Raw genomic sequence first — 204,748 nt, 5'->3', positions numbered from 1 at the left:
CCCGACGATACGGATATCATCCCACTTTACGGCAATCTTTCTCAGAAGGAGCAGGACGCCGCGATCAAGCCGGCAGCCTCCGGGCGACGGAAGATTGTCCTTGCAACATCGATAGCGGAGACCTCGATAACCATCGATGGTGTGAGGGTCGTGGTCGACAGCGGTCTGCAGCGGTTGCCGGTTTTCGAACCGGCGACCGGCATCACCAGGCTTGAGACCGTGCGGGCATCACGCGCCTCGGCCGATCAGCGCGCCGGTCGCGCCGGCCGAACCGAGCCCGGTGTTGCCATTCGCCTCTGGCATCAGGGGCAGACGGCAGCACTCAGTGCATTTACGCCGCCGCAAATTTTGGCGAGCGATCTTGCCGGCCTTGCGCTCGATCTTGCCCATTGGGGTGTTCATGACCCCTCGTCTCTCGCCTTTCTGGACGCGCCACCTGAGGCTGCCCTCAAAGAATCGGTCGCACTCCTGAAAAATCTTGGCGCCCTTGATGAAAGCGGCGCACTGACGTCGCAGGGCCGGCTGATGCGAGGCCTCTCCCTGCCGCCGAGGCTCGCAGCGATGGTGATTGCAGCCGCAGGCGAAGGCTCGGGAAAAAAGGCGGCGATGCTTGCGGTCATGCTGACGGAACAGGGCCTGGGCGGAAATGATATCGATCTCGATGACAGACTGCGGCGCTTTCTTGCCGATAGAGGTGAAAGGGCGCAGGCGGCGCGCAAGCTGGCTTTCCGCCTTCTCGACACAGTCGGTGATATGCCGGCGGCAAACGACCTGCCGAGCGAGGCAGGACCGCTTCTGCTGCACGCATATCCGGACAGGATCGCGCTTCAGCGCGGCGCGCGCGGCCGGTATGTCATGGCGAATGGCCGCGGGGCTGAACTGGCTGAAACGGAGCGGCTGGCGGCGAGCCGAATGCTTGTTGTCGCTGACATTACGGGTCGGGCCGCGCAGCCGCGCATCCTTGCGGCGGCCGGCATCGACAGGGCCGATATAGAAGAGCGTATGCCACATCTTATCGTTCAGCAGGATCAGCTGCTGTTCGACAAGGCGAGCGGACAGGCGCGGGCGCGTCGGGTAGTGCGTCTGGGCGCCATCATTCTGGACGAAACGCCCCTGCCCCGTCCCGACGGTGAGCAGGCAGCGCAAGCGCTCGCCAACGGCGTTCGGGATTTCGGCATCGGCATACTTCCTTTTTCGAAAGAGACCGCGCAATTGCGCGATCGGATCGGATTTCTGAATGCCAGCATCGGAGAGCCCTGGCCGGATGTCAGCGACCAGGCGTTGCTTTCGCGGCTGGACGAATGGTTCATCCCTTTTCAGCATGGCGTCCGGAGCCTTCAGGACATCCGGCCCGGCAGTCTTTCCGAAGGGATTCTGTCCCTGGTGCCACATGAGGTCGCCCGAGATCTCGGCAGGCTGGCGCCGACCCATTTCGAAGCGCCGACGGGCCAGCGGCACCCCATCCGCTATGACGCCAGCGAGCCGACGCTTTCCATTCGCGTGCAGGAGCTTTTCGGGCTGAAGGCGCACCCGGCCATTGCGCAGGGGCGGTTGCCGCTGCTCCTGGAATTGACGTCGCCGGCGCACAGGCCGATACAGACGACGCGTGATCTTCCCGGCTTCTGGGCGGGATCGTGGAAGGACGTGCGGGCAGATATGCGTGGTCGCTATCCGCGTCATCCGTGGCCGGAGGATCCCGCCGATGCCCTGCCGACCAGCCGTGCGAAACCGCGCGGAACGTGATGATGACAAGGGTAAAGGAGACGAAGGTGGCTGGCCATCCGATCGAAACCACAAGGCTTGGCCGCGCCAGCCGCAGGATAAGGTTGCAGACCATTGTGTGGCTTCGCTGGCTGGCGGTTGCGGGACAGACGGCGACGATCCTGCTTGTCGCCTTCGGGCTGAATTTTCCGCTGCCACTTTTGGCCTGCGGCCTTTTGATCGCGGCGCTGGCGCTCGCCAACCTTTTTCTCACCGCCCGTTTTCCCTCCACCTACCGGCTGGAGCCGTGGGAAGCGACATTGCTGCTGGCCTTTGACCTTTTGCAATTGACGGCGCTGATCTATATCACAGGCGGACTTTCCAATCCTTTCGCGCCCCTGATCTGCGTGCAGGTCATCATTGCCTTTGCCTCCCAACCGTTGCGGCATTCCCTCATTCTCCTCGGCTTTGCCGTCATCTGCTCGACGGCGATCGCCTTTTCGCCCTTTCCGGTTCCCTGGTATCCCGGTGAGGTCTTGCCGATCCAGCTTCTGCTGCATGTCGGCACCTGGGTGGCGATCATTGCCACCACGTCTTTCGCAGCTTTTTATGCCTATCGCGTTTCCCACGAAGCCAATCAGCTCGCGGATGCGCTGGCTGCGACCGAACTGGTGCTGGAACGGGAAAAACATCTTTCACAGCTCGACGGCCTGGCGGCCGCCGCAGCGCACGAGCTGGGTACGCCCCTTGCGACGATCAGCGTCGTCGCCAAGGAGATGGAGCGGGAACTTGGGGATGATGAGAAATATGGCGAGGACATAGCGCTGCTGCGCAGCCAGAGCGAAAGATGCCGCGACATTCTGCGTCGTCTCACCTCCCTGTCCGCCGACAATGAGGAGCACATGCGCCGCCTGCCGCTTTCATCGCTGATCGAGGAGGTAATGGCGCCGCATCGCGAATTCGGCATTCGTCTGGAACTGGTTGAAAAGAACAATCGCGCCGACGAGCCGGTCGGAATCCGCAATGCCGGCATCATCTACGGCCTTGGCAACCTCATTGAAAATGGCGTGGATTATGCGCGCGAAAAAGTCACCGTAACGGTGGATTACGATCATCAGAACGTTGCAGTCATCATTGAAGACGATGGGCCAGGTTATGCCCATGACGTGCTTGCCCGTATCGGCGAGCCCTATGTGACCGAACGTCACAATGACACACGCGCAGGTGGGCTCGGGCTCGGGCTCTTTATCGCCAAGACCTTGCTGGAGCGCTCCGGCGCCACCGTCGCGTTCGAAAATCGCGGCACAACCGGAACCGGCGCGCGGGTCACAATCGTCTGGCCTCGGGCGCTCATGGAGGATAAAAGAAGCCGTTGACTTTACCATTCACGCTGAAGCGGCAATAAGAACAAGAAAAGCCGATGACGTTGCCGGAAGGCCGGAGACATGAAGACAGAAGACCAGACCTCATCCACAAGCGCGCCGGCGGACGATATCGATCCTATCGGACCTGACAAATCTCTGCTGATCGTTGATGACGATGGCCCTTTCCTGCGGCGGCTTGCCCGGGCCATGGAGACACGTGGCTTTATTGTCGACACTGCCGAGACCGTGAGCGAAGGCATCGCGCGTTCCAAGGCTGCGCCGCCGAAATATGCGGTTGTCGATCTGCGGCTTGCGGATGGCAACGGGCTGGAAGTGATCGAAGCCATCAGGCAGAACCGCGACGACACGCAGATCGTCGTTCTGACCGGCTACGGCAATATCGCCACCGCTGTTACCGCCGTAAAACTGGGGGCGCTGGACTATCTGGCCAAGCCTGCCGATGCCGACGACGTGTTCAACGCCCTGACGCAGCGCAAGGGTGAAAAGACGGAAGTGCCCGAAAACCCGATGTCAGCCGACCGGGTTCGGTGGGAGCACATTCAGCGCGTTTATGAAATGTGCGAGCGCAACGTCTCGGAAACGGCGCGGCGACTGAACATGCACCGAAGGACGCTGCAGCGTATTCTCGCGAAGCGCGCGCCCAAATAAGCGCCTATTCGCCAAAGCTGCGCCCGGTGGTCCATTCCGCCAGCATAAGCCGGGTCGCAGCGGTTCTGGAAAAATCCAGCATGACAGATTTGCGGGTCGCCGGCGGCAATTTATGTTCCGGCGCGTCGCGAAGCATGTGAGCGCCATACCCATCCGACAGTATCAACCCGCATTCCTCCGGGAATATATCGGTCGGAACTTCCGGATGGGTGGCAAAAAACAATCGATCGCAATGCAGGCGGTATTCCGGCCATTTGCGATCGACGCGGAAATCCTCGATCGAGGATTTGATCTCGATGATCCAGATTTCACCCTTGACCGACAGGCTGATGAGATCTGCCCGTCGCCCGCTTGCAAGCGGCAGTTCCGGCAAGACCGAGTGGCGCATTTCGTGCAACAGCACCTGCACGCCGCGGCGCACCAGCATCGCCTTGTCCGACTGGCGGCCGTCGATTAACGGATTATTGTTGGTAACGGAAAGAATAGTCATGGATAAAGGCTGCTGAAGCGTTTGGCCTATTGTTGCAAAAAAGGCAATCAACCGGCAATTTTAAATGCGGTGCCGTTTCGCGGCTGCACAACGGCTTGCCAAGAGCGGCTGAATGGAAAATAACCGATTTATCCTATTAAGCCTACTCCTTCGCACAATTTGGCGAATTTTCCGCGAGAACGACATGCGCATCCGTACCCCATTGACCATACTCGGTCTGACGGCAGCACTGGCACTGGCCGGCTGCGCCGAAACTACCTCCCAATCCGCCACTCCAACATCAGGCAAGATCGCAGCCTCCGTACCGGTTGCTGATCCCGTTCCGGCGAAAGTCGAGACGGTGCAGATCTTCAATGATGTTTATGGTCCGGTGACCGATGCGGGCTATGCGCTGCCGGCCATTCCGATCAACCGTGTGAATGAGAAGTACCGTCGCCAGATCGTCGAGTTCCAGACCAACGAGCGTCCCGGCACGATCATCGTCAATACGCGCGATCGTTTCCTTTATTATATCCTCTCCGGCAACCGCGCCGTGCGTTACGGCATCGGCGTCGGCAAGGCTGGTTTCGCCTGGGCCGGTGAAGCCTATGTGGCCTGGAAGCAGGAATGGCCGATGTGGCATCCGCCAAAGGAAATGGCAGACCGCAAGCCGGAAGTGGCGAAATATGTCGAGGCCGGCATGGGCCCCGGCCTTTCCAACCCGCTCGGCGCGCGCGCCATGTATCTCTTTAACGAAAAGGGACAGGATACGCTGTTCCGTATCCACGGTTCGCCCGAATGGGCCTCGATCGGCACCGCTGCTTCTTCCGGCTGCATCCGCATGATCAACCAGGATGTGATCGATCTTTACAGCCGCGTCCGCCCAGGCCGCAGCACCAAGGTCGTCGTGATCCAGTAAGGGCCGCAACAGCAGATCAAGAAAAAGCCGCCGGGAAACGTCCCGGCGGCTTTTTTATTGGTGAAAAGGGCGGAGATTACGCCGACTGCTTTGCCTTCAGCTCGAGGCGGCGGCGGTGCAGGACCGGTTCAGTGTAGCCGTTAGGTTGCTCCCGGCCCTTCAACACCAGTTCGACAGCAGCCTGAAAGGCTACCGATCCTTCAAAGTCGGACGCCATCGGCAGATAGGCCGGATCGCCTGCATTCTGCGCGTCGACCACAGCCGCCATGCGCTTCAAGGTCTCGACGATCTGCGCCTCTGTCACGACCCCATGGCGCAGCCAGTTCGCCATGTGCTGCGCTGAAATGCGAAGCGTCGCGCGATCCTCCATCAGACCGACATTGTTGATGTCTGGTACCTTGGAGCAGCCGACACCCTGATCAACCCAGCGCACGACATAGCCGAGAATGCCCTGCGCATTGTTGTCGAGTTCACGCTGGATTTCTTCCGGCGTCCAGTTGGGACGCGGCGCAACCGGCACTGACAGAATGTCGGAAAGCTTCGCACGGCCGCGGCTTTTCAGCTCTTCCTGAACAGCGGCGACATCGACCTTGTGATAATGCGTGGCATGCAGCGTCGCAGCGGTCGGCGACGGCACCCATGCGGTGTTGGCGCCGGCCTTCGGATGCGCAATCTTCTGCTCCAGCATCGCCGCCATCAGGTCGGGCATGGCCCACATGCCTTTGCCGATCTGCGCATGGCCGGAAAGACCGCATTCTAGCCCGATATCGACGTTCCAGTTTTCATAAGCGGCGATCCAGGCGGCCTGCTTCATGTCGCCCTTGCGGATCATCGGACCCGCTTCCATGGAGGTATGGATTTCGTCGCCGGTACGGTCGAGGAAGCCTGTATTGATGAAGACCACACGATCCTTCGCTGCGCGAATGCTTTCCTTGAGGTTAACAGTGGTGCGGCGCTCCTCATCCATGATGCCCATCTTCATGGTGTTTGGCTGCATGCCGACAAGCTCTTCGACCCGCGTGAAAATCTCGTTGGCGAAGGCCACTTCTTCCGGCCCATGCATCTTCGGCTTCACCACATACATGGAGCCGGCCCCAGAATTCTGGCGTCGCCCGGAAGGGCCGACGTCATAGAGTGCAATGAGCGCCGTGACGACGGCATCCATGATGCCCTCGGGTACTTCACGCCCATCCCGATCAAGGATTGCCGGATTGGTCATGAGATGACCGACATTGCGCACCAGCATCAGCGACCGGCCCGGCAGCGTCAGCGCGGAGCCATTGGGCGCTGTATAATAGCGATCCGGGTTGAGGCGGCGTGTGAAAGTGTGGCCGCCCTTGGAGACCTCTTCCGCCAGGTCTCCACGCATCAGGCCGAGCCAGTTACCGTAAACCAGAACCTTGTCCTCGGCATCGACTGCGGCAACCGAATCTTCGCAATCCATGATGGTCGTCAGGGCGGATTCAAGAATGACATCAGAGATGCCCGCCCTGTCGCCCTTGCCGATTTCGGTCGAGGGATCGATCACGATTTCGGTATGCAGACCGTTCTTGCCGAGCAGGATCGTCGCGGGCTTTGCCGCTTCCCCGGTGAAACCCTTGAATTGCGTTTCGTCCTTGAGACCGGTCCCGCCATTGCTGGCAACAAGCTGCAGCAGCCCATCGACGATCTCGAAACCGGTGACATCAGACCAGCTGCCGCTCAAAAGCGGAGCGGTTTCATCGAGGAAGTTGCGCGCCCAGGCGATGACCTTTTCACCGCGCTTCGGGTTATAGGCCCTGCCCTTTTCGGCACCATCGGCATCAGAAATGGCATCCGTGCCATAGAGTGCATCGTAAAGCGAACCCCAACGGGCATTGGCGGCGTTCAACGCATAACGGGCATTCATGACGGGAACAACGAGCTGCGGACCGGCGACGGCAGCAATTTCCGGATCGACGTTGCTGGTTTCCACCTTGAAATCAGGACCTTCCGGCAAAAGGTATCCGATTTCCCTCAGGAATGCCTCATATACATCGAAATCCGAGGGGGCACCGTTCTCTCGGTACCAGCCGTCGATTTTTTCCTGCAGCGCATCGCGCTTGGCGAGCAGTTCACGGTTCTTCGGAGAAAGCTCGTGGACAATGGCCGAAAAGCCTTCGAAGAACGCCTCGCTGTTTAGACCCGTGCCCGGCAGGACATCTTCAGTCAAAAAGGCATAAAGCCTGTCATCGATGGAAAGGCCGAATTTATTCGTGCGGCTCACATGCGCCTCCTCTATTCTGGAAACACAGATTGGACGCGGAGGCGGGCGCTCGTCAATTGCGGCAGCCAGCCAAATATTATTTCCTTTTTGGAAACAATGCAGCCGATAGTCGCCGTTTTCTACAAAAGCGCCTGGAGATCCTTGATGCGGTCATTCACCAGCCAGCCGTAATAATTTTCCTCCGGCAACAGTGGCTGTTCCCCGCCTGCGGCGCGCTGGCGGTTCTTTTGGGCCAGAATGGCAGCGCGCTGTTGCGACCCACCGACATTATAAAGCGTGGAGGTCACGCCCGGATTCTTCGAAATGTCCATATCGGCAATCGACCGGTAATCATCGATCGATTTGCGGATAGAGGCCGCCATGAAAGCCAGCGAGCGGTCGGGGTCCATGATGGCGGTGTAGACCGCGGTGGCATCGTTCTCGTCCAGCTTCTCATAACCCGACGTTCTCGCCACCATGTCGGACAGCATCAGCGCCGTCAGCGGATTTATCTGGCCGAGGCCGAAGGTCTGGCCGGCATAAAAGGGCTGGAAGAACACAGCACTGAAACGATTGTTCGGATAGGTCACGCCATCGACGGTCTTGCCGCGGAAACTGTCATCCCATACATCTTCCCGGCAGTTCCAGAGACTGTAGGAATCCTTCTTCGACTGGCATTTGGAAAATTGCGAATGCGTCAGAAACTGCGCAATCGTTTCATCCTTATAGCCGAAACGGAAGCTGCTACCCGCGTAAGAAGCTGCCTTGACGTAATAAGACTGCAGCCGGTCATAGGCATCGACATTATAAGTGTGTTCGCCAACGATCGCGCCGATCATATGGATCGGATCAATCCCGTAACGCCCGGCCGTCGACTTGATCTTGGCGATCAGCGCCTTGTCAGAAGACAAAAGATCGATGACCTTCTGGTATTTGCGCTCAAAAGACGTGTTGGACGCCTTGGTTCTTTTGGCGGAAGCACCGGGAACGCCCGGTTGCTCGGCATTGCGATTGCCCGGCGGCACGACCGTTGCGGCCTCCACATAAGAAGACGCGGTGACGGTGAACGTCAAAGCAGCGGCAAATGCCAGAAGAGTTTTGCGCACGAGCGAATGCCTTTTCTCAAGCCTGCGGCTTCTGCCAGCGAAAGGTGCTGGAAAACCTGATCATTCCACTAAAACGGTTCCAATCGGAATGCAGCCCTTCCCATAAACAAAATGCGGGCTGAATGCGAGATGAGGCAGATAAAATAAAAGAGTGCGGCAAATATGGCCGCACTCTTCTTTCCTCGATCCCTGAAGTCTTCAGAGAATATAGCGCGAGAGGTCCGTATCGGCGGCGAGGTCGCCGACATGTTTACGGACATATTCCTGGTCGATCTTGACGGCGGAACCGCCACGATCCGGCGCGTTGAAGGAAATTTCGTCCAAAACACGCTCCATTACCGTCTGCAGACGGCGGGCACCGATATTTTCGACCGACGAGTTGAGATGAACGGCCACATCAGCCAGAGCATCGATGGCGTCGTCGGTGAAGTCGAGATCCAGTTCTTCCGTCGCCATCAGCGCCTTGTACTGGCGGATGAGGCTTGCTTCCGTCTCCGTCAGGATACGGCGGAAATCTTCCCTGGTCAGTGGCTTCAGCTCAACGCGGATCGGCAGGCGGCCCTGAAGCTCAGGCAGGAGATCCGACGGCTTCGCCACATGGAAGGCGCCCGATGCGATGAACAGGATATGGTCGGTCTTGACCGGCCCATATTTGGTCGAAACCGTCGTCCCTTCGACGAGCGGCAGCAGGTCGCGCTGCACGCCTTCGCGCGAGACGCCGGCGCCCATGCCGCCATCGCGGGCGGCAATCTTGTCGATCTCGTCAAGGAAGACGATGCCGTCATTTTCCACCGACTTGACCGCTTCGCGCTGGATCATCTCATTGTCCAGCAGCTTGTCGGATTCGTCGCGGATAAGGTCGGCATAGGATTTCGACACCGTCGTGCGCACCTTCTTGGTGCGTCCGCCCATGGCTTTGCCGAACATTTCCGACAAGTTGAGCACGCCAATATTGGCGCCCGGCATGCCCGGGATTTCGAAACCGGGCATGCCCGATCCGCTATCGGCCACCTCGATGTCGATTTCCTTGTCGTCCAATTCACCATCGCGCAGCTTCTTGCGGAAGCTCTCGCGCGTGCCCGGTGACGCGGTTGAGCCGACCAACGCGTCGAGCACGCGCTCTTCGGCGCTCTGATGCGCCTTGGCCTGCACTTCGGCGCGCTTCTTTTCGCGCACGAGGCCGATACCAATCTCGACAAGGTCACGAATGATCTGCTCGACATCGCGGCCGACATAACCGACTTCGGTGAACTTGGTGGCTTCAACCTTGATGAAAGGCGCGCCGGCCAACTTGGCGAGGCGGCGCGAGATTTCCGTCTTGCCGACACCGGTCGGCCCGATCATGAGAATATTTTTCGGCATGACTTCGTCGCGCAGGCTCTCATCGAGCTGCTGGCGACGCCAGCGATTGCGCAGCGCAATCGCGACCGCCCGTTTAGCATCGTGCTGACCGATGATGTGGCGGTCGAGTTCCGAGACGATTTCCCGGGGAGAAAAAGTGGTCATTCTGTCCTCTCGGCTTTCCTGTTCCGGCCGGCCATTCGGCCCGGCCCACAGGACCCATTGGTGAGAAATACGCTTACTCGGCGTCGAGCGTTTCCACGACGAGATTGTGATTGGTATAAACGCAGATATCGGCGGCGATATCGAGCGCCTGCCGGGCCACGTCTTCGGCCGACTTGTCGGTATCCATCATGGCGCGGGCGGCAGCGAAAGCATAATTGCCGCCGGAACCGATGGCGATTGCGCCGTGCTCGGGCTCCAGCACATCGCCATTGCCGGTAATGGCAAGCGTGGTGGATTTATCGGCGACCAGCATCATCGCTTCGAGATTGCGCAGATATTTGTCCGTGCGCCAGTCCTTCGCAAGTTCCACGGCGGCGCGCATCAGCTGACCGGGATATTGCTCGAGCTTCTTCTCGAGGCGGTCAAGCAAAGTGAAAGCATCGGCCGTCGTGCCTGCGAAGCCGGCAATAACTTCACCCTTGCCGATGCGGCGAACCTTACGGGCGTTACCCTTCATGACGGTCTGGCCGAGGCTTACCTGCCCGTCGCCAGCCATGACGACCTTGCCGCCCTTTCTGACTGTAATGATTGTTGTCATCAAACACCTGTCTGCCCTGCCGGGCCTGGAGTTAACGGGCCGGGTTGCGGCCCTTTCCGGGTTCTATGTAAGTCTGGTTTTTGCGATTGCAATCATCGGGATCACACCCGGTTTTCCGCAGGTCAGCCAAGACGATGGAACAACTGGATATTTCTGTCCCGTGCTGATAAGGAACGGCAACATTTTCACGGAGCGGCCAAAATGGCAGAACGTAAAGGCGAGATCATCCGCAAGACCAACGAAACCTCGGTTTCGGTCCGCGTGGATATCGACGGCACCGGCAAATCGAAAATCTCCACCGGCGTGGGATTTTTCGACCATATGCTGGACCAGCTCAGCCGCCATTCGTTGATCGATATGGATATCGAGGTTCAGGGCGACCTTCACATCGATGATCATCACACCGTGGAAGATACCGGTATCGCCATTGGCCAGGCGATCGCGAAGGCGCTGGGCGACCGGCGCGGCATCACCCGCTACGCCTCGCTCGACCTTGCCATGGACGAGACCATGACTAAGGCTGCCGTCGACATTTCCGGCCGGCCGTTCCTGGTCTGGAACGTCAATTTTTCCGCGCCGAAGATCGGTACTTTCGACACGGAGCTGGTGCGCGAGTTCTTTCAGGCGCTCGCCCAGAATGCCGGCATCACGCTGCATATACTGAACCATTACGGCGCCAACAACCATCATATCGCCGAGACATGCTTCAAGGCCGTTGCCCGCGTTCTTCGCACGGCAACCGAGATCGACCCCCGGCAGGCAGGCCGCGTTCCCTCAACAAAGGGTATGCTGGCCTGACGCCAAAGCTGTCAGGAAGCCCATGACAAGCTATCTCGTTCTGGAAGCCCCCAACGGGCCGGACAGGGACCACAAGACGACCCGATTCATTGCCGATCGTTTCGTCTGGCTGGCTCTCTTTGCGCCATGGTTATGGCTTGCGATCAACCGGCTGTGGCTGGCGACGGCTATCGTTGTCATCGCACTCGTTGCGGCCGGACAAGTCTCGATGTTAGCCGGATTCGAACCTGCCGGAATTCTTGTTGGTTTCACGATTGGGCTCATAACAGCGCTGGAGGGACGCAATTTTCTCGTCCGGCACCTGATCCGCAAAGGTTGGACGCTGAAGTCAGTCGTTTCCGCCCCTGATCTTTCGAGCGCCGAAGACATATATTTCTCCGGTCTCTCCGAAAACGCTGACGCGGAAGAACAGCTGTCGCACCCGGTCTGGACCCCTTCGCCGCAAAAGAGCGGCGGCAAAAACTTCGTCAACGATCCCGCCGGATCGTTTCTTTTCGACTTGAATGGAAGGCGCTGACATGCGTGTCGCGATCATCGACTACGGCTCGGGCAACCTGCGTTCGGCCACCAAAGCTTTCGAGCGTGCCGCGCGTGAAGCCGGCATCAACGCAACCATCGATTTGACCGACAAGCCGGATCACGTCGCCTCGGCGGACCGCATCGTGCTGCCTGGTGTCGGTGCTTATGCCGACTGCCGCGCCGGTCTGGATGCCGTTCCCGGAATGCATGAGGCGCTCCTTGAAGCCGTCGAGAAAAAGGCGCATCCCTTCCTCGGCATCTGCGTCGGAATGCAGCTCATGTCATCCCGCGGGCTGGAAAAGACTGTTAGCACCGGGCTCGGCTGGATCGAGGGTGACGTCGTGGAAATGACGCCTGCCGATAAGAACCTGAAGATTCCGCAGATCGGCTGGAACACGCTGGAAATCCGCCACGCCCACCCCCTGTTCGACGGCATCAAGACCGGCGCGGATGGCTTGCACGCCTATTTCGTGCATTCCTATCATCTGGCGGCCAAGCACTCGACGGATGTCATCGCCACCACAAATTACGGTGGCGCGATGACGGCTTTCGTCGGTCGCGACAATATGGCCGGCGCGCAGTTCCACCCGGAAAAAAGCCAGACGCTCGGCCTTGCCCTGATTTCCAATTTCCTGCGCTGGAAGCCCTGACATGATTCTTTTTCCCGCAATCGACCTTAAAGACGGCCAGTGCGTTCGCCTGAAACTCGGCGATATGGACCAGGCCACCGTCTATAATACCGACCCCGGCGCACAGGCGAAAGCTTTCGAGGATCAAGGCTTTGAATGGCTGCATGTCGTTGATCTCAACGGTGCGTTCGCCGGCCAGACGGTCAATGGCGCGGCGGTTGATGCCATTCTGAAGGCGACGAAAAACCCGGTGCAGCTGGGCGGCGGCATCCGCACGCTCGATCATATCGAGGCCTGGCTGAGCCGTGGGCTTGCTCGCGTCATTCTCGGCACCGTGGCGGTGCGCGATCCGGTTCTGGTCATTGAAGCCTGCAAGCGTTTTCCCGGCCAGGTCGCCGTCGGTATCGATGCCAAGGGCGGCAAGGTTGCGGTGGAAGGCTGGGCGGAAGCCTCCGAACTCGGCGTGATCGAGCTTGCCAAACGTTTCGAAGGTGCCGGCGTCGCGGCCATGATCTACACCGATATCGATCGTGACGGCATTCTGGCCGGTATAAATTGGGCCTCGACGCTGGAACTGGCCGACGCCGTCTCCATCCCGGTCATCGCGTCCGGTGGTCTCGCCTCCATCGACGACATCAAGCGCATGTTGCAGCCGGATGCGGTAAAGCTCGAAGGCGCGATTTCCGGCCGCGCGCTTTATGACGGCCGTATCGATCCGGCCGAGGCGCTCGCCCTCATCAAGGCCGCAAGGGAGGTACGCGTATGACCCTAAAAGCCCGCGTTATTCCCTGCCTGGATGTGAAAGACGGCCGTGTCGTCAAGGGCGTGAACTTCGTCGACCTGATCGACGCCGGCGATCCGGTCGAGGCAGCGAAAGCCTACGATGCGGCGGGAGCGGACGAACTCTGCTTCCTCGACATCACCGCCTCTTCGGATAATCGCGACACGATATTCGATGTGGTTTCGCGCACGGCCGATCATTGCTTCATGCCACTGACCGTCGGTGGCGGGGTTCGCGCCGTCGCCGACATCCGCAAGCTGCTTCTGTGCGGGGCCGACAAGGTCTCGATCAATTCCGCAGCGGTCAAGGATCCCGACTTCGTGGCGCAGGCGGCCGACAAGTTCGGCAACCAGTGCATCGTCGTTTCCATCGACGCCAAGCGGGTTTCGAAGGATGGGGAAGAAGGCCGCTGGGAAATATTCACCCATGGCGGACGCCAGCCGACCGGGATTGACGCCGTGGAATTCGCCATCAAGATGGTCGAACGCGGCGCCGGCGAATTGCTTGTCACCTCGATGGATCGCGACGGCACAAAGAGCGGTTACGATATCGGCCTGACGCGCAGCATTGCCGATCAGGTTCGAGTCCCCGTCATCGCTTCGGGGGGCGTCGGCACGCTGGAGGATCTGGTGGCAGGCGTTCGTGATGGCCATGCGACTGCGGTGCTTGCCGCTTCGATCTTCCACTTCGGCACTTATTCGATCGGTGAAGCCAAGAACTACATGGCCGAGCATGGCATCGCCATGCGTCTCGACTGATTGCAGGATTCCCCCATGAGCGCATTTTCCCTTTCCGATCTGGAGCGCATCGTCGCAAGCCGCGCCGCTGCCTCTCCTGACGAATCCTGGACGGCCAAGCTGGTTGCGGCTGGCCAGGAGCGTGCGGCGAAGAAACTCGGCGAAGAAGCCGTGGAAGCCGTCATTGCGGCCATCGCAAAAGACCGCGACGGGCTGAAGAACGAAGCGGCGGACCTGCTTTACCATCTGCTGGTGGTTTTGAAGATCGCCGACATCCCGCTGAATGAGGTTTTCGCCGAGCTGGAGCGCAGGACCGGGCAAACCGGTCTTGCGGAAAAGGCAGCGAGGCCGACATCATGAAGATCGAGGCAGGCAGCGGGGAGAGAGGCATGCCGAGCACACTCGATCATTTCCGACCGGATGAATATTCGCCCTACCACTTCTTCAGTTCGGAAGAATGGTCGAAGTTTCGTGCCGATACGCCATTGACGCTTTCTGCCGACGAGGTCAAGCGGCTGCGTTCGCTGGATGATCCGATCGATCTGGATGAGGTGCGGCGCATCTACCTGTCTCTGTCGCGCCTGCTGTCTTCCCATGTGGAAGCATCGCAGCTGCTGTTTGAGCAGCGCAACCGCTTCCTCAACATGGCTGACGTCAACAAGACGCCCTTCGTCATCGGCATCGCCGGCTCCGTTGCCGTTGGCAAATCCACGACGGCACGTATTCTGAAAGAGCTTCTGGCGCGCTGGCCTTCTAGTCCCAAGGTCGACCTCATCACCACTGACGGATTTCTCTATCCGAACGAGGTATTGCGGCGCGAGAATCTGATGGAGCGCAAAGGCTTCCCGGAGAGCTACGATATCGGCGCGCTCCTGCGTTTCCTGTCGGCCATCAAGGCGGGCCAGCCCAATGTCAAGGCGCCGCGTTATTCGCACCTGACCTATGACGTTCTGCCGAACGAGTTCACTGTCATCGACCAGCCGGATATTCTCATCTTCGAAGGCATCAACGTGCTGCAATCGCGCGACCTGCCGGCAGGCGGGAGGATCGTGCCGATCGTTTCCGACTTCTTCGATTTCTCGATCTATATCGACGCTGACGAAGGCCTTATTCACAACTGGTATGTGAACCGGTTCATGAATCTGAGAAAAACCGCCTTCCGCGATCCCAATTCATTCTTCAACCGTTATGCCTCGATCAGCGAAGAAGCGGCGCTCAGCATTGCTGAAGGCCTCTGGCAGAACATCAACCTGAAGAACCTGCGGCAGAACATCGTGCCGACCCGCCCGCGCGCCGACCTTATTTTACGCAAGGGCAAAAACCATCTGATCGACACGGTCGCGCTTCGCAAATTGTGAAAGATGCCGCGAAGGCGGCATCTCCGTCGCAGCGATTACAAGGCGTTATCAGGCAAGGTCTGGAATGCGCAGAACCTGGCCGGGATAAATCTTGTCGGGGTGCGTCAGCATCGGCTTGTTGGCTTCGAAGATGATGTTGTTCTTCGCGCCATTGGCCTTGCCATATTGCGCCTCCGCAATCTTCCAGAGATTGTCACCCTTTTTGACCGTATAGAAGACCGGTTCTTTCGCCGGCGCTTCGGCCACTTTAAACTCGCCGGCCTCGACCTTGGAAATGCCGAGCGTGTTGCCGACCGCGATGACCGCCTTTTCGAAAATCGACTGATCGGCCACTTCGCCCTTCAGGACAACCTTGTCGTCCACTACCTCGACCTGAACCTTGTCGGTGCCGAGATCGTGGGAAGCGAGTTCCTTCTTGACCGCTTCGACATCCGGCGCGTCGTCGCCGCCGATACCAAGCTTCTTTCCCGCTTCCTTGATGAAATTGAACAGACCCATAGCACCCTCCTTGGTTGTAGGGAGGCTTACCAGACGATATTTGAAGCTCTATGACAAGGGCGAAAGATTCGTCGTCTGATCGTCGCTTATTCGCCCGAAGGTTTGCCGCGCATCTTCTTGATATCGGAGCGACCGGACTTCGCCTTGAGGCGGCGCTCGACGGAGCCCTTGGTGGGTTTGGTAGCCTTGCGCACCGGCGGCGGGGGGGCGGCGGCTTCGAGGATCAGTTCCTTCAGGCGCTCGCGCGCATCCTCACGATTGCGCTCCTGGCTGCGAAACCGGCTCGCTTCGATCATCAGCACGCCTTCTTTTGATACGCGCCTGCCACCGAGCCGCAACGCATTGACCTTCACCCTTTCCGGAAGGGAGGGTGAATTTGCAATGTCGAAAAATAGCTGAACCGCTGTCGAAACCTTGTTGACGTTCTGGCCGCCCGGCCCGCCGGCCAGCACGAATTGCTCCGTCAGCTCCCAGCCGGCAATAGTGATGCGGTTATTGATGTGAAGCGGGTCGCTGGCCATGTTTTCTCTCCGCGCCGGTGATGCCACAGATCGTGAAAAATGAAAACAAGGACAAAACGAAAGAACCCGGCAAAAAGAAACCCGGCACTTGGGCCGGGTTCCCCTCCTCCTCATAAACGAGGCTTATTCATTCTGCCGCGAGCAAAAGGCCCGGCGCTGCGTCACGAACCTTGCTGTCGACGTGGTCTTCGAACTTGGTGAAGTTCGTGACGAACATCGACACCAGCTTCTTGGCTTGCGCGTCATAAGCTGCGCCATCGGCCCAGGTGGAACGCGGATCGAGGATCGCGCTGTCAACACCTTCAAGCGACTGCGGGACGGCGAAGCCGAAATTCGCATCGGTGCGGAACTGTGCGTTCTTCAGATCCCCAGTGAGAGCGGCGGTCAGAAGCGCGCGGGTGGCCTTGATGGGCATACGCTTGCCGATGCCGTAAGCGCCGCCGGTCCAGCCGGTATTGACCAGCCAGCAATCCACACCGTGCTTGCCGATCAGCTCACGCAGCAGGTTGCCATATTCGGCTGGATGGCGCGGCATGAAGGGGGCGCCAAAGCAGGTAGAGAATGTCGCTTCCGGCTCGGTCACGCCCTTTTCCGTACCGGCGACCTTGGCGGTGTAACCGGAGAGGAAGTGGTACATGGCCTGCTCCGGTGTCAGCCGGGCAATCGGCGGCAGCACGCCGAAGGCGTCGGCCGTCAGCATGATGATCGTCTTCGGATGACCGGCAATGCCCGTCTCCGATGCATTCGGAATGAAGTGCAGCGGATAGGCGCTGCGGGTATTTTCCGTCAGCGAGTTGTCGTTGAAATCAGGAACGCGGTTTTCGTCCAGCACGACGTTCTCGAGAACCGTGCCGAAACGGCGGGTCGCGGCGTAGATTTCCGGCTCGGCTTCCGCCGAAAGCTTGATCGCCTTGGCATAGCAGCCGCCTTCGAAATTGAAGATGCCGTGTTCGCCCCAGCCATGTTCGTCATCGCCGATCAGCGTGCGCGACGGATCAGCCGACAGCGTGGTCTTGCCGGTGCCGGAGAGGCCGAAGAAAACGGCGGAATCACCCTGCGGACCGACATTGGCCGAGCAATGCATGGGCATGACACCCTTGGCCGGCAGCAGGTAGTTCAGCACCGTGAAGACCGATTTCTTGTTTTCACCGGCATAGGACGTGCCGCCGATGAGAACGAGGCCGTTGGTCAGATCGCAGGCGATGACTGTTTCCGAACGGACACCATGACGGGCCGGATCTGCCTTGAAGCTCGGCAGGTTGATGATGGTGAGCTTCTGCTTGAAGCCCGCCAGTTTTTCCTGCTTCGGACGGATCAGCAGATTGCGGATGAACAGCGAATGCCAGGCGAGCTCGGTGACGACGCGTGTCGGCAACGCATTTTCCTCATCGGCGCCGCCGATCAGGTCCTGAACATAGAGCGTCTTTCCGGTGGCATGGGCCAACATGTCCTGGCGCAACAACTCGAAGTTTTCCGGCGACAGCGGCTTGTTGTCGTCCCACCAGATGGTGTTCTCGGTGGACGCGTCGCGCACGACGAATTTGTCCTTCGGAGAACGACCCGTGTGCTGGCCGGTGACGGCGCGCAGCGCACCGTCGATGGTCAGCTCGGCCTCGCCGTTGCGGATTGCCTCTTCGTATAGTTCGCTCTCATTGAGGTTATAAAAGACGCGGGAAGCCTTGCCCAATCCGAGTTCTGCAACTCCGTTGGCAGGATTATGAACCCCAATCTCGGTCATGACGCGTTCCTTGTTAATGACGATAAGGCCGTTGAAATTTTCACGGAAAATACGTGGCACCTCTTGGAAACGCAAGAGCCGAAGTTTGAAAAACTTAGTAATTTCAATATATTAATCGATTTAAAAGATTTTATTTCTTTTTAAATCGGTTGAAGACGCATTAAAATTCAGCTGCGGCGTCTCTACGAAATCTCCTCGTCCTACCCTTGCGATTTTGGGGTGAGTTTTCCTTTGCCACAATTTGTTCCACCTTTATACTCAAGAGAGTGGCTCGCGGCGCACAACCTGGCTGGGTGAATGTCGGGAGTTACGAGAAAATGACGATGGAGACCAACTACATGCAGACGATCGCGCTTGTCGACGATGACCGGAATATTCTCACTTCGGTATCGATCGCGCTCGAAGCCGAAGGCTACCGGGTCGAAACGTATACGGACGGCGCTTCCGCGCTTGACGGGTTGATCGCCCGTCCGCCGCAGCTCGCCATTTTCGATATTAAGATGCCCCGCATGGATGGCATGGAGCTTTTGCGGCGCCTTCGCCAGAAGTCGGATCTGCCGGTCATCTTCCTCACCTCGAAGGATGAAGAGATCGACGAATTGTTCGGCCTGAAGATGGGCGCGGACGACTTCATCACCAAGCCGTTCTCGCAACGCCTTCTGGTGGAACGCGTCAAAGCCATCCTGCGCCGCGCCAGCAGCCGCGAAGCATCCGCCGCAACCGGCAACGTTCTGAAGCCGACGGCAGACCAACAGGCGCGCACACTGGAGCGCGGGCAGCTCGCCATGGATCAGGAACGCCACACCTGCACCTGGAAGGGCGAACCGGTAACACTGACGGTAACCGAATTCCTCATCCTGCATTCGCTGGCACAACGTCCAGGTGTCGTGAAAAGCCGCGACGCGCTGATGGATGCCGCCTATGACGAGCAGGTCTATGTGGACGACCGCACCATCGACAGCCACATCAAGCGTCTTCGCAAGAAGTTCAAACTGGTCGATGGCGACTTCGATATGATTGAAACGCTTTATGGCGTAGGATATCGCTTCCGCGAAGCGGCTTGAACGAGCCGACTCACGCAGAAGGGACCGCCCGGTATGGGGTGGTAAGGACTTGAATACGTGTTGAAAAAAACGCCGGAAACCGTCTCGGACAGTGACGATGCCGAAGAACGCGGCAGCGAACGCCGCCATCGTATCCATCCGCTGACGATCATCCGGCGTATTTTCGGCAATGCGGTGTTTTCCAGCCTCACGCGCCGCATCCTGTTCTTCAACGTCGCCGCGACGGTGGTTCTGGTCGGCGGCATTCTCTATCTCAACCAGTTCCGCGAGGGGCTGATCGATGCGCGCGTGGAAAGCCTGCTGACGCAGGGCGAAATCATAGCCGGCGCGGTTTCCGCTTCCGCCTCTGTCGATACCAACTCGATCACCATCAATCCGGAAAAGCTGCTCGAATTGCAGGCGGGCCAGAGCATCACGCCCGCACCGAACGATGAGGATTTGAGTTTCCCGATCAATCCCGAACGGGTGGCACCAGTGCTGCGGCGGCTGATTTCGCCGACGCGCACCCGCGCGCGGCTGTTCGATGCCGACGCCAATCTGCTGCTCGATTCCCGACATCTTTATTCGCGCGGTCAGGTGCTGCGCTTCGACCTGCCGCCAGTAACGCCCGAGACGCAGACCTGGGGCGACTGGTTCACCAGCATGTTCAACCGCATGCTGCAGCCGAGCAGCCTGCCGCAATACAAGGAAGCGCCCGGCGGCGATGGCTCTATCTATCCGGAAGTGATGAACGCGCTGACCGGCGTGCGCGGCGCGGTCGTGCGTGTCACGGAAAAGGGTGAGCTGATTGTTTCCGTGGCCGTACCGGTACAGCGCTTCCGGGCCGTGCTCGGCGTTCTGCTGCTTTCGACACAAGCGGGCGATATCGACAAGATCGTGCATGCCGAGCGCCTCGCCATCATGCGCGTCTTCGGCATCGCGACGCTGGTCAACATCGTGCTGTCGCTGCTCCTCTCCTCCACCATCGCCACGCCGCTGCGGCGGCTGTCGGCGGCCGCGATCCGCGTGCGCCGCGGGGCGAGAACCCGTGAGGAAATACCGGATTTCTCGGCGCGCCAGGATGAGATCGGCAACCTCTCTATTGCGCTGCGTGAAATGACGACGGCGCTTTACGACCGTATCGATGCGATCGAAAGTTTCGCCGCCGATGTCAGCCATGAGCTCAAGAACCCGCTGACCTCGCTGCGCAGCGCCGTGGAAACCCTGCCGCGCGCCAAGACCGAAGAGTCCAAACAGCGCCTGACCGAGATCATCTTCCACGATGTGCGCCGCCTCGACCGCCTGATCAGCGACATTTCGGACGCCTCACGGCTCGATGCCGAACTGGCGCGCGCCGACGCCGCGCCGCTCGATCTTGATGTGCTGATGAAGGGTCTGGTGGATATATCCCGCCAGATAAGCACCAAGAAGAAAAGCGTGACGATCGACTATGTTGTCGACCGGAAAGCGGGCGCAAAGACCTCCTTCGTGGTGAATGGCCACGATCTGCGTATCGGCCAGATCGTCACCAACCTCATCGAGAATGCGCGCTCCTTCGTTGCCGAAGAAAGCGGCCGCATCACGGTACGCCTCTCCCGTCACAAGGATCGTTGCATCGTGCAGGTAGAGGACAACGGGCCCGGCATTCAGGCCGAAGATATCGACCGGATTTTTGAGCGTTTCTACACCGACCGGCCGGCGAGCGAAGGTTTCGGACAGAACTCCGGTCTAGGCCTTTCCATCAGCCGCCAGATCGCGGAAGCCCATGGCGGCAGCCTGCGGGCAGAGAACGTCGTCGACAAATATGGCGTGATATCAGGCGCGCGCTTCACCCTGTCGCTGCCGGCGGCTGAAACCCATGAACGCTGAACGCTTCAACCTGCACGCAACCGCGATCGTTGTTCAAAACACCGGCATCCTATTCACGGGGCCGTCGGGCAGCGGCAAAAGCGAACTCGCCTTCAGCTTCCTGACGGAGGCGGAACGGTGCGGATTGCCGGCCGCATTGATCGCGGACGATCAGATTTTCGTGTATCGCGATGGCGAGACCATCATCGCCGAACGGCCGGAAGCCATCGCCGGCCTGTTGGAATTACGCGGCAGCGGCATTGTTTCGCTTAAAAACATTGCGCGCGCGCCACTACATTTCGCCGTCACGACAGTTGTTTCACCCGAAAATCCAAGACTTCCCGAAGATGACGAGATGTTATCGCTGCCGTGCGGCGGGCATCTTCCGCTTCTGCGTATTCCGCTTTCAAGTCTCACGCCCTATGGAAAATTTGCTGCACTTGCTCAGAATCTTTTCAAAACGAATGTGAAGTGACGATGATTCGGGCGATTTTAGGCTTGCGATTCGCATTTCCCTCATCAAGATGAAATCCCACCGATGGACAGGATTGCCGCGTTGCGATAGTCGGCAATGAGAGTGCGTGTGCAAGGGAGCATTTCATGATCGGACTAGTGCTTGTCACCCATGGCAAGCTGGCTGAGGAGTTTCGTCATGCGTTGGAGCATGTCGTCGGTCCCCAGAAATTGATCGAGACGGTCTGTATCGGTCCCGAAGACGACATGGATCAGCGCCGGCAGGATATCATCGACGCTGTCGCGCGCGCCAATGACGGCAATGGCGTCATCATCCTGACGGACATGTTTGGCGGCACGCCTTCCAATCTTGCGATTTCGGTCATGAATAACGGCAATGTCGAAGTCATCGCCGGGGTTAACCTGCCGATGCTGATCAAACTTGCCGGCGTTCGCAGCGAAGACAATATGGACAAGGCCCTTCAGGACGCATCCGATGCCGGCCGCAAATATATCAACGTCGCCAGCCGCGTTTTAAGCGGCAAATAAGAAGTCAGCCCATGTCGCCACTCTCCCGGGAACTACCGATCATCAACAAACGCGGTCTCCATGCCCGGGCATCAGCGAAATTCGTTCAGATGGTTGAAGGCTTTGACGCGACCATTACGGTTTCGAAAGACGGCATGACCGTGGGCGGCACCTCGATCATGGGTCTCATGATGCTGGCGGCCAGCCCCGGATGCAGTGTCTATGTCGAGGCGAGCGGCAATCAGGCCGAAGAGGCGCTCGCCGCGCTTGAGGCCTTGGTCGCCGACCGGTTCGGCGAAGAAGCCTGAGCCGGCACCATATAAAGACATAAAGACTTCTTTATATCATTATTGCCAGATCGTTCGTGGCCTGCTAAACCGCTGCTACGTAAAAAGCCGGGCCGCAATGTGCGGCGCTTCTGATCTGGAGAATCTCATGAGCCTTGAGAAGGACTACATCGTCGCCGATATCAACCTTGCCGCATTCGGCCGCAAGGAACTGGACATCGCCGAAACCGAAATGCCGGGCCTGATGTCCTGCCGCAAGGAGTTCGGTGAAAGCAAGCCGCTGAAGGGCGCCCGCATTTCCGGTTCGCTTCACATGACGATCCAGACCGGCGTTCTCATCGAGACGCTGAAGGAACTCGGTGCAGACATTCGCTGGGCCTCCTGCAACATCTTCTCGACCCAGGACCATGCTGCAGCGGCCATTGCGGCAGCCGGCATTCCGGTCTTTGCCGTCAAGGGTGAGAGCCTGACGGAATATTGGGAATATACCGACAAGATCTTCCAGTGGACCGACGGCGGTCTCTCCAACATGATCCTCGACGATGGCGGCGATGCCACCATGTACATCCTGCTGGGCGCACGCGCGGAAGCGGGCGAAGACGTGCTCTCCAATCCCGGCTCCGAAGAAGAAGAAATTCTCTTCGCGCAGATCAACAAGCGCCTCAAGGCTTCGCCCGGCTGGTTCACCAAGCAGCGCGACGCGCTGAAGGGTGTCACCGAAGAAACGACGACCGGCGTGCACCGCCTCTACGACCTCAGCAAGAAGGGCCTGCTGCCTTTCCCGGCGATCAACGTCAATGACAGCGTCACCAAGTCCAAGTTCGACAACAAATACGGTTGCAAAGAATCGCTGGTTGACGGCATTCGCCGTGCAACCGACGTGATGATGGCCGGCAAGGTTGCCGTGGTGTGCGGATACGGCGATGTTGGCAAGGGTTCGGCCGCTTCGCTGCAGGGCGCCGGCGCCCGCGTGAAGGTGACCGAAATCGACCCGATCTGCGCACTGCAGGCCGCCATGGACGGTTTCGAAGTCGTTCGCCTGGAGGACGTTGTTTCCTCCGCCGATATCTTCATCACCACGACAGGCAACAAGGACGTCATCCGCATCGAGCACATGCGCGAGATGAAGGACATGGCGATCGTCGGCAACATCGGCCACTTCGACAACGAGATTCAGGTCGCATCGCTGCGTAACCTGAAGTGGACGAACATCAAGCCGCAGGTCGATATGATCGAGTTCCCGAAGGGCAACCGCATCATCCTGCTGTCCGAAGGCCGTCTTCTGAACCTTGGCAACGCCACCGGTCACCCCTCCTTCGTCATGTCGGCCTCCTTCACCAACCAGGTTTTGGGCCAGATCGAACTCTTCACCAAGCAGGGCGAATACAAGAACGACGTTTACGTGCTGCCGAAGCACCTCGATGAGAAGGTCGCACGCCTCCATCTCGAGAAGCTTGGTGTGCGCCTGACTGAACTTTCCGACGTTCAGGCAGATTATATCGGCGTCTCGAAGCAGGGCCCGTTCAAGGCAGACCACTACAGATATTAATTTCATAGTTAATATCCACTGAAATTACACAATATCTAGATGCCGCGCGCTTGACAAAGCGCGCGGCATCTTTTTTGCGCGCTCCCTTTTCGCAGATTTATGAAGGCGGTATTGTCATCAGACTTGATTCGGACGCACCACAGGGCGGTGCGGACGAAATGGGATGTCTTGTCGAAGATGCGGCACATAGGACGGAGACAGACCGGGGATGTCGGTTCAAAATTCGGATCTGCGCAAGCAGACAGTTCAACGCGTTGAAAACACGCAAGCGGGCGTGGCATTGAGCGCACAGACTCTGGTGCGTTTTGGCGCATCTGCGGACGGAAAACCGGTGTTCACTTTTCCTGGAAACGCTCTGGCACGTTGCCGGCTGGCAATCCGTGCGATCCGGACCGGCTTTTCACGGCTTCCCTTCCTGCTTTCCGGCACGTTTTTGGCCGGTTCAGCCACCGTGGTGCTGGCGCAGGATGGACTTGCGGCCAAAGCCGGCGCTCGGCTGTTTTCCTCAGGTGAAACCATAACCTATTCGCTTTTCGTGGGTATGCTTTCCGCGACGCTGTTTTCAGTCGTCTGGCTGGTGCGCCAGCGCGGCAATATAGAGGCGGAGAGCAGCGAATTTCGCCAAGCGCTTGCCCAGTCCCACCACAAGATCGCCAAATACGAGGCGCTGATTTCCGACAAGAGCCGCCGCATCGTCATCTGGGATGGCGCAGAAAATCGTCCGGAATTTCTGGGGCAGCTGCCGGCCGAGACAGGCGTGCCGCAGGCGGACCAGGATTTTCTGGCCTTTGGCCGCTGGCTGAAACCGGCATCCGCCAGTCAGCTTGAGAAATCCATTGAAAAACTTCGTAGCCACGCACAGAGTTTCGATCTCACCATCGAAACGCATCGCGGCGAAGTTATCGAGGTTCAGGGCCGGGTTTCCGGCGGCAATGCCTTTGCACGCTTCATCGCCCTCAACAATCTGCGTGCGGAGCTCGCCGAACTGCAGGTGGAGCGTGAACGGCTGATCGCTTCCGTCTCGACTTTCCAGGAACTTCTCGATTCCATCGAGCAGCCCGTCTGGCGTCGCAATGGCGAAGGCGAACTAATCTGGGTGAACCATGCCTATGCGCAGGCAGTGGATGCGCGGAATGCGGAACAGGCCATTCAGGAGAAACGAGAACTTCTGAACACGGTTACCCGGCAGAAGATACGCGCGGCCGCGACCCCGGAATCGCCCTATCACGACCGTATTTCCACGGTGGTTGCGGGTAATCGCAGTTTCTTCGATGTCGTCGACATCAAAACGGCGGGCGGGTCTGCCGGTATCGCCATCGATGCCACCGAGGCCGAAACCATCAGCGAGGAACTGAAGCGGGTTCTGAAGAGCCACGCCGAAACGCTGGATCATCTGGCAACGCCCGTCGCCATTTTCGATGGCCGGCAGCGGCTGCAATTCTATAATCAGGCTTTTGCGACTCTGTGGGGCCTCGACCTAGTGTTCCTCGAATCCGGGCCTGACAATTCAGAGCTTCTCGACAGGTTGCGCACCGCCGGCAAATTGCCCGAGCAGCTCAACTGGAAGAACTGGAAGGAGACGGCGCTCTCCGTATACCGTTCGCTCGATACCAAGACCGATCTCTGGCACCTGCCCAACGGCCAGACACTGCGGGTGATTGCGACGGCCCATCCGCAGGGTGGCGCAACCTGGGTTTTCGAAAACCTGACCGAGCAGGTCGATCTGCAAATGCGCTACAACACATTGGTGAAAGTGCAGGGCGAAACCATCGACCATCTGGCCGAGGGGGTCGCCGTGTTCGGTGCGGACGGTCGTATTCGCCTGTCGAACCCGGCATTCCGGGCGCTGTGGGGCGTGACTGCCGAACAGGCCGAAACCGGAACGCACATCCGCGCCATCGAAACCGCCTGCGCACCATCCTACGACGGGCCGGACGGCTGGCGCGCCTTCAGCCAGTTCATCACCAGTTTCGATGATGAGCGGCCATCCCGGCAAGGCACACTGGAACTGCTTTCCGGCCTCGTCCTCGATTATGCGATCATTCCGTTGCCGGATGCGCAGACCATGCTGACCTTTGTCAACATGACGGACAGTGTACGGGCTGAGCGCGCCCTTATGGAAAAGAACGACGCTCTTCTCAAGGCAGATGAGCTGAAGAATGATTTTGTGCAGCATGTTTCCTATGAGCTGCGTTCGCCGCTGACAAACATTATCGGCTTCACCGATCTCCTGAAGACCCCGGGCCTTGGGGAATTGACGGAGCGGCAGGCGGAATATCTCGACCATATTTCCACATCCTCCTCGGTCCTTCTGACGATCGTCAATGATATTCTCGATCTTGCGACCGTCGATGCCGGCATCATGCAACTCAATTATTCGGATAATGACCTGAACGAATTGCTCGAAGATGTTTCGGTGCAGATCGCGGACCGGCTGCAGGAAAGCGGCATTTCACTTCAGATCGTCGCCCCGGCTCATCTCGGCAGCCTGGTGGCAGACCACCAGCGCCTGAAGCAGATCCTCATCAAGCTCCTGACCAATGCGATCAATTTCGCGCCGGAAGGGTCTTCAGTTACGCTTTCCTGCCAGCGCAGCGAAGGTGACTTCATATTCTCTGTGGCGGACAAGGGACCGGGCATCCCGGAAGACATGCTGAAAACGGTCTTCGATCGGTTTTCGACCCGCGGCAATGGCGGCCGGCGAACCGGCGCCGGGCTTGGCCTTTCCATTGTCGAAAGTTTCGTCAGTCTCCACCACGGAACGGTTAGCATAGACAGCCGGCCCGGCAACGGCACCACCGTCACCTGCCGCATTCCTTCCGCCACGCGTCCGCATTCCATTGCCGCAGAATGAGCGAAAATGTCTTGCCGATCACTATTCCTCTTGCGGGTGAAAAGGACACCATCAGGCTCGGTGAAGACCTCGCGCTGGCGCTGAAGCCCGGCGATTGTCTGGCGTTGGTCGGCGACCTTGGCGCCGGTAAATCGACGCTTGCCCGCGCCTTCATCCGGGCGATGGCAGACGAGCCGGATCTTGAGGTTCCGAGCCCCACCTTCACCATCATCCAAACCTATGCCACCCGCATTCCGGTCGCCCATCTCGACCTCTACCGGCTTTCGGATGTTTCCGAACTGGATGAGCTCGGCATCGATGAGATGCTGGAGGATGGCATCTGCCTGATCGAATGGCCGGATATAGCAGGAGAGATTCTGCCACCCGGCCAGACCGTAACCCTGACGCTGACACATTCCGGTGAAGGGCGGATCGCCTCCATCGAGGCTCCGGCAAAACCGAAAGCGCGGCTTGAGCGGGTTTTTGCCATCCGGGAATTCCTCGCCAGAAATGGCAGAGGTGACGCGGTCCGCCGCTTTCTGAGCGGCGATGCTTCCACCCGTGCCTATGAGACCATCTCCACCGATGGCCCGGACCTTATCCTGATGGATTGGCGCCGCCCCTTGAAAGGCGCCATCGTCGCCGACGGCAAGACCTATGCGGAGATTGCCCATCTCGCCCAGGATGCCCGCTCCTTCGTGGCGATCGGTAATTATCTGCGGAATCGCGGCTTTTGCGCGCCGGAGATCATCACGGCGGATATCGACCAAGGCATTCTCCTGTTGCAGGATCTGGGGCGAGATGGAGTGTTAGCCGCCGATGGCGCCCCGATCGAGGAGCGCTATCTGGAAAGCGTTGCCTTTCTGGCGGCACTTCATCAAGCGTCACAACCCGGTCCCCTGCCAGTGGGTGATGGCAGCACCTATGAGGTTCCACCCTTTGACCGGCAGGCGATGAAGATCGAGGTCTCGCTGCTGGTGGAATGGTATCTGCCCTATAAGCGCGGCAGGCCACTGTCCGATGGCGAGAAGCAGGAATATTACGCCATCTGGGACGCTCTGATCGATTCGCTTGCAGATTGCGAAAACGGGCTGCTGCTGCGCGACTTCCATTCGCCAAATATCCTCTGGCAACAGCAGAACACCGGCATACGACAGGTCGGCCTGATCGATTTTCAGGACGCGATGATTGGCCCGACCGCCTATGATCTCGCTTCCATTGTTCAGGATGCCCGGGTTACAATCGAGCTCGGATTGCAGGCACGCCTGCTTTCGCATTATCTCGAGAGCAGGCGGCACACGCCTTCTTTCGATGAGGCTGCTTTTCTCAAGGCTTTCTCCATCATGTCGGCGCAACGCAACTGCAAGCTTGCCGGTATCTGGGTCAGGCTGATGGAACGGGATGGCAAACCCGGTTATATGAAGCATATGCCGCGGACGTTCCGCTATCTCGCCGCAGCGCTTTCGCATCCGGAACTTGCGCCGCTCAGAGACTGGTGCCTGCGCATGGGCATGGACTTTAACGACTGAAAGACGGTTGACCACGATGACGATCAAAAACGCGATGGTGCTGGCCGCCGGGCTCGGTACTCGGATGCGCCCGATCACCGATACGATCCCGAAGCCACTCGTACAGATCGCCGGCAAGCCAATGATCGATTATGTGCTCGACGCCCTTGTCGAAGCCGGTGCCGAAAGAATTGTCGTCAATGTGCACCACCACGCCGAGCAGATGGTCGCCCATCTTCAGCGCCGCGCCGATGCCGAAATCCTGATTTCCGACGAACGCTCCCAGCTGATGAATTCCGGCGGCGGTCTCGCCAAGGGTCTGAAGCTTCTGGAACCCGGCCCGGTCTTCGTCATGAATGCCGATCTCTTCTGGATCGGTGAGCAGCTGCACGTGGCCAGCAATCTGCGCAAGCTCGCACAGTTCTTCGATTCCGGTCGGATGGACATGGCACTGCTCTGTGTCGACATGGATCGGACCACCGGCCACAATGGCAAGAGGGATTTCAACCTCGCCGCGGACGGAAGACTGACCCGCCATCGCGAGGGCGACACGAACCCCGTCGTCTATGCCGGCGCCATCGCCATGGACTCACGGCTGCTTGACGACGCACCCACGGACGCTTTCAACCTGAATATTTACTTCGATCGCGCGATTGAAAAGGCCCGGCTTTACGGGCTGCCGCTGGATGGTCACTGGATTACCGTCGGCACGCCGGACGCCATAGACGATGCTGAGAACATCATCCGGCAATTCAGGGAAAAACGCTCTGCATGACGGGCTCCCACCACGCAAAGCGCGTTCTGACGATCGCCGCGGGAACACCGTTCCTCAAAACGCTTGCGGAAACGCTGTGCGACGGAAGACTGGCGGCAGGCTATCGATATGACCCGGCCGATCCCCTGTCGCTTGCCCAGGTGACGATATATGTGCCGACGCGGCGTTCGGCCCGCGTGCTGCGCTCGGAATTCGTCGATCTTCTTGGCGGCCGTTCCGCCATTCTGCCGCTCATCCGGCCCCTTGGCGAAACGGATGACGACAGCGGTTTCTTCGATGTCGAAAACCCTGAGATAATGGATCTCGCGCCGCCGATTTCCGGCACCGGCCGACTGATCGAACTCGCGCGTCTCATTCTTGCATGGCGCAACAGCCTGCCGGACGCCATTCGGGCGATCCATTCCGATTCGCCGCTGGTCGCCCCCGCCAGCCCGGCCGACGCGATATGGCTCGCGCGTGCGCTGGCAGAGGTGATCGACGCGATGGATACGGAAGAAAAAGATTGGGAAGCGCTTCAGCATCTCGATGCCGGTGATCACGCTCAATGGTGGCAGCTCACGGCCGATTTTCTAAAGATCGCCAGCATCTTCTGGCCCGCCCGGCTCGCCGAACTCAACAGATCTTCGGCCGGACGGCACCGAAACGCCATCCTCCGGGCAGAAGCGAACCGAATTGCCACATTGCCGGACACCGGTCCGATCATCGTTGCTGGCTCGACAGGCTCCATTCCGGCCGCCGCCGATCTCATCGCCGCGGTTGCAGCTTTACCGCAAGGCGTGGTGGTGCTTCCGGGGCTTGATCTTGCCATGCCGGAAGAGCAATGGCAGGCGATCGCCGAGGACCCCACCGATCCTTCGAGCCGCACTCACTCGCAATACGGGCTTTATGTCCTGCTAGAGAAACTGGGCATCCTGCGTGACGATGTGGTTCCGATCGGTGTCCTCGATAACGATCTGGAAAAGCGCGCCGCGGTGTTTTCGGCAGCGCTTGCGCCGGCCAAATCCACCAGTGACTGGAACCGATGGCGTGAAGACCGGGATTCCGCAATTTTTGACGATGCCTTTGCAGCGGCCACGCTGATTGAAGCTGCCAACGAGCGCGAAGAGGCCACCGCCATCGCAGTGGCACTCAGGCTTGCGCTCGAAGCACCAGCCTCGGGACGGCCTTCGCAGGCGGCCCTGATAACACCCGACCGCGGGCTGGCGCGGCGCGTGGCAACGGAGTTGCAACGCTTCGGCATCGAAGCCGACGATTCCGCCGGCACGCCGCTTTCGGCAACCGCCCAGGCCGGCCTCACGCAACTCGCGCTGGAGGCGATCCTGAGACCCGGAGACCCGGTGCCGATTATCTCCCTTCTGAAACACCCGCTCGCCCGTTTCGGGCTCTCGAGCGAAGCTTTCACCAGAGCTTCGAAGGCGCTTGAGCTGATTGCGCTGCGAGGCGGCCGCGTCGAAACTGAAGTGGGCAATCTGGAAACGGTTCTTGACACCCAACTCCTTGCGCAACGCGAGGACAGACATCCGCCCGCCTGGCGGCTGGCCCTGCCTGACGGAAGCGTTGACGCCGCGCGCGATCTGGCGCGACGGATTGCAATGGCCACAGAGCCGCTGCGCTCCGCCTTCGTCCGCCGCGACCGATCTGGCCGGGCCTTTACCGACAGGTTGCCTCTTTCCGACTGGGCGGAACGGACCGGCCGCGTGATGGAAGCCATCTGTGGGGATGAAAATACAGATCTTGCCGCTCTCTGGTCCGGCGAGGCCGGAGACAAGCTTTCCGGCCTCTTTGCCGAACTGATGGAAAGCGGAGATATTCTCGACGCGGACGGTCCGCAATGGATCGATATATTCGCGGCGCTTGTGGCAGGGGAATCAATCAAGCCAAGATCGATGCGCCATCCGCGCATCTTCATCTTCGGCGCGCTGGAAGCGCGGCTGCAAAGTGTCGATACGGTCATCATCGGCGGTCTCAATGAAGGCCTCTGGCCGGGCCAAACGGCGAATAATCCGTTTCTTTCCCGCACCATGAAGACTGCGATCGGGCTGGAGCCGCCGGAACGGCGTATCGGCCAGCTCGCGCATGACTTTGAGATGGCCAACGGCACGCGACACATTTTCTACACCCGGGCGCTCAGGCAGGGCTCCACGCCTGCCGTCGCCTCACGCTGGCTACAAAGGCTGCTGGCCCTGGGCGGCGAGGATTTTGCCAAGGTCCTTAAAAAACGTGGCGAGACATATCGCCATTGGGCGGGTCTGATGGATGAGAGCATCGAGCAGGAGGCGGCAAAGCGCCCTTCCCCGAAACCGCCGGCTGAATTGCAGCCGACGCGTTACTCCTTCAGCGAAGTGGGCCGCCTGCGCCGCGACCCCTATTCGATCTATGCGCGGCGCATTCTGAAGCTCGACGCGCTTGACCCGTTCAACCGCGACCCGAACGCAGCCGATCGTGGCACGCTCTACCACACGATCATCGAGCGCTATTCCCGTGAGGGGCACATTCCCGGTACGTCGGCCTCGCTTTCGGCCATGCAGCGCATTCTCGACGAATGTTTCGATGCTGAAAACCTGCCTCCCCATGTGGATGTGATCTGGCGGCCACGTTTTGCAGCGGTGGCGCGCGCCTTCATCGACTGGGAAAAAGAACGTCATCCATCCATTCGTCACAGCTTTTTCGAGGCGCGCGCGGGCCAGGAAATCGTCGAAGCAGGCATAAGGCTCACAGGCGTCGCCGACCGCATCGACATCAAGACAAACGGTCAGGCGGATATTATCGACTACAAGACGGGGCTCGCGCCTTCCGTCAATCAGGCGCGCGCTCTGCTCGATCCGCAGCTTGCGCTGGAGGCGGCAGCATTGATGCGCGGCGCCTTCCGCGAAGCCGGTTCACCCACGCCTGAAAACCTCATCTATGTTCGCCTGCGGCCGGGCGAGCGTTTTTTCGCCGATCAGGTCAATAACGAACATTCCAGCCGAAGCGGGAAAAGACCGCCAAAATCGGCGATTGAGCTCGCGACGGAATCGATAGAACAGCTCACCAAATTCGTTCATTCGCTGCGCAACGGGGAAAACGGCTTCGCCTCGCGCCTGGTGCCGGAAGAACAGCAATCCTACGGCGGGGAATATGATCACCTCGCCCGCGTTTCGGAATGGTCGACGGCAGAACCGGGAGACGGCGATGACGATTGATCCTTTCGACGCCGGCCCCGCCGCCGACACACCTGAAAGCTGGATCGACTGGACCAGCGCCCGGCAGCGGCTTGCTTCCGATCCCGCCAGTTCAGCCTGGGTGTCGGCCAATGCCGGTTCCGGCAAGACCCACGTACTGACCCAGCGCGTCATCCGCCTGCTTCTGGCTGGCTGCCGGCCTTCGGCGATCCTCTGCCTCACCTATACCAAGGCCGCAGCATCGGAAATGTCGAGCCGCGTCTTCGACCGTCTGGCGGAATGGGCTACTTCGCCGGATTCCGATCTCAAGGACCGCATCGCCGCCATCGAAGGCAAGGCGCCGGATCGCATCAAGCTCGCCGAGGCGCGCAGGCTCTTCGCCAAGGCGCTGGAAACACCGGGCGGTTTGAAGATCCAGACAATCCACGCCTTCTGCGAGGCGTTGCTGCACCAATTTCCGCTGGAAGCCAATGTCGCCGGCCATTTCTCCGTTCTCGACGACCGCGCCGCAACCACGCTGCTGGCTGAGGCGCGCCGTTCGCTCCTGACCGCTGTTTCGACGGAAAGCGATGCGGACCTGGCGCAGGCGCTGGCCTATGTTCTCGATCTCGCCGATGAAAGCGGGTTGGAAGCGCTGCTCTCCGCCATCATCACTAATCGCAGTGCCTTGCGGGCCTTCCTTCTGGGCGCCAAACAGTCAGGCGGCATCGATGCCCGGTTGCGGCAGGCGATGCAGATTGCAGATGGAGAGACCGAAGAAACTGCCGCGGCCGCTTTCTGGCCTCTGCCCGGCCTCGCCGGCCTCGCGCTCGATACGTATCTCACCCTTGCCGACGAGGTGGGTGGATCACGCGTCATCGATGTCGCCTATGCACTCAGGGAAGCAAAACGACAACCAAACCCCGTGCGGCGGATGGAATTCATCGAAGCCGCCCTGCTGACGGCCAAGGGTGAAAAGAAATCGGATGCCTATGTCATCAACAAGGGCATGCAGAAATCCGCCCCCGAACTTCTCGATGCGCTGACGCTGGCGCGGGACCATGTCGTTTCCTGCCGCAACCGTTATCGTCTGGTGCGGATGCTGGCGGCGACCAAATGCGCCCTTGTTCTGTCGGAAAGGCTGATCGGTGATTTCGAAGACCTGAAGAAACAGCGAAGCCAGCTCGATTTCGAAGACCTGATCGAGCGCGCGGCCAACCTCCTCAACCGCGATACGGCGGGTGCGTGGGTGCATTACAAGCTGGATCAGGGCATCGACCATATTCTGGTTGATGAGGCGCAGGACACGAGCCCGGTGCAATGGTCGATCATCCAGTCGCTTGCGGCGGATTTCTTCACCGGCGAGAGCGCCCGCATGGGGCGGCGGACGCTGTTTGCCGTGGGCGATGAAAAACAGTCGATCTATTCATTCCAGGGCGCGCGGCCGGAACGGTTTTCGCAGGAGCGCGAAGAGACCAAGAGACGGGTCGATTCGGTCGAACAGGCCTTTCACCGCATTCGCCTGCCGCTATCCTTCCGATCCACGGAGGATGTGCTGACGGCTGTCGACCAGGTGTTTTCGGACCCGAATAACGCAAGCGGCCTCAGTGCCGATAACGAGCCGGTGGAGCACCGGTCCAACCGCGCTGGCCATCCCGGCACCGTGGAAGTGTGGGATATGGTGGCACCGGAAACCACCGAGGACGAAGAGGATTGGACAGCCCCCTTCGATGCGCTGCGGGAAAGCGCGCCGGCCACCATAATTGCCCGCCGGATCGCCGCGCGCATCGCCGATATGATCGGACGCGAGACCATCATCGAAAAAGGCGTGGAGCGCGCCATCGAACCGGGCGACATTCTGGTGCTCGTCAGAAAACGTCATGCCTTCGTCAATGCACTGACCCGGGAGCTGAAACGGCGCAAGAACATACCCGTTGCCGGCGCTGACCGCCTTCGTTTGACTGACCACATTGCCGTGCAGGACCTTCTGGCGCTCGGTCATTTCGTTGTCCTGCCCGAAGACGACCTTTCCCTTGCCGCACTTTTGAAAAGTCCACTCTTCAACCTGACGGAAGACGACGTTTTCGACATTGCCGCCATGCGATCGGAAACGGAGAGCGTCTGGAAACGGCTGCAAATCCTTGCGCAGGAAGAGAATAGCCATCTTTCCAGCATTACCGCCAAGCTGGAAGGTTTTATCGCGCTTTCTAAAACGGCCACCGTGCATGATTTCTTCGCAGCGGTGCTTACACTGCACGACGGACGCAAAAAATTTCTCGGCAGGCTTGGCAACGAGGCAAGCGACGTTCTGGATGAATTCCTGTCCTTCGCGCTGGATCACGAAAGGACCGGCCTGCCCGGCCTGCAGGCCTTTCTCTCCGTCCTGGAAACTGACTCACCGGAGGTGAAGCGGGAGCAGGACAAGGATCGCGGCGAAGTTCGCATCATGACCGTGCACGCCTCCAAGGGGTTGGAAGCACCGGTCGTTTTTGTCGTCGATGGCGGTTCGAAGGCCTTCAATCACAGCCATGTGCCTAAACTGCGTTTTGTCGAAGCGGGTGAAGACGCCTTCCCGGTCTGGTTGCCCGGCAGCGGATTTTCAAACCACCTCATCCGATCGGACGAAGAGCGGCTGAAGACCGCCGCCGAAGATGAATATCGGCGGCTGCTTTATGTGGCCATGACGCGCGCCGCCGATCACCTCGTCGTCTGCGGTTATCGCGGCCAGAAGGAAAATCCCGAATGCTGGCATGCCATCGTCAAAAAGGCGCTTGCCAACAACGAAGACCATTGCAAGCCCCAGCTTTTCACGGCGGATGGTGAGGAATGGCAGGGGCTTGTCTGGCGCAAATCCGAACCGCACTCGACACCTGCTCCACAAAGGCCACCCGAAACGCCGCAGCAGGAAGACTATGCCCTCCCAGCGGGACTTCTTACCCCTTTGCCGGCCCTGCCCTCTCTACCGAGACCACTCAGCCCTTCCGGCGCGGGCACCATCATCGATGACGGTGCGGATGATCTCGCCGTGCGCTCACCGCTGTTCGGGGAGAAAGCCGAGGTTTCTTCATTGGCACTGCAGCGCGGACGGTTGGTGCATCGCATGCTTCAGGCGCTGCCCGATTTTCCGGAGGTCGAACGGGAAGAGGCGGCGCGCCGTTATGCTGAACGCGCGGCGCGGTTCTGGCCTGTTACCGAGCGCGAGCAATTGGTACGGGCCGTTTTGCGTGTCATGTCCGAACCCGCTGTGCAGCCGGCCTTCTCTGCCAACAGTCGCGCGGAAGTGTCGATCATGGGCACAATGGCCCTCGGCCGGCAGCAATATGCAGTCTCCGGCCGCATCGACCGGCTGGCGGTCGAGGGAGATCGCGTCATCCTGATCGATTACAAGACCAACCGAGTGCCGCCCCGCGAAGCGCGTGAAATACCCTTCTCCCATACGGCGCAGCTCGCCATTTATCGGGAAATTCTGGTACCGCTTTATCCCGGCAAGGAATTTGTCTGTGCGCTGATTTATACGGAAAATGCTGCCTTTATAACGGTTGGCGACGATGCGATGAGAGAGGCCCTTGCCGCAATAAAGACAAAGTGAGATACCGGGGCATTGAAATTTCGACGCGCCCGCATCACATCGATAGTGGAAAAGATTTACTGAAAGGAGAGCCAGATATGGCTACCGTAAAAGTCGATGCCGCCAACTTCCAGTCCGAAGTCCTTGAATCCTCCGAACCCGTCGTGGTGGATTTCTGGGCCGAATGGTGCGGCCCGTGCAAGATGATCGCGCCGAGCCTTGAGGAAATTTCCTCCGAGTTGGCCGGCAAGGTCAAGGTCGCAAAGCTGAATATCGACGAAAACCCGGAACTGGCCGCTCAGTTCGGCGTTCGCTCCATCCCGACGCTCGCCATTTTCAAAAGCGGTGAAGTGGCTGACATCAAGGTTGGCGCTGCTCCCAAGACAGCGCTTTCGGCCTGGATTTCCGGCGCCGCATAAGCATTATCAATGGAATGAAAGAAGCCCGGCAGCGATGCCGGGCTTTTTTATTGCGGCACCGTGCCGTTCAGGGCAAGTGCATTGCCAGCAAGGTAAAGCGAACCGCCGATCAGGATGCGCGGCGCCGGTCCTTCAGGGTCGAAGCGGCGCGACAACTCTTCCAGAGCATGTGTCAGAGACGATGTTGGCGCTGCAACGAGGCCAGCATCGAAGGCGGCATGGGCGAGTACCACAGGGTCGATCGCTGCATCCGTGCCGCCGATCGGCACGGTGAAGACATATTCGGCGATATCGGCGAAGGCCTTGAAATAACCCACCGGATCCTTGGTGTTGATGAGGCCGGCAATGATGAAGAGCGGCCGCGGCGTCTTTTCCTCAAAACCCGCCATTGCCTCTGCAATCACTTCACCCGCACCGGGGTTATGGCCACCGTCGATCCAGATTTCCGCATCTTTCGGCGCCATTTCAGCGATTTTTCCAGTCAGGATGCGCTGAAGACGACCGGGCCATTCCACCGTGGTCATGGCCTTTTCGATCATCCGCTCCGTCACCTCAAAACCGGCAGCCTTGACGGCGCGGATCGCGGCAGCGGCATTGGCAAGCTGGTGACGGCCCGGGAGCCGTGGCAGCGGCGCATCCGTCAGTCCGAACTCATCCTGATAGACCATGCGGCCGAATTCTTCATGGGCGGAAAAATCCTGGCCATAGACGGACACCGGGCAACCGAGCCGTTCCGCCGTGGCGACAAGTGTTTCGAGCGCCGCGTCATATTCCTGATGGCCAATGACGACAGGTGAGCCCTTTTTCATGATTCCCGCCTTTTCGGCGGCGATCAATTCGACGCGGTCACCGAGATAGGCCTCGTGATCGAGCGAAATCGGCATAATAACAGAAACAGCCGGATTGTTAATCACATTGGTCGCATCGAAACGCCCACCAAGTCCCACTTCTACAATAGCTGCATCAGCCGGATGTTCTGAAAAAAGAAGGAACATCACCGCAGTCAGAATCTCGAAAACGGTAATCTTTTGGCCTTCGTTTGCAACTTCAATACGACGAAGGGCATCTGCGAAGACAGCATCATCGACAAAGCGGCCTTTCTCTCCGGCCACGCCGAGGCGATAGCGTTCATGCCAATTGACGAGATGTGGCTTGGTGTGCACGTGCACGGAGAGTCCGGCTGATTCTAGCAAGGCCCGACAAAAGGCGCTTACAGAACCTTTGCCATTGGTGCCGGCCACATGGATCACCGGCGGCATTCTGTTTTGTGGATTGCCGAGTTTTTCGAGAAGACGGGAAATTCTGTCGAGTGAAAGATCAAAGCCCTTGGGGTGGAGCTGCATCAGCTCTTCAATGATCTTTTCTGCCTCACCGATCGCGGGCTTCGTCATGTCTTCCGTTCGCCTTTCAGGCGTTTTGCTTGTCATTTGTCCGCCGCCCTAAAAATGAAATCAGGCAACGTATAACATCATCCCGAAGGCAATTTATGCCTCCGGGCGACATATTTTTTTTCCTCAGGCCGAAGCGGCCAGCGGGACGACAGCGTTTGCATTGTCAGCGGGCGCTTTGGTCATGATCTTGAGCAGATTAGCCAGCGTGTCCGGGATTTCGCGACGATCAATGACCATATCCACCATGCCGTGCTCCAGCAGGTATTCCGAGGTCTGGAAGCCTTCCGGCAGCTTTTCGCGAATGGTCTGCTCGATCACGCGCTTGCCGGCGAAGCAGATTTCAGCGCCCGGTTCGGCAATATGCACGTCGCCGAGCATGGCATAGGAGGCCGTGACACCGCCCGTGGTCGGGTTGGTCAGAACCACGATGTAAGGCATGCCAGCTTCCTTCAGCATGTTTACCGCAACGGTGGTGCGGGGCAGCTGCATCAGAGAAAGAATGCCTTCCTGCATGCGCGCGCCACCGGAGGCCGGGAACATGACGAGCGGGCAACGCTCGGAAATGGCGCGCTCGAAGGCCTTGACGATGGCTTCACCGGCGGCGATGCCGAGCGAACCGCCCATGAACTGGAATTCATGCACGACGGCAACGATCTTCAGACCCTTCAGCAGGCCAACGCCGGCAAGGATGGTATCTTCCTGCTCGGTCTTCGCGCGGCTATCACGCAGGCGATCGGTGTATTTCTTGGAATCGCGGAATTTCAGCGGGTCCTGCGCGACCTTCGGTTGCGGCAGAGCCTCATAGACGCCGCCATCGAAAAGATCGGCAAGACGAGCTTTTGCCGGCATCTTCATGTGATAACCGGACGCCGGGATGACCCACTTGTTGTCTTCCAGATCCTTGTGGAAGACCATTTCGCCCGTTTCCGGGCACTTGATCCAAAGATTTTCCGGAACCTCCGGGCGGCGACCGAGCATGGAATTGATCCGCGGCCGAACGTAATTGGTGATCCAGTTCAACTGTCTACTCCTGACTGGGCCGCGCGCTTATTCTGCAGCGGCGAGGCGTGATGCACGCACGCCCGTTGAAAGTCCTTTTACCAGCGTCGTAACCGCCGGCACGGTGTCTGCGGTTGCCTGTCCATCCTTGGTCAGGCTGCCGGCAATCTGGTTGACGATGGCGGAACCCACCACCACACCGTCCGCCACGGCACCGATTGCCTTGGCATGATCAGCCGTCTTGACACCGAAACCGACACAGACCGGCAGTTCCGTATGCGCCTTGATACGACCGACAGCGCCCGATATCAACGACGGATCGGGAAGCGCTGAACCGGTGATACCGTTCATCGAGACGTAATACACGAAACCTGAGGTATTTTTAAGGACGGTCGGCAGGCGTTTGCCATCGGTGGTCGGCGTTGCAAGACGGATGAAGTTGATGCCGCGCGCAAGCGCCGGAATGCAGAGCTCATCGTCCATTTCCGGTGGCAGATCGACCACGATCAGGCCATCGATGCCTGCCGCCAGTGCGTCGTCCAGAAATTTTTCGACGCCATAGATATAGATCGGGTTGTAATAGCCCATCATTACGATCGGCGTTGCATCGTCTTCCTTGCGGAACTCCCGAGCAAGATCGAGCGTGGTTTTCAGCGTCTGTCCGCCCTTCAGCGCGCGCTGGCCAGCCAGCTGGATGGCTGGTCCATCCGCCATGGGGTCGGAAAACGGCATACCGAGTTCGATAACGTCGGCACCGGCTTCCGGCAGCGCCTTCATGATGCCAAGCGAGGTCTGGAAATCCGGGTCGCCGCCCATGAAATAGGTAATCAGGGCCGGGCGATTTTCCGCGCGCAGATCGGCGAAGCGCTTGTCCATACGTGCAGTCATGATCTTATACATCCATTCCAAGGAACTTGCTGACGGTGTGGACATCCTTGTCGCCGCGGCCGGAGAGATTCATCAGGATGATCTCGTCCTTGCCCATTTTCGGCGCACGCTTGATGACCTCGGCCAATGCATGGCTCGGCTCCAGAGCCGGAATGATGCCTTCAAGGCGGGTCAGCATCTGGAAGGCATCCAGCGCCTCATGGTCCATGATCGGCACATATTCGACGCGGCCGATGTCGTTCAGCCAGGAATGTTCAGGGCCGATACCGGGATAATCGAGGCCTGCGGAGATCGAATGGCCTTCCTTGATCTGACCATCTGCATCCTGCAGCAGATAGGTGCGGTTGCCGTGCAGCACGCCCGGCGAACCGGCAGTGATTGAAGCGCAATGCTCTTCGCCCGAAAGGCCCTTTCCACCCGCCTCGACGCCGACGATGCGGACGCTCTTGTCATCAAGGAAAGGATGGAAGATGCCGATGGCGTTCGAGCCGCCGCCAACTGCCGCAATGACCATATCCGGCAGACGGCCTTCCGCTTCCAGCATCTGCGCCTTGGCTTCCTCGCCGATAACGGCCTGGAAATCGCGGACCATTTCCGGATAGGGGTGTGGGCCAGCGGCAGTACCGATCAGGTAATAAGTGTCGTCGACATTGGTGACCCAGTCACGCAGTGCCTCGTTCATGGCATCCTTCAGCGTGCCGTGGCCGGCCGTGACCGGCTTTACCTCGGCGCCGAGAAGCTTCATACGGAACACGTTCGGGGCCTGACGCGCGACGTCCGTCGCGCCCATGTAAACGACGCAGGGCAGACCGAAACGTGCCGCTACCGTGGCCGAAGCAACGCCGTGCTGGCCGGCACCGGTCTCCGCGATGATGCGGGTCTTTCCCATGCGCTTGGCAAGCAGGATCTGGCCGAGGCAATTGTTGATCTTGTGTGAACCCGTGTGGTTCAGTTCTTCGCGCTTGAAGTAAATCTTCGCGCCTCCGAGTTCCGCCGTCAGCCGCTCGGCAAAATAAAGCGGGCTCGGACGACCGGTATAGTGTGCGCCGAGATGCTTGAGCTCAGCCTGAAACTCGGGATCGGTCTTGGCCTTGTCCCATTCCGCCTGCAAATCCAGAATGAGTGGCATCAGCGTTTCAGCAACGAAGCGACCTCCGTAAATGCCGAAACGTCCGTCCTCATCAGGACCAGCGCGAAAAGAATTGGGTGTTGGCGCGTCGTTCACTTCAAGCTCCCTTTGGGCCTTTCGACCAATCATTCACCACATCGAAAAAAGCGTCGATCATGGACAGATCCTTGACGCCCGGCGCGCTTTCGACGCCAGATGACAAATCTAGTCCGCTCGCCCGGGTTTCTGCCAGAGCCTCGGCGACATTGTCCTTGTTCAGCCCCCCGGAAAGCATGTAATCGATGCTTCCGTCAAGGGAGCGCAGGATGGTCCAGTCGAAGGAAACACCGTTGCCGCCCGGAAGCTCCGAACCAGCGGGCGCCTTGGCATCCAGTAGAAAACGATCGGCTATCCCGTTATAAGGACCAATTTTGGCAAGATCAGCGGCATCGCGAATGGAAATCGCCTTCATGACCGGCAGGCCGTAAAGCGCCTTGATGGTCAACAGCCGCTCCGGGCTTTCACTGCCGTGCAGCTGCAGAATGTCAGGTTTTACAAGATCGACGATTTCATCGAGATAATCATTATCGGCATTGACGGTGACAGCGACCACCTTGGCTGCGCCACGGGCGGCTTCGGCCAGCTTACCGGCTAAATCGGGCTCGATGTTGCGTGGACTTTTTTCAAAGAAAATAAAACCGACATGCGACGCGCCGCGCCTGATGGCGCGCTCCAGCGCTTCCGGTGTCTTCAATCCGCAAATCTTGATATCCGGTTTCATATCCGCGACCTGACACGAAATGCGACGAGAGTCGAGCCAAATCGCATCCGTTATTGATGGAATGTTTCACGTGAATCCAGATGGCGATCGACGCCCTAAGTTTCAATCGAAATCGATGGCGTGGAGTTTGGAGCCATTATGTTTCAGCCAGTCCTTGGCTTCATCGGTGTGCGGGCAGAGTTTTTCGCACAAAGCCCAGAATTTCGGTCCGTGGTTCATTTCCCTCAAATGCGCGACCTCGTGGGCGGCGAGATAATCGATGACCTTTTCCGGAGCCATGACTATGCGCCAGGAAAAGCTCAGGTTTCCATCATGGGAACAGGAACCCCAGCGGCTGCGTGTATCCTTCATGCTGATCGATCGCACCGGCCGGCCGGCCGCTCTGGCATGAACGGCCACAAGCCGCTCCAGGTCGGCCTTCGCCTCCTTTTTCAGGAAGGCCGCTATCCGCCGTCTCAGATGCTCGGGCGCGCCGCTGACTTTCAGAACGGGCGCGCCATCCGCGTCTTTCGCGACATGCGTCAGGCCGCGCAGGCTGCCCGTATGGTCAATACGGTGGGCTATGCCCCTGATATCGATGGTCGTGCCGGAACGCAGACCGTCGTCAGGACTGAACTTCGGAAGTTTGCCTTCCAGCCAGCCCTGATGTCTCTCGAGAAAATCATCCACCTGGCGATGATGCAGACCCATCGGGATCGTCAGCTTCAGCGCCCGGCCGCCCGGCTCGATGCGCAAGGTAATGCGCGTCGCCCGCGGGTTCTCCCTGACCGTGATCGGCACCTGCCGGCCTGCCACCGAGACGGTGCGCTGGCTCGGCACGACCTTCTTTGGCGCCGGGGACTTCAGGGATTTTCTGAGGAGCGAAAACATGAAGCCTTCATAACCGATTCGTCCATCCCTTGGCCACGCAAATGCGCGGCGTCACCTACCGTTCTGCCGTTAGGTCGTCTTGTGTTTGGCAATGAAATCCAGCATACGCGGTACGATCTCCTTGCGGAAGCGCGAACCGTTGAAGACACCGTAATGCCCTACATCCGGCTGCATGTAGTGCGCGCGTTTATCTTCAGGGATGTTGCGGCAGAGATCGTGCGCTGCCTTTGTCTGGCCGACGCCGGAAATATCGTCATTCTCCCCTTCGACAGTGAACAATGCGACCTTGCGGATGGCAGCGGGATCGACCGCCCTGCCCCGATGCAGCATGTTTCCCTTCGGCAGCGCATGGTCGATGAAGACGGTTTCCACCGTCTGCAGATAAAATTCCGCCGTCAGATCCATGACAGCCAGATATTCATCGTAAAATTCGCGGTGTTTTTCAGCGGAATCGCCGTCATTCTTGACCAGGTTCAGGTAAAAATCCTTGTGCGCCGTCATGTGCCTGTCGAGGTTCATGGACATGAAGCCCGACAGCTGCAGAAAACCCGGATAGACGTTGCGCCCAAAGGCCGGCTGCGGCCACGGCACCTGCATGACCACATTGTCGCGGAACCATTCGATCGGCTTGGCCTTCGCGAGACCGTTGACGGCGGTGGGGTTGATGCGCGTATCGATCGGTCCGCCCATCAGCGTCATGGAAGCGGGTGCAAACACATCACCATCCGCCTCCATCAGGGAAACGGCAGCCAAAACAGGAACGGATGGCTGGCAAACGGCAACCACATGGGTGCCGGGGCCGATCTGCCGCAGCATCTCGATGACATAGTCGATATAATCGTCGAGATCGAAGGTTCCCTCCGCTGCCGGCACCATCCGGGCATCGGCCCAATCGGTGATGTAAATATCGGCCGAGGGCAACAGTGCCTCCACGGTCCCGCGTAGCAGGGTTGCATAGTGGCCGGACATCGGGGCCACCAGTAGCACCTTCAGGTTGGACTGGGGGGCTGGATCGAGTTCTTTTTTGAAATGAAGCAGATTGCAGAACGGGCGCGACCAGACGGTCTCCTCCGTGACAACCACGGTTTGGCCATCAATGACCGTGGAGCCGAGACCGAATTCAGGCTTGACGTAGCGGCGCGTCAGCCGTTCGAAAACCTCGAAACCGGCATCGAGGCTTCTGCCGAAGGCCGTACTGGACAGCGGATTAAGAGGATTGTTGCAGGCCTGGCGCATCATGTCGGCACCGGCACGCAGCGGTGCCATGGCCGCATGGTTCATTTCATAGAGGTGGTAGAACACTGATGACGCCTCCCTCGCGATCACGCTCTTTTTTTCAACCATAGCAGCTTTTCGCAGGTGCACAAAATCGAAGGCACCGGCGGTTTCCCGCCAGCGCCTCACTTTCCGTCGAACGCCGTTTAATCAGATGTCGGCGACGAAGGTCTGCTTCTGGGAACCGAGACCCTCGATACCGAGTTCCACGACATCGCCAGCCTTCAGGTAACGCGGCGGCTTCAGGCCCATGCCGACGCCAGGAGGGGTGCCAGTGGAAATGACATCGCCGGGATGCAGCGACATGAACTGGCTGAGGTAGGAGACAACGTGGGCGACGCCGTAAACCATGGTTTTGCTGGAGCCATCCTGCATGGTCTGGCCGTTCACCTTCAGCCACATGCCGAGGTTCTGCGGATCGGTGATTTCGTCCTTCGTCACCAGCCATGGGCCGATGGGACCGAAAGTGTCGCAGGACTTGCCCTTGGTCCACTGACCGGCGCGCTCCGTCTGGAAGGCGCGCTCGGAAACATCGTGCGAAACGCAATAACCGGCGACATAATCGAGAGCATCCGCTTCGGAGACATATTTGGCGGTCTTGCCGATGACGACGCCAAGCTCGACTTCCCAGTCAGTCTTTTCCGAACCGCGCGGGATGACGACATTGTCATTCGGACCAACGATGGCCGAGGTGGCCTTCATGAAAATGACCGGTTCCGGCGGTACGGTGGCACCCGTTTCAGCGGCATGGTCGGAGAAGTTAAGGCCGATGCAGATGAATTTCCCCGTTCCCGCAACGCAGGCGCCGATGCGCTCTTGGTTCAGCACCGGAAGTGTGCCGACATCGATCGCGGCGATCTTTTTGAGACCCTCGGGAGAAATGGCTTCGCCGCCGATATCTTTGACATGGGTGGACAGATCGCGGACTTTTCCTTCCGCGTCGAGGATTGCAGGTTTTTCCTGGCCGGGCTGGCCGACACGCATCAATTTCATGGAACTCTCTCCCGGTTGTCAGACAAGGTGATGCATATATGAACGATGCATTCATACTTGTCACCCCTTGACTGCGCCGAGTTTCGAAAAATACCTTTTCCTTCCCGTCAATCAAAAGGACATGGCCCGTGACGAACAGCAATAACCGGCAATCAGAATACCCCGTTGATCCCCTCTTCCTCGATCGCTGGTCTCCGCGCGCCTTCGATGGTCACGCCATGCCGGCGCAGCATCTGATGACCATTCTGGATGCGGCGCACTGGGCGCCCTCCGCCTCCAATCATCAGCCGTGGCGGTTTGTCTATGCACACAAGGACAGTAAAGACTGGCCGCTCTTCGTGGAACTGCTGATGGAGGGAAATCAGCGCTGGGCAAAAAACGCCTCCGTGCTGCTTTTCGTCATTTCCCGAGACTACAATATCTCGCACGACGGCGAGAAGAAACCGTCAGCAACCCATTCCTTCGATGCCGGCGCCGCCTGGTTTTCACTTGCCATGCAGGCGCACCTGCTCGGTTACCATGCGCACGGCATGGCCGGCATATTCAAGGACAAGATCGTCGAAAAACTGAATATACCGGAAGGCTACAAGGTGGAGGCAGGAGTCGCCATCGGCACGCTCACCGACAAGTCCGTTCTTCCTGATGATCTGGCGGAACGGGAGGTGCCAAGCAAACGCCTGCCCCTTTCCGATGTTGCCTTTGAAGGTCGCTTCACCGGCAAGGCTGACTGATCACCATTATCCGCATAAAATCAAAAGGCCCGGCGGAGATTACCGCCGGGCCTTTTGTTAAAGTTTCGTTTCACGTGAATCGTTACGCGAAACATTCCCCAAATTTAAATATCCAGGTTAGCGACGCTGAGTGCATTTTCCTGGATAAAGTCGCGGCGTGGTTCGACTTCGTCACCCATGAGGCGGGCAAACAGGCCGTCGGCATCAGTCGCGTCACTTACTCTTACCTGCAGCAGCGAGCGAACGTTGGCATCGAGTGTGGTTTCCCAAAGCTGCTCGGCATTCATTTCGCCAAGACCCTTGTAGCGCTGCATGGAGAGACCCTTGCGTCCGGCAGCGAAAATCGCATCCAGAAGCGCGCGCGGGCCGGCCAGCTCCATCGTGCCATCCTTGCGTTGCAGAACCGGCGGCGTGGCGTAGATATCACGCGTGCGGGCCGCAAGCTGGTCGATGTGCCGGGCATCGGCAGAACCGAGCAGGCCCATATCCAGCGTCGAGACTTCCTTGACGCCGCGCACCATGCGTTCGAAGCGCAGACCGCCGTCTTGCAGCACAGTGCCGGACCAGCCGCGTTCGGTCTCTTCAGCAATCATATCGAGACGCCGGGCCACTTCGGCAACAGTTTCCTCCGCACGCGCCGCGTCGGCGGAAAGCTCGGGGTTGAGTGCGCCGGCAATGGCCGCCTGCTCCACGATGGAGCGGCTGTAACGGGAATGCAGCCCGTCGATCAGCGAGCGCATGCGCAGCGCATCCAGAATGACTTCACGAAGATCGGCGCCAACACGCACTTCGCCAGAGCCGAGCGTCAAAGATGCTTCCTCGATACCCATGGAAATCAGATACTCTTCCAGCGCTTTTTCGTCCTTCAGATACTGAACGGATTTACCGCGCGTCACCTTATAAAGCGGCGGCTGGGCGATATAGAGATGGCCGCGTTCGATCAGTTCCGGCATCTGGCGGAAGAAGAAGGTCAACAGCAGTGTACGGATGTGGGCGCCATCGACGTCAGCATCCGTCATGATGATGATCTTGTGGTAACGCAGCTTATCGGCGTTGAACTCGTCCTTGCCGATGGAGGTGCCGAGCGCCGTAATCAGCGTGCCGATTTCCTGGCTGGACAACATCTTGTCGAAACGGGCGCGTTCGACATTGAGGATCTTGCCGCGTAGCGGCAGGATTGCCTGCGTCTCGCGCGAGCGGCCCTGCTTGGCCGAACCGCCGGCGGAGTCACCCTCGACGAGGAACAGTTCTGATTTTGCCGGATCGCGCTCGGAGCAGTCGGCGAGCTTGCCGGGCAGAGAGGCAATATCGAGCGCGCCTTTGCGGCGTGTCAATTCGCGCGCCTTGCGGGCGGCTTCTCGGGCGACAGCGGCTTCAACCACCTTGCCGACAAGGATTCTCGCGTCGGATGGATGTTCTTCGAGCCACGTGGAGAGTGCTTCGTTGACGAGGCTTTCGACAACCGGACGCACTTCAGACGACACAAGCTTGTCTTTCGTCTGCGACGAAAACTTGGGGTCTGGCACCTTGACGGAAAGGATGGCCGTCAGACCTTCACGGCAGTCCTCGCCCTGAAGGCTTACCTTTTCCTTTTTCAGGATGCCGGAGGTTTCGGCATAGGAGGTGACCTGGCGGGTCAGAGCCGCGCGGAAACCTGCCATATGGGTGCCACCATCGCGCTGCGGAATGTTGTTGGTGAAACAAAGCACGTTCTCGTGATAGCTGTCGTTCCACCAGAGTGCGACCTCAACCGTAATGCCATCCTTTTCACCCTTGATGGCGACCGGCTTATCAACCAGCGGCTTCTTGGCGCGGTCGAGATACCGGACGAAGGCCTCGAGGCCGCCATCATACAGCAGTTCTTCCTGCTTGACGTCGGAATGGCGCTTGTCGGTGAGCAGGATGCGCACGCCGGAGTTCAGGAACGCGAGTTCGCGCAGGCGATGCTCCAGCGTTCCATAATCATAGTCGGTCATGGTGAAGGTTTCAGGGCTTGCCAGGAAGGTGACTTCCGTACCCGAACGGCCTTCATATTCGCCGATAACGGAAAGCGGCGCGTCGGCGACACCATGGGTAAAGCCAATCTCGTGCACCTTGCCATTGCGGCGGATGCGGAGCTTCAGCCAGACGGAGAGCGCGTTGACCACCGAAACGCCGACACCGTGCAGACCGCCCGACACCTTGTAAGAATTCTGGTCGAACTTCCCGCCCGCATGCAGCTGGGTCATGATGACCTCGGCGGCAGAAACGCCCTCGGAGGAATGGATGTCAGTCGGAATGCCGCGTCCGTTATCGGTCACCGTGACGGAGCCGTCGGCATTCAGGGTCACCGTCACCAGGTCGGCGTGGCCCGCAAGCGCCTCATCGATGGCGTTGTCGACGACTTCGTAGACCATGTGATGCAGGCCGGAACCGTCATCGGTATCGCCGATATACATGCCGGGCCGTTTGCGCACGGCATCAAGGCCCTTGAGGACCTTGATCGAATCGGCTCCATATTCCGCGTTCGCGCCGACTTCGCTTGACGATGTTTCGGTCATAAGTACTCTTTCCAAAGTTTTCCTGGCCAGGTTTCCAGTGAGAGGGCCTGAAGCCAGCGAATCACTCAAATCCGACATGCGACTATAGAAATTCTATACCCAATCCCAAAGGCCGCATGCTTCAGGATGCTGCATAAAGCAGGGGATAGAGGGGTTTCAATCGCAAGAACGGCTTTTTTGCAGCACGGCTGACAGTTCCTCTACCACACTCGGCGGCAGCTTGCGAATATCCCGTGCCAGCCGGTTGGCGAAAGCCGTATATTGCGGCGGCAGGCCGACTGTGTCGATCACCACCTTCGGGTCGGATGAGCCGGCAAGGAAGAACAGTTCCTCGGCCTCGTCCCAGATGATGTTGAAATATCCGGCAATGCGCTGGAGGAGATCGAAGCTCGGCTTGCCGCGCTTGCCATGCTCAAGCGCTGAAAGGTAGGCCGGAGAGACGCCGATGGCGGCGGCCATTTGCTTCTGCGTTACACCCTTGCGCTCACGAAGCTGCCGCACGGCCAGCGCAAAGGGCGTCATGACTTTTCGCCTCGCCGGCGCGAAAGCCGCACATAAAGCGCGCCATCGCCGCCGTGATTGGCCGACGCATCCTCATAGGAGGAAATCAGGTGGCGATATTCGGGTTTGGAAAACCACATGGGCACCGCCCTTTTCAAAGCCCCGTCACTGCCAATCGATCGACCTTTGCCGGTAATGACCAGCACATGTCTTAGACCCCGCTCATGTGCGCGCAACAGAAAATCGAGCAATACGGCGTGGGCCTCGCTCTGGAACATGCCGTGCAGATCGATCCGTCCTTCCAATGGCAGGCGGCCGCGGGTCAGCTTACGCTTGACCGGTTTTTCCATCGGCTGGTGGATTTTCGGCTTTTTATCCGGAGCTGGAGGGGGCGGCTCAGCCGGCTCCGCAAGGATGCGCGGAAAGGTGTCTTTACCGGTCAGCGAAACATCTGGTTCCCCCGCAGGGTCCTCCACGTCATCGAAAGCCAGCAAGTCTTCGAGCCTGCCGGAGATCGGCCGCGTGGTTTTTGCGACCTTTCCCCACAGAACGCGTTCTTCCTTGCCGAGCTTGCGACTGTTCTTCATCGCCGATACCTCTGCGCAGCAACCCGCGGTATCAGTATATAAAAATCTGCCTCATTGCGCACCGTGCCGGCAAGTTCTCCGGCTTCGAAACCCGAACCGGTAAAGATATCGCCGCGGGCCGGGCCAATGATGGCCGACCCGGTATCGAGCGCCAGCATCAGCCGCGCAAAAGGCTTTCCATCATCGAGATGGGTAAGCGACGGCGAATGGATGAAGAAGGGAAGCCCGAACGTGTGGATGAGCCTGTCCACAGCAAGCGAGCGCCCAGCGACGAGCGGTACTTTTGCGGCGGCGACCGGTCCCATATCCTCGTCGGCAACATCCGCCTCCCGGAAAAAAATGTAGGAGCGGTTATGCCATAGTACTCCATCCACCTGATCGGGATGGTCAGCGAGCCACTTGCGGATCGTCTGCATCGACACGGTTTTCGGATCGAGTTCTCCGCGATCGAGAAGCAGACGTCCGATCGGTGAAAAAGCATGGCCTGCCTTGGCCGCATAGGTAATGCGCTTTATCGCACCATCGGGAAAAACCAGACGTGCCGCGCCCTGCACATGGACAAAAAACAGATCGACCTTCGATTTCGCCCAGGCGATCTCAAGTCCCCTGCCCTCCAGATAGCCTTCATCGATCGCGCGGCGATCGGGGAAGCAGGAAATCCCGTCTTCATCCTGCCTGCCGAAAGCATAGGATGTATCGAAGCCGACGGGCCGATTGGTATCGTCGATATCCACCAATTCGGGTGGTCGGCGGTAAATGGGATAACGCCAGATGTCGTCAGGTTCAGACGAGACTTCCAGTTCAGGCTCGTAGAAGGCGGTCACAAAACCGCTTTTTCCCTGCGACGGAAAAATCCTGAAAGGAACACAGTTGGTTTCAAAGAACCGGCGTGCCTGTTCGGGACCGTCTGCCTCGCATTTCTCAGCGACCTCCAGCAGCGAAACCAGTTCCGCCGCCGTGACGCCGAGTGCGCCGGTGCGATAGGGTTTTGCGCTCCGAAGATGCGACAGAATTGCGGTCATCGCCGGAAAAAGGCTAGCGGGATCGTCTTGCCGCCACCCGGGCAGGTCGCTGAAAGAAACTTCTTCGATCGAAAAGGGCGCGGTCATTGCTCGGATTCGGTGGCGATCAGCTTCCAGTTCGGATCGCGTGAGCGGATATCGCGCGAGAAGGTCCAGATGTCATCCACCTCCGCAACCGCATCCGGATCACCATCGACCAGCTTGCCATCCTTGTCATAGGTCGCCGAGATGAGCTGGCTGACGATCCGGAGCGTTATCTGCACCTCGGAATCGCGAATACCCGCCTGGGTGATATCGGCTTTCTCAATGCCAACAAAAGTCGATTTCACCACCTCGCCGCGGCCTTCCCTTTCGGAAATCGCTGCGTCGAAACCTTCAAACACCTCTTTGGACAGCAGGTTCTTGAGCGTCTTGCGGTCGCCATCGGCAAAACCCATCACGATCATCTCGTAGGCCATACGGGCGCCGTTCAGGAATTCCTTCGGGCGGAAGGACGGATCCTTCGTCATCACCTCACGCAGGGAGGCATTGAGTGCGCTGTCTGCAGGCGCCAGTGCATCCACCTCGGCGAAGCGGTTTTCATCTTCCGCCTCGGCGCGCTTCGGCAGTGTCACGACCTTGTTATCATCCGTGACGGGACCCTTCGCGACATCGCGCGGGCTATAAGGATCAAAAGGCGGCTTTTCATTGCCCGTGCGACGACCAAGGACGCTGCGCAGCTGAAAGAAGATCAGCACCGCTGCAACGAGAAAAAACAATGTGATAAAGTCGCTGAAGCCCATCTTTTACCAAAACCGCCATTTAAATTCGAAAACCACACCATCATATAGTCTGCATCTTACCATCATTCAAATATGCAGATTCAATCATCGGTGTCCCGGGAACCGGCAATCTGCCAGAGATGCACACGCAAGGCTAGAAGATGCGTTTTTCCTTTCTCCCAATCATCGTCCTGATGATGCCCATCCTTGAAATTGCCGGTTTCATTATTGTCGGCAAGGCAATAGGCCTGTGGCTGACACTGGCTCTCGTCCTGTTCACGTCTTTCCTGGGATTGCTCATATTGCGCCTGGGCGGCCTTGGTATGGTGAGAAATCTTCAGGATGCGGGCCGCACGGGCGCACAGCCTGCGGACGAACTCGTCAATGGCGCGATGCGCGTCGTGGCGGGCATCCTGTTGTTCATTCCGGGTTTCATCACCGACATTCTCGGCCTCCTGCTTCTGTCGCCGGCCATTCGCCGGTTTTTCTGGAAAGCCTTCGGACCGCGCGTCGTCGTGGCTGGTTCATTCAGACAGCCCGGCGCCCGGCCGGGCGATTATTCCGGTTTCAGCAATGGCCCGGGATCTCATGGCAATTCGAAGGTGGTGGATCTGGACGAAGAGGAGTTTCACCGCGCCGGGCCGAAAGACTCTCCCTGGTCGAACAGGCCCGATGATCGCGACCTGCCCAAGCCCTGACGCCGCGTCGAGGCATGGCGACGACCCGATCACGAAGGGTTGTAAGCCCGGAGTCGAAATGATAGACCGCCTTCCACGAATTCACGCCGCGAGGAACCGTAATGACCGCTGAAAATGGCGCACAGGGCGCAGCTAGCCCTTCTCTCAACATTCTTGCCCAGTACATCAAGGACCTTTCCTTTGAAAATCCGGGTGCTCCTCGTTCGCTGCAGGCCCGTGAGAATGCGCCGTCGATCAACATCAATGTCAACGTCAATGCAAATCCGATTTCCGGTTCGGATTTTGATGTCGTGCTGACACTGAATGCCGAAGCCAAGGATGGCGATAAGGTTCTGTTTGCGGCCGAGCTGGTCTATGGCGGTGTCTTCCGCATCGCTGGCTTCCCGCAGGAACACATGCTGCCGGTGCTGTTCATCGAGTGCCCGCGCCTGCTCTTCCCCTTCGCCCGCCAGATCATTGCCGACGTTACCCGCAACGGCGGTTTCCCGCCGCTCATGATCGATCCGATCGATTTTGCGCAGATGTTTGCGCAGCGCGTTGCCGAGGAACAGGCAAAGGCTCAGGTTCAGGCTGTCCCGAACTAAGCAGCGGCCATCTTCCGTTACAGACAAACAAAACCCGGGTTCTTGGCCCGGGTTTTTCTTTACGCAGATTTGCGATTTAAGTATCTGAGCAGTCTTCAGTTCTGGTACCGGTTCCAGATCGCCTTGTCCCCCATGCCGAGAACGAGTTTGCCGTGGGCGGCAACCGTCTCCGCATCCAGCCGCGACGGCAGGGGGCGGGGCCGTCGCAGGGGCTCCAGCGGAATGTCTTCCTCAATGACAATGGTTTCCTGCCTGGCGGCAGAGCCGAAGCCGAGCGCAGTCTGGCGGCCGCCGATCATTTCGATATAGACTTCGGCCAGAAGCTCGGAGTCAAGAAGCGCGCCATGCTTGGTGCGATGGGAATTGTCTATTCCATAACGGCGGCAAAGCGCGTCCAGCGAATTCGGTCCCATCGGGTGCTTGCGGCGGGCAAGCGACAGCGTATCCGTCACCAGATCAGCGGCGACCGGTTCGATCCCGAGACGGGCGAATTCCGCGTTGATGAACCCCATATCGAATGTTGCATTGTGCGCCACCCAGCGCGCACCTTCGAAGAAATCCCGAATCTGGTCGACAACTTCAGCGAATTTGGGCTTATCCTGCAGGAACTCGTCGGTAATCCCGTGAACGGCAAGCGCATCGGGATGAACCTTGCGATCTTCAGGATTGATATAAAGATGCAGGGTGCGGCCAGTCGGGAAGTGGTTGATCAGTTCCACGCCGCCGATTTCGATGATCCGGTCTAGCTTCGACTCCAGACCTGTGGTTTCCGTATCGAAAATGATCTCACGCATGCATCTCTCCACGGCGCGACTCAGCGGTCAGCTTCTGCAAAATGTCTCTTACCTGATCCCGGGCCGCTTCGACACCATTTCCGGAATCGATGATAAAATCGGCACGTCTACGCTTCTCCGCATCGGGCATCTGCCGGGCAAGGATCATTTCGAATTTTTCTTCGGTCATTCCTGGTCGTGACAGGACTCTTTCGCGCTGGATCTCTGGTGCACAACTCACCACAACGACTTTATCGACACGTTTTTCCGCACCCGTTTCGAACAGCAGCGGAATATCCAGAAGCGCAAATTTCCGGCTGTTTTTCCTTGCTTTCGACAGAAAGGTTTCCTGTTTTTTCCGAACCAGTGGATGGACGATTTCTTCAAGCCTTCTGAAATTAGCCGGATTCTTTCTCAAGATGTCACCGAGTTTTTCCCGGTCTACGACACCGGAAACGGTGGTGCCCGGAAAAGCTGCCTCGATCTGAGCTACGGCCTCCGCCCGATAAAGACCATGAACGACCTCGTCCGAGTCCAGAACCGGAACGCCTTCTTCGGCAAACAATTTCGCGGTTGTCGTTTTTCCCATTCCAATCGAGCCGGTGAGACCGATCACAATCATCAATGTTTCTCCATGTCCGCGATGATCAGAGAACGCAGGGTCTCATCCACCTCCGGCATTTTGCCGAACCATCGCCTGAACCCTGGTTTTGCCTGATGAAGCAACATGCCGAGACCATCGACGGTCGTGATACCCTGCTCTTCCGCCATCTGAAGGATCGGTGTTCGTAATGGCACGTAGACGATATCGGTCACCACCGCCTTGGCAGCGAGCTGCGAAAAATCGAGATGCGGCGCCTCAGCGCCATCCATACCGAGCGATGTCGTATTCACGAACAGCCCGGCGCCCTGCATGACCTCCTGCAGCGCTGCCTGGGGATGGGAAAAGACGCGTGGGCCAAAACGATCAGCCAGTTCGCGAGCACGTTCGAGGGTCCTGTTCAGGACGTGGATTTCCGCGATGCCCCGGTCGCGCAGCGACTGAATGACGGCACGGCTTGCGCCGCCGGCACCAAAAACGACCGCCCGGTCCGTTTTGTCCCAACCGGGATGCCGCTCATCCAGATTAGACACGAACCCGTAACCATCGGTATTGGTGGCATGGAGTTTACCCTCCTCCATCCAGATGGTGTTGGCGGCACCCAGTTCTTCCGCCAGAGCATCAGGACGATCCGCCAACCGGTAAGCGGCTTCCTTGTGAGGGATGGTGACGTTGCCGCCCACGGCCGTACCGGGCTTACCTTCCTTCACGGTTGCAATGAAATTCGCAAAATCGTCCGATGCGACCTCGACTGCCTCATAGTTACCGGTGATACCGAATTTCTTGAGCCAGTATGAATGAATGATCGGCGACCGGGAATGCTTGATCGGGTAACCAACAACGAAAGCGTTTATGGTTAATGTTTCACGTGAATCAGCCATCGATGACACCCAGGTCGCGCAGTTTCGATAAAAGCGGCAGAACCGGCAGGCCGAGGATCGTGAAATAATCGCCTTCAATCGAAGTGAATAGCTGGATTCCCTCTCCCTCGAGCTGATAGGCGCCCACGCTGCTTAGAGCTTTTTCACCCACTCTCTGGAGGTGACGGGAGACAAATTCGGGGCTCAATGTTCGCACGGCAAGTTCAGCACTGGAAACCACCTTCCATATCACCTCCCCGCCGCGAACGAGGACAGCCGCGCTGTTCAAGCGGTGAACCTTACCGGACAATGACAGCAGATGTGCTTCGGCCTCGGCCATGGTCTTCGGCTTGTGATAGACCCGCGCACCGAGTGCCATGGTCTGATCGCAGCCCAGAACCAGTGCGTCCGGATGAAGCGAACCGACGGCAAGAGCCTTGGCAGTCGCGAGTTGTTGTGCAACTTCCTCCGGGCTGGCGCCCGTACGTTCCAGCCGCTCATCGAGCGCGCGCTCATCAATATCCGCTGGTATCGCCGAAAATGTCAGCCCCGCATTGCGCATCAGCATCTGGCGGGATGCGCTGGACGAGGCGAGGATCAACTCTTGTTTCATCGACTGTCTGCTCCTGATGGTGCGATCCGGATTATCGCGTCCTCGGGCGAAGGGCAAGGATGGCAGCAGCCGTTTCCTCAATGGAACGGCGTGTGACGTCAATCAGAGGCCAATTGTTGCGGGCGCAGAGCGCACGCGCATATTTCAGCTCTTCCATGATCGTGGCGCGATCCGTGTAACGGCGGCTGTCAAATCCGCCGGTTGCGCCCAGTTCGCGGTTCTCGCGAACCTGCGATATTCGATCCGACGTCGCCACGAGGCCGACGATCAGAGGCCGGGTGGCGGCATAGAGGCTTTCGGGCAAAGGCACGTTGGGTACAACCGGAATGTTTGCGGTCTTTATACCCCTGTTGGCGAGATAGATGCTGGTCGGAGTTTTCGACGTGCGGCTGATGCCGATGATAACGACATCCGCCTCGTCATAGGTCTCCGGCATCTGTCCGTCATCGTGATCCATTGCAAAATTGAGCGCTTCGATCCGCGCGAAATAATCCGCATTGAGGGCGTGTTGCGCACCGACCCGCCGTCTTGATGGCGCGCCCAGATAAGTCTGAAAGATGCCGATAATGGGTTCAAGAACGTTGACACAGGGCACGCCGATCGCGTGACAGCGCAAATCCAGGAATTCTGCCAGTTGCTGATCGACGATGGTGTAAAGGACAATGCCCGGTTCCTTGTCGATGAGGTCAATGACCTGCGCGAGCTGCTTCTGGTTGCGGATCATCGGATAGACGTGTTCCACCGGCATGGATGCGTGAAACTGTGCCGAGACCGCGCGGCCGGCAGACATGAGAGTCTCACCTGTTGAGTCCGAAATCAGGTGCAGATGGAAGAAGCTTTTTTTGTTCTCCACGCTGTTTTTCTCCCGCTGTTGATAACCCGGGACAAATGTCCGAACGAGCCTGCGGGTCGAACCGCGCCGTGAATAAAGTGGTGTTTTTCCACAATCCGCAAGTGGCTTTCACCATGCTCCGGGCAGCCTGTGAATTGCTGGAAGAGTTGACACTTGTCCAACCCGATTCACAGCCTGTCCACAGGTCGGGAACCTTCCAATAAGAACATAATCCATTGAAAATTAGAGATAAATTACGATTTTTCCAGGTTTTTCAAAATCGCTGCCGAGATTTATCCGACCACCGTGCTGAAAAGATGCGGCTGCGGCATTTCGACTGGAATGATTTTAATCCTTGCTACCCACAGACTCTAAGAAATAGAAAATCTTTTAAATCTCTTTGATTTTATTTTTTTAGAAGCTGGGTGTGATGAGCGAACGCAAGGTTATGACTGTTTTGAACGGGAAGACGGTCACGCCGCCGCCCATATGGCTGATGCGTCAGGCTGGACGCTATCTTCCGGAGTACCGGGAAACGCGGAAGAGCGCCGGAAGTTTCCTGGATCTCTGTTATAATCCCGAGTTGGCAACCGAGGTGACGCTTCAGCCCATTCGCAGGTTCGGGCTGGATGCAGCGATTCTTTTTTCCGACATTCTGGTGATACCCGACGCGCTTCACCGCAATGTGTCCTTCACCGAAGGCAGGGGCCCCGCCATGGACCCGATCGATGTCAGCGGTATTGAAGAACTCGATGCGTCTGATGTCATGGCGCATCTTTCGCCTGTCTTCGAAACGGTGTCGCGCCTACGCAGTTCATTGCCGGATGAAACGACGCTTCTTGGCTTTTGTGGCGCACCGTGGACGGTCGCGACCTATATGATTGCCGGTCACGGAACGCCCGACCAGGCGCCGGCGCGGCTATTCGGTTATCAAGAGCCCGCCGCGATGGAAAAGCTTTTGGCTTTTCTCGCTGAGGTTTCTGCGGATTATCTTGTGGCGCAGATCGATGCAGGGGCAGATGCCGTGCAGATCTTCGATTCCTGGGCGGGCGTGCTCGGCGAAAAGGAGTTCGAGAATTACGCAGTAAAACCGGTTGCCCGTATCATTGCTTCGGTGCGCGCGCGGCGTCCCTCCGCGAAAATAATCGCTTTCGCGAAGGGGGCGGGTTATCTTCTCAAGGACTATCGTCGTAAGACCGGTGCCGACGCGATCGGGCTGGATTGGTCGGTGCCGCTCGGCTTCGCCACGGATTTGCAGAAGGAAGGGCCCGTGCAGGGCAATCTCGACCCAATGCTGATGGTGGCGGGCGGGAGGGCTCTGCAGGATGGTATCGACGCCGTGCTGCAGGCCCTTGGGCAGGGTCCGTTGATCTTCAATCTCGGTCACGGAATCACGCCGCAGGCTGATCCGGACAATGTCACCCGGCTGGTCGAGCGGGTGCGTGCGGGTGGGACCGTGCCATGAATGACGAAAAACAGACTTCTGCGCGATCAGGAAACAGGGCCGCCCTGCGGGCTGGCGTCGGGCTGGGCGTTTTCATCGCAGTCGTCGCCCTGTTCTTTTACGTGGATCCTGCCGATCTCTATCTCTGGATCAAGGCGTTTCACATTATTGCTGTGATCTCATGGATGGCGGCGATCTTTTATCTGCCACGGCTCTTCATCTATCATACCGATGCGCCGGCAGGTTCGCAGCAATCCGAAACCTTCAAGGTGATGGAGCAGCGGCTGATCAAGGTCATCATGAACCCGGCGATGATGATAAGCTGGGTGCTCGGACTTTATCTCGCCTGGTCGGCCTACGGTTTTTCTGGTGGCTGGCTGCACGCAAAAATCGCTATGGTCGTGCTTCTGACTGCGACCCATGTTTATTTCACGCGTAGTGCGAAACGTTTCGCCCGAGATGAAAATACCAGGCCTGCCCGTCACTGGCGGTTGATGAATGAGGTTCCAACGTTGCTGATGATCCTCATCGTCATACTTGTGGTTGTGAAACCCTTCGGTTAGAGCGGTGTAACGATAAATTTCGCGGAATTCGTGCTTTCCTCTTGCAGCAGCGATGTTCAATCGCTATTTTCGGGCCACTCATCTTCGTGGCATGTGAATTATTCAGTCATCTGCGGTCTTTCCCACAGCATCTGATTCGCGAACACGCCCTCCCCCGACATTACATTATTAAACGGTCTTCTCTTCATGGCTGAAATGAAGCTTCAGGAACTTAAGAGCAAATCGCCTACCGACTTGCTGACTTTTGCCGAATCCCTGGAAGTTGAAAATGCGAGCACCATGCGCAAGCAGGAGCTCATGTTCGCAATCCTCAAGGTTCTCGCGAGCCAGGACATCGAAATCATCGGCGAAGGCGTCGTTGAAGTTCTGCAGGACGGTTTCGGGTTCCTGCGATCCGCAAACGCAAACTATCTGCCGGGTCCGGACGATATTTACATCTCTCCCTCGCAGATCCGTCGGTTTTCGCTGAAGACCGGCGATACGGTTGAAGGACCGATCCGCGGTCCCAAGGAAGGTGAGCGCTACTTCGCCCTTCTGAAGGTCAACACGATCAATTTCGACGATCCCGAAAAGATCCGCCACAAGGTCCATTTCGATAATCTGACGCCGCTCTATCCGAACGAGCGGTTCAAGATGGAGCTTGATGTCCCGACATCCAAGGATCTGTCGTCGCGGGTTATCGATCTCGTCGCACCGCTCGGCAAGGGCCAGCGTGGCTTGATCGTTGCACCGCCACGGACCGGTAAAACGGTTCTGCTACAGAACATTGCCCATTCGATCACGGCAAATCACCCGGAATGTTACCTCATCGTTCTTTTGATCGACGAGCGTCCGGAAGAAGTCACCGACATGCAGCGTTCGGTCAAGGGAGAGGTTGTGTCCTCCACCTTCGATGAACCAGCGGTACGCCACGTACAGGTCGCTGAAATGGTCATAGAAAAGGCGAAGCGCCTCGTTGAACATGGCCGCGACGTCGTCATTCTGCTCGATTCCATCACCCGTCTTGGTCGCGCCTATAACACCGTCGTTCCCTCTTCCGGCAAGGTTCTGACCGGTGGTGTGGACGCCAACGCCCTGCAGCGGCCGAAGCGCTTCTTTGGCGCCGCCCGCAATATCGAAGAAGGCGGCTCGCTGACGATCATTGCGACGGCGCTGATCGACACTGGCAGCCGTATGGATGAAGTCATCTTCGAAGAGTTCAAGGGTACGGGTAACTCGGAAATCGTGCTTGACCGGAAGGTAGCAGACAAGCGTATCTTCCCGGCGCTGGACATTCTGAAATCTGGTACCCGTAAGGAAGACCTCCTGGTGCCGCGCCAGGATTTGCAGAAGATTTTTGTTCTTCGCCGTATTCTCGCGCCGATGGGAACGATGGACGCCATCGAGTTCCTCATCGATAAGCTGAAGCAGACTAAAAACAATTCGGATTTCTTCGAATCGATGAACACCTGAACCGGAAATTAACCGGATTCATCTGAGATCGTTAAAGCCGCATTCGTTTATTCGAATGCGGCTTGACTGTTTTGATCGAGGTGCGCCATGCCTTCCCCTGATACGATATATGCACTTTCGAGCGGTGCCCTCCCGGCCGGGGTGGCCGTCGTGAGGATCAGCGGACCCATGTCTTTCGCGATGCTGACAGCATTGACCGGACGAGAGCTTCCGGCACCACGAAAAGCCAGGCTGAGTTTGGTTCGGAATCGAAACAATGAGACCATCGACCAGGCGCTCGTAATGTCTTTCCCTGCACCACATTCCTTCACAGGTGAGGACTGCGTTGAAATCCAATGCCATGGAAGCCGGGCAGTCATTGCCTCGATTTTTACTGAGTTCGACCGGTTCCCGGATGTACGTCCTGCGGAGGCCGGGGAGTTTTCGCGCAGGGCGTTCGAGAATGGCAAGATGGACCTGCTTGAAGTCGAAGGTTTGGCCGACCTGCTTCAGGCTGAAACGGAGATGCAGCGTCGTCTGGCGGTTGAACAGAGTACAGGCAATCTTTCGGCTCTTTATGACGGATGGGCTCAGCGCCTGACTCGTGCGCGTGCGCTGATCGAGGCGGAGCTCGACTTCGCCGACGAGGAGGATGTCCCGGATTCCGTATCTGGACAGGTATGGGAGGCGATGAAACAGCTGAAAGCGGAAATCGCCTCCCATATGGAGGCAGGCGGAAACGGCGAGATTATCCGGGACGGTTTCAAGGTGGCGCTCATCGGAGAACCCAATGCCGGGAAATCCACGCTGCTGAATTCGTTAGCTGGCCGGGATATCGCCATCGTCACCGACATTGCCGGTACGACCAGGGACGTATTGAGCGTGGACATTAACCTTGAGGGCTATCTGGTACGAATATTCGACACGGCAGGCCTGAGGGAAACGTATGATGTGGTGGAACAGGAGGGGGTGCGGCGCGCTGTTTTGACAGCGGAGACTGCGGATCTCATTCTGGTGCTGCAAGATAACGATTCGTTTCCGAAACAAACCATCGCATCACTGTCTGCAAAGCCGCATCTGCGCGTCAGGACCAAGGCGGCGTTGTCGTCTTCGACGCCTAGAGCTGAGTTCGATCTGGCGATCTCGGCGAAAGAAGGGATTGGTCTCGATGAATTGCGGTTCTTGATAAAGCGGGAGATTGAATCGCGATTGCAAGGGGCCCAGACTTTGATGCCCGCCCGGGCCCGCCATAAAAAACGACTTGAAGAGACGCTTAACTATGTTAGTGATGCGCTCGATTCTGAAGCCATGGACCTTGCTATAAGGTCGGAATATTTGCGGCTCGCAGCGACATCGCTTGGTCGTATTACAGGACGCGTCGATGTTGAAGATTTGCTGGGCGTCATCTTTTCAGAATTCTGCATAGGAAAATGATTCACGTGAAACATGGGCCGCGGACGCGCGGTCAGATCAGAACAGGGCGCAGATAGATGCACCAGTCATTTGATGTCGTTATTATAGGTGGTGGACATGCCGGCAGTGAAGCGGCCGCGGCTGCGGCTCGCCATGGTGCAAAAACCGCGCTCGTGACCCATAAACGCGACACCATCGGTGTCATGTCCTGCAATCCAGCAATTGGCGGGCTTGGAAAGGGCCATCTCGTTCGCGAGATCGACGCCCTGGATGGTCTGATGGGGCGGGTGGCTGACGCTGCCGGTATTCAGTTTCGCATGCTCAATCGCAAAAAGGGTCCGGCCGTGCGAGGTCCCCGCACCCAGGCGGATCGCCGTCTTTACCGTGAAGCGATGCAGGGCGAAATTGCAAATATCGAGAATCTTACCATTATTGAGGGCGACGCTCTTGATATTGAGATGACGAATGAGCGAGTGGCTGCTGTCGTCATGGCGAATGGTAGCCGGATTCCCTGCGGTGCCGTGGTACTGACAAGTGGTACCTTCTTGCGTGGCCTTATTCATATCGGCTCCGAAAAGGTACCGGCCGGCCGTGTGGGTGAAGAACCGTCAATCGGCCTTTCCAACACTCTCTCGCGGCTTGGTCTTCGCATGGGCAGACTTAAGACCGGCACGCCTGCCCGTCTGGACGGGCGAACAATTGACTGGAGCGGTGTTGATCGACAAGGCGCAGACGAAGATCCTGTGCCCTTCTCCTTCATGACCGACAATATCGTGAATCCGCAAATCGAATGTGGAGTTACCAGAACCACATCAGCCGGGCACAGGGTCATTCAAGAGAATATCCATCTTTCAGCAATGTATTCGGGTCAGATCGAAGGCGTCGGTCCGCGTTATTGTCCGTCTATTGAAGACAAGATCACCCGGTTTGGCGAGCGTGATGGTCATCAGATATTTCTGGAGCCCGAGGGACTGGATGATCATACGATCTACCCTAACGGAATTTCCACGTCACTTCCGGCGTCTGTTCAGGAACAGTTCATCCACACCGTACCCGGTCTCGAGCGGGTTGCGATCTTGCAGCCGGGTTACGCGATCGAATATGACTATGTCGACCCGCGAGAACTCAAGCCCTCCCTCGAGTGTCGCAAGATTGCGGGACTATTCCTTGCGGGGCAGATCAACGGCACAACCGGTTATGAAGAAGCAGCTGCTCAGGGGCTCGTCGCCGGCCTCAATGCCTCTCTTTATGCAGGCAACAGCGATCCGCATTATTTCAGCCGGACGGAATCCTACATCGGCGTCATGATCGATGATCTGACATCCAAGGGTGTCAGCGAACCCTACCGAATGTTTACGTCACGAGCGGAATATAGGCTGTCGTTACGGGTCGATAATGCCGATCTGCGGCTAACGCCAGTGGGTCAGCGGGCGGGAATCATCGGTTATCACCGTCAAAAGCGATTCGATAATTTTATAGAAGAACTCGGTCGGGGTCGTGACTTGCTGAAGACCCTCACGATCAGCCCTTCGCAGGCAGCAAAACAGGGATTAAAGCTCAATCAGGACGGACAACGCCGCTCCGTTTATGAATTGCTTGCCTATCCTGATATGTCGCTTGATGTCCTCAAACAGCACTGGCCCGAGTTGGGTGGGCTTCCCGAGAAAATTGCGGATGTGCTGCAAATCGAGGCTGGTTACGCTGTGTATATGCAGCGCCAGAGCGCCGATATCGTGGACATCAAACGCGACGAAGAGCGAAAGATTCCTGACGATTTCGATTTTCAAAGCCTGTCCGGCCTTTCCAATGAATTGAAACAAAAGTTGGAAAAGGCCCGTCCAGAAAACGTCGCCCAGGCCGCACGTGTTGACGGTATGACGCCGGCTGCGATATCGCTGCTTCTCGCCCTTCTGCGGAAAAACTCTTCTACGCAGAATGAAAAATTGCGTCTGCACCAATAGCGAGTCGGATTATGAAGATAAACGGCCAGAGTGTTTCACGTGAAACACAGGAGAAGCTCGAGCATTTTGTTGAGCTCTTCAAGAAGTGGAATAAGACCACCAATCTGGTGGCCCCCTCCACTCTTACAGAACTCTGGAGCCGCCACATTGCCGACAGCGCCCAGATATTTCATCTCTCTCCTCATCCGCAAAGATGGGTGGATCTGGGCAGCGGTGGGGGTTTTCCCGGTGTAGTCACTGCCATATTTCTCTCTGAAATTGGCGGCGGCTGGGTCGATCTGGTGGAAAGTAACAATAAGAAGGCCGCATTTCTCCGGATAGTGCTAAAGGAAACCGGCGCGCGTGGAGCGGTGCATCCCGTGCGAATTGAGAAAGCACCTGCCATTCTCGAGACGTGCGATTCTGTGTCGGCCCGCGCACTGGCGGAGCTGGATTTGCTTTTCGACTATATCCATCCCTGGGCCACAAAAAATCCCGATCTCAAGGCATATTTCAATAAAGGCCGGGATTATGAATCCGAAGTGCAGAAAGCACATGGTCGCTGGCAGTTTGATCTGGTAAAACATCGGAGTGCCATTGAGGCAGATTCTGTTGTTCTTGAAATCAGCAACCTCGCTCCGAGGCGCTGACAAGCTGGCCAGGTGCGGCATGACTTTGGAAAAAAACCGGATTATCGCAGTAGCAAACCAGAAGGGTGGTGTCGGTAAAACAACGACTGCTATCAATCTGGCCACAGCGCTGGCAGCCATTGGTGAGCGGGTATTGATAGTTGATCTGGACCCGCAGGGTAACGCCAGTACCGGGCTGGGGATTGACCGGCGAGAGCGGAAGCTCTCCTCTTATGATCTCCTGGTCGGTGATCACAATATTGCGGAAGTCGCTGTCCCAACCGCCGTTCCAAATCTCGATATCGTGCCATCGACGATGGATCTGCTTGGTTTCGAGATGCAGGTTGCTACCGTTGCCAATCGAGTCTTTCTTCTGCGTGAAGCGATGGAGACGACAGAGGCTAGAGGCTATTCTTATATTCTTGTCGACTGCCCCCCGTCCTTCAACCTTCTGACGATGAACGCGATGACGGCCGCGCATTCCGTGCTGGTGCCACTGCAATGCGAGTTTTTTGCGCTGGAAGGCCTTAGCCAGTTGCTCGATACGGTCAGCCAGATAAGAGGGTCGGTCAATCCGCAGCTCGATATCCAAGGGATTGTTCTGACGATGTTCGATGCGCGCAATAATCTGGCGCAACAGGTTGTCTCGGATGTCAGAACGCATCTCGGAGAAAAGGTTTACCATACGCTCATTCCGCGCAATGTTCGCGTTTCCGAGGCCCCATCTTATGGTAAGCCGGCAATTCTTTATGATTTGAAATGTGCTGGTAGTCAGGCCTATCTTCAGCTCGCATCGGAAGTGATCCAGAGAGAGCGTTTGCGTAAAGCCGCCTGACGTCTGCCGCAATCTACGGAGTGATATCTTATGAGTGATGATCTTTCCAAGCGCCGGCTGGGACGTGGTCTCGCGGCCTTGATCGGCGAAATGGACCAGCCTGTACCCGTGGGTGAACCCCAGCGTACTGTCAGCGCTGATCGCACCATTCCGATAGAGTTCATTGCTCGTAGCCAACGGAACCCACGTCGTCACTTCGATGAAAATGAACTGCAGGATTTGGCCGCGTCCATCCGGCAGCATGGCATTGTTCAGCCTGTGGTAGTGCGGACGGTCGGGGTGAATCGATACGAGATTATTGCCGGTGAAAGGCGCTGGCGCGCTGCGCAGCTGGCCGGTTTTACCGACGTGCCTGTTATCGTTCGTGATGTGGATGATCGAACGGCGCTCGAGTTGGCCATCGTTGAGAACGTCCAGCGCTCAGACCTCAATCCGCTGGAAGAGGCGATGGGTTATGAGCAGCTGATCGCGGAACACGGTTACACTCAGAACGATCTCGGTGAGATTATCGGCAAGAGCCGAAGCCACGTCGCCAACAGCCTTCGGCTATTGAAACTTCCGGACTCGGTACGCGACATGCTCGCGGATGGGTCGCTTTCCGCAGGTCATGCGCGGGCGCTTGTTTCCACTTCCGATCCGGCGAATCTCGCACGCATGATTGTTTCCAAGGGCTTGTCGGTCCGTGATGCCGAGAGATTGGCTCAGAACGACATTAAATCGCAGGGCGAAGCTACGGAAAAGCGCCCTGCCGCGGAAAAAGATTCAGATACAGTCGCACTGGAGCGCAGTCTTTCTGATGCCCTCGGTCTCGACGTAAAGATTAACCACAAGGGGGGATCCGGGCAAATCCGTATCGCTTACCGCACGCTCGAGCAACTTGAGGCAGTGTGTCGTTTATTGGAAAATAAACAATAAGTACTTGTTTTAATTGAAAAATACCCGCCGTTGGCGGGTATTATCGTTATGGCGACCGCCTAAAAATCTATTGCGCGGCCCTTTATTTCGTAGTCGCCGAAACGAACCGGTTCGGCGCCGCCGCGGCCACCGGTTTCCGGCGGTAACTGTAGATCTGCCTGTTGTTTGCGCCGTTCTTCTGCTTCTTTCAGGGCCCGCTCAGCCGCGGGCGATAGCCGCCTCCGCTGCTCCGCGCCGTTGTCGTTATCCGCATCCTGCATGAGAAACCCTCCCTATAACGGGATATTGAAATATGTTTGCCGTTTCCCAGATTATATACCCATAGGGATTTTTTAAACCCCGGAATAATCCGGCGATGAGAATTCCGGCCACGACAGGGAGATTTCAGCGGATGAACATGATGCGCACGGCAATGCTTCTGGCCTTCATGACGGCATTGTTCATGGGCGTCGGTTTTCTGATAGGGGGCAAGGGCGGCATGATGATTGCTCTCGTCATGGCTGCCGGCATGAATCTTTTTTCCTACTGGAATTCAGATAAGATGGTTCTCTCGGCCTATCATGCCCGGGAAATCGATGAGGCGAATGCGCCTGAGTTCTTCCACATGATCCGCGATCTCTCACACAATGCCGGCCTGCCCATGCCGAAGGTCTATATTTATGACAGCCCGCAGCCAAACGCCTTTGCGACGGGAAGGAACCCGCAAAACGCCGCTGTCGCTGCTTCAACGGGTCTGCTGGAGCGTTTGACGCCCGAGGAAGTGGCCGGTGTGATGGCGCATGAACTGGCGCATGTGCAAAACCGGGATACGCTGACAATGACAATTACCGCTACGCTGGCGGGTGCGATTTCCATGCTCGGCAACTTCGCGTTCTTCTTTGGCGGCAATCGGGAAAACAATAATAATCCTCTCGGATTCATCGGCGTCCTGGTTGCGATGATCGTCGCACCGCTTGCCGCAATGCTGGTCCAGATGGCGATCAGCCGAACTCGCGAATATTCCGCCGACCGGCGTGGCGCTGAAATCTGTGGCAATCCTCTCTGGCTTGCATCGGCGTTGCAAAAGATTTCCGGCATGGCGCAACGCATCCACAATGACGACGCGGAGCGCAATCCCGCAACAGCGCATATGTTCATCATCAACCCGCTCTCGGGTGAACGTATGGACAACCTTTTCTCCACGCACCCGAATACGGAAAACCGGGTGGCGGCATTGCATGCGATAGCACAGGAGTTTTCCCCGCGAGGATCGACGCCGCCGCCATCGGGTGATAGACCTCAGCGCAAATCGGGTTCGGTTCCCAAGACAGGCTGGGGACGGGGCAATGAAAATGAGCGCAAGGGACCTTGGTCTTGACATCAGATATTCAAAATAAGCCGTCACGGTCCAAAAAACCGAGGTTGGCGCAAGGCAGGGGCCGTGAAGACGGCCCTTCGTCTTTCCAGGACAAACCCGGTCTTCCTGCGCGCATAGCTGCCGCCCGCATATTGGCCGCCGTTCTGGAAAAGAAAACCTCGCTGGACGGTATGCTGGACAGCGAAAATGGCAATCCTGTTTATCGCGCGCTGTCGCCCGCGGACAGAGCGCTGGTGAGAGCCATCGTCAATAGCGCGCTTCGTCACCTCCCTCGGATCGAAACGGCGCTGTCAATGCTGCTGGATGGCCCGTTGCCGCAGGGTGCGCGTTCATTGCACCACATTCTCGTCGTTGGCGCGGCGCAAATGCTCTACCTTGATGTCCCGGATCACTCGGCCGTCGATCTCGCTGTCGAGCAGGCGCATCGTGATCCACGCAACAGGCGCTTCGTAAAGCTGGTCAACGCGGTTCTGCGACGGCTGGGTCGTGAGAAGGCCGAAATCGAAAAGGCCGTCGCCGGTGTGTCGGTCCTGCCGGACTGGTTCTACGCAAGGCTGGTTTCGGCCTATGGGCATGAGGTGGCGCAACGCATCTCTGCCGCGCAGCTCACACCCTCTTCCATCGACCTCACCGTCAAGGCCGATCCTGCCCTCTGGGCTGAGAAGCTGGGCGGAACCGTCATGCCGAATGGCAGCGTGCGCCTGGGTGAATTTGAAGGCCAGATACCTTCTCTCGAAGGTTTTGCGGAAGGCGCCTGGTGGGTGCAGGATCTTGCGGCCAGCATGCCCGTGCGATTACTCGGAGATATCTCAGGCAAGCGTGTTGCCGATCTCTGCGCCGCTCCGGGCGGCAAGACGGCCCAGCTTGCACTTGCGGGTGCGAAAGTGACGGCGCTGGATCAGTCTGGCAATCGTCTTCGTCGCCTGAGGGAAAATCTCGACCGGCTTGGCCTTCAGGCCGAAACGGTTGAGGTCAATATGTTGAAGTATCAGCCGGAGCAGCTTTTTGACGCTGTTCTTCTCGACGCACCCTGCTCTTCAACCGGGACATTGCGCAAACATCCCGATGTTTGCTGGACGAAGGACGAGGCCGATATTGCCAAGCTGGCTGCTCTGCAGGGCCAGATGTTGCGGCACGCGCTGACGCTGGTTGCACCAGGCGGTATCGTGGTGTTTTCCAATTGCTCGCTCGATCCTTCCGAAGGTGAGGCGATGATTGCCGAAGTCCTGGCGGAAAATCCCGATGTAGAACGTGTCGCCGTCCACAGTGAGGATTGGCCGGGAATGGAAGCGGCGATCAACGCCGAGGGTGACCTTCGCACCACGCCCGACATGTTCGGGGGGGTCGATGGGTTTTTTAGCAGTGTCTTGCGTAAGAAGTAGAAAAAAGCCAAGCTTTCGCGAATCATTGGATAATTGTCGATAACGTTCCGGTCATCACGGTTCACTGATAAAAACAAAACATGTGAAACGGGAAACACAGCTTGTTAGGGTCCTTTGCAGGCAGCATGAATGCCGCCGGTCTTCTTTCGCGGATGGCGTATCGCCATCTGTGTGTCGGCCTCACGCCGTTACGTCTGCATGTTTCACGTTTTGCCAATCGTGCGCCGGAGGGGCTGGTTGCGGCACCGACGGATCTTCGGGCAATCGATCCCTATTTTGCCGAGGAGTTGCTGCGCGGCCGTATCGCGCTTGCCGGCCGTGTCATGGAAACCGGTGGCCACTCGCCTTTTCAGGTGGAATATCCTTCGCTTGTTTTTGAAGAGCGGCTGCACGCGTTTAGCTGGCTGCGCCACATCCGTTCCGACAGATCGAGCGAGGCATGCAGGAAGGCCCGCCGTATCGTCGCCGAATGGATGGCCATCCATGGCAAAAAGCTTGCGGGGGTTGCGTGGGCTCCGGAAATCGCGGCGCAGAGATTGATCGCCTGGCTTTCTCACTCGCCCGTGGTCCTATACGAAGCAGATGCGGGTTTTTATCGCCGGTTTCTGAAAAGCCTGGTCTTTCACGTGCGTTACCTCGAGAAAATCGTCAGGCACGCGCCGGATGGGGAGGTGAGACTGCGGATCAGGATCGCGCTTGCCATGGCTTCTATCGCCATGCCCACCCGGATGTCGCGGATCGCGCGGCACGGAATGAAGCTGGCTCAGGAAATGGAGCGGCAGATCCTGCCTGATGGCGGGCATGTCTCCCGCAATCCGCGCGTGATGCTGGATCTGCTGCTCGACCTTCTGCCCCTCCGACAAAGCTATATCAATCTCGGCCATGACCTGCCGTCCGGGCTGGTTCCTGCGATAGACCGCATGTTTCCGGCGATACGGTTTTTTCGGCACCAGGGCGGCGATCTCGCCTTGTTCAACGGCGCAACAGCCACGCTCGCCAATGAGCTTGTTTCGGTGCTCCGTTATGATGAGACAGCGGGCCGGCCTTCAAAGGTGTTGCCGGATGTGAATTATCACCGCCTTGCCGCGGGCGAAACGGTGGTTATCGTGGATACGGGCTATCCTGGCTCGGCCGAGCTTTCACGTAACGCGCATTCGGGCTGCCTCTCTTTCGAGATGTCATGCGGAAAAAACCGCTTCATCGTCAATTCCGGGTTTCCGCGAAATGCGGCGCCTGAATATCAACGGGCTAGCCGGTCGACCGCTGCTCATTCCACCGTCACGCTTGCCGACACGTCTTCATGCAGACTGTCGCGGTCCAGATTGCTCGGACCGATCATGGTTTCCGGTGTCAGCCAGGTCGATAGCCGGCGCGAAACGGGTGTAAACGGCAATGATGTCCTGTGGGCGGCGCATGACGGATATCTTCACAACTTCGGCTGTTATCACGAACGGGAGATAGAGCTGAATGCCGCTGGCACCAAGATAAAGGGTCGTGACCTGCTAAGGGCCGATCACAATGCCGCAAACGCGCAGACCCAGTCGGTCTCGGCGGTTTCGCGTTTCCACATCCACCCCCATATCCAGCTGCACCAGCGGGATGATGAGTCAATTTATCTTGAGGCCGCGGACGGAACCACTTGGTTGCTGACGGCACCGGGGTTGGAGCTTTTCATGACCGAGGACGTGTTCATGGCCGATGCGTCCGGCATGCGGCCATCGCAGCAGATCGAGCTACCGTTCAATCTCGCCAATACGCGGGAGATTCGTTGGCTTATTGAGCGTCAGGCCTGAGCCTTTCCCCCTGGAATTTGGCAAAAATACCCTAGTTTTTATCCTTCGACGTCCCCGCTGTTTATTCTTGCGGTAAGCTGTGTTAACGCGGCGGCAATTGCTGGAAAACCCGTTCCAGCCTGTCCTCCCCGTTTAACGGAGTATATTCGATGGCCGTCGTATCCAAAAAAATTCCCGCTCCCGACAAGGTCAAAATTCGCACGGCGCTTCTCTCCGTGTCCGACAAGACCGACATTATCGAGCTGGCGACAGTTCTGTCCAAACTCGGCGTCAAGCTGCTCTCGACGGGCGGAACGGCAAAGGCTATTGCCGATGCGGGTCTGCCGGTGACGGATGTCTCCGAGGTCACCAATTTTCCCGAGATCATGGATGGCCGCGTCAAGACTCTGCATCCCAACGTGCATGGTGGGCTTCTGGCAATCCGGGATGATGCCGAACATGTGGATGCGATGAAGGCTCACGGTATTGAGGCCATCGATCTTTCTGTCATCAATCTTTATCCGTTCGAGGACGTTCGCGCCAAGGGCGGCGATTATCCGACCACGGTGGAAAACATTGATATTGGTGGTCCGGCCATGATCCGGGCATCGGCGAAGAATCATGCCTATGTGACCGTGGTGACCGATCCGTCCGATTATCCTGATCTGGTTGAAGCCCTGCAGGCCGATGACGGACAGACAAACTATGCGCTGCGCCAGCGCTTCGCCGCCAAGGCTTATGCCCGCACGGCTGCTTATGACGCAATGATTTCCAACTGGTTTGCCGAGGCGCTCGCTATCGAAACCCCTGACTACCGCGCCATTGGCGGCGTGCTGAAGGAAAAGATGCGTTATGGCGAAAACCCGCACCAGAGCGCCGGTTTTTATCTGACCGGAGAAAAGCGGCCTGGCGTGGCAACAGCGACGCTTCTTCAGGGCAAGCAACTGTCCTACAATAATATCAACGACACCGACGCCGCCTACGAACTGGTTGCGGAGTTCCTGCCGGAAAATGCGCCGGCCGTTGCAATCATCAAGCACGCCAATCCCTGTGGCGTCGCGACCGGTCCGACGCTTGCAGAAGCCTACCGGCGAGCGCTGGCATGCGATTCCGTCTCGGCCTTCGGCGGCGTCATCGCTCTCAACCGCACGCTTGATGCGGAAACGGCGGAAGAGATCGTCAAGCTTTTCACTGAAGTCATCATCGCACCTGATGTTACAGAAGAAGCAAAATCGATCATTGCCCGCAAACCTAACCTGCGACTTCTGGCAGCCGGCGGCCTGCCTGACCCGCGCGCGGCCGGCATTACCGCAAAGACGGTTTCGGGCGGCCTTCTGGTCCAAAGTCGCGATAATGGCATGGTCGAAGATCTGGATCTCAAGGTCGTCACCAAGCGCGCGCCGACGGCGCAGGAACTTGAAGACATGAAGTTTGCCTTCAAGATCGCCAAGCACGTGAAATCCAACGCCGTCATCTACGCCAAGGACGGCCAGACAGCGGGTATCGGCGCCGGCCAGATGAGCCGCGTCGACTCGGCCCGTATCGCGGCTCAGAAGGCCGAAGATGCCGCCAGGGCTCTCGGCCTGGCTGAACCGCTGACCCGTGGCTCTGCCGTCGCTTCGGAAGCCTTTTATCCCTTTGCCGATGGCCTGCTTGCGGCGATTGCCGCTGGCGCGACTGCCGTTATTCAGCCCGGCGGTTCCATGCGCGATCAGGAAGTGATCGACGCTGCCAATGAGCACGATGTTGCGATGGTCTTTACTGGCATGCGTCACTTCCGCCATTAAGCGCAATATGATCAGAAATGAACAAGGCCCGAAGAATCGCTCTTCGGGCCTTTTTTGTTTCACGTGGGACAGTGGGGTGAGGGCTCAGGTCACTGCGCCGACCTGCCAGGGCACGAATTCATTATCGCCATAGTCGTAGATCTCGCTGACAGTCTTGTTGCCGGAGGCCACCGCTATGATGTGTTCGAAAATTCTTTCGCCGGATTCTTCGATTGTTTCGTTCCCGGTAACGATCTCGCCGCAGTTCAAATCCATATCTTCCTTCATGTGTTCATACATTTCGGAATTTGTGGCGATCTTGATGCATGGTGCAGGCTTGAAGCCGGAAACCGAGCCGCGGCCGGTGGTGAAACAGATGACGTTACAGCCGCCGGCAACCTGCCCTGTCACGGCAACAGGGTCGTAACCGGGTGTGTCCATGAAGACGAAACCCTGCTCCGTTACTGTCTCCGCAAATTCGTACACCGCCTTCAACGGCATGGATCCGCCCTTGGCGACCGCGCCCAGCGATTTCTCCAGAATGGTTGTCAGGCCGCCAAGCTTGTTGCCGTGAGAGGGGTTGTTGTTGAGTTCATCGCCGTTACGAGCCGTGTAATCACGCCACCAGTCGATGCGCTGCAAAAGCTTTTCGGCGACGGCAGGGGTGATGGCGCGCTTGGTCAAAAGATGTTCGGCGCCGTAAATCTCCGGCGTTTCGGAGAGAACTGTGGTGCCGCCATTGCGGACGATGAGGTCGGAGGCATATCCGAGGGCCGGGTTGGCGGAAATGCCGGAGTATCCGTCGGAACCGCCGCATTCCAGCGCCACTTTCAGCTTTGAAAGCGGCTGTTCCGTACGGCGTGCGGCATTGACCATCGGCAGCATGGCCTTAATCTCGGTAATTGCCGCGTCGATCGTTTTGCGGGTGCCGCCATGCTGCTGGATTGTCATGGTGCGCAGCCGGTCGCCCTCCTCCATTTTGTAATGTTCGAGGATAGGCGCGATCTGGTTGGTCTCACAGCCCAAGCCGATCAACAGGATTCCACCAAAATTGGGATGGCGGGCATAGCCCTGGATGGTGCGGATCAGCAGACGGTAGCCTTCCGATTTTGTATTCAGCGCGCAGCCCCCGCCGTGGGTCAGCGCCACGACGCCATCGACGTTGTCGAAACCATCAAGGCCGCCCTGCTTGTTGAAATAATCGGCGATATAGCGTGACACCGTGGCGGAACAGTTCACAGAAGCGATGACGCCGATATAGTTTCTCGTTCCGACACCGCCGAGGCCACGGTCATATCCCATGAAGGTACGGCGCTCGGCTTGCGGCACCATGCCCTTCTCCTCAATGTCGACGCTGAACTGATGCGCGTGTTCGGAAGGCACCATGGCAAGATTGTGCAGGTGCACGTGCCGACCAGGTTCGATGTCCTGGGTGGCAATGCCAATCACCTGCCCGTATTTCAGCACCTCATCTCCGGATCTGATGAATTTAAGGGCCACTTTGTGCCCGCGCCCAATCAATTCGAGCGCCGCCAGATCGCCCCTGCCCGTCGCGCCGCCCGCCGGGATGGACCGACGCGCCACCGCAACGTTGTCGTTGGCGTTCAGCAAAATGGTTGCCTCGGAATTCTCACTCACGGATGTTCCTCCTCCCGGTATATTGTCTGCTATGCTCCTGAATCAGTTTTCGACCCAGCGTCTCTTAGAACCTTCCAGATGGGTATGCATGGCGGCCTGCGCCAACAGCGGGTCTTTCAGTTCAAGCGCGGCGAGAATGGCCTCATGTTCCTGAAGAGCATGGGTCCAGGTATCGCGGTCTTCAAACTTCACGCGGAGCTGGGCCGAAATGGGGCTATGGCGCTCATCGAAAAGGTTGGCCACCATTCGGGCTAAAACGCTGTTACCGGATTGCTCGGCTATTGTGACGTGAAACAGCCGGTCCTGATCCAGCGGCTTGCGACCGGCCTCTATTTCCCTCTGCATGGTATTGAGTATCTGGCGCAGGGTCGCGATCGCTTCATCGGTCATCCGGCTTGCCGCCAGCACGATGGTGGCACCCTCCAATGCGGCGCGCGCCTGCATCAGTTCGGAGGGGCTGTCGCCAAGCGATTTGGTATGGTGGGTCGTCTGCAGCGCTTCCGCCGAAACATAGACGCCGGAACCCATACGAATTTCCACTGTGTTGTCGATCTCAAGCGCAATCAGGGCCTCGCGCAGCGAAGGCCTCGATACACCGAGCTTCTGAGCCAGTTCCCGCTCAGCGGGAAGCCGCGTACCGGGCAGGAATTCACCCAGATCGATGAGTTCGCGTATCTGGTCCGCAATCTGCTGATAAAGCCTGCGCGGCTCCGCTATTTTGGCCTGACCACTCATGAGTTTTACGACAAGTCCTGTCTGAAGTTCATATTTGGCCTTACCGTAGCGCCAAGCGTATCAATACGCAAGAAATTACTTAAATACTTGAAATTACACGTTTTTTACCGAAGAAGTTTAGATATGAAATTTTCGCTATGAGTCCGGATTCGCAAATTGTCAGCTAATTGGCTTGACCATTTAAAAAAACCGGCCTAACCATTTGACCTGTTCATGACCCCGGTGGAGCGGGGATACGGGTGGGAGGTTTCCAGATGTCGCAGGGCGCATCGACAATTCGGGGCGAGTACTCGCCTGAGGAGATGGCGCGCGCGGAGCGTTCGGCCCTTCTGCGTCTCGAAAATATCAGCAAGGAATTCCCGGGCGTCAAAGCCTTGTCGAATGTGCATTTCGATCTGCGCGGCGGCGAGGTGCATGCTGTCTGTGGTGAGAACGGGGCGGGAAAATCGACGCTGATGAAAATCATCAGCGGTGTGTACCAGCCAAGTGATGGCACCATCCGGCACAAGGGCGTGAAGGTGCAATACGCCTCCCCGCTCGAGTCCGAAGCTGCCGGCATCGCCATCATCCACCAGGAACTCAATCTCGTTCCGCATCTTTCCGTCGCCGAAAACATCTATCTTGCGCGCGAACCGCGTCGCGGTTTCCTGGTTGACCGCAAGAAGCTGCGCCTCGATGCCAAGCGCTGTCTTGACCGGCTGGGTGTCGATATCGATCCGGATCAGATCGTCCGCGGCCTCTCCGTCGCCCAATGCCAGATGGTGGAAATCGCCAAGGCGCTCTCTCTTGATGCTGAAGTGCTCATCATGGATGAGCCGACCTCTTCTCTGACGGAGCAGGAAACCCGCCTTCTCTTCAAGGTCATCAGAGACCTCAAGGCTTCCGGCGTCGGTATCGTCTATATTTCTCACCGTCTCGACGAAATGGCCGAGATCGTCGATCGTGTGACGGTCTTGCGCGACGGACGTTATATTTCGACCGACGACTTCGCCTCCATCACCGTTGATGACATCGTCACGCGTATGGTCGGGCGTTCGCTGGAGGATAAATTCCCCGAACGCACGTCGCGCCCGACGGACGATATCATCTTCTCCGTCGATGGGCTGACCCGCAACGGCGTGTTCAGCGATGTCAGTTTTTCGCTTCGGCGTGGCGAAATCCTGGGTTTTGCCGGCCTTATGGGTGCAGGTCGAACGGAAGTCGCGCGGGCGATTTTTGGGGCGGACCCGCTCGATGCCGGCAAGATCACGTTCAATGGGCGCGAGCTTTCGATCAGCTCACCGCAGGATGCGATTAAAGAAGGCATCGCCTATCTCTCGGAAGACCGGAAAAGCGACGGCCTCGCCATCAAGATGTCGGTGGCGGCCAATACGACGCTCGCCAATCTCGGCGAACTTTCCAACCGTTTTGGGCTGATCGACTTCAGGAAACACGACGAGGTCACCAAGCGATACGTCGACCTCTTGAATATCCGCACGCCTTCCATCGAGCAGACCGTGCGCCTGCTATCGGGGGGGAATCAGCAAAAGATCATCATCGGCAAGTGGTTGTTCCGCCAATCCCGTATCCTGTTCTTCGATGAGCCTACACGTGGCATCGATGTCGGTGCGAAATTCGCGATCTACAAGATCATGGATGAGCTGGCCGCTCAGGGCATCGGCGTCATTCTCATCAGTTCGGAGCTGCCGGAAATTCTGGGGCTGACGGATCGCATCGCGGTTTTCCACCAGGGCCGGATTACGGGCGTGCTCGAAACTGCCAAGACCAATCAGGAAGAAATCATGCGGTATGCGTCCGGTTACGGCCGGGCCGCGCAGTGAGGAACGACATGGCCAATATTGCAGAACCCAAAAAGGGCTTCGCTGTCAGCGATCGCCAGAAGGACATCATCCAGAAATTTGCCGCGCTCGGCAGCCTGTTCGCCCTTGTCGCGGTGTTCTCCGCCACCAGCAGCGCCTTTTTTACCGTCAATAACGGCATGACGATCGCGTTGCAGGTCACGTCCATCGCTCTGCTCGGCATTGGCGCCACCTGTGTCATCATCACCGGCGGCATCGACCTTTCCGTCGGTTCGGTGCTGGCTCTTGCAGGGGTTGTTGCCGCTCTTGCGGTGAAGGAACTCGGCATGCCGGTGCCGGTCGGCATGTTGCTCGGCATTCTGACGGGTTCGCTCTGCGGGCTGATCAACGGGCTGCTGGTCACGCGCTTCAAGCTGCCGCCCTTCATCGCCACGCTCGGCATGATGCTGATTGCCCGCGGTGTGGCGTTGCAGATCACCGGTGCGCGCGCCGTGTCCGGCCTCGGCGAATCCTTCGGCGAACTTGGCAACGGCGCCCTTTTTCGCATCGTCAATATCGGTGACGACGGCTTTCCGAATGTCGTATTTCCAGGCATCCCCTACCCTGTCATCCTGATGGTGGTGATTGCGCTTGCGGTGTCCTTCATGCTCAACCGCTCGATCCTCGGCCGCCACATATACGCCGTGGGCTCCAATGCAGACGCCGCACGTCTTTCCGGCGTCAACGTCGCCCGCGTCACCAACTTCACATACATCCTCTCCGGTACGCTTGCTGGGTTGACGGGGTGCGTTTTGATGTCGCGCCTCGTTACCGCCCAGCCCAACGAAGGTGTGATGTATGAGCTGGATGCCATTGCCAGCGCGGTTATCGGCGGCACATCGCTGATCGGCGGCGTGGGCACGATTTCAGGCACGGCCATCGGCGCCTTCGTCATCGGCATCCTGCGCAACGGTCTTAATATGAATGGCGTCTCTGCCTTCACGCAACAGATCATCATCGGCCTCGTCATTCTGGTCACCGTCTGGATAGACCAGTTGCGCAACCGCCGCTGATCAAAGGGCTGCGGACCCTTTCCGCAAAAAAGATCGGCAGGGGAGGCCCGGTATGCCGACATCACGGAGGAAGAAATGAAGAAAATTGCGACTGCCCTTCTGACATCCGCAATCGCGCTGTGGAGCGTTTCCACCGTGCAGGCCGGTGAAATCGCCGTCATCGTCAAGACCGTCAATTCGACCTTCTGGCAGAACGTCCAGAAGGGCGCCGATGCGGCCATGAAGAATTCTTCAGGCAACACCATGACCTTCCAGGGTCCGGCTGCGGAATCGGCCATTGCCGACCAGGTTAACATGGTTGAAAACGCCATCAACCGTAAGGTCGCCGGCATCGTGCTTGCACCTTCCGATCCGGACGCGCTGGTGCCTGCTGTCAAGAAGGCCTGGGAAGCCCGTATCCCCGTCGTTCTCATCGACTCGCAGCTCGCCAAGGGCTCTGAGCAATATTACCAGTCGTTCCTCGCGACCGATAATAAGAAAGCCGGCGAACTGGCAGCGCAGGCGCTGATCGACAAGGTGGGCAAGGAAGGCAAGATCGCCGTCATGTCCTATGTCGCCGGGGCTGGTTCTGAAATCGGCCGTGTCGGCGGTTTCACCGATTACATCCAGATGAACTCAAACCTGAAGATCGTCGGCCCGTTCTACTCGCAGTCGCAGATGGCGACCGCGCTGAACCAGACGACCGACGTTCTGGCCGCCAATTCGGACCTGAAGGGCATTTTCGGCGCCAATGAGCCGACGGCCATCGGCGTTGGCCGTGCGCTCGCCCAGTCAGGCAAGGCCGGCAAGGTCGTCGCCATCGGCTTCGACGGCAACCAGGATCTGCAGAACTTCGTGAAGGACGGCACGCTCGCCGGAATCGTGGTTCAGGGCTCCTATCAGATGGGTGAAAAGGGCGTCGAAACCGTCACCAAGCTCATCAACAAGGAAAAGGTCGAGAAGTTCGTCGACACCGGCGTCGTTGTTGTCACCAAGGACAATATCGAAAAACCGGAAGCAAAGAACGTTCTTTACTGATCAAGCGATGACGCGCCGCTTCACCGGCGGCGCGTCTTTCCAAAGGCAAGCTGGAAAGTCTCCGCGATGAAAGTCTCCGATACACGTAAATTGCCGCGCCGCGCCGTCGACGTTACCGTCATGGGTCTCGGTTGCGCCCAGATGGGCAATCTCTACCGCGTTACGCCCTATGAAGAGTCCAAGGGTGCGTTTGACAAGGCATGGGAAAGCGGCATGCGTTATTTCGATACCGCGCCGTTTTATGGATATACGCGGTCGGAGCGTCGCCTGGGGACCATGGTCACGGAGCACGACCGGAGCGAATATACGCTGAGCACCAAGGTCGGCCGCGTCATGGTTCCCGATGAGACCGTGGGCCCGGAAGAGGATGCCTATATTGCGCCGCTACCCTTCCGCCCGCTCTATGATTATTCCTATGATGGCATTCTACGCTCTTTCGAGGCCAGCCAGCAGAGGCTCGGCGTTCTGAAGCCGGATATTCTTTATGTGCACGATATCGGCTCCTACACCCATGGCGAAAAGCACCAGCATTACTGGGAGCAGCTGACCGCTGGCGGCGGCTTCCGGGCGCTTGGCAAGCTGCGTGAGGAAGGTTCAACTGGCGCTATCGGCCTTGGCGTCAACGAGTGGGAAATTGTCAACGACGCCATGGATGTCTTTGACATCGACGTCGCCATGCTTGCCGGCCGCTATACGCTGCTGGAGCAGCAGAGCCTTGCTTTCATGAACCGCTGCGCCGAAAGCGGTGTCGGCATCGTTGTCGCCGGTGCTTTCAATTCCGGCATTCTCGCGGGCAACCGCAAATTCAATTATGCCGATGCGCCTGCCGATATCCTTACGCGGGTTGATGCGCTGCAGGGTGTCTGCGAAGAAGTCGGTGTGTCGCTGCAGGCGGCTGCATTGCAATTTCCGCTGGCCCATCCGGCTTCGGTTACCGTCGTCTCGGGCGCGCGGAATGCGCAGCAGCTCGCTTCCAATATCGAATGGTTCGAACAATCTATTCCGGATGAGTTCTGGGCGGAACTGCACAGACGCGGTCTGATCGCCGAAGGTGCGCCGGTGCCGGGCGGAAAGGCCTGAGGCAATGCTTATCGACGCCCACCAGCATTTCTGGTTAATGAAGGACCGTGCCGGCCAATGGCCGCCGCCGTCGCTCGCCGCCATCTACCGGGATTTTCTTCCAGCGGATCTATCGCCATTGCTGGCCGCGGCCGGAATTTCCGGCACCGTGCTGGTTCAGACGATGGAGACGGCTGCTGATACGGATTTCATGCTGGCGCTCGCGGAAGAAACAGATTTCATCAAAGGTGTGGTCGGCTGGGTGGACATGAAGTCTCCCGATGCTGCAACGGAAATCGCCCGCCGGGCAAAACATCGGGCGTTCAAAGCCGTGCGCCCGATGCTGCAGGGCATGGAAGACGTGGCATGGATCGATGATCCGCTGCTCGATCCCGCCGTGGCGGCGTTGGTGAACCAAGGCCTGGCGTTCGATGCGCTGGTCCTGCCGCCCAATCTGCCGCATCTCCTCGCGTTTGCCCGGCGTCACCCGCAATTGCCTGTTGTCATCGACCATGGTGCCAAGCCGCTGATTGCGACCGGCCACTACAGCGCCTGGCGCAAGGATATGGGCGCTTTGGCGGCTCTTCCCAATGTCCATTGCAAGCTCTCCGGCCTTCTGACCGAGCGCGGCGATCAGCGACCGGAAGCGGTGCGGCCCTATGCCGAGACGATTCTGGAGTTGTTCGGCGCAGACCGGGTGATTTTCGGCAGCGACTGGCCGGTTTTGCGACTGGCGGGCGATTATCAGGAATGGCTGGGCTTCTGTCGCGATATCGTGCCGGCAGCGGACCATGCGGCAGTCTTCGGCGGTAACGCCATTCGTTTTTACTCCCTTTCCCACAGGTGATCCATGCTGGCGATTTTCTGCGACACTCCCGGTCAACTCAGCGCCAAGGATCTGCCTAAACCTGTGCGTGGCGAAGGTGAGGTGCTGGTGCGCGTCCGTCGCATCGGGGTTTGCGGTACGGATCTCCACATCTTCACCGGCAATCAGCCTTACCTCTCTTATCCGCGGATCATGGGCCATGAGCTCTCCGGTACGGTTGAAGAGGCGCCGCAAGGCAGCCATCTGTCGGCCGGCGACGTTGTTACCATCATTCCGTATATTTCTTGCGGGAAATGCAGCGCCTGCCTGAAGGGCAAGAGCAATTGCTGCCGCAATATCGGCGTGCTCGGCGTTCATCGTGATGGCGGCATGGTGGAATATCTGAACGTGCCGCAGCAATTCGTGTTGAAGGCTGAAGGGCTGAGCCTCGACCAGGCGGCGATGACCGAATTTCTGGCTATCGGCGCGCATGCGGTGCGCCGTGGCAACGTCGAAAAAGGACAGAAGGTTCTGATCGTCGGCGCCGGACCGATCGGCATGGCGGTAGCGGTTTTCGCGGTTCTCGATGGCGGCGAAGTCACGATGATCGATGGCCGCACCGACCGGCTGGATTTCTGCAAGGAGCATCTCGGCGTCGCCCATACAGTGTCGCTTGGGGACGGCGACAAAGATCGTCTTTCCGAGATTACCAACGGTGATTTCTTCGATGCGGTCTTCGATGCGACCGGTAATCCTAAAGCCATGGAGCGCGGCTTTTCCTTCGTCGGCCATGGCGGTTCGTATGTGCTTGTTTCCATCGTCGCTAGCGATATCAGCTTCAACGATCCGGAGTTCCACAAACGTGAAACGACGCTGCTCGGCAGCCGAAATGCGACGCCGGCGGATTTCGAACGCGTGTTGCAGGCATTGCGGGAAGGGAAAGTACCTGAGGCGCTGATTACGCACCGTATGACGCTTGCCGACGTGCCATCGCAGTTCGCAGGGCTGACCGATCCGAAAGCCGGAGTCATCAAAGGCATGGTGGAGGTCGCATGACGCCCGAGACGCCCATCCTGCAATTCGGTACCAGCCGCTTTCTTCTGGCGCATGCGGACCTCTTTGTCTCGCAAGCGCTGGAGAAGGACGAGGCTATCGGTCGCATCGCGATTGTCCAGACAACCGGCAATGCGGAAAGCCTGAAGCGTGTCGCGGCGCTGAATAGTGGCGCGCCCTACCCCGTGCGCATTCGCGGCATCCGTGACGGGCGGAACGTGGATGAGGAAATTGAGGGCAAGGCTGTCGCGCGGGCCCTGACCTCGGCAACCGAATGGGAGGAAGTACGCCGCCTCGCCTGCGAAGCTGCTGTCATCTTGTCCAATACCGGAGACCGCGGTTATGAGCTTGATTCTGCGGATGGCGCAGATCTCGCGGCGGATTTTACGGCCGTCCCGAGGAGCTTTCCGGCGAAACTCTGCATTTTGCTGCTCGAACGTTTTCAGCGCAATCCGGAAGCGCCCTTGTCCATCTTTCCTTGTGAACTTGTGCCGCGTAATGGCGAAAAGCTGAAAGAGGTCATTCGCCGGCTTGCCGATGAATGGCAATTGCCGGCGGGTTTTGCCTTTTACCTGAACGAAAAGTGCCGTTTCGCCAATAGCCTGGTCGATCGCATCGTTTCCGAGCCTATCGATCCGGTAGGTGCAGTGGCGGAGCCTTACGCGCTCTGGGCGATCGAAAAGCAGGACGGGCTTGTCCTGCCCTGCACTCACCCTGCCGTGGTGCTGACGGACGACCTCGACCACTATGAAAAGCTGAAGCTTTTCCTGCTGAATCTCGGCCATTCCTATCTGGCGGAACGCTGGCTGCAGGATGCGCGGGCGAAGGACGAGACGGTGCGTCAGGCAATGGACGACAGTGCACTCGTCGCGGATCTGGAAACGTTATGGCGCGACGAGGTTCTGCCGGTCTTTATTGCTGAAGGCATGGGAAATGATGCGCAGGCCTATATCGGCGTGCTGCGGGAGCGTTTGCGCAATCCCTTCCTTGCCCATCGACTGGCCGATATCGCCGGTAATCACGATGAGAAGAAGCGCCGACGCTTTGCTCCGGTCATTGCCGCAGCGGACCGGCTGGGATTGAGCCTGCCGCAATCGAAGCTGCGCGCGGCGCTTGCCACCATCAGAAAGTAACGGAGTTTTTCATGCAGCGTATGGGAATGGTCATAGGCGTCAAGCCGGAGATGATCGCGGAGTATAAAAGGCTGCATGCCGCCGTCTGGCCGGAAGTTCTGGCGCTGATCAGCGATTGCAATATCCGTAACTACACGATTTTCCTGCGGGAGCCGGAAAACCTGCTGTTTGGCTATTGGGAATATCATGGCACCGATTTCAGCGCCGATATGGCGAAGATGGCGGCCAGCCCCAAGAACCAGGAATGGTGGTCTTTTACGATTCCCTGCCAGAAACCGCTCGAAACCCGCAGGGACGGCGAGTGGTGGGCTATGATGGAAGAGACCTTCCACCACGACTGAACGATTTCCATAGGCACTGACCGCGAGTAAACGGCCATGACAAAAATTACTGATCTGCGTGTTTTCGACCTGCGTTTCCCCACATCCCAGAGCCTGGACGGCTCCGATGCGATGAACCCCGACCCGGATTATTCGGCGGCTTATGTCATTCTCGACACGGATGAGCCGGGTCTTAAAGGCCACGGGCTGACCTTCACCATCGGCCGGGGCAACGATATTTGCTGCATGGCCATCGAAGCGATGCGTCACCTCGTCGTCGGCACCGATCTTGCCACGGTCACTGAGAACCCCGGCAAATATTGGCGGCATCTGACCAGCGACAGTCAGCTGCGCTGGATCGGCCCCGACAAGGGTGCGATGCATCTCGCCACCGGCGCCGTTGTCAACGCGGTGTGGGATTTGCTGGCCAAGAAAGCCGGCAAGCCTGTGTGGCAGCTGGTGGCTGATATGAGCGCTGAAGAAATCGCCGATATCGTTGATTACCGTTATCTCACTGACGTGCTGACCCGGGACGAGGCGCTCGCAATTCTCAAGAAAGCCGAAAGCGGCAAAAAGGAACGCATCGAGACGCTGAAGAGCGAAGGTTACGCCTGCTATACGACTTCCGCAGGCTGGCTCGGTTATGACGACGCCAAGCTGCGCCGTCTTTGCCAGGAAGCCATCGATGCCGGTTTCAACCATGTGAAGATGAAGGTTGGACGTGATCTGGAGGATGACATTCGCCGTCTCACCATTGCCCGCGAGGTGATCGGCCCCGACCGTTATTTGATGATCGATGCCAATCAGGTGTGGGAAGTGGACCAGGCAATCGAGTGGGTGAATAAGCTCGCCTTTTCCAAGCCCTTCTTCATCGAAGAACCGACCAGCCCGGATGATGTCGCCGGCCATCGTAAGATTCGCGCAGCCATTGGTTCCGTGAAGGTGGCGACGGGCGAAATGTGCCAGAACCGCATCATGTTCAAGCAGTTCATCGCTGAAGGCGCGATCGATGTGGTGCAGATCGACAGCTGCCGTATGGGTGGCCTCAACGAAGTGCTGGCGGTGCTGCTGATTGCCGCCAAATACAATCTGCCGGTCTGGCCGCATGCTGGCGGCGTCGGGCTTTGCGAATATGTGCAGCACCTGTCGATGATCGACTATCTGGTGGTTTCAGGCACCAAGGAAGGTCGCGTCATCGAATATGTGGATCACCTACACGAGCATTTCATCGAGCCCTGCGATATCAGAGACGCCGCTTATATGCCGCCGAAACTGCCGGGTTTCTCCATCGAAATGAAGCCGGAGTCGATTGAAACCTACACTTTCGAGGGATGATCGAAAGAGAGCAGCGCCGCTTGAAGGCGCTGCCACTCAGCGTCGTTACCCGGAAGGCCGAAACGGATGTCGTCCGGCCTTTCATCGAAAATGCGCACGAGTATCCCGAGACGGCCGAGATGGTCGAACAGGGCCTTGGCACGCTCGTCCCGCACCAGTGTGAACAGAGGCGTGCCGCCAACCCCGTTCAGACCCGCTTTTTCCAAAAGGCAATTCATGCGCCGTGCTTCATCCGCGAGACGCAGCCGCATCGCAGATTGCCACGTTCCATCCGCCAAGGCTTCCGTAGCAATGTGCAGCGCCGGGCCGGAAACCGCCCATGGGCCGAGCCTCGCCTCCAACCCCGCAGCGATATCAGGGTGCGCAATTGCAAAACCAAGCCGGATTCCCGCCAGGCCATAAAATTTGCCGAAGGAACGAAGGACGACCAGAGCATGCCGATCAACGCTATCCGCAAGGCTCTCGGCGCCTCCGGTTTCGATGAAGGCTTCATCCACCACCAGCAGGCCGCCGTTTCGATGCATTGAATCGGCGAGCCGCAAAAGAGTTTCGCGATCGATGATACGTCCGTCGGGATTGTTGGGATTGACCACCACCACGTAGTCGTGAGCGATCAGGTCGCTGACATGCTCCACTTCCCTCATGGTCAGCCCGGCCATGCGTGCGGTGCGGGCATGTTCCGCGTAGGCAGGTGACAGCACTGCGCCGCTCTTGGCGCCCCGGGCAAGTGCGGTTTGAGCCAGCAGCGGCATGAGCATCTGGGTGCCGGGCGATAGCGTGACATGTCGGGCGGAGGGTGCGCCGAAATGGGGTGCGGCCAGCCGTTTCAGATAGTCGGCCGTCTCGGGCTCCGGCAGGCGAGCGAATGCGCTGGCGGGAATGGCAGAATACGGATAGGGATGCGGGTTGATTCCGGTCGAAAGGTCGATCCACGGTTCAGACGCGTCTGGAAACATCAGGCGCGCTCTGCCGAGATTGCCGCCGTGGCGGATCGCAGCCTGTGCCATTTCTGATATTGTCTCGCCCATGTTCCTCGCTCTCGCTTTCCTGTCGCTCGTGATCGAACGCCTGACCGGTTATCCGGACTGGCTGTTCAAACATATCGGCCATCCTGTCACCTGGGTCGGTTCGCTTATCGCGCTGCTGGACCAAAAATGGAACCGGGACAGCGCGTCATTTTCACGGCGCAAGGCCGCGGGTGTTGTGGCGCTGGTTGTTTTTGTCGGGCTGACGGTGATCCTTGCATGGTTTGCGCAATCTGTTCTGCTTTTCCTGCCCTTCGGACTTCTGGCGGTCGCCATCCTAGGTGCTTCGCTTCCGGCACAGAAAAGTCTGGAGCAGCATGTGGAGGCGGTTGCGACTGCGCTGGAGCGTGAAGGAGTTGAGGGTGGCCGCAAGGCTGTCTCGATGATCGTCGGCCGCGACCCGCAAAAGCTGGATGAGGCGGCGATCTGCCGGGCGGCGATCGAAAGTCTCGCCGAGAACTTTTCCGATGGCATCGTCGCCCCTGCCGTCTGGATGGGGCTTCTGGGCCTGCCAGGTGGTGCGGCTTATAAGGCGGTCAATACGGCCGACAGCATGATCGGTCATCGTTCGCCTCGCCATGAAGCGTTCGGCTGGGCTTCGGCCCGGCTTGACGATCTCATCAATCTGCCCGCTTCGAGATTGAGCGGCAGCCTGTTTGTGGTCGCCGCATTTTTTGTCGAGGGCGCGTCGCCAAAAGCGGCCATTGCCGCGATCCGTCGCGATGCGCGCCACCACCGCTCTCCCAATGCAGGCTGGCCGGAGGCGGCGCTTGCCGGCGCGCTGGGTTTTGCGCTTGCCGGACCGCGTTCTTACGGCGGACAGATGATCGAAGCGCGTTTCATGGGGGACGGCGGAAGGTCTGCGCTGGTCGCCGGCGATATTCGCACGGCGTTGCGGCTGGCACGGATTGCGGACCTGTTGCTGATCGGCCTATTCGGACTTCTGGCGATCCTTATCGCGCTATAGCCAGCAGACCGTCGAGATCGAGGTGCTGTTCCATATGCGCAGCCAGACGGTCGAGAACCGCATCCACCTGCGCATCATAGTTCAGGTCGGTGCCGCACCCGCCGAGACGCTCCAACCATGCGCCGCGCTGGCTATCATGAGCAAAAAGGCCATGAATATAGGTGCCGAAGACACGGCCGTCGGGTGAGATGCTTCCATCGTAATGGCCGTCGATCGTCGAAAACGCCAGATTGCCTGCTGCTCCCGTGGTTTCCCCGACATGCATTTCGTAGCCGGATAAACCAACACCATCAAAGCTCACGCCTTGAACGGAAACGAGTCGCTTGTCACCCGTCAAAACCGTGTCGACATCAAGCAGACCGAGCCCGTCGACAGTCGCAGGTGGTCCCTCGATACCGTCAGGATCCGCAACGGTTTTTCCGAGCATCTGGTAGCCACCGCAAAGGCCGAGAACGTAGCCGCCGCGGCGCACATGCGCCTTTATGTCGATGTCCAGACCCGCATCTTTCAGCACGGCGAGATCGGCAATGGTGGATTTCGAACCGCACAGCAAAACCAGCCGGCAATCGGCGGGAATGGTCTCGCCCGGCCGCACGCGGATCAGTTCCACGTCCGGCTCCATGTCCAGAGGGTCGAGATCATCGAAATTGGAAATGTGCGGCAGGATCGGCACGGCGATGCGGATCTTTGCGCCGGGTTTTCGCTCAGCCGGGGCGGAAAGACCGAGCGCGTCCTCAGCCGGCAGTTTCGTGGCATCGGAGAAATGCGGCAGAAGGCCTATCGACGCCCAGCCTGTCCTTTTCTGAATTATCCGCATGCCGTCCGAAAACAACGCGGGATCACCGCGAAAGCGGTTGACGATGAAACCTTCGATCATCGCCGCATCGTCAGGTTCGAGTACGACTTTGGTACCGACAAGGCTGGCGATGACGCCGCCGCGGTCGATATCGCCGATGAGGATCACAGGCGCGTCAGCAGCTCTCGCAAACCCCATATTGGCGATATCATTGGCACGCAGATTGATTTCGGATGCGCTGCCCGCCCCCTCCACCAGCACCAGATCGGCCTGTTGTTTCAGGCGGTTGAAGCTATCCAGCACGCGCGGCATCAACCCGGCTTTCAGGTGCTGGTAATCGGCTGCCCTGGCATTGCCGGCGATTTTGCCCTGAACCACCACCTGTGCCCCGGTCTCGCTCTGCGGTTTCAGAAGAACCGGATTCATGTGGACAGAGAGGGGTACGCCAGCGGCCCGCGCCTGCAGCGCCTGTGCTCGGCCGATCTCGCCGCCGTCGGCGGTAACGGCCGCATTATTCGACATGTTCTGTGGTTTGAACGGCATGACGGACAGGCCGCGCCTGACGAAGGCGCGGGCTAGACCGGCCACCATCAGCGATTTGCCGACATCCGAGCCGGTTCCCTGAAACATCAGAACCCGTGCGGCCATGTCAGAATTCTATCCCTGGCTGTGCTTTCACGCCCGCCTTGAAATGATGTTTTACCAGCGTCATCTCCGTCACCATGTCGGCGGCGTCTATCAGCGGTTGCTTGGCATTGCGGCCGGTGACGATGATGTGCAGATCGGGCCGGCGGCTGGCCAGCGTCGTCACGACCTCATCAAGCGGCAGGTAATCATAACGCAATGCGATATTCAGTTCGTCGAGTATCAGCAGGCCGATCGTCTGGTCAGCCATCAGTGTCACGGCTTCTTCCCACGCCTTCGCGGCAGCGGCAACATCGCGCTTCAGATCCTGCGTATCCCAGGTGAAGCCTTCACCCATGGTACGCCACACCACCTTGTCACCGAACAGAGCCAGCGCCTGCTGTTCGCCGGTCGACCATGCACCCTTGATGAATTGCACGACGCCGACCCTGCGCCCGATGCCGAGCATACGCAACGCAAGGCCGAAGGCGGCCGTGGACTTGCCCTTGCCGGGGCCGGTATTGATCATCAGTAGACCTTTTTCGATGGTCTTTGCCGCGACTTCGGCATCCTGCACCGTCTTGCGGTTGACCATTTTCTGCCGATGGCGCTCGGCTTCGTTGTCGCTGATGTCGCGTGTCATCGCATATTCCTTCTTCACTCCAGCAGCCGGGAACTTATCCCTGCCCTTCGGAGCGGCGACTATACCCAATTTGCCGCACCCGGCAATGCGCGAGCCACGGGGGGCGGCATTGACCCCAAAGCCTGTTCGGCCTAAGGGTAAGGAACTGACGGTCTTTCCCCGGCAACGGGAAAAGCTAAGAGGGAACACGGTTCCACCCTGAAACGGGTCATTCCGTGGCTGCCCCCGCAACTGTAAGCGGCAAGCCCGCACCGTAAAGCCACTGGACCAGAGAGATGGTTCGGGAAGGCGGTGTCCGGGCGCTCATCGAGCCGCAAGCCAGGAGACCTGCCGCTTCAGGAAAAACGTCTACCGGGCGGGGTGCTCCGGTCAGTCGATAACGTCGAACAGCCGGTCTGTGCCTGTGCGCATACCGTTTTCGATATCCGCACCCCGAAGAATTTGACTTGGCGCGGGAACGATACGGTTTGGATATTTCAGCGACATCTTCATTTGCTGGTGGAAACGCGCAGGATGAAACGGCGTCCGGTGTGGTCGTTTTCGTTTGCCGAAGCTGTCGCGACGAAGCTGATCCCAGCGCCGAGCCACGTGCCGGTTCACGTCTTGCCGAGGCCGTCACCGCAGAGGCGGAAGCGTCCGGCATCGCGGTCGGTTCCGTCAATTGTCTCGCCAACTGCAAACGTGGCCTCAGTGCCGTGCTGCGCAGCGCCAATGGCTGGTCCTATGTGTTTGGTGGGCTGACACCCGACGATGCAGGGGACCTGCTGACCGGCGCGCGGCTTCTTTCTGCGTCTTCAGATGGCCTGATGCCCTGGCGCGGCCGCCCCGAACCATTAAAGCGCGGCATGGTGGCGCGCATTCCCCCATTCGATTTTACCGAGGAGAGATCATGAGTAACCATCTGGACCGCGTTCCCTGCACCATCGTCACCGGTTTTCTAGGGGCGGGAAAAACGACGCTGTTGCGTGGTCTTCTGGAAAAGCTGGACGGCAAGCGGCTCGCAATCATCGTCAATGAATTCGGCGATATCGGTATCGACGGCGAAATCCTGAAAGGCTGCGGCATTGAAAGCTGCCCGGAAGAAAACATCGTCGAACTGGCCAACGGCTGTATCTGCTGCACGGTGGCTGACGATTTCCAGCCCGCGATCGAACAAATTCTCAGCCGCCAGCCGAAGGTGGAGCATATCCTGATCGAGACCTCTGGTCTTGCCCTGCCTAAGCCGCTGGTCCAGGCTTTCCAATGGCCGGCCATCAAGAGCCGCGTGACCGTGGACGCCGTCGTGGCCGTGGTGGATGGCGCCGCCCTTGCTGAAGGAAAGGTCGCGCACGACATGGAGGCGCTCGCTGCTCAGCGGGCCAATGACGAGGCGCTTGATCACGATGATCCGGTTGAGGAAGTTTTCGAGGACCAGGTCGCCTGCGCCGATCTCATCGTTCTCACCAAGGCCGATCTCCTTGATGAAGCCGGTCTCGACAAGGCGAGGGCGCATGTGCTCGAACATCTGCCGAAGGCGGCGAAGATCGTTGTGGCCTCCAATGGCGCCATCGACCCCGCCGTGCTGATCGGTCTTGGTCTTGCCGTTGAAGAGGATATCGAAAACCGCCGCACCCACCATGACGGTGAACTCGACCATGAACACGACGATTTCGACAGCTTCGTCATCGACCTGCCGGCTGTGGCCGATCCGGAAGCACTGGCGGCGCGCATTGCCGAAACGGCTGCGGCTGAAAACGTCCTGCGCATCAAGGGCTTCGTCGAAGTTTCCGCCAAGCCCATGCGTCTGCAGGTGCAGGCGGTCGGAAGCCGGGTCAATCATTATTACGACCGCCCCTGGGCAGCGGGCGAGCAGCGCCGCAGCCGACTGGTCATTATCGGCGAAAAGGGCATCAATCGCGAAAAGATCGAACAGATGCTGGCCGCCTGACGATGCATATTCTTGCCACCACATCCTCGTCTCTTGACGATCTGATCGAGCCGGTTGACCTCAACCAGCCTCGATCGGATGTGGTGATGCTGTCGTTTTCGACAAGCGATCTTGCCGGGCTTGAGCAGGCGTGGCGACAGGCGGACAGTGTGCTCCCCAGCCTGTCCGCCGCAAACCTCGCCGAGCTTCGCCATCCCATGTCGGTTGACCTGTGGATCGAAAAGACGGCGGAGCATGCCACGGTCATCCTTGTCCGAATCCTCGGTGGAGCGGAACGCTGGCGTTATGGAGTTGATCAGCTTTCCAGCATGGCGCGCCGACGTGGCATAAAGCTTCTGCTTCTGCCCGGCGAATGCAGTGAAAGGGACGAAAAGCTCGAAGCGGCGTCGACCGTGGACACGCACATCCTGGCATCCGTCCTTTCCTTTTTCCGCGAAGGCGGAAGAGAGAATATGGGTCGCCTTGCCGGTGGCCTCGCCGCTCTGGCAAGAGATGACGCATGGCCGATGATAGAAGCTGAGCCATTGCCGAAAGCCGGCTTTTATCGGCCGGGGTTGGGGGTGTTAGGGCAAATGGAGGCCTGCTCTGGCTTCCCGGCTGCCGCGCCCGTTCTGCCTATTGTCTTTTATCGCTCCATGTTGCTGGCTGCGGATGCAGCGCCGGTGGATGCGCTCTTTCACGCGCTTTGCGAGCGCGGTTTCTCCCCGGTGCCGATTTTTGTCAGCGGCCTGAAGGATGGCGACGCCCTTCGCTTTCTCGAAAAGGCGCTGAGAGATATTCAGCCGGCTGCCATCCTTGCTGCGACGGCCTTTGCGAGTCAGAGCGATGCCGATGGCCATACGCTGTTCGATCGGCTTGGCGTTCCCGTTTTCCAGGTCGCAATGGCGACGACCCGCCGCGACGGCTGGGCGGCGAATGCGCGTGGACTAAACCCGTCCGATCTTGCCATGCATATTGTGCTGCCTGAACTGGATGGCCGGATTTTCGCAGGCGTGATTTCCTTCAAGCAGCCTCGGACCGATGGCGGTATCAGTCTCGTAAACATGCCGGAGGCGGATCGTGTCGAACAGGTGGCAAGCCGCATCGCGGCCTTCCTGCGTCTGAAAAATACCTCGCCGGAGGAGCGGCGCATTGTCGTTCTGATGCCGGATTATCCGGGTGCAGCCCCGGGGCGAACCGGTTATGCCGTTGGTCTGGATGTGCCGCAAAGCGTGCTCGAAATGCTGCGAGATCTTGCTGATGCCGGCTATTGCGTCGAAGATATTCCTGAAACAGCGAGGGCGCTGCTCGATCGCCTTGAGCAGCAGGAAGCGACGATCGACCTTGCGGACTATCGAGGTTTTCTTTCGGGTTTGCCTGATGATGCCGCGGCCTCCTTGAGTGCGACATGGGGAGCTGCGGAAAGTGATGAAGCTTTTGCCGATGGCGGGTTTCGTTTTCGCGTCGCGCGTTTCGGCCAGGTCTTCGTGGCGCTTGCGCCGGACAGGGGGCGCAATGAGGACCGCCGGGTTGACTATCACGATCCCGCCCTGCCTCCGCGCCACGCGCTTGTTGCCTTCGGCGCATGGATGCAGCGCGTCGCATCCGCCCATGCCATCGTGCATGTGGGCGCGCACGGTACGCTGGAATGGCTGCCGGGCAAGACAGTGGCGCTTTCCCGCAAGTGCTTTCCGGAAATTGTCACTGGTCCGCTGCCGGTGATTTATCCGTTTATCGTTTCCAATCCCGGTGAGGCGGCGGTGGCGAAACGGCGTATTGCAGCCGTCACCATCGGCCATATTCCGCCGGTGCTGGTTAATGCCGGGCTTTCGCCGGAACAACTGGCGCTTGAACAGCTGGTCGACGAATATGCGCAGGCCGATGGGCTCGATCGGCGACGTCGCGACCGGCTGGCGAAGCTGATCATTGAAAAAGCGCAGGAAACCGGGCTTGCAACCGAGGCCGGCGTGAATACGAAGGACGATGCCGACGCCGCCCTCTCACGCATCGACGCCTTTCTCTGTGATCTCAAGGATTTTGCGATCAAGGACGGCCAACACATTTTCGGCCGCTGCGCCCAAGGTGAGGCTGATCCTCTGAGACTTCAAAGCGCCCGGGCCGAGAAGGCGGCCTTGCTTGCCGCACTCGATGGCCGGCACGTTGCTCCCGGTCCTTCCGGCGCACCGGCACGGGGCCGGATCGATGTACTTCCCACGGGCCGCAATCTTTATGCAGCGGATCCGCGCACGATGCCGACGCCCACCGCTTTTGAACTCGGGCGCATGGCCGGCGAAGAGGTGCTCCGTCATCATCTGCAGAGCCACGGGGATTGGCCGAAACATCTGGTGTTCGATCTCTGGGGAAGTGCCAGTCTTCGCAACGGCGGCGAGGATGTGGCGCAGGCGCTGCACCTGATGGGAGCGCGGCCAATTTACGACGCCGGCACCGGCCGCGTTACCGGCATCGAGGTGCTGCCGCCGGCCAGCCTCGGCCGTCCACGCGTTGATGTCACGTTCCGCATTTCCGGTCTGTTTCGGGATATGTTTCCTGCGCTGATCGCGCTTCTCGATGCTGCCGCCAAGGCCGTGGCGCGGCGTGAAGAAGCGCCGGGCGACAATCCGCTTGCGGAAGAGGCGGTTCTGCTCGGTCATATACCACCGCGGATTTTCGGCTCTGCGCCCGGCACCTATGGTGCCGGTATTGAGGAGAAGCTCGCCAGCGGCAAATGGGACGAACGCGAGGAACTGGGTAAAGCCTACTTAGATGCGGCAAGTCACGCATTCGGAGGTGCGGACGGGCTGGAGATTTTCGAGGATGCCGGATTTGCGCAGGCGGTGCGCCGGGCTGATCTTCTGGTTCACACCGGCGATGATCCCGGCCGCGATCTTCTGGACGGTTCTTCCGATGTCGCTTTCATTGGCGGCTTTTCCGCTGCCAAGGCTGTATTTGGAGGCGTTGCCGATATCGTGGCGCTGGATACGACCGATCCGGCGCGCCCACGGGCAAGATCGATGACACAGGCCTTGACGCGGGTGGTGCGGGCCCGCGCCGTCAATCCGCGCTTCATCGAAGGCCAGATGCGACATGGTCCACGCGGTGCGGCGGAGTTTGCCGAGACGGTGGACCGGCTGGTCGGCTTTGCCGAAACCACCAATGCGGTGTCGTCATCGTTGATTGAAGCCCTTTACGATGCCTATTTCGGCAATGAAGCGGTGCGCGATTTCATCCTGCGCGAAAACCCGAAGGCAGCGCGGGTGATGGCGGAACGTTTCTTGTCCGCCCGCCGCCGCGGCCTGTGGCACAGTCGCCGAAACGCGGTGGATGCGGAGCTTGAAATGCTGCTTTTGCCCCGTCCGGAAAGGGTCGGCGCGTGATGACGGCCTTATTCAATCCCGTTCAGCCAGTCAGCCGCCGCGGCGCATGCCCGGCTCTCTCTGCACCCATGCCCACCGGCGATGGTCTCCTGTCACGGATCGCATTCGAAGAGGATATCACGCCCCTTGAGATGAAGAGGCTTTGCGATCTTTCGGATTTCCATGGCAATGGCTTGATGGACATTACCGCCCGGGGCAGCCTGCAATTTCGCGGTCTGTCGCCCGAGAGCGCGCGCTTTCTGGAAAAAGAGGTTCTGGCGCTTGGTCTACCGCTTCGCGATGGGCTGGCGGTTGAGGTGTCGCCCTTATCCGGTCGTGACGAGACGGAAATTGCCGATGGCCGTTCTCTTGCAGACGAGATTCGCCGGGAGGCAAAAGCGCCGGGACTTGCTGAAAAACTCGCCGCCAAAATGTCTGTGGTGATCGACGGTGGCGGATATGTCTCCATGGGAGATTTGCTCGCTGACATCCGCCTGAAAGCACAGCGTCTGGAAGGGCAGGTCTTCTGGCGCCTGTTTGTGGGCGGTCCGGAAAGCAGCTCAGTGGATGCGGGGCTGGTTGGCGCCGGCGCCGCAGCTGGTGTCGTCCTTGAATTGCTCGCGCTTCTGGCAAAAAAAGGTCCGCTCGCCCGCGGTCGCGATCTGGATCGGAAGATGATTGAAGCGATCTGTGGTGATCATCTGGTGGATCTGGCCGGAAGCGAGGCATCCCGGTCCCTCGTGCCTTTGGGTTTGATGGCCGCAGGCGGGGCCGGTTTTGCTGCAGGCGTCGCGCCTGCCTTCAGTCAGATCAAAGCCGCTGATATAGCGCGTCTCTGCGAAGCGGCCGCCGTGCTCGGTATTCAGTCTCTTCGGCCAGCGATAAATCATAGCCTGCTGTTTTTCGGTTCCCAGCGCGCGTGCGGCGCACTGCTTGCGAGTGCCGGAACATCGGGTTTCGTCACGGCTGCCGGCGACGGGCGATCTTCCATAGCAGTCTGTCCCGGCGCTCCCGGTTGCGCGTCGGCCTTTTATCCTACTCACGAACTGGCTTCCTTTGCGGCAGGCGCTTGCGCCCCGCTGCTCGACGGTTCCGTGACCCTGCATATTTCCGGATGTGGCAAAGGCTGCGCCCATCCCGCGCCGTCGCTTCTGACCTTTTCAGGTTCCGATAATGGCATGGCTTTTTCGATTTTTGGCCGCGCCGGCGATTTTCCGGACGGCATTTTACCCTTTGCACAACAAAGAGCGGCGCTTTCGCGGCTTGCCCGTCTTTATGAAAAAGAACATAAGCCCGGGGAAAACGCCGCTGGCCTGTTTGCCCGTCTGGGCAGGCAGGCAATTGTCGCGGCGCTTCGACAGGATGACCGATGACCGACTATGACTATATTCGCGATGGCAATGCGATCTATGAGCGCTCCTTCGCCATAATACGCGAGGAAGCGGATTTGTCCGCTTTTGCCGAAGATCAGGCGGACATCGCCATTCGCATGATTCATGCCTGCGGGCTGGTTGAGGCCGCCGCCCATTTCCGTTTCTCCCCGGATTTTGTCTCTGCCGCGCGTGGCGCACTCCTTGCGGGCAAGCCCATCCTTTGCGATGCGGAAATGGTCGCCCATGGTGTGACGCGCGCGCGCCTGCCAGCCGCCAATGCGGTCATCTGCACACTTCGTGATCCGCGCACGCCCGACATTGCGAGGTCCATCGGCAATACACGTTCGGCCGCCGCGCTTGATCTCTGGGCGGAGCACATGAACGGTGCTCTGGTGGCGATCGGCAACGCGCCAACAGCCCTGTTCTATCTTCTGGAGATGCTCGAAAAGGGCGCGCCTCGCCCCGCCGCCATCATCGGCATGCCGGTCGGTTTCGTCGGCGCAGCGGAATCGAAGGATGCGTTGGAAGTCAGTACGCTCGGCATTCCCTACGCCATCGTCAAGGGACGCATGGGCGGCTCGGCCATGACGGCTGCCGCCGTCAACGCGGTTGCGAGGGCGGGCCTGTGAGCGCGGCTCTTTTTGAACATCGTAAGGGGAAACTCGTCGGCGTCGGCACCGGTCCCGGCGATCCTGAACTGCTGACGCTGAAAGCGGTGCGTGCCATCGAGGCAGCCGACGTTCTGGCTTTCTTCTGCAAAAAGGGCAGTAGCGGCAACGGCCGTGGTATCGTCGAGGCCTTTATCCGTCCGGGCACGCTTGAAATGCCGTTGGTTTACCCCGTCACGGTTGAAAGCGACAAGAACGGTGAGGATTATCGCGATGCGATCGCCCGATTTTTCGATCAGTCGGCGAAGGACATTGCAGCACATCTCGAAGCCGGCAGGAATGTTGCCGTGCTCTCGGAAGGCGATCCGCTGTTCTATGGCTCCTATATGCATCTGCATCTGCGGCTTGCGCCGTCCTATCAGGCGGAAGTCGTAGCCGGCATCACCGCCATGTCCGGCTGTTGGTCCATGGCTGGGCTGCCGCTGGTGCAGGGAGACGATATTCTGAGCGTGCTTCCTGGAACGCTTGCAGAAGATGTTCTTTCTGACCGTCTTTCCGGCACGGACGGGGCGGTCATCATGAAAGTCGGGCGCAACCTGCCCAAAATCCGCCGTGCACTGGAAAAGGCCGGCAGGCTCGAACAGGCGCTTTATGTCGAGCGCGGCACCATGGCCAACAGCCATGCAGTGCGGCTCATCGAGCGGGATGCTTCGCCTGCACCCTACTTTTCGCTGGTTCTTGTACCTGGCTGGAAAACGAGGCCCGGCCCGGGTGAAGCACCATGACCGGCAAGCTCGTCGTCGTCGGACTGGGACCCGGTAATGCTGCACAGGCGACGCCGGAGGCGCTCGCCGCTGTCGCGGCATCCGACGATTTTTTCGGCTATATTCCTTATCTCGACCGGCTGTCGCTTGGTCCCCATCAGCGCCGTCATGCCTCCGATAATCGTGAGGAGATCTCCCGCGCTGAACAGGCTCTTCGGCTTGCGGCCGAAGGTGGCAGGGTCTGCGTGGTTTCCGGTGGTGATCCCGGTGTTTTCGCCATGGCGGCGGCCATCTGCGAGGCAATCGAAAATGGTCCATCCGAATGGCGCGATATCGATGTTTCCGTCGTGCCGGGCGTGACGGCGATGCTGGCGGTGGCGGCAAGAGCTGGTGCGCCGCTTGGGCATGATTTTTGCGCCATTTCACTGTCGGACAATCTCAAACCATGGGGAATCATCGAGAAACGACTGATCGCAGCGGCGCAGGCGGGTTTCGTGATGGCCTTCTATAATCCTGTCAGCAAGGCGCGGCCGCATCAGCTCGGCACGGCGTTTGACCTGTTGCGGGTGCATCTGCCCGGATCGGTGCCGGTGATCTTCGGCAGGGCGGCAGGCCGCCTGGATGAGCGCATACGGGTCGTGCCGCTATCGGAGGCGTCGAGCGACATGGCAGACATGGCGACCTGTGTCATTGTCGGTTCGGAAGAAACGCGTTTGATCGAACGTCCCGGAAAAGAACCGATCGTTTATTCGCCTCGTTTTTCGAAAAGAGAAAACTGATGGTGGATGGCGGTGAGCGCAGTCGCTATATCCGGCACCGTTACGCTTGTGGCGGCCGTGTCGTGCGACTGCCTCGGCCGCTCGATCATGATAACCGGCAGATGGAGTTGTCTGGCCGCTTCGATCTTGCCGTAACTTGCTGCGCCACCCGAGTTCTTCGATATCACGACCTCAATGCGGTTTTCTTCCAGCATACGGATTTCGTCCTCCGTTGCGAAAGGACCGCGTGCAGTGATGTAACGCGCATCCGGCAACTTCAGCGGCGGTTCCACGGGATCGACGCTGCGGATGAGATAGTTGTGCTGGGGCGCGGCCTCAAAAGGAAGAAGCTCCTGTCGACCGAGCGCCAGAAACACGCATCTGCCTTGGCCGCCAAGCGCGACGACCGCCTGATCGATGCTCTCGACACTTTGCCAGTTATCGCCCGGCTGACGCTGCCAGGCGGGACGCGAAAGCCTGATGAGCGGAACGCCGGCGCGCTTCGACGCCTCCACGGCATTGGCGGAAATTCTGGCGGCATAGGGATGGGTCGCATCCACCAGAATATCGAAATTCCCGGCGCGGATGAAATCCGCCAGCCCCGCCGCACCGCCGAAGCCGCCACTGCGCATGGGTACGGGCTGTTCCACCGGGGAGATCGTGCGGCCCGCCATGGAGAGCAGGACGCGATAGGTGGAATCTTCGCCCAGCCGGCCGGCCAGGAGGCGGGCATCGGTCGTGCCGCCAAGAATGAGTATGGAGCGTGTCATGACCTCTGAATATTCCGGAACGGGCAAGGCTTCCACCGAAAAGGAAGCAACGCGCTGGCTTTCCATCGTCGGCATCGGCGAGGACGGGCTTGACGGGCTCGGTAAAAATGCGCTGCGGGCAATCGAGGCCGCCGAAATTGTCTTTGGCGGCAAACGTCATCTGGACCTGGCAGCTGCGGCCATTCAGGGCGAGGCGCGGGCCTGGCCCGTGCCATTCGACGTGGAGATGAGGGACGTTCTGGCGCTGCGCGGCAGGAGGGTTTGCGTGCTGGCATCCGGTGATCCATTCTTCTACGGTGTGGGCGTCACGCTTCTGAGAAACGTCCCTGTCCGAGAGGTTGCATCGTATCCTTCGCCTTCGGCCTTTTCTCTCGCGGCTTCCCGGCTCGGCTGGCCGCTGCAATCGGTCGAGTGCGTTTCGCTGCACGGCCGACCCATCGACCTTTTGCGGCCGCATCTCCATCCCGGCACCCGCATCATAGCGCTGACGTCGGACGAGCGTGACCCGGCTTTGATCGCAAAATTGCTGTCTGCCTCCGGTTTCGGCCGGTCGGAATTCACTCTGCTCGAGGCTTTGGGAGGAGAACGGGAAAGATCGCACCGCGTCCCGGCGAGCGATTTCGCCGTTGAGGACGTCAATGCGCTGAATGTCGTGGCAATTGACGTTGTTGCGGATCAAGGCGCACGTGTCCTGCCCTTTGCGCACGGACTTGACGATGGCCTGTTCGAACATGACGGGCAGATCACCAAACGCGAAATCCGGGCTGTGACCCTGTCCTCGCTGGCGCCACGCCGCGGCGAACTGCTTTGGGATATCGGTGCGGGTTCCGGCTCGATCGGTATTGAATGGATGCTGTCGCACCCTTCGCTCCGCGCCATTGCCATAGAGCAGCACCCGGCAAGGGCGGAACGCATAACGTTTAATGCCGACGTCTGCGGTGTTCCCGGGCTTGAGGTCATGATCGGTTCCGCTCCCGACGCTTTTGAAGGGTTACCCCGTCCGGACGCAATCTTCATTGGCGGCGGCGGCAGTGAAGCGGGTGTATTCGATGGGGCCGTGGGGGCATTGAAATCCGGTGGGCGTCTGGTCGCCAATGCCGTGACGTTGGAAATGGAGGCAGTTCTGCTGGCCGCGCATGCGAGGCTCGGCGGTTCGATCGTAAGGCTGGATGTGTCGCGGGCGGCGGCTGTCGGTTCAATGTCGGGGTGGCGTCCGGCCATGCCGGTGACCCAGTGGAGCTGGGTGAAGCCATGGTGATCGTGGCTGGCATAGGCTGCCGCAAGGGAGCGACGGCGGGGATGATCATCGCTGCCTTGCGCGCTGCCGAGCAGGATTTTGGCGTCAAGGCCGACCGTCTGGCAACTGCGCCACTTAAATCGCGGGAAGCCGGCCTTGCGGAAGCGGCGAAAACCCTTTCCCTGTCGCTCGAAATCGTCGCGCAGCACCGGCTTGACGCGGTTATCTCGAAAACGCTGACGTTTTCACGCGCAAGTTTCGAGCGGTCCGGTTTGCCGAGCGTGAGCGAAACCGCGGCGCTTGCGGCAGTGGGAGAGAATGCAAGGCTGGTCGCGCCGCGGCTCGTACACGGCGATGTGACGGTGGCCATCGCAACCGCTGACGGTGCCGCCCCAGAGGATGGCGGCTGCGCGATCGAACATGGAGAACACGAATGACGGTTCATTTCATCGGTGCCGGTCCGGGCGCCGCCGATCTCATTACGGTGCGCGGGCGCGATCTTATCGCGGCGTGCCCGGTCTGCCTTTATGCCGGCTCGCTGGTTCCGAAGGCGCTGATCGACTATTGCCCGCCGGGCGCGCGTATTGTCGATACGGCCGCACTTTCGCTGGATGAGATCGAGGCGGAATTCATCGCGGCAGCAAGGGAAGGCAAGGACGTTGCACGGTTGCACTCCGGCGACCTTTCCGTCTGGAGCGCAATGGGCGAACAGATCCGCCGGCTGGAGCAGCTGGGGCTCGATTACAGCGTGACGCCCGGGGTTCCTTCCTTCGCCGCCGCCGCCGCCGCCTTGCAACGCGAACTGACGGTGCCGGAAGTGGCGCAGAGCCTTGTGCTGACGCGGATTTCCGGGCGTGCATCGAAGATGCCCGATGGTGAGACGCTGCAGGCTTTCGGCGCGACGGGCGCGACGCTTGCCATCCATCTTGCCATTCATGCCATCGGCAGGGTCGTGGAAGAATTGACGCCGCTTTATGGTTCCGATTGCCCCGTCGCCATTGTCGTGCGGGCGTCCTGGCCGGATGAGCGGGTCATTCGCGGTAGCCTGTTCGATATCGAAGGCAAGCTTGCGGCCGAGCCTGTCGAGCGCACGGCGCTGATCTTCGTCGGTCGTGGTTTGGCCTCGACGGATTTTCGTGAAAGCGCACTCTACAGTGCAGACTATGTACGCCGCTTCCGGTCTCCAAAGGAGGATGCGGCGGGCTGATGCGACGGGGTGGAGGCGGTGCGTCCCTTCAACGCGCCCTGACGATCGAAAACCAGGATATCCAGTGCTATGGCCGGCGTCCTCAGCGCCGCCGCGGCGGTCACCCAGGCTTTTTCAGCAACGATCGCGCCAAGATCGATAGCGTTGCGATCGGCCAGCTGGAAGGCATGGGCGACGGTGTTGGCGCTGCGAATGGCGTCAGCGAGTTCCCCATCGCCACCTGCCTCCCCTGCCAGCGCCGCCAGCGCATCGAGATCGGCAAGACCTTTTTTGGAGTGCACGTCGAGCATCCCCTGGGCGAGCTTCGTCATCTTGGCGACGCCACCAGCAATCGTTACCCGTTCGACCGGGTGGCTGCGCAGATATTTCAACATGCCGCCGATGAAATCCCCCATGTCGATCAACGCGGTCTCGGGCAGTTCATACAGCGCCTGTCCCGCTTTTTCAGAGGTGTTCCCGGTAGCGCCGAGCACGTGAGTGCAGCCGGTCGCACGCGCCACGTCAATGCCTCGCCAGATGGAGTGGATCCAGGCCGAGCAGGAAAAAGGGATAACGACGCCCGTGGTGCCGAGAATGGAGATACCCCCGAGAATGCCGAGTCTGCCGTTGAGGGTTTTTTCCGCAAGTTTCTCGCCGTCTCGAACGGAAATTTCAACTTCAAAATCAGTCTCCGCACCAGCCACCTCGTGAATGGCGGTTTCGATCATCTTGCGTGGCACGGGATTGATGGCGGGTTCTCCTGGCGGCAGGGGCAGTCCGGGCCGCGTGACGGTGCCGACGCCCGTGCCGGCCTTGAAGGTGATACCGCTTCCCGGCTGACCGCGCCGCACCGTGCTTTCGATCAGTGCGCCGTGGGTAACATCAGGGTCATCGCCCGCATCCTTGATGACACCTGCGCGGGCGAAGTTTTCACCCTTTTCCTCGGTCGCGAGGGAAAATGCGGGCCTCGCGCCGCTTGGAAGTTCGACCTCGACAGGGTAAGGAAACTCGCCGGTGAGAAGGGCGGCGCAGGCCGCCTTCGTGGCGGCTGCCGCGCAGGTGCCCGTGGTCCAGCCGCGGCGAAGGGTCTTTCCATCCGTTTCCATATGAATTCCTATAGCCGGGACGGCTTTTTCCGTCATCGTTAAAAAGCAGCCAAGAGAATGTCGATACCGCAGATTTTGAACAGTATTGCCGCAAAAAGTCCGGCCTTCGAAGCGGGGCACGTCTGGCTCGCGGGCGCAGGGCCGGGCGATGTGCGTTATCTGACGCTCGAAGTGGCGCTGGCACTCTCCCAGGCCGAGATCATCGTGCGTGATGCGCTGGTGAGTGACGATGTCGTGGCGCTCGGTCCCCAGGCGGAGATCGTCTTTGCCGGCAAGCGCGGTGGCAAGCCCTCTGCGACGCAGGACGATATTACCGCCTCGCTGATCGATTTCGCCCGGCAGGGAAAAAAGGTGCTGCGGCTGAAGGGCGGCGATCCCTTCATTTTTGGCCGTGGCGGCGAAGAAGCGGAGGCGCTGGTCCGTGCCGGCGTTCCGTTTCGCATATTGCCGGGCATGACATCTTCGCTGGCGGCGCTGGCTTCTGCGCGTATTCCAGCCACGATGCGTGGGATCAGTCGCGCCGTGACGCTCGCCACCGGTCATGCGGCTGGCACGGAGGAGGACCTGGACTGGCTGGCGCTGGCAAAAACACAGGAGCCCGTCGTCGTTTATATGGGTCTGAAGAATATCGGCGCAATTGCAAAGCTTCTGATGCAGGGCGGACGTGCGGCGACGACGCCGGTCGCTGTCATCATGTCGGCGACAACTGAACAAGAGCGCATCTTTATTAGCAAGCTGGAAAGTATAGCCGGCGATGCAATGCGGGAAAATTTCGAAGCGCCGGCCTTGATCGTCATCGGAGAGATTGTGTCGATGCGCGAGCGGCTGGGAGTTTCGCAGGCATGACGGCGCGGGCGATCATCATCGGCGCAGCGCGCTCGGGATCCGGCAAGACCAGCGTGACTATCGGCCTGCTGCGGGCTTTCGCCAGACGCGGTATCAAGGTACGCGGCATCAAGACGGGACCCGATTACATAGACCCGGGTTTCCATGCCTTCGCCACCGGCTCATCAGGTCTTAATCTGGATAGCTGGGCAATGAGGCCAGAGCTGCTGCGGCACCTGTTTTCACAGCACACGCAGGATGCCGATCTCATTCTGATCGAGAGCGCGATGGGCCTGTTCGACGGCATTCCGGTGGCGGAAAACCGTACCGGTTCGGCTGCGGATCTGGCACGGCTATTCGGCATTCCCGTGCTGCTGGTCCTCGATGTGTCCGGTCAGTCGCAGACCGCCGCCGCGGTTGCTCACGGTTTTGCCCATTACGATCCCGCCGTAACCATGGCGGCGGTGGTGCTGAACCGGGCCGGCAGCGAAAGGCACAGGCTCCTGTGTACGGAAGCCATCGAAAAAATCGGATTGCCGGTTGCCGGATGCGTGCTGCGCGATCCCTCCCTCATCCTGCCGGAACGTCACCTGGGTCTCGTGCAGGCGAGCGAACATCCGGAAATCGATGCACATATTGAAAGGCTCGCGGACGCGATGGAAAAATCCATCGATCTCGATGCCGTGTTGTCACTTGCTGCACCGGTCGAGCTGCCTCCGGGTTCGAAAGCAGCAGCCATCGCGCCGCCCGGCCAGCGCATTGCGCTGGCGGAAGATGCAGCTTTTACCTTCCTTTACCCGCATCTCAAGAAGCACTGGCATGCATCCGGCGCCGAAATCGTGCGTTTTTCTCCGCTCGCCGATGAGGCTCCGGATGGGCGCTGTGATATCTGCTGGCTGCCCGGCGGGTATCCCGAGCTTTTTGCCGGAAAACTCGCGAATGCCGCTGTTTTCAAGGCCGGCATCACCCGCTTTGCCGCGACAAAGCCCGTGCATGGCGAGTGCGGCGGTTACATGGTGATGGGGGCGGCGCTGGAGGATGCCGATGGGGTGACCCATGCCATGACAGGTCTGTTGTCGCATGCCACCAGCTTTGCCACGCGCAAGATGAGTCTCGGCTACCGGCAGGCAACAATTGCGGTGAATGGTCCGCTCGGATCGGCAGGGGAAGTTCTGCGCGGCCATGAATTCCATTATGCCCGGGTCATCGACCCCGGCCAAGACGCGCCTTTTGCTGAGATAGCCGACGGGCAGGGTCGCCCGCTCGGGCCATCGGGCGGCAGGCGAGGCCTCGTTTCGGGCACGTTTTTCCACGCCATTGCCCGGGGCGGTTGATCCCCGTGCGGCAAAGTGGAGCAAGCTGTGAAAGTTTGTAGGCTCCGACCGTGAGAAAGTGTTATAGGGTCCTCTCAGAGGGCATGGAAAGACGGAAATACTTCCGGCGCTCCATGTTCCGTGAAGTCCGGGCCGGAAGCCGTTCTGTCTGCCGCGGCCCGGATCTGCTATCGCGCATTTATCTCGACGTGCCTACCGATGACGAAACCCGGATTTTTTCTCTCCGCCGCTCTGGCTGCATCCGTTCTGCTCGCTCCTTTCGGTGTCGGGTTCGATGGCGTGGCTGCTCATGGCGGCGAAGATTATGCGACGCTGGAAAAGCTCGGTGCGGCGCTCTTTGACGATCCCAATCTTTCCATGAACCGGACGATGGCCTGTTCCACCTGCCATATGCAGGCGGCCGGTTTTTCCGATGGACGGGAAAACGATAAGGTTGGGCGCGATGTTTCGCTCGGCGATGACGGTTTCTCACTGGGCGACCGCAACGCGCCGACCGCGGCCTACGCCCGGTTCTCACCGCCTTTCGGCAGGAATGCGGCGGGAGAGTATGTGGGTGGCCAGTTCTGGGACGGCCGCGCCTCGCTGCTGGAGGATCAGGCAGGTGGACCGCCGCTCAACCCCGTCGAAATGGGTATGCCGGACAAGCCCTCGGTCGTGAAGCGACTCAAGGAGAATCCGGATTATGTCGCGGCGTTCGGCACGCAGTTCGGCAAGGATGTTTTTGAGAACGACGACACCGCCTATGCCGCAATGACGAAGGCGCTGGCGAGCTTTGAGCGATCGGACGAGTTCTCGACCTTCGATTCCAGATATGACCGCTTCCTGCGTGGCGAGGAAAAGCTGACTGATCAGGAAGAGCTGGGGCGGGTTCTTATCTCCTCGACGCAATTCACCAATTGCAATACCTGCCACGAAATCCGGGGCGCCAAGGGTCTGGAAGACGGCCTCTTCACCAACCACAAATATTTCAACATCGGTGTGCCCGCCAATACACCTGTCCGGGCCGTAAATGGCTCGAAGCCGGGCGCAGTCGATCTCGGTCTTGCGCAGAATCCGATCGTCGCCGGTGATCCGGCTGAGCGCGGCAAATTCAAGGTGCCGACGCTGCGCAACGTCGCCGTGACCGGCCCCTACATGCACAATGGCGTGTTCAAGGATCTGCGCACGGTCGTGCTGTTTTACGTGAAATATAAGAGCAAGAAGCCGAGCCGTCAGATCAATCCTGAAACCGGCAGAGCCTGGGACGCGCCTGAGGTGCCTGAGAATATCGCCATGGCGGAACTGACATCAGCGCCGGCGCTGGACGACAAGCGGGTCGACGCCATTGTCGCGTTTCTGAAGACACTGACCGACAGGCGCTACGAGCATCTTCTTACGAAGGAAAACGGGCAGACGGCTATGCCGCCTGCCCAGCCTGTATCAAGCCTTACGCCGAAAGCGCCTTGAATTCGGCAAGAACCGCATCACCCATTTCGGACGTGCCGACCTGGCGGCTGCCTTCTGCCATGATGTCGGCGGTGCGGATGCCCTGGTCGAGCACGTTTGCAATCGCTGTCTCGAGTTTCGTCGCCTCATCCACCATGTTGAATGAGTAGCGAAGGCACATGGCGAAGGACGCGATCATGGCGATGGGGTTGGCGATGCCCTTGCCGGCAATGTCAGGCGCCGAGCCGTGGACCGGCTCGTACATAGCCTTGTGTTTGCCGGTCTTGGCGTCCGGTGCGCCAAGCGAGGCAGAAGGCAGCATGCCAAGCGAGCCAGTGAGCATGGCGGCGACGTCGGAAAGCATGTCGCCGAAGAGATTGTCGGTGACGATAACGTCGAACTGCTTGGGTTTGCGCACCAGCTGCATGCCGCCGGCATCCGCCAGCATATGCTCCAGCTGAACATCCCTGTACTTTGCAGCATGGGTTTCGGTGACCACCTGGTTCCACAGCACGCCCGACTTCATCACGTTGCGCTTTTCCATCGAGCAGACGCGGTTGTCGCGGGTGCGGGCCAGCTCGAAAGCGACACTCGCGATACGCTCGATCTCGAAGGTGTCATAGATCTGGGTGTCGATACCGCGCTTCTGGCCGTTGCCGAGGTCGATGATCTGCTTTGGTTCACCGAAATAAACGCCGCCCGTCAGCTCGCGAACGATGAGGATATCGAGACCTTCGACAAGTTCCGGCTTCAGGGAGGAAGCGGCGGCGAGTGCCGGGTAGCAGATGGCGGGGCGCAGATTGGCGAAAAGTTCAAGATCCTTGCGCAGGCGAAGAAGGCCGGCTTCCGGGCGATGCTCATAGGGAACGCCATCCCATTTCGGGCCGCCGACGGCGCCGAACAGGATAGCATCGGCGGCGAGCGCCTTTTCCATGTCCGCATCGGAAATCGCAACACCGTGGGCGTCATAGGCGGAACCCCCAACCAAGCCTTCGGAGACTGTGAAACCGGCACCTTCAGCGCTGTTCATATAGTCGATCAGCTTGCGGACTTCGGCCATGGCCTCAGGGCCGATACCATCACCGGGCAGAAGGAAAAGCGAACGAACTGTCATAGGAACCCTCCTTGGGCGGCGCGCCGGAAAACATCCAGAAGGGTTTTCGATGGCGGCGAGCACGGCGTCAAACTCGTTCCGTCCTGCATCTGCAAGGTCTTATTGCAGCCAGACGGGATCGGGGGCTTCTTATCTCTGCCTCAGGGGCTTTTCAAGCAAAGCAAAAGCCGATCCGGTACGGTTTTGTACGGGATCGGCTTTTTAGTCTTTTACCTTGACGCATTTTCCTGACGGGCCCGCTTGTGCGAATGCCCGACGTAGAAAGTGGGATCAGGCCCAGGGCCGCGCGGAGGCGTTGGTCTTTTCGAAGGTATCGATTGCGCCGCGATGTTCCAGCGTCAGGCCAATATCGTCGAGGCCATTCAGCATGCAGTGACGCTTGAACTCATCGATTTCAAAACTGATCGTACCGCCGTCGGGACCGCTGATCTCCTGACGTTCAAGATCGATGGAAAGAACGGCGTTTGATCCGCGCGATGCGTCGTCCAGCAGCTTTTCCAGGTTCTCGGGGCTGACGACAACCGGAAGAATGCCGTTCTTGAAACAGTTATTGTAAAAAATATCCGCAAAGCTGGTGGAGATCACGCAGCGGATGCCAAAATCGAGCAGCGCCCAGGGTGCGTGTTCGCGCGATGAGCCGCAGCCGAAATTATCGCCGGCGACGAGGATCTGGGCGTTCTGGTAGGCGGGCTTGTTCAGCACGAAATCGGGATTGGGCGAACCGTCTTCGAGATACCGGGATTCAGCAAAAAGGCCCTTGCCAAGACCGGTGCGTTTGATGGTCTTCAGATAATCTTTCGGAATGATCATATCGGTGTCGATATTGACGACCGGCATTGGCGCGGCAACGCCTGTCAGCTTGGTGAATTTTTCCATCTGTCGCTTCCCGTGTTTCCCTGAACAAAATCTGGCGCTGGCTAAAGCCGGCCGGAGTTAACTGGGGAAATACTGCAAAAAGGGTCGCTTTAGAAGCACAAACCCGCATTCATCGGTACGCCTTGCGCGCACCGCCGGTGCTTTTTCCGAATTCATCGACCTCAGAGATCGATAATCGTACCCTTGCCGTCGTTCCAGACGCGCATGTCGCGCTGGCTGCGGGGCTTCACAGGGATCGGAGCCGGCTTCAGACGCGCGGACAGGAGGCGGGCTGCGCTAAGAACCGCGAGCACGCCAATGAAAGCGACCGTAAGCGACGCCGTGAAAAGAGCGGCCATGGCCAGAATTGCAATGCCGGATGCGGCGATGAAAAACGAACGTATGCCTTGCATGATCCAAACCTTTCTTTCCAGACGAATGTGGGCCTTCTTCTTCCGGCTTGCAAGAGGATTCAGTGGATTGTCAGCTTGCAGATGTCACAAAAGCTTGACACAAGTGCGGCATGGTCAGTTTTTCCGAAAATATTCCTGTCCGACCGCGCCGTTCGCTGCTTTCTGTCCCCGCGATCAACGTCCGGGCGCTGGAAAAGATTCGCGATCTCGACTGTGACGGGGTGATCCTCGATCTGGAAGATTCGGTAGCGCCCGACATGAAGGGCAAGGCGCGGGAGAATCTGAAAACCTTGTTTTCGGAAGCCCCTTTTTTCGGCGGCGAGACCATTATTCGCATCAATCCCCTCTCCACACCTGAGGGGAAGGCGGATCTGCAGCTTGTTCTTTCCTGTCGGCCGAACGCAGTCCTGCTGCCGAAGGTGGAACAGCCGGCGGATATCAATGACGTGGCTGATCTTCTGGCCGAAGCAGATGCGCCCGAAGCCCTGAAAATCTGGGCGATGATCGAGACGCCGCTCGGTGTCCTGAACGCCGCCTCGATTGCAGACGCGGCCCACACGCCGGATGCACGGCTGGCGGCTTTTGTCATCGGGCTGAACGACCTCCGCAAGGAAACGCGCGTTCCAGCGCTGACAGACCGCATGTATCTCGTACCCTGGATGATGCAGGTTGTGCTTGCCGCCCGTGCGTACCGTCTGGAAGTCATCGACAGCGTTTCAAACGACTTTCGTGACATCGAGGCCTTCGAAGCTGAATGCGAACAGGGGCGCGCCATGGGGTTCGATGGCAAGATGTTGATCCATCCTGCTCAGATCGAGCCGGCTAACCGGCGTTTCGCCCCGGACGAGACTGCGGTCGCGGAAGCGCGTGAGATCATTGCGGCTTTCGCAAAACCGGAATATGCGAAATTAAATGTCATCAACATGAATGGTCGGATGATAGAACGGCTGCATGTAAACCAGGCCGAAAGGCTGGTCGCCATGGCCGATATCATCGCGCAAAGAAAGGTAAAAACGACGTGAAGGTCTATCGTTTCATCACCGGACCGGACGACGCGAAATTCTGTCACCGGGTTACCGAGGCGCTGAACAAAGGCTGGGAACTCGCGGGTTCGCCAAGCTATGCCTTTAATGCGGCAAGTGGCGTCATGCATTGCGGCCAGGCCGTGACCAAGGTGGTCGAGGGCAAGGAATACCATCCCGACATGAAGCTCGGCGAGCAGTAAGCAGTCATGGCCGCCCCGATCAGCGATCGGCGGCGGCCTCGTCGGCGCTTTCTTCAATCCGCTCCATGTCGTCATCAGACAGGCCGAAATGATGGCCAATCTCGTGGATGAGGACATGAGTGATGATATCACCCAGCGTTTCCTCGTTCTCGGCCCAGTAGTCTAGAATGGGACGTCGATAAAGCGTGATACGGTTTACCATCTCGCCCGTTTCCATGGTGAAACGTTCGGAGATGCCCCGGCCCTCGAAAAGCCCCAGGAGATCGAAAGGCGTTTCGAGCGCCATGTCTTCGAAGACATCGTCGGTCGGGAAATCGGCGATCTCGATGATGAGATCTTTCGTCAGTGCGCGAAATTCTTCCGGCAGGTGGCCATAGGCCTCGATCGCAAGCGATTCGAAGGCGGAAAGTGTCGGCGCATGGCGGTCCCGCCAATCGTCGGTCTGGTCTATGCGGGCCATTTCTGCTCCTTGTTGGAAGGCCCATATAAACACTTGCTGGGCAAATTTCGAGACCTGACTGCCGCGCCTGCCGAAAAAGCATGAAATTCTTGGCGTTACAGTTACTTTTCAAGCCGTCTTCATCTTGACATAAACCGGCGTCTCGCGTAATCGGCACCCAAATTGATGGCGTAGTGCGCCTTCTTTTAAATACCGCCCCCAAAAAGGCGGCTTCACCGGCAGACATTCAAAGGGACATCCTGTCCCGACGGGTTTCTACCAAATTCCGACTGATAAAAAGACGGCCAGCTTGCTTAAGGCGGGCAGAGCCGGAACGAACATGAAAGGATAAAAAATGTTCGCAGTCATCAAGACCGGCGGTAAGCAGTACCGCGTAGCGGCCGACGCCGTGCTGACCATCGAAAAGCTGGAAGCAGAGGCAGGCGCAACTGTAGAATTCACCGAAGTTCTCGTTGTTGGCGAAGGTGCCGACGCCAAGTTCGGTGCTCCCTTCGTCAAGGGTGCCATCGTCAAGGCGGAAGTTGTCGAGCACAACCGCGGCAAGAAGGTCATCGCCTTCAAGAAGCGTCGTCGTCAGAACTCCAAGCGTTCGCGCGGCCATCGTCAGCATCACACTGTCGTCCGCATCACGGACATCGTTGCTGCCTGATCGGCGCGACACGGGAAACAAGGTTTAAAGGAGAACTCCAATGGCACACAAAAAAGCTGGCGGTTCCTCGCGTAACGGTCGCGATTCCGAATCCAAGCGCCTTGGCGTAAAGAAGTTCGGCGGCGAAGCTGTCATTCCAGGCAACATTATTCTGCGTCAGCGCGGCACGCAGTGGCATCCCGGCGCCAATGTTGGCATGGGCAAGGACCACACGATTTTCGCACTGACCGCAGGTAACGTGAACTTCCGTACGAAGGCCAATGGCCGCGTATTCGTATCCGTGGCACCGAAAGCGGAAGCCGCAGAATAAGCCGGTAAGCGTCATATGCAGCCGGTGTCCCATCGACCCGGCTGAGGCGTATCAGGTTCAGTCAAGAAAACAGGGGAGATGGGGCACCACCCAACTCCCCTTTTTCTTTAACCCCAAGGAGGGACTGAACCATGCAAGCTGAATTGTTGAGGGTTGACCAATCACGGTCACCCGAGGAACGGCCGAGGCCCGATCGGTCGAGGAGCGATTGCCCCGTTTTACTGTCGCAGAGGCTGGTTTTGCGCAAGCCTCACGAAGAAGACATCGACGCCCTTGCCCATCTTGCCAACAATGCCAATATCGCGACCATGGTATCGCGTATGCCGCACCCCTACACGGCCAAAGACGCCGCGGATTTTGTGCGACGCTCCAAAGCTGGCGAGATTGGCAAGTGCGTCTATGCGATTACCCGCATGGACAATGGCGAGTTTCTGGGCTGCTGCGCGCTCGAACCCCAGGAAGACGAAAAGACGCTGGAGATCGGTTACTGGCTGGGGGAACCCTACTGGAACCGGGGATACATGACCGAAGCGGCGCATGCGCTGATCGACATGGCCTTTCGCACGCGTGAAATCGACCAGATCGATGCCCGTTGCCGGGTCACCAACATCCCGTCGCGCCGTGTCATCCAGAAGTGCGGTTTCCAGTTCCAGGGCTCCGGCATGGTCGGTTCGCTGGCGCTCGGTGGCATGGTGCCGGTCGAATGGTACAGGCTGGACCGCAAGACCTGGGTTTCTCTGAAGAGCTGGGGGGACATGGGATGAGCACGCTCGAACTGAGCCGCCGCCGGGCGGCCCCTGCGATAGCGCCGCCAGGCCCCTGCCCCGTGATCGAGACATCGCGTCTGGTGCTGCGCCCACAGCGCCTTTCCGATGCCGGCAGCATTGCGGAATCGCTTGGCGATTTTGCGGTAACGAAAATGCTGGCCCGCGTTCCCGCGCCTTACCACAAGCAGGATGCGCTGGAGTGGCTGGTGTTGCGCACCTCCGGCACCCTGCCTGACTGGGATTTCGCCATTACCAGCGGCGACGATACGCTGATCGGCGTCGTCTCGGTGGAATTGCGGCATGGCGAGTGGCATCTCGGCTATTGGCTCAACCGCTTCTACTGGGGCAAGGGTTACATGACCGAGGCGGTGGCCGCCGTCGTTGAGCGGTTCTTTCGCCGCATGCCGGGAGTGACCCTTCACTCCGGCGTGTTTGCGGATAACCCCGCCTCGCTGCGTGTGCAGGAGAAGCTCGGCTTCCGGGTGACCGGTTGTCACCAGATCTACGCCACGGCGCGTGCCGCCATGGTGGCGCATATCGACACGATGGTCACGGCTGAAGATTTCATTAAGCCGCATCGCATTTGAGGAACATTACAAGGCCGGTTTGATCCAGACCGGCCTTGTCTCGCGCATGAGCTTCCCGCACGATAGTCTTTGACCTTGTGAAGAAGCGCTTGTATTCGAAACGACGATATTTTTGTTTGGCGCAGCACGATTGGTTGCGGTGCCCGCAAACCGACAGAACGGCAGTCCGATGAAATTTCTCGATGAAGCAAAAGTCTATATCAAGTCCGGTGATGGCGGCGCGGGTGCCGTGTCGTTCCGGCGTGAAAAATTCATCGAATTCGGCGGCCCCGATGGTGGCGATGGCGGACGCGGCGGCGACGTCTGGGTTGAGGTGGTCAACGGTCTCAACACGCTGATCGACTTCCGTTTCCAGCAGCATTTCAAGGCCTCGATTGGCCAGCACGGCATGGGCAAGACCCGCACCGGCGCCAAGGGTTCCGACGTGGTGCTGCGGGTGCCTGTTGGCACGCAGATTTTTGAAGAAGACAACGAGACGCTGATCGTCGACCTCACCAAGGAGGGCCAGCGCTTTCGCCTTGCCGCGGGCGGCAATGGCGGTTTCGGCAATGCCTATTTCAAGTCATCCACCAATCAGGCGCCCACTCATGCCAATCCGGGTCTTCCGGGTGAAGAAAAGACGGTCTGGCTTCGTTTAAAGCTGATTGCCGACGCTGGTCTCGTTGGCCTGCCTAATGCGGGCAAGTCTACATTCCTTGCAACCGTGACGCGCGCGCGGCCAAAGATTGCCAACTATCCGTTCACGACGCTGCATCCGAACCTTGGTGTCGCGACCATCGATGGCCGTGAATTCGTGCTGGCCGATATTCCCGGGTTGATTGAAGGCGCGCATGAGGGGGTCGGCATCGGTGACCGTTTCCTCGGCCATGTCGAGCGCACCCGCGTGCTTCTGCATCTCGTTTCCGCGCAGGAAGAGAAGGTCGGCAAGGCCTACAAAACCGTCAAAGCTGAACTTGATGCCTATGGTGGCGGACTGACAGACAAGCCGGAAATCGTCGCGCTGTCACAGATCGACGTGCTGGATGAAAAGGAACTGAAAAAGAAGGCCAAGGAACTGGAAAAGGCCTGCGGCCGTCCGCCGCTTCTTCTGTCCGCTGCCGCGCATATCGGCATGACGGAAGCCCTTCGCGCCCTTCGCGACATCATCGTGTCGGCAAGCAATGGCGGCGAAACCGCCCTTCCCGATCGGTCCATGCCGCATGAGAGCGAGGTCGAGGAAGAGGACGACCGCCTATGAGCCTGACGCGCAAGCCGCTGGGCAGCCACCACCGGATCGTCATCAAGATCGGATCGGCGCTTCTGGTGGACCGCAAAAGCGGCCTGAAGAAAGACTGGTTGGATGCCATCTGCGAAGACATCGCGGCGCTGAAGAAAAACGGTGCGGATGTTCAGGTGGTGTCTTCGGGCGCTATCGCTCTTGGCCGCACCGTGCTCGGCCTGCCTTCGGGCGCGTTGAAGCTGGAGGAAAGCCAGGCGGCGGCGGCTGTCGGCCAGATTGCGCTGGCGCGGGCATGGTCGGAAAGCCTGTCGCGGCATGACATTGTTGCCGGCCAGATTTTGCTGACGCTCTCCGACACCGAAGAGCGTCGCCGTTATCTCAATGCGCGCGCCACCATCAACCAGCTTCTGAAGATCGGCGCTATTCCGATCATCAATGAAAACGACACGGTTGCGACTACCGAAATTCGTTATGGCGATAATGATCGCCTCGCTGCGCGCGTGGCGACCATGACGGGCGCCGATTTGCTGGTTCTGCTGTCGGATATTGACGGCTTGTACACAGCTCCGCCGCATCTCGATCCGGACGCCAAATTCCTTGACACGATTGCGGACATCACCCCCGAAATCGAAGCCATGGCAGGCGGCGCAGCTTCCGAGCTTTCGCGCGGCGGCATGCGCACCAAGATCGATGCGGGCAAGATTGCCACCGCTGCCGGCTGCGGCATGATCATCGCGTCAGGCAAGACGCTCAATCCGCTCAAGGCCATCGAAAACGGTGCGCGCTCCTCATGGTTCGCGCCATCCGGGACTCCGGTGACGGCACGCAAGACCTGGATTGCCGGGCAGTTGCAGCCCGCTGGCGAAATCCATGTGGATGCCGGCGCGGAAAAGGCCCTTTATGCCGGTAAAAGTCTGCTTCCCGCTGGCGTGCGGCAGGTCAAGGGCAATTTCGGGCGCGGCGATGCCGTTGCCATCATCGGCTCGGAAGGCCGTGAGGTCGCGCGCGGTCTCGCGGGTTACGATGCGGAAGAGGCACGTCTCATCATCGGCCACAAGTCCAATGAGATTGAAGCGATCCTCGGTTATGTCGGACGGGCGGCGATGATCCATCGCGACGACCTCGTCATGACCGGGGCCGCCGTGAAAGTTAAGAGTGCAGAGAAGGATGAGGTCCATGCCTGAACAGGCCGTGAAGCAGAGCCATGATATTGACGCGCTGATGATGACCATCGGCGCTCAGGCGAAAGCTGCTTCACGACCGTTGTCCATCGCTGGCGCGGACCAGAAGAACCGTGCGCTGCTTGCCATGGCCTCCGCCATTGAAGCCTCGAAAGAGGCGATCCTTGCTGCTAACCGCAAAGATCTAGCCGCGGCGGATCAGGCTGGTCTTGCGCCCTCCTTCATCGACAGGCTGACGCTCAATGATGACCGGATTGCCAGTATCGCTGAAGGCATTCGTTCCGTTGCGGCGCTGCCCGATCCGGTCGGCGAAGTCATCGCCGCATGGGACAGGCCCAATGGCCTGAAGATCGAGCGCATGCGCACGCCGCTTGGCGTCATCGGTGTGATTTACGAAAGCCGCCCGAACGTGACGGCGGATGCCGGCGCGCTATGTCTCAAGGCGGGTAATGCCGTGATCCTGCGCGGCGGCTCGGATTCGCAACATTCATCGCGTGCTATCCATGCCTGCCTCGTGGAAGGTCTGAAGATCGCGGGTCTTCCCGAGCATGCCATTCAACTGGTACCGGTGACCGACCGCGCCGCCGTTGGCGCGCTTCTCAGCGGCCTGAATGGCACGGTTGACGTTATCGTGCCGCGCGGCGGCAAGAGCCTCGTGGCCCGGGTACAGTCGGAGGCCCGCGTGCCGGTTTTCGCGCATCTTGAGGGGATCTGCCACATCTATGTCGATAAATCCGCTGATCTCGACATGGCGAAACGCATCGTTGTCAACGCCAAGATGCGCCGTACCGGCATTTGCGGGGCGGCCGAAACGCTGCTGGTGGATGCTGCTGCCGTTTCCACCCATTTGCAGCCGCTCGTCAAGGCTCTGATGGAAGTCGGTTGCGAAGTGCGCGGTTCGCAGGCCGTACGCGAAGTGATGGCGGGTCTCGCGCCGGCAACGGAAGAGGACTGGCGCACCGAATATCTCGATGCAATCATTTCGGTCGCCGTGGTGGATGGCATCTCCGGTGCGATCGAACATATCGGCACCTACTCTTCCAACCATACCGAGGCCGTTATCGCCGAGGATGCCGAGGTGGTGGCGCGATTCTTCAACGAACTTGATTCGGCCATTCTGCTGCACAATGCCTCGACCCAATTTGCCGATGGCGGTGAATTCGGCATGGGCGCTGAAATCGGCATCGCCACCGGCAAGATGCATGCGCGAGGCCCCGTCGGCGTCGAGCAGCTTACCTCGTTCAAATACCGTGTGCATGGCACCGGCCAGACACGGACCTGATATTTGCCGGCCGATAAGCGCCTCGACAGACGTTATCTCACCATGCCTCATGTGGAGCGCGGCATGGTTGTCGGGCTGTTCGGCGGTTCTTTTAATCCGCCGCATGCCGGTCACGCGCTTGTTGCAGAGATTGCGCTGCGCAGGCTCGGTCTCGATCAGCTGTGGTGGATGGTGACGCCAGGCAATCCGTTGAAAAGCCGCTCAGAGCTGGCCTCTCTCGAAGATCGCATCGCTGCCTGCGAAAAGCTCGTTCACGATCCTCGCATCAAGGTCACGGCTTTCGAAAAATCGCTGGGCATAAGCTATACCGCTAATACGCTCGCCAAGGTGAAGGCGAAAAATCCGCACGTGCGCTTCATCTGGGTCATGGGTGCCGATAATCTCAAGAGTTTCCATCACTGGCAGAAATGGCGCACGATTGCTGAGACTTTCCCGATTGCGGTGATCGACAGGCCGGGTTCGACGCTTTCCTACCTCTCCTCCACCATGGCGCAGGCCTTCAGCCAGGCGCGGATCGATGAGGACGATGCCGGTGTTTTATGGAAAAAACCAGCGCCCGCCTGGGTTTTCATTCATGGACCGCGTTCCACGCTCAGCTCCACTGCGCTACGTAACGGCCGCAAATGACACGGCCGATCACAAATGATGTATGTGGCCGCCGTCGAAGGCTCCATATCTTGAAAAGTTAATGCTTTGATGCCACCTTCATTGTGTGACGCAGAGAATCGCGTCGCATAGTGCCTGTTTTGTCATTCTTGGAAAGGAAAACCTCTGACAACAGTACACGCCAAGGGAAGAGCATTCGTTGCTATCCCGAAGGGCCAGGACAGTGGCGCCGATGCCGCCGGCCATGCCCTCGACACCGTCCTCGCGAGCCTCGAGGACTCCAAGGCTGAAGATATCGTCTCTCTCAACATTGCCGGAAAATCGGCGCTTGCGGACTACATGGTTGTGGTTTCCGGGCGGTCGAACAGGCATGTCTCGGCGATTTGCGAGCATCTTCTGAAAGACATGAAGGATGAAGGGTTCGGAAACGCCCGCGTCGAAGGTCTTGAGACCGGCGACTGGGTGCTCATCGATACCGGCGATATCATCGTTCATGTGTTCCGACCGGAAATCCGCGCTTTCTACAACATCGAAAAAATGTGGGCGACGCCGGACATGCCGGAAGAGACACTGCATTGATGCGGTGAGCCTTTGAGCGAAGGCATCGTTTTTGCCGAAGATCGCCTGTGACTTCGGAGCGATGCTTCTGGCCGGAAATCAGGTCGGCCGCATAGGAATCCGCGCGCTATGCTGTTAAGAGCGTGGCCCGTTGGGCTACGACACGTGCAGGTTTGCGATGCGGATTTCAATTTTTGCGGTGGGACGGCTGAAATCCGGCCCCGAAAAGGATCTTGCGACCCGTTATATCGAGCGCCTCGCCAAGACTGGCCCGGCGGTCGGGCTGGAATTTTCGCGGGTCATCGAAGTCGCGGAAAGTCGTGCATCAAACGCAGAAACCCGCAAGCGCGAAGAGGCGGCGATGCTGGAAAAGCATCTTTCCGATGGCGCAGTGCTCATCTTACTCGATGAGCGTGGCAAGGCGCTCGACAGCCCGGCCTTTGCGTCCTTTTTCGGTGATCTGCGCGACAGCGGCAAGCGCGAACTTGTTATCGCCATCGGCGGGGCCGATGGTCTCGATCCCGGCCTTTATGACAGGGCGACAGCCGTTCTCAATCTCGGCAAACTGACATGGCCGCATCAGATTGTCCGCATCCTGATTGCCGAGCAGCTTTACCGCGCCGTTACCATCCTATCCGGTCACCCCTATCACCGGGTATGACGCGTGGACGGATGCGGGTGCCGTCGCAATTTCAACATGAAGCTCGGCGACACGGCTGACATGGGCATGGTCGTCGGCCGCCTTAAAGGCCTCTTGGAAGATCGCGGTAAAATCCCTAATATCGGCGCTCCCTGCTTCGGCATCAAAGAAAGTTCAGATGGACAAGAAGTCTCCAGGAAAACGGCACGCGGCCCTTGCGGGCGCGGTTCTCGCTGCTTTCGTTGTGGGGATCGGTCCGACCTATTCGCGCGATGATGCAGGCGCCGTTCCCACCGAGAATGGCGATTTATCTCCAGATGAGTTGCAGTCGCTGGAGAAGCGTCGTGACCAGAACCGTCAGGATCTGGAGGAGCTGGTCGACAGTATCGGACTTTCCGAGGACAAAACAAGGAAGCTCGAGGAGAGCATTGCATCCCTCGATCAGGATAGCGCCCGTATCCGGGAAGAGCTGATTGCGTCGGCTGCGAGACGCAAGGCGCTGGAAACCAAGATCAGCGATGGTGAGGATCGCCTGGCCAAGCTTTCGGTGCGCGAGGACGGCGTCAAGGCGTCTCTACGGGAGAGGCGCGGTGTACTGGCTGAGGTTCTGGCCGCGTTGCAGCGCATGGGCAGAAATCCGCCGCCCGCTCTGCTCGTTTCGCCAGAGGATGCGCTTGCTTCCGTTCGCAGCGCCATTCTTCTTGGCGCCGTTGTGCCCGGCATTCGCGGTGAAACGGACAAGCTGGTCGCCGCTCTCAAAGAATTGACCGATCTCAGACAGGCAATCGCTCGCGAAAAGGACGATCTTACGGGTATGATGACGGCAAGTCTTGAAGAGGAAAAACGCCTCGACCTGCTGATTGCCGAAAACGACCGCAAGAATTCCCAGACGGCGGCGGAGCTGGAGGCGGAGCGCAAGCGGTCCGAAGAACTTGCGAGCAAGGCGACGAGTCTCGAAGGGCTAGTCAGTTCGCTTGAAGGCGAAATTACCTCGGTACGGGAGGCGATGGAAAAGGCGCGTGCGGAAGAGCAGCGTCTGGCCCGTCTTTCGGAGGCGGAACGCGAAAAGCAGCGCGCCGCGGCCGAGGCTGGAATGCCCGATAAAAACCGTATTGCGCCCGCATATCCCTTCGCGAGTTTGAAGGGAAAGCTGGAGTTTCCGGTGGCGGGCGAAGTGCTGCGGCGCTTCGGCGATGCGGATGGTACGGGCCATTTTTCCAAAGGAGTTGTCGTCGCGAGCGGCCCGGAGGCCATCGTGACGGCGCCTGCGGACGGTTTCGTGGTATTTGCCGGCGATTTTCGCAGCTACGGTCGCATGGTCATCCTCAATACCGGCGATGGGTATCACGTGGTCATGACGGGCATGGATAATGTAAGAACCCGGCAGGGCATGTTCGTGTTCTCCGGAGAGCCGATCGCCTCCATGGGGGCAAAAAGAGTAGCGAGTGCAGCAGCATTGGCGCTGGAAACCGACAGGCCAACGCTCTACATTGAGTTCAGGAAAGATGGTGTACCGGTTGATTCCCAACCGTGGTGGACCGCAAAAAATACCGGAAGGGCGCACAATGATTCGTAAGGTTTCGCTTCTCCTTATCGGTGGGCTTATGGGCGCCACGGCGATGAGCGTGATTTATTCGGCGAGCATGCCGGCACAGGCGGCCGGGCCTTCGACCTATAAGGAGCTGTCGATCTTTGGCGACGTGTTCGAACGCGTGCGTGCGCAATATGTGACGCCGCCGGATGACGAGAAGCTGGTGGAAAATGCCATTAACGGCATGCTCAGCTCGCTCGACCCGCATTCAAGCTTCATGAATGCGAAGGACGCCAACGACATGCGCACCCAGACCAAGGGTGAGTTCGGCGGCCTCGGCATCGAAGTGACGATGGAAAACGAACTGGTCAAGGTCATCTCTCCGATGGATGATACGCCAGCATCCCGCGCGGGCATTCTTGCCGGCGACTTCATCTCCGAAATCGATGGTACGCCGGTTCGCGGACTGAAGCTGGAGCAGGCGGTCGAAAAGATGCGCGGCGCAGTCAAGACGCCCATCAAGCTGACCGTCATCCGCCAGGGCGCCGACAAGCCGCTTGAAATTACCGTTGTGCGCGACGTGATTGCCGTCCGCGCGGTCAAGTCGCGTGTCGAGGGCGACAATGTCGGTTATCTGCGCGTCATCTCCTTTACCGAGAAGACCTACGACGATCTCGAAAAGGCGATCAAGAAGATCAAGGCGGATGTTCCTGCCGACAAGCTGAAGGGTTACGTGCTCGACCTGCGCCTCAACCCGGGCGGTCTGCTCGATCAGGCGATCAATGTCTCCGACGCCTTCCTTGAGCGTGGTGAGGTCGTTTCAACCCGTGGCCGTAACCCCGACGAGACCCGCCGCTTCAACGCAACGGCCGGCGATCTGACCGACGGCAAGCCGGTGATCGTGCTCGTCAACGGCGGTTCGGCTTCGGCGTCTGAGATCGTTGCCGGCGCTCTGCAGGATTTGCGTCGCGCGACCGTTGTCGGCACGCGCTCCTTCGGCAAGGGTTCGGTTCAGACGATCATTCCGCTCGGCGAGGCCGGTGCGCTGCGTCTGACCACCGCGCTCTATTACACGCCGTCTGGCAAATCGATCCAGGGAACAGGTATCGAGCCCGATATCAAGGTAGAGCAGCCTTTGCCGCCGGAATTGCAGGGTCGCGTCACGGCAGAGGGCGAATCCAGTCTCTCCGGGCACATCAAGGGTCAGAGCGAAACGGACGAAGGTTCGGGTTCTTCGGCCTATGTTCCGCCGGAGGCCAAGGACGACATCCAGCTTAACTATGCGCTTGACCTGTTGCGTGGCGTCAAGACGGATCCGTCTTTCCCGCCCAACCCGGAAAAGGCTGTGGTCAACAAGCAATAAGAGCGCTGTGCCGGTTTCCGGCACTCCATCTCGATTGACAAACCCTCTGGACGGATCGTTCATTGCCTTCGGACCTGCGAAAACCGCTTCTGGGTCGTCAGAAAAAAAGCGCCGGTATCAACCGGCGCTTTTCCGTCATTATGGTTCTGGCGGCGCTTGCGGTTCTTTCCATCGGCGGACTGTCCGTCTACACGGCGCTCTCGCCCGGCAATCTGCAGAGGACGGCGACCGGGCCGGATCTTGAACTGCAGCCTGCGCAAAACAAAGCTGAACCATCCGTACCGGCCGAGGAGGCCGAAACGGCTGGTCTGCAACCGGAAAGTGGCCGATCTGGCGCGAACATCAATCGTGCGACCATGCCCGATGGTAATGTTGTCTCAGTCTATTCTCCTCGGCCCCGTGATAATGACGGGCCTGTGTTGATGAGCGGCCAGACCTATGGCCAGGACCCGCGGATGGCCACGCGGCCCAACGAGGAATTGCTTGAGGATACGGCCTTTGGCAGGTTGCCAGTGGTGGGCGCCGACGGATTGCGACCGATGGAGCAATATGCGCGGCCCTGGTCGGGAGCGCGAGGCACGCGGGTGGCGATCGTGGTCGGTGGTCTCGGCCTCAGCCAGACAGGCTCGCAAAAGGCGATACGGGAACTGCCGCCGGAGGTGACGCTTGGCTTTGCCGCCAGCGGCAACAGCCTGCAACGCTGGATGCAGGAAGCACGCCGTGAGGGGCACGAAATTCTTCTCCAGATACCGCTGGAGCCCTTTGGTTATCCCGGCACCAATCCCGGCCCGGATACATTGATTGCCGCCGATCCCGCCAAGGTAAACCTCGACCGGCTGCATCGATCCATGGCCAAAATCGCCAATTATACCGGCATCATGAATTATCTCGGCGGGCGCTTTCTCGCCGAGCAGGCGGCGCTGGAGCCGGTGATGCGTGATATCGGCAAACGTGGTCTGCTATTTCTGGACGATGGTTCGTCAGCGCAGTCCCTGAGTGGGGGGATTGCAAAGGCCATCTCTGCCCCCCAGGGTTTTGCCGATATTCTGCTCGACGGCGAAGTGACCGAAGCTTCCATCTTGCGGAAGTTGGACGAATTGGAGCGGGTCGCGCGCCGCAATGGTCAGGCGATCGGGGTGGCTTCTGCTTTTGATGAAAGCATTGCGGCGATCTCGCGGTGGTCCCGGGAAGCGGCGGGCCGCGGTATCGAGATCGTCGGCGTTTCCGCCCTTGTTTCGGAGCCGGCGGGGCAGTAAACCTTGCCTGCGGCCATTTCAGCGCCCTTGTGGCGCTCAGACAATGCGGGAAACCCATGACAATCAAAGCAGAAGATTTGCCCTATCGTCCCTGTGCGGGGATGATGGTTCTGAACGCCGAAGGCCTGGTGTGGGCCGGCCGGCGCATCAAGGAAGGCAATTCCGAATATGATGGCTCGCCGCATTTGTGGCAGATGCCACAGGGGGGGATTGATGAGGGCGAGCGGCCTCTGGCCGCGGCCATTCGCGAGCTTCACGAAGAGACGGGAATGAAAACGGTGCGGCTGCTGGCGGAAGCGAGCGACTGGATCCACTACGATCTTCCGCCGGAACTGATCGGCATCGGATTGAGGGGTAAATATCGCGGCCAGGCACAGCGCTGGTTCGCATTCCGGTTCGAAGGCGACGAAAGCGAAATCCAGATCGATCCGCCACCGACGGGGCACGCAGCCGAATTCGATGCCTGGGACTGGAAGCCGATGGAGAGCCTGCCTGAACTCATCGTTCCGTTCAAGCGCGGCGTCTACGAGAAAGTGGTTGCCGAATTCCGGCACCTTTCCGATAAATAAAAAGGCGGCCGCCGGCCGCCTTTTCCGTATTTTAGTGGTCTTCCGCTTCGTTGGCGGAATCCGCATTGAGCTGGCCGTATTTTTCTTCGCCGATCTTGCCGAGCAGTTCGAGTTGGGTCTCGAGGAAGTCGATATGACCCTCCTCGTCGATCAGCAGCGTTTCGAACAGCTTCATCGAAACGTAGTCGCCGGCCTCATGACAGATATCGCGGGATTTCTTATAAGACGCCCGTGCATCATATTCACCAGCAAGGTCGGCTTCGAGTACTTCCTTGACATTCTGTCCGATACGCAGGGGAGCAACGGTCTGGAGGTTGGGATGGCCCTCCAGGAAGATGATCCGATCGATAAGCTTGTCTGCGTGCTGCATCTCTTCGATGGATTCCGCACGCTCCTTCTTGGCAAGCTTGGTGTAACCCCAGTCATTCAGAAGCCGGTAATGAAGCCAATACTGGTTTACTGCACCGAGTTCGAGAAAAAGGGCTTCGTTAAGCCGCTCGATGACTCTTTTGTCGCCTTTCAATGTCCGCTCTCCTGTTCTCTTCGTGGAATCGCTTCAGGCGGGACATAAAATCAAAAACATCGGCCTCAGTCGAGTGCCGACGGGCGTGATATTCTTCCGTGGTTTTGATAATCAGGTCGACAACGGTCGGAAAACAGCCACAGCAGCGACCTCGCTTTTCCATGGCATGATACACTTTTGCGGGAACGATAAGCTGCCAACAGTCCTCATCGAGGAGCTCGTTGATAACGTCCTTGATCTCATGATCGGTGATGTAATTGCAGCTGCAAACCAGCATGATGGACTGCCTGTATGACGCAACACGTTGTTTTCGTTCTTAAACCAAAACAGGACAGCGAATGTCAAGAAAAACCTCTTTTCAAATTCATAACGACTTTCTAGACTCGTTCTAAACTATACGAAAAATGTCGTATTTTCATTGGTTTAGCTGTCTCTTTTTTACGTCCTGTCCTGCTCAAGTTTTCGTGCGCGCCAAAATGTGCCGTCACGATATCACGAGAAGTTTACTGATCTGAGCCGGCCGGAGCAGCAGGCGTGTAAATGTCAGGCGAAATATTGACCGCCATTGGCCGTCATTGTGGAACCGGTGATAAAGCCAGCCTCGTCCGAGACGAGAAACAGGACGCAACGCGCGATCTCCTCCGGTTCCCCAAGCCGTCCGATGGGGATTTGTGGCACGATCCGCTCGGCCAGAACCTTCTCCGGGATCGCTCTCACCATTTCCGTGCCGATATAGCCGGGGCAGATGGCGTTGACGGTGATATTGCGGCTTGCGCCCTCCTGCGCGAGCGCCTTGGTGAAGCCGATATCGCCGGCTTTCGACGCGGAGTAATTGACCTGGCCCGCCTGACCCTTCTGTCCATTGATGGAGGAAATATTGACGATGCGGCCGAAACCGCGCTCCCGCATGCCCGGCCAGACGGGGTGGGTCATGTTGAAGACGCCGGTGAGGTTCGTGTCGATGACATCACGCCACTGCTGCGGTGTCATCTTGTGAAACATGGCGTCACGGGTGATGCCGGCATTGTTGACGAGGATTTCGACCGGCCCGAGGGTTTCCTCCACCTTCGCGATACCGTTGACGCAAGCGTCGTAGTCGCGCACGTCCCACTGGAACGCAGGAATGCCTGTCTCCGTCTGGAATGTCTCCGCCCGGTCCGTCGTGAAGGCATAGTTGACGGCCACCCGATAGCCGGTTGCCTGCAGGGCGCGGGCTATGGCGGCACCTATACCGCTCGTCCCGCCGGAAATCAAAGCAACCCGGCTCATCTAGGCCTCCATGACCTGTCATTGAAGCGCCTGCAGTTGTGCAGGTGCTTGTTCGTCGTGCTCAACCGCCACAGAAATGCGGCCAATGGGAGGCCGCTTCTATCCTATTGTCCGCTGAACCGGAATTGCTTTTTGGCAAGTGCGGGCGGCCCGCGCGTCAGAGCGCCTCGATGCACATGGCTACACCCATGCCGCCGCCGATGCAGAGTGTCGCAAGACCCTTGGACACGTTACGGCGGCGCATCTCGTAAATCAGGGTGTTCAGGACGCGGGCGCCCGAAGCGCCGATCGGATGGCCGATGGCAATCGCTCCGCCGTTGACGTTGACGATATCAGGATCAAGGCCAAGCTCGCGCACGACGGCACAGGACTGGGCTGCAAACGCTTCGTTGGCTTCGACGAGGCCGATATCGCCTACCGACCAGCCGGCCTTGGCCAAGGCCTTGCGGGAGGCGGGAATGGGGCCGGTGCCCATGATCTGCGGATCGACGCCCGCCGTCGCCCAGGAGGCAATACGGGCCAGTGGCTTGATGCCGCGCTTTTCTGCTTCCTGTTCCGACATCAAAAGCGTGGCGGCTGCGCCGTCGTTCAGACCTGAGGCGTTCCCCGCCGTCACGGTGCCGTCCTTGTCGAAGGCTGGGCGCAACTTGGCCATCGTTTCCAGCGAGGCGCCGGCGCGGATATGTTCATCGGCGTCGATGACGATATCGGCCTTGCGACCCTTCACGGTGAAAGCGACGATTTCGTCCACGAAACGTCCGGCAGCCTGTGCGGCTTCAGCCTTGTTTTGCGATGAGACCGCAAACTGGTCCTGCTCATCCCGGGAGAGTTGCCACTGGCGGGCTATGTTTTCAGCGGTGATGCCCATGTGATAGCCGTAAAAGGCGTCGGTCAGGCCGTCCTTCAGCATGGTGTCGATCATCTTGAAGTCGCCCATTTTCACGCCGCCACGCAAATGGGCGCAGTGAGGTGCCATGGACATGGATTCCTGACCGCCGGCGATGACAATGCCCGCATCACCCGTCAAGATTTGCTGCATGCCGAGGGCCACGGCGCGCAGTCCCGAGCCGCAGAGCTGGTTGAGGCCGAAAGCGGTCGCTTCCTGCGGAATGCCTGCCTTCATTGCCGCTTGCCGCGCCGGGTTCTGCCCTTCGCCCGCGGTGAGGACCTGACCGAGAATGACTTCATCAATTTCGTTCGCCGCAACGCCGGCACGTTCGAGCACGGCACTGATAGCGGTCGCGCCGAGTTCGTGGGCCGGCGTATTGGCAAAGTGGCCATTGAAAGAGCCGACGGCGGTGCGCGCAGCGCTGGCAATCACGATTGAAGGCAGGGTCATTTGTTTTCTCCTCACTTGCGGGCGGAGACTGGCAAAGCTTTCAATCCAAGTCAAATGACGAAAGTTGCTTTAAAAAATATTGCTAAATCACCTTGGAATCTTGCTAAAAATTGCTGCGCAAAAAACAAACTGTTGCGATGCACAAAACATTTGTCAGACAGCGCATTTTGCGCATACACTTTGCGCCGGGAAGAGCAATAACACCAAAAAACAAAAAAATACCATCATCGCGAGGAGGCGGGCATGGCGAAACACGACGGCGAAACGATCATTAAAAAATACGCCAATCGGCGGCTCTACAATACCGGCACCAGCACCTATGTAACGCTTGATGATCTGGCGCAGATGGTCAAGCGTGGTGAAGACTTCAAGGTTCAGGACGCGAAGTCATCCGAAGACATCACGCACGCCGTGCTGACGCAGATCATCGTCGAACAGGAGGCCAAAACCGGCAATACGCTGTTGCCGACGGCGTTTCTGCGTCAATTGATCTCCTATTATGGCGACCAGATGCAGATGGTCGTGCCGACATTTCTCGAACATTCCATGAAGACCTTTTCCGACCAGCAGAGCCAGATGCAGGAGCATATGGCCAAGGCTTTCGGTGACGGCTCGCTCGCCCGCAATTTTCAGGCGCCATTGCAGATGATGGAAGAGCAGATCCGCCGTAATACGGAACTGTTCCGGCAGGCAATGCAGGGTTTCACGCCTTTTGCAATGCCACAGGCGCCGAAAGAGGCCCGCAAGCCGAATGCATCCGAAATCGATGAGCTGAAGGCGCAGCTGCGCGCATTGCAGCAAAAGCTCGACCAGCTCTGACGCTATCCTCTGCGCGCCGATGCCGGATTGACCAGACCGCATCGGCTGCTGCCTCGCGCTTTCAGCTTGCCGTTCTTTCCGGCACGCGCAGCAAAAGCAGAAATCCGGACCCCAGAAACAGGATGAGCGAGGCCATGCCAATGTGAGCAGAGCCGCTCATATAGGTTGCCATGGAAAACGACAGCGTCGCCATGAAGCTGGTCGCGCGTCCGGAGAGCGCGTAAATTCCAAAGTAGCGGCCTGCCTCCGCCACGGTGATATTGCGGGCGAGATAAGAGCGGGACGACGCCTGAACCGGGCCGAAGGCAAGGCCGATCAGTACTCCATACAACAGATAGGCTTTTTCGGCGCCCGTCGCGAAAATACTGCCATCATCCGCCGTCGACAAGTGTATCAGGCCGAACAGGGTGGAGCCCTTTTCGGTGGAGACGATGCCGAGCGTGGCTGCGAGCAGAAGCACGAGGCTGATGAGGATGGTGACGCGCGATCCAAGTCTCTGGTCAACTCGCCCGGCGGCAAAGCACCCCGCGATGGCGACGACGTTGAGCAGAATTCCAAAGAGGCCGATTTCCATCGTCGCCCAGCCGAACATGCCGGCGGCGAAGGCGCCGCCGAGAATGAGAACGCCGTTGACACCATCCTGATAAAGCATGCGTGCGATCAGAAACCACGACAGCATGGGGCGGTGGCGCAATTCGCGCAACGTGATCTTCAATTCCCCCAATCCCGAGCGGATTGCCGCTGCAAAGGGCAGACCTTTTTCAGCATCGGGGGTCAGCAGAAACATCGGCAGGATGAAGATGAGATACCAGAGCGCAGCGAGCGGACCTGTTATTCTCGCATCCTCACCGGTTGCGGGATCGAGGCCGAACAGAGGCTTGATGCCGGCGATGGTTACACCGGTTTGTGGATTGGCCGCCAGCAGCGTCACCACGGCGATCAGCACCACCATACCGCCGAGATAACCGAGCCCCAGGCGAGATTGGAAATGCGCCCGACATTTTGCGGGTTGGTGAGCCGCGGCATCATGGAATCGTTGAAGACGATCGAGAATTCCGCCGCGATGGAGGCGAGGATCATGCAGATAACGGGCAGAATGACCGGCGATCCCGGTGCCGCGTACCAAAGGAGACACAGGCTGACGATCTTGATGACGGCAAAGAAGGCGATCCACGGCTTGCGTGCGCCGGACTGGTCGGCAATGGAGCCGAGGATAGGGGAGAAGAGGGCGATGATGATCGACGATACCGTCGCCACATTGCTCCACGTCGCCTGGGCCGCAATGGGATCGTCGGTGAGGCGGGCGACGAAATAGGGCCCGAAAACGAAGGTCGTGACAACCGTGAAGAAGGGTTGCGCCGCCCAGTCGAACATCACCCAGCCCCAGATGCCGCGTTTGGTAACGACTGCTTGCGCATTTGGGGCAGGGCTAGTCATTCATCGTCCTATCGGAAATTGGGAAATACGGCGCGATGCCGGTGCATCGTCTTGTCTGGCGCCATCCGGGTGGTGACCCGGATGGCGTTTTTAAGGCGGCCAATCAGCGTGCCTGAACGATATCGCCAAGCAGGCCCGCCGCCACGGTGAGCCGCGCGAGGTTTGTATCGCCGCTCTCGCTGAGCGCGCCGAGTTCGGAGACGATACGATTGACCCGCACGCGATCCGCCGCATACCAGGCCTGAACCGGATCCTTCTCCCTGGCATATTCTGTCAGGGCGGAGATAACGATCCGGCGTCTCGATGAGGAAATCTGGTCCTGGCTGCGCAGGAGAGCCAGGCTCTCGTAGTGATCCGCCGGTGTGATGCGCTGGCTGGCATCCAGCAGGCGCGCGACACGGAAGGTCGAGGAGACGGTGGCGTAGCTTTCAGCGGCGCGCGCGAGCGTTGTGCCCGCACTCTCGGCGATGCGCATGATTTCAGGCACATAGACGAGCAGCGAGAGCGTATCGAGTTCCTCCAGAAGAGCGGAAGGAACCCCGTCGATTTCCGTGATGCCGAGTTCGCGGCGATATTTCGCCGCTGCCGGTGACAGCGTCTTGATCGCGGTTTTCAGGCGCTCGATTTCCGTCGCCATGTCGCCCGGGGTCGCACCCGCGCTCCCGGTTTGCAGATAGAGCCTGCTCGCATCCGTGAAGATACGAGTGATCGTGGCATAAAGCCCATTCTGAACTTCGCCCCCAATCTGGCCGTCAAGCGCATCGACCTCGCTCCACAGTCGTTTGAGACCGAAGCCATCTTCAACGATTACCGCTGCCTTGACGACATCGGCCGCAAGCAGACCACTTGCATCGGCAAGTTTCTGCACGAAGCCGGGGCCGCCGCGATTGACCACGGCATTGGCAAGTGCGGTCGCGACGATTTCGCGATGCAGGCGATGCGATTTGATATCGTCGGCATAGTTCTTCTGCATCTTGGCCGGAAAATAATCGACCAGCAGATGCTGGAGATAGGGTTCGTCGGGAAGCGTGCTTGCCACCAGTGCATCAAACAAAGTGAGCTTGGCATAGGACAAGAGCACCCCGATCTCCGGCCGGGTCAGCGGTTTGCCGGTGGCGTATCTCTCGCTGAACTCGGCATTGTTGGGCAGGGTTTCGACCTTGCGGTTCAACTGCCCGGTTGCCTCCAGTGCGCTCATCAGGCGGCCGAGTTCCTCCCGGTTTGAAAGGCCCAGCCGCTCGGTCAGCGAAATCGCCAGCGATTGCAGATAGTTGTTGCGCAATACCAGCTGCGCCACCTCAGGCGTCATGGAGGCGAGAAGCTGGTTACGCTTCGGCATCGTCAGGCGACCGCTATTGACGGCGGAGGCGAGTGCGATCTTGATATTGACCTCGACGTCGGAGGAGTTCACGCCTGCCGAGTTGTCGATGGCGTCGGAATTGCAGCGCCCGCCCGAAAGCGCATAGGCGATGCGCCCCTTCTGGGTGATACCGAGATTGGCGCCTTCGCCGATGACCTTGGCGCGCACCTCCGTGGCGTTGACGCGGATGGGGTCGTTTGCCCTGTCGCCCACCTCGGTATTGGTTTCCACCGCCGCCTTGATGTAGGTGCCGATGCCGCCGAACCAGAGGAGATCGGCCGGGGCCTTGAGGATGGCGGTCATGATTTCGAACGGTGTGGCGACTGACTTGTCGATGCCGATGGCCGCCACGGCTTCCGGAGTCAGCGTCACCGATTTTTCAGAGCGCGAAATGATCATCGCACCGGCAGAGAGAGCCGAACGGTCATAATCCTGCCAGCTGGAACGCGGCAATTCGAACAGCCGCCTGCGCTCGGCGAAGGATTTGTCGGTATCGGGATCCGGATCAATGAAGATATCGCGGTGGTCGAAGGCGGCGATAAGCCTGATCTTCTCCGACAGCAGCATGCCGTTACCAAAGACGTCGCCGGACATATCGCCCACACCCGCCACCGTGAAGGGTGTGGTCTGGATGTCGGTGTTCATCTCCCGGAAATGGCGCTTCACTGTCTCCCATGCGCCACGCGCGGTGATGCCCATCTTCTTGTGGTCGTAACCGGCCGAACCGCCCGATGCAAAGGCATCGTCCAGCCAGAAGCTGGCTTCATGGGCAAGGCCGTTTGCCGTATCGGAGAAGGTGGCCGTTCCCTTGTCGGCGGCGACGACGAAATAGGGGTCGTCACCATCGAGCCGCAATGTGTCAGCCGGCGGCACGATGGCGTCGTCGACAATATTATCGGTGATGGACAGCAGTGTGCGGATATAGGTCTTATAGGCCTCGCGGCCGGCATTAAAGACCTCGTCGCGGGAGCCGCCGGCGGGCAGGTTCTTCGGGAAGAAACCGCCCTTGGCGCCGACGGGCACGATGACCGCGTTCTTCACCTGCTGCGCCTTGACAAGACCGAGCACCTCCGTGCGGTAATCCTGGCCGCGATCCGACCAGCGCAGACCACCGCGTGCAACCTTGCCGAAGCGCAGATGCACGCCTTCGACCTCGGTTCCGTAAACGAAGATTTCGCGGAAGGGGCGCGGATCGGGCAGGCCGTCCAGATGTTTGGGATCGAATTTGAATGCCAGAATGTCACGCGGCGTGCCGTCGGCATTTTTCTGGAAGTAATTGGTGCGCAGGGTTGCATCGATGGCGTTGACGTAACGCCGGAGGGTGCGGTCCTCATCGAGATTGGGAACGCCGCTCAGGGCTGCTTCGATTGCCTTATGAATTTCCGCGAGTTTCTTCAGCCGCTTCTTCTCTTCGATGGATGGATCGAAGCCGGCCTTGAACAGCGCGAAAATATTCCTGGAGATGTCAGGATATTTATAGAGCGTTTCGGAGATATGTTCCTGCGAATAGACGATTCCGGTCTGGCGCAGGTACCGCGCGTAGGCGCGCAGCACCGAGACTTCGCGCACCGTGAGACCGCAGGCAAGGATCAGGCGGTTGAAGTTGTCATTGTCCACCTTTCCTGAAAAAGCAGCAAGGAAAGCTTCTTCGAGTTTCTGTCCGTAATGCGGCAGGTCGAGTGTCGTGCTGGCCGCGACCGACAGTTCCATGTCGTGCAGCACGACGTCGTGCTTTTCGCCATCCGCCACGACGCCGATATCGAAAGTGCGCTCGCTGATGACGTTAAAACCAAGATTTTCGAGCAACGGAACACGTCGTGAAAGCGGAAGATGGCCTTCGCGGTGGAAAATCTTCAGGGATAACGTTCCCGCCGGCTGGCCTTCCTGCGGATAGAATTCAATGCGGACCGGGTCGCCTTTCACGGCGGCCAGAATATCAGGCATGTCGCCGATCGCCTCTTCGGGCGTGAAAGCTTCCTGATAGGCCTGATCCACTTCCAGCACCGGTGCGCCCGGTTCGGACAAGGAGACGAAGTGATCTATCCAGCGTGCCGCAATATCGCTGACGGCATCTTCGAGCTTGTCCTGGGCGATGCGGGGCGTCTTGCCTTCCGTGCGGCCGACAATGAAATGGACGCGAGCAACGGCGCCTTCGGGGAAGGCAGGATAATAGGCCGATATATGCCCGTCATAGACCCTGCTCAGATAATCGCCGATCTTCTCGCGCACATAGGAATTATACTCCTCGCGCGGAACGAAGATGATGGCCGAAACGAAGCGGTCGAAACGGTCTATACGTGCGAGCACGCGCACACGCGGACGGTCGCTGAGCTCCATGATCTGCTCGATGAAGCGGATCAGAAGGTCGGTTTCGATCTGGAAAAGATCGTCACGCGGATAGGCTTCCAGCGTGTTCTGCAGGATGCGGCCCGAATGGCTGTTTGGATCGAAGCCGAAATGCCGCTCGACTTCCGCGACCTTGGCGCGCAGCAAGGGAATTTGCTTGACCGAACGCGTATAAGCAGTTGCGGTGAAAAGGCCGACGATGCGCAGCTCACCAACGACATTGCCGTCCTCGTCGAAGCGCTTGATACCGATATAGTCCATATAGGCGCGACGATGCACGATGGACTTCACATTAGCCTTGGTAACGATGAGGAAATCCGGGCCATCGAGGAAGGCAAGGATTTCCGGTGTCGTCGTCACGGCATTCTTGCCGAGGCGCAGCACGCGGACATCCGGGTCGCTGAGGCTGCCGAGGCCGACGCCGTCACCGCGCTCGATCTTCGCGTTCTTCCCCTTGCCGGAATAGGTGTAGTCACGCATGCCCAGGAAGGTGAAATTGTCGTTGCGAAGCCAGTTGAGGAATTCGACCGCCTCCGTCCGTTCGGCCTTGCGCCGCGACGAGCCGCGTTTCGACAGTTCATCCAACGCCTCGTCTAGCTTCGCCAGCATGGGCCGCCAGTCGCGATAGGCCGATTCCACCTGCTTCAGCACGAAGCGAAGCCGCTCTTCCAGAGCCGAGGCTCCCTGCTGCGAAAGCGGTGCGATGTGCAGCTGGATAAGACTTATATTGCCGGCCGGATCATCATCGGGCTCGGCAAGGCGGTAACCACCCTTCGCATCATCGTCTCGGACGAGGATCGGGTGCACGGCAAGATAAAGACCGCGATAACTACTGGTGACTTCGCCCATAACAGAATCGTAGAGGAAGGGCATGTTGCGGCCGATAATGGTCAGAACCGTTACCGGCACGTCCCGCGGGGAAACACCCTCGACTTGGGAAATGCTGATATGAGGGGTGTCCCCGGTCCATCGCGAAAGCGCCTGGAAACTGTGGGCGGCACTCGCCGCCAGCATCTCGGCGGAATAATATTCTATATCGTCGACACTTGCCCTTCCATAAAGAATACCAGGATCAAGAAATTCGACATTTTCGGCAATTGCCTGCTGGCGCGCTTTTTCGATCTGTTTTTCGCGTTTTGGATTGTTTCTGTAGCCCATTTGACGTGGATTCCTCCAAAAATCACACTTTAATATAAAAAAGCATCGCCAATTTGCGGATTTTGCCTTTTCAGTCGAATCGGATATTGGCGTGGAATTACGAAGAGTTTAAGAGGCTATCGTGTTTCTTCAGGCGGTAAGTGAAATTTTTTTGCTTCTTTTCTCGCGAGGCTCAGTTTAGAAGCATACGACAGTATTTTTGCGGCTAATTTTTAAGCGGTTCTTGAGCCGCAATGTGATGTTGCGGCCACGGTTGAAGCAAATTATTGATTTGCGCCTATTTTTGTGGTACACCAACAACACTGATCCACAGCGCGGCATTTGTGTGCCCAAAAACACCACGAAAGCAACACCTCTTTTGCACGCGGTTTCCGTGACATATCGAGCGTTTACGTTATCGAACCCCGCGAGGCGGGAAGGTGTATTTTTGCGTGCACGGCTGGACCAGTGCGGAATCACCTGACGGTTCCCCCGTCTCATCAGGGCCTGACCGACCCAACCCCGGCATCCCCGGGTATGTAACAGGGAGTTTTTAGAACGAATGACGACCCAGCAGAAGAAATCTCCAGCACATCACGGCTTTAAAACCGGTGAAGCGATTGTGTATCCCGCTCATGGTGTCGGTACCATTTCTGCCATCGAGGAACAAGAAGTCGCCGGCATGAAGCTTGAGCTTTTTGTCATTGATTTCGAAAAAGACAAGATGCGTCTTAAAGTTCCCGTCGCCAAAGCCGTCAGCATCGGCATGCGCAAGCTTTCCGAAGGCGATTTTGTCGAGCGGGCGCTGAAAGTGGTGCAGGGCAAGGCACGTGTGAAGCGTACCATGTGGTCGCGCCGTGCGCAGGAATATGATGCGAAGATCAACTCCGGCGATCTCATCGCGATCGCGGAAGTCGTTCGCGATCTCTACCGCGCGGAAAACCAGCCTGAGCAGTCCTATTCCGAGCGCCAGCTTTACGAAGCCGCTCTCGACCGCATGGCGCGCGAAATCGCCGCTGTCAACAAGATGTCCGAAACCGAGGCTGTTCGCCTGGTGGAAGTCAACCTTGCCAAGGGCCCCAAGCGCGGCAAGGCTGTCGAAGAAGACGATTCTCAGGACGAAGCCGCGTAATCGCCGGCCTCTTCCTTCTAAAAAAACCCGCCTTTATGGCGGGTTTTTTGTTGTCAAAGTGCCGGCTTAATTCACAAGATGCGGATTTTCGTGCCTTTGCGCAGATGCGGCAGGACGCGCCGCATGTCGCGGGGATGCAGTGCTACGCAACCTGCTGTTGGTTCATATCCCGGCCTAATCATATGCATGAAGATTGCCGAGCCGCGGTTGCGGCTTCTTGAGGTGACGTTCCAGTCCAGCACAAGACAGACATCGTAAAGGCCATCTGTGCGCATCATGTCCTCGTGGCTCGGCGCGAAAGGTGCCTTGACCAGCCTGTTATAATTGGGGTTGCCGGGCTCATCACACCACAGCATCGATTTCCGCGTGCGTTGCATCGGCAGGGCAGCCGTGATGGCGGACATGCGGTCGCCTCGATAAAAGCCATGCAGCAGGCGGGTCACGGAAATCGGCGACTTTCCGTCACCTTCCCGTTTTCGTGCAGTCCGGCCATTGCGCCCGATGGCAGCCGGAAATGTGAGATGGCCGAGCTGAACGATGGCCCGGTTGATTTTCAAAGGAGCTGGCCGAACCATGAGCGTTGATGCGCGTTTACGTTGTTCTACGGGACGTTTGCTCATGTTTTTCACGAGATTTTGCTTTGCAGGTTATTTAACGTGAAGTCATAGCACTTCATCATGTGATGGCAATGGGTTGACCTTTTACCGGCAAACCGCTGAATTGGCTGACGATTAAAGTAAGAAAGGCTGAGAATCCGAATGACGGCTCGCACTATCCTTCTCGTGGACGATGACGACGATCTTCGGGAGACGCTGACCGAGCAATTGTCTCCCTATGAGGAATTCTCGCTGTTGAGCGGCGCAAACGCCGCACAGGCGATGCAGACCGCCAAAACTTCGCAGGTCGATCTACTCATCATGGATGTCGGGCTTCCCGACATGGATGGCCGCGAAGCCGTGAAGCTTTTGCGCAAGGGCGGCTTCAAGGCGCCCATCATCATGCTCACGGGCCACGATACGGATTCGGACACGATCCTCGGCCTTGAGGCTGGCGCCAATGACTATGTGACAAAGCCTTTCCGCTTCGCCGTGCTTCTCGCCCGCATCCGGGCCCAGTTGCGTCAATATGAACAGAGCGAGGATGCGGTCTTCACCGTTGGTCCTTATCAGTTCAAGCCCAGCCAGAAGCTCCTGACGACCGAAGACGGCAAGAAAATCCGGCTGACGGAAAAAGAGGCCGCGATCATTCGTTATCTCTACCGGGCAGGCAGCACGGTCGTGACGCGCGACGTCCTGCTGGAAGAGGTCTGGGGTTACAATTCCGGGGTCACGACCCACACGCTCGAAACGCACGTTTATCGGCTGCGTCAGAAGATCGAGCGGGATCCTTCCAATGCCGAGATTCTCGTAACCGAGAACGGCGGCTACAAGATCGTCCCCTGATAGACCCCCGGGGGGTCCCCCCGAGTTGTTGAGCATTGCTCTAGCACCTTGTGTTTTGAAGGCCGATATTGGAAAACCGCTATAGCAACGCAGGCGGTTTTCCGGAGTAACAATCGACATGGCCTTGACCGACGATATCATGCTGCTGGGGCAAGTGCCGTTGTTTGCGGGCTTCAGTGATGATCAGCTGCGGCTCATCGCCTTCGGCGCAGAGCGCCGGCGTGTCGCGGCGGGACAGACCTTGTTTCGCGAACACTCCCCTGCCGAATGCGCCTTTGCCGTGACGTCGGGTCATTTCGAGCTTTTTTCAGCCGGACGGGACGGCAAGCCCGTGCTGCAGGCTACGCCCGGAAAGGGCGCCCTGCTTTCGGAACTTGCGCTTTTTACCCTTTGCGAAAGAAAATTTACTGCCGTGGCTGCGGAGGATTCCGAAGTCATCCGGATAACGCGCATTCTCTTTCACCGCCTGGTGGAAGAGTTTCCTGAGGTCGCCGACATCGTTTCGGCGCGCATTCGCGACAATATCGCGTCTCTGGCCGCCGGTGCCGCCCGTTTGCAGAACCGCTTCATGTGACCGCGCGCCAGATCACCGCGTCCGGCATTGGTTCAAAACCGGAAATGGGCGGTGACTGGAACGTGATCCGATGGTCGGTTCCAGCCGCGGGCTTCCCGCAATATCTCGATCCTGTCAAGCGACGGGCCGAGATCCTGAGACGACCAGATGTGATCGAGGCGGCGGCCGCGATCAGCCGCTTCCCAGTCCTTGGCGCGGTAACTCCACCACGTGTAGATTTTTTCCGTCGCCGGCACATTCAGCCGCATCAGATCAAGCCAGTTGCCCTTCTTCATGATGTCCAGCATACCCTCGGTTTCCACCGGCGTGTGGCTGACGATCTTGAGAAGCTGCTTGTGCGACCAGACATCGTTCTCGAGCGGCGCTATATTGAGGTCACCGACGAGGATGGAAGAGGTGCCGGGCACGCCATCGGCACGCAATGCCTTCATTTCCTCAATGAAATCCAGCTTGTGGCCGAATTTCGGATTGATTGAGCGATCAGGTTCGTCGCCGCCTGCCGGAACATAAAAATTATGGAGCCGGATGCGGCGCGATCCCACCTGGACAATCGCGGAAATATGGCGCGCGTCGCCAATTCCGCAGTAATCCTGCCGATGATCTTCCGTCAGCGGGATTTTCGAGGCAATGGCGACACCATGATAGCCCTTCTGGCCGTGAATGATCACGTGCTCGTAACCCAGCGCCTTCAACGGCTTCATGGGAAACTCGCCATTCGGGCATTTGGTTTCCTGCAGGCAGAGAATGTCGGGTTTGTAACGCACCAGAAACTGCTCGACGATCGGCATTCTGAGCCTGACGGAGTTGATGTTCCAGGTGGTTATCGAAAACGACATAAATGAGCTCCGCTTTTATCGCCTCGAAGCAAGGCCTCAAGGCTGTTTCCGGGGCGCAGGCTTATAACATCGTGACGAAAACGGGAATGTATTTTAGCGGCAAAATGAAAAAGGCGGCCTGAGAGCCGCCTTCACAGAGCATACATCGACAGGGAGCGTCAGCCGCGCTTGCGTACTTCTTCATAATTGATGTTGAAGACGCGTTCATCGAGGTTCACGCCGGTCTGAACGTTGAAGATCATGACGGTCGTGTCCTTGTTCTGGGCGTCCGTCGTGGTCCATTGCCGCAGATCGAACGTCTTCGGGTCGAACATCAGCGTGATGGTGGAATCGCCGAACACGCTCTTGTCACCGAGGACGATGGTGGTCAGGTCAGATTCTTCCTTCACATCCCGGACCTTCTGGTTGCCGAGATCGATCTTGTCGGAGAGAAGCAGGCTGAGCGGAGTCTTCGACAGTGGATAGAGATCCCATGTCTTCAGCTTCATATTGCCGATGACGACATTCTTGCCGTCGGAGATGACGCGCATCGGCGATGGGTCTTCATAATTGAAGCGGAGCTTGCCTGGCCGTTCGATGTAGAACTTGCCGCCGGTCTGTTCCCCGCGCGGGCCGAACTGCACGAATTCACCCATCATGGTTTTTACCGACGAAAAGTGGTTCGCGATCTTCTGTGCCGTTGCGGTATTGCCGGCTGCCTGGGCAAAGGCGTCGAGCGGCGAGATGCCAGCGATCACGGCAGCCATGGAAAATGCCGTCAGCACCCCACGCCGCGTCACGCCATTTTGCGCTGCGCTTGCATTGGCCGTTTCGCCGGTGGTCAGGTCGTTCATTCTGTTCTCCTTCATCGCAGCGATTGTCCGCGAAAAACGCGGCGGCTTCATGACGTGAAAGCGTGTAATAACGCTTCTCGGCGCCGCTTGGTTGCGGATTATCGCTCGATGATATCTGCTTCCGTGGGAACGAGGATTTCGCGTTTCCCGGCGTGGTTGGCGGGGCCGATAATGCCTTCCTGCTCCATGCGTTCGATCAGCGATGCCGCGCGGTTGTAACCGATGCCGAGACGACGCTGCACATAGGAGGTGGAGGCCTTGCCATCGCGAAGTACGACGGCCACGGCCTGATCGTAGGGGTCCTCGGAATCCGAGAAGCTGCCGCCGCCGGCCGGGCTTGCGCCAGCGCCGTCCTCGTCTTCTTCTTCGGTAATCGCTTCGAGATACTCAGGCGACCCTTGTGTCTTCAGATAGGAAACGATCTCTTCCACCTCATTGTCGGAAACGAAGGGCCCGTGCACACGCTGGATGCGTCCGCCGCCCGCCATGTAAAGCATGTCACCCATGCCGAGCAGCTGTTCGGCGCCCTGCTCTCCAAGGATCGTGCGACTGTCGATCTTCGAGGTGACCTGGAATGAGATGCGTGTCGGGAAGTTGGCCTTGATCGTGCCGGTGATGACATCAACGGAGGGGCGCTGGGTGGCCATGATGACATGGATGCCGGCAGCACGCGCCATCTGCGCCAAACGCTGCACCGCGCCTTCGATATCCTTGCCGGCCACCATCATCAAGTCGGCCATCTCGTCGATGATGACGACGATATAGGGCAGGGGCTTCAGATCGAACTCTTCCGTTTCGTAGATCGCTTCACCGGTCTGGCGGTCGAAACCGGTCTGCACCGTGCGGGTGAGGATTTCGCCCTTGTCGAGCGCCTGCTGCACGCGGCTGTTGAAGCCGTCGATATTGCGCACGCCGATCTTGGACATCTTCTTGTAGCGTTCCTCCATCTCGCGCACCGTCCATTTGAGCGCGACGACCGCCTTTTTCGGATCCGTTACGACGGGAGAAAGCAGGTGCGGAATGCCGTCATAGATCGACAGTTCCAGCATTTTCGGGTCGATCATGATCAGGCGGCACTGTTCCGGCGACATGCGGTAAAGCAGCGACAGGATCATGGTGTTGATGGCAACGGACTTGCCCGAACCGGTGGTGCCTGCAACGAGCAGGTGCGGCATCTTGGCGAGATCGGCGATGACGGGTTCGCCGCCGATGGTCTTGCCGAGCGCCATGGCAAGCTTGGCCTTGCTGTTTTCGAAATCGCGGCTGCCGATCAGTTCGCGCAGGAACACGGTTTCGCGGGTCTGGTTCGGCAGTTCGATGCCGATGGCATTGCGGCCGGGAACAACGGCGACGCGGGCGGCGATCGCGCTCATGGAGCGGGCGATATCATCCGCGAGGCCGATGACACGCGACGATTTGATGCCGGGGGCCGGTTCCAGCTCGTAAAGTGTGACGACCGGGCCGGGGCGGACATGAATGATTTCACCCTTGACGCCGAAGTCTTCAAGAACCCCCTCGAGAAGACGGGCGTTCTGCTCGAGCACCTCTTCGCTTAGCGTATTGTCGCGAACAATGTTCTTGGGCTCCGCCAGAAGATGAACGGTAGGAAGCTGGAAACCGTCTGCGGCGATGAAAGAGGCCTGTGCTTCGCGTGCCACACGCTCACTGGGCTTCGGGCGTGCCGAAGGAGCGGTTATTTTCGTCTGTCCGCGTCCCGGCGCCTGTCGGGCAGTGAATTTCTGGTCGACGTCGTCATCGGAAAGGATGCCACTTGGCAGGCGGGCCTCGTCAGTACCGAAGGACGGCTCGCCGTCCCCATCGTCTTCATGACCGGGCGCGATGGAGGGAGGAGACATCTGGCGACGCGATGCAGTTCGTTCTTCGAAAGAGGGTTCCGCGCGCTGGTCGAGACGGTTGATCGCAGTCTTGAGGCGCGACGGCTCATTTAGCGTGCCGAATTCATACTCGTTGAAATCATAGGGATGTTCGAATTCGTCATGCAGCGATTTCGACTTCAGGCCGAACAGGCGACGAAAACGGGCCTGGGTGATGTACCAGTAGTGCGTCAGTGCGCCGAAGGCGAGAATATTGGCGAAGAAACCCTCACCATCATCCTCGTCGTCCTCTTCCGCCTCGCGGACGGCGCGGGCCTTGCTGACGGCCGGTGCGGGTTCTTCACGCTCCAGTTCATCGTCCAGACCGCCGACAATGCCCGCGGCAAACAGCATGAGCCAGGCAGCCGGCGCGGCGAATATTACCCCAAGTATCGTCGCAACGGTGCCCGTGGGATAAGCGCCGATGAATAGGGCGGGGAAACGAAGGATCATGTCGCCGATCACGCCGCCGATACCGTTCGGCAGCGGCCAGGTGACGGGAGCCGGAAAGCAGCCGAGGGACGCGGCGCAGACGATCGCGCCTGCGATCCAGGCCACGAGGCGGGCGGGTATGCGCTGCAGCTTGCGGCCGGCGATCAGGGCGATCGCCCATGCAATGACCGGCAGCAGGGAAATGATGGCCGAAAGCCCGAGGAACTGCATAACGATATCCGCGAAGATCGCGCCGCCGTAGCCCAGGAGATTGGTTGGTTGGTTTCCTGTGGCATAGGACAGGCTCGGATCTGCCACATTCCACGTCGCGAGCGCGGCGATACCGAGTGCAATCGTGGCAAGCAGAGCGAAACCGGCCAGAGCCATAATCTGCCGCACGAAAAACGCCGTCAGCACAAAACGTGTGTGACGACCATCGAATGTCGGAGAATGCATTCTGCCCATGTCCCTGAACCCGTCATTTTTTGGTTTCGGCGAAATCCGGCACACGGCCTGATCCCGGATTGACAGGGAAAACTAACCGCCAGCTGGTTAATGTCGTGTTAACCATGCGGTTTTTTGAGGAGATCAGAGCATTTTCGGGTGAGCGTTCGAGCGGATTTGTGCTTTGAGACGGCTGCGTTACGGCGGGCTGGCGGCAAAGAAAAAGGCCCGTCGAAACGGGCCTTTCTTTCGGGGATGGGGATGGAGAACCCCATTTTCCCGGAATCAGGAGTGGTAAGCGGCTTCGCCGTGGGTGGCGAGGTCCAGACCTTCGCGCTCGGCTTCGACCGGGACGCGGAGCCCGACGATCACATCGACGATCTTGTAAAGGATTGCCGAGACGATGGCGCACCAGACGATGGTGATGGCGACGGCCACGAACTGCGTCCAGAGCTGCGAGGCGATGGAGAATTCGGGCTTGCCGGTGCCGCCGAGTAGCGGCGAGGTGAAGATGCCGGTGCCGAGTGCGCCGATGATGCCGCCGATGCCGTGAACGCCGAAGACGTCAGCGGTATCGTCGTAACCGAACTTGTTCTTCACCACGGAGACGAAGAAGTAGCAGATCGGCGAGACGATGAGGCCGAGAACGATGGCACCCATCGGGCCAACCGAGCCTGCAGCAGGTGTGACGGCAACGAGGCCGGCGATCATGCCCGACGCGGCGCCCAGCATGGATGCCTTGCCACGGGTGAAGCTTTCAACCAGCGACCAGGAAACAATGGCGGCTGCGGTTGCGAGGAAGGTGTTCATGGTTGCGAGAACCGCACCACCCGATGCTTCGAGGTTGGAGCCGGCGTTGAAACCGAACCAGCCGAACCACAGCATGGCTGCACCGACGAGTGTCAGCGTCATGGAGTGAGGAGCCATCATGTCCTTGCCGAAGCCGGTGCGCTTGCCGACCATGATCGCGCCGATCAGGCCTGCGATACCGGCATTGATGTGGACGACCGTACCGCCTGCGAAGTCAAGAGCGCCCATGCCGAAGATCAGGCCGTTTGCGTCCCAGACCATATGGGCGACCGGGAAATACACGAAGGTGGCCCACAGGATGGTGAAGAGGATGACGGCGGAGAACTTCACGCGTTCCGCGAAGGCACCGATGATCAGCGCCGGGGTGATGGCCGCAAAGGTCATCTGGAAGGCGATGAAGGTATATTCGTAGATCACGACGCCTTGCGAGAAGGTTGCCGAGGTGCTGTCAAGCGAAACGCCCGACAGGAACAGCTTGCCGAAGCCGCCGAAATACGGGCCGGTGCCGCCGCCGAAGGCGAAAGAGTAACCGTAGATGACCCAGATGAGCATCATGACGGCGGTGATGACCGTGCACTGCATGAGAACGGAGAGCATGTTCTTCGTGCGGACAAGACCGCCGTAAAACAGCGCCAGGCCCGGAAGGATCATGAAGAGCACGAGGATGGTGGCGACATACATGAAGGCTGTGTCGGCCTTTTCCGGAACAGGCGCTGCGGCTGCGGCCGGCGCTGCATCCTGGGCAAAGGCGATGGCCGGGGCCATCAGGGCCGTCGCTGTTGCGCCCAGCTTGCCGAGCGTCAAAAACTTGTTGAGTTGCATAGCTAGAAAACTCCCCTGTCAGCCGTGCTTCAAAGCGCTTCTGTGTTGGTTTCGCCGGTACGGATGCGCACGGCCTGTTCAATTGAGTAAACGAAGATCTTGCCGTCGCCGATCTGCCCGGTCTTTGCCGCAGATGCGATCGCTTCGACGGCCTTGTCCACGACGTCGGATGGAACAGCGATCTCGATCTTTAGCTTGGGAAGGAAGCTCACCGCATATTCCGTGCCGCGATAAATCTCGGTATGTCCCTTCTGGCGCCCGTAACCCTTTACTTCGGTCACGGTCAGGCCCTGGATGCCGACGCCGGTGAGTGCTTCACGCACTTCATCCAGCTTGAACGGCTTGATAATGGCCATCACAATTTTCATCTGGTTTCCCATCCTTTGTTTGTCCTCGGCACGGAGCCGACTCTCCTGCCGCTGGCAGATCAGTAACAGCGACTGCGGACATACATTCAAAGGGCGTGCCAGTTTTGAGTGTGTAACTAACTTATTGAAATGTAATGTTTATATGACGGACGTCTGAAAAAGGGGCATTTGTCGGCGAATTTTGCGTCTATAAAATGTGCGATTTTTAGAAAACGCACTTTATTTAATCATTTGCCCTTTTGCGGATCAAACCTTCCTGCGCCACGGAGGCGACCAGTTCACCCTGTCTGGTGAAAATATTGCCACGGGTCAAACCACGCGCGCCCGAGGCGCTGGGGCTGTCCTGTGTATAGAGCAGCCAGTCATCCAGCCGGCAGGGACGATGAAACCACATGGCGTGGTCTAGGCTTGCCACCTGGATCGAAGGATCGAAGATCGTCGTGCCATGGGCATAGAGCGAGGTGTCCAGCAGCGTCATGTCGGAGAGATAGGCGAGAATGGCGGATTGCAGGCGCGGATCGTCAGGTACGCTTCCAACGGCACGGACCCAGATATCCTGCTGCGGCTCCAGCTTTTCTTTTGAGATGTAGTGGGTCAGCGAGACCGGCCTGATCTCGATCGGCCGCTTGTTGCTCCAGTAGTTGCGGATCGAAGCGGGCGCCTTTGCGAGGAAAGCCGCCTGCATCTGTTCCTCGCTCATCAGTTTTTCAGGCGGCGTCACATCAGGCATCCTGATCTGATGGGTAAAACCGTCCTCGAATATCTGGAACGACGCCGACATGGAAAAAATGGCTTTGCCGTGCTGGATGGCGACCACGCGACGGGTGCAGAAACTGGCGCCATCGCGGATACGCTCGATCTGGTAGACGATGGGCACCAGCGGGTCGCCGGGACGCATGAAATAGGCGTGCAACGAATGCACGAAGCGATCGTCATCCACGGTTCTTTGCGCGGCGATCAGGGCCTGTGCAATGACCTGACCACCAAAAACCCGTTGCCAGCCGATCTGCGGGCTTTCGCCCCGGTAAAGGTTCTCTTCCAGCTTCTCAAGATCGAGCGTGGCGATGAGATTTGCCATCGGGTCTGACGATTGCAAGGGATGCGACATTTTTTCGGCCTGCTCCGGCTGTAGGAAGACGTCACATGGTCTATAGTGCGCCGATGATGCATGCACAAGATTTGAGGAGAAGCGCGATGCTGGACGTTGTGGTGGCAGGCGGCGGATATGTCGGTCTTTCCGTTGCTGTGGCAATCAAGCAGGCGGCCCCGCATCTGAATGTGCAGGTAATTGAAGCCGCTCCTGAGGATGTCTGGGCAAAGGATGTTCGCGCGTCCGCCATTATCGCAGCGGCTACCCGCATGCTCGATGTTTTCGGCATCTGGAACGAGATCGAGCCGGAAGCCCAGCCGATCCACAAGATGATCGTTACCGATTCGAAAACCGCCGATCCGGTACGTCCCGTGTTCCTGACGTTTAACGGCGCGGTGGAAGAGGGCCGGCCCTTTGCCCATATGGTTCCAAACGTCGCTCTGGTAGGCGCGTTGCGGGGCCTTTGCGCACGCCTGGGCATAGAAATCCGCCACGGCCTCAGTGTTTCCGATTTTACAGCAGGACCGCAGTCGACGGCTATTCACCTTTCCGACGGATCGACGCTCGAAGCGCGATTGCTGATTGCCTGTGATGGTGTTCGCTCGGCTCTTCGGGATATGGCTGGCATCAAGACGGTGCACTGGGCTTACGATCAGTCAGGCATCGTGACGACCGTTGAGCATGAGCGACCGCACGAAGGCTGCGCCGAGGAGCATTTCCTGCCATCCGGACCCTTCGCCATTCTGCCGTTGAAGGGAAACCGGTCTTCGCTTGTCTGGACCGAACGCACCGCCGATGCCGACAGGCTTGTGGCCGCCGACGACCTGGTGTTCGAGGAGGAGCTTGAGCGCCGGTTCGGCCACAAGCTCGGCACGATCCGCCCTGTCGGTCCCCGGCGCGCCTTTCCGCTGGGTCTCACTTTGGCACGGTCCTTCGTCGCGTCGCGTTTCGCGCTCGCCGGTGATGCGGCCCACGGTATTCACCCGATCTCGGGTCAAGGCCTCAATCTCGGTTTCAAGGATGTGGCGGCTCTGGCCGAAACCGTGGTTGAAGCTGACCGTCTCGGCCTCGACATCGGCTCCCTCAATGTTCTGGAGCGGTATCAGTCCTGGCGCCGGTTCGACACCTTGCGGATGGGGGTGACCACGGATGTGCTGAACCGGCTGTTCTCCAATGATGTCGGTCCCATTCGCATCATGCGCGATTTCGGTCTCGGCGTGGTGGATCGTTTGCCGGGTCTCAAATCCTATTTCATTGGCCAGGCCGCCGGTACCACGGATGCAAATGCGCCGCGTTTGCTCACCGGTGAGGCACTCTGATCTCGGCTTGTGGAGCCGGCTTCGGAACGGCTTTTCCGGGATTGGCGCTTGACAGCCGATTCCCGGATTTTCCGACCGGCGGTTTTACCGTAATGCCGAATCCGGCCAAGGACTTATCCGGATTCATAATCTGGTAGAGGCCGTGACTTCGCCAACCAGATATTGCGGAGAACAAAAGCTGAATCACGAGGAGTCAGCGATTCGTATTCGATTCGTTCGCAGACTGTTCCGCAGCCGAATCGATTTCATTTTCGCCGGATTCTTTTTTCTTGTTCAACTATCTGAATCGAAATGGAAAATTTCGTTGACTGGTCGCCTTGTAGCACTTTGCGGGTGAGGCCTATTGCCTTTGTCGGCAGGCGTTGCCATGTGTGGTGCGTGCGGCCCATACCGTTGATGTGGGTGGCACGCCAAGCAGATGAAGTCGATTCGCGGATAGTACGTTGAATTTTCGCCCCATGATCCTGAGCGGCCGCGGTGTCACGGCCGTTCTCGGCCCCACCAACACCGGCAAGACCCATTACGCGATTGAGCGTATGGTGGCGCATGGCAGCGGTGTCATCGGCCTGCCGCTGCGCCTTTTGGCGCGCGAGGTCTATACCCGTCTGGTCGAAAAGGTGGGGGCGCCCAATGTGGCGCTGATAACCGGCGAAGAAAAAATCTCACCCCCAAAAGCCAAGTATTCTGTTTGCACAGTGGAAGCCATGCCGCGCGAAACGACGGCCGCCTTCGTTGCAATCGATGAGGTGCAGCTGGCAGGCGATCTCGAACGCGGGCATATCTTTACCGACCGGGTTCTGCATCTGCGCGGTCGGGAGGAAACGCTGCTGCTGGGGGCGGGCACGATGCGCCCGATCCTCGAAAAGCTGCTGCCGGGAATTACCGTGGTGGAGCGACCGCGTCTGTCGCAGCTTTTTTATGCCGGCCAGAAGAAGATAACCCGCCTGCCGCAGCGCACGGCGATTGTCGCTTTTTCCGCCGATGAGGTCTATGCCATTGCCGAACTGGTGCGCCGCCAGCGGGGCGGCGCGGCCGTTGTGCTAGGCGCGCTTTCGCCCCGCACGCGCAATGCGCAGGTGGGTCTCTATCAGTCCGGCGATGTCGAATATCTGGTCGCGACGGACGCTATCGGCATGGGCCTTAACCTTGATGTCGATCACGTCGCTTTCGCGCAGGACCGAAAATTCGACGGTTATCAATTCCGCAATCTCAATCCGGGCGAAATCGGCCAGATCGCCGGCCGCGCCGGCCGCCATCTTCGTGACGGCACCTTCGGGGTGACAGGCCGGGTCGACCCGTTCGATGACGAACTGGTGGAGCGGATCGAGACGCATCAGTTCGATGCGGTGAAGGTGTTGCAGTGGCGGACGAAAAACTTCGATTTTTCCTCTATCGCCAATCTGCGTGCGAGCCTTGACGCTGCGCCGGCGATCCAGGGGCTTTCGCGCGCCCTGCCGGCCATCGACCAGCAGGCGCTGGAGTATCTGTCCCGTTATCCCGAAATCATCGACGTGACGACGACCGATGCACGGGTGGAAAAGCTCTGGGAGGCCTGCGCGCTTCCGGACTATCGCCGTATCGCCCCGGCGCAGCATGCGGATCTGATCTCCACGCTCTATTTCGACCTCGTCAAGCGCGGTACGGTGAACGAGGATTTCATGGCCGAACAGGTGCGTCGCGCCGACCGCACGGATGGAGAGATCGATACCTTGTCTGCGAGGATTGCGCAGATCAGAACATGGACTTATGTATCGAACCGCCCAGGATGGCTTGCCGATCCGACACACTGGCAAGAAAAGACTCGGGAAATCGAGGATCGATTGTCCGATGCGCTACATGAAAGGTTGACGAAACGCTTTGTTGATCGCAGGACATCTGTGCTCATGAGGCGCCTGAGAGAGAATGCGATGCTTGAAGCTGAAATCAGTGTAAATGGTGATGTCTTCGTAGAAGGTCATCACGTCGGCCAATTGGCCGGGTTCCGGTTCACGCCGGTGCCGGGAATGGAAGGGCCGGATCAGAAGGCCGTGCAGGCTGCGGCGCAGAAGGCGCTCGCGCTCGAATACGAGGCGCGTGCCGCGCGTCTGCACGCCAGTGGAAATGGCGATCTCGCTTTGAGCTCCGATGGTCTGGTTCGCTGGCTGGGCGAGCCGGTTGCCCGTCTTTCGGCCGGCGACAATATCATGAAGCCGCGGGTGATCCTGCTGGCCGACGAGCAGTTGAGCGGTAATGCCCGTGATCACGCGCTCGCGCGGATCGAGCGTTTCGTCAACCACCAGATCGCAACCGTGCTGAAGCCGCTGGATGATATCTCCCGCGCGGAAGACCTTCAGGGTCTCGCAAAGGGTCTCGCTTTCCAGCTGGTTGAAAATCTCGGCGTGCTGTTCCGTCGTGACGTCGCGGAAGACGTGAAGTCGCTGGATCAGGACGCGCGTGCTTCCATGCGGCGTTACGGCGTGCGTTTCGGCGCCTATCATGTCTTTTTGCCTGCGCTCCTGAAGCCCGCTCCGGCAGAACTTGTGACGCTGCTCTGGGCCTTGAAGAATGATGGTCTTGGCAAACCGGGTTATGGCGACCTTATTCCCGTCCTGGCTGCAGGCCGCACCTCGGTCGTTACGGATGCCAGCTTCGAGCGCATGTTCTACAAGCTTGCCGGTTTCCGTTTCCTCGGAAAGCGCGCGGTGCGTATCGACATTCTCGAGCGTCTGGCCGATCTCATCCGTCCGCTGCTGCAGTGGAAGCCCGGCCAGCAGCCGCGCCCCGAAGGCGCTTATGATGGCCGTCGTTTCACGACAACGACCGCGATGCTTTCCATTCTCGGCGCAACGCTCGATGACATGGAAGAAATCCTCAAGGGCCTCGGTTACCGTGCCGATCAGGTGACGGCGGAAGAGGCGCAGGCCTTCCTCGCCAGCCAGGCAGGCGCCACTGTGCCGGCTGCCCCGGAAACGACGGCGGGCGAAGAGGATAGCGCTGAGACCGAGCAGGACGAGCCGGCTTCCGAAGAGCAGGCCTCCGAAGCGGTTGCTGTTGTGGAAGGCGACGTTACCGAGGCGCCCGTCGCGGAAGCCGCCGGTGAAGAGGCTGCTGCAAATGAAGCGGCTCCGGCGGAAAGCGGTGAGGCCGCCGAGCCGAAGCCCGTGCTTCTGTGGCGTCCGGGTGGCCGCAATGAAAACCAGCGTGGTGAAAACCGTCGTCCCGGCAATCGTGGCCAGGGTCGTGAGCAGGCAGCGCGCGAGCAAGGCGAGCGACGCGGCGAAGGCCGCCGTGACAATCGCGACGGGGCAAATCGCGATGCAGCCAATCGTGGCGGCGAGGGCGAGCGCAAGCGTGACGGCGGCCGTCCCGATCGAGGCAACAACCGCAATAATGATCGTCATGATCGTGGCGAGCGCAAGGACAGGCCGGAGCGCAGCGACCGTGGCGGAAAGCCGCAGGGCCAGCAGCGTTTCGAGGCCAAGCCACCGCGCAAGGAAAAGCCGCTGGACCCGGATTCGCCTTTCGCAAAGCTCGCTGCCCTCAAGGAGCAGCTGAAGAAGTAAGCCTATGGGAAACAGCGAGCAGCCACTGGAAAGCACGCGTCAGCGTCTGGACAAGTGGCTGTTCTTTGCCCGCATGGCTAAATCCCGTTCGCTCGCCCAGAGCTACGTTCAGTCGGGACAGGTGAAGATCAATGGTGTCGTCGTCCGCCAGCCCAGTCATGCGGTGAAGCCCGGCGACAGGCTGGAAATAAGCTTCGAGCGGATGGACAGGGTCGTGGTGGTGAAGTCGGGCGGGACGCGGCGCGGCCCCTATGAAGAAGCCAGACTTCTCTATGACGATCAGACGCCGCCGAAGGAGCCTTCCGACAGGCTGACACTCCTTGAGCAGGCAATGCGCCAGCCGGGCAGCGGACGCCCGACGAAAAAGGAGCGCAGAGCGCTCGACAGGTTTCTGTCCGACAGCGACGGCAGTACAGATTAGAATAAACCTCCAAGTCAGCACCGTTTTTCAGAATTGTTTATCCTTGCTATCTGCAAGCAAAGGCATTACGTCACTTGCGAAATTGCCCTGTCTGAATTCCGGGCGACGGCTTGTGTTCCGAAGCCCAAAGACCCGGCCTGCATATTCTGGAGTTCATCATGACATATGTCGTGACCGACAATTGCATCCGCTGCAAATATACCGATTGCGTTGAGGTCTGCCCTGTCGACTGCTTTTACGAGGGCGAAAATTTCCTCGCCATCAATCCCGACGAATGCATCGACTGTGGTGTGTGCGAACCGGAATGTCCTGCCGAGGCCATCAAACCCGATACGGAGCCGGGTCTCGACAAGTGGCTGAAGCTCAATGCGGAGTATGCCGCGATCTGGCCGAACATCACCATCAAGCGCGACCCGATGCCGGAAGCCAAGGAAATGGATGGTGTCGAAGGCAAGCTGGAGCTTTATTTCTCTGCTGAGCCCGGCAAGGGCGACTGACCGCAGATTTGCGACGGTCTTGCACTAACATTTGAAAAGCCCTCGTCTGCACGAGGGCTTTTGTTTATCCGCCGCGGCCGGATTGCAGCGTGGTGGATAATAGTGTCAGTAGGGCCACGCTTTCCTCCAGACTTTGACGCTGGCGGCTTTGCAGGATGGCCGCCTGCAGTCGGTTCATCTCGCGCGCGATCGCCGCTGGCTGCCATGTGCGTAGCGCTCTTTCGATGACCGGTTTCCGGCGAAAATGGATATGGCGTCCAAGCGTCTGCATGACCTGACCGGCCTGCTGCTTTTTCTCATCCATCTCCGCGCGCATCTGATCGAGCAGCTGGAATTGCTTGAGGCACCCCTGAAGCACGAGGAAGATCGGCGTCTTGGAAGAAATGATCTTCTGAGTGGCATGGAAAAACGCGTTTCTGTCACCCTTCAGGATGGCGTCAACGGCGTCGTCGGCTGAAACCGTACTGGCATCACCGATGATGGCCAGAACATCGTCTTCCTCGATTACCTCTGCGCCGCGGCAATAAAGTGCCAGCTTGCGGATTTCGTTTCGTGAAGCGATACGGTCGCCCCCCAGCGATTCGATAAGCCGTTGCCGCGCGGCAGGCGCGATACGCAAATTGTCGCCCGAAAGTTCCTGGTCTATCAACGCGTTCAGTGCGCGCGCATCGTCCGCGTAACAGGGAATGGCTGCGATGGATCGAGCTGGTTCCGCGATCTTGCGCAGCCCCGTGCCCTTCTTGATGTCGCCTGCTTCGATGATAAGGAAGCTCGCTTCCGGCGGCGTTTCCGCCAGAATCTGGAGGGCATCCACCAGCGCCTTTTCAGCTGACGCGCCCTTGACCCAGACAAGTTTCTCGCCGCCGAAAAGACCAATGGCGTTCACCTCATCCAGCAAACGCCCCGGGTCGCCCTGGAGATCGGACGCAGTCAGTTTCAGCGACGCAAAAGCGTCGTCGGGATCTATCCCCGTCTTTTTGGCGATGAGGGTTGCGCGTTCTGATACGAGACCGCGATCCGGCCCGTAGAGTACGAAAACGCGAAAGCGCTCCGCCGGATTCTCGGCGAAGCGCTCGAATTCATGGGACTTTATCTCCGCCACGGCCGCCGCTCTCAGCGGCCGAGCGTGGCGGCGATATCGGTGCGGATGATTTCGGCAAGTTCGCGCGCCGCACGGTTTTCGGCGTCGCGGGTCGCCCGGATCTTGGCGAATTCCTGCTGTGGCAGATCCACCTGCGCCGTCACGCTGCGGCGTGCGGAGCGCAGGATCTGACCGTCGGAAATGCGCGTCAACACGTATTGGCCGCTCATGATGACACGGCCTGGATACGGCCCGTCGTAATTGTTGTTCGTCCGTGTGGTTAGGTCGTAATTCTGCACCTCTGTCGAGGAAGCGCTCGAGCTGACCGAAACCTTGACGTTATATTGCGCCGTCGTCGGCTGCCCAGCGCCGCCAGCCAGAAGGAAGATTAGCTGGTTGCGAACTTCCTGTCCAACTCTGCCGCCGATATCGGAGACGCTGACGGCCGCCAGCCTTTCCTTGGTCCCGGAAGCCTCGCCATAGAGCGGGCGCACCTGGCAGCCCGCCAGAAGACCAGCCATCATCACGACGGAAATTGCTGCCGCGACGCGGCTCCATCTCGAAAAAACGTCAGACAACAATGTTCACAATCCTCTGCGGAACCACGATGACTTTCTTGGGCTCGCCGCCGGCAAGAAGAGATTTGACGGCGTCCAGAGCAAGGGCAGCCGCGCGGACCGCATCTTGATCCGCATCGCGCGCGATTGTCAATTCACCGCGCTTTTTGCCATTGACCTGCACGGGCATGACCACATCGTTTTCTTCCACCAGCGACGGCACGAAGGTCGGCCATGGCGTCTCAGCCACCAGGCCTTCATTGCCCAGCGCCGACCAGCATTCTTCCGCCAGGTGTGGCGTCATGGGGGCGATGATGCGGATCAGGATTTCGACGGCGTCACGCGCTGCTGCCTTGACGTCGTCGGACTTGCCACCCGCCGCGACATCCGCAAGCGGACCGGCGAGCGCGTTGACCAGTTCATAGATGCGGGCAATGGCCTTGTTGAAGGCGAGCTTGTCCAGATCTTCCTGAACAGCCTTCAGCGTCTTGTGGGCCGCCTTGGAGGCCGCCAGCCCTTCACCCTCGGCTGCAGGCTTCGGCCTGACGGATTTCAGCTCTTCGGCAGCTTCACCGATGATGCGCCAGACGCGTTGTACGAAGCGGTTCGCGCCCTCGACGCCCGATTCGGACCAAATCACATCACGATCCGGCGGCGAGTCCGACAGGACGAAAAAGCGTGCGGTATCGGCGCCGTACGATGCGATGATATCATCGGGATCGACCACGTTCTTTTTCGACTTCGACATCTTCTCGATCGAGCCGATCTTCACCTCTTCGCCGGATGACAGCAGGAAGGCGCGGCGTGTGCCGTCGGTTTCCTCAATCCGCAGATCTGCAGGTGGCACCCATTCGCGTGCAGTGCCTTCACCACGGCTGTAGGTCTCATGAACCACCATGCCCTGGGTGAACAGGCCCTTGAAGGGTTCCTTGACATCGACATGGCCTGTTTCGCGCATCGCACGGGTGAAGAAGCGCGAATAGAGCAGGTGCAGGATCGCGTGCTCGATGCCGCCGATATACTGATCCACAGGCAGCCAATGATTGGCGACCTTCGGATCGGTCGGTGCATCTTCCCAGGGTGCCGTGAAGCGCGTGTAATACCAGCTGGAATCGACGAAGGTGTCCATCGTGTCGGTTTCACGACGCGCGTCATGGCCGCATTGCGGGCAGGCGACGTGACGCCAGGTCGGATGCCGGTCCAGCGGGTTGCCGGGCACGTCGAAGGTCACATCGTCGGGCAGCTTGACGGGCAGGTCCTTTTTCGGGACCGGCACGACGCCGCAGACTTCGCAATGAATGACCGGGATCGGGCAGCCCCAGTAACGCTGGCGGGAAATGCCCCAGTCGCGCAGACGGAAATTGACCTTGCGCTCGGCCTGAGGCGCGTTGTCCAGCGTCTGCGCCGACAGCTTCTGCACGACTGCCTCGAAGGCATCCGTCGTTTTCATGCCATTCAGGAAGCCGGAGTTAATCATCACGCCGTCGTCGGTGTAGGCGGTGTCATCGACCGTGAAGCTTTCCGCATCCGGGCCCTCAGGGGCGACGACCGCCACGACCGGCAGGCCGTATTTGCGGGCGAAGTCCAGGTCGCGCTGGTCGCCGGAAGGGCAACCGAAGATCGCGCCGGTACCGTAATCCATCAACACGAAATTGGCGACGTAGACCGGCAGTTCCCAGGTCGGATCCAGCGGATGGACGACTTTGACGCCGGTATCGATGCCTTTCTTTTCAGCCGTTTCCAGCGCGGCCAGAGAGGTTCCATGGCGGCGGCATTCATCGCAGAATTCGGCGATCGCAGGATTTTTTTCCGACAGTTCTTTCGCCAGCGGATGGTCGGCGGCAATGGCCAGGAAGGAGGCGCCGAACAGCGTGTCGGGGCGTGTGGTGTAAACCGTGATGTCAGAGAAGCCTTCCGGTGCCGTGTCAGCAACAGTCTGCCAGCGCAGCGACAGGCCTTCGGAACGGCCGATCCAGTTCTTCTGCATCAGGCGCACTTTTTCCGGCCACTGATCCAGCGTGTCCAGCTCGTCCAGCAGGTCCTGGCTGAAATCGGTGATGCGGAAGAACCATTGCGTCAGCTCGCGCTGTTCGACCAGCGCACCGGAGCGCCAGCCGCGGCCGTCGATGACCTGCTCATTGGCCAGAACGGTATGGTCGACCGGGTCCCAGTTGACCTTCGACTGCTTGCGGTAGACCAGACTCTTTTCCATGAAGTCAACGAACAGTGCCTGCTGGCGATGATAATATTCCACGTCGCAGGTCGCGAATTCGCGCGTCCAGTCCAGTGACAGGCCCATGGATTTCAGCTGACCGCGCATGGTGGCGATGTTCTGGTAGGTCCAGTCCTTGGGATGAACCTTGTTCTGCATGGCCGCATTTTCGGCCGGCATGCCGAAGGCGTCCCAACCCATCGGATGCAGGACGTTGAAACCGCGGGCACGCTTGTAGCGGGCGACGACGTCACCCATGGCATAGTTGCGGACATGGCCCATGTGGATGCGACCCGACGGATAGGGAAACATCTCCAGAACGTAATATTTCTCACGCGGATCGCTGTTGTCTGTCACGAAGACCTTGTCTTCGTTCCATTTTTGCTGCCAGCGCGGCTCGGCGTCGCGAGGATTGTAACGTTCGATGGCCATTGTCTAAAATTCCGGGTATCGAGGGGAAAAATGTGCGCTGACCTTCACCATGAAACGACCGGGGCGTCAAGTTTGGCGGGGCGTTCGGACGTTCAATCTTGGCCAGCGTGCCTCAAATGGTGCTAAAGCCGCTTGGCATCAAGGCGATCGGCGTCTAGTTAGCGGTTCGAACGGTTAAAAAAGGTCTTGTGATGGAAATCGAAGCACGACTTCAGGATGTCAGGCAGCGCATTGCGAATGTGGCGGAAAAATCCGGCCGCAAGGCGGCAGATGTTGCCCTCGTCGCGGTATCGAAGACCTTCGAAGCAGAGGCGATCCAGCCGGTCATCGATGCCGGCCAGCGCATGTTCGGAGAGAACCGCGTGCAGGAAGCGCAGGGCAAGTGGCCGGCGCTGAAAGAGAAGACTGATGGCATAGAACTGCATCTGATCGGCCCGTTGCAGTCCAACAAGGCTGCGGACGCCGTGGCATTGTTTGATGTCGTCGAAAGCGTCGACCGCGAAAAGATCGCCCGCGCGCTTGCCGAGGAATGCGGTAAACAGGGCCGCAGCCTTCGTTTTTATGTGCAGGTCAATACCGGGCTCGAGCCGCAAAAGGCGGGCATCGATCCGCGAGAGACCGTCGCTTTCGTGGCATTTTGCCGGGATGAGTTGAAATTGGCGGTCGAGGGGCTGATGTGCATTCCGCCGGCAAATGAAAATCCCGTTCCGCATTTTGCGTTGCTGGCGAAGCTTGCCAAGCAATGCGGCTTGGAAAAACTCTCCATGGGCATGTCCGGTGATTTCGAAACGGCCGTCGAATTCGGCGCGACCAGTGTTCGTGTGGGCTCGGCGATCTTCGGCACACGATAAGGCCATAAACAAAAAACCCGGCACTCAGGCCGGGTTTCGAGCATTCGAAAACGTCGATCAGTACTGATCGTCCTCGTCTTCGTCCTTCTGCGTGGATTTCAGCGAGGAGAGCTTCTTGAAGACTGCATCGGCGTCGATCTGTTCGTCTTCTTCGCGCTGGAAGTTGTAATCCAGACCTTCCGTTGCCGTCGCCGGCTGCAATGTGTTGTCCAGCTCTTCGGCGGTCGGCAGCGGACGGCCACGCGAGGCGCGTTCAACTTCTAGGTCGAGATCGATCTGGCTGCAGAGGCCGAGTGTGACCGGGTCCATCGGCGTCAGGTTTGCCGAGTTCCAGTGGGTGCGGTCGCGGATTTGCTCAATGGTCGACTTCGTGGTGCCGACGAGACGCGAAATCTGCGCATCCTTCAGTTCCGGGTGGTTGCGAACGAGCCAGAGAATGGCGTTTGGACGGTCCTGACGCTTGGAAACCGGCGTGTAACGCGGACCGCGACGCTTGGATTCGGGCACGCGCACCTTTGGCTCGGAAAGCTTCAGCTTATGGTTCGGATTGGCTTCAGCGCGGGCAATCTCGTCGCGGGAAAGCTGTCCGGTGGCGATAGGGTCGAGGCCCTTGATGCCCTGCGCGGCTTCACCGTCGGCAATTGCCTTGACTTCAAGCGGGTGCAGTTTGCAGAACGTGGCGATCTGATCGAACGACAGCGCGGTGTTGTCAACCAGCCATACAGCCGTTGCCTTTGGCATGAGCAATTGTTGAGCCATAGATACAGTCCTTCTGTCCGTCCGCGCCGGTGTCGCGGGCGTGGTATCAACCACTGATTTCCGGGATATTGCCGCTCTATAACCGGATTGCATCATAATTGCAATTCTTTGCGAAACAAATGACCTTTGTCTAATTGCCGTGTGCAATTGACCTGCTATGAATTCAACACATGCCTGAGGTGGGAGTCTCGGGCCGCGTCAGAAGCCATACCCGGTTCCAGGAGGAGTTCATGTCTGCCAAAATCTACCCGGTGCTCAAGTCGGCGAAAGCCCGCACGCTCATTGACAATGAGCGTTACCAGAAATGGTACCAGGAGAGCGTCGAGGATCCAGAAAAATTCTGGGACAAGCATGGCCGTCGGATCGACTGGTTCAAGCCTTACACCAAGGTCAAGAATACGTCCTTCAAGGGCAGGGTGCCAATCAAGTGGTTCGAGGACGGCCTCACCAACGTCTCCTACAACTGTATTGACCGGCATCTGAAGACGCATGGCGAGCGCACCGCGATCATCTGGGAAGGCGATAACCCCTATATCGACAAGAAGGTCACCTATAACCAGCTTTATGATTACGTCTGCCGTCTGGCGAATGTGCTGAAGAAGCATGGCGTCAAGAAGGGCGACCGCGTCACCATCTATATGCCGATGATACCGGAGGCAGCCTATGCGATGCTCGCCTGTGCGCGCATCGGGGCGATCCATTCGGTCGTTTTCGGCGGTTTCTCGCCGGAAGCGCTGGCGGGCCGCATCGTTGACTGCCAGTCTACCTTCGTCATTACCTGCGATGAAGGGGTGCGCGGCGGCAAGCCGATACCGCTGAAAGAAAATACCGACAAGGCGATCGATATCGCCGCCAAGCAATACGTCATTGTCAACAAGGTTCTTGTCGTTCGCCGCACCGGCGGCAAGACCGGCTGGGCGCCGGGCCGCGACATCTGGTACCACCAGGAAATCGCCACGGTGAAACCGGATTGCCCGCCTGTGAAGATGCGTGCGGAAGATCCGCTGTTCATCCTCTATACGTCGGGCTCTACCGGCAAGCCAAAGGGCGTGCTGCACACCACGGGCGGCTACCTCGTCTATACGTCGATGACGCATGAATATGTCTTCGATTACAAGGATGGCGAGGTCTACTGGTGTACGGCCGATGTCGGCTGGGTCACGGGACACTCTTATATAGTCTATGGACCGCTGGCCAATTGCGCGACGACGCTAATGTTCGAAGGTGTTCCCAATTTTCCGGATCAGGGCCGTTTCTGGGAAGTCATCGACAAGCACAAGGTCAATATTTTCTATACGGCGCCGACAGCGCTCAGATCGCTGATGGGTGCGGGTGACCAGTTCGTCCAGCGCTCGTCGCGCTCCAGCATCCGTCTTCTCGGCACCGTGGGCGAGCCGATCAACCCGGAAGCATGGGAGTGGTATTACCATGTTGTCGGTGAGGACAAGAGCCCGATCGTCGATACATGGTGGCAGACGGAAACCGGCGGCATTCTCATCTCGCCGCTGCCGGGTGCGACCGATCTGAAACCCGGCTCGGCGACAAGGCCGTTCTTCGGTGTGCAGCCGCAGCTTGTCGATGCCGAAGGCAATGTGCTGGAGGGGCCGGCGGACGGCAATCTCTGCATCATCGACAGCTGGCCGGGCCAGTCGCGCTCCGTCTATGGCGATCATCAGCGCTTCATCGACACCTACTTCTCCACCTACAAGGGCAAGTATTTCACCGGTGATGGCTGCCGGCGCGATGAGGATGGTTATTACTGGATCACCGGCCGCGTCGATGACGTGCTGAACGTTTCCGGTCATCGTCTCGGCACGGCCGAGGTGGAATCGGCGCTGGTGTCGCATCATCAGGTTTCGGAAGCGGCCGTGGTGGGTTATCCGCATCCGATCAAGGGGCAGGGCATCTATTGTTACGTCACGCTGATGGCGGGGCAGAACGGCGACTATGCGCTGCGCGAAGAGCTGGTAAAACACGTGCGCAACGAGATCGGACCGGTTGCGACACCCGATAAGATCCAGTTCGCGCCCGGCCTGCCGAAGACCCGTTCCGGCAAGATCATGCGGCGCATCCTGCGCAAGATCGCCGAGGATGATTTTGGTGCGCTGGGAGATACGTCGACGCTCGCTGATCCTGCTGTCGTCGAGGACCTCATCGCCAACCGGCAAAACCGCACGGCGTGAAACGAGAGGCTGCTTCGGCAGCCTTTTTCTATTGACTGTCCTCACAAACAAAAACACCCGGAGGCGAACCTCCGGGTGTTTTTCATCGTAGGCTGTAAGGTTTACTGGCCGCGAATCTTCTTGAGGTCCGCCAGAACGGCGTCAACGACGTCGGCGCCGATTTCAGCCTTGTGCTTTTCGTAAACGACCATCGACTTTTCGCGGATACGCGCCTGCTCTTCGGCAGACAGCGAGTTCACCTCGAGGCCGGCCGCCTTGATCTTTTCCAGCGACTTCTGGTTCAGTTCGCGGATGACCTTGCGCTCTTCGTCACGACCCACGACTGCGCATTCGCGCAGGGCTGCCTGTTCTTCCGGCGTGTAGCTGTCGAAGATCGGCTTGGAGAAGAGGAAGAGGAACGGCGTGTAAGCGTGGTTCGTCTCCGTGATGTACTTCTGCACCTCGTAGAACTTCGAGGTGTCGATCGTCACATAGGGGTTCTCCTGGGCATCGATCGCGTTGGTCTCAAGCGCCGAGAAGACTTCGCCGAAAGCCATCGGCGTAGCGTTTGCACCGAGGTTCTGGAAGGTGTCGAGGAAGATGTTGTTCTGCATCACGCGGACCTTGAGGCCGGAGAAATCTTCCCACTTGTTGACGGCATGCTTGGAGTTCGACAGGTTGCGGAAGCCGTTTTCCCAGTAAGCGAGGTTTACAAGGCCCTGTTCTTCCAGCTTCTTGTTCATCATGTCGCCGAAGGCGCCGTCCATGACGGTATCGGCTTCCTTGGCATTGGCGAAGAGGAATGGCAGGTCGAAGACGCCAAGCGACGGGATGAGACCGACGAGCGGCGAGGACGACGTGACGACCGCTTCCTGAACGCCGGAGCGCAGGGCCTGTGTCGCCTGAAGGTCACCGCCGAGAGCACCACCCCAGAATGCCGTCAGTTTCAGCTTGCCGCCGGACTTGTCGTCGAGGCAGGCCTGCATGGCCTTGATGCCGTTGCCGACGGGATGATCCTGGTTGATACCGTTCGAAACGCGGATGTTGCGGCTGTTGAATTCGGCCATTGCCGGCGCTGCCGCGCCAACTGCGAAGGCGATTGCCGTGGTGGTCAGAAGAAGCTTTCTCATAATATCCTCCCTTGGATTGTGGTCGAGAAAAAGTTTCACTTAACGTAGGTACTGCAGAGGCACGAGGACGATGTCCGGGAAAATCACCAGCAGCGCCAGCACGATGGTTTCGGCGACGAGGAAGGGCCAGACACCGATCGTGACCTTGCCGAGCGGGATGCGGCCGACGCCGCTGACGACGTTCAGCACCACGCCAACCGGCGGGGTAATCAGGCCGATGGCGTTATTGATGATGAAGAGAACACCGAAATAGACCGGGTCGATGCCCGCCTGCTTGATGATGGGCATCAGAACTGGCGTCAGGATCAGAATGGTCGGCGTCAGGTCAAGCGCGGTGCCGACGACGAAGACCAGCACCATGATGACAGCCATCAGCAGCATCGGACGGTCGATCAGCGGCTCGATGTAACCGGCAACTTCGTTCGGAATGTTCGCAGCTGTGATAAGCCATGCGGAGACGAGGGCCGCGCAGACCAGGAACATGATGATCGAGGTGCTCTTGGCGGCGCGCAGGAGCACGTGGAACAGGTCCGCCGGCTTCAGTTCGCGGTAGATCACCATGCCGACGAAAAGCGCATAGGCGGCAGCCACGACGGCGGCTTCCGTCGGCGTCATGATGCCGGCCTTGATACCGCCGAGGATGATGACGGGCATGCCGAGCGCCCAGCCGGCGCGGGCCGTGGCTGTAACGCGTTCCTTGGCCGTGGTTTTCGGCAGCGGCTTGACGTCATCCTTGCGCACCACGATCAGCCAGGCGACGATCAGTGAGATGCCCATCAGAATACCGGGCACGATACCGGCAAGGAAAAGCTGGGTGATCGAAACGTTAGCGGCGACACCGAAGACGATGAACGCCATGGACGGCGGAATGACCGGGGCGATGATACCGCCGGCTGCGATCAGGCCGCCGGAGCGCGGAATATTGTAACCGGCCTTCGCCATCATCGGGATGAGGATTGCGGCAAGGGCTGCGGTATCGGCTGCGGCCGAACCGGAGATGCTGGCCATGATGATGGCAGCGACGATGGCCACGATGCCGAGGCCGCCCCTGATATGGCCGACCAGCGCGATCGCAAAGTCGATGATGCGGCGGGACAGGCCGCCGGAATTCATCAGTTCGCCAGCGAGGATGAAGAAGGGAATGGCAAGCAGGGTGAAGGTGTCTGCGCCCGAGATCATGTTCTGCGCGATGATCGCGGTGTTGAACATGCCCATATACCACATGAGCACGACGCCACAGAACATCAGCGAGAAAGCGACGGGAACGCCAATGGCCATGGCTCCCAGAAGAGAGCCGACAAAAACGAAAAGTGTCATGGTATCAGCGCTCCGAAAGCTGTTCGATCGTCAGGTTCTCGCCCGCAAACTGGGCGATTTCGTCTTCCGTCACGCGGCCCGTCAGAAGGCGGTACAGGCGTTCCAGCGCGATGACGAACATCAGGCCGCCGGTGAACATGCCGATGCCATAGACCCAGATCATGGAGAGCTTGGTGACCGGGGCGTGCATGCTGGCGTTGATGCCGGACTGTTTCCAGGTGCCCCAGAAGAAGATGGCGGAACAGGCCAGGATGATGATGTTCGAGATGATCATGCAGACGATTCGGGCGCGGCGCGACAGAAACATCACGAGCGTTTCAATACCCATATGGCTGTTCTCGCGGAAGGTCAGTACCGCGCCGAGGAAGGTCAGCCACACAAAGAAGTAGCGTGACAGCTCTTCCGAGACATTGATGCCGGAATTCATCGTGTAACGCATGACGACGTTGACGAAGACCATGATCGACATGCCAGCAAGCAGCGCGACGAGAATGATTTCGAGAATCCGGTAAAAGAGATTGATGGTCTTTTGCATTTTCCCCTCCCGAAGAAATATCTAGAGTAGCCCTCGTTTCGCCAGGTTGCGCATCAGTGCCGCGGTGCCGAACGTCCATTCCGGGCATTCGTCAGTCGTCGTGACCCAGTTGATCAGCTTACCGAGCTTGGGCGTGGAGATTTCGACACGGTCACCCTTTGAATGGGTGAAGCCGAGACCTGGGCCATGGCGGTCCTTTACCGGCGCGAACATCGTGCCAAGGAAAAAGACTGCGCCGTCAGGATATTGGTGGTTACGGTTCAAGAGCTGCGAAGCGAGGTTTTCGGGCGTGCGGCTGATCGCCTCCATGGGGCTGACGCCCGTCATGGTGAAACCATCCTCTCCTTCGACCAGAAGAGAAATCTGCGCCTTCTTCACATCTTCAATGCTGAAGTTGCCATCGAACAGGCGGATGAACGGGCCGATTGCGCAGGAGGCATTGTTGTCCTTCGCCTTGCTGAGCAGCAGGGCGGAGCGGCCTTCGAAATCGCGCAGGTTGACGTCGTTGCCGAGCGTCGCGCCGACAATGCGACCGTCAGAGGTGATGGCCAACACCACTTCCGGCTCAGGGTTGTTCCACTGCGATTTGGGATGGACGCCGATCAGGGCACCGCAGCCCACTGAGGCCATGGCCTGCGCCTTGGAGAAGATTTCCGCATCCGGGCCGATGCCCACCTCCAGATATTGCGACCAGAGGCCCATTTCCTGGAGCAGTTTCTTCACTTCGGCAGCTTTTTCGGAGCCGGCCTCAAGTCCCTTGAGATTGTCGCCGAGAACAGGCGCCAGCCGTCCGCGAATTTCCTGCGCACGCAGCGGATCGCCTTTGGCCTGCTCTTCGATTACGCGTTCCAGCATGCTGTCGGCGAAGGTGACACCCGCAGCCTTGACGGCCTGAATATCGTTGGGAGCGAGAAGTTCGCCGGCTGAGCCGTCCAGAAATGCGTCCAGTGCGCCTAAGGCGACGAAAGCACCGGTGTCCTTGAGCTGCTCCACCAGGTCGGTCTTCTCCAGAAGCTCTGACATGGTCGGAGAAACAGATGTGAGGTCATAAAGCACGCCATCCTTGAGGAGGACGGGGCAGGGGCCGCCTTCGCTTTTCGACCAGACGCGGCCGACGAGCAAAGCGTTTTCATAATCCTCAGGCAAAATTGCGGTAGCGTCGATCGACCTTACGCCGGCCATGTATATCCTCCCCTTTCAGACTTCCGACAGGCCGCCTCCTGCGGTCTTATTGTCTGGATGTCTGACAACCTAATCTTATTCTTCTTAGTATGACTTTTCGAGCGAGTCTAGCGGTCTCGCGGACAAATTTCTCATGTATCGCTCATGAAGCGCGGAAACCTGTCCTATAGCTTGACTGCCAGCGCCTTTTTTCCAGTCAAAATATATCCAGCTCCAGATTGACGCGGCTTGCCGCACCGATCAGATGCTTGCGCATCGCGTTCTTGGCCGCGGGCGCATCAGCTTTTTCCACGGCCTCGTAAATTGCCACATGTTCGGCAATCGTTACCTCGAGAATTTCCCCAAAAACCGCCCGGGAGAAAGCGATGTTGATGGCGGAACTGATGCGCTCCGCAATGAAGCCGAGGAACATCAGGAAATATTCGTTTTGTGTGGCCTCAGCCAGAATACGGTGGAAGTCCAGATCGGCGGCAACGCCTTCCGTCGACCAATCGTCGGCGGTTTTCATCTTTTCCAGTGCCGCGGCCAGTCGCGCCAACTGCTGCGGGCTACGATGCAATGCCGCCAGCCCTGCTGCTTCTATTTCCAGCGGCATGCGAAGCTGGAAAAGATCGCGGAAGTTCTCCGGATCGTTCAGTCGGGAGCGCTCGATACGGATGGACAGTCTCTGCCTGGGATCGGTGACGAATGCGCCCACGCCCTGCCGGGTTTCGACGAAACCTTCATTGCGCAATTGTGCTATCGCCTCGCGGATGACAGAGCGGCTCACCCCGAAGGTTTTTGCCAGCACATGTTCAGTCGGCAGCCTGTCGCCCGGCCCGAGTTTCGAATCGTTGATCTCGCGTGCGATCTCTGCGGCGATGCGGCCGGGGAGATGATCGTTGCGATGTATCTGATTGAACTCCAGCGTCATGGTTGCTCCCGTTCCACAGAAACGATTGGTTCGTTTTTCCGCTGCAGACGACTTCCTCCTTCGCCGTCAGCGGGGTTTTTTAAGGCGGCGTTTTCAGCCGCCTCTGCCGTACCTTGATTAGCTATCCGGTTGCAGGGTTATCTGGCAACCGGGATTCATCCGCAAATCAGGGTCGAAGGTGTTTTTCAGGCCAGTGATCATCCGCCGCTGCACATCAGATAGCCGGCTTTCGAAATCCGAGCGTTTCAACCGGCCGATGCCGTGCTCGGCGCTGATGCTGCCGACGTAACGGTCGAGGACGTCATTGACGAGCGTTTTGGACTTGTAGATGAATGCTTCGCGCTCTTCCGGCGTCGAGCCGTTAGGCGGCAGTACGTTGAGGTGGACGTTTCCGTCTCCCACATGGCCGTAGGAAACAGCGAGGCACTCCGGCAGTTTTTCCGCCAGTTCCGCTTCAGCTTCGGCCACGAAAGCCGCGAGTTTTGACAGCGGTACGGAAATATCGGTGCGCATATGGCTGCCGCGCAGCGCCTGGCCTTCGTTCATGCCTTCGCGGAATAGCCAAAGCGATTGCGCCTGCGCCCGTGACGATGCGATGACGCCATCCAGCACCAGCCCATCTTCCATGACGCCTTCGAGGAAGCGGCCCATCAGATCTGCCGTGTCGACCAGGCCGGAGCCTGAAATTTCCATCAGCACATAGGCTGGGTAGTCACCGGCGATCGGCATTTTAAGGTCGGGGATTGCCTCGATTGCCAGCGTGAAGGCGACCGGCGGCATAAATTCGAAGGCAGACATCAGGTCGCAGCATTCGCGACGGGCGCGACGGTAAAGCTTGATGGCATCGTCAAGCGAATTGAGGCCGAGCAGCGCCGTTTCGACGTGTTCCGGATTGGGATAAAGCTTGACGGCAACGGCGGTGATAATGCCGAGCGTTCCTTCCGCACCGATGAAAAGCTGCTTCAGGTCGATGCCGCGATTATCCTTGCGCAGCGTCGACAGCCCATTCCAGATAGTGCCATCCGGTAGCACCACTTCGAGACCCAGGACCAGTTCGCGCGTCATCCCGTACCGCAGCACATTGATGCCGCCGGCATTTGTGGAGACATTACCGCCTATACGGCAGCTACCCTGGGCCCCAAGTGATAGCGGGAAGAACATACCCTTGTCCTGCACCGCGTCCTTGAATTCCGAGAGAATGCAGCCCGCTTCCACGACGGCGGAAAAATCGTCGCTGTCTATGGTGCGGATGGCGTTCATGCGCTCGAGGCTCAGAACGACCTGGCGTTTAGGCGCATCAGGAATGCCGCCGAGTACAAGACCGGTATTGCCGCCCTGAGGGATGATGGCGAGTCCGAGTTCGGCGCAGGCGCGCACCGTATCAGATACTTCCTCCGTCGACCGGGGACGGATCACGGCTACAGCCGAACTGGTGACGTCGCCATGCCAGTCCCGGCAATAACGCAGCATGTCCTCCGGCGACGTGAGCACCAAAGCCTCGCCCAACCTGTTCTTCAGCGAGAATCGCAATTCCCCGATATCGTGTTCGCTGACGATCGTCATTCCACCCTCTCCGCTCAATCCGCCCTGAAATGTCCGGGCAAGGCTTCTTCGCCCTTGCTTTTGCCGGTTTGTGAAAAAATACTATTTTCAACTCGATCATATAAGGTTATCAGACAACCTTACAAGCTAATTTATCGGTCGGTTGGCTGATGATGTTTTTTCGGTCTCGGGAGAACGACCGGGACAAAGAGGAGGAAGACATGCATATCGCAATTATTGGCGCCGCTGGCATGGTGGGCCGCAAGCTGACGCAGCGTCTCGTCAAGGACGGGTCACTGGGTGGCAAGGCGGTGGAGAAATTCACGCTTATCGACGTGTTCCAGCCCGAAGCGCCTGCCGGTTTTTCCGGTGCCGTCGATGCGCGCGCGGCCGATCTTTCCGCATCTGGCGAAGCCGAAAAGCTGGTCGAAGCCCGTCCGGACGTCATCTTCCACCTTGCCGCCATCGTCTCCGGCGAAGCCGAACTCGATTTCGACAAGGGCTACCGCATCAATCTCGACGGCACGCGTTATCTCTTCGATGCCATCCGCCTTGCCAACGGCAAGGATGGCTACAAGCCGCGCGTGGTCTTCACCTCCTCGATCGCCGTCTTCGGTGCGCCGCTTCCCTATCCGATCCCGGACGAATTCCACACCACGCCGCTGACCAGCTACGGTACGCAGAAGGCTATCTGCGAATTGCTCCTGTCCGACTACAGCCGCCGCGGTTTCTTTGACGGCATCGGCATTCGCCTTCCCACTATCTGCATTCGTCCCGGCAAGCCGAATGCGGCTGCCTCCGGCTTCTTCTCCAATATCCTGCGCGAGCCGCTGGTTGGCCAGGAGGCGGTTCTGCCGGTGCCGGAAAGCATTCGCCATTGGCACGCCTCGCCGCGTTCCGCCGTCGGTTTCCTTATTCATGGCGCCACGATCGACGTCGAAAAGGTCGGCCCGCGCCGCAACCTATCGATGCCGGGCCTCAGCGCCACCGTCGGCGAACAGATTGAGGCACTGCGCAAGGTGGCGGGGGAAAAGGCCGTCGCCCTCATCCGTCGCGAGCCGAACGAGATGATCATGCGCATGTGCGAAGGCTGGGCACCCGGTTTCGAAGCCAAGCGTGCCCGCGAACTGGGCTTTACGGCGGAAAGCTCCTTCGAAGAGATTATTCAGGTTCATATTGAGGACGAACTGGGAGGTTCACTGAAATGAGTGGCGGCGGGGAGGAGAAGAAGCGCTCGGTCGCCTTTATCGGCACCGGCCTGATGGGAGGGCCGATGGCCCGGCGCCTGCTGGGTGCGGGCTTTTCGGTCACGGTCTGGAACCGCAGTGTCGATAAGGCCGAGGCTCTTGTTGCCGATGGCGCGGTCGTCTCGGCATCGCCGGCAGATGCAGCCAAGGGCGCCGATATTGTCATCACCATGCTGAGTGACGGCAAGGCCGTGGGCGAGGTGCTGTTCGAGGCCGGCGTGGCCGAAGCGCTGAAAAAGGGGGCTGTCGTCATCGACAGCAGCTCGATTGCGCCGCCGATCGCGCGTGAACACTCCTCCCGGCTTCAGGCGCTTGGCATCCATCACGTTGATGCACCGGTTTCGGGCGGTGTGCCGGGCGCGACGGCCGGTACGCTCGCCATCATGGCCGGTGGAGACGAGGCGCTGATCGCGGATCTTGCTGATGTCTTTGCACCGATGGGCCGGCTCACCTATGTGGGTCCCTCGGGTGCCGGCCAGCTCTGCAAGCTCGCCAACCAGCAGATCGTCGCCATTACGATCGGCGCGGTTGCCGAAGCGATGATGCTGGTGGAAGCGGGAGGAGCCTCTCGCGAAGGTTTCCGCAACGCCATACGTGGCGGCTTTGCCGAAAGCCGGATACTGGAATTGCATGGCGAACGCATGGTAAAGCGCAATTTCGTGCCGGGTGGTCCATCCAAATTCCAGCTCAAGGATCTGAATGGCGTGTTGGCAACCGCGAAGGACCTGTCGCTTACCCTGCCGCTTACGCAGCAGGTGACGCGGGAATTCGACGACTTCGTTGGTGACGGCGGTGCCGATATCGATCACAGCGGCATCCTGCTTTACCTCGAAAAACTCAACAACCGCGAACAGGGCTGAGGCAGGCTTATGAGCGACGAGAAGACACCCATGCGCCGGCTGCGATCGCAGGACTGGTTCGACAATCCTGATCATCTCGACATGACGGCGCTCTATCTGGAGCGCTTCATGAATTATGGCGTAACGCCGGAAGAACTGCGTTCCGGCAAGCCGGTGATCGGCATCGCCCAGAGCGGCAGCGATCTTACGCCCTGCAACCGCGTCCATGTGGAGTTGGTGAAGCGTGTGCGCGACGGCATCCGTGATGCGGGCGGTATTCCTATCGAATTCCCGACCCATCCGATGTTCGAAAACTGCAAGCGCCCGACGGCAGCGCTCGACCGCAATCTTGCCTATCTCAGCCTCGTAGAAGTGCTTTACGGTTATCCGCTCGACGGTGTCGTGTTAACGACGGGCTGCGACAAGACCACGCCCTCGGCACTGATGGCGGCGAGCACGGTCGATATTCCGGCCATCGTGCTCTCCGGCGGGCCGATGCTCGACGGTTATCATGAGGGCGATCTGGTCGGTTCCGGCACTGTGATCTGGCGCATGCGCCGCAAATATGGCGCTGGCGAAATCACCCGAGAGGAGTTTCTGCAGGCGGCGCTGGAATCCGCGCCATCGGTCGGGCATTGCAACACCATGGGCACGGCGTCGACCATGAACGCCATCGCGGAAGCGCTCGGCATGTCGCTCACCGGCTGCGGTGCAATCCCCGCCGCTTACCGTGAACGCGGCCAGATGGCCTATCGCACCGGCCGCCGCGCCGTTGAACTGGTTGTTGAGAATATCAAGCCCTCGGACATCATGACGCGCGAAGCCTTCCTGAACGCGATCCGCGTCAACTCGGCGATCGGTGGCTCTACCAATGCCCAGCCGCATCTCGCGGCCATGGCGAAACATGCGGGCGTTGAACTCCGTGAAGAGGACTGGCAGGTCCACGGTTACGATATTCCGCTGTTGGCCAACATACAGCCGGCCGGCAAATGGCTCGGTGAGAAATATCACCGCGCCGGCGGCACGCCCGCCATCATGTGGGAGCTTCTGCAGGCGGGCAAGCTCGATGGAAGCTGTCGGACCGTGACCGGTAGAACTGTGGCGGAAAATCTGGAAGGTCGGGAATCGACCGACCGAGATGTGATCCTTCCTTATGACAAGCCGCTGAAGGAACGGGCAGGTTTCCTGGTTCTCAAGGGCAATCTGTTCGATTTCGCCATCATGAAGACGAGCGTGATCTCGGCGGAGTTCCGGCAGCGCTATCTCAACGAGCCGGGGCACGAGGGAATTTTCGAGGGCAGATGCGTGGTTTTTGACGGTTCGGAAGACTATCACGCCCGCATCAATGATCCGTCCCTCAATATTGATGAGCGTACCATTCTCGTCATTCGTGGTGCGGGGCCGCTTGGCTGGCCCGGCTCGGCCGAGGTCGTCAACATGCAGCCGCCGGATGCGCTTTTGAAAAAAGGAATCACCAGCCTGCCGACGATCGGTGACGGCCGGCAATCGGGAACGGCGGACAGCCCGTCCATTCTCAACGCCTCGCCCGAAAGTGCGGCCGGCGGTGGCCTGGCCTGGCTTCGCACGGGCGATGTGATCCGCATCGACTTCAACAAGGGCGAGTGTAACGTGCTCGTGCCGGATGAGGAGCTTGCAGCCCGCAAGGCAGACGGCATTCCGGCTGTTCCCGCGGATGCGACGCCCTGGCAGCGCATTTATCGTCAGTCGGTAACGCAGCTTTCGGACGGCGCGGTTCTGGAAGGCGCTGCGGATTTCCGCCGCATTGCCGAGAAGATGCCCCGGCACAATCATTGATCACACGACCAGAATCCCCGGCCACGTCCGGGGATTTTTCTTTTCAGGCGGTTTCGTAAATGCGTGTGACCTCATAAGGTGCCTGCACATCCGCATTATAGGGGCAGGACATGACCGATATTTCGATGATAGAAGCCGCGCGGGAGCGCATCGGCACTCAAGCGGTTCGCACGCCGCTTCTCTCATCACCTTTTCTGGACGAGATTGCCGGGCGAAAGCTCTTCGTAAAAGCTGAATGCCTGCAAAGAACGGGTTCCTTCAAGTTTCGTGGCGGCTGGTCGGCCGTCTCAGGCCTGCCTGCGGAGGTCCGCGCCAAAGGCGTCATCGCCTTTTCCTCCGGTAACCATGCGCAGGGCGTGGCGCTTGCCGCCAGCCTCCACGGCGTTCCCGCCGTCATCATCATGCCGATGGATGCACCGAAGATCAAAATCGACAATACCCGTGCTTATGGCGCGGAGGTGGTGCTTTATGACCGCGCGAATGAGGATCGCGATGCCATTGGGGACCGCATTTCGCGCGAGCGCGGGTTGACGCTGATCAGGCCTTATGACGAACCGCTGGTCATTGCCGGGCAGGGGACGGTGGGGCTGGAGATTGCTGAACAGGGCGCGGAACTGGGTATCGATTCAGCCGAGATCCTGGTGCCGTGCGGCGGCGGTGGCCTTACATCCGGCATATCCCTTGCGCTTGCAGCGAAAGCACCGAACTATAAGGTCAGGACTTCGGAACCGGAGCGGTTCGATGATGTGGCACGCTCTCTTGCCTCGGGCAAGATCGAGCGGAACGCCACGACCTCGGGTTCGATCTGCGATGCGATCGTTACGCCGCAGCCCGGTAACATCACCTTCCCGATCATGGTTGGGCTTTGCGGGAAAGGCATCGCCGTGACCGAAGAGGAAGCGCTGCGGGCAATGGTTCTCGCCTTCAACCGGCTGAAGATCGTCGTTGAGCCCGGTGGGGCGGTGGCCCTGGCGGCGGCCCTCTTCCATGGCGATGAACTGGAGAGTGAAACGGTGATCGCAGTCGCTTCCGGCGGCAATGTCGATCCGGAGGTCATGACGGGTGCGCTGTCCCGTTTCGGCTGAGCGGGTTGGGATCAAGCCCCAAGCCGCGCCGCGACCTCGTTGGCGATGGCCAGCGAGGCAGTAAGGCCGGGGCTTTCGATGCCGAAGAGATTGACGAGACCGTTGACGCCATGCGTTTCCGGCCCGTCAATGCGGAAATCCATAGCGGGTTCGTCCGGACCTGAAATCTTCGGCCGGATTCCAGAATAGGCCGGGATCAGCGCATGGTCGGGAAGGCGCGGCCAATAATGCCGTATCGCATCATCAAAACCTTCCATGCGTTGGGGATCGACGGCGTAATCGATGGCGTCCACCCACTCCAGATCCGGGCCGAAACGAGCCTGGCCAGCAAGATCGAGGGTGAGATGTACGCCAAGGCCATGAGTATGAGGTGCCGGATAGATGAGCCTTGAAAAGGGTGACTTGCCGGCCAGCGAAAAATAGCTGCCCTTGGCGAAACGCGCCTGCGGGATACCATCCTCCGGCAATCCCTCTATCTTTCTTGCCACCATCGGCGCAACAAGTCCGGCGGAATTGATGAGCAGCCGGCACGTCAGGCTGGTGGGCTCCGCGCCGCCGACATGGATCCGAAAACCATCGCCCGCCACTTCCGCCCTTTCGAAGGGGGCGTTGACGGCCATGGCTGCGCCGTGATCCTGTGCGTCTCCGAACAGCGCCAGCATGTATCCGTGACTGTCGATGATACCGGTCGAAGGTGAGGTAAGGGCTGCAACGCAGGTGAGCGCGGGTTCGAGTAAAACCGCCTGTCGTTCATCAATCAGCTCAAGATCGTTACATCCGTTGGCCTTGCCCTTCTCCTGGAGAGTGGCGAGCATGGCCGTCTCTTCATGGCTCGTGGCGACGATAAGTTTGCCGCAGCGGCGATGAGCAACGCCGTGGCTCTGGCAGAAAGCATAAAGACGCTCCTTGCCCTCCACGCAAAGTCGGGCCTTGAGGCTTCCAGGCGGGTAATAAAGGCCTGCGTGGATGACTTCGCTGTTGCGGGAGGAAGTGACCGAGCCAAATTCCTTTTCGCTTTCCAGGATGACGACGGAGTGGCCGCGCATAGCGAGTTCTCGCGCTGTCGCCAGGCCGATCACACCGGCTCCAATGATGATGGCGTCGATATCTGTCATGGTATTTTCCGTGTCCGCATTGCCTTCAGACGGAAAGCGCCCCGTCGCGCTGATGCCGCGCAATGGGTAGATTGATGCTTGCCGCCCGGCAAGTTGCAATCCGTATTTTTCCCGATGCACCTATCTTATGGAATATTATCTCTACTGAAACAGTGGGGAATAAAGCTATTCTACGAGTGAAATAAGCAATGCCCGCTTTGAAGGGCTGAGCAGGAAGGGAGTGTACAATGTCTTATTCCAAGGCAGGAAAAGTAAAAGACTTTGTTTCGCAGCCCCAGTCGCCGCGCAACTGGAAAGATTCGGTTCATGCGGCTCTCGTCGGCGTTTGCATGGCCTTTGTCGCTGCCGTCATATTCGGTCTCGTTCCCTGATCCTCCCGATCTTCTCATCAGGTAATTTGAGAACAAAAGGCCGGTCGCTCCTCCGACCGGCCTTTTTCATTCCCATTCACGACTTCAGGTAATCTTCCGCAAGATCGACCCAGAAAGCGGTTCCGATTGGCAGGATTTCGTCGTTGAAATCAAATTTTGGATGGTGCAACGGCGGGTCGTTGTCGGTTCGTGCGGTGCCGAGGAAGAAATAACAGCCCGGTCGTTTCTCGAGCATGTAGGCAAAGTCTTCCGCGCCCATCGACGGGCGCTGCATTTCCGCGACCTTTTCAGGCCCGGCAAAACGGCGGGCGAGATCGGCGACATAATCCGTTTCTGCCCTGTGGTTGACGGTTGCATTATAACCGCGCTCGTAATCGATGGTGACGCTCATGCCGTAGCTGGCCGCCTGGCCTTCGGCTATCGCCCGAATGCGCTTTTCCAGCTCATCGCGCACGCTCGGATCGAAGGAACGGATGGTCAGTAGCATTTCCGCCGTTTCGGGAATGACGTTGCTGGCAGCACCGGCATGGAAGGCGCCAACGGTGACGACCGCCGACAGCTGCGGATGGATGTTGCGTGAAACCACAGTCTGCAGCGCCATGATGATGCTTGCCCCGGCAACGATAGGATCAGCGGCATCCTGCGGTTCGGCACCGTGGCCGCCATAACCGTTGACGGTGATCTTGCACTCGTCGACCGCGGCAAGGATCGGCCCGTCGCGCAGCACGAAGTGCCCGAAGGGCAGGCCAGGGTCGTTGTGGAGTGCAAAAACCGCATCGCAGGGAAAGCGGTCGAACAGGCCGTCCTCGATCATGATGCGGGCGCCGCCGAAATTTTCCTCCGCCGGCTGGAAGATCAGATGTAGTGTTCCGTTAAAATTCCTGCGTTCGGCGATGATCTTCGCTGCGCCGAGAAGCATGGCAGTATGGCCATCATGGCCGCAGGCATGCATCACGCCCTGATTGGCGCTCGCATACTCCGCCCCCGTTTCTTCGTGGATCGGCAGTGCGTCGATATCGGCTCGAATGCCAAGCGTGCGCGTGCTGTCACCATTGCGCAGCGTGGCGACAACACCAGTGCCGGCGAGCCCGCGCGTTACCTCGTACCCCATCGCCAGCAATTGTTCGGCAATGAAATCCGAGGTCTTGAACTCGGAGAGGCCTATTTCAGGGTGACGGTGCAGGTGGCGGCGGATTGCCACCACATCCGGCATATGATTGGCGAAAGACGTCATGGTGGCGGTCTGTCTGGTCATTTTCGAAGTCCCGGGTTTCGCCGTTTTTTACGGTGCTTTTTCAAAATGACATAGCAGCATATGCATGGGCATGTAAGGGGCGCCGCAGGCACTCAGACGGCCTGAAATTCAGCGCTTGCATCGGGTCGCGACAGGTGGCATGGAACTATTGATGTCCTGGGGCATTAGCGTCTTTCGGATGTAGCGCGAACCGTTCCGGTTTCGTGTTGCCCTTCAGGTTATCAACGGGGGACCATCGGGCGTTGCGCGCACAAATTTCGCCGTCGGGGAGGGTGCGAAATCCGGTCGGAACGGCGTTGCCGGGCCGCAGGATGAGATCTTTCTGTCACCGGAAGCTTCCTGCACGCGCTGATCTCAAGCCCCGCAAACAGATTGCAGACATTGTGCAGCAGTATGCGGCGCCTTCCTGCCGGACGGTCCTCTCATCCGGGCGTCCGGTCCGGTTCACCGAAGGTTCAGGATAAGTCATAAATATAGCGTGGCCGATTTTCGTGTGTGTTCCCGCCACGGACGAAATGCCGGTCAAGTCGAACAAGTCTCCATAAAGTTCAGAATACGAGCCCGATGTCATTTCATATCACCCCGACCGCCGCCGCCCGTGATTCCGAGACGAAGCAGATCGATCACAATGATTCGATCCGCGCGTCCTATATGACGGTCGAGGAACTGCATGATGCGGGCGCCGCGCTTTCCCGCGATGGCGCCGACAGCCTTCCCGGCTTCATGGAGTTCGATTTCTTCGAGCGTCATCGCGAGAATGAAAAGGAAATCCTCAGGGTCTATCGCACAACGGCGGTCGACGCGGAAAATGGCGCGACGATAACGCCGGCGGCGGAATGGCTTCTCGACAACCACTACGTCATCGAAGAGGCGATCCAGGAAGTCCGCCGTGATTTTCCACGCAAGTTCTATCGCCAGCTGCCGACGATGACGGTGGGCGGCGTGACGATCCCGCGGGTCATGGCGCTCGGCTGGCTTTATGTCGCCCACACCCACAGCACGGTATCGCGCGAAAACATGACGGCGCTGGTGGATGGCTACCAGACCTCGAAGACGCTGCAGATCGGTGAATTGTGGGCGCTGCCATCGATCATCCGTTTTGTCCTCATCGAAAATCTTCGCCGCATCTCCATCCGTGTGGAGCGTTCGCGCCGCATGCGCCAGAAGGCGAATGAGGTGGTCGACGAGATCATCCGTCTGAACGATGCGGAAGCGTCGGCAGCACTTCTCAAGCAGGTCGATTCGCTGGTCGATGACCCGACTTTCGCGACGCAGTTCCTTTATCGCCTCCGAAACGGCTCGCAGACATCGGGTTTTGCCGTCGCATGGCTTGAAGAGCGTCTGCATGCCGCCGGCACCGACGCCGAAAACGTCATGATGTCGGAGCATAATCGCCTTGCCTCCGGCAACGTGACGATGGGCAACATCGTCAAGAGCCTGCGCGAGATCGATGATACCGAATGGTCGGTGTGGTTCGAGGAAGTCAGCCATATCGACAAGGTTCTGCGCGAAGAAACCGATTACGAAACGCTCGATTTCGGCTCGCGGAACACCTACCGCAATACCATCGAACTTCTGGCGCGTCGTTCTCCCAAGACCGAAGTTGAGGTCGCCCGTGCCGCTGTCGAAATGGCGCGTACCGATATGCCCGTAGGGGCGGACGAGACGCATCCCGTCAATGTCGGCTCCGTGCTGGTGGGTCAGCGTCGTTTCGAGCTTGAAAAGGCGCTGGGATACCGGCCCCTGGTATCGCAGCGTATCGTCCGGGCGATGCGGAAGTTCAACTGGCTGGCAATTGCAGCGCCGGTGCTTCTCATCACCGCGGTCGCCATGCTGGCGGTCGGGTGGTTCCTCGCCGAAGCGGGCATGCCCTGGTATGTTGTCACCGCTTTCCTGCTGATGTTCGCTCTGCCCGCCTCGGAGGGCGCGACCGGCCTCTTCAACACCCTTGTCACCTTCTTCGTGAAACCGTTCCGGTTGGTCGGATACGAGTTCAAGAATGGAATTCCCGAGGACGCGCGCACATTGGTCGCCGTGCCCTGCATGCTGACCAGTCGCGACAGCGTTGACGAGATGATGCGCAATATCGAGGTGCATTATCTCGCCAATCCGCATGGTGAGATCTATTTCTCGCTGGTGAGCGACTGGCGCGACGCGCAATACGAGCAGTCCGAGGATGATCTTGAGATACTCGAATATGCCAAGCGCGAGCTGGCAACACTGAACAGCCGCTACGCCTTTGACGGCAAGACACGATTTTACCTTCTGCATCGTCGTCGCATCTACAATCCGGCCGAAGGTTGCTGGATGGGCTGGGAGCGCAAGCGCGGCAAGCTGCATGAGCTGAACATGCTGCTGCGCGGCGACAAGGACACGACGTTCCTCGGCGGCGCGAATATAATTCCGGAAGGTGTGAAATATGTCATGACGCTGGACGCCGATACGCGCCTGATGCGCGATGCGGTGACGAAGCTGGTCGGCAAGATGCACCATCCGATCAACCGCCCCAGGATCGATCCTGAATCCGGTCGGGTGGTCGAAGGTTACGGTCTGCTGCAGCCGCGCGTCACACCTTCCCTGACCACGGGCAAGGATGCTTCGGTTTTCCAGCGTGTCTTTTCCATCAACCGCGGTATCGATCCCTACGTCTTCACGGTTTCCGACGTTTACCAGGACCTGACCTCCGAAGGCACCTTCACCGGTAAGGGTCTTTACGACGTGGATGCTTTCGAGGCGGCGCTGAAGGGCCGTATCGAAGAAAACTCCGTCCTCAGCCACGATCTGCTTGAAGGTTCGTTTGCGCGTTGCGCGCTGGTGACCGATGTGGAACTCGTGGAGGACTTCCCGACGCGCTATGAGGTGGAAGTTTCGCGTCAGCATCGCTGGGCGCGTGGCGACTGGCAGCTGCTTCCCTATATTCTCGACCGCGCCCGCGGCGTCACCGCTATCGGACGGTGGAAGATGGTCGACAATCTGCGTCGCTCACTGACGCCGATCGCCTGGTTCTTCGCCTCGATCCTCGGCTGGTATTTCATGGATCCGCTCGGGGCGCTGATCTGGCAGATCCTGCTGATCTTCTCGCTCTTCGTTGCACCGACGCTTTCGCTGCTTTCCGGCCTTGTGCCGCGTTCGACAGACATCGTGCCGCAGGCGCATTTCCACACCATCTGGTCTGAAATCCGCGCCACCAATGCGCAAGTCGCGCTGAGAATCGTCTTCATCGCCGATGCCGCCTGCATGATGACAGATGCGATTGCGCGTTCGCTCTACCGCCTGCTCGTCAGCCACAAGTTGATGCTGGAATGGCGCACCGCCGCCAGTATCCAGTCCAGTGCGCAGGGCAGCATCATCGATTATTATCGTCAGATGTGGCACGCCCCCGTTGTGGCGATGCTCGGCCTTCTGTTCGCGGCGCTGCCGGGCGACAATGCCTTCCTGATCGGCATTCCCTTTACGCTGCTGTGGGTGCTGTCACCCGCCGTTGCCTGGTATGTCAGCCAGTCAGCCGAGACCGAAGACCGGCTGTTCGTTTCCGAGCACGTCTCGTTCGAACTACGCAAGATCGCGCGCCGTACCTGGCGTTATTACGAGACCTTCGTGACACCGCAGGAAAACCACCTGCCGCCGGACAATTTCCAGGAGACGCCGGAACCGATCGTTGCCTCGCGCACGTCTCCCACCAATATCGGCGTTTATCTGCTCTCCGTCATCTCCGCCCGTCAGTTTGGCTGGATCAGCTTTGCCGACACGCTGGAGCGCATCGAGAACACGATCCAGACCGTTGAGAAGATGGAAAAATATCGTGGCCATCTCTACAACTGGTATCACACCGATACCTTGCAGACGCTTGGACCGCGTTATGTTTCGGCCGTGGACAGCGGCAACCTCGCCGGCCATTTGATTGCGGTTTCTTCCGCTTGCCGCGATTGGGCGGAAGCGCCGTCGGCACATCTTCAGGGCAACCTCGACGGTATCGGCGATGTCGCCGGCATTCTGCGGGAAACGCTGAAGGCCTTGCCCGACGACCGCAAGAACCTGCGGCCGCTGCATCGCCGTCTCGAAGAGCGTATCATCGGCTTCTCGAACGCGCTGGCATCCGTCAAGCGCGAGCACGAATTCGCCTCCATTCGCGTCATCAACCTGGCGGTGCTTGCGCGTGACATTCAGAAGCTTGCCACCAATGTCGACCACGAGGTGAAGTCCACACAGAGCACCGAAGTGACGCGTTGGGCGCAGCTGTTGGTCGAGTGCTGCGAAGCCCATATTTCCGACAGCGCCATCGACCTGACCAATGTCGAGCCCTTGCGCCAGCGTCTCGCTTCGCTACGCGACCGCAGCCGCAATCTCGCTTTCTCGATGGATTTCACGTTCCTTTACCGCAAGGATCGCCGCCTTCTTTCCATTGGCTATCGCGTCGAAAGCAAGGAGCTGGATGAGGCCTGCTATGACCTTCTGGCGTCGGAATGCCGTCTGACCAGCCTCTTCGCCATCGCGAAGGGCGATCTGCCGACTGAGCACTGGTACCGCCTTGGCCGTCAGGTCGTGCCGATCGGTGCGCAGGGCGCGCTGGTGTCCTGGTCGGGCTCCATGTTCGAATATCTGATGCCGCCGCTTGTGATGCAGGAGCGTCAGGGGGGTATCCTCAACCAGACCAACAACCTGATCGTCAAGGAACAGATGAATCACGGCCGCCGTCTGGGCACGCCATGGGGCATTTCCGAAGCGGCGTTTAATGCCCGCGATCACAACATGAACTACCAGTACACCAACTTCGGTGTGCCGACGCTGGGCCTCAAGCGTGGCCTTGGCCAGAATGCGGTAATCGCGCCCTATGCATCGATCCTCGCCAGCCAATACGATCCGGATGGTGCACTTGAAAACCTCGACAAGCTGCGCAAGCTTGGCGCACTTGGCCAATACGGTTTCCACGATGCGGTGGATTTCACGCCAACGCGTGTGCCCGATGGCAAGGTCTGCGCGGTGGTCTACAACTATTATGCCCACCACCATGGCATGTCGATTGCGGCCGTCGCCAACGTCGCCTTTGACGGCGTGCTGCGCGAACTCTTCCATTCCGATCCGGTGATCGAGGCGGCTGAACTGCTGCTGCAGGAAAAGGCGCCGCGCGAAGTGCCGGTCATGAGCGCCAAATACGAACCGGAGACCCCCGGCAAGGAACAGGCCGACCTGCTGCGGGCGGAAGTGCGCTCCATTACCGATCCGGCGGCGCGCGACCGTGAGGTGGTGTTCCTGTCGAATGGTCACTACTCGACCATGCTTACCTCGACGGGTGCAGGTTATTCGAAATGGAACGGGCAGGCGATTTCCCGCTGGAAGGCCGATCCGACCGAAGACCGCTGGGGCACCTTCATCTTCCTGCGCGACACCACCAACGGGCAATGGTGGAGTGCGACTGCGGAGCCGCGTGTCTTCGAGGGTGAAAAGACCAAGACGGTCTTCACCGACGACAAGGCCGAGTTCCACAAGACCACCGGCGACCTGCAGAGCGTTGTCGAATGCATCGTCGCCACCGAGCACGATGCAGAAGGCCGACGCGTCACCCTGCTCAATGTCGGTTCCGAGGATCGCTATATCGAAGTGACTTCCTATATGGAGCCGGTCATTGCGTCTGAGGATGACGACAACGCCCATCCGCTCTTCTCGCGCATGTTCGTGCAGACGGAGATCGGCCGGCGTGGCGACGTCATCCGCGCCTGGCGCAACCGTCGCAGCCCGAACGAGCCGGGCACCGTCATTGCGCATCTGGCCGCCGATAATGCCGGCCCGTCGCGCCCGACGGAATTCGAGACGGATCGCGCCAAATTCATCGGTCGTGGCCGTTCGCTGCGCGAAGCGGCGGCTTTCGATGCCGGTGCGACGCTTTCCAGCACTGACGGCTTCACGCTCGACCCCATCCTGTCGCTGCGACGCACGGTGCGCGTGCCGGCAGGCAAGAAGGTGAGCGTGATCTTCTGGACGATTGCCGCGCCGAGCCGCGAGGAAGTCGACAAGGCGATCGACCGTTATCGTCATCCGGACGCCTTCGCGCATGAACTCGTCCATGCCTGGACGCGCACACAGGTGCAGATGCGCCATGTGGGCGTCACCTCACAGCAGGCGGCCGCCTTCCAGCATCTTGGCCGATATCTGACCTATCCCGACATGCATCTGCGTGCGGATTCGGAAACGCTGAAAACAGGACTCGCTTCGCAGCGCGCCTTGTGGCCGCTTGCGATTTCCGGCGATTTCCCGATTTTCAGCCTGCGCATCAACGACGATATGGACATGGACATCGCCCGTGAGGCGCTGAGTGCCCATGAATATCTGCGTTCGCGCGGCGTGATCTTCGATCTCGTTATCGTCAACGAACGGGCCGCATCCTACGCGCAAGACATGCAGCATGCGCTGGATCATATTTCCGAAGCACAACGCCGCATCAATCCCGCCGATGGCGGTCGCCCGCACGTCTTCTCCGTGCGCCGTGACCTGATGGATGAAGAGACGTGGAGCGCGCTTCTGGCCGCTTCCCGCGTTGTACTCCATGTGCGCAATGGCAAGATCGTGGACCAGATCAACCGCGCGGTATCGCTGTTTGCGGCCCATCGTGGTCCCGATGGCACAAGCGACGCCGCACAGGCCCGTCTGCCGGTCCCGGCTTTCCCGGTTGCGGAGCCGGTCGAAGACGCGGGTGATCTCGATTTCTGGAACGGTTTCGGCGGCTTCGCCAGGAACGGACAGGAATATGTGGTGCGTCTCCATGGTGGGCAGTCCACCCCGCATCCGTGGATCAACGTCATCTCGAACGAGAATTTCGGCTTCCATATTTCGGCCGAAGGCGCAGGTTTCAGCTGGAGCCGCAATTCGCGCGATTATCAACTGACGCCGTGGAGCAATGACCCTGTCATCAACCGGCCGGGCGAGGCCTTCTATGTCGCCGATGTGGACACAGGAAAGCTCTATACGCCGTGTGCCGCGTTGTCGCGTGATCCCGAAGCCATGTTCGAAACCCGTCACGGCCTGGGCTACTCCATCCTGACCGGCGTTGCCGACACACTTGAAGTCGAGGTGACACAGACCGTCGATCGTGAAAAGCCGGTCAAGTTCTCGCAGGTCATCGTTCGCAACAAAGGCTCCAAAAGCCGCCGGCTGAAGGTTTATGCCTATGTCGAATGGGTGCTGGGCAATAACGGACAGAAATCAGCGCCGTTCATTCTGAGCAGACATGATGCGGGCAACAACGCGATCTTCGCCTCGAACCCCTACAGCATCGACTACAGCGCACGCACGGCGTTCCTGACGCTTGATACGGAGGCGAGCGGTTTCACCACCAGTCGTCGGGAATTCATTGGCCGCTTTGGTTCGGCACAGGCCCCGCAGGCGATCGTGTCGGGTAACGCACTCAGCGGCAGCACCGAGGTTGACGGCGATCCCTGTGCGGCGCTGATGCAGGAAATCCACCTTAAGCCCGGCGAAGAACGGCACATGACCTTCATTCTGGGCGATGCCGATAATGCGGAAGAGGCCGAGGCGCTGGTGAAGGATGTCCGCCGTGTGGATTTCCAGTCCGTGCTGGAGGAAAGCAAGGCGTTCTGGACCGGTTTTACCGGCCAGTTACAGGTGTCCACGCCGGATGCCGGCTTCAACCACATGGTCAACAATTGGCTGCCCTACCAGGCGCTGGCGTGCCGCTTTCTGGCGCGCACGGCCTTCTATCAGTCGAGCGGCGCCTTCGGCTTCCGTGACCAGCTTCAGGATACCCTGGCGTTCCTGCTCTACCAGCCGGATCTCGCTCGCAAGCAGATCCTGCGCGCAGCCGGCCGGCAGTTCCCGGAAGGCGACGTTCAGCACTGGTGGCTGCCGCTGACAGGCGCCGGTGTCCGCACCACTATCTCGGACGACGTGGTATGGCTTGCTTATGCGATCAACCAGTATGTTTCGGCGACCGGCGATATCGCCATTCTGGATGAGAGCATTCCCTTCCTGAAGGGGCCGGCGCTGATGCCCGGCCAGCACGACGCTTTCTTCCAGCCGGAAACCAGCGACAAATCCGCGACGCTCTACGAACACGCGGCGCTGGCGCTCGATCTTGCCATTCATCGCACCGGGGAGAACGGCCTGCCGCTGATCCTCGGCGGTGACTGGAACGACGGCATGAACCGCGTCGGCGTTGGCGGCAAGGGTACCAGTGTCTGGCTCGGCTGGTTCCTTTCCGGCGCCTTGCGCGATTTCATTGAAATTGCGGAAAAGCGCGGTGATACGGATCGGGTCGGCAGATGGGCCTCGCACCGCGAAAAACTGCGCAATGCGCTCGAAACCGCGGGGTGGGATGGCAGCTATTATCGTCGCGGCTATTTCGACGACGGCACGCCGCTGGGTTCCGCCGGAAGCGAGGAATGCCGGATCGATTCGCTCGGCCAAAGCTGGAGCGTTCTCTCCGGCGAAGGCGAAGAGGCCCGGTCGCGGCAGGCAATGGATGCGGTCATGGAGCATCTGGTGGATGAAAAGACCGGCATCATCCGGCTATTCACGCCGCCATTCTCGCGTGCGCCGCACGATCCGGGCTACATCAAGGGATATCCGCCAGGTGTGCGCGAAAATGGCGGACAATATACCCACGCGGCGACCTGGGTGGTTCTCGCTCTTGCCAAGCAGGGCAGGGCGCAGGAGGCCTGGAACTGCTTCAAGCTGCTCAACCCGGTCAACCACGCGCTCGATGCGGCAGCGTCGGAAACCTATCGGGTCGAACCTTATGTGGTGACCGCGGATGTATACGGTGAAGGCGCTTATGCGGGCCGTGGCGGCTGGAGCTGGTACACCGGCTCGGCCGGCTGGCTCTACCGTGCCGCTGTCGAGGGTATTCTCGGCATCACCCGCACTGACGGCAGGCTGCATATTTCACCGTCGCTGCCGGAAGACTGGAGCGGTTTCTCGGTGAAGATCACGCTCGACGGCAAGGCTAGAGACATTGCCGTCAGCCGCAAGCCTGGCACGGCGGAGATTTCGGTGTCTGTCGATGGCAAGGACTTGTCGGCCGGCGAGAGGGTGATCCCCTTCGACTGAGACGGGCGGGCCTTCGGTTTGCTTTTTAAGTCGGGCTCCTGCGGTGACGCAGGGGCCCGAATTTTGTTGTGAGATTCCCCCGCCTTCGATGTTGTTTGGCGTCTGGGGCATGGCGCCTGTACGGCGATACAGGGCCGGCAAGAACGCTCAGTGGGCGGTCAATGCGAAGCAAGGCACGATGGCAGCAAATCGAGACCGATAGACCATTTCACATATTCCGACGCATGAAGGGCAGATGCTGTACAGAGACTTCTTGGTCCCCCGTGGCTACAGCATCACCCGTGAGGCGATGGATGCATCGCAGACAGCGCGGCGGGGTATAGAGTTTTCCAAGCCGCAAGCTCCGAATGAGATCGACCGAGAAATTGAACTTCTCAGCGCAACGGCTGCAAAAAAATTGGGTGGTGAATATGACGGTTGGGGGACTGAGGTAGAAGCTTCGTGATGTCCCGATATTTTCGAAGCAGACAACGAAAAAGGGCGGACACGACAGTGCCCGCCCTTTTTGCATTCCATTCGTTGAGCCTCAGGAGGCTATCGCCTTTGGCCGGGGCTGCTGGCCTTCGTCTTCCGTCAGCAGGCCGCTGGTGCGCAGCAGCGAGGTAAAGCGACCGCCGCGTTGGCTTAGCTCATCGAAGGTGCCCTTTTCGATGATCCGGCCCTGATCGAGGAACAGGACGAGATCGGCATCGCGGACAGTGGAAAGGCGATGGGCGATGATGAAGGTCGTGCGGTTCTTTCTGAGCGCATCCACTGCGGCCTTCACACGGGCTTCGGTTTCCACGTCGAGTGCACTGGTTGCCTCGTCGAGAACCAGAATGGGGGCGTTCTTCAGGATCGCACGGGCGATGGCGATACGCTGGCGCTCGCCGCCGGACAGGCGGTTGCCGCGTTCACCAACCTGGGTCAGATAGCCGTTGATGCGGCTGTCGATGAAATCCGTCGCCGCAGCGGCCGCCGCTGCTTCAACCACTTCGGCATCGGTGGCCGATTCACGACCAAGGCGTATATTTTCGCGGATCGAGCGGTTCAGCAGGCCGGCATCCTGAAACACCGTGGCGATGGAGTTGCGAAGCGAATTTTTCGTCACCGTCGAAATATCGGTTCCATCGATCAGGATCTGGCCGGAATCGGGATCATAGACCCGCTGCAGCAGGTTGATGAGCGTCGTCTTGCCGGCACCTGTCGGTCCGACGATCGCGATCGTCTCGCCGGCCCTGGCCGTAAACGAGACATCGTGAACGCCCTGCTTGGTGTTGGCAAAACCGAAATTGACATTGCGGAATTCCACGGTGCCGGAGACATTCGACAATTCACGGGCATCGCCCGGTTCTTCCCGTTCCTTGACGGAATCCTCGAGGACGAAGAAGTCCTCAAGCTTGGCGCGGGCTTCGAAAATCTGCGTCACGAACTGGCGCATCTGGTCCAGACGGCCTATCAGGAGATTGGCGAAACCGATGAAGGCGATGACATCGCCGACGCGCAGCTCGCCGTTCTTCACCAGCACGGTGCCGATCACGAGAATGATCATCATCGAAACGGTGGAGGCCGTGCGGTTCAGAGCGCTCGCAAAGGCCCACCAGTCGAGCACGGGATATTGCGCACTTAGAAGCTTTTCGGTGAAGGACTTCAGCGCTTTGGTTTCAGCCTCGATGCGGTTGTAGCTGTGCAGTACGGAAACGTTGCTGATGGAATCGCTGACATGGGCAAAAACGCTGTGATAATGCTCTTCGACCGAAGCCTGACCATCCTTGGTGCGGCCCATCACCCATTTGCCGATGAACCAGTAGACGATGCCGAGGCCAATCAGCACGAAGCTGAGGCGCAGGTCCATGGACATGGCGGTGGGCACAAGCAGCACCAGCGCAACGAAGGTCGCGAGATGGGTGCGCATGAATTCCAGCCATAGGCCGAAGAGCGTTTCGCTGGCGCGCAAGAGGGTGTGCAGGGCATTGGACGTGCCGCGCTGATGGTGCCAGGAAAGCGGCATCGAGATGATGCGCCCGAAGGCCTCCGTCAGGAGCGAAGCGCGCCTGCCATGCGCCAGCCGGTCGGCTTCGCGGGCGACGGCTACGTAAGCCACGGTGTTGAAGACGCCGAACCCCGCCCACAATATGAGAATGGACGTGACATTGGAGCCAGAAGAAATGGCGTCGATGATCCGGCCGAACAGCACGGGTTCGGCAATGGTGATCGCTGCAAGAATGACGTTGGCGATGACGACGACGGCCACACGCCATTTATGAACGGTCAGATAGCGCAGAGCGCGTGTGTAAACCTGAAACAAGGTCAAATTTTCAATCCAGTCCGGGCGTCTTTTCGAGCGGTTGATTGTTCGGCCTCAATACGATGCTACTTTAGCAAGGTTGCATGAGACGGCGAATTTTGTGTAATTATCGCTCTTTCTGTCTGAATGGCGGCTTAACAGATTGGCCGTCCATGCGAACCGAAAAAACCTCCCGGTGTTTCCCGGGGCCTGCCGTCACAAGATTTCGCATCTTCGTTTCAGGGATTGCTAACGACGATATGTTCAATCTCACCCGACCGGCGCCCGAGTAACATGACGTCATCGCGGGACCATGTCCTTCGTGTCATCCCCTTCAAGCCAAGTCCGGACCATGTGTCTTTATGCATGATATTCTTCACTTCATCTCTGCGTGTTACCAGGCGGGAAACGCCGAACGTGTGCGTTCAGAATTTGCAACGCTCATTCGGGAATATGGTTTCGAATATTTCCTTGTCAGCAGACGCATGACCGGCGAGCTGGCCTCTACCGGCCAAATCCTTGCGCAACATTTGCCGGAAGGCTGGATAGAGGTTTACAGGGCCAAGAAATACAACCTCGTCGATCCCGTCCGCAAAGTGATCGGCATGGTGCACAAACCCTTTCATTGGAAAGAGGCGCTGGAGGGGCTTCCCCGCGCCATGCATCGGAAAAGGGCGAGCGTGTTTTTCCACGATGCCGGCCGTTACGGCTTGCAGGGCGGTTATGCTTTTCCCGTGCATGGACGGGCGGGATTCATAGGTGCGGTGTTCATAGGTGGACAGGACCGGCAATTGCCCTCCTTGCAGGTGGAACTGCTCGATGCAGCGACCCGGGCGGTCTTCTGGCGCCTGCTCGATCTTTCAGGTCAGGCCCATGATCTCAGCAATATTCCAGACGGTTCCGCTCTTGAGCTCACACGGCGTGAGACGGAAGTGCTGGCGCTGATGGCGGATGGCATGACATCGGCGGAGATCGGCCGCAAGCTATCCATCTCCAACCATACGGTCGACTGGTATATAAACGGGATTCAGCGTCGTTTCAGCGCCAAGAACCGGCAGCACACCGTCGCACTCGCGTTCCGCCATGGCTTGCTGAGCTAGCGCAAACAGAACAGTTCTCGCCGGAATTGCCCTTTCCAAGACGGGGTTTTGCTGCTTAATTCCGCAGTGCAGCAGAATTTTGTTTTGGCGTGTGGGGAGACCGTCTTGAAAATATCGAAAATACTTGTTGCCAACCGATCCGAAATTGCGATCCGCGTTTTCCGGGCAGCCAACGAGCTCGGGATAAAAACCGTTGCGATTTGGGCGGAAGAGGACAAGCTGTCTTTGCACCGCTTCAAGGCGGACGAGTCCTATCAGGTCGGCAGGGGGCCGCATCTCGCCAAGGATATGGGACCGATCGCGAGCTATCTTTCGATCGAGGAGGTTATCCGCGTTGCGAAGCTCTCCGGAGCGGACGCGATTCATCCCGGTTACGGTCTTCTGTCTGAAAGCCCCGAATTCGTGGAGGCCTGCAACAAGGCGGGCATCACCTTCATCGGACCGACGGCGGATACGATGCGCCAGCTCGGCAACAAGGTCGCCGCCCGTAATCTGGCGATTTCGGTTGGCGTTCCCGTCGTTCCCGCCACCGACCCACTGCCGGACGACATGGCGGAAGTGGAGCGTATGGCCGAGGAGATCGGTTATCCCGTCATGCTCAAGGCCTCCTGGGGCGGTGGTGGCCGTGGCATGCGCGCCATCCGTAAAAAGGAAGACCTCGCTCGCGAGGTGACGGAAGCCAAGCGCGAGGCCAAGGCCGCCTTTGGCAAGGACGAAGTCTATCTCGAAAAGCTGGTCGAGCGTGCGCGTCACGTCGAAAGCCAGATTCTCGGCGACACGCACGGCAATGTCGTGCATCTGTTCGAGCGTGATTGTTCGATCCAGCGGCGAAATCAAAAGGTCGTCGAGCGTGCGCCCGCGCCCTATCTGAGCGAAGCACAGCGTCAGGAGCTCGCTTCCTACTCCCTGAAGATTGCGGGTGCCACGAATTATATCGGTGCAGGCACGGTCGAATATCTGATGGATGCCGACACCGGAAAATTCTACTTCATCGAGGTCAATCCGCGCATTCAGGTGGAACATACCGTTACGGAAGTCGTCACCGGTATCGATATCGTCAAGGCGCAGATTCACATTCTGGAAGGCGCCGCCATCGGCACGCCGGAATCCGGGGTGCCGAGGCAGGAGGATATCCGCCTGAATGGCCACGCCCTCCAGTGCCGCATTACGACGGAAGACCCGGAACACAATTTCATTCCGGATTATGGCCGTATCACCGCTTATCGCTCCGCTTCAGGCTTCGGTATCCGTCTGGACGGCGGCACGTCCTATACTGGCGCTGTCATCACCCGCTACTACGATCCGTTGCTTGTGAAGGTGACGGCCTGGGCGCCGCGGCCTGACGAGGCGATCAACCGTATGGATCGCGCTTTGCGCGAATTCCGTATCCGCGGCGTGGCGACCAACCTCACATTCCTAGAGGCCATCATCGGCCATGACAGTTTCCGCAACAATACCTATACAACCCGCTTCATCGATTCGACGCCTGAGCTTTTTGCCCAGGTCAAACGGCAGGATCGCGCTACCAAGCTTTTGACCTATCTCGCCGATGTGACCGTGAACGGCCACCCGGAAACCAAGGGACGCGCAAGGCCCTCGGACAAGGCGGCAAAGCCCATCGTGCCCTATATCGATGCGCCGACGCCCGACGGCACCAAGCAGTTGCTGGACAAGCTCGGCCCGAAGGGTTTCGCAGACTGGATGCGCAACGAAAAGCGGGTACTCGTCACGGATACGACGATGCGCGACGGACATCAGTCGCTGCTTGCGACCCGTGTCCGTACCCACGATATCGCCCGCGTCGCCAGCGCCTATGCCAAAGCGTTGCCACAGCTTCTGTCGCTGGAGTGCTGGGGCGGTGCGACATTCGACGTTTCCATGCGCTTCCTGACCGAAGACCCGTGGGAGCGTCTGGCGCTGATCCGCGAAGGTGCTCCCAACCTGCTGCTGCAGATGCTTCTGCGCGGGGCAAACGGCGTCGGGTACAAGAACTACCCGGATAACGTCGTGAAGTATTTTGTCCGTCAGGCCGCAAAGGGCGGCATTGATCTTTTCCGTGTCTTCGATTGCCTGAACTGGGTGGAGAATATGCGGGTCTCGATGGATGCCATCTCGGAGGAAAACAAGCTCTGTGAAGCGGCCATCTGCTACACCGGAGACATCCTCAATTCGGCGCGTCCGAAATACGACCTTAAATATTACACCAATCTCGCCCAGGAACTGGAACGCGCAGGTGCGCATATTATTGCCGTCAAGGATATGGCCGGCCTGCTGAAACCGGCTGCCGCCAAGGTTCTGTTCAAGGCGCTGCGGGAAGAAACGGGTCTGCCGATCCATTTCCACACCCATGATACGTCAGGAATTGCGGCAGCGACGGTTCTTGCCGCCGTGGATGCGGGTGTCGACGCGGTCGATGCCGCGATGGACGCCTTCTCTGGCAATACGTCGCAGCCGTGCCTTGGTTCGATCGTGGAAGCGCTTGCCGGGTCGGAACGCGATACGGGCCTCGATACCGAATGGATTCGCCGCATTTCCTTCTATTGGGAGGCCGTGCGCAACCAATATGCGGCTTTCGAAAGCGATCTCAAGGGGCCGGCGTCGGAAGTCTATCTGCACGAAATGCCGGGTGGTCAGTTCACCAACCTCAAGGAACAGGCGCGTTCGCTGGGTCTCGAAAGCCGTTGGCACGAAGTGGCGCAGGCTTATGCCGATGCCAACAGGATGTTCGGCGATATCGTCAAGGTGACGCCGTCTTCGAAAGTCGTCGGTGACATGGCGCTGATGATGGTCAGCCAGGATCTGACAGTGGCCGACGTACAGAATTCCGAGCGCGAGGTCTCTTTCCCGGAGTCCGTGGTTTCCATGCTGAAGGGCGATCTCGGACAATCGCCCGGCGGTTGGCCGGAAGCCCTGCAGAAAAAAGCGTTGAAGGGCGAAGCGCCCTATACCGTTCGCCCGGGTTCACTATTGGCGGATGCCGATCTCGATGCCGAACGGGAGACCATCGAGACCAAGCTGGAGCGCAAGGTCGATGATTTCGAATTCGCGTCCTATCTGATGTATCCGAAGGTATTCACGGATTTCGCGCTCACCGCCGAAACCTATGGTCCGGTCTCGGTGCTTCCCACCCATGCCTATTTCTACGGAATGGAGGATGGCGAGGAACTGTTTGCAGATATCGAGCGCGGCAAGACGCTGGTCATCGTCAATCAGGCTTCATCCGGCGTTGACGACAAGGGCATGGTGACGGTGTTTTTCGAAATCAATGGTCAGCCGCGCCGTATCAAGGTGCCGGATCGGACGCATGGTGCTTCCGGCTCTGCCGTGCGCCGCAAGGCCGAACCTGGCAACGTGGCGCATGTCGGGGCACCGATGCCGGGTGTCATCAGCCGCGTCTTCGTCAATCAAGGCCAGGAGGTCAAGGCTGGCGATGTTTTGCTCTCCATCGAGGCGATGAAGATGGAAACGGCGCTTCACGCCGAGCGGGATGGCAAGATCGCGGAAGTTCTGGTGCGCCCGGGCGACCAGATCGATGCGAAGGATCTACTGATCGCTTACGCGGAATAAATACATTCGTCGATAGAACAGTCAGACGCCCGCCTTCCCGGCGGGCGTTTTTTATTGCGCTTCCCTGGAAACTCGAATATGCATGTTCATGCACGTTTATTCCTGTTTATGCATGAGTCTGCATGAGTGATCATTTCGTCAGCGAGCGGCAGGCGCTCATCCTCGAACAGTTGCGGCAGAGCGGCCGTGTGCTGGCGCAGGACCTCGCCCAAAACTTTGGCGTTTCTGAAGACACGGTTCGCCGCGACCTGCGAGAGATGGCGGCCCGTGGGGAATGCATGCGCGTTTATGGCGGCGCCCTGCTCTCGGATAGCAAGACGGTGCCGCTGAAGACGCGGATCGCCGAGGATGCGGACCGCAAGGCTCTGCTGGCCCGCGCCGTTGTCCCGCTTCTCAAGCCGGGCATGGTCGTTTTCATCGATGCCGGTTCGACGAACCTCGCCATTGCCAGGGCGATCCCGGCTGGTCTCAATGTAACGGTGGTGACGAATACGCCCGCCATTGCCGCCGAACTGACGGGGCGGCCGGATATCGATCTTGTGCTGATCGGTGGCAAGGTTGATCCCGCCGTTGGTGCGGCAATCGATGCAATGGCGCTGCGGCAGCTCGAATTGATGCGACCCGATCTCTGTGTTCTCGGGGTCTGTGGTGTCGCTGTCGAGACCGGCCTGTCGGCCGATGTCTTCGAGGATGCCGTTTTCAAGCGGCTCGCCTGCAGCGCCAGCCAGCGGATTGTCGCTGCAATCACCACCGAGAAGCTGGGGCATAAGGCAGCGTTCCACGTGCATGATTTTTCGCCGCCGCTTTCCCTTGTGCTGGAACGGGATGCCGACCGCGTATTGGTCGAGGGCGTGTCGAGCCGAGGTGTAGACGTTTATTGCGGCGACGATGCCGTCGCCTGATTTTCACATGGTCAAGTCTGAAGGATATAGCCGATGAATGGCCCCACCACATTTTCGCAGACGGGTGCACGCTCGTCCTATCTGACGCGTCATCGTATCGGCGTTTCCCTGCTGTTCTTGATGAACGGGTTCATGATGGGATCATGGGCGCCCAAGATTCCCGAATTTGCGGCGCGTCTTTCCCTTAGTGAAAGCGCGCTTGGTCTCATCATCCTGGTCTTCGGTATCGGCTCGCTGGTTTTCATGCCGATCGCCGGCTCGCAGATCGCCCGTTTTGGCTCCCGGACGGTCAGTCTCGTGACCGCGGCGATCTTTCTGCCTACACTGCTTTTGATCTCCTGGGCGGGAACCGTCTGGGCCGGGGTAATCGCGGTTTTCCTGTTTGGCGGCCTGACGGGAGCGATGGATGTCGCCATGAATGCCAATTCGGTAGCGGTTGAGCGCGATATGCGCCGCGCCATCATGTCATCCTGCCACGCATTCTGGAGCCTCGGCGGCCTCATCGGGGCCGGTCTCGGCGGTTATCTCATCACGGCCATCGGCGTGCAGGGGCATGCCATTGTGCTGACGGTCATCGCATTCGTACTGCTGATCGTGGCATGGCCGCGTGTGCTTGCAGATCGTCCGCACCCGGAGGAAGAGCGCCCGAAAGGCGGCCTGCCGCTGACGCCGCTGCCGTGGATCATCGGCCTGATGGCCCTTTTCTCGATGATCCCGGAAGGCGCAATCCTCGACTGGGGCGCTCTTTATCTGCGCAACGAGCTCGGAGCTTCGGTGTCACAATCCGGCTTCGCCTTTGCGGCTTTTTCGATGACCATGGCGGCCATGCGTTTTGCCGGCGATCTGGTGCGCGACCGCTTCGGGGCTGTGACGACCCTGCGCTTCTGTTCGGCCATGTCGATTATCGGTCTTCTTATCGCCGGTATTGCGGGAAATTCCACCATCGCGATCGTCGGCTTCGCGATTGCGGGCATCGGCATCTCCAACATGGTGCCCATTGCCTTCTCAGCGGCGGGCAATATGCCGGGCCTGGCACCGGGAATCGGCCTTTCGGTCGTCACCACCATGGGTTATTCCGGCATTCTGGTGGCGCCATCGGCGATTGGCTTCATTGCGGAACATACCGGTCTCGCCAGCGTCTTCCTGTTTCTCCCGTTACTGCATGTGGTGGTTCTGCTACTTTCGCGGCTCGCCCGTCATGCCGACGGTGCTGGCAAGGAATAGGCGTATCGAATTTTGCCATGATTGCGGTAAAGTAGAAGCTCCAGCGCGTTGGGTGTTGACAAGAAGTCCCCCTTGTTTCACCTCAATTGCAAGACCTTGCTGCAAGCTCCAGAGACCGCCATGACGTCACAAGCCGATTACGACCCGAAGCCCCGCCGCGCCTCCGTCGCCGTAGACGTCGGCGGCGTCATCGTCGGTGGCGGCGCACCCGTCGTCGTGCAGTCGATGACCAATACCGATACGGCTGATATCGACGCCACCGTCAGCCAAGTGGCGGCGCTGTTCCGGGCAGGTTCGGAAATCGTCCGTATCACCGTTGACCGGGATGAGAGTGCGGCCGCCGTGCCGAAAATTCGTGAACGGCTGCTGCGTCTTGGAATGGATGTGCCGCTGGTCGGTGATTTTCATTATATTGGCCACAAGCTTCTGGCCGACCACCCGGCCTGTGCCGAAGCGCTGGCGAAATACCGCATCAATCCGGGCAATGTCGGTTTCAAGGACAAGAAGGACAAGCAGTTCGGCGAGATCGTCGAAATGGCGATCCGTTACGACAAGCCCGTTCGCATCGGTGTCAACTGGGGATCTCTGGATCAGGAATTGCTGACTACGCTGATGGACAGGAACAAGGAAGAGGGCTTTCCGCTTTCCGCCCGTCAGGTCACGCGGGAGGCCATTGTTCAGTCGGCGCTGATTTCCGCCGAGCTTGCCGAAGAGATCGGCCTGCCGCGCAACCGTATCATCCTCTCGGCCAAGGTCAGCCAGGTGCAGGACCTGATTGCCGTCTATTCGATGTTGTCTGAACGCTCCGACCACGCCCTCCATCTCGGTCTCACGGAAGCCGGCATGGGTTCAAAGGGTATCGTCGCCTCGTCCGCCGCCATGGGTTATGTGTTGCAGCATGGTATTGGCGATACGATCCGCGTTTCACTGACGCCTGAGCCGAATGGCGACCGCACCCGCGAGGTGCAGGTGGCGCAGGAATTGCTGCAGGTCATGGGTTTCCGTCAGTTCATTCCGGTGGTTGCGGCATGTCCCGGCTGCGGGCGTACCACGTCGACGGTATTTCAGGAACTGGCGCAGAACATCCAGAACGATATCCGCAAGAATATGCCGGTCTGGCGTGAAAAATATCCCGGCGTCGAGGCATTAAATGTCGCCGTCATGGGTTGCATCGTAAATGGTCCCGGTGAAAGCAAGCACGCGGATATCGGCATTTCGCTGCCCGGAACGGGCGAAAGCCCGGCGGCGCCGGTCTTTATCGATGGAGAGAAAGCCCTCACCCTGCGTGGCCCCAACATAGCCGCTGATTTCGAAGCGCTTGTGACCGATTACATCGAAAAGCGTTTTGGCCGGAAAGACGCGGCGGAGTAACGAGTAGCGTGAAAAGGCCGCAATTCCACTGTCATACCTCCTGACCCTTTCGGAGCATCAAAACACATGATCAAAAAAATCGCGATCGTCGCCCTTTGCGGCACCTATCTATCCGCCTGCACCACCACCGATCCCTATACGGGCGAGCAGAAGATGTCGAACACGGCCGGCGGCGCGGGTATCGGCGCTGTTGTCGGTGCGCTCGGCGGTCTGGCTGTGGGCGGTTCGCCGGTCGGACGCCGTAACGCTGCCCTGATCGGCGCCGGCATCGGCGCGCTCGCTGGCGGCGCCATCGGCAATTACATGGATGGCCAGGAAGCGGAACTCCGCGCGCAGCTTCAGGGGACCGGCGTTTCGGTGACCCGCCGTGGCGACAGCATTGTTCTCAACATGCCGTCGAATATCACCTTTGCCACGGATCAGGATCAGGTCATTCCGCCCTTCTATCAGACGCTCGATTCCGTTGCGATCGTGCTGAACAAGTTCAACCGCACGCTGATCGACATCAACGGCCATACCGACTCGACCGGTAGCCTCGCCCACAATCAGGGGCTTTCGGAACGCCGCGCCGCGTCGGTTGCCAACTATCTCGGCGCACGCGGTGTCGATCAACGACGCATTTCAACACTTGGCTTTGGGCCTTCGCAGCCCATCGCCTCGAACGCAACGTCTGATGGTCGCGCCCAAAACCGCCGTGTGGAAGTGTTGATTTCGCCGCTTAAGGGCTGATCGACTTGAGAGGCTGAGCGGGAAAACCCACTCAGCTTTTTCGTTCTGCGATAAATCTGGCGGCCGCGATGAGAATCGCGGCCTTTTCGCCATAGGGAGCCAGGAGTTCGCTGGCCTCTGCCACCTGTTCCTGAAGTTTGCGACGCGCCCAGTCTTGGCCGCGCAGCGCCACCAGCGTTCCCTTGCCGCGTGCGGCATCCTTGCCGGTCGCCTTGCCCATGGTGGCGGCGTCGGCCGTCAAATCCAGGAGATCGTCTGCCAGCTGGAAGGCGAGGCCGATTTTTTCTCCAAAGAGGCGTAGCCTCTGCCTTTCGCAATCATCGCTACCGGCGATGATTGCGCCCGCCTCGCAGGCGAAGCGCAGCAGTGCGCCGGTTTTCATAGCCTGCAATGTAATAATGCCGGTTTCGTCCGGTGCGTTCTTTTCCGCGGCGAGATCAAGCGCCTGCCCGCCGGCCATGCCGCCGATGCCCGCTGCGCGGGCAAGCGAAAGCACGAGCGCGGCCTTGCGCCCGGCCGCGAGCGGATTTTCTTCCGATGCAATGATATCAAAGGCCAGTGTCAGCAGGCTGTCGCCAGCGAGGATGGCGGTCGGCTCGTCGAATTTGCGATGCACCGTTGGCTGGCCACGACGCAGGTCGTCGTCATCCATAGCCGGCAGATCGTCGTGAACCAGCGAATAGCAATGGAGGCATTCCAGCGCGGCACCGGCAAAAAGCGCAGCTTCTCCATCTCCGCCGAGGAGTGCGGCGCTTTCGATGACGAGGAAGGGCCGCAGGCGTTTACCGCCGTTCAGCACGCCGTGGCGCATGGCCTCGAGCAGGTTCTGCGGACGCGCGATCTCATCCGCGCGTGTCTCGCCGGAGAGCAGGCGGCCAAGCAGGGCTTCGGTCCTGGCGGCGTTCTCGCGCAGCCGTGTTTCGAAATTCGTCATCTGAGCGTCCATGCCGCGCTCTTTGGCACGCCGCGCGAATGCAGGCAAACCTTTTCGTGATTCCCCAACTCAACTGTCGCGCCGGACTCGCCTTGAAGACGGCAATGGACTATGAAAGGCTTCAACTGGCGTGGGGTGCGGGGACGGATAGTGAGCAGTACGCCTGAAAGCGACGCAGATTACGCCGTGCTGGCGGAAGACCGGAGCAGTCCGAAGGTGGATTTTCGCACGTTGGCCAAGCGCATCATCATGACCTTGCTGGCATTGCTCATCCTGCCTTATCTGCTGATTCCGGTTTATGCGTTGCCCTTCATCCGGCCCGTGTCGACGCTGATGCTTGCCGATCTGGTCACGCTGCAAGGCTATGACAGGCGCTGGGTGCCGCTAGAGGATATTTCACCGCGCCTCGTGCAATCGGTGATGATGTCCGAGGATGGGCAATTCTGTTTTCACGGCGGGGTTGACTGGAACCAGATGCAGTCCGTGGTCAGCAATGCGCTCGACGGGGCCGCGACGCGCGGCGCCAGCACCATCCCGATGCAGACGGCCAAAAACCTGTTTTTATGGAACGGTCGTTCGTTTCTGCGCAAGGCACTGGAATTGCCGCTGGCGATTGCCGCCGATTTCGTCTGGTCAAAAAAGCGGATGATGGAGATTTATCTCAACGTCGCCGAATGGGGACCGGGTATTTACGGCATCGAGGTTGCCGCCCAGCACCATTTCAAGGTGCCGGCCGCCAAGCTCAGTTCCCGACAGGCCGCACTTCTGGCCGTTTCGCTTCCCAATCCCATTGATCGTGTGGCCAGCAAGCCGGGGCGCGGGTTGCAGAGGCTCGCCGGCCTTATCGAGCGCCGCGCCCGCGCCTCGGGCAGCTATGTCGGCTGCGTGCTGGATTGATACCAGCGCGCCGCTTCAGCCCTTCTTGAAAATATAGTCGGTTTCCTGGCGCAGCGTCTCGCCCGGCCGTAGGATGGCATGCGGAAAATCAGGGTGGTTGACGGCATCCGGCCAGATCTGTGTTTCCAGGCAGAAACCGGCAAAGGGACCGTAGTGACGGCCTTCGAGGCCCGGAACGGGAACGTCCAGCTTGAAAGCCGAATAAAACTGCACACCGGGTTCGGTGGTGTGAACCTCGAGAGCTATATCAGAGGCTGGCGAATAAGCGCGGGCGACCTTGCGCTTGGCGCGGCGCTCGGGCGAAAGGCAGAAATTATGGTCGTAGAGAACCTGCTCACCATTTTCGCTGCGCCGCATCGGCGTCGGGTGGCGAAGGTCGAAGACGGTGCCTTCGACGGAACGGATTTCGCCGGTCGGTATCTGCTTGTCGTTGGTGGGCAGGTAAAAGTCAGCCGCGATGCTGATCTCATGCCCAAGTGCGGTGTCGGCGCCATCGAGATTGAAATAGGAATGCTGGCACACATTGGCGATGGTCGGCTTGTCGGTCACCGTTTCATAGACCACCGACAGCACGCCGCCGTCACGGATCGTGTAGGTGGCTGTGACCGTGCAGTTGCCGGGATAACCGGCACGGCCATCGGGGTCGATGATCTGCAGAACCGCGTGGCTTTCGCCGTGTTCCATCAGCATCCAGTTGCGTTTGCCCATGCCGTCGCTGCCGCCGTGCAGGTGGGTTACGCCCTTTTCATTCAGCTCCAGCTGGTATTCGTGACCGTCGATCGAAAATCTGCCATTGCCGATGCGGTTGGCGTTACGGCCGGGTGTGGCGCCGAAATAGGAGGAATATTTATAATCCTCGAATTTGTCGAAGCCGAGAACGAGCGGCGGCTGGTGACCCTCAAGGCGCAAATCCTGGATGACGGCACCCCAGGTAATGACCTTCGCTGTAAGCCCACCTTTCGAAATGGTGACACGCTCGACCTTTTCGCCCGTTGCCGTGAAACCAAAATTCTCCCGTGCTGCCCCGTCGCTCATAACATCATTCTCCCGGTTGCCATGAATTGCCGGGCGGACGTTGCGTCATTTCCCGGCAATTCGCAATCCCGCAAATTCAGGCCGCCAGCTGGCCGATGGCCTCGAGTTCATACGGTGTGGTCTGGTATATCTCGTTGATCCAGTTTCCGAAAAACAGATGGGCATGACTGCGCCAGCGGTTAAGGGGCGCGAGTTCGGGGTCGTTATGCGGAAAATAATCATGCGGCAGCTTGATCGGCACGCCGGCGTGAACATCGCGGAAATACTCTTCCGAAAGCGATGTCGAATCATATTCGACATGATTGAACATATAGAGACGGTTGCCTGCCTTCTCATGTACCAGACATACACCCATTTCCTCCGACTCCATGAGGATTTCGAGTTCCGGATGTTTTTCGATGTCGGCGCGGCGCACTTCCGTCCAGCGTGACACGGGAACCTGGAAATCGTCCGAAAAACCATTGAGGTAGATCGACGAGGGGCAAAGATTGCGGTGGCGGTAAACACCGAAAGCCTTTTCCTTCAGCTCGTATTTAGGCACGCCGTGGAAGTGATAGATGGCGGCCATCGCGCCCCAGCAGACGTTGAGGGTCGAATGGACATTGGTCCGCGTCCACTCGAAAATCTTTTGCATTTCATTCCAGTAGGTGACGTCCTCATAGTCCAGCAGCTCAATGGGAGCACCGGTGATGATGAAACCGTCGAACTTGCGGTGACGCACCTCTTCCCACGTCTCGTAGAAGGAGAGGAGATGTTCTTCCGGTGTGTTCTTGGCGCGATGACCGCCGATGCGCACGAGCGACAACTCAACCTGAAGCGGCGAGGCGCCAACGAGGCGCGCCATCTGGATTTCCGTCTTGATCTTGTTCGGCATGAGGTTGAGAAGCCCGATCTGGAGCGGGCGGATATCCTGTCGGATGGCCGCCGTTTCGGTCATGACCCGCACGCCCTCGTGAACGAGGGTTTCAAAGGCGGGAAGCGTATCGGGAATCTTGATCGGCATGTCGAACTCTCTTTTCCGGATCACGTAAAGAACGTTGCGAAAACAAAAAAACCGGCAGCGGAAATCGCGACCGGTCCCAGGAAATTGCCTTTTTCCTCGACCCTTTAGCGACTTCTTTAAAGTGGCTGCAAGCCGGTCGGCAAATCACCACTAAGGCGTTTCATAATCCCGAAGCCGACGAAAATCAATATGGACGGTTTTCGGAGGCTTTCGGCTTTCCATTTTCGGCCGAGGTGCGATAAGGCAGGGCATGGATAAAGCGCACTTCACCATTCTGCTCGGCGGCGATGTTTCGGTTACTGATCGTCTCAGGGACGCGGTCGCGGGTAGCCGCGTGATCGCGGCTGATGGCGGCATGCGCCACGCCCGGCCGCTTGGCCTCACACCGGAGTTGTGGGTCGGGGATTTCGATTCCGCCAGCAAAGAGTTGCTGGATGCCTGGCCCGGTGTGACACGGCAGCCTTACCCGGCAGCAAAGGCGGTGACCGATGGTGAGATAGCGGTCTCGGAGGCGCTCGCCCGCGGCGCCGGTACGCTGGTGCTTGTCGGCGCGCTCGGGGGTGCACGAAGCGACCATGCCCTCCAGCACCTCCTTTACGCCGTCGCGCTTGCCGAACGTGGTCTCGATGTTTCGCTCACCTCCGGCGAGGAAGAGGCCCGGCCGCTGCTCCCGGGCTCGCTTGATGTCTCTCTACCCGCAGGCTCGCTTTTCTCGGTGGCCGGCTTCACAGCCCTGAAGGGGCTGGATATCGGCAATGTGCGTTACCCGCTGGAGGATTTCGCGCTTGCTTTCGGTTCCTCCCGCACTATTTCCAATGTCGCGAATGGCGGCCCTGTGCATTTTTCGCTTAAAAGCGGAAAAGCCATCGTGCTCGCCCGCCCTTATGATCTGACCGGAGCCTGACGCCTTGGCACCCCCTATTTTGAAACTCGATGACATCAAGCTGACCTTCGGCGTTACCCCGCTGCTGGACGGCGCCAATCTCCAGGTGGAGCCGGGCGACCGCATCTGCCTTGTTGGACGCAACGGTTCCGGCAAGTCCACGCTGATGAAGATCGCAGCGGGCCTTGTCGAGGCCCAGTCGGGAGAGGTTTTCCGTCATCCCGCTGCAACCATCCGTTATCTGGAACAGGCTCCGGATTTTGCCGGTTACGATACCGTTCAGGCCTATGCCGAGGCGGGGCTCGGGCCTGGCGACGATGCCTATCGGGTTACTTATCTTCTCGAGCATCTCGGGCTTACGGGTCAGGAAAATCCGGCAAACCTTTCCGGTGGTGAAGCGCGCCGCGCGGCGCTTGCCCGTGTCATGGCGCCGGAGCCCGATATTCTGATGCTGGACGAACCCACCAACCATCTGGATCTGCCGACAATCGAATGGCTTGAAAGCGAACTCCAGCAGACGCGCAGCGCGCTGGTGCTGATTTCGCACGACCGTCGTTTTCTTGAGCGGGTTTCGACCTCGACCGTCTGGCTCGATCGCGGCCAGTCCCGCCGTCTCAATCGGGGTTTTGCCCATTTCGAGGAATGGCGTGACAAGGTGCTTGAAGAGGAAGAGCTTGAACAACACAAGCTCGGCAAGGCCATCGAGCGCGAAGAACACTGGATGCGGTATGGCGTGACTGCAAGGCGCAAGCGCAACATGCGCCGTGTCGGTGAGCTTCAGGCCATGCGGGCGGAATATCGTGGGCACAAGGGGCCGCAGGGGACTGTACAGGCGACCGTCACGGAAGGCCGGGAGTCCGGCAAGCTGGTCATCGAGGCGGAGGCTATCACCAAGGCTTACGGTGAGCGCATGATTGTCGCGCCGTTCTCACTGCGGGTGCATCGCGGCGATTGCATCGGTCTCGTTGGACCGAATGGCGCGGGCAAGACAACGTTGCTGAAGATGCTCACCGGCCAGCTTGAACCAGACAGCGGCTGGGTCAAGCTCGGCACCAATCTCGAGATCGCAACGCTTGACCAGAAGCGCGAGGAGCTCAATCCCAACGATACGCTCGCACATTATTTGACCGACGGCCGGGGCGACAATCTTCTCGTCAATGGCGAGGTGAAGCATGTCACGGGTTATATGAAGGACTTTCTGTTCCAGCCGGAACAGGCCCGCACACCCATCCGCAACCTTTCCGGCGGCGAGCGTGCAAGGCTCATTCTGGCGCGTATTCTCGCCCGGCCGACCAATCTTCTGATTCTCGACGAACCGACAAACGATCTCGATATCGAAACGCTCGATCTGTTGCAGGAGATCGTGGCCGGTTTCTCCGGTACGGTCATCCTTGTCAGCCACGACCGTGATTTTCTTGACCGTACGGTCACTTCCACCATCGCGCCGGCCAATCCCGATCAACCGGACGGACGCTGGATCGAATATGCCGGTGGCTATTCGGATATGATGGCGCAGCGCAAGGGAGCTGCGGAAGAGAAACGAAAAGCTGAGAGACAGGAAAAGGCGAAAGCCGCACCTTCAGCCCCGTTTTCGCAGGAGCCTGGAAAGGCCAAGGCCAAGCTTTCGTTCAAGCAGAAATTCGCCCTCGAAAATCTCCCCAAGGAGATGGAGAAGGCGCAGGAAGAGATTGCAAAACGCGAGCAGCGCATGGCCGACCCGGAACTCTTCGCCAAGGATCAGGCGGCCTTCAACAAGCTGGCGCAGGAAATGGAAAAGCTGCGTGAAAAACTTGAGGCCATGGAAGAGGAGTGGCTGGAGCTGGAGATGCTGCGCGAGGAACTGGAAGGCTGAGCCGATCTTTCCGGCCACACCGCCATCCGCCTTTGACAGGACGGCGGAAATGCCGTTTGCTGTCCCGGTTCGGAGGAGTTCAACACCATGCGCATGATCTTCGTCAACCTGCCCGTCAAGAATATCGAGACATCGAGAGCCTTCTTCACGACACTGGGTTTCACCTTCAATCCGGAATATTCCGATGACCGCACGCTCTGCATGATTGTCGAGGAGAACATCTTCGTCATGCTCCTTCAGGAAGAGCGTTTTCGTGATTTCATCAACGGCGACATCGCCGACGCCAAGCGGAGTACCGAGGTACTGACCTGTCTTTCCGCCGGAAGCCGGGAGGAAATCGACCGTATGATCGAGGCCGCGCTCGCGTCAGGCGGCAGCCGCTGGAAACCCGTTCAGGATCACGGATTCATGTATGCAGGCAGTTTTCAGGATCCCGACGGCCACGTCTGGGAACTGGTGCACATGGCGCAGCAGGGTTGATGGCAGCCATCTTGCCAAGATGGGTCGGCGGGACTACACCATTATCTTGATCTAACGGGGTGTCTTTCGCGCTTGGGCGCAAAAGGCTGAGAGGCTTGCCAACCCGAAGAACCTGATCCGGTTCATACCGGCGGAGGGATTAGACGGCTTTCATGCAGGCGGCTATTTCCCTCCTCGTTTTGAGGAGATATTCGTGCGCCGTCGTCTTTTTGTAAATTCCATCATTGCCGTTTCCATGCTTCTGCCCGGCCTCGCCGTTGCGCAGGAAAAACCGGAACTGACGGTCTACACCTATGAGAGCTTCGTTTCTGAATGGGGGCCCGGTCCCAAAATAAAGGAAGCTTTCGAGAAGGTGTGCGCTTGCACCGTCAATTTTGTCGGCGTGGCGGACGGCGTGGCGCTTCTCAACCGGCTGAAATTGGAAGGTCCGGGGTCCAAGGCGGATGTCGTCGTGGGACTTGATACAAATCTGGTCGCGGAGGCGAAACAGACCGGCCTTTTCGATGTCAGCGGCGTTGATGCATCAGCGGCCAAGGTACCCGGCGGCTATGAGGATGATGTGTTCGTTCCCTATGATTACGGCCATTTCGCTATCGTCTATGACACCCAGACGCTGAAAAGCCCACCAACGAGCCTCAAAGAACTCGTGGAAGGCGACCCCGCCCAGAAGATAGCCGTTCAGGACCCGCGCACCTCAACGCCGGGACTGGGGCTGCTTCTGTGGGTGAAATCGGTTTATGGCGACCAGGCGCCGGAAGCCTGGGCAAAGCTCAGGAAGCGGATCCTTACCGTTACGCCGGGCTGGTCGGAGGCCTACGGGCTCTTCACCAAGGGGGAGGTGCCGATGGTGCTGTCCTACACGACTTCGCCCGCCTATCATATGGTCGCCGAAAAGACGGATCGTTATCAGGCCGCAGCTTTCTCCGAAGGACATTACATCCAGATCGAAGTTTCAGGCCTTCTCAAAAACGCGCCGCACAAGGATCTCGCAAAGCAGTTTCTCGCATTCACCCTCACCTCCGGTTTTCAGGATACCATTCCCGAAAACAACTGGATGATGCCGGTTGCGGCAACCTCCGCCCCCCTGCCGGAGGCCTTTTCCAGGCTCGTCGTGCCGCAGAAGACTTTCCTGATGCAGCCGGAAGAGGTCGCGAAAAACCGCAAGGCATGGATAGACGAATGGCTGACGGCCATGAGCATGAATTGAAGAAGAGGCGCGTCCACGCATGATGCTGCGTCGCGATTACCGGCGGTCAATCATTTTCGGGACGGCGGCTTTTGCCGCCGTTTTCCTGTTCATGGCGCTCGCCGTGTTTGCGCTTCTGTCCTTTGATGCGGGTGCATCCGCTTCCGGCATTTTGGACCCTTATACATTGCGTATTCTGCGCTTCACGGTTTATCAGGCGACGCTCTCCACCCTTCTTTCCATCATTCTTGGTCTTCCCGTGGCCTTGGCACTCTCCCGGCAGCGGGAGTTTCCGGGAAGGATCTGGATCATCCGGTTGATGGCAGTGCCGATGGGGCTGCCGGTTATCGTCGGCGCCTTCGGTATCATTACCATCTGGGGGAGGCAGGGTGTCTTAAATACGCTCCTTGTTTTCGCCGGCGCGGAAGAACCTTTCAGCATTTACGGTCTTTCCGGCATCCTCATTGCTCATGTGTTTTTCAATCTGCCGCTTTCCGTCCGGTTGTTGCTGGCCGGGCTGGAGCGTATTCCGGGCGAATATTGGCGCATGGCGGCGAGCCTCGGCATGGGGCCGATCTCGGTTTTCCGTTTTGTCGAATGGCCGGCCGTGTCCCGGCTTGTTCCGGGTATCGCCGGCCTCATCTTCATGCTTTGCGCCACCAGTTTTACGCTCGTGCTCCTTTTGGGCGGCGGGCCGGCGGCGACCACCCTGGAGGTCGCAATATACCAGGCGCTGCGGTTCGATTTCGATCCGCAGCGGGCGATCGCGCTCTCGGTTCTGCAGATCGTCCTCACCGCGGCCCTGCTCGGCCTTCTGGCCTTCCTGCCGTCGCCGGAAGCGGAAATCGCTTCACTTGGCCGGCCTGTGCGCCGTTTCGATGCGGGTCGGGCGGCGGCCCGCCTGTGGGATGGTCTAATCATCGTTTCTGCGGTGCTTTTGATCGGGCTGCCGCTGGTCGCCATTGTGTTCTCGGGCGTCCAGGCAGACCTGCCGCGCCTCATCACAGCACCGGTCTTTCTGCGCGCGGCGGCGACAAGTCTTGGGATTGCCGCGTTCTCGGCAATTTTCGTGATCATCGTCAGCATGGCGATCATCCGCGCACGTCAGGCGGTCAGCGCGAAACGGCGGGCCGCGCGGCCTCTTCACCTCTTGTCCAGCGTTCTCGGCGCGGGATCGTCTCTGGTTCTGCTGGTTCCGCCCGTGGTGCTCGGAAGCGGATGGTTCCTTCTCTTGCGGCCTTTCGGTGACGTCGCTGTTTATGCCCCGGTTCTCGTGGCGCTCATCAACATGCTGATGGCCCTGCCGCTTGCCATGCGGGTGCTGGAGCCGGCCGTCACCAGCCATTTTCTCCGCACCGGCCGACTTTCCGCCAGCCTCGGGCTTCAGGGTCTGCCGCGGCTGCGGTTCGGCGATCTGCCCGTCCTGTGGCGGCCGCTGGCCATGGCGTTTTCCTTTGCGATGGCCCTGTCGCTTGGCGATCTCGGCGCGGTTGCCCTGTTCGGTTCAGAGAATTTTGTCACCTTGCCGTGGCTCGTCTATAGCAATATGGGCAGCTACCGGACCAACGATGCCGCCGGTTACGCCTTTCTTCTCGGTGTGGTGTGCGTGTTGCTTGCTGCAACCGGCATGTCGCGACATTCACAGCCGGAGCGGGTAAAAGCGGCAGAGGCGATGACATGAAGGGCGACGATTTCGCAGTGCAGCTTGACAGGGTCAGGCTGCGGCTTGGAACGCAGGATTTCGACCTCGACTGTGCGTTTCCGCAGGGGCAGGTCACCGCTGTCGTCGGTGCATCCGGTTCGGGAAAATCGACACTGCTTAACCTCGTTGCCGGTTTCGAGTTGCCGGATTCCGGCCGCGTGATGATCGGCGGACGGGACGTGACGACGCTCGACCCTTCCGAAAGGCCTGTCTCTTCGATTTTTCAGGACAATAATCTTTTTGCCCATCTCGACGTTTTTACCAATGTCGCGCTTGGTATAAGCCCCACGCTCAGATTACACGCGGAAGACCGGCAAAGGATAAATATTGCGCTTGCGCGCGTTGGTCTTTCGGGTTTCGGCAAGCGTTTGCCGGGCACGCTCTCCGGAGGAGAAAGGCAGAGGGCGGCGCTTGCGCGCGCATTGGTCAGGAAGAAGCCCGTCATGCTGCTCGATGAACCTTTCGCCGCACTTGATCCAGGGCTACGGGCGGGCATGAGTTCTCTGTTGCTTGACTTGCATCAAGAAACAAATAATGCGGTGATTATTGTGAGCCATCACCCGGAAGACATAAAAAGATTAGCGCGGCGGGTGGTTTTTCTTGATCGTGGCCGTGTCGTTTTTGCCGGAGCGACAGCGGATTTCTTTGCCACACAAAATGTGAAAGCCGTGGACAGTTTCCTGAACGGGTGACCGCCTTATTTTCGACGCGCGCCGCTGGCAATCGCTTTAGATGACTTCAATGGCGCTAATTTGCACTTGCCAGTTTCAAGTTGTTGCCCGAGAAAAGATGAGAATTATTGCGTTCTTCAGGAATATTCCGGATTTGATGGATCGATTTTACCGTCTCGGCATTCATCGCCCGTTGGGGCGAATCTGTTATTCTGGTCTGCAATTAACGGATGATCAGGAACGTTAAGGGGCAGGCATAGAGAATGAAAAATAGCATGACTGCACAGCGGAGGCTCTTCTCCGGTTCAGGCCTTCGCCGTTCCGGCCGGCTCGCTGCGGCGTGGTCCGCGCTGACCGCTTCTGCCGTGTTGCTGTCATCGTGCCAATCTCTTTTCAGCCCGGCCTACCAGTCCACATTGCGTCCCTCGGACAATCCGCAGACGGTGGAAGAGGTTCAGAAGAACGATCCGCGCGCGCAGATGGGCGCACGCGAACATCCACGCATCGTGGCAAGCTATGGCGGCGAATATCGTGATGCCAAGACGGAGCGGCTTGTCGCCCGGATTGCCGGAGCGCTGACGGCCGTCTCCGAAAATCCCCAGCAGTCCTACCGCATCACCATTCTCAACTCTCCTGCCATCAACGCATTTGCGTTGCCCGGGGGATATCTCTATGTGACACGCGGGCTTCTGGCACTCGCCAATGACGCCTCGGAAGTGGCGGCCGTGCTGTCGCACGAAATGGGTCACGTCACCGCCAACCACGGGATCGAACGTCAGCGCCGCGAAGAAGCGGAAGTGATTGCGAGCCGCGTGGTTGCAGAGGTCCTGTCCAGCGATCTCGCCGGCAAGCAGGCGCTGGCCCGTGGCAAGCTGCGGCTTGCAGCTTTTTCGCGCCAGCAGGAGTTGCAGGCGGATGTGATCGGGGTACGCATGCTTGGCGAGGCGGGTTACGATCCTTACGCATCGCCGCGCTTTCTTGATTCCATGGCGGCCTATGCGCGGTTCTCTTCGGCCGATCCGGAAAACGACCAGAGCCTCGACTTCCTTTCGAGTCACCCCAATACACCACAGCGCATCGAGCTTGCGCGCCGGCATGCCCGTGCCTTCGGCCAGGAAGGCCAGGTCGGAGATCGTGGCCGAGACTGGTTTCTGGACGGTATAGACGGGCTGCTTTACGGCGATAGCCCGCAGGAAGGTTATGTCCGCGGCCAGACATTCCTGCATGGAACGCTCGGCATTCGTTTCGACGTGCCGGAAGGTTTCGTGATCGACAACAAGGTTGAGGCTGTCCTGGCGACAGGGCCGGGCGAGGTCGCAATCCGTTTCGACGGCGTCGCCGATCCGAAACAGACGAGCCTTGCCAATTACCTGACGAGCGGCTGGGTCGCCGGCCTGCTGCCTGAAACGGTAAAGGAAACGCAGATCAACGGACTGGAGGCCGCGACAGCCCGGGCAAGCGCGGATAAATGGGATTTCGACGTCACGGTCATCCGCGTCGGCCAGCAGATATTCCGGTTCCTGACCGCGGTGCCGAAGGGCAATACGCAACTCGATTCCATCGCCAATACCTTGCGCACCAGCTTCCGCAAGATGACGCCGCAGGAGATCGCCTCCCTGAAGCCGCTAAGAGTGCGGGTGGTGACGGTGAAGCCGGGTGAAACCGTGGCCACGATGGCGGCGCGGATGATGGGAACGGAGCGGAAGCTTGACATGTTCCGCATGATCAACGCGATGGGCGCCACGGCCACGATTCAGCCCGGGCAAAGGGTAAAGATCATCTCTGAATAACAAAAACCCCGGATCACCCCGGGGTTTTATGTTCAGACCTTCACCCGGCAATCACTGCCACTCACGAACGTCAACAAAATGACCCGCAATGGCTGCCGCCGCCGCCATGGCGGGGGAGACGAGGTGGGTACGGCTCTTATAGCCCTGACGGCCTTCGAAATTGCGGTTCGAGGTGGACGCGCAGCGTTCGCCGGGTTTCAGGCGGTCGTCATTCATGGCAAGGCACATGGAGCAGCCTGGCTCGCGCCATTCGAAACCGGCTTCGAGGAAAATCCTGTCCAGACCTTCCTTTTCCGCCTGTTCCTTCACGAGACCGGAGCCGGGCACGATCATGGCCGAAACGGTGGGAGCGACTTTACGGCCGTCAACGATCTTCGCCGCCGCGCGCAAATCCTCGATGCGGCCATTGGTGCAGGAGCCGATGAAGACACGGTCGATGGCGATATCGGTGATGCGCGTGCCGGGCTTCAGGCCCATGTAGTCAAGCGCACGCCACTTGGAGGCGCGCTTGTTTTCTTCCTCGATGTCGTCGGGATTGGGAACAATGCCTTGAACAGAGGTTACATCTTCCGGAGAAGAGCCCCAGGAGACGATAGGCGGAAGATTGGCCGCATCGAGGATGACGACCTTGTCGTAATGGGCGCCCTCGTCGGATTTCAGAGTCTTCCAGTAGGCGATCGCCTGTTCCAGCGTTTCGCCCTTCGGCGCACGCGGCTTGTCCTTGATGTATTCGAAGGTCGTTTCGTCAGGCGCAATCAGGCCGGCGCGGGCGCCGCCCTCGATGGTCATGTTGCAGACCGTCATGCGACCTTCCATGGAGAGCGAACGGATCGCCTCACCAGCAAATTCGATGACATGGCCGGTGCCACCGGCGGTGCCTATCTCGCCGATAATGGCGAGGATGATGTCCTTGGCGGTAACGCCCTCGGGGATTTTGCCATCGACACGCACCAGCATGTTCTTGGCTTTCTTCTGGATCAGCGTCTGTGTGGCCAGAACATGCTCAACTTCGGAGGTGCCGATGCCATGCGCCAGTGCGCCGAATGCGCCGTGGGTGGAGGTGTGGCTGTCGCCGCAGACGATCGTCATACCCGGCAGGGTGAAACCCTGTTCGGGACCGACGATGTGAACGATGCCCTGGCGCTTGTCGCGTTCGGAATAATATTCAACGCCGAAGTCCCTGGCATTCTGAGCCAGCACTTCCACCTGAATGCGGCTTTCTTCGTTCTTGATGCCTTCCAGCCGGTCGGCGGTGGTCGGCACGTTATGATCGACCACAGCGAGCGTGCGGGCCGGCGAATGCACCGGACGGCCGGCGATGCGCAGACCTTCGAAGGCCTGGGGGCTCGTCACCTCATGAACGAGGTGACGGTCGATATAGAGAAGACAGGTTCCATCCGGGTCGCGATTGACGACGTGGTCGTCCCAGATCTTGTCATACAAAGTGCGGGGTGCGCTCATGGCTCTGTGCCTTGTCATGGAAAAGGATAATAGGGTTCAGTAAGGCGGTGGACAGCGGTGCTGTCAGGCGAGCCTAAGTCGGCTGGTGAGCGCCCCGGAAACGCGCGCAAAGAAGCGTGCCGGCAGACGCTTGTGGTCCTGCAGCACATACACATTCTGAGCGAGACATCCGAATTTAGATCCCATGGCAACTTTTATAGCAGATCGATGGTTTTACGGCAACATGAATGCGCAGGAGACAGGCTGAAGGACAGGATCGTGCCAGCACTATGCACTGCATCACGGCGAGACGGCCTGCCCAGCAACGCTTTGCAATTGTTATGATGCAACGCAACTTGCCTATTTTGCAGCGCACATATAGATGGGTTCCCTTATCATTTGCATTCGACGAGAAATCGAAGGGAGGAAAGCATATGGTATCCGAAAAGGCCCTTATCTCGAAGATCACCTGGCGGCTCATGCCGTTTCTTGGCCTTCTCTATCTCATCGCCTATATCGACCGACAGAATGTCAGCTATGCCAAGCTGCAGATGGTCGATGCGTTGAGCCTCAGCGAATACGCCTATGGTCTTGGCGCGTCGCTGTTCTTCATCGGCTACTTCATCTTCGAAGTGCCGAGCAACCTGTTCCTCAACCGCTTCGGCGCCAGCAAATGGTTTGCCCGCATTCTGGTTTCCTGGGGGGCCGTCACAATTGCGCTTGCCTATACGCAGAACGCCACGATGTTTTACATCCTGCGCTTCCTGCTCGGGCTTTGCGAGGCGGGCTTCTTCCCCGGTGTGCTGTTCCTGATGACGCTCTGGTTCCCGCGCGATTATCGCGGCCGCATGATCGGCCTGTTCATGATCTTCAGCGCGCTCGCCAATGCCATCGGCGCGCCGCTCGGCGGCATGTTGCTCGATCTCGACGGTTTCCTCGGTTATGCCGGGTGGGAATGGGTATTCCTTGCCACTGGTATTCCGGCTGTGATCGCTGGCATAGCCACCTTCTTCTATCTGGATGATACGCCCGAAAAGGCCAAGTTTCTGTCGCAGGACGAGAAGGACTGGCTGAAGAACCGGCTTGTCGAAGAGAACAAGGGCATGGAAGAGCATGCGGAAGATGGCTTCAAAGCCCTGATCAATCCGCGGGTTCTGTTCATGTCGCTCTGCTATGTTGGATTTCCGCTGGCCGCCTATGGTCTCAGCTACTGGCTTCCAACCATCGTGAAGAGCTTTGGCGTTTCCAACACCGCGAACGGTTTCATCAACATCATCCCCTGGGTGATCGTTGCCGTTGCCTTGTTCGTCGTGCCTCTGGCGGCCGATAAGGCAAAGAACAAGACGCCCTATATCGTTGGTCCTGCCTTTATCGGCGCGTTTTGCCTGCTGATGTCGGCATTGCTGAGCGACCCGGTG

At 58.9% G+C, this 204,748-nt stretch carries 175 protein-coding genes, 1 pseudogene and 3 riboswitches (2 of these 179 running past the window's edge); of the genes and pseudogenes, 108 read left to right on the top strand and 68 right to left on the bottom strand.

Translation table 11 applies throughout. The features are described from left to right. The 3 genes from hrpB to EGT36_RS06145 all read left to right on the top strand — a co-directional run. Positions 1-1,743 carry the 3' portion of an ATP-dependent helicase HrpB gene (gene hrpB / locus EGT36_RS06155; RefSeq protein ID WP_037090005.1) on the top strand. 744 nt of this gene lie to the left of the window's left edge, so only the last 1,743 of its 2,487 coding nucleotides appear in the window; its start codon lies off the left edge, out of view; the stop codon is at positions 1,741-1,743. A gap of 26 nt (positions 1,744-1,769) precedes the next feature. Further along, positions 1,770-3,077, top strand: coding sequence for a two-component system sensor histidine kinase ActS (actS, locus tag EGT36_RS06150; protein ID WP_081093539.1), 1,308 nt, complete (start codon positions 1,770-1,772; stop codon positions 3,075-3,077). Positions 3,078-3,146: 69 nt separating this feature from the next. Further along, entirely contained in the window at positions 3,147-3,734 is a 588-nt protein-coding gene (locus EGT36_RS06145; protein WP_004444351.1) for an ActR/PrrA/RegA family redox response regulator transcription factor, read from the top strand. Positions 3,735-3,738: 4 nt separating this feature from the next. Here the strand turns inward: EGT36_RS06145 and EGT36_RS06140 are convergent, their stop codons facing one another. Continuing rightward, positions 3,739-4,224 (bottom strand): MmcB family DNA repair protein, encoded by a 486-nt coding sequence (locus EGT36_RS06140; RefSeq protein WP_004444350.1) that lies wholly within the window; start codon positions 4,222-4,224, stop codon positions 3,739-3,741. Between the two features lie 184 nt (positions 4,225-4,408). Here EGT36_RS06140 and EGT36_RS06135 point away from each other — a divergent pair, with 184 nt between their 5' ends. Beyond that, positions 4,409-5,122: a L,D-transpeptidase gene (locus tag EGT36_RS06135; RefSeq protein WP_006700126.1), complete on the top strand. Its 714-nt coding sequence runs from the start codon at positions 4,409-4,411 to the stop codon at positions 5,120-5,122. Between the two features lie 76 nt (positions 5,123-5,198). Here the strand turns inward: EGT36_RS06135 and EGT36_RS06130 are convergent, their stop codons facing one another. The 4 genes from EGT36_RS06130 to hslV all read right to left on the bottom strand — a co-directional run bounded on the left by EGT36_RS06130 (position 5,199) and on the right by hslV (position 10,556). Further along, positions 5,199-7,367, bottom strand: a complete 2,169-nt coding sequence (locus EGT36_RS06130; protein ID WP_037090008.1) for a malate synthase G — start codon at positions 7,365-7,367, stop codon at positions 5,199-5,201. 119 nt (positions 7,368-7,486) lie between these two features. After that, complete coding sequence (locus EGT36_RS06125; RefSeq protein WP_022555329.1) at positions 7,487-8,452, bottom strand: DUF1402 family protein; 966 nt, start codon at positions 8,450-8,452, stop codon at positions 7,487-7,489. Positions 8,453-8,650: 198 nt separating this feature from the next. Then, positions 8,651-9,958: an ATP-dependent protease ATPase subunit HslU gene (hslU, locus tag EGT36_RS06120; RefSeq protein ID WP_004444342.1), complete on the bottom strand. Its 1,308-nt coding sequence runs from the start codon at positions 9,956-9,958 to the stop codon at positions 8,651-8,653. Positions 9,959-10,031: 73 nt separating this feature from the next. Next, positions 10,032-10,556: an ATP-dependent protease subunit HslV gene (hslV, locus tag EGT36_RS06115; RefSeq protein WP_037090010.1), complete on the bottom strand. Its 525-nt coding sequence runs from the start codon at positions 10,554-10,556 to the stop codon at positions 10,032-10,034. A gap of 201 nt (positions 10,557-10,757) precedes the next feature. Between hslV and hisB the strand changes: the two genes are divergently transcribed. Genes hisB through coaA form a run of 7 tightly spaced genes read left to right on the top strand, consistent with a single transcriptional unit; the run spans position 10,758 to position 15,378 of the window. Next, on the top strand, positions 10,758-11,354 hold the full coding sequence (gene hisB / locus EGT36_RS06110; protein WP_010970622.1) for an imidazoleglycerol-phosphate dehydratase HisB: 597 nt from the start codon (positions 10,758-10,760) through the stop codon (positions 11,352-11,354). Between the two features lie 22 nt (positions 11,355-11,376). Further along, on the top strand, positions 11,377-11,871 hold the full coding sequence (locus tag EGT36_RS06105) for a DUF2628 domain-containing protein (RefSeq protein WP_037090013.1): 495 nt from the start codon (positions 11,377-11,379) through the stop codon (positions 11,869-11,871). Between the two features lies 1 nt (position 11,872). Then, on the top strand, positions 11,873-12,523 hold the full coding sequence (gene hisH / locus EGT36_RS06100) for an imidazole glycerol phosphate synthase subunit HisH (RefSeq protein WP_004444331.1): 651 nt from the start codon (positions 11,873-11,875) through the stop codon (positions 12,521-12,523). A 1-nt stretch (position 12,524) separates the two neighbouring features. Further along, on the top strand, positions 12,525-13,268 hold the full coding sequence (hisA, locus tag EGT36_RS06095; RefSeq protein ID WP_037090015.1) for a 1-(5-phosphoribosyl)-5-[(5-phosphoribosylamino)methylideneamino]imidazole-4-carboxamide isomerase: 744 nt from the start codon (positions 12,525-12,527) through the stop codon (positions 13,266-13,268). Beyond that, complete coding sequence (gene hisF / locus EGT36_RS06090) at positions 13,265-14,041, top strand: imidazole glycerol phosphate synthase subunit HisF (protein ID WP_037090017.1); 777 nt, start codon at positions 13,265-13,267, stop codon at positions 14,039-14,041. Before hisA ends, hisF begins: the two co-directional genes overlap by 4 nt. A gap of 15 nt (positions 14,042-14,056) precedes the next feature. Next, positions 14,057-14,380 (top strand): phosphoribosyl-ATP diphosphatase, encoded by a 324-nt coding sequence (locus EGT36_RS06085; RefSeq protein WP_037090019.1) that lies wholly within the window; start codon positions 14,057-14,059, stop codon positions 14,378-14,380. Then, positions 14,377-15,378 (top strand): type I pantothenate kinase, encoded by a 1,002-nt coding sequence (gene coaA / locus EGT36_RS06080; protein ID WP_004444323.1) that lies wholly within the window; start codon positions 14,377-14,379, stop codon positions 15,376-15,378. The genes EGT36_RS06085 and coaA overlap by 4 nt, the downstream gene beginning before the upstream one ends. A 48-nt stretch (positions 15,379-15,426) precedes the next feature. On the opposite strand, the gene lysM is transcribed toward coaA, so the two are convergent. From lysM to EGT36_RS06065, 3 genes are all read right to left on the bottom strand, one after another. Further along, positions 15,427-15,876 (bottom strand): peptidoglycan-binding protein LysM, encoded by a 450-nt coding sequence (gene lysM, locus EGT36_RS06075; RefSeq protein ID WP_125270131.1) that lies wholly within the window; start codon positions 15,874-15,876, stop codon positions 15,427-15,429. Between the two features lie 86 nt (positions 15,877-15,962). Next, entirely contained in the window at positions 15,963-16,397 is a 435-nt protein-coding gene (gene arfB, locus EGT36_RS06070; protein ID WP_037090022.1) for an alternative ribosome rescue aminoacyl-tRNA hydrolase ArfB, read from the bottom strand. A 127-nt stretch (positions 16,398-16,524) separates the two neighbouring features. Continuing rightward, positions 16,525-18,135 carry a phosphoenolpyruvate carboxykinase gene (locus EGT36_RS06065; RefSeq protein WP_125270130.1) on the bottom strand — a complete coding sequence of 537 codons (1,611 nt, stop codon included), beginning with the start codon at positions 18,133-18,135 and terminating at the stop codon, positions 16,525-16,527. 338 nt (positions 18,136-18,473) lie between these two features. Here EGT36_RS06065 and chvI point away from each other — a divergent pair, with 338 nt between their 5' ends. The 12 genes from chvI to trxA all read left to right on the top strand — a co-directional run bounded on the left by chvI (position 18,474) and on the right by trxA (position 36,086). Continuing rightward, positions 18,474-19,199 carry a two-component system response regulator ChvI gene (gene chvI, locus EGT36_RS06060; RefSeq protein WP_006700117.1) on the top strand — a complete coding sequence of 242 codons (726 nt, stop codon included), beginning with the start codon at positions 18,474-18,476 and terminating at the stop codon, positions 19,197-19,199. Positions 19,200-19,256: 57 nt separating this feature from the next. Then, the gene (chvG, locus tag EGT36_RS06055; protein ID WP_004444315.1) at positions 19,257-21,047 is read left to right on the top strand and encodes a two-component system sensor histidine kinase ChvG; all 1,791 of its coding nucleotides are present in this window, start codon (positions 19,257-19,259) and stop codon (positions 21,045-21,047) included. Next, a complete protein-coding gene (locus tag EGT36_RS06050; RefSeq protein WP_037090025.1) occupies positions 21,037-21,501 on the top strand; it encodes an HPr kinase/phosphorylase in 465 nt (154 codons plus the stop codon). Before chvG ends, EGT36_RS06050 begins: the two co-directional genes overlap by 11 nt. Before the next feature lie 125 nt (positions 21,502-21,626). Further along, a complete protein-coding gene (locus EGT36_RS06045) occupies positions 21,627-22,028 on the top strand; it encodes a PTS sugar transporter subunit IIA (protein ID WP_003505374.1) in 402 nt (133 codons plus the stop codon). Positions 22,029-22,039: 11 nt separating this feature from the next. Then, complete coding sequence (locus EGT36_RS06040; protein ID WP_004444304.1) at positions 22,040-22,315, top strand: HPr family phosphocarrier protein; 276 nt, start codon at positions 22,040-22,042, stop codon at positions 22,313-22,315. Positions 22,316-22,442: 127 nt separating this feature from the next. Further along, positions 22,443-23,843 carry an adenosylhomocysteinase gene (gene ahcY / locus EGT36_RS06035; RefSeq protein WP_004444302.1) on the top strand — a complete coding sequence of 467 codons (1,401 nt, stop codon included), beginning with the start codon at positions 22,443-22,445 and terminating at the stop codon, positions 23,841-23,843. Between the two features lie 208 nt (positions 23,844-24,051). Beyond that, positions 24,052-26,697, top strand: a complete 2,646-nt coding sequence (locus EGT36_RS06025) for a sensor histidine kinase (protein ID WP_125270129.1) — start codon at positions 24,052-24,054, stop codon at positions 26,695-26,697. Beyond that, positions 26,694-28,205, top strand: coding sequence for a tRNA (adenosine(37)-N6)-threonylcarbamoyltransferase complex ATPase subunit type 1 TsaE (tsaE, locus tag EGT36_RS06020; RefSeq protein ID WP_037090027.1), 1,512 nt, complete (start codon positions 26,694-26,696; stop codon positions 28,203-28,205). Before EGT36_RS06025 ends, tsaE begins: the two co-directional genes overlap by 4 nt. A gap of 16 nt (positions 28,206-28,221) precedes the next feature. Beyond that, positions 28,222-28,959 (top strand): nucleotidyltransferase family protein, encoded by a 738-nt coding sequence (locus EGT36_RS06015; protein WP_037090303.1) that lies wholly within the window; start codon positions 28,222-28,224, stop codon positions 28,957-28,959. Continuing rightward, on the top strand, positions 28,956-32,141 hold the full coding sequence (gene addB / locus EGT36_RS06010) for a double-strand break repair protein AddB (RefSeq protein ID WP_037090028.1): 3,186 nt from the start codon (positions 28,956-28,958) through the stop codon (positions 32,139-32,141). The genes EGT36_RS06015 and addB overlap by 4 nt, the downstream gene beginning before the upstream one ends. Next, positions 32,131-35,688, top strand: a complete 3,558-nt coding sequence (addA, locus tag EGT36_RS06005) for a double-strand break repair helicase AddA (protein ID WP_125270128.1) — start codon at positions 32,131-32,133, stop codon at positions 35,686-35,688. The genes addB and addA overlap by 11 nt, the downstream gene beginning before the upstream one ends. A 77-nt stretch (positions 35,689-35,765) precedes the next feature. Next, a complete protein-coding gene (gene trxA, locus EGT36_RS06000; protein ID WP_003516334.1) occupies positions 35,766-36,086 on the top strand; it encodes a thioredoxin in 321 nt (106 codons plus the stop codon). 47 nt (positions 36,087-36,133) lie between these two features. Here the strand turns inward: trxA and EGT36_RS05995 are convergent, their stop codons facing one another. The 8 genes from EGT36_RS05995 to EGT36_RS05960 all read right to left on the bottom strand — a co-directional run bounded on the left by EGT36_RS05995 (position 36,134) and on the right by EGT36_RS05960 (position 44,391). Next, the gene (locus tag EGT36_RS05995; RefSeq protein ID WP_169692066.1) at positions 36,134-37,513 is read right to left on the bottom strand and encodes a bifunctional folylpolyglutamate synthase/dihydrofolate synthase; all 1,380 of its coding nucleotides are present in this window, start codon (positions 37,511-37,513) and stop codon (positions 36,134-36,136) included. An 87-nt stretch (positions 37,514-37,600) separates the two neighbouring features. Next, positions 37,601-38,497: an acetyl-CoA carboxylase, carboxyltransferase subunit beta gene (accD, locus tag EGT36_RS05990; protein ID WP_004444285.1), complete on the bottom strand. Its 897-nt coding sequence runs from the start codon at positions 38,495-38,497 to the stop codon at positions 37,601-37,603. Positions 38,498-38,524: 27 nt separating this feature from the next. Next, the gene (gene trpA, locus EGT36_RS05985; RefSeq protein ID WP_004444282.1) at positions 38,525-39,364 is read right to left on the bottom strand and encodes a tryptophan synthase subunit alpha; all 840 of its coding nucleotides are present in this window, start codon (positions 39,362-39,364) and stop codon (positions 38,525-38,527) included. Positions 39,365-39,368: 4 nt separating this feature from the next. Then, positions 39,369-40,589 carry a tryptophan synthase subunit beta gene (gene trpB / locus EGT36_RS05980; RefSeq protein WP_004444279.1) on the bottom strand — a complete coding sequence of 407 codons (1,221 nt, stop codon included), beginning with the start codon at positions 40,587-40,589 and terminating at the stop codon, positions 39,369-39,371. Position 40,590: 1 nt separating this feature from the next. Continuing rightward, positions 40,591-41,253 carry a phosphoribosylanthranilate isomerase gene (locus tag EGT36_RS05975; RefSeq protein WP_004444276.1) on the bottom strand — a complete coding sequence of 221 codons (663 nt, stop codon included), beginning with the start codon at positions 41,251-41,253 and terminating at the stop codon, positions 40,591-40,593. Positions 41,254-41,355: 102 nt separating this feature from the next. Further along, a complete protein-coding gene (locus tag EGT36_RS05970) occupies positions 41,356-42,123 on the bottom strand; it encodes a M48 family metallopeptidase (RefSeq protein WP_037090036.1) in 768 nt (255 codons plus the stop codon). Between the two features lie 69 nt (positions 42,124-42,192). Beyond that, positions 42,193-43,425 (bottom strand): polyhydroxyalkanoate depolymerase, encoded by a 1,233-nt coding sequence (locus EGT36_RS05965; protein WP_216800981.1) that lies wholly within the window; start codon positions 43,423-43,425, stop codon positions 42,193-42,195. 123 nt (positions 43,426-43,548) lie between these two features. Beyond that, entirely contained in the window at positions 43,549-44,391 is an 843-nt protein-coding gene (locus tag EGT36_RS05960; RefSeq protein ID WP_125270127.1) for a fumarylacetoacetate hydrolase family protein, read from the bottom strand. A 128-nt stretch (positions 44,392-44,519) separates the two neighbouring features. Here EGT36_RS05960 and EGT36_RS05955 point away from each other — a divergent pair, with 128 nt between their 5' ends. Beyond that, positions 44,520-45,122, top strand: a complete 603-nt coding sequence (locus tag EGT36_RS05955) for a nitroreductase family protein (protein ID WP_006700108.1) — start codon at positions 44,520-44,522, stop codon at positions 45,120-45,122. A 104-nt stretch (positions 45,123-45,226) separates the two neighbouring features. On the opposite strand, the gene gyrB is transcribed toward EGT36_RS05955, so the two are convergent. From gyrB to EGT36_RS05930, 5 genes are all read right to left on the bottom strand, one after another. Continuing rightward, the gene (gyrB, locus tag EGT36_RS05950) at positions 45,227-47,662 is read right to left on the bottom strand and encodes a DNA topoisomerase (ATP-hydrolyzing) subunit B (RefSeq protein WP_004444267.1); all 2,436 of its coding nucleotides are present in this window, start codon (positions 47,660-47,662) and stop codon (positions 45,227-45,229) included. Between the two features lie 156 nt (positions 47,663-47,818). Continuing rightward, on the bottom strand, positions 47,819-48,184 hold the full coding sequence (locus tag EGT36_RS05945; protein WP_004444265.1) for a helix-turn-helix domain-containing protein: 366 nt from the start codon (positions 48,182-48,184) through the stop codon (positions 47,819-47,821). Next, a complete protein-coding gene (locus EGT36_RS05940; RefSeq protein WP_004444262.1) occupies positions 48,181-48,750 on the bottom strand; it encodes a Smr/MutS family protein in 570 nt (189 codons plus the stop codon). The genes EGT36_RS05945 and EGT36_RS05940 overlap by 4 nt, the downstream gene beginning before the upstream one ends. Next, a complete protein-coding gene (mltA, locus tag EGT36_RS05935) occupies positions 48,747-49,859 on the bottom strand; it encodes a murein transglycosylase A (protein WP_037090042.1) in 1,113 nt (370 codons plus the stop codon). The genes EGT36_RS05940 and mltA overlap by 4 nt, the downstream gene beginning before the upstream one ends. Next, positions 49,856-50,554, bottom strand: a complete 699-nt coding sequence (locus tag EGT36_RS05930) for a Tim44/TimA family putative adaptor protein (RefSeq protein ID WP_004444258.1) — start codon at positions 50,552-50,554, stop codon at positions 49,856-49,858. The genes mltA and EGT36_RS05930 overlap by 4 nt, the downstream gene beginning before the upstream one ends. A gap of 140 nt (positions 50,555-50,694) precedes the next feature. On the opposite strand from EGT36_RS05930, the gene EGT36_RS05925 reads away from it, so the two are divergent. Both EGT36_RS05925 and secB read left to right on the top strand, forming a co-directional pair. Then, positions 50,695-51,231: an FxsA family protein gene (locus tag EGT36_RS05925; protein WP_037090044.1), complete on the top strand. Its 537-nt coding sequence runs from the start codon at positions 50,695-50,697 to the stop codon at positions 51,229-51,231. Between the two features lie 101 nt (positions 51,232-51,332). Beyond that, positions 51,333-51,815: a protein-export chaperone SecB gene (gene secB / locus EGT36_RS05920; protein ID WP_022555303.1), complete on the top strand. Its 483-nt coding sequence runs from the start codon at positions 51,333-51,335 to the stop codon at positions 51,813-51,815. A 95-nt stretch (positions 51,816-51,910) separates the two neighbouring features. Here secB and dnaQ read toward each other — a convergent pair whose 3' ends face one another. From dnaQ to EGT36_RS05895, 5 genes are read right to left on the bottom strand one after another with little or no spacing between them, the layout of a single operon-like run. Further along, entirely contained in the window at positions 51,911-52,609 is a 699-nt protein-coding gene (gene dnaQ, locus EGT36_RS05915) for a DNA polymerase III subunit epsilon (RefSeq protein ID WP_004444252.1), read from the bottom strand. Then, entirely contained in the window at positions 52,602-53,210 is a 609-nt protein-coding gene (coaE, locus tag EGT36_RS05910) for a dephospho-CoA kinase (protein ID WP_037090046.1), read from the bottom strand. Before coaE ends, dnaQ begins: the two co-directional genes overlap by 8 nt. Next, a complete protein-coding gene (locus tag EGT36_RS05905) occupies positions 53,210-54,070 on the bottom strand; it encodes a shikimate dehydrogenase (RefSeq protein ID WP_037090048.1) in 861 nt (286 codons plus the stop codon). Before EGT36_RS05905 ends, coaE begins: the two co-directional genes overlap by 1 nt. After that, the gene (locus EGT36_RS05900) at positions 54,063-54,662 is read right to left on the bottom strand and encodes a Maf-like protein (RefSeq protein WP_125270126.1); all 600 of its coding nucleotides are present in this window, start codon (positions 54,660-54,662) and stop codon (positions 54,063-54,065) included. The genes EGT36_RS05905 and EGT36_RS05900 overlap by 8 nt, the downstream gene beginning before the upstream one ends. A 31-nt stretch (positions 54,663-54,693) precedes the next feature. Next, positions 54,694-55,515, bottom strand: a complete 822-nt coding sequence (locus EGT36_RS05895) for a pyruvate, water dikinase regulatory protein (RefSeq protein ID WP_006700254.1) — start codon at positions 55,513-55,515, stop codon at positions 54,694-54,696. 409 nt (positions 55,516-55,924) lie between these two features. On the opposite strand from EGT36_RS05895, the gene hemE reads away from it, so the two are divergent. The 8 genes from hemE (at position 55,925) to EGT36_RS05855 (ending at position 64,664) form a co-directional block, all read left to right on the top strand. Beyond that, positions 55,925-56,959 (top strand): uroporphyrinogen decarboxylase, encoded by a 1,035-nt coding sequence (gene hemE / locus EGT36_RS05890; RefSeq protein ID WP_037090052.1) that lies wholly within the window; start codon positions 55,925-55,927, stop codon positions 56,957-56,959. Further along, a complete protein-coding gene (gene hemJ / locus EGT36_RS05885) occupies positions 56,956-57,501 on the top strand; it encodes a protoporphyrinogen oxidase HemJ (protein WP_035208036.1) in 546 nt (181 codons plus the stop codon). Before hemE ends, hemJ begins: the two co-directional genes overlap by 4 nt. A gap of 186 nt (positions 57,502-57,687) precedes the next feature. Then, the gene (gene rho / locus EGT36_RS05880; RefSeq protein WP_004444236.1) at positions 57,688-58,953 is read left to right on the top strand and encodes a transcription termination factor Rho; all 1,266 of its coding nucleotides are present in this window, start codon (positions 57,688-57,690) and stop codon (positions 58,951-58,953) included. A gap of 87 nt (positions 58,954-59,040) precedes the next feature. Then, positions 59,041-60,366 (top strand): tRNA uridine-5-carboxymethylaminomethyl(34) synthesis GTPase MnmE, encoded by a 1,326-nt coding sequence (gene mnmE, locus EGT36_RS05875; RefSeq protein ID WP_037090054.1) that lies wholly within the window; start codon positions 59,041-59,043, stop codon positions 60,364-60,366. A gap of 56 nt (positions 60,367-60,422) precedes the next feature. Beyond that, positions 60,423-62,306 (top strand): tRNA uridine-5-carboxymethylaminomethyl(34) synthesis enzyme MnmG, encoded by a 1,884-nt coding sequence (gene mnmG / locus EGT36_RS05870; RefSeq protein WP_125270125.1) that lies wholly within the window; start codon positions 60,423-60,425, stop codon positions 62,304-62,306. Between the two features lie 11 nt (positions 62,307-62,317). Next, positions 62,318-62,935, top strand: a complete 618-nt coding sequence (rsmG, locus tag EGT36_RS05865; RefSeq protein ID WP_037090056.1) for a 16S rRNA (guanine(527)-N(7))-methyltransferase RsmG — start codon at positions 62,318-62,320, stop codon at positions 62,933-62,935. A gap of 19 nt (positions 62,936-62,954) precedes the next feature. Then, on the top strand, positions 62,955-63,749 hold the full coding sequence (locus tag EGT36_RS05860; protein ID WP_006700257.1) for a ParA family protein: 795 nt from the start codon (positions 62,955-62,957) through the stop codon (positions 63,747-63,749). Positions 63,750-63,779: 30 nt separating this feature from the next. Beyond that, the gene (locus EGT36_RS05855) at positions 63,780-64,664 is read left to right on the top strand and encodes a ParB/RepB/Spo0J family partition protein (RefSeq protein WP_037090057.1); all 885 of its coding nucleotides are present in this window, start codon (positions 63,780-63,782) and stop codon (positions 64,662-64,664) included. Between the two features lie 59 nt (positions 64,665-64,723). Here the strand turns inward: EGT36_RS05855 and EGT36_RS05850 are convergent, their stop codons facing one another. Further along, positions 64,724-64,924 carry a DUF1674 domain-containing protein gene (locus tag EGT36_RS05850; protein WP_004444223.1) on the bottom strand — a complete coding sequence of 67 codons (201 nt, stop codon included), beginning with the start codon at positions 64,922-64,924 and terminating at the stop codon, positions 64,724-64,726. 131 nt (positions 64,925-65,055) lie between these two features. Between EGT36_RS05850 and htpX the strand changes: the two genes are divergently transcribed. The 4 genes from htpX to purH all read left to right on the top strand — a co-directional run bounded on the left by htpX (position 65,056) and on the right by purH (position 70,962). Next, entirely contained in the window at positions 65,056-66,021 is a 966-nt protein-coding gene (gene htpX, locus EGT36_RS05845) for a zinc metalloprotease HtpX (protein ID WP_037090058.1), read from the top strand. Continuing rightward, positions 66,018-67,403 carry an RsmB/NOP family class I SAM-dependent RNA methyltransferase gene (locus EGT36_RS05840; protein ID WP_037090059.1) on the top strand — a complete coding sequence of 462 codons (1,386 nt, stop codon included), beginning with the start codon at positions 66,018-66,020 and terminating at the stop codon, positions 67,401-67,403. The genes htpX and EGT36_RS05840 overlap by 4 nt, the downstream gene beginning before the upstream one ends. A 125-nt stretch (positions 67,404-67,528) precedes the next feature. Next, positions 67,529-69,196 carry a heparinase II/III family protein gene (locus EGT36_RS05835; protein WP_037090061.1) on the top strand — a complete coding sequence of 556 codons (1,668 nt, stop codon included), beginning with the start codon at positions 67,529-67,531 and terminating at the stop codon, positions 69,194-69,196. Positions 69,197-69,345: 149 nt separating this feature from the next. Further along, positions 69,346-70,962: a bifunctional phosphoribosylaminoimidazolecarboxamide formyltransferase/IMP cyclohydrolase gene (purH, locus tag EGT36_RS05830; protein WP_037090062.1), complete on the top strand. Its 1,617-nt coding sequence runs from the start codon at positions 69,346-69,348 to the stop codon at positions 70,960-70,962. Positions 70,963-71,046: 84 nt separating this feature from the next. On the opposite strand, the gene EGT36_RS05825 is transcribed toward purH, so the two are convergent. Then, a complete protein-coding gene (locus EGT36_RS05825) occupies positions 71,047-72,579 on the bottom strand; it encodes a UxaA family hydrolase (RefSeq protein WP_037090064.1) in 1,533 nt (510 codons plus the stop codon). Between the two features lie 42 nt (positions 72,580-72,621). After that, complete coding sequence (locus EGT36_RS05820; protein ID WP_004444212.1) at positions 72,622-73,314, bottom strand: FadR/GntR family transcriptional regulator; 693 nt, start codon at positions 73,312-73,314, stop codon at positions 72,622-72,624. Between the two features lie 254 nt (positions 73,315-73,568). Here EGT36_RS05820 and EGT36_RS05815 point away from each other — a divergent pair, with 254 nt between their 5' ends. From EGT36_RS05815 to EGT36_RS05775, 9 genes are all read left to right on the top strand, one after another. Further along, complete coding sequence (locus EGT36_RS05815; protein ID WP_052114189.1) at positions 73,569-75,134, top strand: sugar ABC transporter ATP-binding protein; 1,566 nt, start codon at positions 73,569-73,571, stop codon at positions 75,132-75,134. Between the two features lie 8 nt (positions 75,135-75,142). Continuing rightward, positions 75,143-76,165: an ABC transporter permease gene (locus EGT36_RS05810; RefSeq protein ID WP_004444206.1), complete on the top strand. Its 1,023-nt coding sequence runs from the start codon at positions 75,143-75,145 to the stop codon at positions 76,163-76,165. Positions 76,166-76,240: 75 nt separating this feature from the next. Continuing rightward, on the top strand, positions 76,241-77,182 hold the full coding sequence (locus tag EGT36_RS05805; protein ID WP_004444202.1) for an ABC transporter substrate-binding protein: 942 nt from the start codon (positions 76,241-76,243) through the stop codon (positions 77,180-77,182). Positions 77,183-77,248: 66 nt separating this feature from the next. Beyond that, on the top strand, positions 77,249-78,262 hold the full coding sequence (locus EGT36_RS05800) for an aldo/keto reductase (RefSeq protein ID WP_125270124.1): 1,014 nt from the start codon (positions 77,249-77,251) through the stop codon (positions 78,260-78,262). A gap of 4 nt (positions 78,263-78,266) precedes the next feature. Then, positions 78,267-79,088 carry an amidohydrolase family protein gene (locus EGT36_RS05795; protein WP_037090068.1) on the top strand — a complete coding sequence of 274 codons (822 nt, stop codon included), beginning with the start codon at positions 78,267-78,269 and terminating at the stop codon, positions 79,086-79,088. Positions 79,089-79,091: 3 nt separating this feature from the next. Beyond that, positions 79,092-80,102 (top strand): zinc-binding alcohol dehydrogenase family protein, encoded by a 1,011-nt coding sequence (locus EGT36_RS05790; RefSeq protein ID WP_037090070.1) that lies wholly within the window; start codon positions 79,092-79,094, stop codon positions 80,100-80,102. After that, positions 80,099-81,232: a mannitol dehydrogenase family protein gene (locus EGT36_RS05785; RefSeq protein ID WP_037090072.1), complete on the top strand. Its 1,134-nt coding sequence runs from the start codon at positions 80,099-80,101 to the stop codon at positions 81,230-81,232. The genes EGT36_RS05790 and EGT36_RS05785 overlap by 4 nt, the downstream gene beginning before the upstream one ends. A gap of 11 nt (positions 81,233-81,243) precedes the next feature. After that, the gene (locus EGT36_RS05780; RefSeq protein WP_006700267.1) at positions 81,244-81,573 is read left to right on the top strand and encodes an L-rhamnose mutarotase; all 330 of its coding nucleotides are present in this window, start codon (positions 81,244-81,246) and stop codon (positions 81,571-81,573) included. Positions 81,574-81,609: 36 nt separating this feature from the next. Continuing rightward, on the top strand, positions 81,610-82,887 hold the full coding sequence (locus EGT36_RS05775; protein ID WP_035208026.1) for an L-fuconate dehydratase: 1,278 nt from the start codon (positions 81,610-81,612) through the stop codon (positions 82,885-82,887). On the opposite strand, the gene cobD is transcribed toward EGT36_RS05775, so the two are convergent. After that, positions 82,869-83,915 (bottom strand): threonine-phosphate decarboxylase CobD, encoded by a 1,047-nt coding sequence (gene cobD / locus EGT36_RS05770; protein WP_037090076.1) that lies wholly within the window; start codon positions 83,913-83,915, stop codon positions 82,869-82,871. The two genes, EGT36_RS05775 and cobD, sit on opposite strands and share 19 nt — an antisense overlap. Here cobD and cbiB point away from each other — a divergent pair. Further along, positions 83,914-84,879: an adenosylcobinamide-phosphate synthase CbiB gene (cbiB, locus tag EGT36_RS05765; protein ID WP_022557027.1), complete on the top strand. Its 966-nt coding sequence runs from the start codon at positions 83,914-83,916 to the stop codon at positions 84,877-84,879. The genes cobD and cbiB overlap by 2 nt on opposite strands. On the opposite strand, the gene EGT36_RS05760 is transcribed toward cbiB, so the two are convergent. Together EGT36_RS05760 and cobO are read right to left on the bottom strand one after the other, a co-directional pair. Then, positions 84,866-86,323, bottom strand: coding sequence for a cobyric acid synthase (locus tag EGT36_RS05760; RefSeq protein WP_037090078.1), 1,458 nt, complete (start codon positions 86,321-86,323; stop codon positions 84,866-84,868). The two genes, cbiB and EGT36_RS05760, sit on opposite strands and share 14 nt — an antisense overlap. 1 nt (position 86,324) lies before the next feature. Beyond that, positions 86,325-86,942 (bottom strand): cob(I)yrinic acid a,c-diamide adenosyltransferase, encoded by a 618-nt coding sequence (cobO, locus tag EGT36_RS05755; RefSeq protein WP_004444179.1) that lies wholly within the window; start codon positions 86,940-86,942, stop codon positions 86,325-86,327. Between the two features lie 132 nt (positions 86,943-87,074). After that, positions 87,075-87,291: riboswitch (cobalamin riboswitch) on the top strand. A gap of 118 nt (positions 87,292-87,409) precedes the next feature. Between cobO and EGT36_RS05750 the strand changes: the two genes are divergently transcribed. From EGT36_RS05750 to EGT36_RS05720, 7 genes are read left to right on the top strand one after another with little or no spacing between them, the layout of a single operon-like run. Further along, on the top strand, positions 87,410-87,835 hold the full coding sequence (locus EGT36_RS05750) for a DUF1636 family protein (protein WP_125270123.1): 426 nt from the start codon (positions 87,410-87,412) through the stop codon (positions 87,833-87,835). Beyond that, entirely contained in the window at positions 87,832-88,869 is a 1,038-nt protein-coding gene (cobW, locus tag EGT36_RS05745) for a cobalamin biosynthesis protein CobW (RefSeq protein WP_006700272.1), read from the top strand. The genes EGT36_RS05750 and cobW overlap by 4 nt, the downstream gene beginning before the upstream one ends. Positions 88,870-88,871: 2 nt before the next feature. Then, positions 88,872-92,222 (top strand): cobaltochelatase subunit CobN, encoded by a 3,351-nt coding sequence (cobN, locus tag EGT36_RS05740; protein ID WP_037090082.1) that lies wholly within the window; start codon positions 88,872-88,874, stop codon positions 92,220-92,222. After that, positions 92,222-93,574: a precorrin-3B synthase gene (gene cobG / locus EGT36_RS05735; RefSeq protein ID WP_037090083.1), complete on the top strand. Its 1,353-nt coding sequence runs from the start codon at positions 92,222-92,224 to the stop codon at positions 93,572-93,574. Before cobN ends, cobG begins: the two co-directional genes overlap by 1 nt. Then, a complete protein-coding gene (locus tag EGT36_RS05730) occupies positions 93,571-94,203 on the top strand; it encodes a precorrin-8X methylmutase (protein WP_006700275.1) in 633 nt (210 codons plus the stop codon). The genes cobG and EGT36_RS05730 overlap by 4 nt, the downstream gene beginning before the upstream one ends. After that, on the top strand, positions 94,200-94,967 hold the full coding sequence (locus tag EGT36_RS05725) for a precorrin-2 C(20)-methyltransferase (RefSeq protein WP_037090084.1): 768 nt from the start codon (positions 94,200-94,202) through the stop codon (positions 94,965-94,967). The genes EGT36_RS05730 and EGT36_RS05725 overlap by 4 nt, the downstream gene beginning before the upstream one ends. Continuing rightward, on the top strand, positions 94,964-95,725 hold the full coding sequence (locus EGT36_RS05720) for a precorrin-3B C(17)-methyltransferase (protein WP_125270122.1): 762 nt from the start codon (positions 94,964-94,966) through the stop codon (positions 95,723-95,725). Before EGT36_RS05725 ends, EGT36_RS05720 begins: the two co-directional genes overlap by 4 nt. Here EGT36_RS05720 and EGT36_RS05715 read toward each other — a convergent pair. Next, positions 95,692-96,474, bottom strand: a complete 783-nt coding sequence (locus EGT36_RS05715) for a cobalt-precorrin-6A reductase (protein ID WP_037090085.1) — start codon at positions 96,472-96,474, stop codon at positions 95,692-95,694. The genes EGT36_RS05720 and EGT36_RS05715 overlap by 34 nt on opposite strands. On the opposite strand from EGT36_RS05715, the gene EGT36_RS05710 reads away from it, so the two are divergent. From EGT36_RS05710 to cobM, 3 genes are read left to right on the top strand one after another with little or no spacing between them, the layout of a single operon-like run. Continuing rightward, a complete protein-coding gene (locus EGT36_RS05710; RefSeq protein WP_037090087.1) occupies positions 96,473-97,732 on the top strand; it encodes a bifunctional cobalt-precorrin-7 (C(5))-methyltransferase/cobalt-precorrin-6B (C(15))-methyltransferase in 1,260 nt (419 codons plus the stop codon). The genes EGT36_RS05715 and EGT36_RS05710 overlap by 2 nt on opposite strands. Then, positions 97,726-98,148 carry a cobalamin biosynthesis protein gene (locus EGT36_RS05705; protein ID WP_037090089.1) on the top strand — a complete coding sequence of 141 codons (423 nt, stop codon included), beginning with the start codon at positions 97,726-97,728 and terminating at the stop codon, positions 98,146-98,148. Before EGT36_RS05710 ends, EGT36_RS05705 begins: the two co-directional genes overlap by 7 nt. Next, positions 98,145-98,918, top strand: a complete 774-nt coding sequence (gene cobM / locus EGT36_RS05700) for a precorrin-4 C(11)-methyltransferase (RefSeq protein WP_004444155.1) — start codon at positions 98,145-98,147, stop codon at positions 98,916-98,918. The genes EGT36_RS05705 and cobM overlap by 4 nt, the downstream gene beginning before the upstream one ends. Here cobM and EGT36_RS05695 read toward each other — a convergent pair. Further along, positions 98,873-100,003: a cobalt-precorrin-5B (C(1))-methyltransferase gene (locus EGT36_RS05695; RefSeq protein WP_037090092.1), complete on the bottom strand. Its 1,131-nt coding sequence runs from the start codon at positions 100,001-100,003 to the stop codon at positions 98,873-98,875. The genes cobM and EGT36_RS05695 overlap by 46 nt on opposite strands. A gap of 57 nt (positions 100,004-100,060) precedes the next feature. On the opposite strand from EGT36_RS05695, the gene cobA reads away from it, so the two are divergent. From cobA to EGT36_RS05680, 3 genes are all read left to right on the top strand, one after another. After that, entirely contained in the window at positions 100,061-100,849 is a 789-nt protein-coding gene (cobA, locus tag EGT36_RS05690) for a uroporphyrinogen-III C-methyltransferase (protein WP_037090094.1), read from the top strand. Next, positions 100,846-102,162, top strand: a complete 1,317-nt coding sequence (locus tag EGT36_RS05685; RefSeq protein ID WP_037090096.1) for a cobyrinic acid a,c-diamide synthase CobB — start codon at positions 100,846-100,848, stop codon at positions 102,160-102,162. Before cobA ends, EGT36_RS05685 begins: the two co-directional genes overlap by 4 nt. A gap of 198 nt (positions 102,163-102,360) precedes the next feature. Continuing rightward, positions 102,361-103,608 (top strand): cytochrome-c peroxidase, encoded by a 1,248-nt coding sequence (locus tag EGT36_RS05680; RefSeq protein WP_037090098.1) that lies wholly within the window; start codon positions 102,361-102,363, stop codon positions 103,606-103,608. Here EGT36_RS05680 and leuB read toward each other — a convergent pair. The 3 genes from leuB to EGT36_RS05665 all read right to left on the bottom strand — a co-directional run bounded on the left by leuB (position 103,589) and on the right by EGT36_RS05665 (position 105,969). Next, the gene (gene leuB / locus EGT36_RS05675) at positions 103,589-104,701 is read right to left on the bottom strand and encodes a 3-isopropylmalate dehydrogenase (RefSeq protein WP_125270121.1); all 1,113 of its coding nucleotides are present in this window, start codon (positions 104,699-104,701) and stop codon (positions 103,589-103,591) included. The two genes, EGT36_RS05680 and leuB, sit on opposite strands and share 20 nt — an antisense overlap. A gap of 270 nt (positions 104,702-104,971) precedes the next feature. Further along, a complete protein-coding gene (gene leuD / locus EGT36_RS05670; RefSeq protein WP_006698323.1) occupies positions 104,972-105,577 on the bottom strand; it encodes a 3-isopropylmalate dehydratase small subunit in 606 nt (201 codons plus the stop codon). A gap of 161 nt (positions 105,578-105,738) precedes the next feature. After that, entirely contained in the window at positions 105,739-105,969 is a 231-nt protein-coding gene (locus tag EGT36_RS05665; protein WP_006698322.1) for a hypothetical protein, read from the bottom strand. A gap of 110 nt (positions 105,970-106,079) precedes the next feature. Between EGT36_RS05665 and EGT36_RS05660 the strand changes: the two genes are divergently transcribed. Both EGT36_RS05660 and EGT36_RS05655 read left to right on the top strand, forming a co-directional pair. Further along, complete coding sequence (locus EGT36_RS05660; protein ID WP_125270120.1) at positions 106,080-106,991, top strand: HpcH/HpaI aldolase/citrate lyase family protein; 912 nt, start codon at positions 106,080-106,082, stop codon at positions 106,989-106,991. Next, positions 106,988-107,194: a DUF1737 domain-containing protein gene (locus tag EGT36_RS05655; RefSeq protein WP_003505258.1), complete on the top strand. Its 207-nt coding sequence runs from the start codon at positions 106,988-106,990 to the stop codon at positions 107,192-107,194. Before EGT36_RS05660 ends, EGT36_RS05655 begins: the two co-directional genes overlap by 4 nt. 19 nt (positions 107,195-107,213) lie before the next feature. Here the strand turns inward: EGT36_RS05655 and EGT36_RS05650 are convergent, their stop codons facing one another. Beyond that, complete coding sequence (locus EGT36_RS05650) at positions 107,214-107,654, bottom strand: metallopeptidase family protein (protein ID WP_003520258.1); 441 nt, start codon at positions 107,652-107,654, stop codon at positions 107,214-107,216. Between the two features lie 334 nt (positions 107,655-107,988). Between EGT36_RS05650 and rplU the strand changes: the two genes are divergently transcribed. From rplU to EGT36_RS05580, 14 genes are all read left to right on the top strand, one after another. Then, entirely contained in the window at positions 107,989-108,303 is a 315-nt protein-coding gene (gene rplU, locus EGT36_RS05645) for a 50S ribosomal protein L21 (RefSeq protein ID WP_003492690.1), read from the top strand. Positions 108,304-108,343: 40 nt separating this feature from the next. Then, entirely contained in the window at positions 108,344-108,613 is a 270-nt protein-coding gene (gene rpmA, locus EGT36_RS05640) for a 50S ribosomal protein L27 (protein WP_004444127.1), read from the top strand. 131 nt (positions 108,614-108,744) lie between these two features. Then, entirely contained in the window at positions 108,745-109,377 is a 633-nt protein-coding gene (locus EGT36_RS05635; protein ID WP_004444125.1) for a GNAT family N-acetyltransferase, read from the top strand. Then, on the top strand, positions 109,374-109,967 hold the full coding sequence (locus EGT36_RS05630; RefSeq protein WP_004444123.1) for a GNAT family N-acetyltransferase: 594 nt from the start codon (positions 109,374-109,376) through the stop codon (positions 109,965-109,967). Before EGT36_RS05635 ends, EGT36_RS05630 begins: the two co-directional genes overlap by 4 nt. Before the next feature lie 169 nt (positions 109,968-110,136). Further along, complete coding sequence (gene obgE, locus EGT36_RS05625; RefSeq protein ID WP_004444121.1) at positions 110,137-111,204, top strand: GTPase ObgE; 1,068 nt, start codon at positions 110,137-110,139, stop codon at positions 111,202-111,204. Next, on the top strand, positions 111,201-112,370 hold the full coding sequence (gene proB / locus EGT36_RS05620; RefSeq protein WP_004444120.1) for a glutamate 5-kinase: 1,170 nt from the start codon (positions 111,201-111,203) through the stop codon (positions 112,368-112,370). Before obgE ends, proB begins: the two co-directional genes overlap by 4 nt. Further along, entirely contained in the window at positions 112,363-113,649 is a 1,287-nt protein-coding gene (locus EGT36_RS05615; RefSeq protein WP_037090108.1) for a glutamate-5-semialdehyde dehydrogenase, read from the top strand. The genes proB and EGT36_RS05615 overlap by 8 nt, the downstream gene beginning before the upstream one ends. Before the next feature lie 42 nt (positions 113,650-113,691). Beyond that, positions 113,692-114,276, top strand: a complete 585-nt coding sequence (locus EGT36_RS05610) for a nicotinate-nucleotide adenylyltransferase (protein ID WP_044459702.1) — start codon at positions 113,692-113,694, stop codon at positions 114,274-114,276. 114 nt (positions 114,277-114,390) lie between these two features. Continuing rightward, the gene (rsfS, locus tag EGT36_RS05605) at positions 114,391-114,834 is read left to right on the top strand and encodes a ribosome silencing factor (RefSeq protein ID WP_035208002.1); all 444 of its coding nucleotides are present in this window, start codon (positions 114,391-114,393) and stop codon (positions 114,832-114,834) included. A gap of 157 nt (positions 114,835-114,991) precedes the next feature. Then, a complete protein-coding gene (gene rlmH / locus EGT36_RS05600; protein WP_004444109.1) occupies positions 114,992-115,474 on the top strand; it encodes a 23S rRNA (pseudouridine(1915)-N(3))-methyltransferase RlmH in 483 nt (160 codons plus the stop codon). A 157-nt stretch (positions 115,475-115,631) separates the two neighbouring features. Next, complete coding sequence (locus EGT36_RS05595) at positions 115,632-117,029, top strand: murein hydrolase activator EnvC family protein (protein WP_037090112.1); 1,398 nt, start codon at positions 115,632-115,634, stop codon at positions 117,027-117,029. Beyond that, positions 117,019-118,347, top strand: coding sequence for a S41 family peptidase (locus EGT36_RS05590; protein ID WP_004444102.1), 1,329 nt, complete (start codon positions 117,019-117,021; stop codon positions 118,345-118,347). Before EGT36_RS05595 ends, EGT36_RS05590 begins: the two co-directional genes overlap by 11 nt. 62 nt (positions 118,348-118,409) lie before the next feature. Further along, the gene (locus EGT36_RS05585; RefSeq protein WP_037090113.1) at positions 118,410-119,603 is read left to right on the top strand and encodes a divergent polysaccharide deacetylase family protein; all 1,194 of its coding nucleotides are present in this window, start codon (positions 118,410-118,412) and stop codon (positions 119,601-119,603) included. 56 nt (positions 119,604-119,659) lie between these two features. Next, the gene (locus EGT36_RS05580; RefSeq protein WP_022557006.1) at positions 119,660-120,172 is read left to right on the top strand and encodes an RNA pyrophosphohydrolase; all 513 of its coding nucleotides are present in this window, start codon (positions 119,660-119,662) and stop codon (positions 120,170-120,172) included. 31 nt (positions 120,173-120,203) lie between these two features. Here EGT36_RS05580 and bfr read toward each other — a convergent pair whose 3' ends face one another. The 4 genes from bfr to EGT36_RS05560 form a co-directional block, all read right to left on the bottom strand. Beyond that, the gene (gene bfr, locus EGT36_RS05575) at positions 120,204-120,695 is read right to left on the bottom strand and encodes a bacterioferritin (protein ID WP_004444094.1); all 492 of its coding nucleotides are present in this window, start codon (positions 120,693-120,695) and stop codon (positions 120,204-120,206) included. Then, positions 120,661-120,972, bottom strand: a complete 312-nt coding sequence (locus EGT36_RS05570) for a (2Fe-2S)-binding protein (RefSeq protein ID WP_004444092.1) — start codon at positions 120,970-120,972, stop codon at positions 120,661-120,663. The genes bfr and EGT36_RS05570 overlap by 35 nt, the downstream gene beginning before the upstream one ends. Positions 120,973-121,238: 266 nt before the next feature. Beyond that, a complete protein-coding gene (gene phbB, locus EGT36_RS05565) occupies positions 121,239-121,964 on the bottom strand; it encodes an acetoacetyl-CoA reductase (protein ID WP_004444090.1) in 726 nt (241 codons plus the stop codon). Between the two features lie 157 nt (positions 121,965-122,121). Then, complete coding sequence (locus EGT36_RS05560; protein ID WP_037090115.1) at positions 122,122-123,303, bottom strand: acetyl-CoA C-acetyltransferase; 1,182 nt, start codon at positions 123,301-123,303, stop codon at positions 122,122-122,124. A 243-nt stretch (positions 123,304-123,546) separates the two neighbouring features. Here EGT36_RS05560 and phaR point away from each other — a divergent pair, with 243 nt between their 5' ends. Next, positions 123,547-124,122 carry a polyhydroxyalkanoate synthesis repressor PhaR gene (gene phaR / locus EGT36_RS05555; RefSeq protein ID WP_004444083.1) on the top strand — a complete coding sequence of 192 codons (576 nt, stop codon included), beginning with the start codon at positions 123,547-123,549 and terminating at the stop codon, positions 124,120-124,122. A gap of 61 nt (positions 124,123-124,183) precedes the next feature. Here the strand turns inward: phaR and EGT36_RS05550 are convergent. Both EGT36_RS05550 and EGT36_RS05545 read right to left on the bottom strand, forming a co-directional pair. Continuing rightward, positions 124,184-125,559, bottom strand: a pseudogene (locus EGT36_RS05550) (MFS transporter). Positions 125,560-125,662: 103 nt separating this feature from the next. Next, positions 125,663-130,423, bottom strand: coding sequence for an NAD-glutamate dehydrogenase (locus EGT36_RS05545; RefSeq protein ID WP_125270119.1), 4,761 nt, complete (start codon positions 130,421-130,423; stop codon positions 125,663-125,665). Between the two features lie 541 nt (positions 130,424-130,964). Between EGT36_RS05545 and EGT36_RS05540 the strand changes: the two genes are divergently transcribed. Continuing rightward, on the top strand, positions 130,965-131,534 hold the full coding sequence (locus EGT36_RS05540) for a CarD family transcriptional regulator (RefSeq protein WP_004444078.1): 570 nt from the start codon (positions 130,965-130,967) through the stop codon (positions 131,532-131,534). Between the two features lie 71 nt (positions 131,535-131,605). Here EGT36_RS05540 and EGT36_RS05535 read toward each other — a convergent pair whose 3' ends face one another. After that, positions 131,606-132,109, bottom strand: coding sequence for a L,D-transpeptidase family protein (locus EGT36_RS05535; protein ID WP_065653650.1), 504 nt, complete (start codon positions 132,107-132,109; stop codon positions 131,606-131,608). A 183-nt stretch (positions 132,110-132,292) separates the two neighbouring features. On the opposite strand from EGT36_RS05535, the gene EGT36_RS05530 reads away from it, so the two are divergent. Then, positions 132,293-132,976 carry a response regulator transcription factor gene (locus EGT36_RS05530; RefSeq protein WP_004444073.1) on the top strand — a complete coding sequence of 228 codons (684 nt, stop codon included), beginning with the start codon at positions 132,293-132,295 and terminating at the stop codon, positions 132,974-132,976. Positions 132,977-133,094: 118 nt separating this feature from the next. Then, entirely contained in the window at positions 133,095-133,550 is a 456-nt protein-coding gene (locus EGT36_RS05525; RefSeq protein ID WP_004444071.1) for a cyclic nucleotide-binding domain-containing protein, read from the top strand. A 32-nt stretch (positions 133,551-133,582) separates the two neighbouring features. Here the strand turns inward: EGT36_RS05525 and EGT36_RS05520 are convergent, their stop codons facing one another. The 6 genes from EGT36_RS05520 to tesB all read right to left on the bottom strand — a co-directional run bounded on the left by EGT36_RS05520 (position 133,583) and on the right by tesB (position 141,077). Then, positions 133,583-134,386, bottom strand: coding sequence for an exodeoxyribonuclease III (locus EGT36_RS05520; protein WP_004444069.1), 804 nt, complete (start codon positions 134,384-134,386; stop codon positions 133,583-133,585). Positions 134,387-134,544: 158 nt separating this feature from the next. Continuing rightward, positions 134,545-135,270, bottom strand: coding sequence for a LolA family protein (locus EGT36_RS05515; protein ID WP_052114190.1), 726 nt, complete (start codon positions 135,268-135,270; stop codon positions 134,545-134,547). A gap of 47 nt (positions 135,271-135,317) precedes the next feature. Further along, positions 135,318-137,981, bottom strand: coding sequence for a DNA translocase FtsK (locus EGT36_RS05510; protein WP_037090121.1), 2,664 nt, complete (start codon positions 137,979-137,981; stop codon positions 135,318-135,320). Positions 137,982-138,254: 273 nt separating this feature from the next. Next, positions 138,255-139,601, bottom strand: a complete 1,347-nt coding sequence (locus EGT36_RS05505) for an ammonium transporter (RefSeq protein WP_004444059.1) — start codon at positions 139,599-139,601, stop codon at positions 138,255-138,257. Between the two features lie 29 nt (positions 139,602-139,630). Further along, positions 139,631-139,981 carry a P-II family nitrogen regulator gene (locus EGT36_RS05500; protein ID WP_004444057.1) on the bottom strand — a complete coding sequence of 117 codons (351 nt, stop codon included), beginning with the start codon at positions 139,979-139,981 and terminating at the stop codon, positions 139,631-139,633. A gap of 211 nt (positions 139,982-140,192) precedes the next feature. Further along, on the bottom strand, positions 140,193-141,077 hold the full coding sequence (gene tesB, locus EGT36_RS05495) for an acyl-CoA thioesterase II (protein WP_037090123.1): 885 nt from the start codon (positions 141,075-141,077) through the stop codon (positions 140,193-140,195). Here tesB and EGT36_RS05490 point away from each other — a divergent pair. The 4 genes from EGT36_RS05490 to fdxA all read left to right on the top strand — a co-directional run bounded on the left by EGT36_RS05490 (position 141,041) and on the right by fdxA (position 146,838). Continuing rightward, entirely contained in the window at positions 141,041-142,378 is a 1,338-nt protein-coding gene (locus EGT36_RS05490) for a ubiquinone biosynthesis hydroxylase (RefSeq protein ID WP_376751456.1), read from the top strand. The genes tesB and EGT36_RS05490 overlap by 37 nt on opposite strands. Before the next feature lie 458 nt (positions 142,379-142,836). Continuing rightward, positions 142,837-145,920 (top strand): helicase-related protein, encoded by a 3,084-nt coding sequence (locus EGT36_RS05480; RefSeq protein WP_037090127.1) that lies wholly within the window; start codon positions 142,837-142,839, stop codon positions 145,918-145,920. Between the two features lie 4 nt (positions 145,921-145,924). Then, complete coding sequence (locus EGT36_RS05475; RefSeq protein ID WP_004444041.1) at positions 145,925-146,341, top strand: RNA-binding S4 domain-containing protein; 417 nt, start codon at positions 145,925-145,927, stop codon at positions 146,339-146,341. 158 nt (positions 146,342-146,499) lie between these two features. Next, the gene (fdxA, locus tag EGT36_RS05470) at positions 146,500-146,838 is read left to right on the top strand and encodes a ferredoxin FdxA (RefSeq protein ID WP_004444038.1); all 339 of its coding nucleotides are present in this window, start codon (positions 146,500-146,502) and stop codon (positions 146,836-146,838) included. A gap of 64 nt (positions 146,839-146,902) precedes the next feature. Here the strand turns inward: fdxA and holA are convergent, their stop codons facing one another. The 3 genes from holA to leuS are packed head-to-tail and all read right to left on the bottom strand — an operon-like array spanning position 146,903 to position 151,120. Beyond that, entirely contained in the window at positions 146,903-147,940 is a 1,038-nt protein-coding gene (gene holA / locus EGT36_RS05465) for a DNA polymerase III subunit delta (RefSeq protein ID WP_004444036.1), read from the bottom strand. Between the two features lie 11 nt (positions 147,941-147,951). Further along, the gene (gene lptE, locus EGT36_RS05460) at positions 147,952-148,497 is read right to left on the bottom strand and encodes an LPS assembly lipoprotein LptE (RefSeq protein WP_006698300.1); all 546 of its coding nucleotides are present in this window, start codon (positions 148,495-148,497) and stop codon (positions 147,952-147,954) included. Next, on the bottom strand, positions 148,490-151,120 hold the full coding sequence (gene leuS, locus EGT36_RS05455; protein WP_037090130.1) for a leucine--tRNA ligase: 2,631 nt from the start codon (positions 151,118-151,120) through the stop codon (positions 148,490-148,492). The genes lptE and leuS overlap by 8 nt, the downstream gene beginning before the upstream one ends. A gap of 191 nt (positions 151,121-151,311) precedes the next feature. Between leuS and EGT36_RS05450 the strand changes: the two genes are divergently transcribed. Beyond that, positions 151,312-151,971 carry a YggS family pyridoxal phosphate-dependent enzyme gene (locus EGT36_RS05450; RefSeq protein WP_172965625.1) on the top strand — a complete coding sequence of 220 codons (660 nt, stop codon included), beginning with the start codon at positions 151,312-151,314 and terminating at the stop codon, positions 151,969-151,971. Between the two features lie 57 nt (positions 151,972-152,028). Here EGT36_RS05450 and EGT36_RS05445 read toward each other — a convergent pair whose 3' ends face one another. Beyond that, positions 152,029-152,730 carry a DUF1013 domain-containing protein gene (locus tag EGT36_RS05445; protein WP_006698297.1) on the bottom strand — a complete coding sequence of 234 codons (702 nt, stop codon included), beginning with the start codon at positions 152,728-152,730 and terminating at the stop codon, positions 152,029-152,031. A gap of 230 nt (positions 152,731-152,960) precedes the next feature. On the opposite strand from EGT36_RS05445, the gene acs reads away from it, so the two are divergent. Continuing rightward, on the top strand, positions 152,961-154,913 hold the full coding sequence (gene acs / locus EGT36_RS05440) for an acetate--CoA ligase (protein ID WP_037090134.1): 1,953 nt from the start codon (positions 152,961-152,963) through the stop codon (positions 154,911-154,913). A 101-nt stretch (positions 154,914-155,014) separates the two neighbouring features. Here the strand turns inward: acs and EGT36_RS05435 are convergent, their stop codons facing one another. From EGT36_RS05435 to EGT36_RS05410, 6 genes are all read right to left on the bottom strand, one after another. Next, a complete protein-coding gene (locus EGT36_RS05435; protein WP_037090135.1) occupies positions 155,015-156,022 on the bottom strand; it encodes a TRAP transporter substrate-binding protein in 1,008 nt (335 codons plus the stop codon). 39 nt (positions 156,023-156,061) lie between these two features. Beyond that, complete coding sequence (locus EGT36_RS05430; protein WP_004444023.1) at positions 156,062-157,339, bottom strand: TRAP transporter large permease; 1,278 nt, start codon at positions 157,337-157,339, stop codon at positions 156,062-156,064. A gap of 4 nt (positions 157,340-157,343) precedes the next feature. Then, positions 157,344-157,874: a TRAP transporter small permease gene (locus tag EGT36_RS05425; RefSeq protein WP_004444021.1), complete on the bottom strand. Its 531-nt coding sequence runs from the start codon at positions 157,872-157,874 to the stop codon at positions 157,344-157,346. Positions 157,875-157,895: 21 nt separating this feature from the next. Then, positions 157,896-159,056: a fumarylacetoacetate hydrolase family protein gene (locus EGT36_RS05420; protein ID WP_035207985.1), complete on the bottom strand. Its 1,161-nt coding sequence runs from the start codon at positions 159,054-159,056 to the stop codon at positions 157,896-157,898. Between the two features lie 196 nt (positions 159,057-159,252). After that, positions 159,253-159,969: a FadR/GntR family transcriptional regulator gene (locus EGT36_RS05415; protein WP_035207984.1), complete on the bottom strand. Its 717-nt coding sequence runs from the start codon at positions 159,967-159,969 to the stop codon at positions 159,253-159,255. 117 nt (positions 159,970-160,086) lie between these two features. Then, positions 160,087-161,532 (bottom strand): FAD-binding oxidoreductase, encoded by a 1,446-nt coding sequence (locus EGT36_RS05410; protein ID WP_004444014.1) that lies wholly within the window; start codon positions 161,530-161,532, stop codon positions 160,087-160,089. Positions 161,533-161,732: 200 nt separating this feature from the next. Here EGT36_RS05410 and denD point away from each other — a divergent pair, with 200 nt between their 5' ends. The 4 genes from denD (at position 161,733) to EGT36_RS05390 (ending at position 166,497) form a co-directional block, all read left to right on the top strand. Further along, positions 161,733-162,719, top strand: a complete 987-nt coding sequence (gene denD, locus EGT36_RS05405) for a D-erythronate dehydrogenase (protein WP_037090136.1) — start codon at positions 161,733-161,735, stop codon at positions 162,717-162,719. Continuing rightward, positions 162,716-163,618 (top strand): NAD(P)-dependent oxidoreductase, encoded by a 903-nt coding sequence (locus tag EGT36_RS05400; protein ID WP_037090137.1) that lies wholly within the window; start codon positions 162,716-162,718, stop codon positions 163,616-163,618. Before denD ends, EGT36_RS05400 begins: the two co-directional genes overlap by 4 nt. A 9-nt stretch (positions 163,619-163,627) precedes the next feature. Beyond that, positions 163,628-165,412: an IlvD/Edd family dehydratase gene (locus EGT36_RS05395; protein ID WP_004444006.1), complete on the top strand. Its 1,785-nt coding sequence runs from the start codon at positions 163,628-163,630 to the stop codon at positions 165,410-165,412. 110 nt (positions 165,413-165,522) lie between these two features. After that, a complete protein-coding gene (locus tag EGT36_RS05390; RefSeq protein ID WP_004444004.1) occupies positions 165,523-166,497 on the top strand; it encodes a threonine ammonia-lyase in 975 nt (324 codons plus the stop codon). 11 nt (positions 166,498-166,508) lie between these two features. Here the strand turns inward: EGT36_RS05390 and EGT36_RS05385 are convergent, their stop codons facing one another. Both EGT36_RS05385 and EGT36_RS05375 read right to left on the bottom strand, forming a co-directional pair. Next, complete coding sequence (locus tag EGT36_RS05385; protein ID WP_037090312.1) at positions 166,509-167,612, bottom strand: NAD(P)/FAD-dependent oxidoreductase; 1,104 nt, start codon at positions 167,610-167,612, stop codon at positions 166,509-166,511. 447 nt (positions 167,613-168,059) lie between these two features. Further along, a complete protein-coding gene (locus EGT36_RS05375; protein ID WP_052114191.1) occupies positions 168,060-169,238 on the bottom strand; it encodes a M20 aminoacylase family protein in 1,179 nt (392 codons plus the stop codon). 564 nt (positions 169,239-169,802) lie between these two features. Here EGT36_RS05375 and EGT36_RS05370 point away from each other — a divergent pair. Beyond that, on the top strand, positions 169,803-178,298 hold the full coding sequence (locus tag EGT36_RS05370; protein ID WP_125270117.1) for a glycoside hydrolase family 94 protein: 8,496 nt from the start codon (positions 169,803-169,805) through the stop codon (positions 178,296-178,298). Between the two features lie 235 nt (positions 178,299-178,533). After that, on the top strand, positions 178,534-178,743 hold the full coding sequence (locus tag EGT36_RS05365; RefSeq protein WP_037090140.1) for a hypothetical protein: 210 nt from the start codon (positions 178,534-178,536) through the stop codon (positions 178,741-178,743). Positions 178,744-178,824: 81 nt separating this feature from the next. On the opposite strand, the gene EGT36_RS05360 is transcribed toward EGT36_RS05365, so the two are convergent. Next, on the bottom strand, positions 178,825-180,591 hold the full coding sequence (locus EGT36_RS05360) for a glucan ABC transporter ATP-binding protein/ permease (protein ID WP_004443992.1): 1,767 nt from the start codon (positions 180,589-180,591) through the stop codon (positions 178,825-178,827). Between the two features lie 335 nt (positions 180,592-180,926). Here EGT36_RS05360 and EGT36_RS05355 point away from each other — a divergent pair, with 335 nt between their 5' ends. From EGT36_RS05355 to EGT36_RS05330, 6 genes are all read left to right on the top strand, one after another. Further along, positions 180,927-181,664 (top strand): helix-turn-helix transcriptional regulator, encoded by a 738-nt coding sequence (locus EGT36_RS05355; RefSeq protein ID WP_004443990.1) that lies wholly within the window; start codon positions 180,927-180,929, stop codon positions 181,662-181,664. Positions 181,665-181,769: 105 nt separating this feature from the next. Continuing rightward, positions 181,770-185,231 carry a pyruvate carboxylase gene (gene pyc, locus EGT36_RS05350; protein WP_125270116.1) on the top strand — a complete coding sequence of 1,154 codons (3,462 nt, stop codon included), beginning with the start codon at positions 181,770-181,772 and terminating at the stop codon, positions 185,229-185,231. Positions 185,232-185,353: 122 nt separating this feature from the next. Next, the gene (locus EGT36_RS05345; protein ID WP_037090142.1) at positions 185,354-186,133 is read left to right on the top strand and encodes a DeoR/GlpR family DNA-binding transcription regulator; all 780 of its coding nucleotides are present in this window, start codon (positions 185,354-185,356) and stop codon (positions 186,131-186,133) included. A gap of 33 nt (positions 186,134-186,166) precedes the next feature. Continuing rightward, positions 186,167-187,357, top strand: coding sequence for an MFS transporter (locus EGT36_RS05340; protein WP_125270115.1), 1,191 nt, complete (start codon positions 186,167-186,169; stop codon positions 187,355-187,357). 120 nt (positions 187,358-187,477) lie between these two features. Next, a complete protein-coding gene (gene ispG / locus EGT36_RS05335) occupies positions 187,478-188,728 on the top strand; it encodes a flavodoxin-dependent (E)-4-hydroxy-3-methylbut-2-enyl-diphosphate synthase (RefSeq protein ID WP_037090144.1) in 1,251 nt (416 codons plus the stop codon). 66 nt (positions 188,729-188,794) lie between these two features. Then, entirely contained in the window at positions 188,795-189,457 is a 663-nt protein-coding gene (locus EGT36_RS05330) for a YiaD family glycine zipper/OmpA-like lipoprotein (protein WP_004443979.1), read from the top strand. Positions 189,458-189,488: 31 nt separating this feature from the next. Here the strand turns inward: EGT36_RS05330 and EGT36_RS05325 are convergent, their stop codons facing one another. Continuing rightward, positions 189,489-190,403, bottom strand: coding sequence for a polyprenyl synthetase family protein (locus tag EGT36_RS05325; RefSeq protein WP_037090318.1), 915 nt, complete (start codon positions 190,401-190,403; stop codon positions 189,489-189,491). Between the two features lie 237 nt (positions 190,404-190,640). Here EGT36_RS05325 and mtgA point away from each other — a divergent pair, with 237 nt between their 5' ends. Further along, positions 190,641-191,288 (top strand): monofunctional biosynthetic peptidoglycan transglycosylase, encoded by a 648-nt coding sequence (gene mtgA, locus EGT36_RS05320; RefSeq protein WP_286084048.1) that lies wholly within the window; start codon positions 190,641-190,643, stop codon positions 191,286-191,288. A gap of 15 nt (positions 191,289-191,303) precedes the next feature. Here the strand turns inward: mtgA and EGT36_RS05315 are convergent, their stop codons facing one another. After that, positions 191,304-192,323, bottom strand: a complete 1,020-nt coding sequence (locus tag EGT36_RS05315) for an aldose epimerase family protein (RefSeq protein ID WP_037090145.1) — start codon at positions 192,321-192,323, stop codon at positions 191,304-191,306. Between the two features lie 76 nt (positions 192,324-192,399). Continuing rightward, complete coding sequence (gene metA, locus EGT36_RS05310; protein WP_022556978.1) at positions 192,400-193,326, bottom strand: homoserine O-acetyltransferase MetA; 927 nt, start codon at positions 193,324-193,326, stop codon at positions 192,400-192,402. Positions 193,327-193,410: 84 nt separating this feature from the next. Beyond that, positions 193,411-193,487, bottom strand: a riboswitch (SAM riboswitch). 89 nt (positions 193,488-193,576) lie between these two features. Between metA and EGT36_RS05305 the strand changes: the two genes are divergently transcribed. From EGT36_RS05305 to EGT36_RS05270, 7 genes are all read left to right on the top strand, one after another. Continuing rightward, positions 193,577-194,230 (top strand): thiamine diphosphokinase, encoded by a 654-nt coding sequence (locus EGT36_RS05305; protein WP_037090146.1) that lies wholly within the window; start codon positions 193,577-193,579, stop codon positions 194,228-194,230. Between the two features lie 4 nt (positions 194,231-194,234). Beyond that, positions 194,235-196,061 carry an ABC-F family ATP-binding cassette domain-containing protein gene (locus EGT36_RS05300; RefSeq protein WP_037090149.1) on the top strand — a complete coding sequence of 609 codons (1,827 nt, stop codon included), beginning with the start codon at positions 194,235-194,237 and terminating at the stop codon, positions 196,059-196,061. 87 nt (positions 196,062-196,148) lie between these two features. Beyond that, entirely contained in the window at positions 196,149-196,541 is a 393-nt protein-coding gene (locus tag EGT36_RS05295) for a VOC family protein (protein ID WP_035207966.1), read from the top strand. A gap of 45 nt (positions 196,542-196,586) precedes the next feature. After that, positions 196,587-196,697, top strand: a riboswitch (TPP riboswitch). A 37-nt stretch (positions 196,698-196,734) separates the two neighbouring features. Beyond that, on the top strand, positions 196,735-197,748 hold the full coding sequence (gene thiB / locus EGT36_RS05290; RefSeq protein WP_037090151.1) for a thiamine ABC transporter substrate binding subunit: 1,014 nt from the start codon (positions 196,735-196,737) through the stop codon (positions 197,746-197,748). 19 nt (positions 197,749-197,767) lie between these two features. Continuing rightward, entirely contained in the window at positions 197,768-199,408 is a 1,641-nt protein-coding gene (gene thiP / locus EGT36_RS05285) for a thiamine/thiamine pyrophosphate ABC transporter permease ThiP (protein WP_037090153.1), read from the top strand. Then, positions 199,405-200,121 (top strand): thiamine ABC transporter ATP-binding protein, encoded by a 717-nt coding sequence (locus EGT36_RS05280; protein ID WP_037090155.1) that lies wholly within the window; start codon positions 199,405-199,407, stop codon positions 200,119-200,121. Before thiP ends, EGT36_RS05280 begins: the two co-directional genes overlap by 4 nt. Positions 200,122-200,375: 254 nt before the next feature. Continuing rightward, on the top strand, positions 200,376-201,890 hold the full coding sequence (locus tag EGT36_RS05270) for a M48 family metalloprotease (protein ID WP_034500057.1): 1,515 nt from the start codon (positions 200,376-200,378) through the stop codon (positions 201,888-201,890). A gap of 51 nt (positions 201,891-201,941) precedes the next feature. Here EGT36_RS05270 and leuC read toward each other — a convergent pair whose 3' ends face one another. Further along, positions 201,942-203,351 carry a 3-isopropylmalate dehydratase large subunit gene (leuC, locus tag EGT36_RS05265; RefSeq protein WP_037090158.1) on the bottom strand — a complete coding sequence of 470 codons (1,410 nt, stop codon included), beginning with the start codon at positions 203,349-203,351 and terminating at the stop codon, positions 201,942-201,944. Between the two features lie 413 nt (positions 203,352-203,764). Here leuC and EGT36_RS05255 point away from each other — a divergent pair, with 413 nt between their 5' ends. Then, positions 203,765-204,748, top strand: partial view of an MFS transporter gene (locus EGT36_RS05255; RefSeq protein ID WP_037090160.1) — the 5' portion only. 294 nt of this gene lie beyond the right edge of the window; 984 of the gene's 1,278 nt are visible here — the first part of the coding sequence; the start codon lies at positions 203,765-203,767; its stop codon lies beyond the right edge, outside the window.

Origin of the sequence: Agrobacterium sp. FDAARGOS_525, assembly GCF_003938925.1 — a bacterium.
GTDB classification, from domain to species: Bacteria; Pseudomonadota; Alphaproteobacteria; order Rhizobiales; family Rhizobiaceae; genus Agrobacterium; species Agrobacterium pusense.
The sequence above is the reverse complement of the archived record's forward strand: the minus strand, read 5'-3'. Positions and strand labels throughout refer to the sequence as shown.

Bases quoted from the DNA above. Each gene is read 5' to 3' on its own strand.
- EGT36_RS06145 (WP_004444351.1), top strand. From the start codon at position 3,147: ATGAAGACAGAAGACCAGACCTCATCCACAAGCGCGCCGGCGGACGAT.
- EGT36_RS06140 (WP_004444350.1), bottom strand. From the start codon at position 4,224: ATGACTATTCTTTCCGTTACCAACAATAATCCGTTAATCGACGGCCGC.
- EGT36_RS06135 (WP_006700126.1), top strand. From the start codon at position 4,409: ATGCGCATCCGTACCCCATTGACCATACTCGGTCTGACGGCAGCACTG.
- hslU (WP_004444342.1), bottom strand. From the start codon at position 9,958: ATGACCACTTTTTCTCCCCGGGAAATCGTCTCGGAACTCGACCGCCAC.
- hslV (WP_037090010.1), bottom strand. From the start codon at position 10,556: ATGACAACAATCATTACAGTCAGAAAGGGCGGCAAGGTCGTCATGGCT.
- hisB (WP_010970622.1), top strand. From the start codon at position 10,758: ATGGCAGAACGTAAAGGCGAGATCATCCGCAAGACCAACGAAACCTCG.
- EGT36_RS06105 (WP_037090013.1), top strand. From the start codon at position 11,377: ATGACAAGCTATCTCGTTCTGGAAGCCCCCAACGGGCCGGACAGGGAC.
- hisH (WP_004444331.1), top strand. From the start codon at position 11,873: ATGCGTGTCGCGATCATCGACTACGGCTCGGGCAACCTGCGTTCGGCC.
- hisA (WP_037090015.1), top strand. From the start codon at position 12,525: ATGATTCTTTTTCCCGCAATCGACCTTAAAGACGGCCAGTGCGTTCGC.
- hisF (WP_037090017.1), top strand. From the start codon at position 13,265: ATGACCCTAAAAGCCCGCGTTATTCCCTGCCTGGATGTGAAAGACGGC.
- EGT36_RS06085 (WP_037090019.1), top strand. From the start codon at position 14,057: ATGAGCGCATTTTCCCTTTCCGATCTGGAGCGCATCGTCGCAAGCCGC.
- coaA (WP_004444323.1), top strand. From the start codon at position 14,377: ATGAAGATCGAGGCAGGCAGCGGGGAGAGAGGCATGCCGAGCACACTC.
- lysM (WP_125270131.1), bottom strand. From the start codon at position 15,876: ATGGGTCTGTTCAATTTCATCAAGGAAGCGGGAAAGAAGCTTGGTATC.
- arfB (WP_037090022.1), bottom strand. From the start codon at position 16,397: ATGGCCAGCGACCCGCTTCACATCAATAACCGCATCACTATTGCCGGC.
- EGT36_RS06065 (WP_125270130.1), bottom strand. From the start codon at position 18,135: ATGACCGAGATTGGGGTTCATAATCCTGCCAACGGAGTTGCAGAACTC.
- chvI (WP_006700117.1), top strand. From the start codon at position 18,474: ATGCAGACGATCGCGCTTGTCGACGATGACCGGAATATTCTCACTTCG.
- EGT36_RS06050 (WP_037090025.1), top strand. From the start codon at position 21,037: ATGAACGCTGAACGCTTCAACCTGCACGCAACCGCGATCGTTGTTCAA.
- EGT36_RS06045 (WP_003505374.1), top strand. From the start codon at position 21,627: ATGATCGGACTAGTGCTTGTCACCCATGGCAAGCTGGCTGAGGAGTTT.
- EGT36_RS06040 (WP_004444304.1), top strand. From the start codon at position 22,040: ATGTCGCCACTCTCCCGGGAACTACCGATCATCAACAAACGCGGTCTC.
- ahcY (WP_004444302.1), top strand. From the start codon at position 22,443: ATGAGCCTTGAGAAGGACTACATCGTCGCCGATATCAACCTTGCCGCA.
- EGT36_RS06025 (WP_125270129.1), top strand. From the start codon at position 24,052: ATGTCGGTTCAAAATTCGGATCTGCGCAAGCAGACAGTTCAACGCGTT.
- tsaE (WP_037090027.1), top strand. From the start codon at position 26,694: ATGAGCGAAAATGTCTTGCCGATCACTATTCCTCTTGCGGGTGAAAAG.
- EGT36_RS06015 (WP_037090303.1), top strand. From the start codon at position 28,222: ATGACGATCAAAAACGCGATGGTGCTGGCCGCCGGGCTCGGTACTCGG.
- addB (WP_037090028.1), top strand. From the start codon at position 28,956: ATGACGGGCTCCCACCACGCAAAGCGCGTTCTGACGATCGCCGCGGGA.
- addA (WP_125270128.1), top strand. From the start codon at position 32,131: ATGACGATTGATCCTTTCGACGCCGGCCCCGCCGCCGACACACCTGAA.
- trxA (WP_003516334.1), top strand. From the start codon at position 35,766: ATGGCTACCGTAAAAGTCGATGCCGCCAACTTCCAGTCCGAAGTCCTT.
- EGT36_RS05995 (WP_169692066.1), bottom strand. From the start codon at position 37,513: ATGACAAGCAAAACGCCTGAAAGGCGAACGGAAGACATGACGAAGCCC.
- trpA (WP_004444282.1), bottom strand. From the start codon at position 39,364: ATGACTGCACGTATGGACAAGCGCTTCGCCGATCTGCGCGCGGAAAAT.
- EGT36_RS05975 (WP_004444276.1), bottom strand. From the start codon at position 41,253: ATGAAACCGGATATCAAGATTTGCGGATTGAAGACACCGGAAGCGCTG.
- EGT36_RS05970 (WP_037090036.1), bottom strand. From the start codon at position 42,123: ATGTTTTCGCTCCTCAGAAAATCCCTGAAGTCCCCGGCGCCAAAGAAG.
- EGT36_RS05960 (WP_125270127.1), bottom strand. From the start codon at position 44,391: ATGAAATTGATGCGTGTCGGCCAGCCCGGCCAGGAAAAACCTGCAATC.
- gyrB (WP_004444267.1), bottom strand. From the start codon at position 47,662: ATGACCGAAACATCGTCAAGCGAAGTCGGCGCGAACGCGGAATATGGA.
- EGT36_RS05945 (WP_004444265.1), bottom strand. From the start codon at position 48,184: ATGACGCCCTTTGCGCTGGCCGTGCGGCAGCTTCGTGAGCGCAAGGGT.
- EGT36_RS05940 (WP_004444262.1), bottom strand. From the start codon at position 48,750: ATGAAGAACAGTCGCAAGCTCGGCAAGGAAGAACGCGTTCTGTGGGGA.
- mltA (WP_037090042.1), bottom strand. From the start codon at position 49,859: ATGACCGCGCCCTTTTCGATCGAAGAAGTTTCTTTCAGCGACCTGCCC.
- EGT36_RS05930 (WP_004444258.1), bottom strand. From the start codon at position 50,554: ATGGGCTTCAGCGACTTTATCACATTGTTTTTTCTCGTTGCAGCGGTG.
- EGT36_RS05925 (WP_037090044.1), top strand. From the start codon at position 50,695: ATGCGTTTTTCCTTTCTCCCAATCATCGTCCTGATGATGCCCATCCTT.
- secB (WP_022555303.1), top strand. From the start codon at position 51,333: ATGACCGCTGAAAATGGCGCACAGGGCGCAGCTAGCCCTTCTCTCAAC.
- dnaQ (WP_004444252.1), bottom strand. From the start codon at position 52,609: ATGCGTGAGATCATTTTCGATACGGAAACCACAGGTCTGGAGTCGAAG.
- coaE (WP_037090046.1), bottom strand. From the start codon at position 53,210: ATGATTGTGATCGGTCTCACCGGCTCGATTGGAATGGGAAAAACGACA.
- EGT36_RS05905 (WP_037090048.1), bottom strand. From the start codon at position 54,070: ATGGCTGATTCACGTGAAACATTAACCATAAACGCTTTCGTTGTTGGT.
- EGT36_RS05900 (WP_125270126.1), bottom strand. From the start codon at position 54,662: ATGAAACAAGAGTTGATCCTCGCCTCGTCCAGCGCATCCCGCCAGATG.
- hemE (WP_037090052.1), top strand. From the start codon at position 55,925: ATGAGCGAACGCAAGGTTATGACTGTTTTGAACGGGAAGACGGTCACG.
- hemJ (WP_035208036.1), top strand. From the start codon at position 56,956: ATGAATGACGAAAAACAGACTTCTGCGCGATCAGGAAACAGGGCCGCC.
- rho (WP_004444236.1), top strand. From the start codon at position 57,688: ATGGCTGAAATGAAGCTTCAGGAACTTAAGAGCAAATCGCCTACCGAC.
- mnmE (WP_037090054.1), top strand. From the start codon at position 59,041: ATGCCTTCCCCTGATACGATATATGCACTTTCGAGCGGTGCCCTCCCG.
- mnmG (WP_125270125.1), top strand. From the start codon at position 60,423: ATGCACCAGTCATTTGATGTCGTTATTATAGGTGGTGGACATGCCGGC.
- rsmG (WP_037090056.1), top strand. From the start codon at position 62,318: ATGAAGATAAACGGCCAGAGTGTTTCACGTGAAACACAGGAGAAGCTC.
- EGT36_RS05860 (WP_006700257.1), top strand. From the start codon at position 62,955: ATGACTTTGGAAAAAAACCGGATTATCGCAGTAGCAAACCAGAAGGGT.
- EGT36_RS05855 (WP_037090057.1), top strand. From the start codon at position 63,780: ATGAGTGATGATCTTTCCAAGCGCCGGCTGGGACGTGGTCTCGCGGCC.
- EGT36_RS05850 (WP_004444223.1), bottom strand. From the start codon at position 64,924: ATGCAGGATGCGGATAACGACAACGGCGCGGAGCAGCGGAGGCGGCTA.
- htpX (WP_037090058.1), top strand. From the start codon at position 65,056: ATGAACATGATGCGCACGGCAATGCTTCTGGCCTTCATGACGGCATTG.
- EGT36_RS05835 (WP_037090061.1), top strand. From the start codon at position 67,529: ATGAATGCCGCCGGTCTTCTTTCGCGGATGGCGTATCGCCATCTGTGT.
- purH (WP_037090062.1), top strand. From the start codon at position 69,346: ATGGCCGTCGTATCCAAAAAAATTCCCGCTCCCGACAAGGTCAAAATT.
- EGT36_RS05820 (WP_004444212.1), bottom strand. From the start codon at position 73,314: ATGAGTGGTCAGGCCAAAATAGCGGAGCCGCGCAGGCTTTATCAGCAG.
- EGT36_RS05815 (WP_052114189.1), top strand. From the start codon at position 73,569: ATGTCGCAGGGCGCATCGACAATTCGGGGCGAGTACTCGCCTGAGGAG.
- EGT36_RS05810 (WP_004444206.1), top strand. From the start codon at position 75,143: ATGGCCAATATTGCAGAACCCAAAAAGGGCTTCGCTGTCAGCGATCGC.
- EGT36_RS05805 (WP_004444202.1), top strand. From the start codon at position 76,241: ATGAAGAAAATTGCGACTGCCCTTCTGACATCCGCAATCGCGCTGTGG.
- EGT36_RS05800 (WP_125270124.1), top strand. From the start codon at position 77,249: ATGAAAGTCTCCGATACACGTAAATTGCCGCGCCGCGCCGTCGACGTT.
- EGT36_RS05795 (WP_037090068.1), top strand. From the start codon at position 78,267: ATGCTTATCGACGCCCACCAGCATTTCTGGTTAATGAAGGACCGTGCC.
- EGT36_RS05790 (WP_037090070.1), top strand. From the start codon at position 79,092: ATGCTGGCGATTTTCTGCGACACTCCCGGTCAACTCAGCGCCAAGGAT.
- EGT36_RS05785 (WP_037090072.1), top strand. From the start codon at position 80,099: ATGACGCCCGAGACGCCCATCCTGCAATTCGGTACCAGCCGCTTTCTT.
- EGT36_RS05780 (WP_006700267.1), top strand. From the start codon at position 81,244: ATGCAGCGTATGGGAATGGTCATAGGCGTCAAGCCGGAGATGATCGCG.
- EGT36_RS05775 (WP_035208026.1), top strand. From the start codon at position 81,610: ATGACAAAAATTACTGATCTGCGTGTTTTCGACCTGCGTTTCCCCACA.
- cbiB (WP_022557027.1), top strand. From the start codon at position 83,914: ATGTTCCTCGCTCTCGCTTTCCTGTCGCTCGTGATCGAACGCCTGACC.
- cobD (WP_037090076.1), bottom strand. From the start codon at position 83,915: ATGGGCGAGACAATATCAGAAATGGCACAGGCTGCGATCCGCCACGGC.
- EGT36_RS05760 (WP_037090078.1), bottom strand. From the start codon at position 86,323: ATGGCCGCACGGGTTCTGATGTTTCAGGGAACCGGCTCGGATGTCGGC.
- cobO (WP_004444179.1), bottom strand. From the start codon at position 86,942: ATGACACGCGACATCAGCGACAACGAAGCCGAGCGCCATCGGCAGAAA.
- cobW (WP_006700272.1), top strand. From the start codon at position 87,832: ATGAGTAACCATCTGGACCGCGTTCCCTGCACCATCGTCACCGGTTTT.
- cobN (WP_037090082.1), top strand. From the start codon at position 88,872: ATGCATATTCTTGCCACCACATCCTCGTCTCTTGACGATCTGATCGAG.
- cobG (WP_037090083.1), top strand. From the start codon at position 92,222: ATGACGGCCTTATTCAATCCCGTTCAGCCAGTCAGCCGCCGCGGCGCA.
- EGT36_RS05730 (WP_006700275.1), top strand. From the start codon at position 93,571: ATGACCGACTATGACTATATTCGCGATGGCAATGCGATCTATGAGCGC.
- EGT36_RS05720 (WP_125270122.1), top strand. From the start codon at position 94,964: ATGACCGGCAAGCTCGTCGTCGTCGGACTGGGACCCGGTAATGCTGCA.
- EGT36_RS05710 (WP_037090087.1), top strand. From the start codon at position 96,473: ATGACCTCTGAATATTCCGGAACGGGCAAGGCTTCCACCGAAAAGGAA.
- EGT36_RS05715 (WP_037090085.1), bottom strand. From the start codon at position 96,474: ATGACACGCTCCATACTCATTCTTGGCGGCACGACCGATGCCCGCCTC.
- EGT36_RS05705 (WP_037090089.1), top strand. From the start codon at position 97,726: ATGGTGATCGTGGCTGGCATAGGCTGCCGCAAGGGAGCGACGGCGGGG.
- cobM (WP_004444155.1), top strand. From the start codon at position 98,145: ATGACGGTTCATTTCATCGGTGCCGGTCCGGGCGCCGCCGATCTCATT.
- EGT36_RS05695 (WP_037090092.1), bottom strand. From the start codon at position 100,003: ATGGAAACGGATGGAAAGACCCTTCGCCGCGGCTGGACCACGGGCACC.
- cobA (WP_037090094.1), top strand. From the start codon at position 100,061: ATGTCGATACCGCAGATTTTGAACAGTATTGCCGCAAAAAGTCCGGCC.
- EGT36_RS05685 (WP_037090096.1), top strand. From the start codon at position 100,846: ATGACGGCGCGGGCGATCATCATCGGCGCAGCGCGCTCGGGATCCGGC.
- EGT36_RS05680 (WP_037090098.1), top strand. From the start codon at position 102,361: ATGACGAAACCCGGATTTTTTCTCTCCGCCGCTCTGGCTGCATCCGTT.
- leuB (WP_125270121.1), bottom strand. From the start codon at position 104,701: ATGACAGTTCGTTCGCTTTTCCTTCTGCCCGGTGATGGTATCGGCCCT.
- leuD (WP_006698323.1), bottom strand. From the start codon at position 105,577: ATGGAAAAATTCACCAAGCTGACAGGCGTTGCCGCGCCAATGCCGGTC.
- EGT36_RS05665 (WP_006698322.1), bottom strand. From the start codon at position 105,969: ATGCAAGGCATACGTTCGTTTTTCATCGCCGCATCCGGCATTGCAATT.
- EGT36_RS05660 (WP_125270120.1), top strand. From the start codon at position 106,080: ATGGTCAGTTTTTCCGAAAATATTCCTGTCCGACCGCGCCGTTCGCTG.
- EGT36_RS05650 (WP_003520258.1), bottom strand. From the start codon at position 107,654: ATGGCCCGCATAGACCAGACCGACGATTGGCGGGACCGCCATGCGCCG.
- rplU (WP_003492690.1), top strand. From the start codon at position 107,989: ATGTTCGCAGTCATCAAGACCGGCGGTAAGCAGTACCGCGTAGCGGCC.
- rpmA (WP_004444127.1), top strand. From the start codon at position 108,344: ATGGCACACAAAAAAGCTGGCGGTTCCTCGCGTAACGGTCGCGATTCC.
- EGT36_RS05635 (WP_004444125.1), top strand. From the start codon at position 108,745: ATGCAAGCTGAATTGTTGAGGGTTGACCAATCACGGTCACCCGAGGAA.
- EGT36_RS05630 (WP_004444123.1), top strand. From the start codon at position 109,374: ATGAGCACGCTCGAACTGAGCCGCCGCCGGGCGGCCCCTGCGATAGCG.
- obgE (WP_004444121.1), top strand. From the start codon at position 110,137: ATGAAATTTCTCGATGAAGCAAAAGTCTATATCAAGTCCGGTGATGGC.
- proB (WP_004444120.1), top strand. From the start codon at position 111,201: ATGAGCCTGACGCGCAAGCCGCTGGGCAGCCACCACCGGATCGTCATC.
- EGT36_RS05615 (WP_037090108.1), top strand. From the start codon at position 112,363: ATGCCTGAACAGGCCGTGAAGCAGAGCCATGATATTGACGCGCTGATG.
- EGT36_RS05610 (WP_044459702.1), top strand. From the start codon at position 113,692: ATGCCTCATGTGGAGCGCGGCATGGTTGTCGGGCTGTTCGGCGGTTCT.
- rlmH (WP_004444109.1), top strand. From the start codon at position 114,992: ATGCGGATTTCAATTTTTGCGGTGGGACGGCTGAAATCCGGCCCCGAA.
- EGT36_RS05595 (WP_037090112.1), top strand. From the start codon at position 115,632: ATGGACAAGAAGTCTCCAGGAAAACGGCACGCGGCCCTTGCGGGCGCG.
- EGT36_RS05590 (WP_004444102.1), top strand. From the start codon at position 117,019: ATGATTCGTAAGGTTTCGCTTCTCCTTATCGGTGGGCTTATGGGCGCC.
- EGT36_RS05580 (WP_022557006.1), top strand. From the start codon at position 119,660: ATGACAATCAAAGCAGAAGATTTGCCCTATCGTCCCTGTGCGGGGATG.
- EGT36_RS05570 (WP_004444092.1), bottom strand. From the start codon at position 120,972: ATGCTGGTTTGCAGCTGCAATTACATCACCGATCATGAGATCAAGGAC.
- phbB (WP_004444090.1), bottom strand. From the start codon at position 121,964: ATGAGCCGGGTTGCTTTGATTTCCGGCGGGACGAGCGGTATAGGTGCC.
- EGT36_RS05560 (WP_037090115.1), bottom strand. From the start codon at position 123,303: ATGACCCTGCCTTCAATCGTGATTGCCAGCGCTGCGCGCACCGCCGTC.
- phaR (WP_004444083.1), top strand. From the start codon at position 123,547: ATGGCGAAACACGACGGCGAAACGATCATTAAAAAATACGCCAATCGG.
- EGT36_RS05545 (WP_125270119.1), bottom strand. From the start codon at position 130,423: ATGGGCTACAGAAACAATCCAAAACGCGAAAAACAGATCGAAAAAGCG.
- EGT36_RS05540 (WP_004444078.1), top strand. From the start codon at position 130,965: ATGACGACCCAGCAGAAGAAATCTCCAGCACATCACGGCTTTAAAACC.
- EGT36_RS05535 (WP_065653650.1), bottom strand. From the start codon at position 132,109: ATGGTTCGGCCAGCTCCTTTGAAAATCAACCGGGCCATCGTTCAGCTC.
- EGT36_RS05530 (WP_004444073.1), top strand. From the start codon at position 132,293: ATGACGGCTCGCACTATCCTTCTCGTGGACGATGACGACGATCTTCGG.
- EGT36_RS05525 (WP_004444071.1), top strand. From the start codon at position 133,095: ATGGCCTTGACCGACGATATCATGCTGCTGGGGCAAGTGCCGTTGTTT.
- EGT36_RS05520 (WP_004444069.1), bottom strand. From the start codon at position 134,386: ATGTCGTTTTCGATAACCACCTGGAACATCAACTCCGTCAGGCTCAGA.
- EGT36_RS05515 (WP_052114190.1), bottom strand. From the start codon at position 135,270: ATGAAGCCGCCGCGTTTTTCGCGGACAATCGCTGCGATGAAGGAGAAC.
- EGT36_RS05510 (WP_037090121.1), bottom strand. From the start codon at position 137,981: ATGCATTCTCCGACATTCGATGGTCGTCACACACGTTTTGTGCTGACG.
- EGT36_RS05505 (WP_004444059.1), bottom strand. From the start codon at position 139,601: ATGCAACTCAACAAGTTTTTGACGCTCGGCAAGCTGGGCGCAACAGCG.
- EGT36_RS05500 (WP_004444057.1), bottom strand. From the start codon at position 139,981: ATGGGAAACCAGATGAAAATTGTGATGGCCATTATCAAGCCGTTCAAG.
- tesB (WP_037090123.1), bottom strand. From the start codon at position 141,077: ATGTCGCATCCCTTGCAATCGTCAGACCCGATGGCAAATCTCATCGCC.
- EGT36_RS05480 (WP_037090127.1), top strand. From the start codon at position 142,837: ATGATCCTGAGCGGCCGCGGTGTCACGGCCGTTCTCGGCCCCACCAAC.
- EGT36_RS05475 (WP_004444041.1), top strand. From the start codon at position 145,925: ATGGGAAACAGCGAGCAGCCACTGGAAAGCACGCGTCAGCGTCTGGAC.
- fdxA (WP_004444038.1), top strand. From the start codon at position 146,500: ATGACATATGTCGTGACCGACAATTGCATCCGCTGCAAATATACCGAT.
- leuS (WP_037090130.1), bottom strand. From the start codon at position 151,120: ATGGCCATCGAACGTTACAATCCTCGCGACGCCGAGCCGCGCTGGCAG.
- EGT36_RS05450 (WP_172965625.1), top strand. From the start codon at position 151,312: ATGGAAATCGAAGCACGACTTCAGGATGTCAGGCAGCGCATTGCGAAT.
- EGT36_RS05445 (WP_006698297.1), bottom strand. From the start codon at position 152,730: ATGGCTCAACAATTGCTCATGCCAAAGGCAACGGCTGTATGGCTGGTT.
- acs (WP_037090134.1), top strand. From the start codon at position 152,961: ATGTCTGCCAAAATCTACCCGGTGCTCAAGTCGGCGAAAGCCCGCACG.
- EGT36_RS05435 (WP_037090135.1), bottom strand. From the start codon at position 156,022: ATGAGAAAGCTTCTTCTGACCACCACGGCAATCGCCTTCGCAGTTGGC.
- EGT36_RS05430 (WP_004444023.1), bottom strand. From the start codon at position 157,339: ATGACACTTTTCGTTTTTGTCGGCTCTCTTCTGGGAGCCATGGCCATT.
- EGT36_RS05425 (WP_004444021.1), bottom strand. From the start codon at position 157,874: ATGCAAAAGACCATCAATCTCTTTTACCGGATTCTCGAAATCATTCTC.
- EGT36_RS05420 (WP_035207985.1), bottom strand. From the start codon at position 159,056: ATGGCCGGCGTAAGGTCGATCGACGCTACCGCAATTTTGCCTGAGGAT.
- EGT36_RS05415 (WP_035207984.1), bottom strand. From the start codon at position 159,969: ATGACGCTGGAGTTCAATCAGATACATCGCAACGATCATCTCCCCGGC.
- EGT36_RS05410 (WP_004444014.1), bottom strand. From the start codon at position 161,532: ATGACGATCGTCAGCGAACACGATATCGGGGAATTGCGATTCTCGCTG.
- denD (WP_037090136.1), top strand. From the start codon at position 161,733: ATGCATATCGCAATTATTGGCGCCGCTGGCATGGTGGGCCGCAAGCTG.
- EGT36_RS05400 (WP_037090137.1), top strand. From the start codon at position 162,716: ATGAGTGGCGGCGGGGAGGAGAAGAAGCGCTCGGTCGCCTTTATCGGC.
- EGT36_RS05395 (WP_004444006.1), top strand. From the start codon at position 163,628: ATGAGCGACGAGAAGACACCCATGCGCCGGCTGCGATCGCAGGACTGG.
- EGT36_RS05390 (WP_004444004.1), top strand. From the start codon at position 165,523: ATGACCGATATTTCGATGATAGAAGCCGCGCGGGAGCGCATCGGCACT.
- EGT36_RS05385 (WP_037090312.1), bottom strand. From the start codon at position 167,612: ATGACAGATATCGACGCCATCATCATTGGAGCCGGTGTGATCGGCCTG.
- EGT36_RS05375 (WP_052114191.1), bottom strand. From the start codon at position 169,238: ATGACCAGACAGACCGCCACCATGACGTCTTTCGCCAATCATATGCCG.
- EGT36_RS05370 (WP_125270117.1), top strand. From the start codon at position 169,803: ATGTCATTTCATATCACCCCGACCGCCGCCGCCCGTGATTCCGAGACG.
- EGT36_RS05365 (WP_037090140.1), top strand. From the start codon at position 178,534: ATGCTGTACAGAGACTTCTTGGTCCCCCGTGGCTACAGCATCACCCGT.
- EGT36_RS05355 (WP_004443990.1), top strand. From the start codon at position 180,927: ATGCATGATATTCTTCACTTCATCTCTGCGTGTTACCAGGCGGGAAAC.
- EGT36_RS05345 (WP_037090142.1), top strand. From the start codon at position 185,354: ATGAGTGATCATTTCGTCAGCGAGCGGCAGGCGCTCATCCTCGAACAG.
- EGT36_RS05340 (WP_125270115.1), top strand. From the start codon at position 186,167: ATGAATGGCCCCACCACATTTTCGCAGACGGGTGCACGCTCGTCCTAT.
- ispG (WP_037090144.1), top strand. From the start codon at position 187,478: ATGACGTCACAAGCCGATTACGACCCGAAGCCCCGCCGCGCCTCCGTC.
- EGT36_RS05330 (WP_004443979.1), top strand. From the start codon at position 188,795: ATGATCAAAAAAATCGCGATCGTCGCCCTTTGCGGCACCTATCTATCC.
- EGT36_RS05325 (WP_037090318.1), bottom strand. From the start codon at position 190,403: ATGGACGCTCAGATGACGAATTTCGAAACACGGCTGCGCGAGAACGCC.
- mtgA (WP_286084048.1), top strand. From the start codon at position 190,641: ATGACCTTGCTGGCATTGCTCATCCTGCCTTATCTGCTGATTCCGGTT.
- EGT36_RS05315 (WP_037090145.1), bottom strand. From the start codon at position 192,323: ATGAGCGACGGGGCAGCACGGGAGAATTTTGGTTTCACGGCAACGGGC.
- metA (WP_022556978.1), bottom strand. From the start codon at position 193,326: ATGCCGATCAAGATTCCCGATACGCTTCCCGCCTTTGAAACCCTCGTT.
- EGT36_RS05305 (WP_037090146.1), top strand. From the start codon at position 193,577: ATGGATAAAGCGCACTTCACCATTCTGCTCGGCGGCGATGTTTCGGTT.
- EGT36_RS05295 (WP_035207966.1), top strand. From the start codon at position 196,149: ATGCGCATGATCTTCGTCAACCTGCCCGTCAAGAATATCGAGACATCG.
- thiP (WP_037090153.1), top strand. From the start codon at position 197,768: ATGATGCTGCGTCGCGATTACCGGCGGTCAATCATTTTCGGGACGGCG.
- EGT36_RS05280 (WP_037090155.1), top strand. From the start codon at position 199,405: ATGAAGGGCGACGATTTCGCAGTGCAGCTTGACAGGGTCAGGCTGCGG.
- EGT36_RS05270 (WP_034500057.1), top strand. From the start codon at position 200,376: ATGACTGCACAGCGGAGGCTCTTCTCCGGTTCAGGCCTTCGCCGTTCC.
- leuC (WP_037090158.1), bottom strand. From the start codon at position 203,351: ATGAGCGCACCCCGCACTTTGTATGACAAGATCTGGGACGACCACGTC.